Annotated in this window: 155 protein-coding genes and 3 tRNA genes (2 of these 158 only partly in view); 92 read left to right on the top strand and 66 right to left on the bottom strand. The window is 55.2% G+C overall.

Features of this window, described 5'->3' with window-relative positions:
- Positions 1–510, bottom strand: the 5' portion of a protein-coding gene (locus CA54_RS04845) for a tetratricopeptide repeat protein (RefSeq protein ID WP_146369715.1). 489 nt of this gene lie to the left of the window's left edge; only the first 510 of its 999 coding nucleotides appear in the window; the start codon lies at positions 508–510; its stop codon lies off the left edge, out of view.
- Between the two features lie 70 nt (positions 511–580).
- Entirely contained in the window at positions 581–1,591 is a 1,011-nt protein-coding gene (locus tag CA54_RS04840; protein WP_146369714.1) for a vWA domain-containing protein, read from the bottom strand.
- Between the two features lie 336 nt (positions 1,592–1,927).
- Between CA54_RS04840 and CA54_RS04835 the strand changes: the two genes are divergently transcribed.
- The 4 genes from CA54_RS04835 to CA54_RS04820 all read left to right on the top strand — a co-directional run bounded on the left by CA54_RS04835 (position 1,928) and on the right by CA54_RS04820 (position 13,360).
- The gene (locus CA54_RS04835; RefSeq protein ID WP_146369713.1) at positions 1,928–2,473 is read left to right on the top strand and encodes a hypothetical protein; all 546 of its coding nucleotides are present in this window, start codon (positions 1,928–1,930) and stop codon (positions 2,471–2,473) included.
- A gap of 96 nt (positions 2,474–2,569) precedes the next feature.
- Complete coding sequence (locus CA54_RS04830; protein ID WP_146369712.1) at positions 2,570–3,148, top strand: RNA polymerase sigma factor; 579 nt, start codon at positions 2,570–2,572, stop codon at positions 3,146–3,148.
- Positions 3,138–12,542, top strand: coding sequence for a VIT domain-containing protein (locus CA54_RS04825; RefSeq protein WP_197532210.1), 9,405 nt, complete (start codon positions 3,138–3,140; stop codon positions 12,540–12,542). The genes CA54_RS04830 and CA54_RS04825 overlap by 11 nt, the downstream gene beginning before the upstream one ends.
- Before the next feature lie 17 nt (positions 12,543–12,559).
- Positions 12,560–13,360, top strand: coding sequence for a hypothetical protein (locus tag CA54_RS04820; RefSeq protein WP_146369711.1), 801 nt, complete (start codon positions 12,560–12,562; stop codon positions 13,358–13,360).
- Here the strand turns inward: CA54_RS04820 and CA54_RS04815 are convergent.
- The 11 genes from CA54_RS04815 to CA54_RS04765 all read right to left on the bottom strand — a co-directional run bounded on the left by CA54_RS04815 (position 13,349) and on the right by CA54_RS04765 (position 24,682).
- Positions 13,349–13,900 carry an AAA family ATPase gene (locus tag CA54_RS04815; protein ID WP_197532209.1) on the bottom strand — a complete coding sequence of 184 codons (552 nt, stop codon included), beginning with the start codon at positions 13,898–13,900 and terminating at the stop codon, positions 13,349–13,351. The two genes, CA54_RS04820 and CA54_RS04815, sit on opposite strands and share 12 nt — an antisense overlap.
- 37 nt (positions 13,901–13,937) lie before the next feature.
- A complete protein-coding gene (locus CA54_RS04810) occupies positions 13,938–14,777 on the bottom strand; it encodes a SirB1 family protein (RefSeq protein WP_146369709.1) in 840 nt (279 codons plus the stop codon).
- A 162-nt stretch (positions 14,778–14,939) separates the two neighbouring features.
- Positions 14,940–15,776 (bottom strand): hypothetical protein, encoded by an 837-nt coding sequence (locus tag CA54_RS04805; RefSeq protein WP_146369708.1) that lies wholly within the window; start codon positions 15,774–15,776, stop codon positions 14,940–14,942.
- Between the two features lie 44 nt (positions 15,777–15,820).
- Positions 15,821–16,417 carry an ATP-dependent Clp endopeptidase proteolytic subunit ClpP gene (gene clpP / locus CA54_RS04800; RefSeq protein WP_146369707.1) on the bottom strand — a complete coding sequence of 199 codons (597 nt, stop codon included), beginning with the start codon at positions 16,415–16,417 and terminating at the stop codon, positions 15,821–15,823.
- Between the two features lie 238 nt (positions 16,418–16,655).
- Entirely contained in the window at positions 16,656–17,282 is a 627-nt protein-coding gene (locus tag CA54_RS04795; RefSeq protein ID WP_146369706.1) for a ClpP family protease, read from the bottom strand.
- Positions 17,283–17,484: 202 nt separating this feature from the next.
- Positions 17,485–18,972 carry a trigger factor gene (gene tig / locus CA54_RS04790; RefSeq protein ID WP_146369705.1) on the bottom strand — a complete coding sequence of 496 codons (1,488 nt, stop codon included), beginning with the start codon at positions 18,970–18,972 and terminating at the stop codon, positions 17,485–17,487.
- Positions 18,973–19,158: 186 nt separating this feature from the next.
- Positions 19,159–19,230: transfer RNA gene (locus tag CA54_RS04785), tRNA-Gly, on the bottom strand.
- Positions 19,231–19,708: 478 nt separating this feature from the next.
- Positions 19,709–20,962 carry an aminotransferase class V-fold PLP-dependent enzyme gene (locus CA54_RS04780; RefSeq protein ID WP_146369704.1) on the bottom strand — a complete coding sequence of 418 codons (1,254 nt, stop codon included), beginning with the start codon at positions 20,960–20,962 and terminating at the stop codon, positions 19,709–19,711.
- A gap of 135 nt (positions 20,963–21,097) precedes the next feature.
- Complete coding sequence (gene sufU / locus CA54_RS04775) at positions 21,098–21,490, bottom strand: Fe-S cluster assembly sulfur transfer protein SufU (RefSeq protein WP_146369703.1); 393 nt, start codon at positions 21,488–21,490, stop codon at positions 21,098–21,100.
- A 271-nt stretch (positions 21,491–21,761) separates the two neighbouring features.
- Positions 21,762–23,645: a hypothetical protein gene (locus tag CA54_RS04770; RefSeq protein WP_146369702.1), complete on the bottom strand. Its 1,884-nt coding sequence runs from the start codon at positions 23,643–23,645 to the stop codon at positions 21,762–21,764.
- 68 nt (positions 23,646–23,713) lie between these two features.
- A complete protein-coding gene (locus tag CA54_RS04765) occupies positions 23,714–24,682 on the bottom strand; it encodes an AAA family ATPase (RefSeq protein ID WP_146369701.1) in 969 nt (322 codons plus the stop codon).
- 175 nt (positions 24,683–24,857) lie between these two features.
- Here CA54_RS04765 and CA54_RS04760 point away from each other — a divergent pair, with 175 nt between their 5' ends.
- Positions 24,858–25,607 carry an LOG family protein gene (locus tag CA54_RS04760; protein ID WP_146369700.1) on the top strand — a complete coding sequence of 250 codons (750 nt, stop codon included), beginning with the start codon at positions 24,858–24,860 and terminating at the stop codon, positions 25,605–25,607.
- On the opposite strand, the gene CA54_RS04755 is transcribed toward CA54_RS04760, so the two are convergent.
- Positions 25,604–26,788: a pyridoxal-phosphate-dependent aminotransferase family protein gene (locus CA54_RS04755; protein WP_146369699.1), complete on the bottom strand. Its 1,185-nt coding sequence runs from the start codon at positions 26,786–26,788 to the stop codon at positions 25,604–25,606. The two genes, CA54_RS04760 and CA54_RS04755, sit on opposite strands and share 4 nt — an antisense overlap.
- Before the next feature lie 163 nt (positions 26,789–26,951).
- Positions 26,952–27,545 carry a hydrolase gene (locus CA54_RS04750; RefSeq protein ID WP_146369698.1) on the bottom strand — a complete coding sequence of 198 codons (594 nt, stop codon included), beginning with the start codon at positions 27,543–27,545 and terminating at the stop codon, positions 26,952–26,954.
- A gap of 151 nt (positions 27,546–27,696) precedes the next feature.
- On the opposite strand from CA54_RS04750, the gene CA54_RS04745 reads away from it, so the two are divergent.
- The gene (locus tag CA54_RS04745) at positions 27,697–28,824 is read left to right on the top strand and encodes a prenyltransferase/squalene oxidase repeat-containing protein (protein ID WP_146369697.1); all 1,128 of its coding nucleotides are present in this window, start codon (positions 27,697–27,699) and stop codon (positions 28,822–28,824) included.
- A 125-nt stretch (positions 28,825–28,949) separates the two neighbouring features.
- On the opposite strand, the gene CA54_RS04740 is transcribed toward CA54_RS04745, so the two are convergent.
- Both CA54_RS04740 and CA54_RS04735 read right to left on the bottom strand, forming a co-directional pair.
- On the bottom strand, positions 28,950–31,880 hold the full coding sequence (locus CA54_RS04740; protein ID WP_146369696.1) for a TolC family protein: 2,931 nt from the start codon (positions 31,878–31,880) through the stop codon (positions 28,950–28,952).
- 26 nt (positions 31,881–31,906) lie between these two features.
- Complete coding sequence (locus CA54_RS04735; protein WP_197532208.1) at positions 31,907–32,395, bottom strand: MarR family winged helix-turn-helix transcriptional regulator; 489 nt, start codon at positions 32,393–32,395, stop codon at positions 31,907–31,909.
- Between the two features lie 484 nt (positions 32,396–32,879).
- On the opposite strand from CA54_RS04735, the gene CA54_RS04730 reads away from it, so the two are divergent.
- Complete coding sequence (locus CA54_RS04730; protein ID WP_146369694.1) at positions 32,880–33,890, top strand: site-2 protease family protein; 1,011 nt, start codon at positions 32,880–32,882, stop codon at positions 33,888–33,890.
- On the opposite strand, the gene CA54_RS04725 is transcribed toward CA54_RS04730, so the two are convergent.
- Entirely contained in the window at positions 33,887–34,804 is a 918-nt protein-coding gene (locus CA54_RS04725) for a Kelch repeat-containing protein (protein ID WP_197532207.1), read from the bottom strand. The genes CA54_RS04730 and CA54_RS04725 overlap by 4 nt on opposite strands.
- Positions 34,805–35,085: 281 nt before the next feature.
- On the opposite strand from CA54_RS04725, the gene CA54_RS04720 reads away from it, so the two are divergent.
- The gene (locus tag CA54_RS04720; RefSeq protein ID WP_146369692.1) at positions 35,086–35,820 is read left to right on the top strand and encodes a polyprenol monophosphomannose synthase; all 735 of its coding nucleotides are present in this window, start codon (positions 35,086–35,088) and stop codon (positions 35,818–35,820) included.
- Here CA54_RS04720 and eboE read toward each other — a convergent pair.
- Positions 35,817–37,001 carry a metabolite traffic protein EboE gene (gene eboE, locus CA54_RS04715; protein ID WP_146369691.1) on the bottom strand — a complete coding sequence of 395 codons (1,185 nt, stop codon included), beginning with the start codon at positions 36,999–37,001 and terminating at the stop codon, positions 35,817–35,819. The genes CA54_RS04720 and eboE overlap by 4 nt on opposite strands.
- A 395-nt stretch (positions 37,002–37,396) precedes the next feature.
- On the opposite strand from eboE, the gene CA54_RS04710 reads away from it, so the two are divergent.
- The 9 genes from CA54_RS04710 to CA54_RS04670 all read left to right on the top strand — a co-directional run bounded on the left by CA54_RS04710 (position 37,397) and on the right by CA54_RS04670 (position 49,588).
- A complete protein-coding gene (locus CA54_RS04710; RefSeq protein ID WP_231962963.1) occupies positions 37,397–38,035 on the top strand; it encodes an RNA polymerase sigma factor in 639 nt (212 codons plus the stop codon).
- Between the two features lie 142 nt (positions 38,036–38,177).
- Positions 38,178–38,714 carry an anti-sigma factor family protein gene (locus tag CA54_RS04705; RefSeq protein WP_146369690.1) on the top strand — a complete coding sequence of 179 codons (537 nt, stop codon included), beginning with the start codon at positions 38,178–38,180 and terminating at the stop codon, positions 38,712–38,714.
- Positions 38,711–39,823 carry a hypothetical protein gene (locus CA54_RS04700; protein ID WP_146369689.1) on the top strand — a complete coding sequence of 371 codons (1,113 nt, stop codon included), beginning with the start codon at positions 38,711–38,713 and terminating at the stop codon, positions 39,821–39,823. The genes CA54_RS04705 and CA54_RS04700 overlap by 4 nt, the downstream gene beginning before the upstream one ends.
- 528 nt (positions 39,824–40,351) lie before the next feature.
- Positions 40,352–41,179, top strand: a complete 828-nt coding sequence (locus CA54_RS04695) for a hypothetical protein (protein ID WP_146369688.1) — start codon at positions 40,352–40,354, stop codon at positions 41,177–41,179.
- A 262-nt stretch (positions 41,180–41,441) separates the two neighbouring features.
- Positions 41,442–42,401 carry an AAA family ATPase gene (locus CA54_RS04690; RefSeq protein ID WP_145374457.1) on the top strand — a complete coding sequence of 320 codons (960 nt, stop codon included), beginning with the start codon at positions 41,442–41,444 and terminating at the stop codon, positions 42,399–42,401.
- Entirely contained in the window at positions 42,398–43,708 is a 1,311-nt protein-coding gene (locus tag CA54_RS04685) for a DUF58 domain-containing protein (protein WP_146369687.1), read from the top strand. The genes CA54_RS04690 and CA54_RS04685 overlap by 4 nt, the downstream gene beginning before the upstream one ends.
- Positions 43,709–43,746: 38 nt before the next feature.
- Entirely contained in the window at positions 43,747–45,345 is a 1,599-nt protein-coding gene (locus tag CA54_RS04680; protein WP_146369686.1) for a sulfatase family protein, read from the top strand.
- Positions 45,346–45,482: 137 nt separating this feature from the next.
- On the top strand, positions 45,483–46,328 hold the full coding sequence (locus CA54_RS04675; protein WP_197532206.1) for an SMR family transporter: 846 nt from the start codon (positions 45,483–45,485) through the stop codon (positions 46,326–46,328).
- Between the two features lie 365 nt (positions 46,329–46,693).
- A complete protein-coding gene (locus CA54_RS04670; protein ID WP_146369684.1) occupies positions 46,694–49,588 on the top strand; it encodes an NF038122 family metalloprotease in 2,895 nt (964 codons plus the stop codon).
- 56 nt (positions 49,589–49,644) lie between these two features.
- Here CA54_RS04670 and CA54_RS04665 read toward each other — a convergent pair whose 3' ends face one another.
- Positions 49,645–51,405 carry a caspase family protein gene (locus tag CA54_RS04665; protein ID WP_146369683.1) on the bottom strand — a complete coding sequence of 587 codons (1,761 nt, stop codon included), beginning with the start codon at positions 51,403–51,405 and terminating at the stop codon, positions 49,645–49,647.
- Positions 51,406–51,425: 20 nt separating this feature from the next.
- Positions 51,426–51,872, bottom strand: coding sequence for a hypothetical protein (locus CA54_RS04660; protein ID WP_146369682.1), 447 nt, complete (start codon positions 51,870–51,872; stop codon positions 51,426–51,428).
- A 424-nt stretch (positions 51,873–52,296) separates the two neighbouring features.
- Between CA54_RS04660 and ffh the strand changes: the two genes are divergently transcribed.
- The 5 genes from ffh (at position 52,297) to CA54_RS04635 (ending at position 56,241) form a co-directional block, all read left to right on the top strand.
- A complete protein-coding gene (gene ffh / locus CA54_RS04655; RefSeq protein WP_146369681.1) occupies positions 52,297–53,787 on the top strand; it encodes a signal recognition particle protein in 1,491 nt (496 codons plus the stop codon).
- Positions 53,788–54,053: 266 nt separating this feature from the next.
- Positions 54,054–54,461, top strand: a complete 408-nt coding sequence (gene rpsP, locus CA54_RS04650; protein ID WP_146369680.1) for a 30S ribosomal protein S16 — start codon at positions 54,054–54,056, stop codon at positions 54,459–54,461.
- Positions 54,462–54,536: 75 nt separating this feature from the next.
- Positions 54,537–55,217, top strand: a complete 681-nt coding sequence (gene trmD / locus CA54_RS04645; protein WP_146369679.1) for a tRNA (guanosine(37)-N1)-methyltransferase TrmD — start codon at positions 54,537–54,539, stop codon at positions 55,215–55,217.
- Positions 55,218–55,328: 111 nt separating this feature from the next.
- Positions 55,329–55,688 (top strand): 50S ribosomal protein L19, encoded by a 360-nt coding sequence (gene rplS / locus CA54_RS04640; RefSeq protein ID WP_146369678.1) that lies wholly within the window; start codon positions 55,329–55,331, stop codon positions 55,686–55,688.
- A gap of 157 nt (positions 55,689–55,845) precedes the next feature.
- Complete coding sequence (locus tag CA54_RS04635; RefSeq protein WP_146369677.1) at positions 55,846–56,241, top strand: YraN family protein; 396 nt, start codon at positions 55,846–55,848, stop codon at positions 56,239–56,241.
- 114 nt (positions 56,242–56,355) lie between these two features.
- Here the strand turns inward: CA54_RS04635 and CA54_RS04630 are convergent, their stop codons facing one another.
- The 7 genes from CA54_RS04630 to CA54_RS04600 all read right to left on the bottom strand — a co-directional run bounded on the left by CA54_RS04630 (position 56,356) and on the right by CA54_RS04600 (position 61,103).
- A complete protein-coding gene (locus tag CA54_RS04630) occupies positions 56,356–57,531 on the bottom strand; it encodes a M20 family metallopeptidase (RefSeq protein WP_231962962.1) in 1,176 nt (391 codons plus the stop codon).
- 142 nt (positions 57,532–57,673) lie between these two features.
- The gene (locus CA54_RS04625) at positions 57,674–57,910 is read right to left on the bottom strand and encodes a SlyX family protein (protein WP_146369676.1); all 237 of its coding nucleotides are present in this window, start codon (positions 57,908–57,910) and stop codon (positions 57,674–57,676) included.
- Between the two features lie 170 nt (positions 57,911–58,080).
- Complete coding sequence (locus CA54_RS04620) at positions 58,081–59,076, bottom strand: endonuclease/exonuclease/phosphatase family protein (RefSeq protein WP_146369675.1); 996 nt, start codon at positions 59,074–59,076, stop codon at positions 58,081–58,083.
- 30 nt (positions 59,077–59,106) lie between these two features.
- Positions 59,107–59,433, bottom strand: coding sequence for a hypothetical protein (locus CA54_RS04615; protein ID WP_146369674.1), 327 nt, complete (start codon positions 59,431–59,433; stop codon positions 59,107–59,109).
- A 79-nt stretch (positions 59,434–59,512) separates the two neighbouring features.
- Entirely contained in the window at positions 59,513–59,812 is a 300-nt protein-coding gene (locus CA54_RS04610) for a type II toxin-antitoxin system RelE/ParE family toxin (RefSeq protein WP_146369673.1), read from the bottom strand.
- A complete protein-coding gene (locus tag CA54_RS04605; protein ID WP_197532205.1) occupies positions 59,809–60,090 on the bottom strand; it encodes a type II toxin-antitoxin system ParD family antitoxin in 282 nt (93 codons plus the stop codon). The genes CA54_RS04610 and CA54_RS04605 overlap by 4 nt, the downstream gene beginning before the upstream one ends.
- A 164-nt stretch (positions 60,091–60,254) precedes the next feature.
- Entirely contained in the window at positions 60,255–61,103 is an 849-nt protein-coding gene (locus CA54_RS04600) for a hypothetical protein (RefSeq protein ID WP_146369672.1), read from the bottom strand.
- Between the two features lie 222 nt (positions 61,104–61,325).
- On the opposite strand from CA54_RS04600, the gene CA54_RS04595 reads away from it, so the two are divergent.
- Together CA54_RS04595 and CA54_RS04590 are read left to right on the top strand one after the other, a co-directional pair.
- On the top strand, positions 61,326–62,714 hold the full coding sequence (locus tag CA54_RS04595) for an RtcB family protein (RefSeq protein ID WP_146369671.1): 1,389 nt from the start codon (positions 61,326–61,328) through the stop codon (positions 62,712–62,714).
- Between the two features lie 114 nt (positions 62,715–62,828).
- Positions 62,829–63,755 carry a hypothetical protein gene (locus tag CA54_RS04590; RefSeq protein ID WP_197532204.1) on the top strand — a complete coding sequence of 309 codons (927 nt, stop codon included), beginning with the start codon at positions 62,829–62,831 and terminating at the stop codon, positions 63,753–63,755.
- On the opposite strand, the gene CA54_RS04585 is transcribed toward CA54_RS04590, so the two are convergent.
- On the bottom strand, positions 63,734–63,913 hold the full coding sequence (locus CA54_RS04585; RefSeq protein WP_146369670.1) for a hypothetical protein: 180 nt from the start codon (positions 63,911–63,913) through the stop codon (positions 63,734–63,736). The two genes, CA54_RS04590 and CA54_RS04585, sit on opposite strands and share 22 nt — an antisense overlap.
- Between CA54_RS04585 and CA54_RS04580 the strand changes: the two genes are divergently transcribed.
- From CA54_RS04580 to CA54_RS04520, 13 genes are all read left to right on the top strand, one after another.
- Positions 63,912–64,214, top strand: coding sequence for a hypothetical protein (locus CA54_RS04580; protein ID WP_146369669.1), 303 nt, complete (start codon positions 63,912–63,914; stop codon positions 64,212–64,214). The genes CA54_RS04585 and CA54_RS04580 overlap by 2 nt on opposite strands.
- 153 nt (positions 64,215–64,367) lie before the next feature.
- Entirely contained in the window at positions 64,368–65,327 is a 960-nt protein-coding gene (locus CA54_RS04575; RefSeq protein ID WP_146369668.1) for an alpha/beta hydrolase, read from the top strand.
- Positions 65,328–65,583: 256 nt separating this feature from the next.
- Entirely contained in the window at positions 65,584–65,994 is a 411-nt protein-coding gene (locus tag CA54_RS04570) for a YceK/YidQ family lipoprotein (protein WP_146369667.1), read from the top strand.
- Positions 65,995–66,669: 675 nt separating this feature from the next.
- Positions 66,670–68,793 carry a peptidase domain-containing ABC transporter gene (locus CA54_RS04565; RefSeq protein WP_146369666.1) on the top strand — a complete coding sequence of 708 codons (2,124 nt, stop codon included), beginning with the start codon at positions 66,670–66,672 and terminating at the stop codon, positions 68,791–68,793.
- Positions 68,794–68,857: 64 nt separating this feature from the next.
- Positions 68,858–70,276 (top strand): HlyD family secretion protein, encoded by a 1,419-nt coding sequence (locus CA54_RS04560; RefSeq protein WP_146369665.1) that lies wholly within the window; start codon positions 68,858–68,860, stop codon positions 70,274–70,276.
- Positions 70,277–70,423: 147 nt separating this feature from the next.
- Positions 70,424–70,801 carry an HPF/RaiA family ribosome-associated protein gene (locus CA54_RS04555; RefSeq protein WP_146369664.1) on the top strand — a complete coding sequence of 126 codons (378 nt, stop codon included), beginning with the start codon at positions 70,424–70,426 and terminating at the stop codon, positions 70,799–70,801.
- 182 nt (positions 70,802–70,983) lie between these two features.
- Positions 70,984–72,699, top strand: coding sequence for a TolC family protein (locus CA54_RS04550; RefSeq protein ID WP_197532202.1), 1,716 nt, complete (start codon positions 70,984–70,986; stop codon positions 72,697–72,699).
- Positions 72,700–72,858: 159 nt separating this feature from the next.
- The gene (gene nhaR / locus CA54_RS04545; protein ID WP_146369662.1) at positions 72,859–73,767 is read left to right on the top strand and encodes a transcriptional activator NhaR; all 909 of its coding nucleotides are present in this window, start codon (positions 72,859–72,861) and stop codon (positions 73,765–73,767) included.
- A 167-nt stretch (positions 73,768–73,934) separates the two neighbouring features.
- On the top strand, positions 73,935–75,161 hold the full coding sequence (locus CA54_RS04540; RefSeq protein WP_146369661.1) for an FG-GAP repeat domain-containing protein: 1,227 nt from the start codon (positions 73,935–73,937) through the stop codon (positions 75,159–75,161).
- A gap of 205 nt (positions 75,162–75,366) precedes the next feature.
- Positions 75,367–76,902 (top strand): hypothetical protein, encoded by a 1,536-nt coding sequence (locus CA54_RS04535; protein ID WP_146369660.1) that lies wholly within the window; start codon positions 75,367–75,369, stop codon positions 76,900–76,902.
- Positions 76,903–77,322: 420 nt separating this feature from the next.
- The gene (locus tag CA54_RS04530; RefSeq protein ID WP_197532201.1) at positions 77,323–79,458 is read left to right on the top strand and encodes a VIT and vWA domain-containing protein; all 2,136 of its coding nucleotides are present in this window, start codon (positions 77,323–77,325) and stop codon (positions 79,456–79,458) included.
- A complete protein-coding gene (gene rrtA, locus CA54_RS04525; RefSeq protein ID WP_146369658.1) occupies positions 79,459–80,136 on the top strand; it encodes a rhombosortase in 678 nt (225 codons plus the stop codon).
- A gap of 72 nt (positions 80,137–80,208) precedes the next feature.
- Positions 80,209–83,307, top strand: a complete 3,099-nt coding sequence (locus tag CA54_RS04520; RefSeq protein WP_146369657.1) for a 1-acyl-sn-glycerol-3-phosphate acyltransferase — start codon at positions 80,209–80,211, stop codon at positions 83,305–83,307.
- Between the two features lie 119 nt (positions 83,308–83,426).
- On the opposite strand, the gene CA54_RS04515 is transcribed toward CA54_RS04520, so the two are convergent.
- From CA54_RS04515 to CA54_RS29150, 8 genes are all read right to left on the bottom strand, one after another.
- The gene (locus CA54_RS04515; protein ID WP_146369656.1) at positions 83,427–84,896 is read right to left on the bottom strand and encodes a sulfatase; all 1,470 of its coding nucleotides are present in this window, start codon (positions 84,894–84,896) and stop codon (positions 83,427–83,429) included.
- Positions 84,893–86,365 carry a sulfatase-like hydrolase/transferase gene (locus tag CA54_RS04510; protein ID WP_146369655.1) on the bottom strand — a complete coding sequence of 491 codons (1,473 nt, stop codon included), beginning with the start codon at positions 86,363–86,365 and terminating at the stop codon, positions 84,893–84,895. Before CA54_RS04510 ends, CA54_RS04515 begins: the two co-directional genes overlap by 4 nt.
- Positions 86,366–86,452: 87 nt before the next feature.
- Positions 86,453–87,364, bottom strand: coding sequence for a response regulator (locus CA54_RS04505; protein ID WP_146369654.1), 912 nt, complete (start codon positions 87,362–87,364; stop codon positions 86,453–86,455).
- Between the two features lie 36 nt (positions 87,365–87,400).
- Positions 87,401–88,198, bottom strand: coding sequence for an FHA domain-containing protein (locus tag CA54_RS04500; RefSeq protein ID WP_197532200.1), 798 nt, complete (start codon positions 88,196–88,198; stop codon positions 87,401–87,403).
- Between the two features lie 383 nt (positions 88,199–88,581).
- Entirely contained in the window at positions 88,582–89,451 is an 870-nt protein-coding gene (locus CA54_RS04495) for an ankyrin repeat domain-containing protein (RefSeq protein ID WP_146369652.1), read from the bottom strand.
- Between the two features lie 147 nt (positions 89,452–89,598).
- Positions 89,599–90,831 (bottom strand): sialidase family protein, encoded by a 1,233-nt coding sequence (locus CA54_RS04490; protein WP_146369651.1) that lies wholly within the window; start codon positions 90,829–90,831, stop codon positions 89,599–89,601.
- Between the two features lie 117 nt (positions 90,832–90,948).
- Positions 90,949–92,364 carry a DUF1501 domain-containing protein gene (locus CA54_RS04485; RefSeq protein ID WP_146369650.1) on the bottom strand — a complete coding sequence of 472 codons (1,416 nt, stop codon included), beginning with the start codon at positions 92,362–92,364 and terminating at the stop codon, positions 90,949–90,951.
- 8 nt (positions 92,365–92,372) lie between these two features.
- A complete protein-coding gene (locus tag CA54_RS29150) occupies positions 92,373–96,134 on the bottom strand; it encodes a PSD1 and planctomycete cytochrome C domain-containing protein (RefSeq protein WP_197532199.1) in 3,762 nt (1,253 codons plus the stop codon).
- A gap of 283 nt (positions 96,135–96,417) precedes the next feature.
- Between CA54_RS29150 and CA54_RS04475 the strand changes: the two genes are divergently transcribed.
- The 4 genes from CA54_RS04475 (at position 96,418) to CA54_RS04460 (ending at position 98,194) form a co-directional block, all read left to right on the top strand.
- Complete coding sequence (locus tag CA54_RS04475) at positions 96,418–96,717, top strand: hypothetical protein (RefSeq protein WP_146369649.1); 300 nt, start codon at positions 96,418–96,420, stop codon at positions 96,715–96,717.
- Positions 96,718–96,749: 32 nt separating this feature from the next.
- Positions 96,750–97,442 (top strand): DUF2293 domain-containing protein, encoded by a 693-nt coding sequence (locus CA54_RS04470; protein ID WP_146369648.1) that lies wholly within the window; start codon positions 96,750–96,752, stop codon positions 97,440–97,442.
- The gene (locus tag CA54_RS04465; protein ID WP_146369647.1) at positions 97,439–97,654 is read left to right on the top strand and encodes a DUF1653 domain-containing protein; all 216 of its coding nucleotides are present in this window, start codon (positions 97,439–97,441) and stop codon (positions 97,652–97,654) included. The genes CA54_RS04470 and CA54_RS04465 overlap by 4 nt, the downstream gene beginning before the upstream one ends.
- Before the next feature lie 63 nt (positions 97,655–97,717).
- Positions 97,718–98,194 carry a DinB family protein gene (locus CA54_RS04460; protein WP_146369646.1) on the top strand — a complete coding sequence of 159 codons (477 nt, stop codon included), beginning with the start codon at positions 97,718–97,720 and terminating at the stop codon, positions 98,192–98,194.
- A 48-nt stretch (positions 98,195–98,242) separates the two neighbouring features.
- Here CA54_RS04460 and CA54_RS04455 read toward each other — a convergent pair whose 3' ends face one another.
- Positions 98,243–99,583, bottom strand: coding sequence for a hemolysin family protein (locus CA54_RS04455; protein WP_146369645.1), 1,341 nt, complete (start codon positions 99,581–99,583; stop codon positions 98,243–98,245).
- Between the two features lie 809 nt (positions 99,584–100,392).
- Here CA54_RS04455 and CA54_RS04450 point away from each other — a divergent pair.
- The 3 genes from CA54_RS04450 (at position 100,393) to CA54_RS04440 (ending at position 106,625) form a co-directional block, all read left to right on the top strand.
- Entirely contained in the window at positions 100,393–102,741 is a 2,349-nt protein-coding gene (locus tag CA54_RS04450; protein WP_146372269.1) for an arylsulfatase, read from the top strand.
- A 308-nt stretch (positions 102,742–103,049) separates the two neighbouring features.
- Positions 103,050–105,434, top strand: coding sequence for an arylsulfatase (locus tag CA54_RS04445; protein ID WP_146369644.1), 2,385 nt, complete (start codon positions 103,050–103,052; stop codon positions 105,432–105,434).
- Positions 105,435–105,617: 183 nt separating this feature from the next.
- The gene (locus tag CA54_RS04440) at positions 105,618–106,625 is read left to right on the top strand and encodes a YybH family protein (RefSeq protein ID WP_146369643.1); all 1,008 of its coding nucleotides are present in this window, start codon (positions 105,618–105,620) and stop codon (positions 106,623–106,625) included.
- A gap of 217 nt (positions 106,626–106,842) precedes the next feature.
- On the opposite strand, the gene CA54_RS04435 is transcribed toward CA54_RS04440, so the two are convergent.
- The gene (locus CA54_RS04435; RefSeq protein ID WP_146369642.1) at positions 106,843–107,301 is read right to left on the bottom strand and encodes a hypothetical protein; all 459 of its coding nucleotides are present in this window, start codon (positions 107,299–107,301) and stop codon (positions 106,843–106,845) included.
- Positions 107,302–107,450: 149 nt separating this feature from the next.
- Here CA54_RS04435 and CA54_RS04430 point away from each other — a divergent pair, with 149 nt between their 5' ends.
- The 4 genes from CA54_RS04430 to CA54_RS04415 all read left to right on the top strand — a co-directional run bounded on the left by CA54_RS04430 (position 107,451) and on the right by CA54_RS04415 (position 114,720).
- Positions 107,451–107,999, top strand: coding sequence for a hypothetical protein (locus tag CA54_RS04430; protein ID WP_146369641.1), 549 nt, complete (start codon positions 107,451–107,453; stop codon positions 107,997–107,999).
- 278 nt (positions 108,000–108,277) lie between these two features.
- Entirely contained in the window at positions 108,278–108,814 is a 537-nt protein-coding gene (locus tag CA54_RS04425) for a hypothetical protein (protein WP_146369640.1), read from the top strand.
- 273 nt (positions 108,815–109,087) lie between these two features.
- Entirely contained in the window at positions 109,088–109,513 is a 426-nt protein-coding gene (locus tag CA54_RS04420) for a hypothetical protein (RefSeq protein WP_146369639.1), read from the top strand.
- Positions 109,514–109,623: 110 nt separating this feature from the next.
- The gene (locus CA54_RS04415) at positions 109,624–114,720 is read left to right on the top strand and encodes a DUF5724 domain-containing protein (RefSeq protein WP_146369638.1); all 5,097 of its coding nucleotides are present in this window, start codon (positions 109,624–109,626) and stop codon (positions 114,718–114,720) included.
- Positions 114,721–114,927: 207 nt separating this feature from the next.
- Here CA54_RS04415 and CA54_RS04410 read toward each other — a convergent pair whose 3' ends face one another.
- The 8 genes from CA54_RS04410 to CA54_RS04375 form a co-directional block, all read right to left on the bottom strand.
- Complete coding sequence (locus tag CA54_RS04410; protein ID WP_146369637.1) at positions 114,928–120,171, bottom strand: AAA domain-containing protein; 5,244 nt, start codon at positions 120,169–120,171, stop codon at positions 114,928–114,930.
- Positions 120,168–121,388: a M48 family metalloprotease gene (locus CA54_RS04405; RefSeq protein WP_146369636.1), complete on the bottom strand. Its 1,221-nt coding sequence runs from the start codon at positions 121,386–121,388 to the stop codon at positions 120,168–120,170. Before CA54_RS04405 ends, CA54_RS04410 begins: the two co-directional genes overlap by 4 nt.
- A gap of 360 nt (positions 121,389–121,748) precedes the next feature.
- Positions 121,749–123,167 carry a sulfatase gene (locus tag CA54_RS04400; RefSeq protein ID WP_231962960.1) on the bottom strand — a complete coding sequence of 473 codons (1,419 nt, stop codon included), beginning with the start codon at positions 123,165–123,167 and terminating at the stop codon, positions 121,749–121,751.
- A 1,468-nt stretch (positions 123,168–124,635) separates the two neighbouring features.
- On the bottom strand, positions 124,636–126,054 hold the full coding sequence (locus CA54_RS04395; RefSeq protein ID WP_146369635.1) for a metal-dependent hydrolase family protein: 1,419 nt from the start codon (positions 126,052–126,054) through the stop codon (positions 124,636–124,638).
- 86 nt (positions 126,055–126,140) lie between these two features.
- Entirely contained in the window at positions 126,141–126,548 is a 408-nt protein-coding gene (locus tag CA54_RS30160) for a GlcG/HbpS family heme-binding protein (RefSeq protein ID WP_390816725.1), read from the bottom strand.
- A 198-nt stretch (positions 126,549–126,746) separates the two neighbouring features.
- Positions 126,747–127,076 (bottom strand): GYD domain-containing protein, encoded by a 330-nt coding sequence (locus tag CA54_RS04385; protein ID WP_146369634.1) that lies wholly within the window; start codon positions 127,074–127,076, stop codon positions 126,747–126,749.
- Between the two features lie 108 nt (positions 127,077–127,184).
- Complete coding sequence (locus tag CA54_RS04380; protein ID WP_146369633.1) at positions 127,185–128,717, bottom strand: metal-dependent hydrolase family protein; 1,533 nt, start codon at positions 128,715–128,717, stop codon at positions 127,185–127,187.
- 135 nt (positions 128,718–128,852) lie between these two features.
- A complete protein-coding gene (locus tag CA54_RS04375) occupies positions 128,853–129,059 on the bottom strand; it encodes a DoxX family protein (protein ID WP_146369632.1) in 207 nt (68 codons plus the stop codon).
- Positions 129,060–129,254: 195 nt separating this feature from the next.
- Between CA54_RS04375 and CA54_RS04370 the strand changes: the two genes are divergently transcribed.
- The 5 genes from CA54_RS04370 (at position 129,255) to CA54_RS29970 (ending at position 133,319) form a co-directional block, all read left to right on the top strand.
- Positions 129,255–129,701 carry a MarR family winged helix-turn-helix transcriptional regulator gene (locus CA54_RS04370; RefSeq protein ID WP_197532198.1) on the top strand — a complete coding sequence of 149 codons (447 nt, stop codon included), beginning with the start codon at positions 129,255–129,257 and terminating at the stop codon, positions 129,699–129,701.
- 235 nt (positions 129,702–129,936) lie between these two features.
- On the top strand, positions 129,937–131,250 hold the full coding sequence (locus CA54_RS04365) for a mechanosensitive ion channel family protein (protein WP_146369630.1): 1,314 nt from the start codon (positions 129,937–129,939) through the stop codon (positions 131,248–131,250).
- 431 nt (positions 131,251–131,681) lie between these two features.
- Positions 131,682–132,242, top strand: coding sequence for an alpha/beta hydrolase domain-containing protein (locus tag CA54_RS04360; protein WP_146369629.1), 561 nt, complete (start codon positions 131,682–131,684; stop codon positions 132,240–132,242).
- Complete coding sequence (locus CA54_RS29975) at positions 132,239–132,913, top strand: sialidase family protein (RefSeq protein ID WP_197532197.1); 675 nt, start codon at positions 132,239–132,241, stop codon at positions 132,911–132,913. Before CA54_RS04360 ends, CA54_RS29975 begins: the two co-directional genes overlap by 4 nt.
- Entirely contained in the window at positions 132,894–133,319 is a 426-nt protein-coding gene (locus CA54_RS29970) for a sialidase family protein (protein ID WP_197532196.1), read from the top strand. Before CA54_RS29975 ends, CA54_RS29970 begins: the two co-directional genes overlap by 20 nt.
- Before the next feature lie 258 nt (positions 133,320–133,577).
- Here CA54_RS29970 and CA54_RS04350 read toward each other — a convergent pair whose 3' ends face one another.
- The gene (locus tag CA54_RS04350; RefSeq protein ID WP_146369628.1) at positions 133,578–134,708 is read right to left on the bottom strand and encodes a dihydrodipicolinate synthase family protein; all 1,131 of its coding nucleotides are present in this window, start codon (positions 134,706–134,708) and stop codon (positions 133,578–133,580) included.
- A 428-nt stretch (positions 134,709–135,136) separates the two neighbouring features.
- Here CA54_RS04350 and CA54_RS04345 point away from each other — a divergent pair, with 428 nt between their 5' ends.
- The 12 genes from CA54_RS04345 to CA54_RS04290 all read left to right on the top strand — a co-directional run bounded on the left by CA54_RS04345 (position 135,137) and on the right by CA54_RS04290 (position 156,643).
- Complete coding sequence (locus tag CA54_RS04345; protein WP_146369627.1) at positions 135,137–135,733, top strand: sigma-70 family RNA polymerase sigma factor; 597 nt, start codon at positions 135,137–135,139, stop codon at positions 135,731–135,733.
- Positions 135,730–137,448 carry a FecR domain-containing protein gene (locus CA54_RS04340; RefSeq protein WP_146369626.1) on the top strand — a complete coding sequence of 573 codons (1,719 nt, stop codon included), beginning with the start codon at positions 135,730–135,732 and terminating at the stop codon, positions 137,446–137,448. The genes CA54_RS04345 and CA54_RS04340 overlap by 4 nt, the downstream gene beginning before the upstream one ends.
- A gap of 32 nt (positions 137,449–137,480) precedes the next feature.
- The gene (locus CA54_RS04335) at positions 137,481–140,720 is read left to right on the top strand and encodes a PSD1 and planctomycete cytochrome C domain-containing protein (RefSeq protein ID WP_197532195.1); all 3,240 of its coding nucleotides are present in this window, start codon (positions 137,481–137,483) and stop codon (positions 140,718–140,720) included.
- Positions 140,721–140,793: 73 nt separating this feature from the next.
- A complete protein-coding gene (locus CA54_RS04330) occupies positions 140,794–142,218 on the top strand; it encodes a DUF1501 domain-containing protein (protein WP_146369624.1) in 1,425 nt (474 codons plus the stop codon).
- A gap of 66 nt (positions 142,219–142,284) precedes the next feature.
- Complete coding sequence (locus CA54_RS04325) at positions 142,285–145,953, top strand: DUF1553 domain-containing protein (RefSeq protein ID WP_146369623.1); 3,669 nt, start codon at positions 142,285–142,287, stop codon at positions 145,951–145,953.
- 10 nt (positions 145,954–145,963) lie between these two features.
- Positions 145,964–147,262: a DUF1501 domain-containing protein gene (locus CA54_RS04320; RefSeq protein ID WP_390816723.1), complete on the top strand. Its 1,299-nt coding sequence runs from the start codon at positions 145,964–145,966 to the stop codon at positions 147,260–147,262.
- A gap of 480 nt (positions 147,263–147,742) precedes the next feature.
- Entirely contained in the window at positions 147,743–148,924 is a 1,182-nt protein-coding gene (locus CA54_RS04315) for a sialidase family protein (protein ID WP_146369621.1), read from the top strand.
- A gap of 7 nt (positions 148,925–148,931) precedes the next feature.
- Positions 148,932–151,088: an alpha/beta hydrolase gene (locus tag CA54_RS04310; RefSeq protein ID WP_146369620.1), complete on the top strand. Its 2,157-nt coding sequence runs from the start codon at positions 148,932–148,934 to the stop codon at positions 151,086–151,088.
- A 178-nt stretch (positions 151,089–151,266) separates the two neighbouring features.
- Positions 151,267–151,455, top strand: coding sequence for a hypothetical protein (locus tag CA54_RS04305; protein WP_146369619.1), 189 nt, complete (start codon positions 151,267–151,269; stop codon positions 151,453–151,455).
- A 101-nt stretch (positions 151,456–151,556) separates the two neighbouring features.
- Complete coding sequence (locus CA54_RS04300) at positions 151,557–154,406, top strand: PSD1 and planctomycete cytochrome C domain-containing protein (protein ID WP_146369618.1); 2,850 nt, start codon at positions 151,557–151,559, stop codon at positions 154,404–154,406.
- Between the two features lie 8 nt (positions 154,407–154,414).
- Positions 154,415–155,797 (top strand): DUF1501 domain-containing protein, encoded by a 1,383-nt coding sequence (locus CA54_RS04295; RefSeq protein WP_197532194.1) that lies wholly within the window; start codon positions 154,415–154,417, stop codon positions 155,795–155,797.
- Between the two features lie 594 nt (positions 155,798–156,391).
- Positions 156,392–156,643, top strand: coding sequence for a hypothetical protein (locus CA54_RS04290; RefSeq protein WP_146369616.1), 252 nt, complete (start codon positions 156,392–156,394; stop codon positions 156,641–156,643).
- A 132-nt stretch (positions 156,644–156,775) separates the two neighbouring features.
- Here CA54_RS04290 and CA54_RS04285 read toward each other — a convergent pair whose 3' ends face one another.
- The gene (locus CA54_RS04285; protein ID WP_197532193.1) at positions 156,776–157,735 is read right to left on the bottom strand and encodes a DeoR family transcriptional regulator; all 960 of its coding nucleotides are present in this window, start codon (positions 157,733–157,735) and stop codon (positions 156,776–156,778) included.
- 833 nt (positions 157,736–158,568) lie between these two features.
- Between CA54_RS04285 and CA54_RS04280 the strand changes: the two genes are divergently transcribed.
- The 10 genes from CA54_RS04280 to CA54_RS04235 all read left to right on the top strand — a co-directional run bounded on the left by CA54_RS04280 (position 158,569) and on the right by CA54_RS04235 (position 179,281).
- The gene (locus CA54_RS04280) at positions 158,569–158,757 is read left to right on the top strand and encodes a hypothetical protein (protein WP_146369614.1); all 189 of its coding nucleotides are present in this window, start codon (positions 158,569–158,571) and stop codon (positions 158,755–158,757) included.
- A gap of 431 nt (positions 158,758–159,188) precedes the next feature.
- Positions 159,189–160,751 carry a class I adenylate-forming enzyme family protein gene (locus CA54_RS04275; RefSeq protein WP_146369613.1) on the top strand — a complete coding sequence of 521 codons (1,563 nt, stop codon included), beginning with the start codon at positions 159,189–159,191 and terminating at the stop codon, positions 160,749–160,751.
- Between the two features lie 323 nt (positions 160,752–161,074).
- Entirely contained in the window at positions 161,075–161,971 is an 897-nt protein-coding gene (locus tag CA54_RS04270; protein ID WP_146369612.1) for a class I SAM-dependent methyltransferase, read from the top strand.
- Between the two features lie 344 nt (positions 161,972–162,315).
- A complete protein-coding gene (locus CA54_RS04265; RefSeq protein WP_146369611.1) occupies positions 162,316–162,912 on the top strand; it encodes an RNA polymerase sigma factor in 597 nt (198 codons plus the stop codon).
- Positions 162,913–162,969: 57 nt separating this feature from the next.
- A complete protein-coding gene (locus tag CA54_RS04260; RefSeq protein WP_146369610.1) occupies positions 162,970–167,634 on the top strand; it encodes a serine/threonine protein kinase in 4,665 nt (1,554 codons plus the stop codon).
- A gap of 402 nt (positions 167,635–168,036) precedes the next feature.
- Positions 168,037–168,663: an RNA polymerase sigma factor gene (locus tag CA54_RS04255; protein ID WP_146369609.1), complete on the top strand. Its 627-nt coding sequence runs from the start codon at positions 168,037–168,039 to the stop codon at positions 168,661–168,663.
- Positions 168,650–171,928, top strand: a complete 3,279-nt coding sequence (locus CA54_RS04250; protein ID WP_231962958.1) for a protein kinase domain-containing protein — start codon at positions 168,650–168,652, stop codon at positions 171,926–171,928. Before CA54_RS04255 ends, CA54_RS04250 begins: the two co-directional genes overlap by 14 nt.
- A gap of 414 nt (positions 171,929–172,342) precedes the next feature.
- Entirely contained in the window at positions 172,343–172,738 is a 396-nt protein-coding gene (locus CA54_RS04245) for a BlaI/MecI/CopY family transcriptional regulator (protein ID WP_146369608.1), read from the top strand.
- The gene (locus CA54_RS04240) at positions 172,731–178,370 is read left to right on the top strand and encodes a M56 family metallopeptidase (protein ID WP_146369607.1); all 5,640 of its coding nucleotides are present in this window, start codon (positions 172,731–172,733) and stop codon (positions 178,368–178,370) included. The genes CA54_RS04245 and CA54_RS04240 overlap by 8 nt, the downstream gene beginning before the upstream one ends.
- 536 nt (positions 178,371–178,906) lie before the next feature.
- Positions 178,907–179,281, top strand: a complete 375-nt coding sequence (locus CA54_RS04235) for a hypothetical protein (RefSeq protein ID WP_146369606.1) — start codon at positions 178,907–178,909, stop codon at positions 179,279–179,281.
- Between the two features lie 108 nt (positions 179,282–179,389).
- Here the strand turns inward: CA54_RS04235 and CA54_RS30155 are convergent, their stop codons facing one another.
- The 4 genes from CA54_RS30155 to CA54_RS04215 all read right to left on the bottom strand — a co-directional run bounded on the left by CA54_RS30155 (position 179,390) and on the right by CA54_RS04215 (position 182,464).
- A complete protein-coding gene (locus CA54_RS30155) occupies positions 179,390–179,482 on the bottom strand; it encodes a helix-turn-helix domain-containing protein (RefSeq protein WP_146369605.1) in 93 nt (30 codons plus the stop codon).
- Between the two features lie 335 nt (positions 179,483–179,817).
- On the bottom strand, positions 179,818–181,434 hold the full coding sequence (locus CA54_RS04225; protein WP_146369604.1) for a terminase large subunit: 1,617 nt from the start codon (positions 181,432–181,434) through the stop codon (positions 179,818–179,820).
- The gene (locus CA54_RS04220) at positions 181,434–181,898 is read right to left on the bottom strand and encodes a phage terminase small subunit P27 family (protein WP_146369603.1); all 465 of its coding nucleotides are present in this window, start codon (positions 181,896–181,898) and stop codon (positions 181,434–181,436) included. The genes CA54_RS04225 and CA54_RS04220 overlap by 1 nt, the downstream gene beginning before the upstream one ends.
- A 128-nt stretch (positions 181,899–182,026) precedes the next feature.
- Entirely contained in the window at positions 182,027–182,464 is a 438-nt protein-coding gene (locus CA54_RS04215; RefSeq protein WP_146369602.1) for an HNH endonuclease, read from the bottom strand.
- Positions 182,465–182,962: 498 nt separating this feature from the next.
- Here CA54_RS04215 and CA54_RS04210 point away from each other — a divergent pair, with 498 nt between their 5' ends.
- A complete protein-coding gene (locus tag CA54_RS04210) occupies positions 182,963–183,334 on the top strand; it encodes an HTH domain-containing protein (RefSeq protein ID WP_146369601.1) in 372 nt (123 codons plus the stop codon).
- Positions 183,335–183,501: 167 nt separating this feature from the next.
- Here CA54_RS04210 and CA54_RS04205 read toward each other — a convergent pair whose 3' ends face one another.
- Positions 183,502–184,704 carry a hypothetical protein gene (locus CA54_RS04205; RefSeq protein WP_146369600.1) on the bottom strand — a complete coding sequence of 401 codons (1,203 nt, stop codon included), beginning with the start codon at positions 184,702–184,704 and terminating at the stop codon, positions 183,502–183,504.
- Positions 184,705–185,308: 604 nt separating this feature from the next.
- Here CA54_RS04205 and CA54_RS04200 point away from each other — a divergent pair.
- Positions 185,309–187,621: a sigma-70 family RNA polymerase sigma factor gene (locus CA54_RS04200; RefSeq protein WP_146369599.1), complete on the top strand. Its 2,313-nt coding sequence runs from the start codon at positions 185,309–185,311 to the stop codon at positions 187,619–187,621.
- Positions 187,622–187,840: 219 nt separating this feature from the next.
- Here CA54_RS04200 and CA54_RS30150 read toward each other — a convergent pair whose 3' ends face one another.
- The 6 genes from CA54_RS30150 to CA54_RS04175 are packed head-to-tail and all read right to left on the bottom strand — an operon-like array spanning position 187,841 to position 194,137.
- The gene (locus CA54_RS30150; RefSeq protein ID WP_390815578.1) at positions 187,841–188,038 is read right to left on the bottom strand and encodes an NrdR family transcriptional regulator; all 198 of its coding nucleotides are present in this window, start codon (positions 188,036–188,038) and stop codon (positions 187,841–187,843) included.
- A complete protein-coding gene (locus tag CA54_RS04195) occupies positions 188,035–188,439 on the bottom strand; it encodes a DUF1937 family protein (protein ID WP_146369598.1) in 405 nt (134 codons plus the stop codon). Before CA54_RS04195 ends, CA54_RS30150 begins: the two co-directional genes overlap by 4 nt.
- A complete protein-coding gene (locus CA54_RS04190; protein WP_197532192.1) occupies positions 188,436–189,662 on the bottom strand; it encodes a DNA modification methylase in 1,227 nt (408 codons plus the stop codon). Before CA54_RS04190 ends, CA54_RS04195 begins: the two co-directional genes overlap by 4 nt.
- Before the next feature lie 37 nt (positions 189,663–189,699).
- On the bottom strand, positions 189,700–191,277 hold the full coding sequence (locus CA54_RS04185) for a ParB N-terminal domain-containing protein (RefSeq protein WP_146369596.1): 1,578 nt from the start codon (positions 191,275–191,277) through the stop codon (positions 189,700–189,702).
- Positions 191,268–193,055: a hypothetical protein gene (locus tag CA54_RS04180; protein WP_146369595.1), complete on the bottom strand. Its 1,788-nt coding sequence runs from the start codon at positions 193,053–193,055 to the stop codon at positions 191,268–191,270. Before CA54_RS04180 ends, CA54_RS04185 begins: the two co-directional genes overlap by 10 nt.
- Positions 193,052–194,137, bottom strand: coding sequence for a hypothetical protein (locus CA54_RS04175; RefSeq protein ID WP_146369594.1), 1,086 nt, complete (start codon positions 194,135–194,137; stop codon positions 193,052–193,054). The genes CA54_RS04180 and CA54_RS04175 overlap by 4 nt, the downstream gene beginning before the upstream one ends.
- A gap of 298 nt (positions 194,138–194,435) precedes the next feature.
- Here CA54_RS04175 and CA54_RS04170 point away from each other — a divergent pair, with 298 nt between their 5' ends.
- Both CA54_RS04170 and CA54_RS04165 read left to right on the top strand, forming a co-directional pair.
- Complete coding sequence (locus CA54_RS04170; protein WP_146369593.1) at positions 194,436–194,678, top strand: hypothetical protein; 243 nt, start codon at positions 194,436–194,438, stop codon at positions 194,676–194,678.
- Between the two features lie 2 nt (positions 194,679–194,680).
- The gene (locus tag CA54_RS04165) at positions 194,681–196,180 is read left to right on the top strand and encodes a recombinase family protein (RefSeq protein WP_146369592.1); all 1,500 of its coding nucleotides are present in this window, start codon (positions 194,681–194,683) and stop codon (positions 196,178–196,180) included.
- Here the strand turns inward: CA54_RS04165 and CA54_RS04160 are convergent.
- A tRNA-Pro gene (locus CA54_RS04160) sits at positions 196,162–196,235 on the bottom strand. The genes CA54_RS04165 and CA54_RS04160 overlap by 19 nt on opposite strands.
- Positions 196,236–196,686: 451 nt before the next feature.
- Between CA54_RS04160 and CA54_RS29135 the strand changes: the two genes are divergently transcribed.
- Positions 196,687–197,148 (top strand): hypothetical protein, encoded by a 462-nt coding sequence (locus CA54_RS29135; RefSeq protein WP_197532191.1) that lies wholly within the window; start codon positions 196,687–196,689, stop codon positions 197,146–197,148.
- A gap of 189 nt (positions 197,149–197,337) precedes the next feature.
- Here the strand turns inward: CA54_RS29135 and CA54_RS04150 are convergent, their stop codons facing one another.
- The gene (locus CA54_RS04150; protein WP_146369591.1) at positions 197,338–199,926 is read right to left on the bottom strand and encodes an excinuclease ABC subunit UvrA; all 2,589 of its coding nucleotides are present in this window, start codon (positions 199,924–199,926) and stop codon (positions 197,338–197,340) included.
- 129 nt (positions 199,927–200,055) lie between these two features.
- On the opposite strand from CA54_RS04150, the gene CA54_RS04145 reads away from it, so the two are divergent.
- Positions 200,056–200,712 carry a hypothetical protein gene (locus CA54_RS04145; RefSeq protein ID WP_146369590.1) on the top strand — a complete coding sequence of 219 codons (657 nt, stop codon included), beginning with the start codon at positions 200,056–200,058 and terminating at the stop codon, positions 200,710–200,712.
- Positions 200,713–200,719: 7 nt separating this feature from the next.
- Here CA54_RS04145 and CA54_RS04140 read toward each other — a convergent pair whose 3' ends face one another.
- The 3 genes from CA54_RS04140 to csrA all read right to left on the bottom strand — a co-directional run bounded on the left by CA54_RS04140 (position 200,720) and on the right by csrA (position 202,160).
- Positions 200,720–201,013 carry a hypothetical protein gene (locus tag CA54_RS04140; RefSeq protein WP_146369589.1) on the bottom strand — a complete coding sequence of 98 codons (294 nt, stop codon included), beginning with the start codon at positions 201,011–201,013 and terminating at the stop codon, positions 200,720–200,722.
- A 412-nt stretch (positions 201,014–201,425) separates the two neighbouring features.
- Positions 201,426–201,499: transfer RNA gene (locus CA54_RS04135), tRNA-Glu, on the bottom strand.
- A gap of 454 nt (positions 201,500–201,953) precedes the next feature.
- On the bottom strand, positions 201,954–202,160 hold the full coding sequence (gene csrA, locus CA54_RS04130) for a carbon storage regulator CsrA (RefSeq protein WP_146369588.1): 207 nt from the start codon (positions 202,158–202,160) through the stop codon (positions 201,954–201,956).
- Between the two features lie 927 nt (positions 202,161–203,087).
- On the opposite strand from csrA, the gene CA54_RS04125 reads away from it, so the two are divergent.
- From CA54_RS04125 to CA54_RS04075, 11 genes are all read left to right on the top strand, one after another.
- On the top strand, positions 203,088–203,648 hold the full coding sequence (locus CA54_RS04125) for a response regulator transcription factor (RefSeq protein WP_146369587.1): 561 nt from the start codon (positions 203,088–203,090) through the stop codon (positions 203,646–203,648).
- Positions 203,649–203,864: 216 nt separating this feature from the next.
- The gene (locus CA54_RS04120; RefSeq protein ID WP_146369586.1) at positions 203,865–204,386 is read left to right on the top strand and encodes an FHA domain-containing protein; all 522 of its coding nucleotides are present in this window, start codon (positions 203,865–203,867) and stop codon (positions 204,384–204,386) included.
- An 84-nt stretch (positions 204,387–204,470) separates the two neighbouring features.
- Complete coding sequence (gene rsmD, locus CA54_RS04115; protein WP_146369585.1) at positions 204,471–205,079, top strand: 16S rRNA (guanine(966)-N(2))-methyltransferase RsmD; 609 nt, start codon at positions 204,471–204,473, stop codon at positions 205,077–205,079.
- An 81-nt stretch (positions 205,080–205,160) separates the two neighbouring features.
- Positions 205,161–205,943, top strand: coding sequence for an SDR family NAD(P)-dependent oxidoreductase (locus CA54_RS04110; protein ID WP_146369584.1), 783 nt, complete (start codon positions 205,161–205,163; stop codon positions 205,941–205,943).
- A gap of 115 nt (positions 205,944–206,058) precedes the next feature.
- A complete protein-coding gene (locus CA54_RS04105) occupies positions 206,059–206,505 on the top strand; it encodes an NIPSNAP family protein (RefSeq protein WP_146369583.1) in 447 nt (148 codons plus the stop codon).
- 8 nt (positions 206,506–206,513) lie between these two features.
- A complete protein-coding gene (mtnA, locus tag CA54_RS04100; protein WP_146369582.1) occupies positions 206,514–207,599 on the top strand; it encodes an S-methyl-5-thioribose-1-phosphate isomerase in 1,086 nt (361 codons plus the stop codon).
- 67 nt (positions 207,600–207,666) lie between these two features.
- On the top strand, positions 207,667–208,863 hold the full coding sequence (locus tag CA54_RS04095) for a hypothetical protein (RefSeq protein ID WP_146369581.1): 1,197 nt from the start codon (positions 207,667–207,669) through the stop codon (positions 208,861–208,863).
- A 165-nt stretch (positions 208,864–209,028) separates the two neighbouring features.
- Positions 209,029–211,017 carry an ATP-dependent DNA helicase gene (locus tag CA54_RS04090; protein WP_146369580.1) on the top strand — a complete coding sequence of 663 codons (1,989 nt, stop codon included), beginning with the start codon at positions 209,029–209,031 and terminating at the stop codon, positions 211,015–211,017.
- 79 nt (positions 211,018–211,096) lie between these two features.
- Entirely contained in the window at positions 211,097–211,462 is a 366-nt protein-coding gene (locus CA54_RS04085) for a hypothetical protein (RefSeq protein ID WP_146369579.1), read from the top strand.
- 104 nt (positions 211,463–211,566) lie between these two features.
- On the top strand, positions 211,567–211,881 hold the full coding sequence (locus CA54_RS04080) for a hypothetical protein (protein WP_146369578.1): 315 nt from the start codon (positions 211,567–211,569) through the stop codon (positions 211,879–211,881).
- 320 nt (positions 211,882–212,201) lie between these two features.
- Positions 212,202–212,621 (top strand): hypothetical protein, encoded by a 420-nt coding sequence (locus tag CA54_RS04075; protein ID WP_146369577.1) that lies wholly within the window; start codon positions 212,202–212,204, stop codon positions 212,619–212,621.
- A 165-nt stretch (positions 212,622–212,786) separates the two neighbouring features.
- Here the strand turns inward: CA54_RS04075 and CA54_RS04070 are convergent, their stop codons facing one another.
- Positions 212,787–219,413, bottom strand: partial view of a hypothetical protein gene (locus CA54_RS04070; RefSeq protein WP_146369576.1) — the 3' portion only. 1,731 nt of this gene lie beyond the right edge of the window; only the last 6,627 of its 8,358 coding nucleotides appear in the window; its start codon lies off the right edge, out of view — the gene reads right to left on this strand; it ends in the stop codon at positions 212,787–212,789.

Here is a 219,413-nt window from a genome sequence, read left to right as displayed (position 1 = left end):
GGGGCTTTCCATCCATTGCCGCGCCCGAATGATGTCGTCGGGCGTCAATCCGCGGGCTGTCCACAGTAACGGCAGGTGTTTGTAGTAAAATGTGTCGGGATCGCTTTCGACGATCGTCAAAAACTTGTCCCCTGCCGCACCGTAATGGCCCAGTTGGGTCAAGCATTGGACTTCAAGGGCTAGGATTTCGCGGCGGACCCAACGCCGCAATTCTTGGTCGAGTGCGAGGTCCAGCCAGCGCAGTGCTTCGTCCCAACGCTTGGCCTGTAGCGCTTCCAGCCCGGCCTCGTGATTTGGAGAGCGGGTGTATTCGACTTTGGTGATTTTGCCTACATCGAAGGAGCGTTGTTTGCCGCTGGTGGCCAATTCGATTTCAATCGTTTGCCCGTTGTAATCGACAATGCGGCCTGAAATTCCGATGGAGGCTCCATTGGGTTGGCGGAATACGACGCGATCTTTGTCTTCACCCCGCGCAGCTGCAGAAAACAGCATAATAATGGCGATCGTCATGCCGACTTGTCGGAGTGGGCGGGACGCGTATGCGGTTTGACTGTGGATGTGGAAGCAGGGGGTCAATGGATCACCGTTGGGACAATTTTTTGACATCGAGATACCGATACGAGCCGCCATTATTGCGAGCCAAATCGGCCAGGAAACTGGCTTCCCGTTCCGCATCCAACTGGGGCCCCACGCCGAATTCTATACAGTGAATCCGTGTGCGGCCGTTGTTGAATTTGTTGATGCGGGCCATATCGCGATTGCTGATGCGGTCGCTTTGGTCGGCGTCGGTGAGGAAATAGATGACTTCGGGAGTCAGTCGGAGGGCCATCATCAATGCCGGAACATGGTCCGTGCCGCCGGTCGGCCCGCGTTCGTCGACGAAGTTATAGGCCAGACGTTTATTGGTGTCATTGGCCCAATAGATATCGTCACTCCGCCCGCGACGATGCCAGGGGTAGACCTCTTGGTTGTAATAAATAATTTGGAATTGCTGCGTCGGCTCAAGCAGCGAAATGCTGTTTTTGAGTTCTGCCTTGGCGTAATGGATTGCATTGTGGCTTTGCATGCTGCCAGAGCAATCGATCACAAAGGCAAAGCGGGTCCCTTTGTCTTTAGTGCCGAAAAACTGCGTTTCGCCGCGACCCGGGGGAAGGCCACCCGCCGGGGGAGCGGGCCGCGCCGGGCGGATCGGTTCCGCGAGCGGTAGCTCCACATCGGCAATCGCCGGTCCCGGAGCGAACACGTTATCCAAAGGGAGTGGCGTATCGAGCAAATTATCGACGAGTTCTTCCGGCGGAACTTCGTCGACCTGTTCATCAGTGAGCGGATCTTCGGCCGTGGATTGTTCGGTATTGGCCGATTCCTGCGGCTGTTCTTCAGGGTTGGCCGCCTCTTTGACAAAAATATCGACCACGCGCCCGGAATCGTCCAGGCCCTCGGTGACGCCGGTATTTTGAAAAATCAGGGCGACGCCCACAAAGACAATCATGTGAAAACCGAGCGACATCAGCCAACTGGGCAGAAAAAACGCCGGGAGTAGCCACTCAGGCCACCGCGAGCGAAATTGATTGTTGGGGCTTTTTTGGGACATATGAGGCTCACAGACTCGGGCGGCGCGGAGGGGGGCTATCTTAAAATACGGCCGCGTAAGAAGAGAGGAGGCGAAAAAATTCGCCTGTCTGTAAGTTTAGGCAAGGGGCTGGAATGGGTCAATATGTTCCTGCGCAGTGCTGGAATTGCTGGTTTAGCGGTTAATTGGGTGAAATCGGTCTCGATTCGCGGAACGTTGCGACGCATTTTGGCGTCGAAGCGCACATAGATTGTGTAGGACTGGATGGGCGGTTGTTTGTTTTGGCAAATGAGTCGCCCTTCCTGCCCGGCGATTCGGTGGCGAGGTGCCGATGGGCGACTTTCAGGGGCAATTGATATGCGACGCGTTTTTTTAAAGGGTGGAACTGCGGCGACGCTGGTTTTGTGCATTCACTCCCTCGCATTCGCGATGGGGGGCGACTATCCGGAGGGTCCGCTTGCCGAGCAGCACACGGATTGGCCGGCGGGGTTGTTCGAGTTGGCGAAATCCGAGGGGCGGGTTAGCGGCCATTGGGTCAATTCAAATGATTTTTTCTTCTATCGCGGGGGCGCGGAGTCTTTGCAGAAATTTTTAGCGGTCTACGGCAAAGTGCGGGATACCCCGCTGAAAGTTGTCCTCCATGCGGGGGCAGTGCCGCTCACTGGTCCGCTGGGCAAACCAAAAACAATTCCCTTCGATTGGCAATTGAACGTGGTCCGCCGCGGCTGGGGTGTTCCGTTAGATCCCCGTCGCCCCAAAGAGGACCCGGGCTATGTGGCAACGATTCATATTTGGCTGAGTGACAAACTTCCGCTCGATCGACTGAAGATTCCCAAACACATTGACGTATCGTCGGCGGGCGACATTGAAGAATTCATTGAGCGCCACAAATCCCGGAAGTAGTGTGAGCGGGATGTCGTTGTGGGCTGATCGGAACGAAAGATTTTACGGGAGACGGTTTCCCATGCACTTTCCGTCGCGACCGGATCGACATGATTTATGAATGAGCAGCAGGAATGGGCGATTGCTCAAGGATTGCGTGCCGGTGACCCGGAGGCCTGGCGGTCGTTTTACGATACGTTCTGCGAGCGGGTCTGGCGGACAGCTGCGCGGCGGGTTGGGGCGAACTCGGCCGATGTTGCGGATGTCGTGCAGGAAACTTTTCTGGCGGCGGCGCGTTCCGCAGGGCAATTTGATCCCGAGCGGGGCCCGCTCTGGGCTTGGCTGACTGGGATTTTGCGGAATCAAGTGGCGCTGCAATTTCGCAAAAAACAGCGACACGAACGGATTCGCGAATTGGGCGTTCCGTCCGGTCAGGATCGACACGAACGACAACGTGCCGAATTAGCGGCGCTGGTGCGTGAGGCATTGACCGAACTGAACGATGATTACGGTTCATTATTGACGGCAAAGTATCTCGACGAGGAAACCGTCGAGGAGATTGCTGCCTCTGAGCAGACGACCACGACGGCTGTCCGATCAAAACTGGCACGTGCTCGCCGAGCGTTTCGAGACGCTTATGATCAATTGACAACCGATTCTCCTGTGACGAACACGGGGCAAAACCATGACAAATGAATCCTTTTCTGACCAACCGGATCATGATGAAGAACGCATGATGGAGATGTTCCGCTCACTCGACAGCAGTGCGCTGCCGCCGAATCGAGTTTTTCTTGAGGAATTGCGACAGCGGTCGACTGAGGAATTCGTGCGAAATGATGCGCGGAGTTCCGCAGTTGCGCCGGTTGCAAATCCGCCTTCGACTGCGCCCGTGGTGTGGAATGGACGGTGGGTTGTCGTTGCAGTCGCGGCCTTAGTGGTTTGTGTGGGGTTCTTTTTCTCGCCGCTGTCGCAGGAACAACCAGCGTTGGCGTTTGGTGAGGTATTGGCCAAAGTTGCCGCAGCGGACACGTTACATCTGCAATTGACCCGCAATGGAAAAACGGACGAAGTCTGGATTCGGCAGCCGGGGCAAATGCGGTGGCAGGAGGATCCGGCGCGGTATCGCATCGTGCAGGGTTCGCGTTTGTGGCGGATTGATGAAGAGGAAAACGTGGTGGCGGATGAAGATTCGCCTTATTTCGACGGCGTGGATTCGCACTTTGACATTTTGCAATTGCTGCAGGTGGATCAGACGGACGCCATAGCTGCAAAGTTTCAGCGGCGGCCCAGCGGGCAGACTCGGCGGGATGGCAAGGATTGTTACGTCTATCAATTGCAGTTCGCCGGGGAGGACGGTGTTACTAATGAAGATATCAGTATTGAAGCATTGGTCGAAATGAAAACCAATGAACTGCGTTGGCTGGAAACCAAAGTCCGCCGCGACGGCCGTTTTGTGCCGGCCGGAGAGATTCGTGTGTTGGCGCTGAATCGTCCGATTGATGATGAGAAATTTGTTGTTGGAGCGCAGCTCACCGAGGATGGGCGGATTGGCAAGGTTTCCGACGTGCAGGGACTAGTCACGATCAAACCGGTCATGAATCGGCGTTGGACACCGGTCGGCGGACCAATGTTGATCAAGCCGGGGGACTGGCTGCGGACCGACATCCGCGGGCCGAATGCGGCGGAGGTGAAATTGGAAGGGGGCGGCACGATCACGCTCGGTCCGGGATCGCTGATCGAATTGATCAAACCGGGCGACGTCCGTCTGCTGCAAGGGGAGGCGCAGATCGCCGCTGCGGAAAAACCAGTGACCCTCCGCGGTCCGGGCGAACAGGTGATTCCAGTTGCCGAGACACAGTTTTTCCGCATCGATGATGAAAAACTTGCGATGGTCGCAGATAAGCCGCTGTGGCTCACGGGATTTGAAGGGACGACGACCAACGAGGTTATGGGGTCGCTGATTGCCAACGTCGACGATCGAAACGTTTCGCTGACGATCGGTGCGCACCATGTCAAAGTCGAAATCCGCGATCAAATTGCCCGCACGACGATTGAAGAATCGTTCGTCAATCATACCGGCTCGCGGTTGGAAGGGGTGTTCCACTTTCCGCTGCCGGCGAACGCGTCGATCTCTGGATTCGGCATGTGGATTGGCGATGAGCTTGTCGAAGCGGACATTGTTGAGAAACAACGGGCGCGGGAAATCTACGAAACGATCCTCCGCGAGAAGCGGGATCCGGGACTGTTGGAATGGACCGGCGGGAACATTTTTAAGGCCCGTGTGTTTCCGATTTTGCCGTACTCAGAAAAGCGAATCAAAATTACCTACACGCAGGTGTTGCCGTTGCGGGGGCATCAGTACCGATACAGTTATGGCCTGCAGAGTGAGATGCTCAAGCAGACGCCGCTTCGCGAATTGTCGATCGACTTGAAAGTGCATTCGGCCATGCCATTGGCCCAGGTGACTTGCCCGACGCATCCGACGCGGATCGAGGTGGCTGGGAATTCTGGGCATGTGGAATTCACCGCACAGGATTATCGACCGACGCGCGACTTTGAAGCGGTGATCGAAGTCGCCGACCACCAAGCTGACGTGGTGATGATTCCGCACCGGCGAGGTGAGGATGGGTATTTTCTGATGCAATTGATGCCGCCCGCCGGAGAAGGCCGTTGGCAGCGCGATGTGTTGCCTAACGGCGACCCGTTGGATCTGTTACTGATCACAGATACGTCCGGTTCGATGAATCGTTCCCAACGCGCGAAACAAACAGAGTTCGTCGCTACGCTGTTAGCGTCGCTGTCGCCGCAAGACCGATTCAATCTGATTTGCAGCGACGTGCAATCGCACGCGGTCTTTAAGGAACCGGTTGCGGCGACGGAGGACAACGTCGCCGTGGTTCTGCAGTTTCTGGATGGTCGCGTTTCGTTGGGATGGACGGATTTGGATGCGGCGTTTTCCCAAGCGATGCCGCGCGTCCAATCGCAGACACACGTCGTTTATGTCGGCGACGGGATCGTGAATACGACGGATGCCGATCCAATCGCGTTTGCCAATCGTTTAAAGCGGATGTATGCCGATCAGGGGACATTCCATGCGGTTGCGACTGGGAACAGTTATGAATCCTCGGTATTGCAAGCAATCGCCTCATTGGGCGGCGGGTCATGGCGGGCGGTCAGTGGCGAGAAGGGGCCGCGGGTGATTGCGACAGAATTGCTGCAGGAAATTTCACAACCGGCGCTGCGCGACATACAGGTTGAGTTTCAAGGTCTACAGGTCGCCGCCGTTTATCCCGAGCAATTGCCGAATGTCCCGGCGGGGCGGCAACAAGTGATTCTTGGTCGGTATCTGCCCGAAGGGCGCGATCAGGTGGGGGATGTGATCGTGACCGGCAAGCTCAATGGCGAGACAGTTCGCTATCGCAGTCGCGTGACGTTAGCCGATGCGGAGTCGGGCAATTCGTTCATCCCGCGATTGTGGGCACGAAGCCATTTGGATCATCTGTTGGCGCAAGGAACGTCGCAGTCGATTCAAGACGAGATCATTGCCCTGTCCGAAGAGTTCCACATCATGACGCCGTATACGTCGTTATTGGTGCTGGAAAGCGATGCGGACCGCGAACGATTCAAGGTCGAGCGGCGTTTTCAAATGCGCGACGGCGAGCGGTTTTTTGCCAAAGGGCTGGAAGACGCGAACTATGAACTCAAGCAAAAACAAATGCTGGCCGCCAAGGAGTGGCAAACGCAAATGCGGGCAGCTGTGCTGCAGGAACTCTCGGCGATGGGGCGGACGATTCCGGTGACGAGTCAAAGCGCAGCGGTGTCGACTCCGCGCTCGGGGGGAATGGCAGGCGTCGGGGGGAGTCTGAGGGGTAATGGAAAATATGATTCGTACTTTGGCCGTGGTAAAGACAGTCCCGACTTTGGCATAGTCGGCAAAAAGAATTGGAACTTAGGATTCTCCGATGGCAACGGTATTTTTACCGACCGTCTCTCTGTCTTAGGTGATTTGCCGCAGCAGGGCGAGACTTGGGACTACAAAGAACGAGACTCCTCAACATTTTCTTATGAGTACGCCGACGGGGATTTCTCGTCGTCATTCGACGGTGGGTTGGGGTTACCGAGCGCCAGTTGGACTAATCCTCGTATGTTGGATCTGGAAGTAGGGTTGGATGCCATTGATGAGGTTGAGCAGTTCTATTTGTGGGACGGCCCGGCGCTGGGAGAAAAAATTGGGCGACGGTCCCGCCGGTCTTCCAGAATGGAAGAATCAAATTCGCCGTTTTTCGGTGGAACGCGATTGTCGTATCAGTTTGAGTCAAAGTTTGCTTCCGGGCCGTCTCTCAGTAATCGCGCTTACGCCGGTGTCGAGTTGGTCTCGTCGTCCGGAACGCATGTTCTTCGCCCCGTTGTACCACAGGTACCGGGAGTGCCGCAGCCGCGCAAGCCACAACCACCGCCCGAAAATTGGCCGGCCGCTGCAGTGGAGTTGGCGGACAGTCTGCTTCGCACGGAACAATTGGCCGGGCTGAAATCCGGGTTGGAAATCACGCGGACGAGCGAATATTTCGAGCCGCGTTGGAAGACGACTACGACGCGGTCGGAGCGGTTGGAATTGGTTTCGCCAACGGCGTGGTTGATGCGCAATGAACAGATTGGCAGCCAGACGTTCATTCATTGGTGCGATGAAAAACAGCGGGGGATTCTTTCCGAAGCATTTTTGCTGGGACAGGTCCGCGACTCCGAACCGGAAGATCTCAAACAACCGCCGCTGGATTTTTCAGACTATTCAGTGCATTCGATTGCCGGTCGGTATTCGTCCTACACAGCGACTATGTTGCCAGCGGGTGAGAACCGCGCCACGCTCGTGCTGCAGTATCCTGATGACGACGACCGCACGGTCACGTTTTTGATTGATACGATGCGACACGTGTTGTTGAAAGTCATCAACGCGAACGATGGTGAATCCAGCGAAACGACCTACAGTGATTTTGTCGAAGTCGGCGGCCGTTGGTGGGTGCAGCAGATCGAGTACACCAATACTGCTGGCGAACGGACGCGATTGATTCGCCAAACCGTCACGGCTTTGGAACCGGAAGCATTTGATAAGCGAAAGCAGTCGGCGCTCGCGCTGCGGGAGCAAGCGCTCCTGTTCCCGCAGCCGCTGCCGACCGTGCACGCAGCACGCCGAGCGATCGCCAGTGGCGATGCTCAATTCGAGCATTATGTAACTATGCTGTTGTATCACGCGGTCACGCAGCAATGGGACCGCGTTTGGGAGGTAATGCCCAGCTTGGAGCAGGCAGCGGCGGGGAAACCGGGCATACGGTGGGTGCGCGATCAAGTGTTCCGCATCAGCCGTCGAAATCACGAGTTACAGCGCCGCTTACTTGAGGAAGCGGCAGCGATTGCCAAGCAACCGGTAGCCGATGATTTGTTCCTCGCGGAATTTCTGGCGGGACAGACGTCCGGCATTTTGCAGGCGAACGAACAGATGGAATTGCACGATTCGCTCAAACCGGTGTTCGACCGCCAGGTGGACTCTGTGCAGGGGCCGAAACGTTGGTTACAGCGTCGCGCGAACTTGCTGAATAGCAGCGGCCGGGCCCGCGCTGCCTTGGAGGTATATCAACTCTTGGCAACGACGTATCCGCACGACATGCACCTGCAAACACAATATGCCCATATGTTGGCGAATCGGAATCAATATACGGCTGCATATGAATGGCTCGACAACGTACTCCAGTCGCAGCCGCTGTGGAATGATCAGGAACGATCCTCGTTGCGAGAGACCTACGCCGGTTTACTTCGCGTGCAGTCGCGGTATCCGGATCTGGTCGCCTATCTGGCGCAATGGACCGCCGAGAATCCGACCCACCACAACGTGTATGGTCAATATCTCAACGCACTGATTTGGAACGGTCAATTGGAACAGGCGGAACAGTTGATGACCGATGGGTTTGCGCTTGTGAAACAGGCGGAGCCGCTTAGCGATGCACAGATGGCACAATTGACCGCCGCCGTGCGATTGGCGATTGGTCGTGGCTATCGATTACGGACGGATCGGCTCTTGGACAAATGGGAACAGCCGCTCGCCGACGTGGTACGGCAAAGTTTCCAGATCGCACAACTGCGGACCCTGGCCAATGAAATCATGGGAAGTTCGGTCTTCAGTCGCAGCGAAGCCAGTCGGGAGATTCGTACGGAATTGGCTGAACAAATTCTCGGTATGTTGGAATCATTCAAACCCCGTCAAATCCACATCTATACCGAATGGCTATCGGCAAACAATCCAGAAATCAAACAGGCAACGTGGAACAGCATTGCCGAAACATTACAGAAGCGTTGGGACGCGGTCGATCACGAGAATTTGCGACGCCCATTGGGAGACGTTTTGCAGTGGATTTATTCGCAGCATTTCGATGTGCGGACGCAACTAGAGTTTTTACGTGCTCGATTGGCGCGGTCCAGTGACCGTCATCACGATCAGCAGGTGTCCGCCCTGTTTAATTTGCTGTTGGGGCAGCCATGGTCGCCCGAGTTTGAAGACGAATTGTGGTCGCTTGTTCCCAATACGGCTGAACATTGGGGCGCGCCGCAACGGTTGTCGCTTCAAGTCGACCGGTTACGACAACTCATAGATCGCTTGACGGGATCACGATTCGATGCCGAGTGGCAAAAGGTCGAACATCCCGAGAAATTGAAACGTGATGAATATCGTGACAAACGCAAACAGGCGATGCGGCAGGCCCGCACGGCTGTCGCGGATCGCTTGGCGGTCGAAATGGACAAGCAACAGTCGCCGCTGCGGGATTGGTACCAAGCGGAATTGGTGTATGCCAACATCGAGCTTGATCGCGATCTGGAACAAGCCGTCACGCAGTGCTGGAAGCTGCTCGGCGAAACGCCTCCCGTGGAAACCGCAGAGACGCGATTGGCCGGAACGGCGACGCTGCGGGAACGGGCGTTGGTGACGTTGATGAATCTTGCTGCCCGCAAAACCGCAACAGCAGCGGAAATTGCGCGGTTGCTGGCCTATATAGATGCCGGCATTGCCGCCGGGGGAGAGTCTGTAGAAAGATGGCGGCACCAAAAATATCTGATGTTAGTCGCCTTGGACCGTGCCGACGATCTTTCAGCCGCATTAAGACTCTGGATTTCACAAAGTGAATTTACCAACCAGTGGCGAGTTGTCCTGGCCCGCTTGCTGGCCGAACGAGGTGAGCTTGAAGCAGCGGTGAAGTTATTCGAAACGGTCGAGCACGACAAAGAACTCTCGCCGGCCGATTATCGGGTGCTGGCAGAGTGGTATATGGCGCTCGATCGCCGGGACGATTACGAAGGGGCGCTGTTGCAAGTTTATGCCGCGAGCGGAGAACACGAACTGCAAAATTGGTTGTGGAATCAACGCCGACAGCAAAACAATAATCAACTGACCACGGAACTGGATCCGCAAGTTCTCTACGCTTTGCGGTCCTTGCTCGCCCGAGCGACACATCCGCAGAACCATCTCTCGCTGGTGCGGGAATTCTATCAACTCAACCATGACTTTCGTTTGTTGGAAAGCCTGGCGGGTGCGGTTGTGGGGCAGACGCCGGAGCGGGTGTATCCGTTCTTGCAAGGCATGTCGTCGGTGTTGGCGGAAATTCGCGACGAAGCGACTGCGGATGAGTTGTTGGCCAACATCGTGGCGGTTCGCAAACAGGCAAAATCGGCAACCGATCGGCGGGCGTTGGATCTGCTTGAAGTGCTCGTCGAACGGCGGGCGGCGGAATTGCAAAACCAACCCGGTCCTCACGCTGCTGCTGCAATCGCGGCGCTGAAACGAGCCTTCAATCGTCCTTGGGAAACGGGAGAGCAGCGGCTGATGGCGGAGTTCTTAAATTCGCTCGGCAAGATTTCGCAAACCGATTTAGCGCAGGAGCAAGTGCGCGAACTGCATGAACTTTTTGAACTAGCAACGCCCGGCACCGAAGCGCGGTTGTACATCGGCCACCGCTTGGCGATATCCTCGGCACGGTACGGCAAACTTGATACGGCGGTTCGCTGGTTGCAGGTCGTGCTGAATGAATACGAACTGGGAAACAAGGGCTTCGTGTTGCAGGATATTCAAGGGCCGATTTATTCATGTTTGGAGTATCTCGAAAGGCAACAGCACTTCGCCGCTGCGGAGGAACTTGTTGTCCATTGGAATAAACTATTGGGCGACCAGGCGCTCCAAGTCCGGCTGAACGCTGTGTATTTGAGTGCGTTGCAACAAGGCGGAAACGTGTCGTTGGGGAGCGGCGCGGAGTTGTATCGCAATTTGCAGCAACGGTTGAAACAGCAATTGTCCGTTGCGGCTGACGCGCGGCGCTATGAATTGGTCTCGCTGTTATGTGGCGTTTATCGAGCGGCCCACGATCAGCAGATTGCTGCGAGCCAGGAAGATCTCCAAGGCTTTGCGGCGGGTGTAATTCCTAATCTGCTCAAGCATCAGCAGTCGCAGTACGAAGGGATCATTCGCCGCGTGAATGAAACGTTGGATGCCGTTGTCGGTCCGGCGAAGGCGCTTGAGTTTCTGGTGAGCAGCATGGAAGCAGAACCGGCTCGCTATCGTTATAGCCGCAACGACAGTTGGAACCACTTTGCGGGCCGCATCAATGATTTGCGCAAGCGTATCGCAAACCTCGGCGCGCTCAAGCTCCCGTTGTTGAGTCTTGTCACGCGCGAATTGCGTCGCGATCTGCTGTCGCAGCAACCGCGCAACCAAGCGATCTATCACAGCGGTTATTCGGAGTTTTGGCAGCAACAAACGGCTGCGTTTGCGGCGGTGGCCGAAGAGGTTCTCGCTGCCCATCGCGATTCGCCGGCCGTGATTACGTATGTGGCGAACTATCTCTATAACGGTTTGCAGCAATTCGACCGCGCAATTCAGATTTATTTCCAAGCGAACGATCGTGGTTTGTTGGATGAGGGAGGCAAGTACGCACTCGTGATCGCGCTGCAAGGTCGGCAGCGTTATGGCGAATCGATCCCCGTATTGCGCGACCTCGTCGAGCGCGCTGCGGGCAATCTTGAATATCGAGCGCGGTTGATGGAAGCGTACCACTACGCCCAGCGGCCTGAGGATCTTGTTGCCTTTATCGATGAAACCGACGAGTATTTCCACGCTGACGACCGTTGGAATGAAGCCGCTATAGCGACACTCGCGCGGGGTTGTTTGGTGGGGGATTTGAATGAACGGGCGATCGGTTATTTCAACGAAGCCATTGCGCTGCATCAACGGACGCGCCCCAATCGGGGAGTCGGCGACGGGGTTCTTTCGGATTACTATCAGGAAGTCTCCACGGCGCATGTCGAACTCGGGCAAACAGACAAAGCGGTCGAGGCGGCTTGCGGCGCGATTGTTAGTTGGGGGCGACGACAGAACCAACGGCAGCAGGCCATCGACTCGTTGGTCGACGTCCTCAGGGGCATTCCGGACCGGGACGCCTATGTCGCGCGGCTCGATGCCGAAACGGAAAAGACCGGCCAAGACAGGCCGATGGTTCGCCGCGCATTGGGGCAGGCTTATCTGCAACTCGGTCAGCCGCAGGCAGCAGCGACGCAATTGGAATTGGCAATCGAATTGCAACCGGCCGATATGCAGGCTCAAAAGCTACTGCTGGAGTGTTATGAAAAACTGAAGGAACAGCCGAAGATCATCGCTCAACTACTGCGGATGACCGAATTGCAACCGCGCGAGATCGACCTCTATCGCCGACTCGGCGCACAGCTCAGCGACGATGCCGCTCAGCAGGAACGGGCCTATACGTCGATCGTCGAAGCGACACCGAATGAAAGCGAAGGGCACGTGATGTTGGCGGAGATTCGCCAATCGCAGAACAACTGGGAGGCGGCCAGCAAACATTGGGAAGCGGTCGCCGAGATCCGCAAATTGGAGCCGACCGGCCTGTTGGGCTTGGCCAAAGCACAGATCCATCAACGACAATGGCCTGCGGCGGAGAAGACGTTGGACAAACTTCGCAATACGAAATGGCCCAAGCGATTTGACAAGATGAATGCCCAGACACGAGAATTACAGCGGCAAGTGGATCAACACATCGAATAGCCAATAGACGAGGATAGATGATGATTGACTTACGCGGACGTGCACAAATGAGCTGTTGGTGTTTGGCGGCGGTCGTTGGATTCCTAATACCCACTACATGTTATGCACTGGCTGGGTCACGGCAAGTCGCCAAACCCGGCAAGCCCGTGCGAGCGCAGCCTCACTGGCCCGATGGTGTGGAGAAGTTTCTCAACGATCCGGCGCGGACCGATGGGTGGAGCGACTTTTTCAGCGATTGGCCAAGCGATGTTTGCAACTATGTGTTTCAAGTAAAAGATGCCGACGAACTCAACAAGTTACTGATCAAATTTGGAAAGATCAAATCATTTGATCTGGAAGTCAAACTGGCACCAGCTAAGGAACCAGGGAGCTTAGGCTGGGTGACGAAGCTTCCTCCAGGCAACGGATCCGCTGCTCTATTTTCGATAGGTAACCAAAAACAGGTTGCGCAATGGTACGATCGACTCGAAACTGATATTCGTCCCGGGGAGAGCGAGTTAAAGTTTGATAAGCGATCAGGCAAGATCCGTTTCTTAGCCATGCCTGAAGCCGTTCCCCCCACATTAACGATCTACGTCGACAACCCTGTGGTCGATTTGAAAAATCTGCGGATCCCCAAACGTATCACGGTCAGCGCAGGCCATGCGGTCCCGCCGTTGTTCAAGTCCTGGAACCGTGTCGAGAAACCCGACACACGTCGGCCGGTCAAGAATCCCGACGTCGCTCCTACGTTGAAGGCAATTGCGGAATTCATTGCCCGTCGCGATGAGGCAGTCAAGCAGGACTCATCACGACCCGACCCGCAATCAACTGATTGAAGATGCCGGCGCGCATGATTGTTTCAGCAGCGCCTCTGCCTCGCGCGGTCGGCGGATTTCGATGCGTTGCAAATGGGCGTACCGGTCGTCGCTAAACAGCTTTCGATATTCACGACGTCGGCGACGATAATTCTTGGTCATCCACCACAGAATCGAATCGCGGGAACTAATTGCCATGCGGGCGGTTTCGAAGTTGTTTCCCCACAGTGTTTCGCGGCGAGAGATGCGGCGGAACGTGCGTTTCAACAAGCGGCCGAAGGTCACGGGATACGAGTAGTTCAACCAGACGACGGTTGTGGCGCGCGCCAGATAGATATCCCGCAGGCGACCTTGGCTGTAGTTGCCGTCAATGACCCATGCCTCGTCGGCGACAGCGGCGGTTACCCAATTACGGAATTCTTCGATGGGCTTGGGTTGCCAGTTGGGTAGCCAAAATTGTGCGTCCATCTCGATGTGCCGCACACCCAGCTGCGCCGCCAATTTTCGCGCAAATGTGGTTTTCCCGGAACCGCAAGAGCCGATGATTGAGATTCGCTGCACGGAGAAACCTCGGGGCGCAATGCGGTTTCAAGAAGAATCAATTCCAGCGTGTCACTTCCTGTCGTGCGACAGCAAGTTGTGCGGTCAGATGTTCGGCTTCTTCAGGCGGGCAACTCTTCAAGCAACATTGCAGCACGTCGATCGCTTGGCCGGGGCGGTTCGCGCGGAGGGCGATCAGTCCTAGGTCGCGGCGCTGGTCGTACGATCCAGGTTGTAACAAAACGAGCCGATGTTGCACCATCCACGCGGCGGGCCAATTTCCCGTTTGCGAATGAATCGCCTTGAGGTTGTTGAGCATGCGAACCACGGTTTTTCGCGCGGAGGCCGGTTCTAACAAGACTTCACATTGTTCCGGGGGCAGTCCGGATGCTTGGCTGGCGCGGTGCAATGTTTCATCGAATGACAACACACAGCCGCCGCAAAAGGCATCGACAAATACCGGTCCATCCACCGCTTCATACCGCGTGAGAAAATGCGCGGGAGTGGAGACCCCGTGCAATGTCAAACCGGCGCGACGGGCGACCGCCATATACAGCAAGGACAAACTGATCGGAATGCCTCGCTGCCGTTGGATCACTCGGTGCAGGTAGCTGTTGTCGGGATCGCTGTAGGTTTCCGTATCGCCGGAAATTGCGTGCTGAACGGAAATGCAATCCGCGATAATTTGCAAAGCCTCCCGTTCGGACTTCGCAGCTGCGACTTTTCCTGAAATCTGCTTACCCGTCGCGTCGATCCAATTGAGCGTTTCCTCAAAATCCAAATCGGGATAGGCGTCGCGCGCCAGTTCAAGTGCCGCGACAGTGAGATCAACGTTGGACCGCCGTGTCAGCAACTTGGAAAATTCCGTGTCGCAACGATAGTCGGAATCAAACTCCATGAAGATTCATCCGGTGACAAGAATTCTGTGGCCGCCGAGAATTCTATCGTGCGGCGCTGGGTTCGACAATTGCCTGCCAGCGCCCAATTTTACGGAGCTGAGAGGATACGGCAAGGGCCGTTGTTGTCTGCCATGGCAAACGACAGCTGCTTCTCTGGACAGTTAGCGCCAAGTGGGACGCGTTTGCTCAGTCCAGTTGTTGGATGTGGGCACCCCGGCCGGTGGCTGTTGCTCTTCGAAACCGCTGGGAATGACCGGTTGTTGTTCATCTTCGTCGACGTAGCCGGGAACCAACGGTCCCTGGTCGGGGAACATTTGTGGTGAAGATTCTGTCGTCGGTCGCGGATCTGCTGCAATATTGGCCGTGTCGGGCGGAGTCACGCGGAATTGTCCGGTCGCATGGAACTCGCGTCCATCCGCAGTGGCCAATTCGGCGTGCAGCGTGACTTTCGAGGATTGCGGCGGATTGTGTAGTGGGAGTTCCAGCATGATTCCAGAGCCGAAAAATCCCGAATGCCAGGCTTGTTGCACCTCGGCGGGCGAAAAATCGTATGTGCCGATTTTTTGCCGGTCCTGGGGCTGGGTCATATCGAACAGGTCGATGTGAATTCCGCCGGGAACTTTGAGCAATTCCCCGTCTTGGTCCTGCGGGATGAGCAACACGGTTATCGCGTCGTCTCCCGGTAAACCGTCCTTGTCCAAACCGCCGGTCATATACTTATGCAATTCGATCCGCTCAACACGGAAGAGAACTTGGGCCTGTTCCGCGAGAATTGCCGGCGGCTGGCCCTGCTGCGCAAGTTGAGTCCGCAGCGTATCGGTTTCTGCTTGGGCAGCGCGCATGTTGGCGTTGGCTGATGCGAGCTGGTGCTGTAATTGCGAGATGGCGTCTTCTTGATCTCGCAATTGGCTTTCCAACACTTCGACATCACCGGTGGCGCAGCCGGCCAGAGTGATGGCCAGCAACAACGGCATCCATGTCCGCTTGAGCAAGTTCATTGGCAAATCCGGGATCCTTCCCGATAATTTGAGACGCGCGAAGTTTACGGCTGTATCGGCAGTGATTCTAGGACATTGTCGATCAAACCGTAGGATTTGGCTTCATCGGCCAACATGAAGTTGTCGCGGTCCGTGTCTTCTTCGATCTTTTCCAAAGTTTGGCCGGTATGCTTAAGCAGGATCTCGTTGAGCCGCTTCTTCATACGAATGACTTCTTTGGCGTGGATTTCCAGATCGGTGGCGGTGCCTTCCATGCCCGCGAGCGGCTGGTGAATCATGATCCGTGCGTTAGGAAGGGCATTGCGTTTTCCCGCAGCGCCGGCGGTGAGCAGCAATGCACCCATACTGGCGGCTTGACCCAGGCAATACGTTGCGACGTCGCAATTGATGTATTGCATCGTGTCGTAGATGGCCATGCCGGCCGTTACCGATCCGCCGGGCGAATTGATGTAGAGATGAATGTCTGATTGATCGTCATCGAACTGCAGGAACAGCAATTGAGCCACGATGTTGTTGGCGACGGCGTCATTGACCTGCGTGCCTAGAAAGATAATTCTGTCTTTGAGCAGGCGGCTGTAAATATCCATCGCCCGCTCTTCGCGGCCGCTCTTTTCGATCACATAGGGAACCAAGACGGACATGATATTTCTCGCTTTTTATGGCTTTTCCGTGAAACGCGCTCTATTGCAGCACGTCACGCTGGTTTTGAGATCGCAAAGTTCGTCGACGGGTAGCGGGTCCCGTCGAACTCACCGGCAAATGGGTCGTGTCACTCTAGTTCAAACCGCCTAGCGGCGGCAAGCGGAATTCGTCCCCCGCAGCCGACATCATCCGCCTGAATCACCGTGGTGCTTGGTTGTTGGACCCAGCGGCTCACGATCATTTTTTGTCATCTTTTTCTTCGATCGCATGGCCGAGAACTTCGTCGACCAAACCGTATTCCATTGCCTGGGGAGCGGTCAAATAGCGATCGCGTTCGGTATCGCGTTTGATAATGTCGATCGGCTGCCCGGTGTGCATCGCCAGAATTTCGTTGAGCACTTCACGGGTGTCTAAGATGTCCTTGGCCTGAATCTCGATATCCGAGACTTGGCCCCCCACTTCGCCGTAGGGTTGATGGATCATCATCTTGGAATGCGGCAGAGCAAACCGTTTGCCTTTGGTGCCGCCGGCCAGCACAATCGCGCCGCCACTGGCAGCCAAGCCAACGCAGTAAGTTGCGATTTCACAATCCAAAAATTGCATTGTGTCATAAATGGCCATGGTGGCAGTCACAGAACCGCCGGGCGAGTTGATATAGAAGTGAATATCTTGGTGCCGGTTTTCCGACTGCAGATACAACAGCTTCATGACCAGCAGATTCGCGCTACCGTCGTGGATCGGTCCGTCTAAGAACACAATCCGATTCTCCAACAGCAGGTCGCCGATTCCCATTTGTCGCTGCCGGGTGTAATCCCGCGATGCGTTTTGAGAATTGTAGCCTGCAACTGAAAAAGGGGTCGTCATTGCTTTTCCCCTCAATGATGTGGGTATGTTTTGAAACAAGTCCGTTTGTCGACAGTTTAGAGGATGGCCGCCCGCCGCCCAATAGCGATGTGGGCGGTAGAATCACAATTTGTTTCAAAAGCGGCAAGTCGTGTCCGCGACACGCAAGTTCGGTGCTTTTTTGGTACAAGCGCCACCCGGTTTTGAAACGGATTTTCGCGGCTTATTCGTCGTCCGATTCCGCGTCGTCGTCCGTTGCCGATTCCTCCGAGGGTGTTCCGGCTCCGCAAACCGCGAAGTCGACCGCTTCAATATCATTTTCACGGTCAGCTTCGGAGGGGATTTCGTTGAATTCTGCAGTAGAGAGCACGAATTCAATCGCCTTGCGCTCACGAATTTGAGCGGTCAGGTTTTCAATCATGCCCGATTTTTCGAGGCGGGCACGCAACCGGCGGGGATTTTCTCCCTGCTGCATGGCCATCATGGCGATTTCCATATCGACATCGACCGGTTGGGTTTCAATGTCTTCTTTGACCGCAATGCGGTCGAGCACGAAATGTTCTTTCAAAGCTTGCCGGGTGGTCGTCACCGCGTTTTGCCGCAATTCGTTTTCGCGTGCGCGGATCTCCGACTGTGTAAAGCCGGCTTGCTGCATCTCCAGGATTTCACGCCGCAAAGCGTTGTCCACCTGACGCATGACGAGCGACTCGGGCAATTCCCAATTCGCCGACTCGGTGATTTTCTCCAGCACCTGGGTGCGGGCCGCTTGACGTTCGTCGAATTTGGCTTGCCGCTCCAACATTTCGCGAATTTGTTTTTGCAGGTCCTCTTCGGAATCCACTCCGAGCGATCCCAAAAACTCTTTGTCGAGTTCCGGCAAATTTAACGTCTTGACCTCGTGGACTTTGATCGTGACTTGGACCGTCTCGCCTCGTAAATCGACATTGGCCGCTTCGGACGAAATTGTGACTTCCGCTTCGCGGGAATCGTCGGCCGACACGCCTTCCATCAGGTCGTCAAAGCCTTCCAGCTCGGCATCGTGAAACCCTAACGTTGGTTTCAGTTGCACTGTCTGATTATTAAATCGACCGAGCACTTCGCCGTTGTGGGTGAAGGAGAACGACGCTTCGACATATTGGTCTTTTTCGGCCGGTCCTTTGTGCGTTTCCAGTTCGCCATGTTGCGAAAGGAATTGCAACTGGTAGGCCTCAACGGCTTCGTCGGTGATCTCGCGCACCGGTTTGTCGATTTTGAGACCGTTGTATTCGGGAAGGTCGAACTCGGGGCGAACTTCGACGTCGAATTCGTATTCGAAATCCCCTTCTTCGGGGACTTCAATGTTCTCGACATTCAAGTTGGGTTCGTTGATGGCGTCGAGTTCGTGCTCCTCGGAGATTTGTTCCAAGCTCTCCATGAGCAGTTTCTCGCGGACCTGATCGCCAAGTTCTTTGCGGAATCGCTTTTGGATCAAATCGCGGGGCACGCGTCCCGGACGGAAGCCGGGAACCTGAGCATTGCCGACCAACTCGCTGACAGCGGCATCGTGTACGTCGTCGATATCCTTACGGGGCACGATGACATGCACGTGCTTTTTGCAAGGGCCGATGTCTTTGATTTCGACCTGCAACTCCATTTTAGCGGGTGCGTCATTTTCAGCAACGCCTGCATCTTCAGCGGTTTCGTCTGTCGTGGTCGCTTCGTTTTCGCTCATAGTCGGCAGGCCTATCGGCTCACAATTCATTTCTTTGTGAAAAAGTGGCAAGCACCGGCCGCGACATCGCCAAGTCGGCGGCAAATCACGAAATCGGGATGCCAACCGTGTTTTTTGGTCGGCCGCACGAAGTGAATGACAGCAGCATTCGACGTGCGGCTGTTTTGCCGGGTGCCAATAAAAAAAAGCGGGTGATGGGGATCGAACCCACGACAACCACGTTGGCAACGTGGTGCTCTACCACTGAGCTACACCCGCAGTACTCGGCGTTATAACAAAGCTAAGGCCATCGACTCAAGTCAACGGACCCATTCCGGCCCTCACAATTATGAAAAACTTCCGTCTGGGGGGAACGAACCACGTAAGCGGCCGGTTTTTAGCGGATTTTTGCGGAAAGCAACCGCGTCCAGAACAGCGGCACCCAACACCCACCGCCGCGTTCCTTCGCTTAGCCTCGAATCACCAGCCCGTGGGGGGTCGGATTCTCGGGGTGTGCGGAGGTGGGTGCTGGCCCGCTATCGAGGTCATTTCACATCGGTACCTGATGCGAATCACCTATCTGTGCAAATCCTACATTTTAAGCTTCAAAGAACAAGTAGGGAAATCACTCCTTTTTAAGAGATTAACTTACCAAATTTGCACGGTGTACCAGCAAAACCCCACTATTCCTACGGCGAGCGGTGTTAACGCATCAACGATGCTGCATTTCATGCGGAAATCAGCCAGCTTCGTTTGGTTAAGCCAGCCGGAAGACTTTTCTCGCGTAGAGAATCGCTTCGGCCAGGGCGTCGACCTCTTCCAGCGTGTTATAAAACGCAAAGCTGGCCCGTGATGTCGAGGAGACCTGCAGCCAATCGTGCAGCGGCATTGTGCAATGGTGTCCGACGCGGATTTCGACCCCTTTGCGATCCAGCAGTTCCCCCATATCGTGGGAATGCAAACCTTCGACTGCAAAGCTCACAATCGATCCTTTGTGCTCCGGGGCTGGGCCGAAAATTGTCAGGCCGGGAATCTGTGCTAAGCGTTCCTGCGCGCGGACCGTCAATTGGTGCTCCTGAGCGGCAATCGCTTCGAAGCCCAAATCGGTGACATAGTCGATCGCTGTTCCCAAAGCGATGGCCTGTGCGATCGGTAGCGTGCCCGCCTCGAATTTCGCCGGCAAATCCGCTGGTTCAAAGCGGTCCTCGTAGACATAGCGAATCATATTCCCACCACCCAGAAACGGGTCCATGGCGTTCAGCAAGGCCGCTTTGCCATACAGGACACCAATTCCTGTGGGGCCGTAAAGTTTGTGTCCCGAAAAGGTCAGAAAATCGATGTCGGATGCCTGCACGTCGACTGGCTGGTGGGGGACGCTTTGCGCACCATCGACCAGAATCACCGCTCCCACCGCATGAGCGCGGCGGGCCAATTCGTCGATGGGATTGATCGTGCCCAACACATTCGACATTCCCGTGACGGCGACGAGTTTCGTTTTTTCCGTGAGCACTTCGTCCAGTTGCGACAGATCCAACCGGCCATCCGGCGTCAGCGGCAGGTATTTGAGCGTTGCTCCCGTGGCGGCCGCTGCTTGTTGCCAAGGGACCAAGTTGGCGTGGTGTTCCATCAAGTTGACGAGGATTTCATCGCCGGCGGAGAGAAATTTGCGAGCCCAGCCATGGGCGACCAGATTGATGGCGGCGGTTGTCCCGGCAGTAAAGATGACCTCTTCGACAGCGGCGGCGTTGAGGAGGTTTTGTACGGTTTCGCGGGCGTTTTCGAGTTCGGTTGTCACTTGATCGCCGAGTGTGTGAACGCCGCGGTGCACGTTGGCGTTGTAGTTTTCGTAGCACTCGGTGACCTTATCGATCACGCATTGCGGTTTCTGGGTGGTGGCACCGTTGTCGAGATAGATCAGTGGCCGCCCTTCAGAGAGCGGCTTGCCCAGAATGGGAAAGTCGTTGCGGACGGCTGAGACATCGAGCGTTGGTTGCAATGCGGATTTTGTCATCGTGCTATTTTTACTTTTTGTACGACGGTGAGGCGTTGAACGTCGTGGTCGGCTGTAGAAAAAAGTGCAAACTGTATGATCCGTCAAAACATTGCGAAAGCAAGTCGTCTATGGAAATTGGCGAGGCGGTGCGGATCAATTCTCCGCCGGCGTGCCGTCGAGCGAATAGACCATCGTTTTGAGAACTTTAAAACCAAGCAGGCCGCACTTTTGGCGGGTGGCGGTCAACTGGACTTTGAGTAGGTCCAGCATTTGTTGTGCTTCGAAGTCCCGCAATTCCTCAAGGGTTTTTCCCTCGATTTCCTCGACCAGCATCGATGCGGCTGCTTGGCTAATCGCGCAGCCGTGCCCCTCGAACCATGCCTCTTGAACTTTGCCCGATTCATCCACTTTGAGGGCGAGTTGGATTTCGTCGCCACAAATCGGATTTTTGTCCCGGTATATGCACGTGGGGTTTTCGAGCGGACCTTTGTGGTACGGGGACTCGAAGTGGTCAAGAATATGTTCTTGGTAGAGATCGTCGCTCACGTTGCGACACCTGTTGCTTTCATTAAGAGGAAACGTCGAAGTCGCAGTAGGGCGCGTCGTGACGCACCTTTCTACGTAGTACGAATTACGGTCCAGAAGTTGTTCGACGAGAGTGGTACGAACCGTTGTCTGGTTGTACGTTGCTAAATTTCGTGGGGGGAATCGTTCGTTCTGGTGAGAAAAGTGCGTCGTGACGCACCCAACGTTCGGCGGCGCTGCGTTTTTTGCATTTTAGGCCCATCGCTGTGCCAAGCCAAGTCGCGGGTCGGTTTTAAGCTTTGCGGATGAAGTGCGAGGCGTAGCTGCGGACCTGTTGGCCGTTCAGAACGTGGACGAGTCGTAATTGCTGGACAGTTGACTGGCTGAAACGGCCGAGCGGAACATGCACCAGCCGTTTTCGGTATTTTTTCGCCAACCGCCGCCAACCGGGACCGGGGGGGAGGGGACTTAGCAGTGCGATGTGCCGCTCATTGCTGTGCAGACACGCAGCCGCCACGAGGCGTTCTTCCAAGGTTTCTGTGAAGTCCAGGCGGGGATCCATCCAGATGTCGGGGACGGGTCGCGGCGGAAACAGGAACATCGCCCCGCCGTAGGTCGCCATGCCGATACCCGGTCCGACCATGTCTCTGTGGTAGTCGGTCGCGAATAGCGCTAGCGTCGATTCGTCGTGATGTTCGGCCATCCAGGTCACCCGCCAAGGGTAATCGCGGGGATCAGCGGGAGAATCGAACAGCATCACCACGCAATCCAAGCCGCCACGGCTGGGGGGGATGACTTTGACATACAAATCACCCGTGTGCCAATTTCGAAGCGTCTCGCGGATGTCCAGGCCATCCATGATGCTGCAGTTGAACTTTTCACTGCGGGCCAAGTCGGTGCCGATGATGGCGTTGGCCTGATCTTTGACGTGCGTGCGGAAGTTTTCAATCGCCACATCTTCTGGCGGCCAGCTACATTGACGATACGGATCCCACCGATATTCCCAACGCTGTTGCTCGGCTTTATCCGGCCGCCGCTGCAGTTCACAGGTACGCCACGACACGGGAGAACCGGGCAGGCGGTTCTTGAGACCTACAATTTCGCCGTCGGGCAAGCGCGCGCGGTCGATGCTCAGCGGGATTGTCTCAAACGGTAGATTCTCTTGGTAGGGATAATCGCGGGCCGTCTCGGCGACGTGCATGGCGAATTGATCGCCGGCGAATTGCTGGGCGGCGATTACTAGCGTGTATAAATCGGGCGTGAGCCGACGTTCAACGAGCGAGAGGTTGCGGACGTACTTCAGATATTGCGCAAACAGATACGGCGTGAGGGGACGCGCGCGGTTGCCGAATTCTTTGCGATATTTTTTGCGGGAGACGAGCAACAATTCTTTGACGCCGTCGATCGATAGGTTTTCGTCATCGTCCAATTCGGCGCGGGCTCGTTCATACAACCCAGTGATGAACGGCAACTCGCCCAGCATAAATGCCAACGTTTTGGGGTCCGCCTGATAGCTATCGGTTTCGAACACCTCGTCATCTTCGGGTGGATTTTCCGGCGGCTGGGTATAGGCTTCGCGGATCCAGGGCCAGTCGACGAGTGAACAAATCAGCAGAATCGATTCGAAGCGGCCTTCCAAGGCGCGCAGGCAGCCTCCCATGGCGGCAATTCGGTCGCACACTTGTTCCTGCCGCGGCCGGGGAATTGCCGGCAAAATCCCAGCGGCAAATGTCTCCAGCGGTACCTGTTTGAGCGCATAGGGATCGGGCAGCACAGTGCTTGTTTCGAAGAACTCCTCGGTCTCCAGATCAATGAACGCGCGATGCATGTGTTCCTGAATGGCGATCCTCAATCCAGCGATCACACCTTGGCAGGGATCGATTGGCACATAACTGGCTTGCGGTTCGTCAGGATCAGAGGCCGCGTCGTCTGCATCGGGCGTCCACTCAGTCCCATAACCAGGTAAGCTTTCGCGCTGCACCACCAGCGAAACCGTGGGCAGGTATTCAATGGCCGCTTCGACATCGCATTGAAACGAAGACGGCAGCGGAACCGCGAGGCAATCAAACTGCTCCGACAACATCACCCGCCGCACTTCGAGAGCGCAATCTCCGCTGCCGTGAATGATCGGCAGGACGCGGATTTTGGGGCTGATACGGAGGAAGTCGCTGGGCACGGGGGGGTTAGGCCTTAGGCTTTAGACGGTAGGGTTGTGTGCGTGCTGCATCTCTGTTGACGGGCGATTTATGTGTCGTCTTCGTCATCATCAAAGTCGTCATCGTCCTGGTAGTCGGGGTGCATGGGGTCGCCGGGGTTGAAGAAGAAATCTCCCAGACCCATGGGGACGTTGGTGCCGCCCAAGGTTTGAGATTTGCGGTCGGCCAATGATTGCAGGTCGAGCGCCTCTTCGCCCAGGCAGCGTTCCAGAGACTCGCGCCAGGCGGCGTCTTTGCTCAGGGGGTGATCGGTATCCTGCGCCAGCCGCTTGACGGCATACCGCAGCAAGTTAATACCGTCTCGGGTCGAGAAATCGAGTTTTAACTCGTGCGCCTGTTGCAGAAATTCGACCGTGAGGTTGAGCATCTCTTCTTCGGCGAACGGCAAATGGTATTTGAGGATCGCCAACTCGTCTTCGCGGCTGGGAAACGACAGTCCGAGCGTCGGTTGCAGGCGGCTGAGGATGTAGTCGGGGATTTCGAAGGTCGACTCGTCGTCATTCATCGTCACCGCACAGCGGAAGTCCTTGTGGGCGTGGATCGTGATGCCTGCCACAATTGATTCGACGTAGCGGCGATGATCCAGCAGTGGAGCCAAACTGGCCCACGACTTTTCGTTCATGCGGTTGCCTTCGTCGAGAATGCAGATGCCGCCGCGAATCATGGCAGTCACCAGCGGTGAGGCGTGGTAGGCAATTTTTCCGCTTTCGGCCAGTACGGGTGTGACCAACAGGTCCTCAGGACGGGTGTCGGCCGTGCATTGGTAGATGTAGAGGTCCTGTTTGCGGACCCGTGCTCCGGACATACCCAGCGTGGTCTTGCCGATACCGGGCGTGCCGACCAACCGGGGTGTGAGCGCCAAATCGGCGTCGTCGACCACGAGCCAGCAGGCCAGTAGCTGTTTGAGGATTTCTTCCTGTCCAATCCAATGTCCGTCCGACTCATCGGGACGGCCGAGTTGGAGCGTCGTTCCATCGATTTCTGTGGATACAATCATGCGGTTTTGTGGGGATATTGTAGAGTAAGCGAGGAATATTGTTCAAAAAAGCGGGGCAGCCGCTATTATACCAGCCCACCCGCGCAGGGGACAGAGGCTGCGTCAACGCAAGTGGCCATTGGTTCGAGTGTCTACCGGCCGGAAATACCCCGCGGATTATTTTACGAGTACCTTCATGAGCAAGCAGACAGCGATTCCGACAAGTCCCAAAGACGTTGGCGAAGACCGGGTCTTGTTAGCCGGGCCTCGATCACGGACGAGTGAATTCTTTCGGGTATTGCGGATCGTACGCGAATTCATCCGCGGGTTTCGCGCTCTGCACTTTTTGGGACCCTGTGTGACCGTTTTTGGTTCGGCCCGATTTGAACCGGGACATCGGTATTACGAACTTGCCCGCGAAATCGGCCGCGGCATCAGCAAACTGGGCTTTGTGACGATCACCGGCGGCGGACCGGGCATCATGGAAGCCGCTAATCGAGGGGCGCACGAAGCGGGCGGGCAGAGCATCGGCTGCAACATCGTACTCCCGGAAGAACAAGATCCGAATCCTTACGTCGATAGAACTGTCACCTTCCGGTACTTCTTTGTCCGCAAGGTGATGCTGGTCAAGTATTCGCAGGCATTCGTGATCATGCCGGGGGGCTTCGGCACGATGGACGAAGCCTTCGAGGCGGGCACGCTGATTCAAACGGCAAAAATCCACGACTTCCCCGTGATTTTCGTGGGAGTCGAGTATTGGGACCGGCTGTTTCGGTTTCTGCGCGAGGACATGGTGAGCGAGGGGACGATCAACGAAAACGAATATAGCCTGTTCACGTTGACCGATTCGGTGGAGGAGGTCATGGAAATCCTTGAAGCTTGCCCCTCAACACGCATCGTCACACCCCCTCAAAAACAACCGGCCCGCAGTTGGGAGTTGGCCTAGGCGGCTCCATAAACTCCATTTGCCGCTGCCACGCCGGCACCGGGGGTGACGGAAATACCTTGGTCCGTCAAGCAGCGTTCCAGAGCCGCTAATAACAACAGCACATTGCGATTGCTGCTGGCTGCGCCCATCAGGCCGATCCGCCAAGTCTTACCCGCCATCGGGCCGAGTCCGCCGCCGATTTCGATACCGAATTCGCTCAGCAGTTGTTTACGGACGGCAGCGTCCTCGACTCCTGCGGGGATCACCACAGCGTTGAGTTGCGGCAGCCGGTGGTCGGCGGGGACGGCGTATTGAATGCCGAGCGCCTCCAATCCAGCACAGAGAGCCAGGTGATTTTGGCGATGCCGGTCGAAGCGGTTTTCCAACCCTTCTTCCAACACCAGCCTCAAGGCTTCGTGCAGGGCGTAGTTCATGTTGATGGGAGCGGTGTGATGGTAGGCGCGTTTGCCTCCCCAATAGTTGCGGACCATCGACATGTCGAGGTACCAACTGGCGACTTTGGTTTTGCGGGCGTCCATCACCTCCAGAGCAGCTGCACTGAAGCTCACCGGAGCTAGGCCGGGTGGGCAGCTGAGGCATTTTTGTGTGCCGCTATAAACGGCATCGACGTTCCAAGCGTCGATCTCGACTGGGACGCCTCCTAAGGAGGTCACCGTGTCAATCAATAGCAATGCGCCAGCGTCATGCACGACACGGCTGATCTCTTCGATCGGCTGTAGCGCGCCGGTGGAGGTTTCGGCGTGAATCAGTCCGACGACTTTAGGTTTCACACGGGCGACGACCTCGGCGATCTCGTCAGCGTTGAAGACTTCGCCGAAGGGGCGTTCGATGGTGGTGACCTCAGCTCCGGCGCGGGTGGCGACATCGGCCATCCGCGTGCCGAACACACCGTTGACCCCCACGACCATGCGGTCGCCCGGTTCGATGAGGTTGACCACGCAGGTTTCCATTCCCGCACTGCCAGTCCCGCTGACGGCGAGGGTCAGTTCGTTCTTGGTACGAAACACCTCGCGCAACATCGATTGCATTTCATCCATGACGCGCAGGAAATAGGGATCGAGATGCCCCACAATCGGCGCGCTCAAAGCGGCCAGCACGCGGGAATCAACATCACTGGGACCCGGACCCATCAAAATGCGCTGCGGGGCGGTCGTTGTCGTGGATTGAACAGCAGCCATGGAAAAGTCCTTAAGGAATGTCGTCGTTGAAAATGGTCGCCCCGAAAAGTCGTCATACACTCTCACTGCGAGAGAGCCGGAGTGAGCGCCGCCGCGTGATGCGACGCTCCCTATCCTAACCAGCCGCTGCCAAGAAACGAAATGTGCGCCGCAAAATCCCCGCTCAATCGCCTGGCGGAGTTTCCTGAATCAATTTGCTGATCTGTTTGAACGTATCGCTGCCCGAGGCTTCGCACCACTCGAACATGGCCGACTCAGCGGTGAGGATCACTGCTCCGGACGCTTCCATCCGCCGCAGGGCGATTTGCCAGTCCATTTTTTTGCGGCTGGCGACGGCATCCGCGGCAACGTAGACCTGATACCCGCCGGCCAGCAGGTCGAGTACCGTTTGCAGGACACAGACATGCGCTTCCATACCGATTACCAGCACTTTGTAGCGGCCGTCGGACTGGTCGGCAGCGGCACCCCAGTTGAGTGCTTCGCTGCAACTGAAACGAAGTTTGTCCGCTGGCGAATCGAGCAGTTGGGCCAATTCCGGCACGGTGCCTCCCAAGCCTTTGGGGTATTGCTCGGTGGCATGGACGGGTATTACAAACAACCGCGCTGCCCGAATCAGCCGGGAACATTCAAAGATCAACCGGTCGGCAACGGGGATGGCCGGGATCAGTTTCTCCTGCACGTCCACAACCAGCAAGCGGCATTGCGCGTGTGAGAGTAACTCGTTACTGCGAAGATAGGGGTCTTGTGGGCTATTCATGCCCGGATGCTACGGTCGCCCGCCGGCGCCTGTCAAGGATTGCACAGCGTCGAAAAATGTTGCGTGGGTCGAGGGCGCCGCGTACACTGAATGCAGAGTCTTTGCGACGATGATTTTCCCATGCACCGGTACTCATCTGGAGAATGGACGAATGTGCTTGCGCGGCCTGTCCTGTATTGCCGGTCTCTTGTTGTGGGTCGCAGCCACGGACTGCCACGCTGCTGAGCCGTTACCGGACAGCGACCGCGGCATTCGTCTTGCTCCCGCCCAATGGCAGCAACTGGATGGCGTTGTGGATCGCGGATTGGAGTATCTGGCCGCGCACCAACAGCCGGACGGATCGTTCGAAGCTCCACCGGTTGGGCAACCGGCGATCACTAGTTTTTGCGTGATGGCGTTTTTGTCCCGGGGACATGTTCCGGGGCAGGGGCCTTACGGCGAGCAACTCAACCGAGCCATTGAATACGTGCTCGCGTCCCAACAACCCAACGGCCTGTTGTGCCGATTACGGCCAGGTGGGGAGGAATGGAAGATGTTTGGCGGGTATCACCATCCGATTGCCGGTTTGATGTTGGGTGAGGTGTACGGCATGACCGGCTCGCCACAACACGCGCGGATTCGCACAGCCATTGAAAAAGCATTGCTGTTTTCCCGCCGCGAACAAACCAAACCGCGCCCCTATCCGCAGGAAAAAGGGGGATGGCGATACCTCAGTCGCAGCGCGATCGACGCCGATCTGTCGATCACGGCTTGGCAGTTGATGTTTTTGCGGTCAGCAAAGAACGCGGAATTCGACATCCCGGAATCACACATCGAGGAAGCGGTCGGATTTGTGCGGCGTTGTTATAATCCCCAGCGCGGCAGTTTTTCCTATGGGCTGCGGGGCCGGCAGCGGAGTTTTTTCAGTCGCTCGATGGCCGGTGCGGGGGTTTTATCGTTGTCGTTGGCGGGTGAGCATCAGACGGACATGGCACGGCAGACGGCGCAATTTATTCTGGACCATCCGTTTGACCGATTCAATCGCGGCGGACTGACCGCAGAGGACCGGTATTATTACGGGGCCTATTATTGCAGCCAGGCGATGTACCAACTGGGGGGCGAGAATTGGCGGAAGTTCTATCCCGACTTGTTGCGTACGTTTGCGGAAAACCAGCGCGGAAACGGCGCGTTTGACCGTGAAGCGAACCAGGACGGCCCGTTGGGATTTTGTTATTCCACGTCGTTTGCCATCCTGGCGCTGACACCACCTTATCAGCTGTTGCCGATTTACCAACGTTGATGTACCGGTTGGCCACGTGATCGGGATGTTGTGGTCCGTGCATTCGGCGTGAGGAGCGAAACGGAGTTTCGCATGGTTGTGTTCCCAAATGGAATTTGGGAACGAGTTACGTATTGGGTGGCTTACTATTCTTGGGGGCGTCCGCTGATCCTTGTGCGGCCTGTGGGATTGTCGGCTGGGAATTTCGGTCCCGTTTCGTTGCCTTCGGCGGGGATTTCGAGGGGGGCGTTTTGCTGTGTCTCCATCGAGACATCCTCAACGGGCGGGCTCAACGGCGGCATGTCGTCGAACAATCCCGGGTGCTTTGACAGCCGTTCGATTTGTTCACTGAGTTCGTCACCCAGTTCAATCGATTCGTCAAAATCGACTGGCGCGGGGGCTTGGATGTCGATGGGAATCGAATTGGACGGTGGAGCAATGAAGGACGGCCGGGCCGCCTTGCGCTGTTGATAGACGGAATCGTCCCAGACGCCGGCTTCGTCAATAAACATGGTGCCCATGTCGCGGTTGACTTGCAGTCGGCTAGTTTCGTAGCTGACCCAACTGCCAATCAAACTGTCTTGGGCGCGAAGGATGGCGTTCAATGAGTTCAACAAGTTCAAACCGATGTCGCTCGAGCGCGACTGGCCGGCTTGTGCAGGGGCGGTGGTGGCGTCGACCGCTTGGTCATACTGAATCGCGGCGGAGCGGACCGCTTGACGGGTCAGTCCAAAAGCCGTTCGATTCGCAGCCAAATCCCGCCAATCACTGCGGATTTCGAATTTTACGGTGTCTTCAAACTGCATATAGGCCCGCCGTGCGCGTTGATATTCGATCAAGGACGCGCGATAAAAGTTCCGTTCTTGGATTTGTACGACGGGAGCGGTAAAGGCCAGTCCGGCGCGGAAGCTGCTGTTACGGCCGCGGAAATCGAGCGGATTGTCATTCCCCTCAAACAAGGATCGGGTCGCCACATCGCCTTCGACAACGACATCCAGGACCGCTTCGAGTCGGTTGGCGGCGACTTCTAATCTTCGCCGTGCGTCCATCACAAACGCGCGTTCGTTTTTGAGGTCCAGACGCTCTTGCATTCCCAAACGGACCGCATCCTCCATAGAGAGGTCAAACGGTGCTAATTCGATCAACTCCACACGGATGTCGATTTGGACCACCGACAAACCTTGGACGATGGTGAGCAACTTTTCGCGTCGTTCATTGACGTCCTCGTAAAGTTGGCTGCGATATTCCTGTGTCACCTCACCGGCGTCGAGCTTCTTCAGGTATTGCTGAAGCTGATTGGCCGTTGCGTTGAGGTCGACCACGAGTGATTCAAAAATCCGACGGTCACGTGCGACGTCTCGTGTCAATCGTTCCCGGTCGATCTCTTCGGTCATCGTTTCCAAACGGCGGTCCCAAACCGCCTCTAGGCGATTGAAGTCAGCCAATACGGTCTCCACGCCATCGGCACGGATCACTTCCTGGACGACCAGCAACTGGCGAATGCCTAACAGAAGGTCCTCCACCGGGGGATCCTCCTCGTCGATTAGCCCCCATTGATTCAAGTAATCTTCAAGTTCGTCTTGGAGAGACGTCAGCCGCGGATCGATGAGTTGAAATTGTGTCAGCAGCGATTCATCGATCGAGACCACCGAATCGGTCGGTATACCCATTTGGATTTTATAAGTGTCCAATCGATTTTGGTACGTAGCGAGGTTGCGTGCGAGTGTGCTTTTTGCCTCAGCCAATTCCGTTTCCAACTGGGCGACGTCCAACGGCGTGACCTCTCCATTGGTTCGCTGGAAGAGGTCGCGGATTACGAGTTGATACGCAGGATCATCACTCAAGCTTAAGAGGATATCGCGATCCTCTTCAGACATCGTTTCTAGCCAAAACAGGTTCTTGGTCGTCTCGTCATATCGGATTCGATCCGCCACAGAATCGGGAAATTCAATCCCGTCAGGTAGTTGTTCCAACGGTTCTCCCGGGTTACTGGGGCGTTCCGCGGAAACAGCTCTTAGCCGGCGAATCTGGACCTCCAGTTGGCGGATGTTGGTTTCTTGGTTGAAGATCCCTTGCCGTAAACCGATCAATTGCAGATACCCGCCGGCGCCGCTGACGATGTCCACAAAAAAGGTTTTGCGGAATCTCGCAAAATCGCGCATGGCATACAATGCGTCGCGTTCCGATTGCGTCAGGCTTTCCAACGCCACTTTACGGCCACCGCCCAACAGCAATGGTTGCACTAAGTTGAATGACAGGGCGCTGGCCGTGTCCGATTTGTTGTCGCCGCTGAACAGCCACAACGTGTTGTTGGCCAATTCAATCGCCCATTGCCCGCCGCTGGGGAGCAATTTGCTCACGCCGATGCGGTTGTCCCAGGCCAATGATGTGTCGCCATCGCCCAGTGCGACATATCCCACATCGCTGGTCGGCTTGTTGCCGCCGATACCCAGAAACTGTACGTCGTACCGAAAACGTTGGAACGTCAATTCCAACGCAGTGAGATACAGTTGTTCCAGTTGGAATTGAAAATCGCGGCTGTTGATATAGGTCAGTTCGATCGCGTCCCCCATCGTCATGTTTTCGATGACCGGGACCGGTGGCGAGAATTGGGCTTCGAACGAATAGCCGAGTTCATAGCCGCAGGCGGCCTCTTCCGGCGAGACGCCGAAGTTTTCCAGCCATTGCGGGTTTTCGACCGTCATGGTTTGACCAAAGTCATGCCAACCTTGGTACCCCAACATGCCGTGCACCCATTCCATGTATTCAAACGCGGCTGGATCGTCGGGAGGCAGCGGAGGTTCGTCAGGATCGTACGGATCGTAAAACCGGCTGCGAGGATCGGGCTCCAAGTTGGTCCGCGGAATCCACCACTCCTCGTTGGTCATTTTCTCAGCCAGGACGCGATAGGTTTCGCGATCAGCATGCTGCCGCCAAAAACTTCGTGAACATCCCGGGAGCAGAGTGACTGCGCAGAACAGAAACAACAGGGCAGGGCAGCGACGGCGCAGCGCCGCACTAACCGATGTTTCAGCCGAAGGCACAAGGCTTTGGTGGGGCATTAGGTTTGAGTTCATGGCAAACAGCTTTGCATTTCTGGCGGCTAAAACAGTGGCGTTGCGAGCGTTGGGCTGGTGGAAGCTTGACTGTTCATTGTCGATTCGTTGTGGCGCGGACTCCCGTCAGCGGAATCGAGAACGCCGTGGAGTTGCCTGAGTTGATCGGTCAAATTCCGGCATTGGGACAGCGGCCAATCGGCCAGCAAATCTCCGGCCGAGCGATGGTAAACGTCCCGAGCTTGGTTCAACCGCGCGGCCCCTTTTTCGGAGAGTCGAATCAGGCTTTTGCGGCGATCGGATTGTGAGCGGCGGCGTTCAACCAATCCGTCAGTCACCATGCGATCGAGGAGGGTGCTGATGTTCGATTCGGAGTTGCGCAACTGTCGGGCCAATTCTTTTTGAGAACAGCCGGTAGGGTCTGCCTCTTCGATGGCTTGCAACACGGCGAAACGGGCGTCATTGAGTCGGCATTGGGCGAAGTCTGTCGTCAACTGCGTACGCCAGGCTTCGGCGAGTTGCAGGACAGTCATCATCAGTTCGCAAGACGTGCCGGGAGACGACACCGATGGCGAGTCACCATTGTCTTTTTCGGAGCAGTCTGGAATTGGCCTGGGTAAGGACTGTTGATCCATCGCGAAACGATCGTTTTGAGACAGCGGGAACGGATTTCGTTAGCTATCAAATCTTTCGGTTACGAATCGTTCGTGACTGAACCTTTTTTTCGATAGAATCGTTACAATTTACGCATTCCCAACAACCGGTTGTTGGTGGGCGGGGCACAAATAGGCGATTGAGGGACCAATAAGCGTTGCTCAGAAGGTTCCAGCCCCGCTATGCTGGGCTGCGAGTGTCCTGAGGCGACAACAACTTCGCAGTTTCCGGTCACAGTGGTTTGGGGTATAATGACTTATTGCGCCGCGCTGCGACGAAAGCACCACCTGCCATGATTTCGACATGGGCGCCTAATTTCAGTGCGAGATTCCTGTAGCAGCCCGAGTTTCCTGTAGCAAACAATTGATGAATAACTCACTCACTCCATTCGGTTGGAAATTCAGCATCGGCACGTGGTTTTCGGTCCGCGTGTACGTGAGCGTGTTATTCCCGCTGGCGATTTTCTATTTCTTGTGGCTCTTCGGGCCTGCCATGGGGGGTATGCTTTCGGGCCTGCTGTTCGTGAGCGTGCTGTTGCATGAGTTCGGGCACATTTTTGGGGCGCGAATCACCGGGGGGTTTGGGGACGAGATCTTGATCTGGCCCTTGGGCGGGCTGGCTCAATTGTCCCCAGCCAACAATACCCGCGGCAAATTGATCGCAACGGCAGCAGGACCGGCGGTCAACTTGGCGATTTGTTTACTGTTGGCGCCGTTTGTGTACCACTCACCCTATTTGAATAACGCGTTCATTCCGTTGGTCGCGCCAATCACCCGGGAGACTTTCGCAGCTGGAAACATGCTCGACAATGTTGTGTTGTTGGGCTTTCACATGAATTTTGCTTTGTTGATGCTCAACCTGCTGCCCGCTTGTCCGTTGGATGGGGGGCAAATGTTGCGGACGACGCTCATGGCCAACATGGGCAATTCGCGCGGGATGGATTGGTCGGTTAAGGTCGGCTTTGCGGTCGCGTTGTTGGTATTTCTGGTCGCCATTATCAATAACCACGTGTTGGTGATGAGTCTCGCGTTCTTGTTCTTTCTGACTGCGTTTTTGGACATGCAGCGAATGAAAATGGGCGAGTATTATGAAGACTCGTTTATGGGTTACGATTTCTCGCAAGGCTACACCAGCCTGGAGCGGACCGAAGAGGGAACGCCGCAACGCCAACCGGGATTGATCGCCCGTTGGCGCAACAAACGCGCAACCGAAAAACGGCGACGCCTTGAAATCGAAGCCCGCGAAAACGAACTGAAGGTCGACGCCATTCTCGCCAAGCTGCATGACAAAGGGATGGAGTCGCTCACCGAATCCGAAAAACGGCAATTGAAACGGGCCAGTTCTCGGTACAAGGACAAAGATCAAAGCCCAGGTTAGGCCTGCGCGATTTCAACAAGATCGACCTGCCGAAACCGTCCCGTGTCCATATTCGCCCCGCCGACGATTAGCAATCGGTCATCGCCGACCGGTAGCATGCGGTGGAAAAATCGCGAAGTGGGGAGTTGCTGAACGGTGCTCCAGGTGTTGGTCTCTAGGTCCATGCGTTGAAGATGTCCTTGGACGGTGCTGACATACAGCGACCCGCCGACAGCACACGCGGCTGCGCCAAAACCTTCGTCAGCCGCACCATCGAGCGCGGGGCCGGAGGACCATGTTTGTGTTGCCGGATCAAACACATCGACCGCACCAGTGGGGCCGCCACGGTTTTGCATGCCGCCGATGACATAGAGTTTGCCGTCAAAAGCAGCCGTCGCCAACGCGCGGCGCTCGAAAGGGGGCGTGGGAAGTTCTCGCCAAGCAAAGGAGTCCGCGGTTAAATCGGCCACCAGGGCCGTTGTTTGCCAGGAGGATTCTTCCTCACCGGACAGCGTCCAACCGCCGACGACGTACAGTTGATCTCCCACAACAATCGCGTCGTGCGACGACCGTGGTGTGCGCAAGGCGGGCAGCGCTTCCCACTTGCCGGCCGCGAGGTCGAATCGGGCGCAATCCGTGACCGACCAAAGATCGTTCGGCTCGCCTTGTTGATTCCGCGCAGCGAATCCGCCGATACGGTAGAGCTGGCTGGCGTGCGACGCCAACGCCAAACCTTGCAACCGCGGTCCGGGCGGTAACTCTTCCCAGGCTGCGGGCTGATCCAACGCGATGCGCCGTAATTGGTTGGACTGTCCGGCTTGATAATACTCGTGAGCGCGGCCGCAATGCCCGCCGTAGAGATAGGCTGCGCCGTCGCAGACGGTTGCACCAAAACTGGTTATGCCTTCCGGGAGTTCCGGATAATGAAGAGTCACGAGTTGACTTGCCTCGATATTATGAGTTGTAGGGCGAATTTTTCGTTATCTTCGTATTTCTCGGCCGGGACCGCAATGTGGCTGTTACCGAATCTGGGTTTTGTGTGGTAGCCTCGGAAGTTGTGCCTATGATATTGAATTCTGTTCTCGAAATGGAATTCGACACAAATGACTCCTAGAACCAGTTTCAAAAACCCGATTGCGTTGTTCCGAAAACTTGCCGATGAGTGGCAGCGGGACGCGTCAGAGGGTTTTGAAACGACTTGTAGTGTGTGGGACTGATGACCGACGACCGGCTATTGATTTCGTTGTGCACGTATAACGAGCGCGAAAATCTCGCGGATCTCATTGCCGAGATTCACGAGCATGCGCCGCAAGCCGACGTGGTCGTGGTGGATGACAACTCCCCCGATGGGACGGGCGACTTGGCCGACGAACTTGCTGCGGCGGATTCCCGCATTCATGTCGAACATCGCGCAGGAAAACTGGGGCTCGGTTCAGCAACTTTGGCGGCGTTTGAATTTGCGATGGCTGCCGACTACACCTATCTGCTGAACATGGACGCCGATTTCAGCCATCACCCCCGGTATATTCCCGAACTGCTGGGCTGTATGCCGGAGGCGGACGTGACGATTGGTTCGCGGTACGTCTCGGGCGGGGACATTGTCGGCTGGGGCTTCAAACGGCACTTCATGAGCCGCGGTGTGAACCTGTATGCGCGGTTATTACTGGGTTTGAGCACCAGCGACAATAGCGGCGCGTTTCGCTGTTATCGCGTGGCAAAATTGCGGGAGTTGGACTTCAGCGCGATCCGCGCGACCGGCTACGCGTTTCAGGAAGAGATTCTGTATCGACTCCGCCGGATTGGTTGTCGGTTTGTGGAGACGCCGGTTGTATTTGAGGACCGTCGTTATGGGAGTTCGAAAATCAACATGGGCGAGGCCTTCGCTGCTGTGGGTGTGATTTTCCTGTTAGCAATCGACCGACTACGCGGCGTGCCGGTGACCCCGGCTTAAGAAACCGCCTCAATCAATTCGCGCGTCCCGACCAACTCGCGGACGAGACCGTCGATCAGCCGATTCGGAGTCCGCGGTTGTTGTGCCATGTCGGGCAAGACTTCCCAAGTGTAAGTTTCGACTTCCAGGTGCGGCGCGTAATCGAGTTGGCTGACGGCGGCGATGGCCTGCCGTAGTTCATCGCGGGTGGTCTTGAGCGGTCCCAGCATCTCGGCATCGACCGGGACATGAAAATGGACCCGCCATTGCTGGGCTGCCAGAAAATCGGGTGCCGGTTCGAGTGCCAATTCCCGGTTCAGGTCGATGTGATGCAGCACCTGCCCGTTTGAAGTCAGCGCCATGGTTTGATGCAGGTACCGCGGTTCCACATAGGCAGCTAACGCGCGGCGTCCCTCTTCGTTTTCCGCGGGAGCATCGAGTTGGATGGCACAGGAAATGTGCAATTTGTTGATGCGGATGCCTGCTTTGTCGAGGGCTTGAATCGAGCAGGGAATGTCTTCAAACTCGACTGCCTGATGGCAGACATCATAACACAGCCCCAGATGCTGCCGGGCGGCATCGCCGATGAGAGCCGTGTCGGCGCGATCCCACAGTCGTTGGAAAAATTCGACCGCTTCGGCGGTGGTTTCCACCAAGCAAAATGGTTCCGGTTCAATGGCCAGTCGAATGATTTTTCCGGTCCGCTCGTACAACAGGTCCATCTGCCGGGCGAATTCCAACAATTGATCCAGGCATTCGTCCAAGAAGGTCTCAGGATGCTGGAATCCTTTGAAGCCAAGCGGAACCGTGGAAATACTTCCGGCAACACCATCGGGCAAAAGTTTCGCCAAGACTTCGGCGCAAGCAACCGTGTATTCCAAACGCTCGGGTTGTGACCAATCGGGAAGATACACATTTTCCTTGACGCGTTCGCTATGAAAATCGCCATACGGAAAGGCGTTGAGCGAATGGCAGGTCAGCCCGCGATTTTGCATACCCTCGACAAACTGCTGCACTGCGCCGTCTGTGGCGTTCAATTCTTCGATCACTGGTTGTGCCAGCCACAATCCGGCGGCTAGTGGGTGTTGGAATTGGTCCCGCACGTGGCAGGTGATTTCGTCCAGTCCCCGATTCACTTCCGCAATCGAGCGGCCAATATGGACGTTTGTGCAATAACTAAGCGGTAACTGAGAGATCGTCATGACGGAGTGAAATCTAAGGCGGGATCGCCGGAATGTTTGGGTGCGGAGCAAGGCAATGGCGTCCGGCGGTGGCTGTTGTTCCCATCCTACCCGCTTGCCGAAGCGAAAGCCATCGTGATAATAGAGGCAGCAGCCATGACATTTGACGGAAAGGCTTGGCAATATTGGGTTTTCTGTCGTTTATCCCTCTGCTTCATATTCAAAATCAGCGGCCGCGATTAGGCGGTCGGCAAATCGAATGTTACAATGGACGCCACCCTCCTCAGATGGGGCGGGTGGGTGGTTTTGTGTGAATTTTGCAGAAACCTTTTGGGGCATGCGGGGTTTATTAGTGCACGGGTGTGGATTTCAAGTGCCTGGAGACACATCCTCGATCAGAGTGAAATGAATGACCGTTGAGTAACGCAACGAAAACGAAATCGAAAGCCGGCGAGAATTCGGCGATTCGCGATCCTGACGTGCGGCTGATGCTGCGGGTCAAGGGAGGGGATGAAGCTGCGTTTACGGAGTTGGTTGCAAATTATCAATCGCGGTTGGTGAGTATCTTCTACAACATGTTGGGAAATCGGGAGACGGCCGAAGATTTGGCACAGGAGTGTTTTTTGCGGATCTATCAAGCTCGCAACGGGTACGAACCGACGGCGAAATTTTCGACCTGGCTGTATCGTATTGCCAACAATTTGGCGAGTAATTCGCGTCGGAGTTTTAGCCGCCGCAAAGAAGTCTCACTGAGTGCAAACAATTCGGGATCGATGGAATCGACGCCGCGCGAACAGATGGTTCCGGACAAATCGGCGTTGATGCCCACGCGGCAAGCGGATAGCCGCGAGTCCTGCGATGTCGTTCGCAGCGCCCTGTCCACCTTGGGCGAACGGCAACGCTTGGCGGTCCTGCTCCATAAATTTGAAGAGATGAGTTACGCCGATATCGGCGAAGCGATGGACTTAAGCCCCGCAGCTGTGAAGTCGCTCTTGTCGCGAGCGCGGGACAATCTTCGTGAATCACTGACAGCGCATGTGCGGCCAATCAGTTGAAAGGTCGAACATGTTAAAACGACGGTGTCATTACAAACCATAGCAATAAAAAACAGAGCGTAAGACGAGCTGAAACAACCAAAACGCATTGCGGCAAAACGCCGTGCATCGAAAAACGAGGAGGCCCGTCGCGGCCGGATTGATGGGAAAAGCCACCCGATTAACTGTTGAGCAACGAGCCAATTTGGTCGCCTATTTAGACGGCGAATTGGACGAAGCCGAAACGCGCTCGATCGAAGAGACGCTCGCGGGCAGTCCCGCTGCGCGTCGCGACATCGAGATGCTGTCGCGTGCCTGGGATCTGCTGGACCATCTACCGCGCGTTGATCCCGGTGAAGAATTCACGCAACGGACCGTTTCACGTCTTCGCGCCGTAGAGGTCGACAAAGCACAAACATCGGCACAATGGCGCATTTGGCTGCGGCGGGGTTTGGTCTCGGCGATTTGGCTGGGAGTTCTCATCGTCGCTGTGGTCGGCGGCGTCTATGCCGCTGTGTATACAATTCCCAGTGAAGGCCAACGCATGATTCGGGATTTTCCCGTTGTGGAACAACTGGATCAGTACGAAGCCGTGGGCAGTTTGGAATTCCTCGAAGAACTGAAGAAAAACCATCTGTTCGATGAGGGGAACAATGGCGATGGTTCTGATTCCGAGACCGCGGGAACGGGTGCAAGATGAATCGTAAAGTGATCGTGCTGGTAGGAATCGTGTCGTTCGGTTTGGTGGGCTTGGCGGCTTATCAAGCCGCGGCAGCGATCGTACGTTCCGACCGCGAGGCGACCCTTTCCGTTAAGCGGATGAAGCAGTTGACATCGACTGAGCATGGCCGGTTGGAGAAGGACTTTCAGTCGTTTTACCGGAAACCGGCGAAGGAACAACAAAAATTGCGGGAGATGCACGCCTATCTACAGCAACGTGGCAAGGCTGAACGTCTCAAGCAGATTAGTCAAAACTACTACGCGTGGTATTCCGATGTCGGATCCCGCCGGCGGATCGAACTGCGCGAGCAAACCAATGTGCAAGACAAGTTGGCATTGGTTCTCGCTATCCAAAAGACGATGGAAGAGGAACAGCAGGCCGACGGCGAGAACTCCTGGGGAAGAGAAGGTCGCGGTCGCCGCAGACGACTTTCTTCTCAGGATCTAGCAAACGTCATGGAGTTGGTCGAATTTAAGCTGCGCGAAGAGGACTCCTCAGCGGCTGATCAGTTGGATGAAATTGGGGAGCTGGTCGGTTATAGGCGGTATTACTCCGTGATGTCGATTCTGCTCAAAGCGTCCGGCGACACCCCCCGTGGTCCGGACATGAAATCGCGCAAGCGCCTGTGGGAATTTTTTGAAGACGAGCGGTTCTTGGAGGCGATCACCAATCCCGGCATTCGCAGAATGTTAGGGAAAAGAGGCGACAGAGAACGGTCCACACCACGGCCGAGTTTAATGTGGATATTGGGTGACAGTCTGCGCGAGGCCTACCATGAAGATATCAAACAGGACTTGCCAGACGAAAAGGAACTGATGGAGTATTTCGTCCAGCTGTCCGATGCCGAGCAAGGAAAATTGATCTGGTATTCGACCGACGATTTCATGCGGCACCTCAGTCGCAAGTTTGTGCATGAGCACGAAGATCGATACCCGAAGGACCCATCGGAGCTGTTCCGGTCCCGCGGGCCGCGCGAACGGGGCCGTCGTGGAGGTCCGAAAGGCGCGCCCGGCCGACCGAATGATCGTCGCCAGCCGGCTCCAGGGTCTCGCCGCCCGCCCCCGAATGGGCCGCGTGGCCGAAATTGATTCGCGGCCTGCAATCCGCCAGGTGATCGCCCGTGGGGACTTCTCCTTCCTCCGCTTTTTCGGAAAATTCCCGACGCAATTCTTACGAGCAATTCGCGTCCAAACTCCCTGTCCGTCACGTCTTGGGTGGGGGCGTTCCGGTTGTTGTTGTCACCTTTTCTGGTGCTCAGACACCATCCGGGCGGGGCACGGTTGACAGAACGCAGTGGAGTTCGCCAGAATCCCGAACAGCTGAAGGATCTCAGCGATGACCGGTCCGTGCGGCGAATTCATTGCCGCACGAGGAATCGAAATCTGACGGACGCGTTCACGTCAGCGGACGGCTTTTGCCTGCGATGGTTTGTGTACTGCTCGTAGCAGTCACGAATCCGCAAAGCATTCTCGGGAAGTTCCCCAGTCGCCATCAGTGCGCCTACTCCCGCTGAACTGCGCGACCCGCGCAACATTGCCGTATCGTCGAGGTCCGTCAAGGAACGACATCTTTAGGTTTTTTGTGAACGACCGCATTTTATGGAGGATTGCAATCTGATGATTCACACTCTCACTCGTATGGTTACCGTTACGGCCGTGTTGGCCGGCTGCTGTTTCACCGTTGCTCCGCAACAGGCTGTTGCCGAGGAACCGTTGGTTTGGCATGACAACTATTTCACCGCCTACCGTGAAGCAGAACAGCAAAAAAAGCAGCTGTTTCTTTTCTTTCGCGACGAACAAGATAGCGAAGCGGCCGACAGCTATGAGCTGACCGTGCTCACCGACGAAACGCTACAAAAGCCGTTGCGTGAAATGGTGTTGGCCGTGATTCCGGTCGACTACTCCATCCATGAAACCCAAGAGCGGTTGATGGATTACGAGGCGTTTCAGCACCAACAGAAGCGGCAGGGAATCGCCGTTGTGGACTTGGTCGAATCCGGCAGTGCGTTGCACAGCAAGGTTGTTTCGGCGCACCCCTTTACGCGGGGACGGCATCTGACTGCCTCGTCGACAAAAACGGTCTTGGAACTTCCACGGGGTACGATCACGCAGCGGTCTTTGATTTATGCCGCCAGGATCAACCCCTACAAGCCGGCCGGCGCACAAGGTGAAGCGACGCCCAACTTGCTCGATTTTTCGCACAAACATTGCGGCACGATGTGCAGTTGGAATTCGATGCACCATTCGTCATTCGGCGGCATGGAGATTGTCGCCAATAACGGAGAGGGTGCCACGATTGTCGACACGGCCAAGTCGTTCATCCGTATGTGGCAAGGCTCCTCGCCGCATTGGAGTATTCTCACCGGCCGTCACGCCAAGTTCGGCATGGACATGAAACGCGCTCCTAGCGGCCATTGGTACGCGACGGGTGTGTTCAGCAACTGATTCTAAACAGCAACCTTTGATAATAAACCCGTGCGGGCGTAACAGACGCTCGTACGGGTTTTTTGTTGTGGGTAATACTGTCAAGCTGAAAGAGACCTTCATATCTTAGTGGGGAAATTCAACTGACGGACTCAGAGTAACCCTGCGAAGACAATCGATTCCCCACATCAACGATTGATCCGACAGCGGGTGCACCGTTACGATAGGGACTCGAAAAACTTGATGTGATATCCGCAAGGCCTCGTAAGGAATCCCCCCGCGCATGGAATTGGCACAGATTGCAAGCCTCTTTGAAAAAGCCGTTGCCGAAATCGGTAAGGTGGTCGTGGGGCAGGAGGAATTGGTCGAAGCGACGCTCGTGGCGCTGTTTTGCGAAGGGAACGTCCTCATCGAAGGCGTACCGGGTTTGGGCAAGACGCTATTCGTTAATACGCTCAGCCGCGCACTGACCTGTGACTTTGGCCGCATCCAATTCACCCCGGATCTGATGCCCTCGGATTTGACGGGCCATTCGATCTACAACGCGCAGGAACAACAATTCACTTTCAACCCCGGCCCGATTTTTACCAATCTGCTGTTGGCGGATGAAATCAACCGCGCGCCGGCCAAGACCCAGTCGGCATTGCTGGAAGCGATGCAGGAACGGCAAGTCACCGTCGATGGCAAGTCCTATCCGCTCGCGCGGCCCTACATCACGATTGCCACGCAAAACCCATTGGAGCAAGAAGGAACTTATCCGCTGCCCGAAGCGCAGTTGGATCGGTTTATGTTCAAGCTGCTTATCGATTATCCGGTAATCGAGCAAGAACGGCGGATCTTAACGCACTATGCCGAAGGCCGCGATAACCGTGATCTCACGCAATTCGACCTACAGCCCGTGATGACGGGCGATGATGTGGTGGCGATCCAAGAGGCGATTGTCAAAATCATCATCGAGCCATCGATCGTCAATTATATTAGCGACGTGATTGCCAAGACCCGCGCGTGGCATACGATTTCCGTGGGGGCCAGTCCGCGGGCTGGTGTGCATATTCTATTAGCCGCCCGCGCGATGGCGGCCTGCCGTGGTCGCGATTTTGTTGTTCCCGACGATGTGAAAGAACTGGCCCCTTGGGTGTTGCGGCACCGGTTGCGGTTGCGGCCCGATGCGGAGATCGAAGGTGTACTGGCCGACGATGTGATTCGTGAAGTGCTCGATACCGTGGAGGCGCCCCGCCAATGACGCCCCGCCGACTGATGATGTGGCTGTTTGTTGCTGCGGGAATTCCGTTAGTCGCCGGGGTGTTCATTCCATTCATCGGTCCCGTCGGCGCGGTACTGAGCTTGTTGATCATTGCGGTGGCCGTCGCTGATTTGGCGATTTCCCCCACCCCGACGCTGGTTGAGGTCCAACGTGAAGTGGGGGATGTCATGAGTATCGGTGCGCGGAACGCCGTGAAAATCTGGTTCACCAACCGTAATGGCGGACCAATCACGATTGAATTCGATGACGAACCTCCCGCTCCGTGTGCCTCCGAAGGGCTGCCGTTTGAAATCGAATTGCCCCCCGGCCGCGCGCGGTATCGCGTCTATCACACGCGGCCGCATCATCGCGGCACCAATCAGTTCGGCAAGGTCTACCTCCGCTCGCGAAGCAATTTGTTGTTGTGGTCTTTGCACCACGAGTTGGAGATTAAATCGGCTGTCCGCATTTATCCCGACATCCAAGCTGTGCACGCCATGGAGTTGCTCGCGCGGCGAAATCGCGTTTCGGAATTAGGGCTGCGCATGTCCCGCTTGATGGGGCGCGGTAGCGAATTCGAACGACTTCGCGAATTTCGCCGCGAAGACGAATACCGGCAAATCGACTGGAAGGCGACAGCTAAGCATCAGAAGTTAATCAGCCGCGAATACACCATCGAGCGCAATCAGAACATCTTGATCCTGCTCGATGCGGGACGCTCGATGTGCAACGAGGTGGACGGCATTACGCATTTAGATCGCGGATTGAATGCGGCAATCATCCTCAGTTACATCGCGCTGCGGCAAGGGGACTATGTGGGGCTGATGGCGTTTTCGAACAAGATCGACCGTTTCGTTCGTCCCATGCGCGGCGCGGGTTCGGTGCAAACATTGATTCGCAGCGTCTACGATCTCGAACCGCAATACGAAGCGTCAGATTACGACTTGATGGTCGAGGAGGTGCGACGACGGTTTCGCAAACGGTCGCTGGTGATTCTGATTTCACACGCCCTGGACGAATTGCACCTCACGACCATCAGCACGCACATGCGACAACTCCGCGCGCCGCACCTGGTGCTGGGGGCTTTTTTGCGAAACGTCCCGCTGCACGAACGCCTGAACACCGTGCCGGAAACCGACGTCGAAGCCTTCCAAGTCGCCGCCGCTGCCGAAATGGTCTCCGCCCAAACCACACAAATCGCCGAACTGCAAGAACATGGCCAATACGCGGTCGATTCCCTACCGGAAGACCTCTCAGCCGATTTGATCAGCCAGTACCTGGAGATCAAGGCGCGGCATTTGTTGTAAATAACCTGAGCAAGACATTGCTAATCTAAGGATCTTCCATGCCTAACTCCGTCTCACGTCGCTCATTCCTTCAGCAATCGGCCGTGACCACTGGTGCGTTGGCGGCGGCGGGGGAGTTATCGGCGGCTGATCAGAAACCGTCGCGGCGGCCGAATGTGCTGTTTATCATGACGGATCAACAGCGCTTTGATTGCGTTGCTGCCAACGGCAACGGCATTATCAAGACGCCGTACCTGGATGCTTTGGCCGCTCAGTCGGCGAATTTTTCCCGCGCGTTTGTGCAAGCTCCGGTTTGCGTTCCCGCGCGGGCTTCGTTTTTTACCGGTCGTTATGCGCATGCCCATCGCAATCGCGTGAACTATACACCGATCGACCGCCGCACCGTTCTGCTGCCGGCGCGGCTGCGCGAAGCGGGGTTTCAGACGGCGCTGATCGGCAAGCTGCATCTGTTTTATTACCACCCGCCCTCGGCCGAAAATGCACAGAAGACCGGCTTTGATATCGTCGAACTGCATGACGGGACGCACCGCACTGATCGCTGGTCGGACTATGCCACCTGGCGGAACAAACATGATCCGCGCCGCGATGTTTATTATCGTGATCTCGCCAAGGACGTTCCTGACTTAGCCGCCAACCTCAAACCGGGCACCAATCCCTTTCGCTCAGCTATTGACGAACAATTCACCGACACGACCTGGACTGGCGAACGGACACGAGCGGCATTGCGGCAAATGGCGAAAGCGGAGCAACCTTTCTTTTTGTATTCCTCTTTTTGGAAGCCGCACTCCCCCTTCGAAGTGCCGGTTCCGTTTGACAGTTTGTATAACGACGTCGAATTTGAGTTACCCCGGCCGAAATCGTTGGAGGATATCGAGCGACTGCCGTTGCCGCTGCAAAAGCTGATTCTACGCGGCAACAATCCGCCGTATGACATGGATCGTGCGAAGTTGAATTGGATTTACCGCAGCTATTACGCATCGATTACGCACATCGACCGCGAGGTGGGCCGGATTTTGCAGACGTTGGAAGAGACCGGGCAAGCGGAGAACACGATTGTGGTTTTCGCCTCGGATCATGGTGACCAATTGCTCGAACATGGCTTGATGGGCAAGAACGTCTTTTTCGAAGCCTCGGTCCGCGTGCCCTTGATGTTGCGTCTGCCGGGCAGCATTCAGCCGGGACAATTCGACGAACTGGTGGAAACCATCGACGTGCTCCCCACATTGATGGAATTGTGCGGCTTACCGATACCCGAAGATTGCCACGGCCGCAGCCTCTCGCCGTTGATCGCCGGAGGAGCGGGGGATTATACGCCGCGAGATGCGGTACACAGTGAGAACATCATTCCTGAAGTGATCACCGGCGGAAGTATGGATTTTGAGTTCGTGCCGGGGCAGGGAATCAAAGGCATTCGTCATCCCGACGCCAAGATGATCCGCACCGACCGCTGGAAGTACAACTACTATCCCGAAGGGTTCGCTGAATTGTATGATCTGAAAAACGACCCGCACGAACAACACAACCTCGCCAACGACCCGGCCCGCGCAACAACGGTCGCCGAATTGAAAGGCCGCATACTTGATTGGCTGATTACCTCAACTGAAACCGATCAGATCGCGAAAAAGTGGATGGTGTAACGCACTATTCTCCCCTCTCCCTCCGAGAAAGGGGCCGGGGGTGAGGACCGTCCACCGGGTGATGTCCCCACTATTTGAAACAGAACCGGTCGACTGAAGCTTGCCAAACGATTCCAACAACAGGACCTGAAACAGCCGTGCCGTTTGATGTCTTTCTGCAAGTCCTGTTGGCCGCTGTTTTTCATGCCGCTTGGAATTTCGGCGCGCGGCGTGTCTCGGGCAATGTCGGCGTGATGTGGTTTGGGCAGTTCGTCGGCTGTTTGATATGCCTGCCGTTTGCGATTGCGCAAATGTCAGCGGAGACTTCTCTGCTTGATTTGGCGTGGATTTGCCTCCCGACCGGAATCCTGCATGCGGTCTATTTTTGGATGCTGGCACAGGCCTACCGGCACGGCGACATTTCATTGGTCTATCCCATTGCGCGTGGGACCGGCGTTGCGGGAACAGCTGTTTTGGCCTTTTTCTTGCTGGGCGAACAATTGTCGCTGACCGGATTTTCCGGCATTGCGACCATCTGTGCGGGGATTTTGCTGTTGGGGCTGTCCGGGAAAAACGTGCACGCTAATAATCGGGGCATCGTAATGGCGCTTTGCACCGGCGCCGCCATTGCCGGGTACTCCCTTGTCGACAAACGGGCGGTGGGACAAATCAATCCCGTGGTATATGGCGTGGGGCTGTGGTTGATTTCCGCCGTGCTGTTCGCCCCGGCCGCTTTGTGGAAATATCCCAACGAAGTCCGCGACGCGCTGAAACACAAAAAACGCTACATCCTGCTGGTTGGCAGCGGATCGGTCGGCACTTATTTGGTGATCCTGTTCGCCTTTCAACGAGCCAATGTCAGCTATGTGGCCGCTGTGCGGGAGTTCGCCGTGGTCATTGGAGCAGCGCTTGGTTTTATTGTTTTGAAGGAACGCTTCACCGCCGCCAAGGCGTGGGGGATTGCTGCGATCGTATTAGGTTTGGTGTTGGTCAAAGCGGCTTGATTGTCTTGTTGGTGAACGTTGCGCGTGCGGAAGTTCGTTCAAAAATAGGCGAAAAACGACAATGTGTACTTGGTTTAAGGAAATTAGGAAAACTGCGTAATATTTCTGGAATTCCCATTGGGGCCTTGGTATGTTGGAAAGGATCGTCAATTTTGCGTCGCCGACGCAAGGGCCAATGGGCGGTTGCAGTTCGTCAGTATTCATTGTTAAAAAAATTGGTACTCACCCGAGAATTCAGAGTGGACCCGAAACTGGTGATTATGGATCATCAGTGTGGCAAAGCGAAAGACTCACTTGGCTGATACCTGCACGCGTCTCGGTAGAATTCCAGCGAAGATACTCTTTTAAAACCAGGAAACATACAGATGTCGCTTTGGTCCCTACTCTCTACGTCCTGGGTGCGTTCACAACGTTTTGTGGGTCAAAATTCGCGTACTGCCAAGCAGCAGCGCAGTTGGCGAGAATTCAGTACATGTCGCGGGCAAATACGGCTGGGACTGGAAACGCTGGAAGACCGCACGCTGCTGAGTGCGAGTCTGATTGATTCTGACGACGTTATTATTCAGTCGACGACGTACGGCGATTTTAGGACCACGTACGAAGAGATCTCAATTGATACCTTCGCTGTGGCGAATCCACTGGCAACCACCATTATCGTGCAAGCGCCCGGCGGTGTGACATTTAATTTGATCTCCGATCCCGGCATGGACCAGCGTGCAATCGATGGATTTGTGGATGCAGCGCTGCTGTGGTCACAAATCTTCACCGATGACGTGACGATCAACCTGGATATCGGCTTCTCCGTGTTAGCCCCAAACGTTCTTGGCCAAGCAAGCTCATCATCAATTTCCACGAGCTACTCGGACTTTTACATGGCGCTCGACGACGATCGTACGACCCTAGAGGACGACGCAGCTGTCGCTTCCCTCTCAACGGGCAGCACCTTTGACATGTTGCTCAATCATGTCAGCAATTCGCCAGAAACGGATCTGGCTACTCCGTTCGTCGACGACGACGGCGATGCAAATAACTCGACGATCGACATCAATACCGCAACCGCCAAAGCGATCGGCCTCCTTGCTGCCAACGATTCCGCTGTCGATGCGTCAATTACTTTCAGCTCGGAATTCAGTTGGGATTTCGATCAACGTGACGGAATTAACTCGACTCAACTCGACTTTGTGGGGGTGGCCGCACACGAAATTGGCCATGCTTTAGGGTTTGTGAGCGGCGTCGACACTTTGGACTATAACCCTGATGATTTCATGGATGACGAATTCATTTATGTCGCACCATTGGACCTATTTCGATATTCGACGCAAAGCGCGGCCGAAGGAAGCGGGATCATCGACTGGACAGCCGACGCGCGTTTCAAGTATTTTTCTCTCGACAACGGACAGACAAGCCTAGCGTTGTTTTCTACCGGCTCGGTTTTTGGAGATGGCTATCAGGCAAGCCACTGGAAAGACGATCTTGGAATCGGGATCATGGATCCGACAGCGGAACCTCCCGGCGGATTGATGACGATTTCAGACTTGGATATCTTGGCTTTTGATGTCATCGGATGGAACATCAATAAACCGCCCGCGCTGACTTCCATTGCCACGCTCCCTGGTGGAGTCGAAGATACCCCGCTGACGATCACGTATGATGACTTGTTCGCAGCCTCGGATGCTTCGGATCCTGAAGGCGATCCCATTTCGTTTTTCATCGACTCGGTCGCATTCGGCGGAACACTCACTAAAAACGGTTCATTGGCCATTCCCGGCACCACGCTTTCTGCTGGTGAGTCGCTGGAATGGACACCTCCGGCGAATGCGAATGGTGATGCACTTCTCGCGTTTACTGTTCGCGCACAAGACCTTCAGTTAGCAGTCTCAACACCGCCGATTGCCGTCCGCGTTGATGTGGCCGCTGTCAATGACGCTCCCATCGCCGATATTGGCGACGATTATGTGTTAGGGGATCGGGCCATGATCCAGCTTGACGCTAGTGGAAGTTCTGACGTCGAGCAGTCCGCCGGCTCTTTGACCTATTTGTGGGACTTTGATAACGACGGCCAATACGATGATGCTGTTGGTGTGCGTCCGGACTTTAGTGCCGCATACTTAAACGGGCAAAGCAACGCTGTGGTGCGACTAAAGGTCATTGACAGCGAAGGCGCTTACGATACCGATGTCGTGCGAGTGTATGGCGAGGATACCGCGGTGCTGCGGATTCGTGGCGATTACGACGGTGTCGTCGGACAGCGACGTGTGATTTCGCTGAAACTCTACGGTCCGACCGTCACGGATCAGCAATATACCTACACCGTCGATTGGGGCGATGGCAGTAAGCCGCGGGTTGTGACCGGCATCTCTGGATTGTCGATCAGTAAAATCTATAACAAGACCGGGACATATACGATCACCGCGACGGCTGTGAGCAACGAGACCGGATTGAATACGTCCTACGCTCGCAACATCCGGATTGGCACGGTGCAGCAACAAGGGGACGATTTTGCCGTGACCGGCACGAACGCCCGGGACGAATTCCGCGTGGTGACTCTGGCCGGTACCGATCGCGTGGAGATCTTCCGCAACCGGATTTCGTTGGGCGTGCACACGGTCCCCGGCACGATCTACGCCATTGGCATGGGAGGCGACGATTGGTTCCGCGGTGATCGTGGAACCTATAACGTTTACTTCGATGGTGGCAGCGGCAACAATGTTTCCTACACCTATTACGGCGACGACACGATCCTCGGACGTGACGGCAATGATCGCGTTTACAACTACGGTGGAGACAACTATGTCTCGGTCGGCAACGGCGACAACGTGGTCAAAACCAATGTCGGTGACGATTACGTGATGACCGGTTACGGCGACGATAAAATCATCGACTTCGGCGGCAACAACGAGATCTATGCCGGCAATGGCAAGAACAGCATCGATACCCGCAAGGGGAATGATGTGATCGTTACTGGATCGGGACAGGATGAAATCAATGACCTAGGTGGCAACAACTATATTGAAGTTGGTGACGGGAGTAACGTGGTCTCTGCGGGCATCGGTAGCGACACGATTCTGGGTGGTGATCAAGACGATAGCTTCCGCGACGACGGTGGTCTCAATTACATCTTCACGTTTGCCGGGAACGATTTTATCGTTGCTTTCGGTACGAGCTATGTTAACTCCGGACTGGGGAGCGATTTTGTGTTCGCCTCCAACGTGCTGGACGACGAAGACGACCTGTTCGACTTATTGGCCAGAGCCCGCTAACCGGCGGGCCGTCACAGAATCGTGAGCGGCTGCCGGTCAGGGTGATCGGCAGCTCGTCACGGGGCAAGCGAATCGTCATTGATGTGCTTGGCAAAGATGTCCCGTTGCACGGTCTTGTTATCCCTGTGGAAGTACGAACTGTGGGCGCAGGCCCAATTCAGTAATGGCGGCCAACAGCCCACGGCGGTCAGATTTAGGTACTCATAATCGACCTCATAGGGGATGTTTTTTAATGGTCCCCCCACGATGTCGTTTTTAGCGTCCAGGTTGATCCACTGTTCCACGCAGCGCGGTTTCTCGCCTGCTTCAGCTTGGTCAATCAGACGTCGCCGCACCGCACCAATTGACAGCGCGCTGCCGACGGTGAACAGATTGTGCACTGCATCTTTCGGGATTCGATTCTTCTCTGCCAACAGATGCAGCGCTTCATAGGCGACCACAGTGCCCCAACTGTGGCTGATGATTTCCAGGCGATGCCCTTTATCAATCAACGGCTCGACGATCTCGGTGAAGCTATCGATGACTTGTTGGCGGATATTGCTGATCAGCAGGTACTTCATAAAATCGTCGATGCAATCGACGCCGGGAATCCCCAGCACCGCCCGCGTGCCGCCTGAATTCGGCGAGCAGCCATCCTCGACACCCGGGGCGTCATCCATCGCTGCACGGACCGCTCGGTCGTGCAGGGTGTCGGTGATCATTTTCTTGACGTCGCTTTCATCCTGAGACGAGATGAAGCCCCGCGCCGCGGGGGTAACAATGTCGCTCCACAACACTTCGTGACGATTATCTGCGGGGATGTCCGGGACATAGGGCCGCATCGCCCGCCACCATCCGTTCGAATAACCCGCTTTGTGATCGCAGATACCGTGTACATAGACGACATGCGTCCTGCCCGTATCAAGACGTCGACCGGCGGGTGCGACGAACGCGGGCTGCGTCGAGAACAGACCCCAATTCGCCAATTCACCAGTGCATTCCAATTGTGGATCCTGGTTGCGGATTTGATAGCTGGGAATCAATGCCGCTGCTGACCGATGCCAGTGCGCATAAGATTGTCCCGTGCCATGATCTCCCAGCGATTGAAATAACGCGTAGGTCAGCGCCCCGTGATAATCGCCATCGATAAAAGCGTCGTTGGAGAGCTGATGGTCCCGGCAACCGGTGATCAATATGCCTCGTTGTTCCTCGACACTTCGGCCAAAATGGCGGACGTTCAAATTGCGGAAGGAGGTCATTGTGACTGAGTCGTCGGAGAACCCATCCTCGATCGTAATTCCACTCACCGCACGAAATCGGATGTCGGGCGGAGGCAGCAACCGTTTTTTAGTTGCAGGAATGTTAGGCCCAAACTCCCTCGTGCCGGTCCCGGAATGGCAGCAGTCCAGAATGATTGTTAGGTTCACGCCGTCGGGGACCAACCGAATGATGTTTCCCAGGTCGTCGTCGAGCAGCGGGTCATCCCAATCATGGTCAATAGGGACTAGGCATTCGTCGATATGGTCCAATTCGTCGCCGTTGCGATCGGGCACTTGTGAGCCGTGTCCGGAGTAATGAAAGACCAAGACGTCCCCCGCCCGCGCGCCTTCGACCAGCCACTCCAGACGTTTCAAAATCGCTTTTTTGGTGGCCCGCTGATCAACGAGCAACCGCATGTCCGGGCCGGGGGTGAATCCAAAATGTGTAATCAGCAGATTTCCCATCATCAACGCATCGTTCACGCAGCCTTTGAGCGGCGCTGTGGGATATTGATTGATGCCCACCAGCAGCGCACGTTTTCGAGGACCGCGTTGTTGTGTTGTCATTGATCGAGCCATTTGAGCTACCTTTCTTATTTTTAGGGAGTCGTGGAGTTGACCGTCGGTGTTTTCTCCTCACAGACGCATTTTGCCTTTGGTTGTTGCTTTCCGTTTTCCGCCTGCAACACGGATTGTTTCACCGCGCGCACTTCGCATTTCAATGACTTCAACTCTTTGTCGAAATGTTGCGCCGTTAGCTTGCCGGTGGCATTGGCTTGGATGGACTTTTCCATTTCATTGAGCTTGCCTAAAAGCTTGTCCGTATCGCCGGTCGTCCCAAAATGGATGTACGGCGCGATGGCGGTGGCGATGAGCAGAATCAAAAGCACGAGTACTGCGATTCCCAGCCACAAGGTGAATGTCCAAAGCTTCTGCAGTTGTCGTTGGGGGTCCTGAAGACCGGTGGACATCGGTAACCTCCGATTGGCATGTTTGAGAAATTGATAACCTTCGGTGAGTGATTTCTTGGCGAATGGATTTTGCACAGGGAGCATTTCCTGAAGTGGGGCCTTATCTGACGGACCGCAGTGCACAATCACGCTAGCAATCCCGAGTGCCAACAAGCTGGCACACCTGTTTTGGAATTGGCGAATTTTTCGAAATCCCCCGAAGCCCCATAATTTCCTAGTCGGGGGAGCGAATGGCTTGGTGGAACGTCGGAGCGTGACCGTTTGACACTCCGGTAGCGACAACCGCGATTCACCAACATCCGGCGTTGTCATCCAGCCAACGCCTTTCTAGAATGGACGACTTGGTCATTCGCCCGGTTTCGTTGCGGCAGCAGCGGTACGGGCGTTCACCTCTTGCTGGCCTCTAAGGCCGGTTCACGTCTGTTTTCGCTGCTCCCGAGCCTTACCCTGTGGGAAAGCGGCGATCGTTTTTTGCCTATAGGGAAATGTGGGATTTGCGATGTTTGAGAGTATCACTCAGGGTTTGACCGGCGCTCTGGATGCGTTGCGCGGCCAAACGAAACTCACCGACAAAAACATCGCGGATAGTCTCGGGCAAGTCCGGCAGGCACTGCTCGAAGCGGATGTTGCTTACGATGTGGCTAAAAGTTTCACCGACCGCGTGACGGAAAATGCGATCGGTCGGAAGGTGCTCAACTCAATCAATCCCGGCCAACAGCTGGTCGGCGTGGTCTATGAAGAGTTGATCCACCTGATGGGGCCGGTCGATCATTCTTTGCATCTGGGGAGCAAGGACGAAGTCACGGTCATCATGCTCTGCGGCTTGCAGGGGAGCGGGAAGACGACCACCTGCGGCAAGTTGTCTCGCATTTTGATGAACAGCGGACGTCGCCCGATGATGGTGGCGGCCGACTTGCAACGTCCGGCGGCGATTGAACAACTCAAGACCCTAGGCGGCCAACTCGATGTGCCGGTGCACTTTGAGGATCCGCAAGGCAACTCGGCGGTTAACGTCTGTCGCAACGGGCTGAAAGCGGCCAAGGCGGCGGGGAATATCGACACGTTGATCCTTGATACCGCCGGCCGGTTGCACATCGACGACGACTTGATGAAAGAGCTGGAGCAGATCGACAACCGGTTGCATCCCAAGCAAGTGTTGTTTGTCTGCGATGCGATGACGGGACAGGACGCGGTCAATTCGGCCAAAGCCTTTAACGAGGCGTTGGAACTGGACGGTGTGATTCTCACCAAGCTCGATGGCGACGCGCGCGGTGGAGCGGCATTGAGCGTCAAGCACGTGACCGGCGTGCCTATTAAGTATGTCGGGGTTGGCGAACAACTCGATAAATTGCAGGAATTTCATCCCGACCGCATGGCAGAGCGGATTTTGGGGATGGGAGACATGCGGTCGCTGGTAGAAGAGGCACAGTCCAAATTCGACCAAGAAGAGATGGAAGCGGCTGAGGAGAAGATGCGTGAGGGGAAATTCACGCTCGATACTTTCCTCTCCACAATGAAGCAGATGAAAAAACTGGGCCCGATGGGGGAGGTCATGAAGATGATTCCCGGCATGGGGGGCGCGGTCGAAGCGATGGGCGACATGAATCCCGACGAGGATATGAAACAGATCGAAGGGATCATTCAGTCGATGACGCCGCACGAACGGAGCAACCCGGACGTGATCGACATCAGTCGTCGCAGGCGGATTGCGAAAGGTTCCGGTGTTGACCCGGCGGACGTCAATAAGCTGCTCAAAGACTTCGGCGGCATGCAGGGCATGATGTCAAAGATGGCCGGAATGTCGATTCGTGAGCGGATGCGGGCGGTCAAAGAGCTGGGCGAGGGAGGCCTGATGAATCCCGGGGCCCAGATTCACCAGACCAAGCAGCGCAGCAAACGGGGACCGCAGGACAAACGCAAGATCCAGCAATTGAAGAAGAAACAGCGCAAAAACGCTAAACAGCAGAAAAAAAGGAATCGCAAACGGTAATTTGGGCGAGAACCGGATCTGTGCGATGGCTCAAGGTGGGGCTGAAAAGGGTTCGAGGCGGCGCATTTGACGAAAATTGCGGTTCTCGGCCCCTGATGGGTTGCTGTTTCGCGCGGAATTCGTTGAAATTAGCGTTTCCTTGTGGAGACGGTCCGTAAGAACAGATATCAACGCGCCCCCTTTAAGAATTCGCGTTGCGAATGACTAGAGCGGTGGCTCCATTAACATACGTTTCGGCATAAATATCAGAGTCTAAGGAGAAGTGCGTGGCAGTTCGTATTCGGATGAAGCGATTGGGACGGCGACACCGCCCGTTTTATCGCATCTGTGTGATCGACCAACGGAAACAGCGTAACGGTAAGTCCATCGAGGACATCGGTACTTACGATCCCATGATTCGCGACAAGTCGCAGCGGGTTTCGCTGAACATGGAGCGGGTCGACTATTGGGTCTCCGTCGGTGCACAACCCTCGGAAAACGTGCAGGCCTTGATTAAGAAGATCAAGTTGAACAAATTCGGAGCTGTGAAGACTCCGCCGCCATTGACGGCTCCCAAGCCGCTGCCCGAACCGGAACCGGAAGTCGCCGCTGAAGCGGAAACGACTGAAGCAGCCGCCGAAGGCGCTGAGGAAGCTCCGGCGGAAGCAGCCGCCGGAGAAACAGCCGCCGAGTAATTCGTGCGGGTGGCTGCGGTTGAGGATCTTGGAGCGGAAATCAAACAGTTGAAAATCGAACAGTGATTGCCTGATATGCGGTTCGATATTCTGACGTTGTTTCCCGGTCTGTTTGAGAGCTATTTGCAGCAGAGTCTGCTGAAAAAGGCGATCGACGCGGGGTTGGTGGACATCCAGCGGTGGAACATCCGAGATTGGGCAACCGGTGTTCACAAGTCGGTGGATGACAAGCCATACGGCGGCGGACCGGGGATGTTGATTGCCTGCGAGCCGACGTTTGATTGCGTCGAAGCGGTGCAACAAGCGGCTCCTCAACCGGGTCGGCTGATCATGCTCAGTCCGCAAGGACGGCAGTTGGATCAACAATTGGTATCAGAGTTAGCAGAAGAAGAACGGCTGCTGTTATTGTGCGGCCGCTATGAAGGATTTGACGACAGAATTCGGGAAGGTTTGCAGCCGTTGGAAGTCTCTGCGGGAGATTTCATCTGTAACGGTGGCGAGGTCCCGGCCATGTTGGTGATCGACGCGGTGATTCGTCTGGTCCCCGATGTGCTCGGCGACGAGACCAGCAGCAAATACGATTCGTTTTCCGATTCGGGCCGTCTGGAGTATCCGCAATACACCAGGCCGCGTGAGTTTCGGGGGATGAAAGTTCCCGATGTGTTGTTGAGCGGCAATCATCAGGAGATCGCCCGTTGGCGCGAACAAGAGAGTCTCAAGCGGACTCAAGAACGTCGTAGCGATTTGCTGGACTGAACTGCGAACTAACTAAACGGCAAACAAACTAAATAGACCGTGGACCTGTGGCCAAAACAGACTGGTCTACGGCATTCGATAAGCGAAACGTTAATACTAAGGGATCGAGTCATGGATCAATTGCTCAAAGCCGTCGAAGAATCTAGTTTGCGGGTAGAACCGCTGGAATTTGAAATCGGCGACACCGTGGACGTGCATACGCGGATCCTCGAAGGGGATAAGGAGCGGATTCAAATTTTCAACGGCGTGGTGATCGCCCGTCGCGGTGGCGGCACGCGGGAGACCTTTACGGTTCGCCGCATTGTCGCTGGTGAAGGGGTCGAACGGACCTTCCCAGTACATTCCCCCAAAATCGCCAAGTTGGACGTCCTGCGTCACGGCCGCACCCGCCGAGCCAAGCTGTACTACCTCCGCGATCGTGTAGGTAAAGCGACACGTTTGGCGGAACGTCGTCCCAAGAAAAAGCAATAGTCGTTGTTACAGCTGGGTGTCACTGGCGGCTTGTCCGCCAGTGTAGAAGGTCAAACGCGCATTCACTGCTGGACAAGCCAGCAGTGGCACCCGAGCCTGTGAGCCGCCGCGTAATCAAATGGACTGTTAGAACCCTCGAGCACGCTGGGGGATCGGCATGCGAGGCTGGTGGGCTAGAGCATTCGGAAATCGAGGCGAGCGGCGCGCCGCCCGATATCTGCGCGGCCTGGGCTACACGATCATCGCCCGGCAACACACCAATCGCTACGGCGAAGTCGACATCATTGCACGCGATGGAGACTGTCTGGTTTTCGTCGAAGTGAAGACCCGCAAGAGCACCGCCGCCGGCCATCCCGCCGAAGCGGTTGATCGCACCAAGCAAGGCCAACTGACGCGCGTTGCCTTGGCGTATCTCAAACAGCACGGCCTATTAGAGGCTCGCTCGCGGTTTGATGTGATTGCCATCATCTGGCCCGAAGCAGGCCACACCCCGGACTTGCAGCATTTCCAAAATGCGTTTCCGCCGGTGGGGACGGGGCAGATGTTTTCTTGATCATTTTTAGTTATGTAGGATTTCTGATTCAACGACGTGTGTCTTGTCGGGTTTGAACAGGGCAGTCTCGCGTCCTACACGGGAAGGTGCGTCGCTTCGCACTCTACAACTCAATCATTCGCCGGCGCAGAAGCGGTAATAGATATCGGCCGCTTGCCGCAGTTCATTGATGTTGATCCACTCCGCCTCGGTATGGGCTTGGTTGATTGAACCGGGGCCGCAGACGATGGATGGGACGCCGGAGGCGGCGATGCGTGAGGCGTTTGTGCCGTAGGCGACGCCGACTTTTTTGTGCGGGCCGGCGACTGCTGCGACAGATTCCAGCATACGGTCGGCCAATTCGCCATTGTGCTCATCCGACAACGAGATGCCTGTGATCCAAGGGGGCAGCATTTCGAAGTCGACGTCGATATTTTTGCGGAGATATTCTTCGCAGTCGGCGATCACTGCGGCTCCGTCTTCGCCGGGGATCACGCGACGGTCGATTTCGATTTCGCAACGATCCGGGACGGTGTTCACGCTCAAGCCCCCTTCGATCCGCCCCACGCTAATGGTCGCCGGTCCGCAAAGGGGGTGCGCGGGAATTGCCTGCTTGAGATGCGCGGCGAATGCCTCCAAGCCGGAGAGGACTTGGCCCATTTTGTAGATCGCGTTCACTCCATCGTCGGGACGCGAACTATGACAAGCGCGGCCGGTCGTTCGCAATTTCCAACGGGTCGCCCCGCGATGGGCCACGACAACGTCCAGGTCAGTTGGTTCGGCAACTACAGCGACTTCGGGAGCTGTATTCAGAGAGGAAATTCCCCGCCCCGGCTCGGACCACAGTTTGACCAGATCTTTGACGCCGAGTGCTTCGGCTTCTTCTTCGCAGGAACAGGACATCACGACATTCGCAGCTTCCGCTGGACGTTGGGTGACCAAACGGGCAAATGCGGCAAGCATGGCGGCCATGCCCCCTTTGACATCGCAGGCGCCGCGGCCAAAGAGTTTGTCCTCTTTGATGACTGGTTCGAAGGGCGGAATCGTCATGCCGTCGACCGGCACGGTGTCTTGATGGGCATCCAATAAAATCGTGCGGCGATCGGGTCCGGCGTCATAGCGGGCCAGCAGGTTAAATCGTCCCGGCAGAACCTCAACCTTCTCGGTGGTCACGCCAAGTGTTGCAAACCAATCCTCCAGAAAGGCCGTCATGCGGGCTTCGCCATATTCCGGTCCGGAGACATTACGGCCCATGGGATTAACGCTGGGAATGGCCACGAGTGATTGTAGTAACTCAACGGGGTCGTGCACGGGGAAGCTCCACGCGATTGGGCTTGAGGGGACAGGCGTGAGGGTTGGCCGATTCAAGCTGAGGGGAGGGGGTGATTGATCCTATGTTACGCCCTGCAGTGTCTGGCCACTGGCCACTGGCCACTCGCCACCGGCCACCCTATTAATAGTGCGGTGGGCGTTCCTGGAGGGGGTCGCGTTTTTCCGGTTCTTCCCCGAGTTTGTCGACCTTCGATCCCAGGCGGTCCAGGCTTTTGGTGAGTGTATCGATTTCACTCTGTTGCTCCAGCACGACGGAATTGACCTTTTGAAAGTCCGCTTGCATGTGCATCACCAGGATTTCTAATTCGGTGACGCGGTTGACAAGAGTTGGGTCCGCTGCAGGTGTGGGGTCCGACATGGTCGCTTAGGCTCAGCTAGATGGCAATACGTAACAATCCGTGCAAGTTGTTTCAAAATCCTCTGACGCGACCCACGGATACTGATCTGAAAGTTTGAGAACAAGCGCAACCGGGTTTTTAAAACTGATTCTAGCCTATTCATAACGGTTTTGTCGGCGAAATTCATCCGTCAGTCAGCAAATCGTAGGGTGGCGGACACCGCGCGATGATCGGATAGGTCCCCCGCGAGCACCTCGTAAGCGACGAAAGTTGCGTTCGGAGGGATCAATATCCAGTCGATGATTTGTACGGGGTTGGTCGAGGAATAGGTCATATCGCTTGGGGTGGGGTCCGCGCGTGGTCGCCATTGAAACAGCCCGGACTCTTGTAGAATCTCCATTGCGTTTTCACCGTCGGCGGTTGTTCTCGCGTTCGGAAAACCGGGTGGTGTGGAATTCAAATCACCGGCGACTATTAACGGGACTTCCAACAATTCCGCGACGTCGACAATCGCTTTCGCTCCCCGGACACGATTGATCTCGCGGCGATGCTCCAGGTGGACTGCCAGGACGCGCACGCGCTGTTCATCAGGAAGTTGCAGCGTGGCCACGACGCCGCGTTTGTGACCGACGAGCCAGTCTTCCCAGTCGGCATGTGGTGGCAGGTCGACGACTTGGGCGTCGAGGATCGGATACTTGCTTAAGATCGCGTTGCCGAACTTCCAGCTGCCGTACAGAAAACGAAAATCGAGATTGCGCTGTTCCACGCGATAAGCAAATCCGGCCTCGGCGGCGATGGTGGCAGCTTGGTTTTGGTGTCCGCTCCAAGTGGAGTCGAAGTCGACTTCGTTGAGCACCACGACATTGGCGTTGGTTTTGGCTAGGAACTGAGCGATCTGCTCAATGCGATCGCGCTTGGCTGCGTTGGACTCCTGCCAGTTGTCATCAATCGCGCCGCGACCGTGGGCGATGTTGTAGGTGACAATGCTGAGCAGCCCGGGCAGGGCATCGGCCGGAACTGAGTGTTCGCTGTCACTATAAACGCGGACGCGGCGGCCGGGACTGCGGATGCGGCTGATGATGTACGGTCCGATCACTAGCAGTACGACTAAACCGACGGCGATGAAAAGTCGTCGTCGCCGTGTTCGCGACGGCTGCTGATTCTCGGCAGGTGGCGATTCAGACATGCAGCTCGTGGCATCGGAAAAACGGGGTGATTATCCCGCGCAGTTGGAGTCCTTCTGTCTGTTGCGAATCTCCTTGAACTGTGCTGGGACCAGTCGATACAGGTACCAGAACGAGATCACGACTGCAATCATCATCGCCAGCAACGGCTTGGACATATGGAATAAGAAATTCCCGGTCCACAGTCCGATCATCAATGCTCCCAGGAAGAGGCTGACGCGGACCCAGTCGTTGACCCATTCGTATCGATCGGTGAGGGTAATCTCATATCCGCAATACGAGCAAGATTTTGTCGAAAACTGGACCATCCCACCACACCCGGGACAGCCATGCGAACGCGAGACGGACGTTTTAGCCATGAATTGGTACCTCCAAAAAAAGCATAGCTTGGAGTTGGAGGGGGGGCAAATTTTTTGGGGCGGGTGAGGGCAAGGGAGTTCAAAAGAACTCGTGAATATCACGTGCGCCGTGCAACACACGCGCGATTTCAACTGCGTAGCGACCTGTCGATAGCAGTCGATAATAAATCACATAACTCCCGACAGGAAAACTGCGTAGTCCTGACAACAATTCCTCGCGCGACTCACCAATTAGTGGTTGCCGCACCAACATTTGAAATCGCGCGTCAAATTTGTGGATGACGTTTGACGCAGCTTTGGGGTTGTCGGCGGCAATAAAATCCCAAATTTGGTCCAGATCGGACTGTGCCTGCGGCGAAAGGCGATACCCCCGGCTCATGGCATGTTTTTCTTGGCGGCAAGCCGTTCCAAACCGCGGCGTTGGATGTCATCGAAGAACTTGCGATGCTCGGCTGCGTCGTTGATTGAAATGGCTTGACCATGATCTAGTTGGTCAAGTCCAGCTTGGATGTCATTCCGGAGGAGGTCAAGTTTCTCCTCGCGTTCCTTCAGTAGTCGCAGTCCTTCAGAAATTGCCTCATCTCGCGAGCGGAACTTGCCGCTGGCGACTTCGCGTTCGACAAACTCTTCCAATTCGGGGGGGATTGTTGTTGCCATCGTCATCACACTCATTTTGGGCTTCGTAAACAGGTGTCTTGACCGCACACCGGTATCTACTCCATCGTAGGGCTCACACGCCGTCGGAGCAACAGAAATTCAAGTCAGCTTGTGGCTGTTCCATGAGTCTGTAAGAACCTCTCCAAACGCGACAAGTCGGTTTATTAACGCTGCACCAAACGTATCCCCCGCCTACGATACAACACTTTGAGATCCTCACGCGACCACTGTTCGCGACCGTCGTCGATGCCGGGGTCGCCCATGTCGACGTTTCCGTTGTCGGCGAAACGATAAAACAGTGCTGCATGCATTTCGCCCGGCGTCCAGCCATACTCTTCGGTGTAAACCGGATCGACGGTTGCGCCGCGGGGGATGCCGACCGTGAGAATCACAGGACCAGGCTCGCGATCACGCAAAGCAGTTTCGCCGCCAGCGAAGACTTCGACATCCCAATCGGTGCCGGCGGTCTTGAGTTTGAGGCCCCGATACAATCCCTGCCACAGCGTGCCGTTGCGGGTGAGGCACAGTTCGGCCATCTCTTGTTCGTTGGTTTCGATGCCGACTGCTTTGAGGATTGTCGCTGCGCAGGCCGCGCTGCAAGAGATCTTTGAGGTCTGCATGCAGACGCCGTTACGCCACATGTCATGACACGTGGGTGGCGAGCCCCAAATGGGTTGAACAACGGCGAAGACGCCCACTCCCAATAATATGGTTGTATAAACGCTGCGGCGCATGACACCGCCGGGCAGTTTCCGCCAGACCGTTCCGGCCAGAAGCGCACAGGCGGGCAAGAACCAATTTCCCAATACGATCAAGTTGGAGAAGGGCAGCAGTCGCGCCAACAATACGCTGTCATCCAACCAGACAATATAGATGCCGATCGCGCACACCGTTGCCAGCGCCAAAAACGTCACGCGCTTGGTTGTTGCTGATCGGGTTGTCCGCAGTCCCAAGAAAAATAGTGCAATGGAGATCGCAACGAGGATCGCCAACCCCGAGTAGATGTCGGTCATCGCGCAATGACCTTTCAGATACTTGAGAAGTGAAGATGTAATCTGTGATTGAATCGTACACTTCTCAAACCTGCGGAACAACAGGAAGTTCGCGCAGGGTCAATTTGTAAATTCTGTTGATGTCCCTCTCGCCGCGAACTTTCCGGCGTTTCTCCGTGTCGTGTCGAACCGGGCTGTTATACTCGTGTGCAGTGGAAGTTGGCACGTTTGGGAGATGAAATTATGAATAACTCGCAGTTGCGGCGGATCGGGGTACCGGATTTTTGTATCAAGTCGGCGCTGGCGGCGGTGCAGGTGTTGGCCAAACAACGCGGCGTCCGTGGTGGGGCAATGAAAAAGCAGATGCGCGCGGTGTTGGCGGCGCCTGAGGATTTTGTGGAGGACGTTGACCTTGGGGAGTTCGCGCGCGACATCATCGAGGATCGTGAGTTCACGCGACCGGAGCCGATTGAGTATCGTACCTGGGGGAGCGACATCGATGCGGGTGCGCATCATCAGATGCGGCAGTCCTGTTCGTTGCCGATGGCGGTCGGCGGGGCGCTGATGCCCGATGCGCATATCGGTTACGGTCTGCCGATTGGCGGGGTGTTGGCGCTGGACAATGCGGTCGTGCCGTATGCGGTGGGGGTGGACATCGCTTGCCGTATGAAACTCTCGGTGCTCGACCTGCCGGTGGCGGCGCTGGATGAAGAGTTTCATCGCTGCAAGCACGCCATCGAGGGGGGGACGCGGTTCGGCGTGGGCTCCACGCACCAGCGGCCGCAACAGCATGATGTGATGGACGAAGATTGGACGGTCTGTCGCGTGACCCGCGAAAACAAGGATAAAGCCTGGAGGCAACTCGGGACGTCCGGTTCGGGGAATCACTTCGTCGAGTTCGGCGTGTTTACGCTCGACGTGCGCGATGAGGAATTGGGTCTGGATGCGGGGGAATACGTCGCGCTGCTCAGCCATAGCGGGAGCCGTGGGGCGGGGGCGTCGGTCTGCAATGTTTATAGCAGCATCGCTCGCAAGCGTTTGCCGAAGCGTTACGAAGATGTGCAACGCTTGGCGTGGCTGGACATGGATTCCGAGGCGGGGCAGGAGTACTGGGCGGCAATGAACCTGATGGGCGAATACGCCGCTGCCAACCATGCGGTCATCCACCGGCTCGTCTCGGACCTGTTGGGAGCTGCGGTGATTGCCGGGGTGGAGAACCACCACAACTTTGCCTGGAAGGAGATGCACGGCGGCAAGGAGTTGATTGTACATCGCAAGGGAGCGACGCCGGCGGGGGCGGGTGTGTTGGGTGTGATTCCCGGTTCGATGGCCGATCCGGCCTACGTCGTCCGCGGCAAAGGGCACCCGGAAAGTTTCGACTCCGCCAGCCACGGCGCCGGCCGCCGCATGTCGCGGACGCAAGCGAAGGACATGTACAACTTCAAAGCGGTGAAGAAGGACTTGGCGGCCAAGGGGATCACCATCCTCTCCGCCGGCGCCGACGAAGTTCCCGGCGTGTACAAAAACATCGACGACGTGATGCGCGAGCAGCAAGACTTGGTCGATATTGTGGCGCGGTTTGATCCGAAGATTGTGAAGATGTGCGGCGATGGGAGTCGGGCGGAGGATTGAACCTTGTTTGGGGGCCGCCGAGGGAAATCTTCTTGTTATCGGAGCGTGAAAAACAGAGAATCAGAGCAGCGTCTTGTCAGCCGAAACCCTGTTTTAGGGGCGTATATCACCGTCGTGCAGATCTCACTGGCCACAATTCCGAACGCGCTCGAAGCTCGCTGCGGGCTTCCGCGTCCCGATTGGCGTACGATTTTCGATTGGGTCGATGCGAACGTGAGTGGCGATGCGGACCTCAATGAGGTGTTCACGCAGTTGGCGCGCGATTGGTTGGATGCGTTGATTGAAGTGTTGCCGTCCGGTTACACGCGCAGTGAAACGCCCGAATTCATGGTGCTCTCTAGCGGCGACTCGCCGTCGGCGGAACGCCTGCTTGACTGTTGTGAGTCCGCTCGGCGAATCATTCTCGATAGTCTGGCAGACGTTGCACGTGAAGAAGGCTACGGCAAATATGTACTGTTCGCCTTTGCGAACGCGGGTACCTACTACGATTACGTTGCTGATTTTTATCCGGACGAAGGGGAATTCGGGTTATCCGGCGGCATGTTTCTCGATCATGGATATGGCCACATGGCTATGTGCATGGCACCTGCAGGCGATCCTGAGCGCACTATTGCTCATGAAATGACGCACGCACTTCTGCGTCACTTGCCGTTGCCGCTCTGGCTGAACGAGGGGGTGACGCAGGTCATCGAAGACATCGTTGTGGGCGGTTCTTATTTCATAGTCGACCGCGAAACGATGCGCATGCATCGCGACTACTGGAACGCGGAGACGATGGATGCGTTTTGGTCGGGCGAGTCGTTCCATTCGCCCGACGAGGGCCAGGAGCTAAGCTATCATCTTGCGCAGATACTTTTTCGTAACCTGATGTCCGACTACCCGGAACAGATTTCGCGTTTTTTGAATTCGGCCAACTATTCCGATGCCAGCCATGCAGCATTGGTTGAGACATGCGGCGTTTCACTGTGCGATCGCGTCGCGCAGTTCTTGGGTAAGGGGGCGTGGGCTCCCCGTACGGATTATGCGATGATCGACACATGAAACACCCACCACCGTCCCTTGCCCCCGGCTGGGGCGCGCAGCGACAAGATGTTTTTGCCATGTGTGTTTGCTTGGTTCAGGAACGCGGATCGCACAGCTTCTTGTGCCTGCCGCACTAGGCCGGTTCGCGGCCAGACGATCGGCATGTGATTCGCCATGAAACTAACACCCACTTCGACTGATCCTTTGAAGGACGTTCTTACCGTCAGCGTCGCCTTCTTAGTTTTAATGTTCGGCTTTCTATTTAGCGCCGGAGCTGAAGCATTTTATGGTGTCAAACAGCCGATATTCGAAATAGTCGGCGGCACTGTCCTAGGTAGCGGCGTCGCGGTCTGCCTTTATAAACTGGTTCTTTACCTTCGACGATCGAAACTGAACAAACTTTCTGTCGCTTTAGTAACCATGATCGTTCTGTTTGATGTAGCCGCAATTCCTTTTGGTATATGGATCAATCATTAGGCATACGCATCCCCACATGGTGTCATTGACTTGCGTGATTTGTGGTAGCACATTTACATTGAAAACCGTGCAGGGCAGCCCGGTCGGTACGGCCGGGTTGAGTACTGAGACACGTTGCGAAAATCGTGAGAGCCCGTTCATTGGAATGCCGAAATGCCGAACTTTCCTCGCAACAAATCAGCCTCCAATGGCTACTTCAAAATTGCCGCTGCCAGCTTGGCTACCTTCGTGGTCTTGCTTAACGGGTCGTGTTTCGCCGACGACGAAATGCCGCCGCCCACATTGACGAACGTTTCCTACGGTCCGCACAAACGCAACGTGTTCGACTTCTGGCAGGCGAAATCGGACGCGCCGACGCCGTTGGCGATTTACTTTCATGGCGGCGGATTCGGTGTCTTCGACAAAAGCAAAATTGTCAAGAAATGGCCGGTGACGGTCAGAGCGTTGCTGGATGCGAAGATTTCTGTGGCGGCGGCGAACTATCGGCTGATCCAGCACAAACCGCTGCCGGCCGCGTTTCACGATAGCCGGCGGGCGGTTCAGTTTCTGCGCACAAAAGCGGCGGACTGGAGCATCGACGCTTCACGAGTCTCCGCTTGGGGTGGTTCCGCCGGGGCTCAAATCGCCATGTATCTAGCCTTTCATGAAGAGATGGCCGACCCGCACAGCGACGATCCCGTGGAGCGGCAATCTACCCGGTTGACGTGCGTGGCGACGCGGGATGGGCAAACCAGCCGGGACTACCAATGGTGGGTCGATCACATTCCGGAGTACGACAAACCGCATCGTGATTTCCACGCCATGTTCGGCGTCGAGACCCGCGAAGAGTTTCTCAAGCGAATGGTCGACGTTTCGGCGCTCTCGCTGATCACGAAAGACGATCCGCCCATCTACATGCATTATGCGATGACTCCGAATGCCCCGGTGCCGGTCCCCACGCCAGGCAACCCGCGTGCCGCAATCAGTTTCCAGGGCCATCATGTCGTGTTCGGTTTGGAACTAAAGAAGAATATGGACGAACTCGGCGTCGAAGCCAATTTGGACTATCCCGGATCAAAGTCGCCGTATCGCTCGGTTGAGCAGTTTTTCATTGCGAAGCTCAAGGGAAACTAATCGCGAATGAATTCGAGATGATGAAGACCCGGGTCGCGTAGCGACAAGACGTTTGTGCCGAGCGCGTGGGATTGTTCACGGTGCGATGGCGGCGCGGCGACTTGTGCCTACGGCACCGGGTCGCTTCGCGGTCGCTCCACCCAGCGCAAGTGGTTGATGGTGAAAAGGTTGAGGTTCTGAGCGAGGTTCATATTCCCGTATTTGGCTTCACGCTGTAAACTCCGCTTCTCTCCTTCTCATCTCTCGCGAAACCCCCATGCGCATCCTACTAGCGGTCATCCTGACGTTGAGTGTTGCGGGGTGTGGCACAATGGCCAACCTTGAGGGGCAGCAGTACGCATTCCTTTCCCCACCTGGATTTAAGCCAGTTCGTGTTTATGGTGGCGTGCGGAATGACTTTGATTGGGTCTACGCAGGCTTCAACGATTCCGAAACGGACGGTGATGCCCAAGACAATTCTGACCGCCTGTCTACCCAAATTTTGGAGGATCCAATCAGCGTTGCCGGCGGTATGACGGCGCTCGGTTACTTTGCTGTGGTCGACCCGGTGCTGTCGTTCGTCGCCGATACCATAACCCTTCCGTACGTCATCGGAGTGCTGCAAGAGTCGGCGGATGAATCGAGCGTCGATGTCGCACAGCATCCACAAATTGAATCCGATCCGTGACTGCCGCCAGCCCACAACTGCACGATCCCGGTTGAGTGGAAGCTGGAATGGGGGCGACTTGTGAGCTTGCTTTCAAGAGGATTGAATTGTTGGGGGGGCTGGTTTTCTGAGATGGGTCTGCTCCAGCTCCTTGGCATTGCTTGTGTCCTGGTGAGCTGTCGAGTGAAACGCAGTCAATGCAGGTTTCTGGGTCATCTTAGATTCAGGGAGATACGGCCTCCCATTGCGGGCTTGCCGTTAGCTTTTATCTCATAACGGTTTACGGGGGATGCGCATCGTGTGAATGCATCGGTTTATTCGATGCGTTGTGCTCAAACTATCTATTTGACGAATCCCATGTTCCTGCCTATAAGTTAATAGTACTAAAATCCCGTCCAAGCCGCCCCAGCTGTCTTGGAGGAGGACGGTATCGGAACCAAATAGACAGAGTGACATTGTTTTCTCAGAGCGGCAGTGAGCGAAATCATTGTGATTAGACGTGCCGGTCAATCGGGATCTCTCGGAGGCAGCCTGTGTCGTTTGAGACGAGATTGCGCTGTTGAGCCAACCGCGCGTCATAATTCTGTGCGCACACGCACGCCGGATGACGCGTCAGCGACTTTTTTATGTTTCCAGGAAATTCATTCTCCAGCTTTCTCTGGGTGTTCTGGCACAATTTAATCGGTACGAGGCGCGATGATGAGCGGTGATGAGCGGGCAGAGAAGATTGCAGGGGGAGCCTGGATCCTTGAGCAGTTTACACACAGCAACCCAGTTCACGAACGGAATGCTGCGCGACGCGTGTTGAGCGAAGTGATGCGTGCTTGGCCGGGTGACGTACATCGTTTGTGGTGGAAGTGGTTCAACGAAGCTGCCAAAAGCCTGGGCCTTCGGGCTCGAACGCTTGATTGTACGGTTGAGGAAGCGCTGTCGCTGGTTGAGGATGGTGCGCGGCTGGTCACATACCGTGATGAGCCGAAGTCGGAATGGTTGGCGGTGCTGGGGAAGAGCCGACGGCGCATTCAGATGGCTTCCGCTGCGCAGACCGTGCAAGAAAAACGCATCTCTGTGCGATCGCTGAAACGCTCTCTGACATCACTTGCCAAGGATGGGAAAATACGATGCATCGTCTTGGAACCGCAAACCGGCGAACATCCCAACGGGGGGGCACACATTGCACCGCTGGATCGGCTGCGACATTTGATGTTGCCGGAGTGGTCCGACCTTTGGATTGTGTTGGTGTTCGCTTTTGTGGTCGGCTTGCTCATGCTGGCGACACCCATTGCGATTGAAGCCCTGGTGAATACGGTTGCCTTCGGCCGGTTTCTGCAGCCTGTGGTCGTTTTGGCTTTGATCCTGTTTACCTTTCTTGGATTCCTGGCGGCGGTGCGCGCTCTGCAGACATACGTCGTCGAGATCATTCAAAGACGATTGTTTGCACGGGTGGCAGCGGACTTGGCGTATCGTCTGCCGCGTGTCGAAGCGGAAGCGACGGATGGACATTATATCCCGGAACTGGTCAATCGTTTTTTTGACATCGTTACGGTTCAAAAGGTGGCGGCTCAACTGCTGCTAGACGGCCTGGGATTAATATTGACGGCGGTCATCGGCATGGCCGTCCTGGCTTTTTATCATCCATGGTTGCTCGGTTTTGACATTGTGCTTCTGGCTTCCATTGCTTTCATTATTCTCGTGCTCGGTCGTGGTGCGGTTGCTAGTTCTGTGAAGGAGTCGAAACACAAATACTATATGGCTGCTTGGTTGGAAGACATCGCGCGCTGTCCGAGCACCTTCCGCAACGACGGAGGGACTGAGTTTGCATTGGAGCGGGCCGATCGATTCATTCACGAATATCTGTCAGCCAGGAAATCTCACTTTCGTATTTTGATGCGGCAGATTTTGTTTGCCTTGGGCCTGCAGGCCGTCGCCAGCACGGTGTTGCTCGGAATCGGGGGTTGGCTGGTAATCAACAACGAGCTGACGCTGGGGCAACTTGTGGCGGCGGAACTGATTGTCACGATGATTGTGGGAGCATTTGCAAAACTAGGCAAACACATGGAGAGTTTTTATGACCTGTTGGCCTCGGTCGACAAGTTGGGCGTGCTGTTTGATCTGCCGATCGAACGTCAAAGTGGTATGTTGGGTGTTGGACAACAGGGGCCGATCGACGTCCATCTGAATGCCGTTTCGTATGCGTGGCCGGGTCGACCTGCAGTCGTTGATTCTGTCTCTTTTAAAATTCCCCCGGCAACAAGTCTGGGAATCTTTGGTCCTTCAAATAGCGGAAAGAGTACGCTGGTCGACCTGATCGGTGGGCTAAGGTCTCCCACGGCGGGGCACTTAACGCTGGATGGATTCGATCCCAGTGACCTGCGTCCCGATGTCTTTAGAGAACGAGTGGCGATCGTTCGCAATAACGAGGTTTTCCATGCCACAATCGATGAAAACGTGCATCTCCATCGTGAAGATGTTTCATCGAACGATGTCCGTGAGACACTCCAACACCTCGGCCTGCTTGAGCCAATCCTAGAGCTTGACGAAAGCCGAGAAACCGCAATGAGCAGCAGTGGCTCTCCGCTGACTGAAAATCAATGCCGCCGGTTGACAATCGCACGGGCGGTTGTGGGGCGCCCGGGACTCTTGTTGATTGACGGCGTATTGGACGCGCTTCCTGATGAAGAGCTTGAGTTGGTTTTGGATTTCCTGTTAGCCCCGGAGCAGCCCTGGACCATCATTATTGCCACAGGGCGTGAGTCGCTCGCGCGGCGTTGCATGAATCGCATCGATCTGAAGTCACAGTCATCGCCGATTAAATCTTGAATTGGACCTTTGAATGCCCGTCACGACAGTTACGCCTGATACAAAACCGAAGCAATCACGCCGAATGCTTGCGCCAGCAGCCTACAGCGAAACGGCTATGCCGTCATTGCGGCTTGCGCGCTCTTCGCGATTGGCCCGTCGGTTGGGGAAATTCCTGTTGGTTTTCATGGTCATGGGATTCATCCTCATTGCGTTCGCGCCATGGCAGCAGTCCGTGAAGGGCACCGGTGGTGTGATTGCTTATGCGACGGACGAGCGACAACAAACACTGGAAGCTCCTATTAAGGGGCGAATTGCTCGTCTGGGCGAAGGGGTTTTTGAGAATGCCTTCGTCAAAAAAGGGCAACTCATCGCCGAAATTACTGACATTGATCCCTCCTACCTAGCTCGGCTTGAGGATCAATTGGCGGCCTCCCAAAATCAGGTCAAAGCAGAGGCACAAATGTTGCAGGCTAGCCGCAACAACCTGCAAGCAGCACACACGATCGTCAAATCGTATGAGTCTCAGGTCAAAACCTATGAACAAGTGAAGGCTCAAGTCGTGGCGGCTGCAGACGCAGCGGTGAAGTCGGCGGAAAACAAGGTCGACGCTGAGCTTCAACAACTTGAGGAACATAAAGCGGCGCAATCGCAACTTGAGTTAAACTTCAAACGACAAAAGACGTTGTATGAAGAAAACATAGTGTCAGAACTTAAGTATCAAGAGGCTGATCGTAAGCTGAAAGAGACTCAAGCCAAAGTTGCCAAGACGGAACAATACATCAATTCCGCTAGGAACGAACTTGCCCAGAAACGAAGTGAGCGGAAGGCGAAAGAACAGAAGGCACAGGCTGACATTGATTACGCAAATGCGACCCTTCGTAAGGCGACTGGCGACGTGGCTAAAGCGGAAAGCGATGTGGCCAAAGCCCAATCGAGTCTGAACAAGGCTCAAAAAGATCTGCTTGAGACAGAAACGAAAGTCGCACGTCAGAGAAGCCAATCTGTGATGGCGCCGTTTGACGGGTTTGTCACACAAATTACTCCCAATCAAGGAAGTCAGGTCCTTAAGGCGGGGGATCCGATTTGTCGCATCGTCCCTGAGACAGCGGATCGCGCTGTGCAAATTTGGCTCGACGGCAACGACACGCCCTTAGTGGAACCTGGCCGACATGTTCGATTGCAATTTGAAGGTTGGCCGGCTGTGCAGTTTGCGGGCTGGCCGTCGGTTGCTGTTGGAACATTTGGCGGTGAAGTCGTTTCCGTCGACGCCACGGACGACGGCAAGGGGCGGTTTCGCATCTTGGTTCGTCCTGATCAAACCGATCGGCCTTGGCCTGGTGATCGTTATCTGCGTCAAGGCGTGCGAGCCAACGGTTGGGTGCTGTTGAATCAAGTGCCGCTGTGGTACGAAATTTGGCGGAATATGAATGGCTTCCCACCGGTGGTTTCTATTGAGGAGCCTAAGAAGAAAGATAAAAAGCCTCCTTTGCCCAAATCTTGAGCTACGTCACATTCAACGGTCAATTTAGGGAACTGTTCTCAGTGTCGTTCGGTGCGATTTGCCAAATGTTACTGCGGTTTAGAATCCCCATTGATCCCAATTGAGTTGCTATGATTTTTCATCGATCCTCAAACCAGGGAGTCAGAGATGAGCATAAATTTTACATCAGATGGATTGCCGTTGAAAGTAAAAGTCCAAGATTATGTCCAACAGAAAATCGACTCAGCAATCGGGCCTTTTGAAGACTTCGTCAAGGGTGTCGACATCCGCATTGTCGATGTGAATGGCCCCAAAGGGGGCATCGACCAACGCTGCCGGGTGGCTGTGGCTGTGAATGGAAAGCCCGACATCATCGCTTCTGCCAATCACGAAAACGCGTACGGGGCAATTTCGTTGGCAGTGGACCGGGTGCGACGTAGCCTGCAACGCGTTGTGGGACGCAACAAATCGAAAAGAAGTCGAAAAGTCCCACTGAGTCACCGTGGTGACGACTCAAATCCCCAAGAAACAGTGGAATTCGAATAACGGTCTGGGCGAGGTGAGGAATGACTGGGTCTGAGAGAACAGTATTCGATCCTGAGCATGATTTAGGATAGAAATCAAACTCAATCGCCTCACCAAACCGTGCCGATAATACCGATTAGGAAAGCTGTGGGAGAGGTCTGTGAATCTACGCGCAGAGAAACTCGTATCAAATGCACTGTTGTATGAACATGCCAATAGCGGGACTTCGCGCATCTCTAATTGCCGGCAGCGTCATCGCCGTAATGGGATGTTCGGTTACAACGAATCAACCCCCGGTCGATTTAAAGCGATTGGCAGGCAATGCGGCCCAAACCTCCACGATCACCGTCAAGCAATCCGAAGCGGAGTCCAACGACCAAATTGAGACAAAGCTTAGCGATCCACTCCAACTCGTTTCGAATGAAGATGAAGCAACGACGGATTTAGAGGATCTGCCTGAGGCAGCAGAATTCTTAACAGACGAAGATTCGGCCGCTGAACCTGAAGAACGGGCAATTGAAGATTATCTCCAGCCCATTCCCCTTGATCTCGCAAGCGGCAATGCGTCCGCGGTTGTTATCGACCAAGTCGTCAATTCGGTTCATGAGTCTTATCCGCTGCTGGCAGCCGCATTGCTGGAAAACTCGATTGCAGACGGAAAACAACTGGCGACTTGGGGCGCATTCGATACCAAGTTCAAAAGTGCGAGCCAAAATGGCGCACTCGGTTTCTACGAAACCTACCGTCAGGATATCGGGTTCGTCCAGCCAATCTACAATGGGGGTGAATTCTTTAGCGGCTATCGAATCGGACGCGGCAATTTTCAACCGTGGTATCTCGAACGGCAGACAAATGAAGGAGGCGAATTCAAGGCTGGGTTTCGCGTCCCCCTTCTGAAGAATCGCGAGATCGATGAGCGCCGTGCCGCACTGTGGCGTGCGACGTATGAACAACAACGCGTCCGTCCGGAGGTTCGCGCTCAGCTGATTTTATTTGTCCGAGAGGCCAGCATTGCGTACTGGACTTGGATCGCGACAGGACAGCAATACAGAATCTGGCAGCAAGCTTTGGAACTTTCGGAAGAACGCAATTCGCGTCTCCAACGGCGCGTCGAAGAAGGGGATCTCGACCCGCCGGCATTGCAGGACAATCTGCGGTCCATCGCGTTACGAGAATCAAAGTTGATTGACCGTGGACGGAAACTGCAACAATCTGCGGTCAAGCTGTCTCTGTTCTACCGATCCGCTGATGGTTCTCCCATCATTCCTGAGCCCTCGCAGCTCCGTGATTTTCCGGAACCTACTGAGTTCCTCGCGTCCCAAATCGAATCTGACATTCAAGTTGCCTTGTCACAACGCCCTGAATTGGCTGCTCTGGATGCCCTTTATCGGCAAATCAACGTCGACTTGGCGGAAGCCAACAACGAATATTTGCCGACTGTCGATGCGCAGGTCTGGAACTCACAGGATGTGGGGGAACCGACAAGCAGCAAACGCGATAAATCTCGATACGAACTGGAAGCAAGCCTGTTTATCGACGTGCCGTTGCAACGCCGCAAAGCAAGGGGAAAATCTCACGCTGCTGAGGCAAAACTTTCACAAGTTGCCGTGAAGCGTCGCTTTACACAAGACAAAATCGTTGCCGAAGTCCAAGCTGCTTTTGCCGGTTTGACCGCCGCGTATGATCGTCTGGGCAAGGCACGCGAAGCAAAACGCCTTGCGGAATACATGGCTGATGTGGAACGTCGTCGCTTTGAACTGGGGCAGTCCGGTTTGTTGGATGTTTTCATTCGCGAGCAATCCGCCATCGAGGCTGCGGATGGCGAGGTTGAAGCATTGCTGGAGTATTTCGCAGCTTTGGCGAACTACACCGCCGCACTCGCATTTGACTGGCCGATGCCTGCCGAAAGCAAGCCCTAGGACGCTTTCAGGCAGCGAGCTGAACCAGCCGGACGCGCTCTGGGATCACCTTGCATCCTGAATTGACTATCCTGAAGTGATGTATCTGGATATTATCAGGTGTCGATTCGGTCGTCCTCAACAGGCTTCGCTAAGTCTCTGCGATGAAATCATACCAACATGAATGCGGACTGGTTAAACTACCACCATTTACTCTACTTCTGGATGGTTGCGAAAGAAGGTAGTATCACACGTGCCTGTGAAAAACTGCACTTAGCCCAGCCAACGATTAGCGGCCAGCTGAAGAAACTCGAGAGCGCGCTCGGCGAGAAACTCTACGAACGCGTCGGTCGCGATTTGGTACTCACTGACGTTGGCCAAATGGTTTATCGTTATGCAGATGAAATGTTTGCCATTGGACAGGAACTTGGTGACGCGATCAAAGGGCATGCAACCGGGCGACCTATCATGTTCATGGTAGGCATAGCAGATGTTTTACCCAAACTCATTGCGTTCCGACTGCTTGAGCCGGCACTGCATCTTGAAGAGAAAGTACAGATTGTTTGTCGGGAAGGGCCAATGGAACAGTTGTTATCTCAACTAGCAACGCACGAACTGGATGTTGTTTTCTCAGACTCGCCAGCCGGCTCCATGGTTCGCATCCGCGCCTTCAATCATGCATTGGGTGAATGTGGCGTGGGATTGTTCGGTACCGCTCAGTTGTGCCGCCAATATGAGCATGGGCTTCCAGAATCACTGAGTTCCGCTCCGTTTCTCCTACCAGCGGAAAACACGGCCATGCGACGATCCATTGAAGAATGGCTTATCGAGGCCAACATTTCTCCACAGATTGTTGGTGAGTTTGACGACACGGCCTTGCTGAAAGTGTTTGCGGAGGCAGGCATCGGCTTCGTGCCTGGTCCCCTCGCGATTCGCGCGGAGATCGAAAGGCAGTTCGGCCTGAGTTTGCTTCTTGAAATCCCTAATGCCATCGAACGATTCTATGCAATTACGGTCGAACGTCGCATTCGCCACCCCGCTGTGATGGCGATATCGGAAGCGGCCAAAGAATCGCTGTTTGCACAATGAAACAGCAATTGACCTGCTTTACCGAAGGGAGCCTTCGTTCAAAACCCTTTGATGCGTCCGCTGACACGGATCTGCAAGTTTGTGGAATGAGATCAACCGAGGTACAAAACAGGTTCTCGTGATTTTAAACGTCCAACACCTGAGCACTGAAATCGAGGAAATCATCAATGCTGACGCTTCCACTGCGATTCCTGGCCGTTGCATTGTGCGTCCATCTTCTTCTGGGGAACTCTCGTACGGAAGCTGCAGAGAAACAGCCTCAGTCGAATAATTTCAAAAAAATTCAGCTCACTCCGCGGTACTACTGCGATGGTATTGCAACTGGCGATATTAACCGCGATGGGCACGCGGACATCGTGGCGGGGCCGTATTGGTATGCAGGGCCGAAGTTTACCGCGGCTCACGAATTCTACATCGCCGATCCGCTCGAGCCTGAAAAGAGTCCCTCGAACAGCATGTTCTCTTTCGTGCACGACTTTAATGGCGATGGGTGGCCCGACATTCTCGTCTTGGGACGAGTCCACCTACATCCCGCCTATTGGTACGAGAACCCCGGTGACCAAGACAGCGTATGGCTGAAACACTTTGTATTTGAGCGTGTGTATGGTGAGTCGCCCACACTCGTTGATCTCGATGGAGACGGCCGTCCGCAATTGGTTTGCCATTGGGAAGGACGCTGGGGGTGGATCGAACCGAACAGGGAGGCCCCGACGGAACCCTGGCAGTTCAAGCCGCTGTCGGAACCCGGGGACTGGAAAGAGTTCTACCACGGTACCGGCGTTGGGGATATTGATGGCGACGGACGCCTTGATCTCGTCCTCAACGACGGATGGTTCATTCAACCCTCAAAGCCCAATACCCCGTGGACCTGGCATGCCCATCGTTTTTCTGACGATCGCGGCGGGGCGCAGATGTTTGTCTACGACATCGATGGGGATGGCGACAACGATGTGGTTTCTAGCCTCAACGCGCATGGTTGGGGTTTGGCCTGGTTTGAGCAATACCGCGAGGGAGACGAAATCGCATTCCGCAGGCATCAGCTCATGGGGACACGCGAAGAAATTGAGAAATACGGGGTGGCTTTTACGCAACCGCATGCTCTTGACCTGGGCGACATCAATGGCGACGGGCTCAAAGACTTAGTCATCGGCAAACGGATGTGGGCGCACGGCCCGAAAGGTGATATCGAGCCGAGCGCGGCACCGGTGTTGTATTGGTTTGAGTTGACCCACCAGGATGGCGCGGCGCGTTTTGTCCCTCACCTGATCGACGATCACTCCGGAGTGGGTGTTCAAGTCACGATTGCCGATGTCAACGGCGACGGTGTGAATGACATTCTCACCGCATCGAAACTCGGGAGTTTTGTGTTTATCAATCAACGCTGCAAGCAGTGAGGCTGCATGCAGGTACCGGCTTCTCAGGATTATTGAGTGCGTGGGTATGACCACCGTGCCCCCGGATTGGAATCAAAACTGCCGAGCCATCAGGTTTTGAGTGTCATGAGAAAACTCATCTGATTATCCTGGTATTGACGTGACTCTCCCCAGGTGCGTGTTTGTGATTCAGCAATTGATCTCTAAGTTTAGGCGACCCGTGACCATGCATATTAAGACCTATTTCTTGGTGCTGTTGTGCTTCTTCAGCAGCTTCACCAGCCGCTGCCTATTTGCGCAATCGAACGAAGTCATCGATCTCGGCAACCGCCGCGAACTGTTCATTGACGACCATCTTGTGGGCGGGATGAAGAATGTCCAACTGTTGGTTCACCAGCCGATCCGCGAGGAGATTGCGGTGAATTGCGATAAGCCCTGGGAGGGCAACGGTTGCGGTTACTACACGGTCTTGCACGATTCCCAAGAAGCGGTCTATCGCATGTACTACCACGCTTGGCAGATTCCCACAGGCATCGAGCCGGGCGGACCGCTAACCATAGGATACTTTGAGAGTCATGATGGGATTCAATGGGACCGGCCCAATCTTGGTCTGTGTGAGTTCCAAGGTTCGAAGGACAACAATATTATTTTGGACAAGCTGGGTGACGGTGGTCGCTGCCACGATTTCTCACCTTTTATCGATTCAAATCCCGCTGCGAAACCGGAGGGACGGTACAAGGCAATCGGAGCCGGGTTTGAAAACCATAAGGGCATTTGGGTCTATCAGTCTCCTGATGGAATTCACTGGACCCCCCTGGCCCCCGGGCCGGTGTTTGACAAAGGAGCGTTCGACACGCAGAACATCTCGTTCTGGTCGACGACAGAGAAAAAGTATGTGATGTATTACCGCGTTTTTACTAAAGGTGGTTTCTCGGGGACACGGCTGATCAACCGAGCCGTCTCCGACGATTTTCTCCACTGGACCGACGAGGGAACAATCGCTTTCCCCGAGGGTGAGGGACCGCAACCGCTCTCGCAATTCTATGTCAATCAGGTCAAGCCGTATGAGCGAGCGCCTCACCTCTATATTGGATTTCCAGCGCGCTACGTTGATCACGGATTGACAGCTTCGACACCTTTGCTGCCCGAGTGGAAGCTGCGTGAAAAACGGATGACAGTCACTCCGCGTTATGGTACGGCCGTGACTGACTCGATTTATATCACGAGTCGCGATGGTCGAAATTTTCGTCAAAGCAACGACGTATTTCTACCGCCCGGGCTGCGAACCAAACACAACTGGTCGTACGGAGATAACTACATCGCCTGGCATGTGGTCGAAACCAAGTCAGTCAAGGACGACGCTCCCCGCGAGCTTTCGCTATACGCCACGGAATCGTATTTCACGGGGCGCCAATCTCGCTTGCGACGCTACTCATTACGCGTCGATGGTTTTGCTTCGATTCACGCCAAGCTCAAACAAGGCGAGTTCACGACCAAACCCATTCGCTTTTCAGGGAAGGAACTTTCACTGAATGTGGCGACCAGTGCCTCCGGTATGGTCCAGGTGGAAATCCTCTCGCCCGCCGGTACACCCATCTCCGGCTTTACGCTCGCGGATTGCGACATCATCTATGGTGACTCTCTCGATCGCCGCGTTAGTTGGAAAGGGAACAGGAGCGTTGAGGCTCTTGTCGGTCGTCCCGTGGTCCTGCGCATGGTCATGCGCGAAGCCGACGTGTACTCGCTGAAATTTGAAGACTAGGCCAAGCTCATCGCCTCATGCGCATTGAAGCTCGTCAATCGACAGCGGGCAAATTGCGCACTCTCTCTCCCGGATTTCCTGATGGTTCCCCGCGAATATTTTGAGTCAAATCGCTTGGGTGCAGCTCGACCGACGCTGGGTTCTCGCTGATTCCGGTGACAGAATCGCCGCCCTATCACGCGCAGCGACTCGTGATGTCCGACATCAATTCCGGTCAAAAGTATCGGGGCCAGGAGAAGCCGCGTTACATTCCGCCGCTGCCGTCGCCTGTCATGGCAGAGGCAGGAAGAATTGATCAATTCTGAGAGTTGTCTATGTCGGGCGCCGAACTTCGGGGCAGAGTGCCGATGAGGTGTGGCAGTCCATGTGTAACCAATGTGCGTTGCGCTTCAGACAACGCACGCTCAGGAGACAGGAATCATGAAACGAATATTGAGACGCTCCTCTCTGTACGTGGCCACAGCGGTTCTAGCGACGGCGGCCATGGTGCCCGCGCCGGCCCGCGCCGCCGGTATGTTGATTGCCGACGGCGGCTTCGGTGGCGTATTGGAGATCGAAGAGCACACGGCCGATGTGACCATTAACAACGGGGTTGTGGTCACGCATGTCACGCAGGTCTTTCGCAACACCGAGGATCGGCAAGTGGAGGCGCTGTATCTGTTTCCCGTGCCCAAAGCGGCGTCGGTAGCGAATTTTAGTATGTGGATCGGCGGCAAAGAAATGGTGGGCGAAGTCTTGGAAAAGAAACGAGCCCGCGAGATCTACAACAGCTACAAAAAACAGCGACGCGACCCGGGCCTCTTGGAACAGGTCGATTACAAAAACTTTGAAATGCGAATCTTTCCGATTGGTCCCCAGGCCGAACAAAAGGTGCAAATCACTTATTACCAAGAACTCGATTTCGATCATGACTGGGCGACGTATGTCTACCCGTTATCGACCGCGCCGCGTTCCGGGTTGGATGCACAAACACAGGGGAAATTTGGCCTGACGTTACACGTCAAATCACAGATTCCTATCAAAAAGCTGGAAAGCCCCAGCCACGGTGAGGATTTTGTCGTCGTCCGCCATTCCGATTCGTACTACGAAGCCAGTTTGGAAACCGACGGCGGGGACCTCAATCGAGACATCGTTTTGGCCTATCACGCCACGCGTCCGCATACGGGAATCGACGTGATTACATCAAACCAATCCGGCGACGACGGGTATTTCCAACTCACCTTGACGGCCGGGGAGGAGTTAGCCGAAGCGTACACCGGGATGGATTATGTGTTTCTGCTCGATATTTCTGGCAGCATGGCGCGGGACGGAAAATTGCGGATTTCCCGCAACTCGATCGATGCTTTTATTGGCGAACTGGGGACCGAGGACCGGTTTGAACTCATTACGTTCAACGTCGTTCCCAACACCTTGTTCAACCAATTGCAGCCGGTGACTGAGCATTCACAAGCGGAAGCCGTCGAGTTTCTCCGTTCGCAACAAGGCCGCGGGGGGACGGTGCTGCGACCGGCCATGGCGACCGCCTATAAATATGGTGATCCCGATCGTCCGTTGAATGTGGTCATCCTCAGTGACGGGATGACCGAGCAGTCAGAGCGGCGGGAGTTACTCGAATCGATTCAAACGCGTCCCTCGGGAGCCCGTGTCTTTTGCATCGGTGTGGGTAATGAAGTGAATCGACCGTTGCTGTCGCAACTGGCCGAAGAGGCGGGCGGGTTGGCTGCGTTTCTCTCCGAAGGTGATGACTTCTCCCGACAAGCGGAGTCCTTCCGCCGTAAACTCCTGCGACCAGCAGCTGCCGATGTGAAGATCACGGTTGATGGTGGGGATGTGTATGACGTCGAGCCGAAGCAACTGCCCAATTTGTATCACGGCATGCCGGTGCGTTTGTACGGTCGTTACCGCAAAAGTGGACCGGCGACGGCGCGGCTGACAGCCGAGGTGAACGGAGCACCCATTGAACAAACGGTATCGCTGGAATTTGCCGAGGTCGATCCTGCCAATCCCGAAATCGAACGCATGTGGGCTTGGTTGAAAGTGAATCGACTGCTGAAACAAGCGGACCGCGCCGGATCGCGGAGTACAGTGATCGATGAAATCGTACGGCTTGGTGAGCAGTATTCGATCGTGACTGAATATACCTCGTTCTTAGTACTGGAAAACGACGCCGAATATAAACGTTGGCAGATCGAGCGTCGCAACCTGTTGCGACTGGGGCGTGACCGCCGAGCACAACAACAGCAGCGTGTGGAGTTGCAACGGCTGCGTGAACAGGCATTCACGGAATTGGGACCGAAGGTCGAGCCCACAGCACCACAACCACAGCAGGTTGTTCAAAATGAGACGGCTGTCCGTAACGTTCCGTTGCAGGCCAATCCGACTCCGGTCTCGCAACCACCGGGACAAAGCCGCGATGTGAGCTTTAGTCCCGGCGTATCAGGCGGCGGTGCGTTTGATCCGATCAGCGGAGGAATTGCACTGGCGTTGGCGGGCTTGGGTTTCGCTGCCCGCCGTCGTCGTCGCTCCAATGTGGATGATGAAAACGGGGAGGTCTAAGTGTTCTCTGAAACGAAGAAGAACGCGGCAGTGAGGTGTATTCCCGGCATCTCACTGCTGCTGGGAGGAGTGGCGGTCTGTTTGTCGTTTCTTCCAGCGATTGCGAGCCAGCTACAATTCGAGCCTTCGGCGATTGCCGCGGGACAACTGTGGCGGATTGTAACTTGTCATTTCACTCATTGGTCACTGGATCATTTGATCTGGGATGCCCTGGCGTTTGTCATTTTAGCTGCACTGTGTGAAACAACGAATCGCCGGTCATTCCTGGGGTGTCTAACCGCTTCAGCAGTACTGATCCCGCTGTGCATTGACCTGTTGATGCCCGAGGTCGATGCTTATCGGGGGCTCTCTGGGATTGATTCGGCCCTCTTCGTACTGTCGGCAACAACGATCTTGCGAGAGAACGTGACCACCCGACGATGGGGCTGGGTTGCTGCAGTGGGCATTGTCCTTTGCGGATTCGCGGCCAAGATTGGCTTTGAATACGTGACCGGGCAAACCTTGTTTGTCGATAGCGCAGCTGCCGACATGGTGCCCATTCCGCTGGCACATGTGGTGGGAGGATTGGTCGGAGTCGGAATCGGTGGGTGGGGTTGGATGAGCGGCGGCCGATTCGTAGGCAACCGCAATGGCCACGTTTCTCGCCGGCAAGGTATCAGGCTTCGAATTGAGGGTTGACTGTTTGACCAGTATACTGGCATTTTGCGGAGCGCTGCGCCACCCTCACTTCAACACTGACGGAGACCAGTCATGTCAAACCAACCGGCGGTCGAAAAGCGGGGTTGGATGCGGACGCTCGTACGTTGGCTGGCGACAAAATATTACCCCACCATCGAGACGACCGGTTCTGAGCGGATCCCTCAAACAGGGCCTATGTTGTTGTGTGCCAATCATGCCAATTCGTTGATCGATCCGGTGTTGATCGGCGTTGTCGCCCGTCGGCCGGTCCGGTTTTTGGCTAAGGCGCCGCTGTTCGAAAACCCGCTGCTCGGCCCTCCCATGAGGGCTCTGGGGATGATCCCCGCCTTTCGGGGTAGCGACGATGCCCGCGATGTTCGTCGCAATATTGAAAGCTTAGATGTCGGAGCCAAAGTGCTGGTTGACGGCCTTGCCATGGGTATCTTTCCAGAAGGAAAATCGACCGACCAGGCACATCTGGAGATGGTCCGCTCTGGCGCGGCGCGGATGGCTCTGCAAGCCATCGCGGAAGGTGCCGACGGTCTGTTGGTTATTCCAATCGGGATTACCTACGAACGCAAAGATGCGTTTCGCTCCTCCGTCTGGATTCAGGTGGGCGAGCCGATCGATGTAGCGGCGTGTCTCGCGGAAAATGACGGCAAGGAGCGGGTTTCCAGGCGCAGCTTGACTCAACTGCTCGAAGCGCGGTTGAAAGAAGTCGTCGTGCATCTCGACGAACCGGACTGGGAACCATGGCTCGACGATCTGCAATCGCTTGCCGAAGCGCCGCAAGATGCTAACAAGGAAACGTCACCGCCATTAAAACGACGAAAACGGATCGCTGATGCGATTAACTACTTCTTTGCTAATGACCGTCCTCGTGCAGAATCGGTGGCTGACGACATCAAGGCTTATCGCGACCGTGTTCAGCAGGCTGGACTGACCATCGATTCGCCCGTGTTACGGCTTCGTGGTTTTCGTGTCTTCGCCGAGATCGTCTGGGAACTGTTTTGCCTGATTCTTTTGTTCTTTCCGGCGCTGGCAGGGACGTTGCAGCACCTCGTTCCGTTTGTCATCGTCCGTGGATTGGCGCCGTTTTTTGACCAGCCCGGCCGCAAGACGATCGCCACCAGTCGGGTCTTCGTTGGTTTGCCTGCCTATTTGCTCTGGTATGCTCTCGTCGCCTGGTGGGCGTTTGGCTACTACGCGCCCTGGTTTGCCTGGACCTGGATGATCGCTGCGCCGTTTTGCGGCGTGATCGCCATCCACTACTGGCGAAGGGCGGGCCGTGTGGCGCAACTGATCTGGCATCAGATTCAAGTCACCATCGATCGCACGACATTATTAAACCTACGTCAGCAAGAAGCCGATTTACGTCAGCGACTGCGTGGTTTGGCTGAGGATTTTGAAGAAGTCTCACCGCGACCGATCAAGGAATTCCGTCCGTCCCGTAAAAGCCAAATCGGGAGAATCGCCGGGCGAGCCCTCATTGTGGCGTTGGTCTTTGCGACTCTCTGGGTCGCGCGCTATCGCCTCTTCGATGATCCGCTCAGCGGGAGCGGACTGGACGTCCAGCAAATTTCCCAAAAACGAATGACGGCTTTAGTCGATGCCGACGAACAAGAACTCAATCGGCTCATCGACGAACTGGATACTTTAGAAGCTCGGGCGACGCGGATTCAGCGCGATTTTAATGAAGGCAACCGTAAATTCACGAATCAGGCGGATGACGACGACCTCCGGGAAGTCTTGCGACGCTACATGACCTACCGAGAAGCGCTGCTCCGTATCATCTGGAAGTACCAACGCTATGCGGAAATCGAGAATGAGGAACTGCGGCTCCGCACCTTTCTGTTGGAATTTACGGCGGCTTCGATGTTGTATGAGGCGTCGCTCAAATTCGTCCATCGATTTGGTGACCGTTCGGAGGCAGTCGCCAAATTGAACGAACCGGAACCGAATTGGGGAATTCCTCCCGGCTTGTACGACACGATTCGGCAGAATCTCGCCAGTCCCCAAAATATCCGCATGTTCGAATTGGCCCGGCAGTACTACCACCAGGAGCATGTGCAACAACAGTTGCAAACGCATGAACTGTTATCCTCGTCGCCATACGATCGGTTTCACAATGCCATCGCCGATGCGGAAGAGACGATCCGTGAAATCGATGATTCGGTCACCGCACGAGTCATCCAAGTCGCCGTTTCTGATTTGGGAAATCTGATTTATCATGCGCAATACGCGACACAGTCGCTGGTCTCGACCTGGATTGGTGATTTCAAAATCCGCAGACCACACGGGGGCGAACCGTTAATCGACAAGCTACAATTGGCCCAATTGGCCGAGGTACTTGAACCGGGTGATATTCTCTTGGAACGGCGGAATTGGTATCTGTCCAACGCCTTCCTACCCGGCTATTGGCCGCACGGTGCAGTCTACGTCGGCACGACGGAGGACCTAAAGCTGTTGGGACTGGATACGAATGAATACGTCAACAACCATTGGCACAAATTCTCTGCCAAAGATGACGAAGGGCACCCCCATGTGATCGTCGAGGCGGTCAGCGAGGGGGTGATTTTCTCGTCGTTGGAGCACTCGATCGGCGGTGCGGATTCGGTGGCCGTCCTGCGGCCCAACGTCAGTGAGCAAGAAAAAAAGGACGCCATCGTGAGCGCCTTCAGTTTCGCCGGCCGGCCCTACGATTTTGAGTTCAACTTCGAAACACCCTCGAAGTTGGTTTGTACCGAAGTCGTGTTTCGTGCCTATGGCGGAAATGCCGGCACGATTCAGTTTCCGCTGGAGGAAATCATGGGGCGGCAAACCATGCCGGCCATCAACCTGGCACGCAAGTTCAACGAGGAATACGGTAACGACGCCGCGCAGTTTGAATTCGTCGCGTTTATCGATGGTGATGAAGTGACGGAAACCTCGCGATTCCTCACCGATGCACAGGCATTTCGCAATACCGTCGATCGCCCCGCTAGTTCGTTTGTCCAATCCTCAGACCCCATCGCGCTGAAAAGCATTGGCCCGCTCGGCAGGACGTTGGCATTTCTCACACTGCTTGCCGCTGTGTGGGCTGTGGCAGCGCCGCTCGGGCGGCGACTCAGGTCTTCGAAACTGGCGGCGTCGAATCCACCGGAATCGACGGAGCTACCCCCTGGCCAGTAAGCGGCATCGGTAGTCCTATATGCTTAGGCCCACCGATTGCATTTGACATTCGACGGGATGGAATGGTTTCGCCATTGCCGGGGAAATTAAGAAAAAGTCGTAATCTTCAGCGGCCCTGGTTATCGTCGCGCCGCCACTGTTTTTTCGGCTTGGTTCAGCCGGGCTCTCATCACCGACAAAACGTCGGCGTGTTTCGCAGAGGTCGCGAGGTTGACGTACTCCGCGGGGTCTCGCTGCAGATCGTAGAGTTCCTCACCGTCCGGCCAACGTGCGTAGCGCCAGTGGTCAGCTCGGATCGCTTTGCCAAATTTTCTTCCACGTCTCACGACTGTGTACACGAATTCCTTGCCGGGCAATGCCGGATCAGAAAGCATGGGGACTAAGCTGGTACCTTGAAGATCATCGGGAGGAGTCACCGTACAGAGTTCGGCGAGCGTGGGATAAAGATCGATCAGTTCCACCAGGCCGTCGCTGGACGAGCCGGGCTGTGTGAGGCGAGGGACGCGGATCAAAAGCGGCACACGGTTGCAGACATCGAACAGTGTCACCTTGCCCCACATGAAATGCTCACCGAGCTGATAACCGTGATCGGAAGTCAGCACGACGATCGTGTTCTCCCACTGGCCGTTTCGCTTTAAGCCCTCCATCAACAGACCGATTTGCGCATCGATGAAGGAGATACAGGCGTGGTAGGCCTGAGTGTATTCGCGTCTGAGTGCGTCGTTTTCGACGCCTAGCTCGAAACCGAAGCCTTGGAATCGTTTGACCATCGCCGAGCGCGGAGCTTGATTCCAGAATCCTGCCGGCGTCAATGAAAACTGCAAGCTTTCCTGGGGATACAGCTTGAAATAAGCGTCGGGGGCGAGAAACGGAACGTGGGGTTTTTGGATTCCACAGACGATGAAGAATGGTCGTTCGCCACTTGGTTTTTCATCAAGCCAAGACACGACCTGCCGGACATTTTTACCATCCTTGTGTTGTTCGTCGTGAAGTCCGGACGGGCCGTATCCTGGGCGAGGCCGACCATGCGTCTGCGTCGAAAGTGTACCCAAATGCCTCTTCCAAAGACGTCGATTCTTGCCTTTGTCGACGGGACCGTGCTGGGCCTCAAAAACCTTTTTAGCTGCAGTTACGTGCGGCATTTCATCGTTTTCGAAACGCTGGAATTCGTTCCAGGCGAGCGGGCCTTGCTCATGTTGTGGCGAATGAAAAACCTTTCCCACAGACGCCGCCCAATACCCTTGTTCCTTGAAACATTGCGGCAGGGATCGCGTGTTGGGGCGCGTTGTTCGGATGTCGCTTTTATTATCGAGAACCCCGGTTGATTCGGGATACAGGCCGCTGAGAAACGAAGCGCGCGACGGTCCGCAAACGGGATATTGGCAATACGCCCGGCCGAAAGTCATCCCGGCTTCCGCGAGCTCCTCCAAATTGGGGGTCTTGATGTGCGGATACCCAGAGGTCGAAACGTGAGTGTTCAGATCATCGCAAACAATAAACAGCACATTCGGCTGCGGCGTGGGGTCCGCTGCACGACTATTGCTTACACACAATACACCGGCGAGCAACAGGAAAAGAGGGACTCTCATTGGATTGAATCCTGGGCGTTTGCGTTTGATTTCTTCAACTTTTTCTCAGCAGCTCGTTGTCGCCTGCGTTCTGCGCGCTGCCTGCGGCGTTCTTTCTTGCGGTCCGACAACTGATCCGCTGGACGATCCTCCCAACGTTTGCTGCCGCCGGAAATCGGTGCGGCCATTTCCCCGATCCATTGGTCGAAGGCGCTGTTCATTATTTTAACCCTCTCGGGATGCTCGGCAGTTAAGTCTGTTTTCTCTCCCGGATCGTGAGCCAGATTGAACAATTGTTGCTTGTCCTTCATTGCGTGCATCTTCCAGTCGCCGCTGCGGACTGCCCACTCGCCACTGTCGCCCCCTTCGCTCCAATACAGTGTATCGTGGTGAGCTGTGCGTTGGTCGGTGAGCAGTGGTAGCAGACTCTTGCCGTCGAACTTGTTTTTCGTTTCAGGATTCCTAGCGACCGCGTCAAGAACTGTGGGCAGGATGTCGAGGGAGATTACCGGCGTATTGATGGTGCGTCCGCCGGAGAACTTTGCCGGCCAACTAACGATGAAGGGTGTGCGGATTCCCCCTTCATAGAGGCTGCCTTTGAAACCACGCAGCGGAGTGTTATTCGCACTCATGGCCTTGGAGCCACCGTTGTCGGTCAGGAAAAACAGAATCGTATTGTCGAACAATTCTTCCTGCTTGAGCTTTTCGACGACCCTGCCGATCCCATCGTCCAGGTGCTTTAACATCGCCATCAGGACCACACGTTTGTCGTCCAGGTCGGGAAACTTTTTGCGGTACTGTGCAATGGTCTCCTGCGGCGCTTGGGGCGGGGCGTGAACCGCGTTGTAAGCCAGATAGAGAAAAAATGGTTGCGCTTTGTTCCGCTCGATAAACTCGATGGCCTCTTCGGAGAGACGGTCCGTCAAATAGCCTTCATCGTCGATCCGTTTTTTATTGCGATAAAGGGGATGCGCGGATTTGCTTTCGGTGTCGGAATGCAAATCGAAATAATCGTGCCCGCCGCGTCCCATGAACTTATAACATTCATCGAAACCACGGTTCATCGCGTGCCATTTGAGCGCGGGATAATCCTCGTCCAAACCGAGGTGCCATTTACCAATCGCCGTTGAGACGTATTCATCCGGAAGAAATGAGGGAAAAATCGGCAACTGCGGATCAAAACCACGTCCGCCATCGCCGGCGGAATAGACTCCGACGCGTTGCTGATAACGCCCCAACATCAACCCGGCTCGGGTGGGAGAGCAGACATGCCCACTCGTGTAGGCCTGTGAGAATGTGACTCCCTCTTTCGCCAGCGCGTCCATATGAGGTGTCGACACCTCTTGGGGATGATGCGGATTGAGGCTGATGTCAGCAAATCCCTGATCATCCGTCAGGATCACCACGATATTGGGAGGAGCGGTTGCGGCGTTGAGTGACGCACCAGCTAGTAACACCGAAGAGACAAAAACCGCCGTGGTCATTTTCATGGGGGGCACTCCGGACGAACGATCGTCCATGATGACTTTGTGTCGCATTAAGAAATCTCTTAATGCAACGGAATGGAAACGTGCGCCTTAGGAAAGCTCCAAGTCGTCATCGGGAGCTTCAACGGCTCGTTTCACGAGCACGATCTTTTTTTCAGCGGGTGAGTAGGAAACCTCATCCATGATCGCCGGAATCATCACAAAGCCGCTCAACCAAGATCTGTCCGCTGCTTGCGATTCTAAATCGGGGGGCAATCGAGAAACATCGATTCCCGCACCCTCGTGACTGATCGTGAAGGTCGCTTGCTCACGATTGACCACCGTATGCAGTTCGATACTGCGTTCGGTTGCCGGGGACTCCATACGCTGCTTGATCGCCACCTCTTGAAACTCGGAGTCCGTCCATGGGCCGCTTAAGGCCAGTTCAAGGTTTCCGTGATGGTGGGCGATCCACAAACCGTGTCCCACGGCGACAGCGACGCGAACGCGTTCCGCTTCATCCCCCAAGGGAAGACATCGCAACACCTCTTGGACTCGATCGACGAGTGGCGAAATCAGTTCGGGATCGTTCTGAAGTCGGAATCGGCAATCCAGGTCCTGAAGTGAGTGAAACAACCGCGAATGCAGCCGGTCTGCGTGTGATGCATTGAACAGTCGTCGCACGGCTTGCGGCAAATGTGAGCTCAACGATGCTTTGGGGACATAGCCTGACGCACCGATTTTGAGTGCTTCGGCGGCAATTTTTTCACTGCCCAGGGCAGTCATAATAATCACCGGCACCGAGGGGTGTTCTTCACGCAGGGCCGCAACCAACTCAAGCCCGTTCATCTCGGGCATCTGCAAGTCGGAAACAACAAGGTCGGGCCGCGTCGAGGAAATCTGATCCAATGCTTCGCGACCATTTGTGGCAAAGGAGAGGATGATATCGTCTTCGCGTTCCAGTAATCCGCCCGCCAGTGCACGATCAATTCCAGAGTCGTCAACGATCAAAACGTTCGGCATGGATCTGTTCTCTATTTTACAGGATCATCAAGGCGATCATGCATCGGTGGTTAAGTCCCAGCGTTTTCGTGGTGTTGGTTCTTCGTCTTCCGATTCATCAACCAATTTGTCGATGTCTCGATTTGACAATCCCAGCTGTGCCATCAGCGGTTTTCTGAATTGGAAGTCGGGCTCGTCTGGAAGGGGACGCGGGCCCTGCCCCTCGTATTCTAATTGAAAGCGTTGGTCGGCGATCGATAACTGTTGTTGGGGCAAAACCCAATCCTCTTTACAACTTTTGCCTTCGATGCGGATGCCATTGTGACTTCCCAGGTCTTTGATGCGCCAGTAACCATCGGTCAATGACAATTCGCAATGTTTGCCCGAAATAGTTTTTGCAGGGATCACAATATCGCAAGGTGGTTTGCGGCCTATGATAACGGGAGTTTTCGTGAGTTGATGGACCCCACCTCCACCGACCGGCACCAATCGCCCCAGCGGCCCGGCCATGACTGGCTTGCGTGACTCCTTCCCCTGCGTGCCACTCCGCTTCGCAGCTACGGAGCCTCTTATGCCGAGGTTATGCTTGGGGGCCTCGAAGCTGATGCGATAACGATGTTTGCCGATGGCAATCTCGTCACCAGGCATCAGGCGTTGCCGTTTGCAGATGCGGCCATTGATCTTCAATCCCCCAGGGCTGCGGAGATCGTCGATAAACCACCAACCGTCGATCAACTCCAACAGGCAATACGCATTCTCCTGCGAGAGACGTCCCGCTGAGGCGCTCTTTTTCTCGCGGCCCATAAACAGTCGCTGCTTATTCAGCGCGACCGAACGGCCCCCCGAAGCTGGCATGAGGTATCCGTACATGCTGTCGATTATATGCCGTCGACTATGGGCTGTAAACTACGGTCAAGCCAGACAGACCGGATAAGGTCAGGAACTGAAGCCGGTCCGCAAACTGGTCAATTAACTGTTCCCTAAGTTATAAAATCAGTTCTCAAAAGCTTCGTTCGCTGTGAATAGCAAGTGACGATAGTCCCCTGCCACGGATCACACAAACATGGATTGTGTCACAATCCGTTGGAAAGCCGGCGAGTCTAATAAACCTGGACGGCGAGTCCTGGTGGAAATCCAGTCGGTTGTCGAAGGGGGTGCACGTGGCATGCGTTGATGAAAGGCACTGAGACAAGAGAGGCCGCTGGCCCAAGTTATACCCCAATAGCATGCTCAGAGTTTTAGACTTCCGCTCCCAGGGCGATGAGTTTCTTTGTCGCTGCTTGGCGTTTTGCCGATCGTGCGAGAACAAGCGGTGTAATATCTTCGTTATCTCGTGCGTTCAAGTCCGCGCCGGCCTTGACCAATGCACGGATTGTCTCCCCTCCGACGCCTCTCGCGGAGATCAAATGTAGCGCCGTTCGACCAGCAGCGTCTTTGATGTTCGGGTTCGCTCCGTAGCTCAGCAGCTTCCGAACCCGTGCTCCGTGTCCGTGGTTGGCATCGTGATGCAGCAACGTTCGTGTATCAGGTCTTTCGTTGATGTTCCAATCATGATCGAGAAGCAGTTCAATTCGCTCGCTCATCGTGTCGCTGGGCATGTGTTTGAGTGAACCTCGATTTGGGTCACCGCCCCTATCCAGCAGAAATCGTACGCCCTCTACCGTGCCGAATCTCAACTGCAATACGAGCGGAGTCTCATGTACAGTCGTCAATACATCGATATTCGCGCCTGCGTCCAAGAGTAGCTTCCCAACAACTACAGACCGCCAGTAGTGAATTGCCTGGGCTATTCCACGACCAGCAGTGAATTCGGCACTCGCCAGATGCGGATCTGCAAGAAGTTGATTGCGGACCTCATCGATCCGATCCTTAAGTACTGCATCGCGGAAGTCGCGGACCCGGGCGGGAATCAACAAGTCAGCGATGAGCAAGTGTGCGCGCTTGAAACTATGGCCACCATTGCCATTGACGAATGCGTGTAGCAATGGATACCCGACGCCACTTTTATGGCTGGCAAGCTCGGGGTGGCGATGGACTAATGCCTTGGCTTGATCGAGGTCGCCGTTCCTAAACATCTTGAGAAAGGAATCAGCGTGTTCTTGCTTCATGTTCGATTCCAGTTTGTCTCCGCGTCCGCCATTTCGTAATTATCTGTCTCCTGTCCCATCGATGGACGGTTGAGGCTTTCATGCAATTCTGGGAGCAGGTCAGATGATCGTCGGCCCATCACAACAGCATACCAACATCACTCTGCATTAAATCAACCGGTTTGGCTTGGCCCAACGAATTCGTGAGAGTAGCACGTCGCCACGGGCTTTGTCGCGCGGCATCCATTCGCCGGCTGTGACCCACGATTCTTCCGGGCTGGCATTGGTGACGTTGAAGTTGCCCATCAAGGCCACGTGGTCGGGATCATTCACGCCGTCTCCCGCCAGCGGCAGCACGACACGTTCCGTGGTTCGGATCAGTTGCAACGTCTTTGGATCAACCTGCGCCATAAACAACGGCGAACGCCAGCGGATGACGTTACGGTTGGACGCATCTTTCCGCGTGTAGACGAGGCACAACCCATCTGAATGCGTAAGCCAATGTTGTTGCGTGGTTGACATGGTCAGCGGCGTTCCATCATCCCAGGCCCAAGGGGTTTTGTCGTTCCAGTTCAGACCGTCGTCGCTGACACTCACATAACCGCGATCATCTTCGGCGCGCATCGTCAGATAAAAGCGTTGGGCAAAACGTGTGAGCGACGGCTCTAGCAGACCACGCTTGTGGGGATGCGTCAGCGCCGGTCCGACCTGTTTAATACGTAGCGTTTCACCGTCGAATCCGCAGCGGACGCCGGCCACCGAGCGATGTGTCGGTTTGTCGCCGAATGTCAACGCGAGCAAAATGTCGCCATCGGGCAGGATCACGCGTTGGCCGCAATTGTTGGTATAGATAAACGAGCCGCGCGGATTATCCCACTCTAATCGTTTCCGCTCTGACCACGATCCGTCCTGTTTTCTCACGGTGTAGACGGGATACCTTGCCAACTGGTCGCCGCGGGCGAAACGTGGACCCCGGTAGAAAACAACGTGCCCCATCGCCAGGACCGATTTGGTTTGTTCATGATACTGAGGAACCACGTCACAAACGCCCGCCTGGAGTCCCTCATGATCGGGGACCGGAACGCGGCCTAGTGCGGGAATCGGTTGCGGCTTGGTCCAGACCTTGCCGAGATCCTTGGAAGTCGACCAATGGACCGGTCCAAAATAATCGGACCCACCGATCTCTTGTAACGTCATCAACGCCATCGGGACGCCGTCCTGGTCCGGCAGCCGACATGCGCGGGGATGAAACCACGTGACCGACTGACCATCTCGATTGCGCCACAATGTCTCTGTCGAAATAGAGCGGACCAGTTCGTTGCTGGACTGGGCCAAAGCCGGACGACTGAGCATGACTGCTCCAGCGGCGAGAAACTGACGACGATCGAGGTGATTGATCATAGCAGAAGGTCCTGTTGTTTTTGCACTGAACGCAAGAGACTGAAGGTGTAACGCAACAGCGAAGAGCAGTGGTGCGATTTCTTGTTGTTATTTGTGGTGAGGGAATTCGGATTCCGTTCACGCAAGGATTTCCTGCACCACGTTTCCATGCACGTCGGTCAGACGGTAGTCACGGCCGGTGTGTCGGTAGGTGAGACGTTCGTGGTCCAAGCCCATGAGGTGCAGGATCGTCGCGTGGAAGTCGTGAACGTGGACCGGATTCTCGCTGGTATTGATGCCGTATTCATCCGATTCCCCATAGGTGATGCCCGGTTTCACCCCGGCGCCAGCAAGCCAGGATGAGAAAGCCCAATGATGATGCTCGCGACCAGCGGCACCGGCAGCGGCGTTAAACGGCGTGCGGCCGAACTCAGTCGTCCAAACGACAAGTGTCTCTTCCAGCATGCCTCGCCGTTTCAAATCGCGTAACAAACCGGCGATGGGCTGGTCAACATTCTTGGCCAGTGGGGCGTGGGTGAGCATGTCGCCGTGCGCGTCCCAGTTATTCGACGAACCAACATCGATCAGTTCCACAAACCGGACGCCACGTTCGACGAGCCTGCGGGCGACAAGACATTGCCAGGCGAAGCCCTGTGTACTGCCACGCTGTAACCCGTAGAGATCCAACGTCTCATCGGATTCCTTGGAGAGATCAAATACGCCCGGCATCTCGGACTGCATACCGAAGGCGGTTTCGAATGACTTCATTCGCGCCGTGAGCAATGGGTCATCACCCCGCGGCGTGAGATGCCGCCGGTTGAGTTTTTCCATTGCTCGGAGTTCCAGTTCCTGTAAACGGTTGCTTGCGGCGCGGCGCTGGATGTTGGCAACCGGCTCGCGTCCAGGGACAACGAGCGTTCCCTGATGTGCCCCCGGCAGAAAGTCGCTCCCCCAGACTTGGCCCCCCGCATAGGGTGATTTTGGCGCGATGGCGATGAACGACGGTAAATTGCGATTCAGTGTTCCCAGGCCATAGCTAACCCACGAACCAATGCTAGGCCGCGCAAACGTAAACGAGCCAGTGTGAATGCCGAGCGTCGCCTCATAGTGGTTCGTATGGTCCGACTTCATCGAGCGGATGACGCACAAGTCGTCAACACATTCGGCCATGTGTGGGAACAATCCGCTGACCTCCGTGCCGCATTCTCCGTGCGGAGCGAAATCCCACTGCGGACGCTTGAGGAACATGTTGTAGTCCCCTTTGCGGCCTTGAAATTCATTGATCGGAACTGTTTTTCCCGCATCGGCAAATAACTTCGGCTTCGGATCCCAGGAGTCCACATGAGAGACGCCGCCGCTCATATACAGAAAGATAACTTGCTTCGCTTTCGGTGGGAAATGCGTTGGCTTGGGTTGTAGGGGATCGGGCGGAACCGTCATGGCGCCGTCGGCGGCCAGCAGTTGTGATACGATTCCCGGCAGCAGCGTCGAGCCGCCGACGATGGAGCGCAGCATGCCGCGGCGAGTTAGTTCTGATGCGAGTTTGTCTTTCATGAGATCACTCAATCCACATGCAGAAATTCATTGCTGCCGATCAACGTGCGCAAGTAGGCAGCCAGCGAGCGGGTTTCGATGTTGTCCATTTTTGCCGCACTGAGTTCAGCGCGATAGGCCGCGAGGAACTCGGTTGCTTCGTGGCGTTCCGTCTCGGTCGGTAAACGGCCAACGGCGCGGGACCAAGCCCGTTCGATCACTTCTGTTTCATCGGCGCTGGCCGCTTGCAAATGAGTCGCCCACTTTTCGGCTTTCTTGTGGACAAACGGATCGTTGAGAAAGAACAACGCCTGTGTCGGCACCGTCGTCCCGAGTCGTTCAGCAGTCGATGCATTCGGGTCAGCACCGTCGAACAGTGCCAGGAACGGATGCCGTTTAAGACGTTGCGTCATCAGGTAGACGCTACGTTTGTTGTGGTCATAAACTGCGCTGAACGGGCCGTGTTGCGAAAAGCCCCAACTGGTCGGCGCCGGAAACGAATGTTCGCGCGCGGGTGTCGTATCAAGCTCGCCACTGACCGCGAGAATCGCGTCACGAATTTCCTCAGCACTGAGTCGCCGTCGCGAAAAGCGAACGTAAAGATCACTTATGGCTGCTGTGGTTGGCGGTTGTGTTTGCGCCGTCGTTACGACTGAGGCTTGTTGATACGTCGCGCTCAGCATGATCAACCGGTGCAGTGACTTTACCGACCAGCCGCCGCGCGTAAATTGTGTCGCCAAATGATCGAGCAAGTCGGGGTGCGTCGGGAGAATTCCTCGGACTCCGAAGTCGTTAGGCGTTTTGACAAGTCCACGGCCAAAGTGGTACTGCCAGATGCGATTGACCATCACGCGCGCAGTCAACGGATTGTCGACGCGCGTCAGCCACTGGGCGAGTTCCAGCCGCCCGCTCCCCGGTGTCTCTGCTTCTAGCAGACCGCCGCCAAGTACTTTGATGAAACCGCGCGGGACTTCGTTGCCGGGTTGATCCGGCTCGCCGCGGAGTTGAATCCGCGCATTATGCGGCGTCCCTTCAGCCATGCCGTAGGCCATCGCAAACGGCCCCTCTGCAAGTAGCTTATTGATTTCCTCACCAGGGTGAAACGACTCGAGTTGTTGGCCAATCACCTTGATCCTGGCACGCCGTGTTTCGCGGTCAGTATCCGCCGCTTCAACTGGATCCGCTTCAAACGTGGGCAATCCGGTTGCGGAGACCACAATATTGTCAGCGTCGAGGGCAGGCCGCACACCGCCGATGTGGCCGTAGCTGTCGATAAACGTGTAATCGATCGTCCCGTCCCAGGTGGCCGACAATTTGCCCGAGAACTCCACCTGACCCGCGCGGGACGTGAGCAGGCCGGCATAGGTCTTGGTATTCAAGTTTAGTGTAAGTTGGACCTGATACCATGCGCCCACAACCAACGGGCCGACGACTTTGTGAGCTTTGGCGCTGGAACGAAAAAATGTAGTGCCGTTGAAGAATAATTCAACCGCCGCCGAGTTACCGGGGCCGTGGCCGAGATAGTAACGCCATGAACCGTTGCCTCCGGCGTCCATGTTCGCACAACGAAAATCAAAGCTGACGAAGAGTTGCCCCTGATCGTTGGGCGTCGCATTGCTGATCTTGCGTCCAAAACCGTCGTACTCTGCCCGATTCGGCATGTGGATGCCTAGTTCGCCTGGAGGGAAGGTGTTGCGGAATGGGCTTTGCGAGCTGTGCAACGCTTCGACGACACTATTTGGTCCCGGTTCCCAAGGGCTGGCAAGGGGGTGGTCTTTGGTCTGCAATTCAAAGTCGCCGTCGAAGCCAGTCAGCTCCGCTAGTTCTTGCGTCAGAGCGGCGTAATCCAGTTCATTGGTCCCTGCGGCGCGTGTCGGCGGCTCGAGCGAAACGCGCGCGATGGGTGAGTCGTAGATTCCGAGATTGTCATATTCAATGGCCGCAAGTGTTGTGCCCGTATGGCTGCGGGCGTCCAGCACGACCAAGTCGATGGCACCGGACCACCCGAGCGAGAACGGCTTGCCTGAGAACTTGGTGATACTTTCCGGCGTGCCGAGGCTGCCTGACACGGTACGGTGCTTCAAATCGAGAGCCAGTTGCAGATTGTGCCATTCATTCGGCTTCAGGGGGCCAATGGTTTCAAGCGTCTCTCCGATCTGCAAAGCCAGGGATTCTGGTGAGATGAGGACTTCGATGGCAGGTGAAGCCGGCATGCTTCCGATCCAGAAACGATGCGGCTCCGTGACGTTGCCATCAGACGCGGCTGCACGAAAGTCGAGGTTCACGTAGAGCACGTCACAGTTGTCCGCGGAACGGCGCGGGTAGAGTGCTTGAGCGACCCGATACTCACCTGCCGCGGCGGGGATGCTGATGCCCACTTTGCCGCGCGGATAGAGATTCTTAAACGGGCTTTGTGCCGTATTCGTAACGGAAATTTGTCCTGCAAACAGCCAGGGCGGAACAAGCACGCCATTACTGCCGCCCGCCGCAGCCGCCTGCATCTCGAAGTCGCCGTCAATGTCGTGCAGGGATCGCAGGATTGCGGTCGGGGCCTGTTGATTTTGTTGTTCTAGACTGGCTGCTATCGACGCCACACGTGCATCGAATTCAAGCCATTTGTCCCGTGACTCTTGCACTGGTATCAATGGCAGCATGGCCCGGACTTGTTTTTTTTGCTCAGACCCAGGGAACGCATAGCGGCTGCTGTCGAAGATGCCGTACAGGCCGTAGTAGTCCCGCATCGACAACGGGTCAAACTTATGGTCGTGACAGCGGGCACAACCGAGACTCAAACCGAGCACCGATTGTCCCAGTGTGTCGATCGTGTCTTGAATGGTCAGGTGGTGATAATTTTCCGAGTCGAAGCCGAACCGTCGCGAGATCGCAAGAAATCCGGTCGCTGTCGCCCGCTCGGCATAACGCTCGCGCGGACCTTGCTCGGCTAGAATATCCCCCGCAATTTGTTCACGCAGGAATTCGTCATAGGGCTTGTCGTTGTTGAACGCATCGATAACGTAGTTGCGATACCGCCAAGCCAGCGGCACCGGGTAATCTGCCGTCTCGCCTGCTGTGTCGGCGTAGCGGACCACATCGAGCCAGTGCCGTCCCCAGCGTTCTCCATAAGTGGGAGACTTGAGCAATCGATCGACGACTTTTTCAAAAGCCTGTGAAGAAGCATCTTTCTCAAATGCCGTAACCTCTGCCGGCGTCGGCGGCAGTCCCGTGAGATCGAAAGTCGCTCGGCGAATCAGCGTCCGTTTGTCAGCGACCGGCGCGGGGTGAACTCCCGCCGCTTCCTGCTTTGCGCGGATGAATGCATCGAGACTGGTTTTTACCCACGCTTTGTCATGTACAAGCGGCGGTTGGGGATCACGGATCGGCTGGAACGACCAGTGTGTCGCGACTTCAAATTTCGCGGTATTCGCAGGCCAGACGGCTCCCGCATTGACCCACGCGACAAACGCCGCAACTTGATCGGGACGCAGTGCATTGTCCTTATCGGGTGGCATTGCATAGACATCCGCCTGCCGCTGAATCGCTTGGATGAGCAGGCTCTCGTCTGGATTGCCCGGCACGATCGCAGGACCGGAGTCGCCCCCTTCGAGGAGCGCCTCCAACGAATCGACGCGGAGCCCCCCCGACGTCTTCGTATCATTGTGGCAACGCAAGCACGAGCCGACCAGGACCGGTCGAATCTTCGCTTCAAAGACGTCGTCGTTTTCATCCGCGCGGCTGCTGGTTGGAAGCAGACTCAACAGCAAAATCGCGATCAGCCAAATTGAGGATTTCATGGTTGTCGTTCTGCGTCCCGTGTGAACTGCTATTCCATGAATGGTACCACGTGTTGTGTGGGATTCAGCATAACATCCCAGCAAAGAAGATTCACCGTCAACGCGGCCCGACGACGCAAAACTGTCGGCCCTCTTTTTTTAATCACAATCCGTTCTATGAACACGACTTGCAGAGTCGATTCAGCAAGAAGATACTCACCATTCTCAGTGGATCAAATATAACGGCAAGGTCCTAATGATCTGATTTCAAGTGAGTCCGTGTTCCTCTGGAAGTGAATTCCATATGCCCCACAGCGATAACCAACCCATTGTCCCCGGCATTTTCCTGGATGCGGCGGGACAGGCGACCGTAGATCCGGGGTTGGCTGATTTGCTATTCGATCTGGCAATTCAGCTCGAAGAACCGACGAACTTGCCGGTCGATGTTGAGCATGTTTTGGCGGCGATTATTTTGGCGGCTCGCAAGGGTGAGCTGGACTCAACCACACCGCTCACCTCTGATGCTGCGTTGGTCGAGGTTTTAGTGGGGCATGTGAAATCTATATTTACCGATTACGATGGCAGAGTCGGCAGGGACGACTAACAGCGCATGTTTGCCAGGAAACCTAAAAAGAAATGACCGACAATACGTTTTTACCCGGTCCCAGGGAAAACACCGTGAGATCTGCGGATGGGAATGTCCTGACGGTTCCCGCAGGCTGGGCATTACTTTTGCCCGGTGATGCGGCTTTGACCCGTCGCGTGAAGACTGCTGGGGAGCATTGGGTCGTGCAAGAGAAGAAAGGGCGAAAAGTTTTCTCTCGCGGCGTCTGGGCTCCGGCGGACACGATTGAGCAAATACGTGCGGATCTCGAAGCGGAGCGATCCACAGAGGCGTATGCCAAACGAAAATTGGCAAGCGCTCGCCGCCGCGAGAAAACGCAAACGGAATATGTCGATGAATTCTTCGAAGCCGTTGTCGCCTTCCTCGACTTCCATTCCAATCACGCCGAGCTAGCGCAGCGGATGGCGCGGGCGATTACCCAACACGCCACACCGGTGGGAAGCGGCACGGTGGCTCGCACAAAGCGAATTCCCGTAGAACAACGGGCCGAAGCAGCCGTCATTGCTTGGATGCGGCACCAAACCACCGCCTACGACTCCATGCCGATACCACGTGTCAAAGGCAAACGACGTGAAGTGCGCCGCATGCTCGCCCAACATTCTAAAGGCATCTTGAGTCATTATCGGCGCGGCGAGTTCATCTCAGAGGATTGTCCGCTACAGCGAGCTTTGGCAGAAATCACACCCGGAGAGAAAACACCATGAAAACAGGACGTTACCGACACTACAAAGGCAACGACTACATCGTCATCGGAGTTGCCAAACATAGCGAAACCGAAGAAGAGTTGGTCGTATACCGGCAGGATTACGGCGAACACGGACTTTGGGTCCGCCCCAAGGCGATGTTTTTGGAGACCGTTGAAGTCGCTGGGGAACAGGTCTCCCGTTTTGCGTTTGTGGGCATCGACGAACCGTAACCGGCCCGTGAATCTTGCTCTCCGATTTTAAAGCCCTGAATTATTTCGAATGGAAACGTCCCGATGTCCGACCAAGCACTCCGAGACCACGCCATCTACCTGCTCAATGGCGGCGGTGGGCACTTGCACTTTGACAAAGCGATTGCCGATTTACCCGCTGAACTCCGCGGTGCCATAATTCAAGGTGTCTCCCATACTCCCTGGCGACTGCTGGAGCATATGCGGATTGCTCAATGGGACATTCTAGAATTTTCACGCAATCCCGATCACGTCTCTCCCGATTTCCCCGTAGGATACTGGCCCGACGGTGATGCACCGCCAGACTCAGCAGCGTGGCACGAGACCGTGGCAAGCTTCAAATCCGATTTGCAGGAGATGGTGGACCTCGTCTCTAATCCGGCGACGGACCTGTTTGCTGTGATTCCTCATGGCAGTGGGCAAACGATTTTGCGTGAGGCCCTGTTGGTGGCTGATCACAACGCCTACCACTTGGGCCAATTGGTTGTGATTCGCCAGGCATTGGGCGCTTGGCAGGCTTGAAATCACTTCAACCACAGTACTGAGCGTCTGCACTAACTCGCTCTTGCTTCAAGCTTCCACACTGATTGCCGGGCTGCCTTCTATTTGAGCTTCCAGGACTTTCTGCCGACGGACTTTGCGAACGACCACGCGCACCTGTCCCCGTTCGAGTGTCTCGCCTCCCTGAACCGCTCGGCCAAGATGTCCAATGATCCATTCATTCAGGCTGCGTGCCCCCTGCTGCGGCAAATCGTTGGCCAAGTCGATTTTGGACAACTCCGCAAGATGGTTGAGGGTGATGCCGCCACCGACTATCCACCCGCTGCCTGTGGGGACAACATGAGCGGGAAGCCGATCGTATTCGTCCTCAATCTCACCCACGAGTTCCTCGATCATATCCTCTAATGTGACCATGCCCACGACATGCATGGCATCGTCACGAACCAGCGCAATGTGTCGGTGTTCTTTGATCACCGTTTCCAAACAGGAGGAGGCGGGAGTGGTTTCCTCAAAACTGGTGATGGTCCGCACAATAGCCCGCAATGATCGGTCATGCGGCGACAACCTCATATGCGCAACAATATCCTTGAAATTGACGTAACCGATGATCGCCTGCGGGTCGTCGGTTCGTTCCGTCACGGGAAACCGAGTGTGCATGTCGAGATGGGCGGCGACCAAACAGTCACTGATCGACGCATTGACGTCGAGCATACTAATACTGCTGGCCGGGAGCATGATGTCTTGAACTAGACGTTGGGACAATGCAGTTGCCCCATGAATGATTTTCTCCTCCTGGGCACCGATTTGGCGAGACCAGCGGGCTAACGTGGCGCTCGCATGCAGTTCTTGGAGTTCAGGAGACTCCGTACTAACCTGATCGTCGATCCTGGTTTGCCAATGCCGTTGCCCCAGCTTCATCAACCAATTGACCGCCATCTCCAAAAACCGTACGACCGGCCACACGCTCCAAGAAAACCACTTGATCGCATTCGACATCCGCAAGCAGACCCACTCTTTGTTGCGGATGGCAAAGACTTTGGGAATCAACTCGCCAAAGATGATCGTGGCGACGGTCAACGGCACAACCACCGCCGTGATCGCCCAAAATTCCGCAGCTCCGACCGATATCTGAAACGTTTCGCGCAGGTACGGGGCGAATTTCTCGGAAGCCCCCGCGCCGCCTGTCGCTGCAGCAATGGCTCCAACGAGCGTAATGCCCAACTGGACCGTCGCCAAACTCGATTCCATGTTCTCCTTCATGTAGAATGCAGATTTCGCCCCCGCGCGTTTCTCCTGCAGTAAGACCTGCAAGCGCGACAAAGAGACGGAGGCCAGCGCAATTTCATAGCCTGCAAAGATTCCATTGACCGCAATCATGCACAGCACGATGATCAATTCCACCCCCCACATCCCGTTCTCCTTCGTCAGCAATGTTGCGTCTGACTGCTACTGGTCGTTGCTTCGATCAAATTCGAGCTTGGTACCGATCTTGAGGGGAATTGTAGACAGCACCCCGCTCTAGAAAGAAGAGACGCCAGATTCGCGACACGGAGAGGCAGTGCGTCTCATCAGTCCAGATTGAATTTGCCACAAACCTCGGACTATCGAAAACCTGGAATCAGCATCATTTCCGCCTAATAGTGTGAGGTTCCTCAAGGTCTTGGAACAGAAGGGGAATCCGGAAAATGTTCAATGATGGGCTGGCCTGAGAGCACAGACTTAGCGAAAACAAATTTCCGACGTCGTTATCCTGGTCAACGCAAATTTTTTCCATCACTCGCCTTTAATCGGCGGCTAGAATTCCTTTCGACGTGTATTGGACACATTTCCACTGTATAATATTCCCCTGGCTGATTGACGATTCGAATTTCATCGAAATTCACTGCTAGGCGTTGTGTCACAGCAGTTCTCAGTGCTGCGGCGATCACATTCTTAGCGATCATAGTGTTTACGATTCCAAACCTCGGCGCGGTCGAAGTTTCATTTCTTTCTGGTCGATTAGCACTTCTAACTACGTTGCCATTATGAGTGCGCCTGCGCTTGGAATGGTCTTCGACTGGGACCTGATTGAGACAATCAAGCGGTTCATTCAGGACCGAGTTATTGGTCGCAATTAAACAGCTACAGGAAAAGTAGTAATGAATCTTGTGTTTCACACGGGCGTGGGCAACGTGTTGGACCTAGAACGCAACCGACGGACGCTACGGCTTGTGCCGCTTATGTGCTGCGTTCTCTGCTTGACTTTTTCCAGAGCAGCGCAGGCTCAAAATGGGGATGGTTCCGTCCTGCCGTTTCCGCCAACTCAAATGAATCAAAGCGTGGCCAAACCGCGACTTCAAGATTCCACCATGAAGTGGCCCCAGGATCCACAACGACTTCCCGCCGATTCCCCCAATATTTTGATCGTACTGATCGACGATGTAGGCTTTGGTATCTCCGAGACCTTCGGCGGCGAGGTTCACACGCCGACGATGACCAAGCTCGCCAACGAAGGTATTCGCTACAATGCGTTTCACACGACTTCAATCTGTTCCCCGACGCGGGCTTCGCTTCTGACGGGACGCAATCATACACGCGTCGGGACCGGTACCATCGCAGAACGCGCCATTGCCTTTGACGGCTACACCGGCGTGATCCCCAAGACGGCTGCGACCATTGCTGAAGTGCTGAAAAACTACGGCTATCACACCTCAGCTTTTGGCAAGTGGCACAATACCCCCGCCACCGAAACGACCGCGATCGGTCCCAAGGACCGCTGGCCGAATGGCTACGGATTTGAGCATTTCTACGGCTTTCTCGCCGGGGAGACTTCGCAATACGAGCCGCGCCTTGTAGAAAACTACGATGCCGTCGAGCCTCCGCACGACGACCCCACCTATCATCTCACCCAAGACATGGTGCAAAAATCGCTCGCCTGGATCGACGAACACCAGGCCTATGCACCCGACAAGCCGTTTCTAATGTATTGGGCGCCAGGGGCCGTCCACGGACCGCATCACATCTTTCCCGAGTGGGCGGACAAATACAAAGGCAAGTTCGATGACGGCTGGGATGCCTATCGGGAACGCGTTCATAAACGTCAGCTTGAAATGGGCATCATTCCCCCCGGCACGCAGCTCACGCCCCGCCCCGAAACGATGCAAGCTTGGGCGGATATTCCGCCAGACCAACTTGCCTTCCAACGCCGCGGTATGGAACTGTTCGCGGGATTTGCTGAACACACCGATGCACAAGTCGGCAAGTTGATCACAGGCCTTGAAGAGCGCGGCCTCCGTGAAAACACACTCATCATTTTTATCTACGGCGACAACGGATCCAGCTCCGAAGGCCAGCAAGGTTCCATCAGTGAATTGCTCGCGCAAAATAACATCCCGAACACTGTTGAGCAGCAGCTTGCTGCGTTAGAAACTCTGGGCGGCCTCGAGGTCCTCGGTTCATCCAAGACCGACAATATGTATCACGCGGGATGGGCCTGGGCTGGAAGCACTCCGTTTCAGGCGACCAAGCTCGTGGCTTCGCATTTCGGCGGCACTCGTAACCCGATGATCATCTCCTGGCCTAAAGGCATTCCTCCAGACAAAACCATCCGGAATCAGTTTAGCCACGTCATCGATGTGGCACCGACCCTCTACGAAATCTTGGGCATCACGCCACCCAAAGTCGTCAACGGCCAAAAACAGATACCCATCGACGGAACAAGCTTCGCCTATACATTTACCGATGCGCAAGCCAAACCGCGCAAGAATGTCCAATTCTTCGACAACAATGGCAGCCGCGCCATCTACAAAGATGGTTGGATCGCATGTGCGTTCGGCCCGTTCATCCCGTGGAACACACCCGCATCGGTCCCCCGCGTCGCAAAATGGGATTCTGCCACCGACGAGTGGGAACTTTACAATGTCACGCAGGATTTTTCACAGGCGAACAATCTTGCTCAAAGCATGCCGGAAAAACTTGCGGAGTTGAAAAAAGAATTCCTTTTGCTCGCCAACGACAACAAGGATTTCCCGATCGGCGCCGGCAACTGGCTGCGTTTGCATCCCGAAGATCGCATCACCACGCCCTACACGAGCTGGACATTCAATGCCAATACGCGGCGCATGCCTGAGTTCACCGCGCCCGGATTGGGACGAGAAAGCAACACCGTCGAGATCGACCTCGACATTCCCAAGAATGCCAGCGGTGTGCTGTATGCACTGGGCGGTTCCGGCGGTGGCCTCACGCTCTATATGGACCAAGGCCGCCTCGTCTACTTGTACAATATGCTGATCATCGAGCAATACACGGCCCGCAGCGCCGAACCGATCCCCGCCGGTCAGCACAAGATTAAGGTCGTCACCGATATCACTGGGCCTGGACAATCGGGAACCGTCACTTTTTTTGTGGACAAGAAGCAAGTCGGCCAGGTTGAACTCAAACGCACAGTCCCAGTCGCATTCAGCGCCAGCGAATCCTTCGATGTTGGCGCAGACCTCGGATCAACGGTTTCGCTCGACTATTTTGACCGAAGACCGTTTGAGTTCAACGGCAGTATTCAGAGTGTCAAAGTGAATTTAAAAAAACGTTAGACCGACGAGGTCCTCAAGTAGAAAATTCGGCCCAATACGACTGCATCGGTCGATCCGGACTGATAACCGAAAACGGCATGGCCGGCGCTATGCCGCTTGGGAATTCTTGATTATCAAACATGACAACTGGTTCAATATCGCTGAACAGCAAATGATGTTCTCACTGATCAGCAACCTTAAAAACGTTCCGCTTGAGCGGTTCTACAAAGCACGCGGTTTTGACAAATGATCGGAGAACCGTTCAGAGACCCTAATTCCTCGCGATACTTAATATGTCACATCGAGACATGACATCACGGAATTGAATTATGATTGCTCAATTGAAAGTCACATTGGCGCGAGCCGTCGTTTGCCTCATCGCATGCGCATCGGTAGCGACTGCCCAAGATATTTTGCCCTTTCCTCCTCCCTCGTCTGGTTCTCAGGCTGGAGTCACCATTGAAAGTTCCACTTACAAGAAACGCGTGGAGCCGAAGCGGCTGAAGGCAGACGCGCCGAATATCCTCATCATCTTGATCGATGACGTCGGCGCTGCCACGCCATCCACCTACGGTGGCGAGATCCATACGCCGACGCTCGACCGCATCGCCAAGGCTGGCATTTCCTACAATCGCTTTCACTCGACTGCAATGTGTTCGCCCACAAGAGCCTCCTTGTTAACAGGGCGAAACCACACGCGCGTGGGCAACGGTCAGATCGCCGCCATTGCCAACGACTTCGACGGTTTCAGCGGTGTGATTCCCAAGACATCCGCCACGATGGCCGAGGTATTAAAGTGTTATGGCTACAACACCGCCAGCTTTGGCAAGTGGCACAACACGCCTGAGGAGCAGATCACTTCGAAAGGCCCCTTCGACTATTGGCCGACTGGCTACGGTTTCGAGTACTTCTACGGTTTTCTTGCCGGAGAGGCATCGCAATACGAACCCACCTTGGTGCGCAACACGACCTACGTCGACCGGCCGGAGACCTCCGGCGGCAACAACCACTACCATCTTTCCGAAGATATTGCCGATGACGCCATCCACTGGATGCGCGAGCAGAAAGCATATTCGCCCGACAAGCCTTGGTTTATCTACTGGGCGCCTGGCGCGTCCCATGGCCCGCATCAGGTAATGAAAGAATGGGCGGACAAATACAAAGGCAAGTTCGACGACGGCTGGGACGCTTATCGCGAGCGCGTATTCGCCAATCAGAAGAAACTGGATTGGATTCCTAAAAACACCGGGCTCACCCCACGCGCCGAATCGATGGCCGCTTGGGAATCGATACCCGAAAACGAAAAGCCCTTCCAGCGCCGATTGATGGAAGTATTTGCCGGTTTCACTGAGCACGCCGACGCCCAAGCCGGTCGTCTTATCGACGAAATCACGGCACAAGGCGACCTCGACAACACACTCATTCTTTATATTTGGGGCGACAACGGTTCCTCTGCCGAAGGGCTTTACGGCACCATTAGCGAACAACTCGCTCAAAACGCCATCCCCACAAAAATCTCTCAACATCTCGAAGCCCTCGAAGAACTCGGCGGTCTCGATGCCCTGGGCACCGACAAAACCGACAATATGTATCACGCCGGTTGGGCCTGGGCCGGCAGTACGCCCTACAAAGGCACGAAACTTCAAGGCGCCTACTTCGGCGGCATCCGCCAACCGATGGCCATCTCCTGGCCGAAGTCGATCAAAGCCGACGCCACTCCACGTCCCCAGTTTCATCATGTCAATGATATTGTCCCCACCGTCTATGACATCCTCGACATTCCTGCGCCGCAGGTCGTCAATGGATTCACCCAGGACCCCTTCGATGGGGTCAGCATGAGTTATACCTTCGACGATGCAAAGGCCGCAGGTACGAAGACCACCCAGTTCTTCGATATCATGGCTAGCCGCAGCATCTATCAGGATGGCTGGTTCGCCTGCGCGCGTGGTCCCCGCGAACCGTGGGTCGGCGGCATTCCCAAAGGAATCCGCGAATGGTCGCCACTCACCGACACGTGGGAACTGTATAACCTCGACGAAGACTGGAGTCAGTCGAACGATCTTGCAGAGAAAATGCCTGGAAAGCTAGAGGAAATGAAGGCCCTCTTCCTGACCGAGTCCGCCAAGAACAAGAACCTTCCTATCGGAGGCGGCCTGTGGTCCACCGCACTGTATCACCCAGAAGACGCGCCCGCATCGAGTCTCACCGAGTGGACGTTCGATCATCCGATTATCGGTATGCCAGAATCTGCTGCACCCAAACTTGGCAAGGTCAGCAGCCTCGTTTCCATGGAAGTAGACATCCCTGAAAATGCCAACGGAGTGCTCTATGCGCTCGCCGGATTTTCCGGAGGCATCACCTGCTACGTAAAGGATGGTATCCTCTGCTACGAATTCAATCTCTTTGAGATCCAGCGAACCAAAATCCGTTCCCAGGAAAAACTACCGACCGGTAAGGTCACGATCGAAGTCGAGTCCAAACTTGTCGATAAGATCGGCGGGCCCATGGATGTCACACTGAAAGTCAATGGCGAACAAGTTGCCAAGGACCGTGTCCTCGCCGCCATGTCACTGCATTTCACATCCAACGCGACATTTGACATCGGCACTGACAAAGATTCACCGGTCTCTCTTGACTACTACGATCAAGCACCATTCACATTTAATGGTAAGATCGGAGCAACCAAGATCACTTACTCAACAGACAAGGAATGACACGCACTGGAATGACACATGACATTTTACTCAGTCCGAACCGCAGCCAAACATCGTGTTGGCGACAAGTCTAGCAACGACTGATTTATTTGAACGTGTCCTCGGTGTCACAATTGATCAGCAGAATTACTTTTTCCGTTCTGCGGAGCCACACCTCTCTATGTTCATCCGGAGATCACACTGATGAAACAAACTGCATTGCTTTTGGGAATATTGATTGTCTGCAGTCGGCTGAACTGGGCTGACGACAGCACCACCAACAAATCGCCCACTGAGGGGAACGCCACTGCGGCAACTTTGGACACCTCCCCAGCGGAAATGGACCCGACCGAGGCGGCCGTTCGTGAACAGCTTCGCGCGTACGTCACTGTTTTTAACAAGCATGATGCAGCAGTTGTGGCAAACCATTGGTCCGCTGACGGAGTTTCGATCGACCTGGAAACCGGTGAACGAACAGAGGGGCGGGAAAGCCTGCAACAGGAATTTGCTGAGTTTTTTAAACAATACCCGCAAGCGCGATTGTCGGGACACGCCGATACAGTGCGGATGGTCCGGCCCGATATCGCACTGGTCGAAGGGCAAGTGACCCTAGTCACAGGCGAAGGTGACCCTATCGAGTCGGGTTACACAGCCCTGTTGGTCAAAGAACAGGACCATTGGCTGATCAGCAATTCACAGGAACGCGATCTCCCCACGCCAACGACGTCCTATGATGCTCTTAAAGAGTTGGAGTGGCTCGTTGGAACTTGGCAGGACGATGTCGAGAACGCGAGCGTGATCACGACGGTGCGCTGGTCGGAGAGTCGCGCGTTTCTGATCCGTTCTTTTAACGTCCAACATGAAGATGGCGAATCGCTTAGCGGAACACAGGTCATCGGCTGGGATCCCCTGAACAAGCAAATCCGTTCCTGGACCTTTCACTCGGATGGCTCCTTCGGCGAGGGTTTTGCTTCGAAGAATGACGAAGACTGGATGATCAAAATGTCGCACGTTCATGGTGATGGTCGGGTGTCATCTGGAACTCAGGTGATTACGCGGGTGGATGATGAAACGATTAGCGTTCAAACAATTGGGGAAACAATCGATGGCGAATTGGTTCCGGCTTCGGATGCGGTGACTGTCGTCCGTATCGAGGATGCGGATGCCGCGGTGAACGAAGCGGAAGCCACAGACAAAGGAGAATCGCCATGAACCGATTACGAATCTGCACAGTTATCGTCATCATTTTATTGCTGGTGCCCGGCGAGAGTTTTGCCATCGGAAATCGCGGCGGAGGTCGCAAAGGCGGAGCCCAGAAGGGCGGAGGGCAGAGAGGAGGACAGAGAGGAGGACAGAGAGGAGGACAGAGAGGAGGACAGAGAGGAGGACAGAGAGGAGGAGGACGTGCGCGCCCGCAGGGAGCGTCGCGTCAGAAGCCCCGTACCAGTTCCCCGAAACGGTCCTCCTCGCGTCCAGCTAGAAAACCGTCTACCGCAAGTCGGCCGAAAAATCGTCCGCAAGTCAAGCGGCCGACATCGCGTCCCAATCGCACCCGGCCCAGCGGTGGTTTGAAGCCATCGAGGCGCCCGAGTGGCAGCTCTCGGCCGAAGAGGCCCCAGCGGCCCACGACGCGTCCTGGTTCCAGTCGACCGAATCTCGCTTCGCGGCCCAGCAACAAACGGCCAGGAACGAATCGTCCCAACATCAATCGGCCATCAACGCGTCCGGGAACTCGGCCATCAAATCGACCATCGACACGACCGTCAAAACGTCCCAGTGTTCCTGGACTCGCCGGTGGAGGCCGGCCGGGAAACGGGAATCGACCCTCGATGAATCGCCCCAATCGTCCCGGTGGCGGGAATCGGCCTGGTGGCAATCGTCCCAACATCAACCGTCCCGGTAGTGGTAATCGGCCTGGCGGTAATCGTCCCGGTGGGAATCGCCCCGGCAGCGGGCGGCCGTCCCCTGGGGATCTTGGTGGTTTTCTAGGAATGCAACGTCCGGTGACGCTACCAGGTCAGGCAGGGAATCGTCCCGGTGGCAATCGTCCAGGCAATCGTCCCAACCGTCCGGGCGACCGTCCCAACAGACCGGGTGACCGACCGAATCGACCGGGCGACCGTCCTAACCGTCCGGGTGATGGGAATCGTCCAGGCGACCGTCCCAACAGACCGGGCGACCGACCGAACCGACCGGGCGACCGTCCTAACCGTCCGGGTGATGGGAATCGTCCAGGCGACCGTCCCAACAGACCGGGCGACCGACCGAACCGACCGGGCGACCGTCCCAACCGTCCGGGGGATGGGAATCGTCCAGGCAACCGTCCCAACAGACCGGGTGACCGACCGAATCGACCAGGCGACCGTCCGAACAGACCGGGTGACCGTCCCAACCGTCCGGGGGATGGGAATCGTCCAGGCAATCGTCCCAACCGACCAGGTGACCGCCCGAATCGACCGGGCAATCGCCCGAATCGCCCTGGCAACCGACCTGATTTTGCGGACCGCCATCGGCCGGGATACGGTGACCGTGGTCGTTGGAACAACAACAAGATCATCAACAACCGTCCACGCTGGGCGAACATAGATAACAGCACGAATATCAATATCCACAACCGATGGAACAACGCATTCGTCAATTCGAATCGCGGGAACTGGTGGAACGCATCGGGCGCCCGCCGCGGCTATTGGAACGGTTGGGGGAATGGTGTTCGCAATAACTGGCGAGGTTATGGTTATCAAGGGAATTGGTTTGGCAACGGTTGGTGGGATAACCATTACCACGACCTGGGCGGTTGGCATTACCACAACTGGGACCACAACTACGGTTGGAACCATTGGTGGACGGTCCCCGCATGGGGAACGTTGACGAATTGGTTTACATGGTCGGCTCCAGCCACGACATGGTCGCAACCGGTGTATTACGACTATGGCGCTGGTGGCAATGTGACCTATCAAGACAATTCGGTATATATAGGCGGAACCGAAGTGGCGACGGCCGATGAATTTGCAGCCAGTGCGATGGATCTGGCAACGGTCGCGCCACCTGAGTCGGAAGAGCAGGCGGAGGCGGCAGAGTGGATGCCACTGGGCACGTTTGCCGTATCGATGAATGAAAAGGATGTTCAACCGAGTTTAACCATGCAATTGGCGGTCAACCGAGACGGCATTGTCAGCGGGACGCTGTACAATATCGACACCGACCAAGCACAAACGGTCCAAGGTCAAGTCGACAAGGAAACGCAGCGGGCCGCATTTCGTATTGGCGACAGTGAAGACATCGTCGCCGAAACGGGGCTTTACAATCTCACGCAAGACGAAGCTCCGCTACTCGTACATTTTGGCACCGATCGCGTGGAGAATTACCTGCTAGTACGATTGGAGCAACCGGAAGAGAAGTAAGTTTAGTTTTCAGTATCGCCTCCGCCTCACGCAACTTCCTCACAATCTGCTCCAGCAATCTGGCCTCGTGTGGCTAGATTGCTGGCAGTTTGTGTTGCTGATCATTTTTTAAAAATGAGTCTGGCCGACGATGCGTTGTGGAATGGTCTCTGTCAATTCAAAGGCCAGAAGACGATTCCACCCAAACAAGAGAACGCCCGAGAAATACTTTGCGGACGAACACGATTCGGCGCATAATGACAGCAGCAATCTCAACCGAATTTGGAGCTGGTCATGCTGACTGTCAGTGGGAAAACAATTGGACGTAAAAAGCCGCTCTTTGACGATTTCTCCGTCCCACCGCCGGAAGACTCTCATGACGGGGGGAGCACGCTCCGCGATTTGATCAAGTCTATCGTGCAGCACGAAGTGGCCGCGTTTCAACAGCGGCAAACCGACCATCAGCTCATTCGCGCACTGACTGCCCGTGAAATCGATGCGGGGGTCGAAGCAGGGAAAATCGATTCCGGGGGTAGCGAGGTCGAGCCGCAACAGGTTGATGAAGCAGATGCCGTGGCGACGGCACTGCAAGCATTTGAAGACGGCATGTATCTCGTCGTCATTGACGGCCAGGAGCAACGCGCGTTGGACCGACCCGTTTATCTGCAGCCCGATAGTCGACTGACCTTCGTGCGATTGACCTTACTCGCCGGCGGATAATTTCCTTTGAGTTTGTCGTCGCCATGTGATCGCGTTCTCGCAGCATTCTCTGCACAATCTTCATCGCTCATCAACGAAAAGCCGCAACAGGCTTTCCCGAAGGAATTTCCATGCTCGACCCGGAAGCCGCGAAGGAACAGTTGGAAAAATGGCAAGTCAGTCAAGAGGCAGACGGTAACGGGAACGCCGACCGGTGGTTGTCGGCCGTCAAGAAATTACCCAAAAAACCCCGTGAAGTTGGCTTCGCCTTGCTGGGCAAAGACAAGTCTGGAAAAGACCACACAGGCTTCATGGACTTTCTTGCCAGTTATCGGCAGTTGCCGGGTGAGGGACTCGAAACGCTGACGAAAGCCGAGCGGACAAAACTGTTTCGCACGTTTTTTGGCAAGTTCGCCGGTGACGTGGAATTGGGTTGGCAGTGGCTGAAGTCGGCGCCGTATTCAGCGGGTTATTATCACCGGCCCTTTCGAGCTGCGAAATTGCCGAATCTCTCCAGCAAACGCCGTGCGGCTTGGGTCCATTCAATGATCGCTTTGGCCGGCGGTTTTCGCGACGACGTGCTCACCGCGCCGTGGTTGGCCGCTTGGAGTCCTTATATCCAAATCGGATGGCAAAATTACAATGCCGAAGTCGGGACACTCCTGGCCGCCAAGATGGACGCTGGTGGAAAAGAGGGGGACGAAGTCTTCGAAATCTTGTGTGCTTCGGCGCGCAAAGAACACGAGATTGGCGGCATGGGTGAGCACGTCATACGGGGCTTGTTATGCGCATCACGGCCCGAAGGTTGGGAATTGATGCAGAATATGTTGCGGGCGGCGCAGCGGCAGGAAGGCCTGCGTCAATCGATCCTGCAAACGGTCGTGGACGCCCATCCGCAGGCATTCCGCCAAATGTTGCGATTGATAGTCGACGAGGGACTATCCCGCTTTAGCTCTGTTGTCATGGCAATGGACGGGTGGTTTAGTCTGGCTTGGGCATCGGCAGCGACAAAAAAAGTCAACGACACGATTTCCATAGTTGCCGACCTGCTAGAGGAACCCGCCAAATGTCAACAGGCCCTCGCCGGGAGCGATCCTGAACGCGCCTACCTTGCGCTGTGGGCGATCGCGTTTGAAGACGCGCCGGCATCGGTCAAACCGGCTGAAAAGTTGCTTGCGCACAAGAATGTGGAGATGCGCTTTGTTGCCGCGCTGCACCTCAGCCACTTGGAAATACCGGCGACTGGCTCCGCTCTGATCAAAGCGTTGGACGATGACGATCTCCGCGTCGCGCTCATAGCGCTTACCGGACCGATGCACGACGAATTTGACGATGAAGGCAAAACTGGCACCCTGGGCGACGAACGAATGTTCGTCGCACTTGAGCGCCTTTACGAACGGATGCCGGAGAAGCCGAAATTGCTAAAACCTTTAGTTTGGCCGTGGCTTGAAATCACAGCGCAGCGTGGTTTCGTGGCATCGCTCTTGGTCTCATCGCTGGGAACATTACCTCCCACGCGGTTAATCCCCCATTTAAAACAGCTTGATCCCGCGAACCGGTCGCGGATCGTTACGACATTGGCGGAACAGAAAACGTGGGATCCGCAGACGCGTACGGCGATTCTGGAACACGTCGGCGATGCGTCCCCCGACGTGCGCAGCGTAGCCTTTGAGGCGTATAAGAATACAAAACTGAAACCGGCTGAAACGAAACACCTTGAAGCGTTACTCACGCGCACGGCGGTCGACCTGCGGTCGGGGATCGTATCGCTGCTCCTGACGTTGCCCGACAAACAAGCGATGGAGAGTGCAGCACGGTTAATGGCTGCCAAGCAAAAAGGCCAACGGTTGGCCGGGCTTGAGGTTTTGCGGCAACTGGCTGAAGCGGACCGCCGACGAACGGAATGTATCAAAACCGTGCAAACCTGGGTCGAAGAGCGCGGCAAGGTCTTGAAAGCCGAGCAAGTACAAGTCGATGCGATCTTAGAATCGAATCGCGAAACGGTCACGCTGGACGATGCACTGGGGCTGATCGATCCCCAGCGGCGGACACCGGTGATCCCCGCCAAGAAACGCAACGTGAAATGCGTGACCGCGGCGGTCCCCAAATTGCTGAAGTCCCTGGACGACCTTGTTCACCAACATCGCGAAACCAACGTCCAGTACAAGAGCTGGAATGGTGAAGAGCAGGAGGCGTTGCTGGGCGAGTTGGATTACGGTTTCCCTTCACCAGATTTCGACCGGCCCGCCAAGCAGCAAATCGATGAGCTGCCTCTGCACAAAGTCTGGGAAGAATGGTTCCGCAAACGCCCCGCGGCGTTGAAGGATAAGGATGGTTTTGAATTGTTGCGCGCGTGGGGCTTGATGGGCAGCCGCACCTACTGGCGGAATGAATATATGCTGCAATGGCTGAATGCCACACCGGAGCGCAAGCCGTTGGCAACCTTTGTCGGCGGCAAAACGAAGTTCCCCAAGTTGAAGTATTCCTCGGTGGTCAACGATGTTGTGCGCTGGCTGGTCGTATTGCATCTCCCCAAAAAAGCGATCGACTTCTGCTTAGATGCCATCGAAACCATTGAAACTTTGATTCCCCCGGAGGATATGGAGGCGATCCGTTTGGACCCTGAGAAGACTGAGGTGGATCCCTACAGCGATTCGGAAACGGACTGGCGCGACATGGACTTCACTGCATCGTGGATTGTCTTAATCCGACTGATTGGAAATCAGTCCGTCAAATTACCGAAGAAGCAAAGCCAACGGTACTGGCAAATGTTGCGGCGACGCGACGAACCATTTCCAGGGGTCAGACGGGACCGCCCGGATTTCTCAGAGTTGGCCGAGGCTTACTGTGCCGGGCATGCCACGATCGAAGATGTCGGCGACCATTTGCTTGGATCGCGAGAGTCAAGCCGATGGAATAATGGCTATGGCTCACTGAGCGAGATCACCGCACGATTTCCAGGCGTGTATTTACGAGCATTTCTGCAGCGACCGGAAGTTGCGGAGTTCGTGCAACGGGTCAGGGAGCGGTTGCTAGAGATTGAACTGGGACGCGGAGAAGCTGCCACTCCGTCCTCTGAGGCGGCGCTGTCGGCGAATTATCGCGGCACGGAAACATTGCTGCGTCTGCTGACCGCACTGGGCAAGGAGGGCTTTAAGAAGTTGAGTGGTTGGCGGTCCGAACCCAAGGAGAGCCGGCCAGCGACGTTTACCGAAATGGTTGCCAAAACGTGGCCTGCGGACGATGACACTCCCGAGCAATTCGCCGTGACCATGAAACGCGCTATCAAGGAAGGACACTTTCCGGAAGAACGACTGCTACAACTCGGCTTTCTCGCCCCTCAATGGACGGAATTTATTGATGCGACACTCAAGTGGGCCGGGTACGCTGAAGGGTTTTATTGGTATATGGCTCACATGAAATACGTGTACGGCGTTACGGACTCTATGGAAGTTGAAGACGCCCAAGAGACCGACGCGGAGGGCGCGGATGAGGAGGGTAACGAACGACCTCAAAAACTTTCGCGTTGGGATCGCATCATCCGCGAGCGGACGCCGCTCTCCGATGACGAACGCGCGGATGGTGCGATTGACGTGGCTTGGTTTCACAGGACCTATAAACAGATCACGCGCAGACGCTGGCTGGACTTGGCGGCAGCGGCCAAATTTGCGGCCACAGCTGCGCAGGCTCGCCGCGCTCAATTCATCTCGGATGTGCTATTGGGAACGGCCTCGAAGAAGGATCTCGTCGAGGGCATCAAAAAACGAAATTTGAAGGAAAATGTTCGCCTGTTGGGACTATTGCCGCTGGCCAAGGGTGCGAAACAGGCCAAGGATATTGTCGACCGGTACGAAGTTTTACAGGAATACCGCCGCTATGCGAACAAGCTCAGTTCCCTATCCAAGCCCGATGCTTTGCGGGCATGCGATATTGGAATGCAGAACCTGGCGGCAACGGCGGGCTATGATGACCCGACCCGGTTGCAGTGGGCGATGGAAGCGGAATCGACCAAAGATCTGGCCAAAGGACCGATTGTTGTCAGTCAGGGGGACGTCTCGTTGACGCTTTCTCTGGACGACCAAGCCGTTCCAGAATTGGTGATTCGCCGCAGCGAAAAAGTTCTTAAGTCATTGCCGAACACTGTGAAAAAGGATGCCAAGTTCGTTGAGCTCCGCGAGCGAAATAAGCACCTCAAACGACAAGCCTCACGCGTGAAACAATCGTTAGAGACCGCCATGTGCCGGGGCGATGAGTTTACCGGCAGCGAACTACTGCAGTTCGCCGATCATGCCCTTCTATGGCCGCAGCTCTCGCGGCTGGTCCTCGTAGGCGAAGGCTGCATCGGCTATCCGGATAAACGCGGAAAAGCGGTGCGAGATTTTGCAGGGAAACTCGAACCCGTTAAAAAAAAGGAACGCTTCCGCATCGCCCATCCCCACGATCTGCTACTCACCTCGGCATGGGACAAATGGCAGCATGAATGCTTTCAGACCGAACGCCTGCAGCCATTCAAACAGGTTTTTCGTGAATTATACGTCGTTACCAAACAGGAGAAGAAAGAAAAAACAATCTCCAATCGCTATGCGGGGCAGCAGGTGCAGCCGCGCCAAGCCTATGCCTTATGGGGAACACGCGGTTGGTCGGCCGACGCATACGAAGGTGTGTGGAAGACGTATTATCACGAGGAAATTATTGCGAATGTGTCGTTCGACGATGGCATCACCACGCCACTAGAAGTCGAGGGGTTGACGATTGATCAGATCAGTTTTCGCAACCGCGATACCTATGAGTCGTTGCCGCTCGTTGATGTTCCCGCACGATTGTTTAGCGAAACGATGCGGGACATGGATCTGGTTGTGAGTGTGGCCCATGCCGGCGACGTCGATCCCGAGGCAAGTGCTTCCACCGTCGAAATGCGAGCCTCGCTACTTCAGGAAACGTGCGAACTATTCAGCTTGAAGAACGTCAAAATAAAAAACTCAAAGGCCATCATTCAAGGGAAATTCGGGCAATACGCTTTGCATCTTGGCAGCGGCGTTGTGCATCGCATGCCAGGCGGTTCCGTGTGCATTGTCCCTGTGCACTCTCAGCATCGCGGCCGTTTATTTCTCCCATTCGCCGATGATGACCCACGCACAGCTGAAGTCGTTTCAAAAACCTTGCTACTAGCGCGTGACGAAGAGATCGATGACCCGATTATTCTCGAACAACTGCGAGCATTAGCCTAGCAACGTGTGGTGATCACAGCTTGTAGTCGAACGAGATGCGGTCCCATGTCGAGAACGCAAACCGTTGCCACCTCGTATGCTGGTCCGATCGGGGCTATTGCAGGCAGGATCGACCGTCGTAGCGGCAACTTCCGGTTGCTGCCGGAACGGTTGGGTTAAAATCACATGCTGCGTTAACGATCAATGGCATTCTCCTCAGCGTCGTCATCAGCAATCAATTCCGTCGACTGGGCCCGCAGTGGTGTCTGTTGATGCAGCCTCTGGAGTTGTTTCGTGCGCCTGCTGCTGCGCTAGATCTTCTTCAGTCGCTTCGGCAATGCGTAGCAGTCGTGCGAGCACGTTGGCGGAATTCTCCCACCAATCTTTGGACAACACGACTGCGATTCGCCAGCCGAAAGCTCGGAGCAGATTGGGCTTCATCAGATCCCGCTCGAGCAGATCGGTCTGCTGGTAATAGTCGACGGTATCGACGAGGATACCCAATCGATAGCAAGCGTCTCCCGCGCGGCGAATTGCCAAGTCACAACGGAATTGTGATTGCCCCACTGCGAAGTCGATTTCATAGCCTTGCGCACGCAAGGCAAGCTCTAGTTGATTGATGACCGCATTCCGCGCAGACTGGCGATCGTCATTGCCGGTGCGTGCCAGCGACATCATCTGCAGGATGCGCTGAGCTCCCGCCGCATCACCGGAGGAACTCCGTTCGGCGTACTGCAGATAGTTTTTGAGGCAATTCGCTCCGTCGTTATAGTCGTTTGTGATGGCTGCGGAACGAATGGAACTGACCAGCGCCATTTGATGTTTTGCCCGCGAGAACGCCACATTCAGCCGTTTTTCCCCACCGGATTGGTTAATGGGGCCGAAGTTCATCCGCATCTTACCGGCCGCGTTCGGGGCGTAGCAGACGCTCATGATGATGACGTCTCGCTCGTCTCCCTGAATGTTTTCCAGGTTTTTTACCAGTAATCCGGTGAATTGGTCGTCCTCTTCACGCTCCAATTCAGATTCATATTGTTCCCGAAACGTACGGTCCTCCTCAGCCAGGCGATCGAGCGCTGCTTCGATTTCTCCCTGTTGTGCTTCGGAAAACGCAACGACTCCGATCGTGGGATGCGCTGCGGATTGCAGCAATGTGCGAACCAACTCGGCGATATATTCCGCTTCTGCTCGATTACGGCGTCCTTGATAAACGCCGTGCTGCATGAAATGAAAACTCACTGGCCGCTTCAATAGTTCAGCGGTGTTGGCGACACCATCTTCCGATGAGGCGGCGATCAATTCCTGACGGCCTAGTGGCGCGAGTTGTTCTTCCGGAACCGTCAAAAGCCGGCCACCGTAAAATGCCCAATTGGAGAAGCTGATGAGCGATTCTGACCGGCTGCGGTAATGCCAGCGCAACATGCGGGAAGGGAGGTTGCGCGCCGCATGGTTGAGGAAGCTGTTGCTCTCTAAATCATACTCGACCGTTTCACCGTCTTCCTCAAACGTCAATTGTTCATCATCGTCTGAGTTACGGGCGGAGAAGAAATTGGTCGGGGGCAGCTGCATTTCATCGCCCACAACTATTGCCTGTGTTGCCCGGAACAGCGATGGCACGGCTTCTTCGAGCAAAATCTGACTGGCCTCGTCGAAAATGACGACGTTGAAGTGTTCCGTATCCAACGGCAGCGTATCGGAAACGCTCAAGGGACTCATTAGCCAGATTGGTTTCAGATCCTTGACCACCATCCCCGACTCACCAGCTACCAACTCGCGAATCGGCTTGTAGCGCATCGATTTCCCGAACTCATGCTCCAATTCGCGGCGACCGCGCGCATACTCCTTTTTGAAAGGCTTCTGCTCAGGCGTCAACTGCGCAGCCGGCAATGTCGAGATTTTGGTGTGCTCCAAAAACCGTGCCCGCACTCGGTCACAGAGCACTCGCGCGTTGATCTGTTGCCAATCGGTCATGAGTCGGTCGAGTTGTTGGACGTGCCGTGCCTGGAGACTGCCGCCGAATTTTGCGAAACTTCGCTCCTTCCGCAGCACGTCCTCGAAACTGCATTGGGCAGAGGCTGCCTCCAGTTCCTCTACTGTCCAGTCGTTCGCACGTAATGCAGTGGCAATTTCCCGCGGCAAGCTCCCCAGTTCGCGGGCGCATTCCAGATAGTCCGGCAGATCGTCCAGCGCATTCTCGAATTCGTTCAATAATGTGAGCAAGTCAGCAGGCGATACATCCTTGTAATCAGTCAGGAAGCGGTCCAGTTGTTCGGCAAGGCGTTCCGCTGCCGGTGCGAGGTCCGCCAGCATCGCAATGCGGGTATCCGCGTCCTCCGCTTTGATCAGAAATTGATGTGCCGTCTGCACGTGCTCCGGTTGTGATTCGACGAAATGCGAGAACTGCGAAATTCTCCCCGCGAATTCGGTGAATGAACCCTCGGCTCGGAATTCCTTTGCCAGCTCCGCATCGGCTTCATGCACCGCTTGCTCTGCGGCATACTCGCCTTCCAGCCATTCGAGAACCTGCACATACGTTGGCGATAGGACATGCGACTTGAAGTCGTAACAACGGTTTAACACCGACCGCAGTTTCCACCATCCCGGCTTGAAAAACCGCAAATGATCGCCGTCGTAGAGTTGGGCGCGTTGTCGGACAGTCGAGACTTCGGCGGCAGGTAGTTTTTGCTTCCAGTGCCCTGCGGCTTCGCGCTGCTTTTCTAATTTACGATGGAGCTTGTTGAATCGACGTTTTCGTTTTGCAAAATCGCTGGCGGCTTGACTCCCCTTTCTCAAGAGAGACGAAGCGTTTTGCCGGGCCAAAAAACCGGCTTGCGATGCGCAGCGCATGATGTCGAGCGCATGACTGAAAGTATCGCGACTGGTTGCCGGCAGACCGGCTTCGGCAATTACTTGAACGATTTCCTGCAGCGAATCAAACACCGGCGGCAAACATTCAGTGACGTACTCAATGGGTCGATCGGCATTCAAAACGGCATCGTTGATCAACCGTAACGGATACCGCGCCAAGACCCCGTCAGGCTGAACAACTCTCAGCAATTGGTCTACCTGCTGCAATTCCTCGCGGGCCGAATGTAAGTGAGCAAAATCTGGAATGCTTTCACGCGCGCGTGAGGAGAATTCCGGCAATTGTTCTTTCAGTTCGATTAGCCGTTCCAACAATTCCCGGACTTCGGTCCCCACCGTTTCGGGCTGAGCGGTCATTGTCGATTGAACTTCTTCAAGCGGCGCAAGTTCCCGTTTGATTTGTTTTAAGATCTTCTCACGTTTGCGTTGCGCATTCGCAGCTTTTTCTGAGGGATCGGCCAGAAACTCCTCATAGGTTCGTTTGAGATCCATCACGAATTCTTTTTTGTCCGCCTGCGAGTCGTGGATCAAGCAGGAGAGGCGGTCCAACCCCTTTTGACGCAGCCGATGATAGACGACGTCGATGGCGGCCCGCTTTTCGCAAACGAACAAAACACGCTCCCCGCGCGCGACGTAATCGGCAATGAGATTGGTAATGGTTTGCGATTTACCGGTTCCGGGCGGTCCCTGAATAATATAACTACTGCCGGTTCGCGATTCAGCAATTGCCGCTCCTTGCGTGGGGTCGCAAGGAACGACATGATACCGTTCGGGCAATTCCAGGGGGGCCGTATTGTCATCGTCAACGGGGCGAGGTGAGAGCGAAAAGGTGGCATCGAATGACGGATTGAGAGGGTTATCTTCCAGGAGTGCCCGGTAGTCGCGGACAAGCGACATCTTCCGGTACTTGAAATTGCCCAGCGTCACGCTACACAAATCGAACTCCCAGGCGTACGGGTTTCCCTCGCCCCCCTCGCGCAGGGAAAACAGAGTCTTGCGTTTTTCTGTCGCAGGTGGGGACTGAGGCGGGGCCGCGTAATTCCGACGGACGGATGATTCATCGATGATGACTTCCAGCCGTGTGGGCGCGGGACGGATGCGGTCGTTATAGAGTTGCAGCCCCAAGGGGTGATAGTTGGCCGGATCGTAACTGTAATCGAGGTCAAGAAACCGTCGCACACTCCGTCCGGCGAGTCGCACGCGCCGTTGATATTGGTCCAGTCGACGTTGCGCCTTGTCATGAATGAGATCGATTCGCGGCCGGTCAATCTTCTGCAGGCTGACCGCTGGTTCGCTCGCTTCGATTTCGCGAGCCAAAAACGTATGCAAGTCATCCAGCGACGAGTTTTCGAGATCAATCCTCTCCGGCAGTTCGATGCCGTACAACTGCTGAAACAAATGCCGCACGACCGGGTTGATTTCCGCGACAGAATCGAGCGACTTGAGGTGAAATGTGTCCCGCACACCTTTCTTCTTGGTTAGTTCAACCGGTACCAGCACCAATGGTGATTCATATTCGACGGGGGGAGTTTCTTTGAGGTTCGACCATCGCAGAAAACAGGCGACGAGCCGCAATTGCGCAAACCCGTATTCGTTCTTGTCGCGTTGCGCATCGAGCCGAATATGATCCAGCAGGCTGGGCAAGTAGAGCGCCTCATGGAAATTCAGATGTTTGTTGAGCGAAAGGCCTTTCCCGGCAGCGACACGCTTCTGGATGTCGTTGTTCCAAACGAGGATCTGATCGGGCCGAATCCCCTCAACGTCGAAGGACAAGGGAACCGAGGCATGGGTCAGATTCACCGTGTGCATTGTCGCCCGGAAGTGCAGCAATCGATTCCGCCGAGAAATATCGAGCAGCCGCTCTTGGAGCTTGGACAACACGATCTGCTGTTTGCCGTGGATGTCCTTCTTCCCAAAGTCCGCCACACGTGCCAGCTCGACATCAAAATCGATATCCTGGTCACGGTAGTTTTCCAAAGCATTCAAGAGAGCAGGGAGGTCCTGTGGTCGGCGGTGGCGGTCCAGTTCCGTCATCCGCAGGATGGCACGTGCAAGCACCGGATGCAGCCCAGACTGAATGGCAAACAGATTTCCCCGCTGTTCCACGAATGCGGCGAACTCATCGTCTTCATTCAGGTTCAACCCACACGCAATGCTCGCCAGTATTAATCCCAGGCTGAAGACATCGGTCAGCGGATCGTGATGGTCAATCAGGTGCTCCCAGCTCACATATCCCTGCAGATAAACTGGACGCTGAATCTCTTCATCTCGTTTTCCGATTTGCAAATTGACAACGCGGTCGTGATTCTCGTCGTCAGCGGACTCGACCCGAGCTTCGTGGACAATCTCAACCGCAGATGCGTCACGACGACTCAGCTTGCGCAGCGCAGCCTGATTGTGTGTTGGCGACTGCAATCGCGACTCTGCAAACCAGATTCTCCCTCCATCGACTTGTAGATCAGCAAGCCCTTCCAGCGGGGCAACCTGTCCCGCTTCGTGCGCGGCGACCACCTGTCGCAGCAGAGGCAAACAGCTCGCTAAGGTATCTTCAGTCGTGAAGCCTCCCTCGGACAACCGTGACTGCAGGAACTCATCGAACGACGTCATCTCGCCTCGCTCTCCTGTGCTACCTGGTTTACTATTTTTGGGGCATCGCGGCGGAGTTTGGCCAGTTGTTTTTTGCCAATTCCTAATTCCTTATGCACGATCTCCCCAAAGCGGCTGTCCAATTGTAGTCGTTCAGTCAATTGAAGGGCTGCCGCCAGCGGGGCTTCATCGAGTTCGCGGTCGGTGGTGACGAAATCGAGCAGCACGTAGCAATAGTAGTCTCGCAGTGACGCATCGGGGGTCTGGAGATCCGCGGTCAGTTGCTCATCAATTTTCGATTCCGCTGGTGGTTCAAAACCGTCGAAAAACAGCCGCGCATGGCTCACTAGTTTATCTGTCTGTAACCATGCGCTCGAAAGAAACGCATCGACCAGTCGCCGCGTGAATTGGTTGATGCGATTTTGCGCGAGCAAGTCGAGCTGGTTGAGTGCGGCTGGTCCTTCGATCATGCGGCGGATCTCATCTTCAGCACCCGTCACTTGCTCGTCCCACAATTTGAGCGCTCTTGTGCGGATGTAACATTCTGGATGCGTCCTCTCCACGGTTTTTGAAGATTCGCTGCCGGCAATTTCTTCGGCTTGCTTCAGATAGCTTTCCGCATTGACCTCTCGCACGCTGGTTTCGGTTTTTACCAACGTACTGACCGTCGGCAGCAGTTCGCCACACGCGATCCGCGCTCCGCGATCACAAAAAATTTCGGCGTAGAGCCGAAGCAGTCGATGACTTTCCGACTGTGGCGAACCTTGTGGACCATCGTTGCTCAAAGCGGCGAGAACCTCGTCGGCAACGAAGAACTTGCCATCCCATCCCGTCCAGAAAATGTAGTGCGAAAGTTCGTGACCGAAGAGGGCACGCAACTCGACATCGTCGAGCATTTCGGTTATCGATCCGTGCAGCACGATATGAACTTCGCCAGGGAGATAGGTCAGATGGGCGTTCAATCCATTGACGGACCGCTGAGCGTGATACAGCGTGATGGGAACATCAAGTCCGAGCTGCTGCGCAGCCTCATGCGCCAATTCTTGCAGCCTTGGCGTCGTCTGATCATCGACACGATAGGCCGATTTCAGCAATTCCAGCCTCACAGCGTCGGTGTGGTCTTTTGCCAAACAGTTCGCAGCAAACCACTGCCACAGTTCAGCCTGTTCATTCTGAAGGTACGCAGCGACTTCACTATGATAGGTAGGAACGTTTAAGGTGTCGGGAATCTCAAGCATGTGGCGCAGCCGACAGAGATGTTCTGGTCCGTTCAATCAGATACCAGCACGGTGCATTGTTCAATTCAGAACAGGTTCTGCATTCGTCAATGGACGCTTGTGAGAATGACGATGAAATCGACGGGGAGTAGACAGGAAATGATTCGAGCACTGTATCGGTTCACCCAGAGTATCAAGGGGCTTCAGGATCGACAATTGAAAACGACTTGAAAATGACCTGACGTTGAGACTCTTCATGTGATCTTTGCGTGGTCAAATCTGCAGGACATGGAACGTTTTCGGTCAAGGTCATTTGTTCCCGCGACGGAGATTAGGTTCTGGTTTTGCTATCAAAGTAGCCGCTGTCGAACGAACAGGTCGTCATTGTTTGTTGTTCATTTTTCTGCGCTTGTTGTCGCGGCCTTCCGGGATGCCCTTTACATTCACTGTCGGGAACGACTTCGCCAATTCGGCTTTGACGTTGGCGTTCTGCTCATCGGCGGCGAGGTTTTTCCATTCCAGCGGGTCAGCATCGTGGTCGTACAGTTCTTCGCTACCATCCTCATAGCGGATATACCGCCAACGTTCGCTACGGGCGGCGTGATTGTTGCGGCCGTGTGTAGTGACAGCGGGCTGCGTCCAATCTGCGCTCGGGTTTTTGAGTAACGGTTGCAGACTGTCCCCTTCGAGGACCTCCGGCTGATCCAAGCCGCACAGATCGCATAATGTGGGATAGATGTCGAGCAAACTCACGGTCCGTTCGCAGCGACCACCTGGCTGCGTCACGCCCGGTGCGGTGATCATCATAGTTACGCGGGTCGCTTCTTCCCATAGGGCGAATTTGCGCCAGTGATGCTTTTCCCCCAAATGCCAACCGTGATCGCTCCACAGGACGATGATCGTGTTCTCAGCGTGTCCACTGGCATCGAGTGCATTCAGCAACCGCCCGACCTGCGCATCGGTGAACGTGATACTCGCCAAATAGGCCTGCACGGCTTTTTCCCAATTGTCGGTGCGGGTTACATTGCGATGATCGCGCAACCTGGCAAATCTCTTGCCGACCCTCGGCACGTCATCCAGATCATTGTCCAGCACCTTTGGCAAACGGATTGAATCGAGCGGGTATTGATCGAAATACTTCTGCGGGGCATACCACGGCAAGTGGGGTCGAAACAAACCGACCGCCAGGAAAAAGGGTTGTGTTTGTTTCTGTTTGAGGAAATCGATGCCCCAGGAGGTAACGACCGCATCGGACATCTCTGCATCGGCAACCTGCACCGGCCCCCAATCGAAATGGCCTGTTTTAGCGATACCGTTTGCGGGGCGTTTTTCCGGATGCGGATCCTGCGGCCGCTTGAAGTATTCGTGCCACGACGGCCGGTCAGGAAATCGGCCGTGATAGATCTTTCCGCCCCCCCAGACACGATAGCCGCCAGCTTGAAACTGTTGTGGTAATGTCACCGCATCGGGCAGCGCGCGGCGCCACGGTTGCGAATTACGGTACACCCCTGAGGTCGAGGGGCGGATGCCGGTCAGCAAACTGGCCCGCGAGGGATTGCAAGCCGGAGCTGAGCAATAGGCCCGCGTGAACAACACACCGCGACCCGCCAGCCGATCAAGATTCGGTGTTTTAATTCCCGGATAACCGCCGAGCGCGCCGGTCCAGTCATTGAGATCATCAACAGCAATAAACAACACATTCGGTTTTTCAGCGGCGTGCAATATGTTGACGCCCAGCAACAATAATAGGGCGCTTGCCGACATTCTCAACGCGCACCGCAGCATCAATCGATATATCATGACCGGTATCCTGTTCAGGAAAGACAACCGCGTATCCGTCTCGCCCGTGAGCAAGACCGACTCCAGGATACTCCGTACTCACGCTCGTTGCCAGAATCAATTGCTGCAACGCTCCCTGACTATTCGTGTCGCCGTCTTCTCACACCTCGAACGATCAAAGGGAATGACCGTGCGCGACAGTTCAGCAAGAATCATTGCACCTGGACAGCGTTGAGGTGGAGAGGGCCAAGCTCCGCTACCTCCTGCTGGCTGTATAACTCACGCAAACGGCGAAGTGCAGAGCGGATCCCAGCTTGCTCATCCGTCTTGACGAAATATCCTTGAGCGAACTGCCAGTAGTGCAGGATGAGTTCGTTGACAGAGATGAAGTAGGGGCAATGAGAATGCCCAGGATCAAGGCCCAGATCGGCGTGAGAAGTGTGTCACTCAGCAATCAAGCGATCATCGAATTCATAAATCGCCTGCGAGCCATGCTTACCGAGGTATCGGTCCCGTCCATCAAGGCGAAATTGACCTCTTTGAAAACACTCAAAGGGTTGAACTGAACTTCCCCAAGTTTAGTTGGCGCGCCTTTCGGGTTAGACAAAACAGGAAGACTGTTCCAAACTTCTTTTCGCGAGGGTTTGCCTTCGTCGGAATTGTTCCGGCGGCATGATGTGTGGCGTGCTTGTTGGCAACGAATCAAAATCAATTACGCCTTCAGAATCGGTTAGATCAATGTTAATATCTGCCGTTGGCTTGGTAGAATTGGCGTTAGCCTTCGTATCTTCGTTGTCCGTTTTCGGGCTTACGAGTTGACCAATCCCTAAGTCTAACAGCTTGCAATTCCCGTGTTCATCAATCCGCAGTGATTTATCATGGTTGTAAGGAAAAGGCGAGCACTGCGGGTACGTACTTGGGTCCGTCAGCGTTGGTCGCACCGTTGCAAGTTGAGCACACCGAGCATCTCACATCCGCCAATCTGTGCTGCTGAAATCGAATTGATGAGCTTACCTCAGGCTGATCACTCTCCTGCAAATGTTGGGTGCGTGCATCTGGATTCCTGAGGTTCTCCTGTGTGTCAATAGGTTGTAGAAGAAAACGCGGAGACGGTGACAATGGCTACTTGAGGAGTGTGCTGAAATCTGTGCTTCATCTCGGATTTCGAGAAGACAAGGACACACTGTGTTCGAGGGGCTGTTTCTTGGCAAAACTGGCATCTAATCCATATGTGCCAGTGACAAACCCATTATGTCTTGGATGCTGCTGATGGTGGCAAGCCGCGTGATTTCCCCAAATTGGCTTCGTGTATGGCTGCTCTGTCTCTTGAGGTCAGGACCGATATGGTTGGGGGGTGGCATCTGCAGTTCCTTCATCTGCACAATCCCTCCCCAGCGCTACCTCATTCGCCCCTCGCATAAATGGAAGGGTGGAATTGTGAAGGTAGGAACACGCGTCATTCTAGAGAGCCAAGTGAGTAAGCAGCCTCTTACTTCAACGTATTTTTGTAGACCCTGCCATCCTTCATAATGAAGGGCATGGTTTTGAATCCCTCATCCCTGCGGGGTTCGCCTTCGAACATCTTGGGCCGGGCACCGAGTACGGTGATGTCTTCCAGCGGGTTACCGTCGACCAAAATGATATCCGCATAGGCACCGGGCTCGATCACGCCCAGCTTATGCGGGTAAGGATTGTGCTTGCCAGTCAATTGTGCCAGTTCGCCACCGACTGATGTCATCGCACGCAGCGCGTTCAAATTGCCAAATGACTTGGCATGCACCCACAGGTTGTTGTCACGAACACCACGACTGCCCACCAGGTCAGTTGCGACGACATCGGTGTTGTAGACGACTTTCGGTTTGTGCTTGTTGACCAACTTGACGAAGTTTTGTGAGCCATCGATGAACTGTCGTGTCTTCTTCCCGATGATGCCCTGCCCATAAACCGGGTGCTGCAACAATTCCTCGCTGATCGCTGCCATGTTGGGTGATAGAAACGCCCCATTTTCAACAAGCAGCTTCATGGCCTCGTCGCTCATCATCTGGCCATGCTCGATACAAAGCACGCCAGCTTGAAGAGATCGCATGACCGTTTCGTCCGTGTAGGCGTGCACCATCACATACGTGTCCCAGTCCTTTGCCGCTCGCACCGCTGCTTCGATTTCCTCGGGTAGAAACTGAAACGTATGCAACGGGTCCAGTGTCGAAGAGACACCACCACCGGTGGTCATCTTGATTTGCGTCGCGCCGGCAGCCAGGTTTTGACGAGTGGCAGCGAGGACTCGATCGACGCCATCAACAAGATGCATCAGGCCGAGTCGCCCCAGGTTGTTATCGCGGGCTGGCGTTAGATTTGGATTTCTTTGAGAAACCGTGCGCCAATCCGCATGGCCCGAGGTTTGACTGAGAATGCCACCACTCGGATAGATTCGTGGTCCGACTAGCAAATCGCGATCAACCAACTTCTTGATCCCGTCATAGCACGCCCCTGCGTCACGCACGGTGGTGAAACCGTCCATCAGGAATTCGCGAGCATTCAGCGCCTGGGTGCCGCCAAGTTGATCCCACTGCATCGCTTCGCGAGCTGGAATCGCATCGGGCGTTCCTGAAAAGGTGAGGTGCACATGCGAATCGATCAACCCCGGCATCAACGTGCGTCCGCCACCGTCAATCTTCGTGACTCTGTCCGTTTGACTTACCGCCAACGGCATGTCGGAAACGGTCTCGATCAGATTGTCTTTCACGAGGACATGCATGCCTTCGTGAAGCTTGTCATTGACGCCGTCGAAAATGTTGACATTGCTGATCAACGTTAGCTTCGGCAGTGGTTCGGCACCTTGAGCAACAACCAATGTTGTCGTCAGGATCGCCGAAACCATCAGAGTCGCGATAGATTTCAGAATGTTCATGGGGCGTTTTACTTTTTGAGAAAGTTTGTGTGCGAGTTACGGGGACGTCAATATCCGCGAAATTCGTTTCTAATCGACTCTGCGCATCAGGTACGCCAGGGGTGTTCCGGTAGATCTGTGACCCCGATTGATTCCACCGCAGCCTTGGCGACCTGATGATCGTTCTCGACGGTACTGCCACTCACACCCACCGCACCAATCAGGACTCCGTCTTCGTCCACGACAGGAATCCCACCGGGAAACGAAATCAAGCCATCGTTGGAGTGTTCAATGCCATAGAGGGGACCGCCGGGCTGAGAGAGCTCGCCGATCTGTCCGGAGGTCATCCCGAAAAAGCAGGCGGTCTTTGCTTTCTTGATAGCGACATCGACGCTGCCGAGCCAGGCGTCATCCATGCGTGCGAACGCTTTCAGGATTCCGCCGGAATCAAGCACGGCGATGCACATCTGGGTGCCAGTTGCTTCCGATTCCTTGATCGCTGCAGCGAGTGCTATTCCTGCCTATTTGAATGTGAGATGCATGAGCAGGGTTCCTTGCTTGCGGAGGAAGTCGAGGATCTTGAAATGTCACGGTTTGATTTGGCTGCAGCATCTGCTGAATTATTTCAACGAGTCATCCGCCGCGTCTAATTCCTCCAGCCGCCGAAACACGGCGGGCATCTCCGAGCTTTCGACGAGTTCAATGGGTTCGTATTAAAGAACCAGACCGGACGAAAGACGCTGAATCAGCATCGCCTGGGCGGTACGACCATCGGGAACAGCAACGATGATGTAGTTCTTGCCGGTAGTAAGACCCCAGTAATAGCCCAGCATTTTGCCGCCAATATTCTTTATCGCGTCCACCGTAGCAGCCCGTCGGTCACCGGGATTCTTCTTCATGAATTGCCAGGCCGCAGGGCTGGGTTTCGCCGAAAACAAAAAGATCCGCATCGGCTTCGGCGGTTCATTCAATGGGGTGTCCTGGGTGTTTCCAATTTCGGCAAGCAGGCCGATTGCCAAGAGGGCTATTGTAGCTGTTTTCATAGGTGATTTTGCTTTCTCTCGAATTCCGGAGAGATTTCGGTCGGACAGAAATTCTATATACCCGACTCTCCTATGGGGCGGGAGAGTCGGGTGAATGTACGTTGCCTGTTACTTCAACGTATTCTTGTAGACCTTGCCGTCTTTCATGATCAGCTTGATCGGTGGCACGTCCTGGCTGCGCGGTGCCGCGTCGAACCATTGGCTGTTGGCCCCGATAGTGGTGATGTCTTCCAGCGGATTACCGTCGACGATCAGAATGTCGGCGTAGGCACCTTCTTCGATGACACCCAACTTTCCGTCGGCGTAGGGATTTTCCGGTCCCGTCAACTCGCAAAGCTCACCACCGTTTTTTGTTAACATCTGGAGCGCCCAGAAATTGCCGAACCTGTCTGCCACGTTGTATTTGGTGAAGTCCATCGACGCACGGAAGGGGTCGCCAGTTAATAGAACGTAATCGGAGTTGAAGACCAATTTCGGTTTGTATTTCTTGCAGAGATTGAAAAACTCGCTGCTGTTGTTGAACAGCCACATGAACTTGACAGTCGGTGGAAATGTTGGATCCTGATGCATTGGATGTGCTAAAGCTTCGCGTGCGAGCGCTGTGCAGTTCGGCGAAAGAAACGCGTCCTTTTCGACAAGCAATTTCATACTCTCGTCGGAAATTGTCAATCCATGGTCGATGCACTTCACTCCCAGGTTAAGTGCACGAAGGATGTCGTCGTCCTGAAAGACATGAACGGCGACGTAGGAGCCCCAGTCCTCTGCTGTCTCGACAGCGGCAAGCACCTCGTCGTCGCTAAATTGTGATGCGTAAATCGGATCCTTGACCGAAGTCACGCCGCCGCTGACCATGACCTTCAAGTAATGCGCACCCAGCGCGAAATTGCGGCGACCAGCTTGCAGAACTTCGTTTCGGCCATCAACCATTCGAGCGATCTCCAGGCGTTCTACGTTCGCTTCGCCTTTCCGCATTGCCGGCAATCCAAAGTCTCCGTGTCCTGAGGTCTGCGAGATAAAACCACCGGCGCAGTAAATCCGTGGCCCTGGCAGTAGCCCTTGGTCGATGACTTTCTTGAGGCCGTCGTGAGTCCCACCCATGTCGCGCACCGTGGTGAATCCCATCTCGAGCATTTCCTTGGCCATAGCGGCTGCTCGTGCACCAATCTCTTCCCAGGTCGACGACTCGAGGTCGATGAGGGTACCGTCTTTATAGAAGTTGAGATGAACGTGAGAGTCAATCAGCCCCGGCATCAGCGTACGCCCACCTCCGTCGATGACGTTGACCTTGACTTGTTTCTTTACCGTTTTTCCTTGTTCAAACGTATTGAACGTATAGGCCTCCAGCCCACCACCAGGGCCTTTGGTCTGTTTGGCACCACCGGTTTTCATATCCACCTCCCAGGTCCCGGAGGTCGGAATATCTTTGGCAATCTTGTGAATCTTATTCTTCACCACGAGGACGTCCATTTCGTGGAGCATATTTTCGGTGCCGTTAAACACCTTTACATTTTTGAAAAGCGTCACTTCCGATTCAGTGTCGTTCGCTTTCCCGTCCTGTGCAGTGGCGGGCGGCGCGAGTGACAATGTGATGGTCGCGATGACCGCTAGCGTCAGAATGGCTCTGTACAGCTTGTTACTCATCAAGGTTCTCCTAATTCCAGTGTTAATTTGCAATTCCTAAGGTGTTGCGGCAGATAGCATTCGGGGGGGCGCATTCAGAACGCTGCAATTGCGAAGGCCTAAACGATTGGCGGTGTCACGATCTCGGCTAGTGAATCAACGACGCATGCATGCGACACCGCGGCGCCACGCATGTCGAAGGTGAATCCTGCGTTTACCCATACTGTCAGTACCGGTGTCATAGGGATTAAAAAAGGCGGCGACGTCCAGCAGCTTGGCGACGCCAAGAATCGTCATCAGGTACATCGGATAGCCCAGATTCGCCATCACCTCCTGCTGAAGCTCGACATGCAAAAGATTCATGGTGCCCCCACCATCATGGCCAGACAGAACAAAGACGTCGTGAGCCTATATCCGGTCAGTCGCTTGTCCATTTTTCACCTTGGACTGGCAAGCGTAGACAGTACACGCAGCATGTCTGTATGATACATGCATTCTTGGTGCCCGCAAACTGCATGTATACTGCATGTAAATACTGGACGCAAGGAAGCGATGGAAATGCTTAAATTTGACCCAACAGAGTCGACCGGCTTTTTAGTTGGTCGTGTATCTCATGCACTTAAGCTGCGCGTTCAGGAGTTTCTGGATGCCGCAGAGATTCCGCTGTCCGCTGAAGAAATCAGCATACTGACAGTCCTGGCGCATCTGAAGGAACCGGAACAGATGAAACCGCTTGCTGAGAAGCTCGGTCGTGACGCGACGACGGTTAGCCGCCAGATCGCGGGATTAGAACAGGCGGGCCTCGTTCAGCGTTCCCCTTGCGCGGATGATGGGCGGTCGACAGTTGTTGCAGTGACCAAGGCAGGCTCTAAACTCGTAGAAAGAACCATACCTCTTACACTAGCCTTGCGAAAACAAGCAATGCAGGGAATCTCTCAAGCGGACGCGAAAACTTTGGTAAACGCTTTAGCTCTGATGCTGAAGAACCTAAAAGACGAAGCGTAAAGCCCCCGCGACGCTGTTATTCATCCACCGGACAAGCCATGATGCTAGATAAACTAGTAATCTCGTTGAACTGTCATCGCACTGCGAGGTTTACGGCGCAGCGACTCTGACGGGGGCTCGCAATGTAGGTACTGAACGGATCACAAGTGTTCACAGTCAATGTGCAGGCAATCCAGCCTTCTCATCATTGCGTATAAATGTTCCAGGCAAAACACTGTTTAGCGGAAGGATAGTAATGAGAACGTTTGCAGGATCATGGCTTGGCCGATTTGCTTTGGTGGTTGCTATCGGTCTCTCGGTAGTCAAATCACCTACTATGGCTCAAGAGACGTCTGGTACAGAACCTCCAGAGTTGACGACTACCTCTGATGCTGAAGTACCGGTGGACCATCTCCAGGTGATCCTGCGTCCCCTGACGAAAGGCGAGTTGGAGATCGAGTTAAATGGCTGGCTCGATCTGCTGCGCGCAAAGATCACCGAGGTCGGCAACACTGAATTGAAACTCAAAGCCGTGCCAGAGAACGAATCAGATGATAAGTTGACGGACCGGTTGGTTGCACTTCGTATTGAAGAAACGGCGCTGGCGGAACGAACTCGGATCGTGCTCGATGCCCTGAAAGCGAAAGGGGGTGATGTCCAATCCGCGGAACAATTCATTAACGCAGTGTCAGATCTCAGTGAAACTACCGACGCAACTTCGTATCAAGCGGCGCTGGTCGCCGAATTAAAAAACTGGGCCGGGAGAGACGATGGCGGCAAGTTATGGGCACGACGATTACTTGTGGCTGCGATCATTCTGTTGGTGTTTTTCTTCATTTCCAAATTTGCTGGGCGTGTGATCGCCAAAGCATTGGCTCGCCATCCTCGAGCATCGAACCTTTTGGAGAACTTCGCCCGACGTACGACCGGAGGAATTGTATTTGTTGTGGGCATTCTCATGGCTTTGAGTGTCCTGGGTGTGCAAATTGGGCCGATGATGGCGGCCCTCGGGGCAGGAGGATTCATCGTTGGTTTTGCATTACAAGAAACACTAGGCAGCTTCGCCAGTGGCCTGATGATCATGGTCTATCGTCCATTTGATGTCGATGATTACGTCTCCGTTTCCGAGGTCGAAGGCACCGTCCAGGAAATGAGTCTGGTTTCCACCTCCTTGCTGACGCTCGACAATAAGGTCGTTGTGATCCCCAACAAAAAAGTCTGGGGCGATACGATTGTCAATTTCACTGGAAAAGACACGCGACGTGTCGATCTAGTCTTTGGGATCGGCTACGACGACAAAATCGAGCATGCCATTGATGTATTAATACAAATCTCCAATGAGCACCCACTGGTTCTCAAAGATCCTAGTGTGACAGTTCATGTTGACCAGTTAGCAGATTCTTCCGTCAATCTGTTCTGCCGGCCCTGGGTGAAAACGGCCGACTATTGGACCGTTCACTGGGACCTGACGCGCCAGGTCAAAGAGCGATTTGACGAAGAGGGGATCAGTATTCCGTATCCGCAACGCGATGTGCATATGCTTTCGGAATCTGTACCGAATTTACCGTAGGAGCCAAAAGAACAAAGTTTCATATGCGCTTGGATAAATCCTGGTTTTCTTCAACGTTTCCCCTGCATTGACTCAGTTCGAGCGTCGACTAATTCAGGAACGAGCCAAGGCTTGACTGGAGGTAGCTTGGGTCCGCGACGCAAACAGGGGAAATCCAAAGGTCACCTCAGATGAGGCCGAAGTCATACTGGCCAAAAAGTCAAACACTGACGAAAGCTTCGATGGCATGCTCCTCAAAAGCTGATCCAGATGTTATGAGAATCTAGAGCCCGATGTTGGGCAAGGAGATTCTCGGATGAAGAGCGAGGAGGCGAAGCGGTTGAAGGACCTTGAAGGAAAAACGCTCGTTTGAAACGGTTTCTGGCCGAGGCAGAGCTCGACAAAGCGATGCTCAAGGAAGCGCTTCGGGGAAACGACTGAGCCCGACACAGATGCGCCGAACCGTGAAACGCTTGCGACAAAAGTTTTCGGTCTCTGAGCGTCGGGCTTGCCGAGGCGTTGGTTTTTCGCGGAGCAGCATTCGTTACCGGCGTCGCGCCAAGTGTGATGAAGAGATTCTTCGCCGGCGATTGCGTGAGCTGGTTCCCCGATCAGGGCCGGACGGCAATGAAGTCGGCTGTCTCTCGCCGCCTGAAGTCGCCGTTCCCGTTGCCACGTACACAAGTTGGAGATTGCGGAGCGAGGAGGGAGGCGCGGCGAACGAACTGCTGAGCTTGACCGGTTCCTATCTCCCTTTTCCGATTAGTAAGTCTGCACGAGAAAAGACCGGTGATCCAAGGCAATCGATCGAGGAGCGATATGGTACGTTGGAAACGTACCTTCAACAACTGGCGCAACATTGCCTAGAATACGAGCAGACCGGATACCTATTAGAAGAGGATACGCAGCGCATCATGAAAGTGCAGCGTGACCGCGTGGCGCCTTTTTTTAACCGGAAGATTGGAATTCGCGTCCCGGGCGATAATCCGCCTAAAAACGATTCGCCGCGTTGACGCCGAAGAAGAAGCGGGCGTATCAGATCAAGGTCATGCGGGACATCGCCGATCTCGCCCTGATTCCTCCGACATTCATCACGAAACCGCTGCCAAAGTACGACTACGATAAACTCGATTACGGCATGACGATCGGGATTGCCCGCACCCGCAAAGGTCGACTTTGGGCGGCGTGGGTGGCCGGAGAGGATGGCCCCAAAGCCTTCATGGTGGCGGCGACCAGTGACGACGATGGAGAAACCTGGTCGAAACCAAGACTGGTCATCGACAGTCAGACGCTGGGGTTGCCCATCCCTCGCAGCGTCATCGTCGGCAATCTCTGGACCGATCCGCTCGGGCGTCTGTGGTTCTTCTTCGATCAAACGATGAACCACTTCGATGGCCGTGCGGGTCTATGGTTCGCCATCTGCGACAACCCCGATGACGACGAACCGCAGTGGTCCGAGCCGCGACGCCTTTGGCACGGTGTCTGTCTTAACAAACCCATTGTGACGTCAAAGGGCGAGTGGTTGCTGCCGGCCTACTTGTTGGAGAAGGAGCATACTAGCGGTATCGGTCCGTTTAAGAATCTCTCCAGAGTTGGACGAGTATCGCGGCATCAATTTTCTGGTTTCGTCGGATCAGGGTGCAACATGACAACGCCGTGCGTGCGTGAAGTTTCCCAATCCTGATTGGCATGAACCGATGATCGTCGAGCGCAAAGACGGTGTGCTTTGGATGTTGGCGCGCACCCGACGAGGGATCATGGAGACCTTTTCCAAAGATGACGGGCACACCTGGTCCACACCAGTCGATCCGCCTGAGATCAGGCATCCGAATGCACGTTTTCACTTCCGTCGTCTTGCGTCGGGACGGATCCTCTTGGTCAAACATGGCGACCGTATTGACGCGCACGATGGCCGCTTCAAATTGAGTGCCTGGCTTTCAGACGATGAGGGCAAGTCGTGGAAGGGCGGTCTTGTGATTGAAGACCGTCAGGGTGTGTCATATCCCGACGGTTTCCAGGCCCCTGACGGCACAATCTACATTTCATATGACCGCTACCGTGCGACAGACGGTGAAATCCTGCTGACCTGATTCAACGAGGACGATATCCTTGCCGGCAAGCTTGTCGGACCGAAGTCAAAACTGAAGATGCTCATTTACCGTCCGCTGGCTCGTGAAGTGGCAAACTCGCTAGGAGTATCTGATCAGCACCCAGTGTGCCGGGTTGAGTTACGATTCGCATCGCTAACATTTCCGCGAAACGAAACGCCGCTCCGTTAACACCGACAGCACGGCAGGAATAGCCGGTTGGACTTAAATGCTTCCAATCAGACTTCGTCGGCACGCAGCTCAAGATCCGTCGCGCTGGTTAGGCGCAGTCAAGTCAGGTGTTCCCGGCTTCTGGTACGGCTTTAGCGCTTCGAATCGGAAATCGATTTCGGCGATTTCCTCCTTAGTCAGCTTCAGTTCCGAGAAGATGGGGGTCGGGGGGATTGTTCGTTTGGGGCCGTAATGGCGCGAGACCATCGTCTGGAACACGCCGCGTTTCTTCCAAAGGTACAATTGGTAGCCTCGCAATTCGCCGGGATGGGTTTTGCTGAGGTTGATCATGAGAAGAAATCTGCTGTATGCATCCCGTAAAGCGTCAGGATCCGAGCCGCTCCGGTGAAGTTGCCAGATACGAGTGAGGACATCCGCGTAGATGGCACGCTCGGTGATCAGACCTTCCGATCCGAGTCGCAACTCGTAAAGCCAGCCGTAACCTCCACGGGCGCCGAATACGCGCCGGATGGGTGGCTTCGCCTCGACTAGAATGCGCATGCGAGCGATGACTGCGCCCGCTTCCTCTTTGACGTAGCCGAAGTTCGGGAACTCCTTGGCCAGTTCGATCAGAAGTTGCGTTGAAGGGACCGGTCCCTTGTAGGCAACGCCGCCGGTGGTCTGGAGAATCACGGGCCGATTTGTGACAGCGGCCATTTCATGCCAGTATTGACGCATGTCGTCTTGAGTCTTACCTGAGTCTGGCGGTCGCGAGATCATCGCCGCTGGCGACAGTTTCTCAGCGTGCTTGGCAAAAACAAGCATCTCAGCCGTGTTCTTACCCTGCACACCCAGACACAGCGCTGTACGAAGACTGCGAGACGCCTCGGCCAACACTTCCATTCCACGGAGCTTCTCGTCCCTGGTCAGCAGATCGACGCTATCGCCTGATTGTGGCCAGATCATTCCTGGGCATCCACACCAGTCGACATAGCGCGCCTGTTTGGCGAGCGCGTCGAAGTCCACTGCGCCCGATGCCGTGAAGGGTGTCGACAGAATCAGAAAAGGTCCTTGGATCTTCGGGTCCACGTTGACCGTGCCGGCAAGCAACTCCGTGCTGTGTCCTCGGCTGTCAAGAATCGTTCCCGTGACAGCACTCAAGGCGCCACCCATCGCAAAGTTGAACAGCCGCCGTCTCGTGATTCGTTTCTTTGTAGGCAAGATGCACCTCCGCTAAAGATGAGTTGGCGTATCGTGTCATGCAAATGATAGCAGAAGTCATTGCAGATGCGACGGATCGAGCCCTATACTGAATCGCTTCGCGAATGACTTCGAAGGCCGTTTTCCTCAACACTTCGTCTAAGCATTGACACAACTATTTGGACAGGTTCCAACCAGAAGAATTCATCATGAATGACTCGGCATCCGAGCCCAAGTCACGACGCTCCGGATTTCACGGTCGGACTGAATCGAATTGAACCAAGACTCTCAGCTGGACGCGCTGCAAGTTTCTACGGGCCGGGTTTTTCGAAGCAGCAAAAGCAAAAATGATCTGCTGATAGGCGTGGATCTTTCCCCAATTGCCGAGGATTTGGCATTTTTTCGTCTGCTGGGGGTAACCTCGCAGCGGGAACTGCCATAATCATATAATGACAGCGCATGTAAATATCGACGACGCACAGCTTGACGATGCCATTCGCCGTACGCACCGCGGGGAATCTTCCGCATTTGAGGTCGTCGTACGTCAGTTCGAGAGGCCGCTGCGAGCCTGGTTGGCGGGACATGTCCCGCCTGGCATCGACGTCGATGAAGTCGCGCAACGGACATTTGTCGCGGCCTTCACCCGCTTGGGGGATTACACTCCAGGAACCCACTTCGAGGCGTGGTTGTTCACTATCGCTCGCTATCAGCTAAAGACCGAACTGACACGATTGCGCCGTGTGGCCGATTACCATGCACGGTACGCGCCGGATTTGTTGCGGCGCGAGTTAGAACGCCGGAACTCCGAGCCGTCGGATTGGTATGTGGCACGGCTCGAACATTTGGAATCCTGCATCGAAACACTTGGTAAGCATCTGCGGCGATTCATCCAGTGGCGTTATGATGAAGAGATTCCGTTGGAAGAAATGGCGGACCGCAGCGGCCGATCGGTCGCTGCCGTCAAGAAGCAGCTCTGGTTGACTAGACAAAAACTTCAGCAATGCCTTGAAATCCGGATGCAGGCAGCCGAGGAGGGGGCATCATGAGTGCTCAAGAGCAATTTGCCGAACTATGGACGGACTATCTCGAAGGCGAACTGGACGAGACCGGGATTGCGACGCTGCGCGCCTTGCTCTCCTCGGATGAGAGCCTGCTGAAACTGGCCGCCGACATGTATCAAACACATCGTTTGCTCGGCCTAGTGGTTGAGGAAGTTCCGTCACGACAGGACGGTTTCGTTCGTGAAGTGCTGTCCCGCCTTCCGGAGACATCGGATGGCTTTATCTCCGGTGTGATGGCGGGCGTAGAAAAAGTGGCGGACACCCACCGGGCGACGCAAAATACGGGCGCGGGAGGTCGACATCCTACCGCCGGCCAATCGGGTAGCAGAAATCGCTTTCTGTTTCGAAAAATTGTGGCCGTTGTCGCATTAACGACCCTGGCAATCGCATGGTATTCATTCCGGCCATCGAGACACACCGACGTCGTCAAAGACGTCCCCAACTCAAATGACGAAGCAGTACTGAAAGGGAACGTACAAGTTGCGAGCCTAGCACATGCGAGGTTCTTTGGGGAATTATCGCCGTCTGTCGATTCAGTGCTTGTGCCGGAGCGGGACTACGTACTTATGAGCGGCCTAGTCAGGGTCGCGTTTCCAACAGGCGCATCGGCGATTGTCGAAGGGCCGGCGGTGTTTCGAGTCATGTCCGATGAATGCCTTGCATTGGATGTTGGGCATTGCAGCGTCCACGCGCCTGACGGTGCGGAAGGCTTTCGCGTTGAAACGCCGGTCACACGCGTCATCGATCGTGGCACCCGCTTTACCGTCAATGTCGCCGAGACAAGTGAAACGGAAGTCCAGGTGATCGAGGGCGAGGCGGACATCTTCGAACGTTTCCATGATGATGCGGAATCGGAAATCCGGTTGAATGACGGCGACGCGCAAAGGTTTGCAAAGGGGCGCGAGTTTTCCGCAGACCATATTCCCTTTGAACCCAATGCATATCGTTATAGCTTACCCGACCGCATCGTGTCATATAGCACAACAACGGCCGACGACGGCAGGGCGGAGAATCTCACCAGCGTGACCGTGCAACGTGATGGTCGCGTCGTCGACATACCAATTACCGATGTGATACCGGCTCGCGTGACGGCGTTCAAAGCCACTTCGAGCGGCGCATTCATCTGCGGCGGACCAACCATCCCCGCGAAACGAATCGAAACCTCGTCGGACCACAGCCTCGTCACGGGTGTGATCAATCCGGGCGGCAGCGTCGAACCACTTGCATCAACCCCCGTGCTGATGGGCGAGTCGGCGACGCCCGGTTTGGCGATTCGGTTCGACAAGCCGGTCGAAAATGGTCCTGGTGCGGATGTCGTGGTTTTTGATTTGCAGACTTTTTCAAACCCCCCCAATGGGGACGCCTTTCACGTCAGCCCGTTGCGATTTCGTGATGGGTTAAGGTCGCACACGATCCGTGTCTACGATCTGACGATGGAATCGCCCGGCGCTCATGATCTGACCGGCTTTCACGTCCATATGTTTGCCGAAGCGGCCGAATCCTTGGAGCAACTGGAGTCGCTCGAGTGTTCGCCGCGAAAACAGGTAATCACGTTTCGGGGTTTAGCGGTCGGCATCGACTTGTCAGCTCTGGGATACGACGACGGCGACACAGTTGACGGTTTGTTCTTTCAGGATGCCTTGGACGATCAGCATCATTTTGATCCGGTGTTCATTGGCGGTTTGCCAGCTATGAAATGACGGCCAGGGCGCCGTCCCAACAAAGGTGTGCAATGATTTCAAGATTCTTTGTAATATTCAGTTTATTGGTTCTGCCTGCAATGGCGGTCGCCGACGATACGATCGACACCGCACAGTTGAAGTTCTTCGAATCCAAAGTGCGGCCTTTGTTAGCGTCGAAGTGCGTGCAATGTCATGGTGCCGAGAATCAAAAAGGCGAATTGCGGCTTGACTCGCTTGCCGCGATGCTCGAAGGCGGGGATAGTGGTCCAGCTGTGGTGCCCGGAAAAACGGATGAAAGTCTATTGATCGAGGCGATCAATTACGAATCGTTCGAGATGCCGCCGGAAGGTCAATTGAGCGACGACGCGATTGCCATCTTGACGCGATGGATAAAAATGGGCGCACCGTGGCCGGACGCCAAATCGAATCTCATTCGCACATCGGAGAAGGCTTTCACTGACGAAGATCGTAACTGGTGGGCGATCCAGCCGGTCCGCGAACCAAGCGTACCGGACGCGAAGACGGAATGGGCGCGGAACGAGATCGACCAGTTTGTTTTCCGGCAGCTGGACAAATCCGGGCTTCGGCCTGCCCGCGAGGCCGACCGATACGAACTGGTGCGGCGGGCTTACTTCGATCTCCTCGGTTTACCGCCGACGCCGGAACAAGTGGATGCGTTCGTCAACGACGAGAGCGAGGATGCGTGGCAGCGATTGATCCACGAACTGCTGGAAAGTCCTCGCTACGGCGAACGCTGGGCACAGCATTGGCTGGACGTCGTGCGGTATGCGGATAGTGACGGCTACAATGAAGACGCCTTCCGTCCCGGCGCCGGCGCTTTTCGCGACTACGTCATCCGTTCGCTGAACGATGACAAGCCCTACGACCAATTCGTTCGCGAACATCTGGCCGGCGACGAAATCGCGCCCGACGACCCGAGCGCCTTCATCGGCACGGCCTATTTGCGCCATGGGGTTTACGAGTGGAACCAACGCAATGCGCGGATGCACTGGGACCTGATCATTAACGAAATGACCCGCGTCACTGGTGAGGCGTTTCTGGGAATCGGCATCGGCTGCGCTCAATGCCACGATCACAAATTCGATCCGATTCTTCAGAAAGACTACTACGGCCTACAGGCGTTTCTGTCATCGGTGGCGTGGCCCATGAATCGAGCCCTGGCAACGCCGGAAGAGATTGCCGCTCATCAGGAACAGCAACAGGTATGGGAAGAGGAGACGAAGGCGATCCGTGATGAAATGCGCTCGCTCGCCAAAGACGCCTTTGACAACAAGCAGAAATCCGTCGTCGCTCAGTTTCCCGAAGATATTCAGAAGATCTGGCACAAGCCCGAATCGGAAAAGACCACGTACGAGAAACAATTGTCGTATCTGGTGGACCGTCAGGCGGATCGCGCAGCATCTCGCTTTGATTATCCCAAGGCACTGAAGAAGAGCCCCGAGAAGCTCAAGCAGTACCGAGAACTTGAAGCAGAGTTGAAAAAGTATGACTCACTCAAACCAGCGCCCTTGCCGAATGCCTTTGTCGCCACGGACGTCAAAAGAGAACCCGCGCCGACCTATCTACTGACACGTACGACGAAAGAAGCGGTGGAACCATCGTTCCTTGCACTGCTCGGTGCTGAGCCGCCGCAGATCACGCCCACCGCAACGACAACGGGACGCCGCACCGCGCTGGCTGATTGGATCACTCGCGATGACAACCCGCTCTCGACGCGCGTGATTGTGAATCGCATCTGGCAACGGCATTTTGGTCGCGGAATTGTGTCGACGCCCAATGATTTTGGGACGTTGGGGAATCCCCCCAGTCATCCTGAGTTGCTCGACTGGTTGACGCGCCGTTTTCTCGAAGGCGGTTGGAAAATCAAACCGTTGCACGAACTGATCATGAACAGCGCCGCTTACCGAATGAGCGCGCGTCGCGAGCCATTAGCGACAGAAGAGAAGGTCGATCCAACGAATCGTCTCCTGTGGAGGTTTCCGCCACAACGGCTGGATGCCGAGCAGGTGCGCGACGCCATGCTCGCCGTGTCCGGTGAACTCAAACAGCGCGTGGGAGGCGCTTCGGTCAACGGCACGTCACCATATCGCAGCGTATATGTCAAGAGAATGCGAAACAAACCAGATGAAATGCTCGCCGGTTTTGACGCCCCTTTGGGCTTCGAATCCGCGGCCGATCGCGTTGCCACCACCACGCCTATTCAGTCACTGCTGCTGGTGAACGGAGAATGGAGCCTTGAGCGATCGCGCGCCTTTGCCCGACGATTGCTAAATGGCAAAAAACAGCTTGAATTGGACGACGTGCGCACTGCGTATCAATTGGTGTTTGGCCGTGAAGTATCGGAGAGCGAACTCAGCGAAACGTTGGCATTTGTTCACGATCAGGAAAAGGTGATCCCGGCTCCGGTGGTCGTCGACAAGTTTCCAAACGAAACCGGCCTGCGTCCGGTTCGGCAACAGTTTGGCTCGGTGAACGATTTTGGTCTCGGCGGAAAAACACTTTGGATCCAGCCTGGCAGCCGCTTCGAACGGCTGTACGTGGAGAAGGCGGAAGGCCTAGATGGCCGGTTCACGGTTGAAGTAATCGCGATTCTCGATCGGCTCTATTCAAATGCCAGCGTCAACACGCTGATTTCTCGCTGGAACGGCAGCACAAAGACCAACGGCTGGAGTATCGGCGTTACAAGCAAGAAGTCGGCTTATCAACCGCGCAATCTCATCGTGCAGTTGGTCGGCCGGACGTTTCAGGATGAACCCGCTTATGAAGTGGTTGCTTCAGGTTTGCGATTTCCACTGGGCAAACCCGTCTATTTTGCCGTGTCGATTTCGGCGACCACGTCGCCCGACAATCCGACTAGTGGAACGGTCACATTCTATATGAAGGATCTGTCCGATCCGCAGGCGCGATTAGAAACGGCAACCGTCGAAACATCCGTCGTCAGCCGAATTCAAAATCCCCAAATGAAGATGGTCACCGGTGGTCGTGACGGGCGCGGTCATCAATGGGATGGCCAGCTTGCTCGGCTGACGGTTAGTCGCAGTGCGCTGCCCCGTGAACAACTACTGGTCGGCGGCGACGACGTAAAGGCCAGTCGTATTCTGGACTGGACGTTCGAAGGCGATAACGGCGAACAACCCGCGCCGGACACCGGTTGGCTGCGGCAAACTCCGCTGGATGCCGGATCACTTGCCTCAATGAGGGAGCTCAACGCTGTGACCGACTTCTGCCACGCACTGTTTAATTCCAACGAGTTCCTTTACTTGCACTAAGGTGCAGGATGGATTGCCGTTCCGCCAAATTTATAGCGAGTCGACTTAACATTCCGACCACCGAAAGGGTTTCATGAGTTGTCATCAAGTCGATCACCCCGGTTCACGACGTGAGTTCCTGTGCAGCGCCGGCGGGGGTTTCGGTGCATTGGCGTTTGCTGCGCTGAACGGAAAGTCACTTTTCGCCGCCGCACCGGAAAATCCTGTTGCCAAGAAGATCCCAAGCCAAATTGGCAACGCCAAGAACATCATTTGGCTGTTCATGGAAGGCGGACCAAGCCACCTCGACTTGTTCGACCGCAAACCAGCGGTCAATAAGTTGGCCGGACAAACCTTGCCGGAAAGCTTCGAACGTCCGGTCACGGCCATGGGTGAGGTCAATTCACCCATCTTGGAAAGCAAGCGAAAGTGGGAACAGTGCGGCGAAAGCGGGCTGTGGATTTCCGATTGGCTGCCACACCACCACGGCATCGCCGACGAACTGTGCGTGATTCATTCGTGCGTTTCCGACGGCATCAATCATGCGGGAGGGGTTTGCCAGATGAACACTGGCGCGGTTTTCGGAGGCCGGCCGTCACTTGGGGCGTGGGTATCATATGGGCTCGGTACACCGACTGAGAGCTTGCCGACGTTTGTCGTGATGAAGGACAGCAACTCGATGGTCGTTAATGGAGCCCGCGCCTGGGGCTCCGGCTTCATGCCGTCCAGTCACCAAGGTGTATTGTTCGAGACTGGGGCCGAACCGCTTCGTAATCTGAACAATCCCAAGGGCATTTCCAACACACAGCAGCAACGTAAGCTCGAATTTATCAACCGTTTGAACCGTCGTCATTACACCAACCGCGAGTCGAACTCCGAACTGGAGGCGCGCATCCGCAGTTACGAACTCGCCGCGAGAATGCAAGCTGATGCGCCGAGTGCGATCGACTTGGATCAGGAACCAAAGCACATCCAGGAACTGTACGGCATCGACCAAAAAGAAACCGCCGTCTACGGTCGCCAGTGCCTCTTGGCTCGCCGACTGGTCGAGCGCGGTGTGCGTTTCGTGCAACTCTACTCCGGCGCCGGCAGCAAATGGGACAGCCACAGCAATATCGAAACCAACCATGCCCGCCTGTGCCGCGGCGTCGACCAGCCGATTGCGGGACTGATTGCCGATCTCAAACAGCGCGGATTGCTCGACGAGACACTGGTCGTTTGGGGTGGCGAATTCGGCCGGACTCCGATGAGCGAGAAAGGCACAGGTCGGGACCACAACCCGACCGGCTTTACGATGTGGATGGCGGGCGGAGGGGTGAAAGCAGGGCAGACAATCGGCGCAACCGACGACCTCGGACTGTACGCTGTCGAAGACAAGCTTCACGTCCACGACATCCATGCCACAATCATGGGCTTGCTCGGCATGGATCACACAAAGGTCGTTTACATGCACAAGGGACGCCCCGAACGTGTCGATTTGAACGAAGGGCATTTCTTCAAGAGGATTCGCTCTACGTAGGGCGACCCCACTGCTTCGAACCACTGTGCCGTTGCCAAACCGTTAGATGCCCAACGAGACCGACACATGTCTATGATTTACTCGATCCTGCTCGTCTCCACACTCTTCGCGGCAGAGGATACATCGCCCGTCGCGCAATGGGACTTTGGCACCGAGGAATCAACGCCTCTGACAGCCAAGGGAAACGTGCAACGCGATCAAGCCGGACCGAGGCCGCCGGAGTTTCCCGACATGGCCGCGAACAACACGGCTGTGCGCATCGATCGTGGCGGATATTTTGTCGTTGCCGACACGGGACCGAACAGCAAATTCGACTTCACCAATGGCGACGCAATCACAATGGAAGCATGGGTCAATCCGTCCAACATTCGTGAAGGACAGATCCGGTACGTAGTCAGTAAGGGCCGAACCGGTTCACCGAAGTTCGCGCGAGACAATCAGAACTGGTCGCTGCGCTTGGTGGGCGCCCAGGGCGAAGCGCGACTGAGTTTCCTGTTCGCTACGAAGCTGTCCAGCGAAGACAAACACTGGCATCGCTGGGATTCGAAAAATGGCTTTCCCGTCGCCACAGGTTGGCACCACATCGCTGTGTCGTATCGCTTTGGCGATCCGAAATCGATTCGCGGTTGGGTCAACGGCAAACCGACCGACGGCACATGGAGTTATGGCGGTAAAACCAAGGATCCACCAGTCGTCGATGATGACGTCGTCCGGATCGGGAATGGCTTTGTGGGCCTGCTCGACGGAATCGCGATCTATCGCGCGGCGCTGGATAACAAGACGATGGCGGCGAGGTTTCGTCGCGTTGGAAAGCCGCGCGTGGCGATACCCCAAAAGGAAGTCATGCCCGAACTGGCCGACATCCCCGATGGTGGCGTGCTGGTGCAACTCTGCGCGGGTTTGCCGACACGTGACCGATGGCTCAATGAAGGCGAACAATGGCCCAGTGAATCTGTTCGCTGGATCGGGGATACCTTTTTGCTGCCGCGAATTCCGTTATGGTACGACTCATGGGGCATTCGTTCGAGCTGGAATGCTCCGGTACTGTTGCGAATGGCGGGCGATGTCGAACTCCCAGCCGGAAAGCATCGTTTCCTCATGCGCACCCGCGCATTGGGACGGTTGTGGATCGACGGCAAGGTCGTTGCGCGAACCAAACCAATCACATCACGCCCGCCAGACGGTGAAGAACGCGTCACGCCCGTCGCCGAACCACCGTTGCCCGGATTGCGGGCTCACGGATATCACCAGCAAGAGGCGTTTGGCGAGGCAACGATCGAATTGAAGACGAGCCGCAAGACACGGATCGTTTTGGAACTCGTCGTCGGCGGCAGCGGACACCGCACGGAGACCGGTGAAATCTGTGTGGCGATCCTTTCGAGGGATGGTAAGAGTTTTGAACTGCTTGGCGGCAATTCGAAACGAGTACCTCTGACCGACGCAGCCATCGAGCCGGCTTTGTTACGAGTTGAGAAATTGCTCGCACAATTAGACGACGAGCGCCGCCGCAATGCGGCTGCATCGCAGGACGATTTCTGGAAAAAACGACATCGCATGGCCGATACGTGGTTGAAGAAAAGTCCCCCGCCGGTAGTCCCGCGAACCGACGACGGTGATGTCCTTCATCCGATTGACGCATTTGTTGGAGCGAAGATCAAACGCGCTGTTGCCGCTGCGGCAGACAGCGACGCCCGGCAAGCTGAACACTTCCACGGCAAAGTCCTGCCGATTTTGAGAGAACACTGTATTCGTTGCCACGGCGAGAAGGACAAAGGAGGTCTGAAGTTGGATTCGCGCGAGGCGGCGCTCAAAGCTGGTGATTCGGAGATACCGGCGATCGTCCCCGGAGACTTGGAAGCGAGCGAATTGATCGTACGAATTCGTGACGGTGATATGCCTCCGTCGGATGACGGTTTGTCTGGGGAACAAATCAAACTGTTGGAACAATGGGTGAAGGAGGGTGCTCCGTGGCCTGCCCCTCCGTTGGCTGCAGCTGATGTTGCCTTTTCGGCGGTTATTGATGACGAGGCTTTCCTCCGCCGCATCTATCTGGACACAATCGGTATTCCGCCCACAGCCGATGAAGCACGCGCGTTTCTCGCCGACACGAATCCCAACAAACGGAGCAGCCTAGTCGACCAACTACTCAGCGATGTTCGTTTCGCTGACCGCTGGATGAGCTTTTGGCTGGATCTGCTTGCGGAGAATCCGTCGCTGCTGAATGCATCGCTGAACAGCACCGGACCGTTCCGCTGGTTCCTATATGACTCATTGCGTGACAACAAGCGGCTGGATCGCATGGTCACAGAACTGATCATGCTGCGCGGTGGAGCTGCCGAAGGCGGCAGTGCGGGATTTGGGCTCGCGGGAGAGAACGACGCTCCGTTTGCCGCCAAAGGCCATATCATCGCTTCCGCGTTTCTGGGTATCGAGTTGGAATGTGCCCGCTGTCATGACTCGCCTTATCACAGCACGACGCAAAGCGACCTCTACGCGCTGGCCGCCATGCTCAGCCGCAAGCCGGTCACCGTTCCGAAAACCAGTCGCGTCCCGGTGGCGTTTTTTGAAGGCCAGAAGACGCGAGAATCGCTGATTCAGGCGACGCTCAATCCTGATCAACCGGTCCGTCCGCATTGGCCGTTTGCCTCGGTCACAGGGGCAGTCGACGGCGAAAACATCGACCAGCTCATGCAAAAACCAACCGACACACGCGAACGACTTGCCGCCCTGATCACCGCTCCGCAGAACGCACGCTTCTCACGCGTTATCATTAATCGAACCTGGAAACAGTTGATCGGAGCAGGAATAGTGGAACCGGTCCATGACTGGGAAGGTCACGCCGCCAGTCATCCGGAATTGCTCGATTGGTTGGCGCACGAATTGATCAGCCACGATTACGACTTTCGTCACATTGTGCGGCTGATCGTATCATCCCGGACATATCAACGCGCGGCGGTTGGAAAAAACCGTAATGCTTCGCCAGGGCAGCGTTTCTTTAATGCCCCCGAGCGTCGTCGTCTAACAGCCGAGCAGATCGTCGACTCGTTGCACCATTGCACAGGCCGTCCCATCGATGTTGAAGAACTCACCTTCGTACACGACGGACGCCGTCCGCTCGGCAGTCGCCAAACCTTGGGACACCCGACCCGCGCGTGGATGTTCGGCGATCTGAAAAATGAACGGGATCGTCCTAGTTTATCGCTACCCAAGGCTCGCGCGGTAGTTGATGTTCTCGAAGCATTCGGCTGGACAGGCGCACGGCAAATGCCGATTGCCGAGCGCGAAACCGACCCCAATGTTCTGCAACCGGGCGTCCTTGCCAATAGCACGTTGTCGGCCACACTGGCGAGAGTCTCGCATCAAAGCGAATTAGCGGAATTGGCCATTGCGGCCGAATCGGCAGAGTCTCTCGTTGACACGTTGTTCCTGCGCATCCTCAGCCGTTTGCCGAAACCGGACGAACGAAAGGTGTTTGCCCGTGCACTGACAAAGGATTTTAACACGCGTCTCGTTCTGCACGACAAGATCGTTCAACTTGAAGAACACCCACCGCTACCACAGGTTACGTGGTTCAACCATGGACGTCCAAAAGCAAATGCGATTCAACTAGAAATCGAACGTCGCGTCCTCGCCGGTCCGCCGCCGGACCCTCGTCTTACGCCGAGTTGGCGTGTTGTCTATGAAGATGTCGTCTGGAGCCTGATCAATCACCGCGAGTTCGTCTGGATGCCGTAATGGAGATAAAATCATGCAATCGTTAACCTCGCTCAATCGTCGTAGATTTCTTGGTGCTGGTGCGGCGGCTAGTTGTAGCCTCGCTTTAGGGCAAGCTACCGTCGCCGGTCCATCCGACGAACTCCTTAAAGGAAAAGCCGAACATGTGATCTCGATCTGGCTGGGCGGCGGCATGGGGCAAATCGACACGTTTGATCCAAAGAGAAAAGGTGACCCGAAAAAGAAGCTGGCAGGCTCCTACTACGATTCCATCGAAACAGCCGTCCCGGGTGTGCGAGTCTGCGAGCACTTGCCACAACTTGCCAGGCTGATGGATCGCGTCACGGCCGTACGCAGCGTACATCACGAAGTGATCGACGAACACGCCGCCGCCACGAATCGCATGCATACTGGACGACCAGTCAGCGGAACAATCACGTATCCATCAATCGGATCAATCATCGCGCATGAACGAGGCGCTGCCCACGACGGAACTCCCCCTTATGTATTGATAGGCTATCCCAACGTTACACGGGGTCCAGGGTTTCTCGGCACACGCGACAGCTACCTTTATCTGATCGACACCAGTCAAGGGCCGGCCGGACTGTCTCGCCCCGACGGCATCACATCGCAGCGGCAGTTGCGCCGGGAGGAATTCCTATCCGTTCTCCGTCGCAATGCCGATCCGACGACCGACCAGCGATTGCTGGATTACGAAGCGGCAATTGCACAAAGCCTTAAATTGAGCGGCCCAGAGTTCATGCGCGTTTTTCAACTCGACCGCGAACCGGCCGATCTGCGAAACCGCTATGGCGGCGAGTTTGGACAACGCTGTCTGCTCAGCCGCCGACTTGTCGAACACGGCGTCCGCTATATTGAAGTATCGCACAATCTCAACTTCCTAAACGGCATCGGCTGGGACGTCCATAACGAAGGCATTGTGAACCAGCACAAACTGATTCAAGAAATGGATACAGCGGTCACCGCATTGATCAATGATCTCGAAGCGAAGCGACTGCTCGACAAGACCTTGATTGTCATTACTACCGAATTCGGGCGCCCGCCCGAATTCGACAGCGGTGGCGGGCGTGGTCATCAAGGCAGCGCCTTTAGCTGCGTTCTCGCTGGCGGTGGCCTATCGCATTACGGAGCCTGGGGCGAAACTGACGAAATCGCCAAGAAGATCGTTTCTAATCCCATTAGCGTTCCTGACCTATTCGCCACGATCTGTGCCGCTGTCGGTGTGGACTATCGGAAGAACCTATACGCCGGCGACCGCCCGGTTCCCATCACCGATATGGGCCAGCCGATTGCCGATCTACTCGCGTGATGTGTTTCGTTAGGTTTAACTTTTGTGCTGACGAATCTTGACGGAGAATCGGTGTAGTCGAGAATTTCAGTCCCATCTGGCAATGGTGCATTTGCTCAGAAACTGTGTTTCGTGTGCAATCCAAGCACCGGATAGATTGTCAGAAGGAGCGTTTGAATCGGCCAACTCGCCAAGTAAAGACGCGGTGACGGTTTTCGGATTGTGACTCTGTACTCTCTCTTAGCTGATCGACTGGCAGAACTCTGGCTAAAGAAGTTGTCAACCATCACATATGCCAAAACACGACTGAATTGTCTAATCCGATACCGACCAGATTATTGAGACTCGCTGTTCTGCCAACGATTGATAACACGTAGCCATTACCCAAAAGAGCCAAGTGCACAGTTGAAGTCTAGCTGCCGAGAAGCTCCAATGATGGACTTATGCGAGTAACTCGCGGTCTTGAATCACTGACAACGAACTTACGACTGAAGCCACACAATGAAAAATCGATTGCACTACTCGTTTCCATGCACCGTTGGATTCGCCACGCTGCTGATAGTTGTCCTAACTGCCAGTCGGTCTAACGCGGACTCGCCCCAAGGCGTCACTTCGGGAGTTGAGAAACCGTTGCGGATTGCTCCACGGCCGGGAAATGGGCGCAACAGTGAAGGAGATTTTATCCAACTGAAGGATGGTAGCCTGCTGTTGGTATACTCCAAATTTATTGGCAAAGGAGATCATGCGCCAGCTGAACTTGTGGGGCGCTATTCGTCTGACGGCGGAAAGACCTGGGACGCCGCCGACTTTCCGATCATTGCTCGAAAGGACAGTGATGCGAACCTGATGTCCGTCTCGCTGCTGCGGTTGGCCGATGGCCGAATCGCCCTGTTCTACGTTCAAAAGTACAACAGTCCATCGGGATCGAAATACCCATATCTGGATAACATCCTGATGCGGACTAGCACCGACGAAGGCGAGACTTGGTCCGAACCGACGCACGTCGTGCCAAAAGATCAGCCGGGTTATCGCGTGTTGAACAACGATCGCGTGATTCAACTGAAGAGCGGTCGTTTGGTCGTGCCGCTGGCCGTCCACTACCTGCCGGGTTGGCCTGGATTTCAGAATTCCGCGGACATCGTCTGCTATTTGTCCGATGATCAAGGCAAGTCGTGGCGGGCAAGCAAGAGTACGCTGAAATCGGAACTGTTGGCTCAGGAACCAGGTGTCGTAGAACTGACGGACGGCAGTCTGCTGATGTTCTGCCGCAGCCGCGACTGTCAGCTACTCTCGCATTCAAAGGACGGCGGCCAGACCTGGTCGCCTCTAAAACGTTCTGACTTAACTCAACCCACCACATCCCCGGCATCCATTGAACGGATCCCGACGACAGGTCATCTGCTGCTGGTATGGAACAATGGCAATGATCCGCTGGCAGCTGTTAAGCCGGTCGGTCGCCGCCCGTTCACCGCCGCTGTTTCCAAAGACGAAGGAGCCACGTGGGAACACATCCGGAATCTTGGAACCGATCCACAAGGCTGGTACTGCTACACCGCCATCGAGTTTGTCGACGACCATGTTCTCTTGGCCCACTGCGAATACCCTGGGCTGAATTCGCTTCAGATCACGCGCGTGTCTATCAGTTGGCTTTACAAGTCAACCAAAGTCCTCAATGAAAAGTAGACTTCCTATGAAAACTGATCGATCGCCGACACTGCAGCAGCAAGTTCAGGCGATTTCTCGCCGACACGTTTTGCTGTCGATCGGTTCGAACGCGGCAGCGCTGACTGCGCTCAATTGGCTGCATCCTACTTCAGCGCTTGCTGCTGACGATTATGAGCCATTGAATCGCTTTCCGCGAATGGTCCATGAATGGTTCGTGAAGCAGGTGCGGGAGTCGGGCCTTCGTCACATCGAACAGCTAAATCGACTCAAAACGAAAGCCGACGCGGAACAGTACGTTCGTGATACCCAGGCTCGCATTCGCCAGTCATTCGGTCCGGAGCCGGAGCGTACTCCATTGAATCCGCGAGTTACAAAAACGATTGACCGTGACGGATATCGGATCGAAAACGTCATTTTTGACAGTCGTCCTGGATTTCCCGTGACTGCCAATGTGTACATTCCTGTGGGACGAACGGGACCACTACCGGCTGTCGTCGGCACCTGTGGACACTCCAAAAACGGAAAGGCCGCGCAAGCCTATCAGTCGTTTGCCCAGGGACTAGCTCGGCTGGGTTATGTTTGTTTGATTTACGATCCAATTGGCCAGGGTGAACGGCTGCAATACGTTAAGGACGATCTGTCTTCGCAAATCGGCGTGGGTGTACGCGAGCACTTGCACGCTGGCAATCAGCAGTTCTTGGTCGGCGAATTCTTTGGCATGTGGCGAGCATGGGACGGCATACGGGCGCTGGATTATCTGCTGACTCGACCCGAGGTCGATAAGCAGCGCGTTGGCGTGACTGGCAATTCGGGCGGTGGCACGATGACGACCTGGCTATGCGGTGTGGAACCGCGGTGGACGATGGCCGCTCCGAGTTGTTTTGTGACGACGTTTCGTCGCAATATGGAAAACGAATTACCGCAGGACACGGAACAATGTCCGCCTCGCGCTCTTGCTCTCGGTTTAGATCATGCCGACTTTCTCGCGGCCATGGCTCCCAGTCCGATCATAATTCTCGCCAAGGAACGCGACTATTTCGACGTGCGCGGTTCGGAAGAGACCTACCAACAGTTGCGGCGGCTGTATAGTCTGCTGGATGCCGAAGACAACGTGGCCTTGTTTGTGGGCCCGACTGGCCATGGTTACTCGCAAGAGAATCGCGAAGCGATGTATTCGTGGTTCAACCGAGCAAGTGGGCTCGCCTCCGATGACGCGAATCAGGAATTCGAGGGAGTTCTTACGGCACAACTTGACCTCGCATTCTCCGCAGAACCAAAGCTCACGATTGAGAAAGATGAAACACTGTGGTGTACCGAGAAAGGACAGGTTGGCCTAATTGACGGTACTCGAACCGTGTTTGAATTTACCCGCGAGAAATCAAAACAGTTGGCGTCTGACCGCAAGTCACTCAGCGGCGCGGCACTGCGTCGGGCGGTGGTGGACGTGTTGAAGCTGCCTGCTAAACACGAGGATGTGCCAGACTACCGCAACTGGCGGTACCTCGGCTCACGCGGCTATCCCACAAAGTTCGCGATGGCTTACACCGTCGACACCGAGCCGGGCATCCACACCATTGTCTATCGTCTGACCAATAAAAGTTGGCATTCGCGACCGCCTCGTGCCGGCAAACGTGCGATTCTATATGTGCCGCATCTTTCCAGCGACAACGAGTTGCGCGACGAACCATTGATTCGCGAAGTGATGCAGGCAGAACCCAATTCACCCGTCTTCACCTGCGATGTTCGCGGGATTGGTGAGTCGATTCCGGACACGTGCAATCCGGGTTCTTTCCACACCGCGTACGGCAACGATTACTTCTATGCGATTCACAGCCTGATGCTGGATCGGCCGTACCTCGGCCAGAAAACTTTTGACGTCCTGCGAGTTCTCGATTGGCTGGCATCCTTAGGTCACACCGACATTCATCTAGTCGGTCGGGGCTGGGGAGCGCTCGCGGCAACGTTCGCTGCCGTCATATCCGATCAAGTCAAGCAAGTGACGCTTAAAAACGCACTGACCTCGTATGCAGACATTGCCGAAAGTGAACATTACAACTGGCCGCTGTCGGCATTGCTGCCCAACGTACTGGCACAAGTCGATCTTCCGGACTGTTACTCGGAACTGAACTCAAAGAATCTACGCCGCATCGATTCGTGGGGTGCAGAGCCTCCGGGCAAATAGCTGATGCGTTCACAGACTCGCCCAATAAGGCGGCCGATCGCTGACGGCCGACTACGCCCGACGAGTCGAGGGCCACAATCGCGATCATAGGGTCGCGGTGGGAGCCGATGCACCATCCTACCAAGCCAATAGCGTTGGCCATTCGGTTTGACCAATTAATCCGGGACGGATCTGATGATTGGCCAAGTTCGTAATCAATGGCACGAATGAGGCCATGGAAATTGTGCTGTTCTCAATCACCGGCAATACCAGCGGTTGCGTGTTTCCCTTTATTTTCAAACGCAAAGAACTTGTCGTGACCGTTTTCCTCAGTGGGAAAAGTGATCAGGATTACCCGAAAGCAGATTTGTTTTCGAATCCATACTGACTCTCCATCCACATTCAGAGCGTGCAATATCTCAATATCACGGTTAGAGTAGAAGATTGCCCCAGAAACCGTTGATCGCCGCACTCAATGGAACATCGCATATGCTTAGTACACTCCGGTTGCTCATCGTAATCACGTTATTCATTTTATTTCAGCGCCCCTTATGCGCCGCCGATGATTTACTGGACGGCTCCCACTGGAAGCGTGATGGCTTTGCCGTCGCTCGATACGAAATTAGCGGCACGGGAAGCAGGAACAATCCGCTGCGGCGGAAATTAAGCGCCCCGTTTGCGGGCGATGAACTATTCGTTCGATTTCGTATTCGTTATGACGCTGATTCCATCGACACTCCGGAGCAGGACAACGGCGAATTCTTCGTGTTGTGGTTGGACAGTGCGGAAGGGAGTGACACGACGACACATAGTGGTGACGTGCCGAACTTGGGGCTTCATGTCTCAAAAGGCGAGAACCGGTTCATGGTCCGGTATTCGTCGGGGCGGGAAAAATTTGGGCCTGCGCTAGAAGGCAATCGCGAATTTCTGATTGTCGGGCGGCTTTGGAAATCGGTGTCCGGGGACGATGAACCATTTGACCGCTTTGATCTCTGGGTGGATCCTAATGGCGACGAAGAATTCAAACCCAGTGCATCAACAAACAGCCAGAAGTCAATCACGACTGTGAATTGGATTGGTTTCTCGACCGGCGCAAAAACAGAAGCGGGCGATCAGATCGAAGTGTGGGACGTCGATCTCGCTGCAACATGGGAATCGATTCTCAACCTTCCGCCGAAAAAGAAATCGGTCCCGACACCACCAGCGGTTGTTCAACGGACTGTCAATTTTGATACCCACGTACTGCCATTGCTCAAATCCCGCTGTTTCGACTGTCACTCTGGTGACGAGCCGGAATCGGGTGTGCGTCTCGATCTGGTTGATGAAGTGTTGAACCAAACTGTAGTCGGCAACGCTGCGAAGAGTCGTCTGTTTGAAGTCGTGGAACATGGCGAGATGCCGCCGGAGGACGAACCGCTCGATGCCGATGAAAAAGCGATTCTGAAGGCATGGATTGACGAGGGTTTGGATTGGAATGAAAAGCTGCTGCCCACGCCGCCCCCAGTGACCGATCATTGGGCGTTTCAAAAGATCCACCGGCCCAACGTGCCGGATGTTAAGAACCAGCAATGGGTCCGGACGCCAGTCGACGCCTTTATCGCCCATCGGCATGAAGAATTGGGGCTGACACCGGCGCCGGAGGCGGACGCGCAAACATTGAAGCGTCGACTTTCGCTCGACCTAACGGGTCTACCACCGTCTGGCAACAAACAAACGGTGGATTATTACCTCGCCAGTCCCGCATACGGAGCCCGTTGGGGGCGACATTGGTTGGACATCGTGCGCTGGGCAGAAAGCAATGGGCATCAACACAACCGCAATCGGCCACATGCTTGGCGATATCGCGATTGGGTCGTCGACGCGTTTAATGATGACAAACCCTTTGACCGCTTTGTACTCGAACAGATTGCCGGTGACGAATTGGAACCGACGTCCGACGAAAGTGTGATCGCCACCGGCTTTTTGGCGGCGGCACGCTACAGCGGCAATGAATTGGACAAGTCGATTCAACGCAACGACATTTTAGTCGACGTAGCCAATACGACAGCGCAAGTGTTCCTGGGACTAACTATGGAATGCGCACAATGTCACAGTCACAAGTTCGATCCAGTTTCAATTCGGGATTACTACCGTTTCCAAGCGTTTTTTGCACAAGGTCAACCTGAAAACGTCATCATCGCTGAAGATGAAACGGTCCGCGCGTTGATCGACGAGTATTGGCAAATTTTCGATAGTGTCCACGACCGCATCGTGAATGTTCGACGCAAACAGGGACATCCTGAGCCGATCTATGTCACGCCCACAAGTGTCATCAATGGAATGCGCAAGAGCGAAAAGGCCCGTTTTCAGGAATTGCGGAAGACCCTTTCCGAATTTCCCCAAACATGGGGGTACTATGCGCCCTCCACCTCGGAGCGCCCCCCACTGGTCGCACCACTCAACATGCGCTGGCCGCTCCCACGTATCGACGGAGATTCGCCGGTTATAGAGACGGCCATTTTGTTACGGGGGGACGTGCAGTCACGCGGCCCGATTGTGCAACCCGGCTGGCCGGCGTTGTTCGGTCCCATGCCCGACCAATCAGAGAAACCCAGATCACAGTTGGCAGCGTGGATGACCGACCCCGCGAATCCATTAACCGCCAGGGTCTGGGTGAATCGTCTCTGGCAATGGCATTTCGGTCGTGGATTGGTCGAAACGAGCTCAGATTTCGGGACACAAGGAAGCAAACCGACCCATCCGGAATTGCTGGACTTCTTGGCAAGCGAATTAATTGATAGCGGCTGGAGCACCAAACACATTCACCGGTTGATCGTCGATTCGGCAACGTATCGTCAATCCTCACAGTTCCAACCACATAATTCTGAAACCGATCCTGACAACAACATGCTGTGGCGGTGGCTGCCTCGGCGGTTAGAAGCGGAAGCGATTCGCGATTCCATCCTGGCCGTATCGGGCTGTCTGGACGCTGAAACGGGTGGTCCCAGCGATACCGGACAATCCAAGCGACGCAGTCTGTATAGACATCAAAAACGTGGCGCTCTGCCGGTCCAACAGATACTTTTCGACGGGGCCGATGGAATTACCGTTTGCTCTCATCGCCGCGTCTCCACTTCCGCGTTGCAACCCTTGTGGTTGCTCAATAGTCACTTCGTCCAAGAAAACGCGACTGCATTTGCCCAGCGGGCGAAATCAGTGGAAAATGCCTTTCATCTGGCATTGGGGCGAAAACCAACTGCTGTGGAATTAACGGACCTCAAGGCTCTGGCTGAGCAGGCCGATTTGCACAGCGCGTGTCTAGCGATATTAAACTGCAGCGAGTTTCTTTATATCCCATGAGTAACCCAATGATTACACGTCGAAATGTGTTAACGGCCACCGGCTGCTCAGCCATGACCTTGGCATTACGTGCATTGATGGCCGACGAAACTCCTCCCACGATGCCGGTACAGGCACCGCATCGCCCGCCGCGAGCGCGCAGCGTGATTTCATTATTCATGTCGGGGGGACCTAGCCAAGTCGATACCTTCGACCCCAAACCAGAACTGGCCGCACTGGCAGGCAAGGATGTGCCAGAGTCGATCGCTAAGACCGTTCCGAAAATCAAACGCGCCGGTTTGAAAAACTTGATGGCCTCTCCCTGGGCATTTCATCGTCATGGACAAAGCGGACTGCCGATTTCGGAATTGTTCCCAAACATCGCCAAGCACGCGGATGACTTGTGCGTGATTCGCTCCATGACCCATCGCAATCCGATTCACGGTCCAGGCGAGTGCGTTGCACTGACCGGGGACGCAACGGGGCACAGGCCAAGTTTGGGCGCCTGGTCATTGTACGGCCTGGGAACCGCCAACCGGCAATTGCCCGCATACATCACGATGAATCTACACACCGACGGCATGCAACATCCGCAAGCGGCCGGGTGGTCAAGTGGATTTCTTCCAGCACGCTTTCAAGCCACCGTCGTCGATCCGAACCAGGGAATCCAAAATATCGAAATGCCCGAAGGGGTCGGGAACGAACGGCGACGACAAGAATTATCAGTGATCCGCAAGTTGAACCGCCGGTTTATGGATTCTATCGGCCAGCACAGCGAATTAGAGGCCCGCATTCGAAGTTACGAAACGGCGTTTCTGATGCAAACCTCCGCCCCGGAGTTGTTTGACATCGATTCCGAAACAATGGAGACGATGCAGTTGTACGGGCTAGGGGACGACGCCACAAGCACCGTCGGTCGTGGCTGTCTGCTAGCGCGACGCATGGTGGAACGGGGAGTTCGCTTTGTGCAGATTCGTGTGGGCGGATGGGATGCGCATGGAAACATCGCCGGAAATCACAAGCGAATGGCCAAACGAACGGATCAGCCAATTGGCGGGTTATTGCAAGACCTCAAACGCCGGGGTTTGCTCGACTCCACACTCGTGGTGTGGGGCGGCGAATTTGGCCGCACACCGACCATGGAAGGGCGGGGCAAAGGTCGCGATCATTCGCCAGCCGCCTATTCTGTTTGGCTTGCCGGCGGCGGCGTGACGGGAGGGAAAATCATTGGCGAAACCGATCCGATCGGCTACGTCGTGACGCAACGTCCAGTCAAACCGACCGATTTGCACGCAACCATCTTATCGGCAACCGGGCTGGATTCCGACCGGTTGATTTTCGATCACCACGGCCTGAAAGAAACCCCACTGGGCGTCACTGGGGGCGGGGTCGTGCAAGAAGTGTTCTCCTGATCGACGCCGGGTAAATAGTCGTCTTGAAACAAGAGTCACCCCGATTCAAAACCCTCAACAAACCAATTGCTCTTTTTGTAAAGAGACGTTGTCGGCGGTTAACACTGCGCGAGTTTCGGCGCCCAATCGTTGCGATCACCATTCCAGAGGGGTGCAAAAACAATGCTATCCCACAAAAACGACAGCACGTTATCGAAAACACAGACAGGCACAGGAAGTCCCTGCTATTTCACCTGCTGTTGCTGCTGATCGCGACAACAATCCGGCCTGCCTCATCTGAGGCCGCGATTTGAAATTCACAGCACAGTTCGACGATGTGTTCAAAGCTATCGATTCGTAGAGGTTTCGATCGTAGTTCTGTCTTTTTTCGATCTACCACCCGAGAACAAAACGACTGTACTCGATCAGGTCGTTCGCCACGAACGACTCGGCGGGCTGATTCAGTGGTACGAACGCGCCACGTGATTTCATCATCGCCCACGTCTTCGCAGCTGCGCTCGCCATGCGCACTTACCGTGACAAACTCCAAATTTGCAGTAGCAAGTGTGGCAGGAAACCATGATTTCCGCCGACATTTCTGCCAAGCAATTTTAAGTGGAAGCCCATTTCGTCGTTCAACTTCCGTTCATCATTGTTTTTGGACCGCGAGCGACGCTGCAATTGCTGATGCGGCCTGCCGACATCAAGACGACGATGGATTACTACGTCGCCCAGGATGTGGATGATGTCGCTAGCGAGCTGTGGAGCGACCACAAGCGTTCGCACAAGGAGGCGAAGGGTGAATTAGGTGCCACTACCCCTAATTCACAGGAAAAAGAATGCCCGCCAGATGCTGTAACATCTTGACGGGCAAGGGCTTTACTCAGTCGGGACGACTGGCGTTCGTTTGAACCTTTAATTGCGGCATGTGTCGATTCTGTTCTGTTTTCGAATGCTGAAATGGTTGTGGCCACGAAAGTTCTGAAGATAGGAGCGTGATTACTCGTCGTTTCGTATTGCCGGATTCAATCGATAACGTCCGGTTCGAGTCGATCCCGCGGGTTCAACCTTGCCCGCATGCGTCATTGCTCTCAAATCCCTCTCAGCGGTCCTCGTCGAGCATTTGAAATGCTGTGCTACGTCTGCCGACGTAACCTCGCGCCCGTTGACAAATAAAGCGAGAATCTGCCGTCGGCGCCTAGCAGTTGTGCCCTCGGATTGACCACCGACATTTCCGACATCCGAATTTCCGACATCACCGACACTAACGACAAGCGATTCACCGACACTTCCGACACTGTCGTCAGTCGTTCGACTGTCATGTCCGTAACCGGTCTCCTCATCACCGTCGTGGACACTTAGTTTCATTGAAAAACGATACCCCGGCCCGCCGCTTAAAATTACGTCGTTGGTTTCGCATACAAGGTTTGCCTGTTTGAACAGCAATTCTTTTATATTTTTCCGCAGGTCTCGGATTACCGCAGCAGCGCTGTTTGATGAATCGAGACTCATCTCCGCCGCAAGCTTACTACCGCTGTAAGCGATGAATTGATGCCCGGTTTGCAGTTTCAGCAGATCAAGGACCTGTCGTTTCCTTGTAGAACGACGGCCGCTACAAATATCGACGCCGCACAGTTCCACTCGATCCTCAAAGAACACTATCCGACCACTCTCGAATGGCTCTGGATCAACGACAGTTCGGGTAGCGTCTGTTTCGTCTTCGTTCGGGGTCGACTGGGCATCACCTGTTGGCTCGGTGGTCATCCGGGTTGGTCGAGCGGTTACCTCGTTCAGCAACATGCTGCATACAGCGATTGACAATGTCACAACGTCGCAAAGATTGAATTCCAAAAAGTTAGGAGGATTCCCAATCCACGATTTGAATCGATCTGCATCAACGCCGTACTCTTCCAATTGGTCTGATGGGTAGGTTCCAAGTCGCATCAAATCCCAGTTCATGACAACGTTTTTCTGCGGCCCACGAATCGGAATCCATAGATTTAACTGCCCATCTTGGAACTGCCGATCCGCCAAGAACGTCAGCCAGTCGTAGAACCCGTCGCCCCAGCGGCGCTGAAGCGGCCACTTTTCATCGCCCCACCCAACAGCCCTCACCGCATCGCCGGCACTCCGCACCACGCCGATCAGAGTTCTAAAGCCATCGCGATTCCATTGCCCGGTCGTCGTGAAACCTGCGCTGATTGAGAAATCGCCGATGATCGAGGACCGGTCGTATTCATACCGGTCAGTATGCTGGCACGCGTTCTCGACCAGATCCGAATTTTCCTTGTCACCGAAAATTAGCCAACAATCCAATACGGGCAGCTCGACAGCGGCGCGCTCAAATCGTTGGAGACTCGTTTCCATCGTGATGCGTTGTAGATCTGTAAGCATAGCCAAGCTTCGAAAAATTACGTCCAAGTTGGGGCGTCGAAATGTCCATTATTCGGCCTAAGCAATATGGTTGTCTTCAACAAGCACGTGGTAGCTGCGCAACCCCACGCCTTGGTTGTAGCAAAAGTGCGACGGTGGTGAGTGCGATCTAGCACGATGGCGGCGGCTGTGTTAGCATCGTGATCAGTCACGTCGATGCCCTCCCACATAGGGTTCCGTGATGAGAGCCGCCGCGGTGTTGAATCCATCGTCGCGGCTCGTTATTTAGGATGCGGCAATTTTCGCTCGTTGGCAGCAGTTTTGCAAGATAGGAATTCCTCTGATCGCAATGTCGTTTTGGCCAACCAGCCGAACTGGCGGCGCATGGGCACGTCAGCCGAGCGCGGGTCACGCAGATCATGAACCTGCTCAATCTGGCGCCGGATATTCAGGAGGCGCTTTTGTTCTTGCCCCCGATGGAGCAAGGGAAGGATACGCTGACCGAGCGAGATCTGCGGGTGATCGTTGCCGTTACCGATTGGCGCAAACAGCGGCGGTTGTGGAAGGATTTCGCCGCCAATGCAGGTGTCCCATCTCCATCATATTAAACGGGATGATGGCTTGTTGATTGACGAGATGAATTTATCGCATTCGTGCAGCCCTGAAACTGACATATCGATCGTCCTCGCGCTGTACGGCTCAAATAACTTCCTTTTGTGAATCATTGGATTCAAGCACATACGGCCATCCGTCTTCGCGGCGCCCAGAATATCCAGCCGTTGATGATGAGGCGCTATCAGCGTATCGTAGGAGGCTATGAATGATGGCGGTCGCCTTACTGACATGCTGATCGCAATTGAGCGAGGCGACTCGAAAGCATCGTACAATACGCTAAAGCCGGAATCGTTGGCCTTCACTAATCTACGGTAGGTATGCCTGAACTACGCGGTCATGGGCAATGCCCTGCTTTTCGGAGACAATAGGATGGCCTTCGTGTCGGGAAGGCAGTCAAAACTATCGAACCAATTAGGAGGAAGTGATGCCGCTGTCAGGATCACCGCTGGACAAGCCGTTCCAACTTTTCGATCTGCTTCGCCGAGGCCTGGAGTCAAATGCAGACGGTGTTGCGATTGCCTCGCTGGATAAGCAGGACACGTGGCGCGATCTGTCCCGCGCGAGCGACCGTCTGGCGGCCAACCTGCTTGGACTGGGACTGCAGGCCGGGGATCGAGTTGCTTCGCTAATGCCAAACTGCGATGCGCTTCTGGTGCATTACATCGCGTGCGTGAAGGCGGGGCTCGTGGCCACGCCGCTTAACTACCGCTATCAAGCGCCTGAGATTGACCATGCGCTTGAGGTCAGTGAAGCCTCGATCCTGCTGGCCCACGCGGAACGTGACGCCGACATCGCCAAGACGAAGCTCGCGGCCAAACTACCGCTGGGAGTAATAGGCTATGGGGCCAGCGACGGGCGCAGCCGGACCTACGAGGCATTCATCAAACAAGATCCTCCCGCTATTGAGCTTCGCGCGCCCGATCCGGCAGCGCCGGCAATTATTTTCTTCACATCGGGCAGCACCGGCCCAGCAAAAGGGGTGACGCATTCCTTTGAGACGTTTGGCTGGCTCGTCGCAAGTATTATAGAAAGCTTCGAGCTTACGCAGAATGACATAGTGCTCCCGGGCTCATCGCTCTCCCATATCGCTGGCCTCAGCCTATCGTTGGCAGCCGTTGCCGCAGGGGCGCGTATCAGTATCGCGCGGACCTTCGACGGTGACGAGCTGTTGTCGGTTCTCCGCAAGGACGGGCCGACGGTGCTTATGATGTTGCCCGCTGCACTGTTCAGCTTGGCACGGGACAACGGCGCAACGAGAGAGGATTTCACCTCGCTACGGCTCTGCGTCTCCGGTGGGGACAAGGTCTCAGCCGAACTGGAGCGGGAATTTACGGAGCTAGCGGGTTTCCGGATTGACGAGGGCTACGGCATGAGCGAGATCGGTTGGGCCACGCTCAATCCTCCCTCGGGCCTCAACAAGCTCGGTTCGATCGGAACGCTCAATCCCGGCTATGCAGCCTCGATTCGGAATGAGAACGGTAAGGAGCTGGCTGCTGGTGAAGACGGTCGCCTATGGATCAAGTCACCGTCCGATATGGTGCGGTACTGGAATCAGCCAGAGGCGACGGAAGTCACATTCCAGGACGGCTGGCTTGATACCGGCGATCAGATGAGGATTGATGATGACGGTTATCTTTGGTTTCGCGGTCGCAAGAAGCAGATTATTGTGCACGATGGCTCCAACATCGCCCCTCAGGAGGTGGAGGAGGCGCTACTCGAACATCCTGCTGTGGAGACCGTAGGTGTCGTGGGCGTATACAATCTCGTGCACGGGGAGAATGTGCGGGCCTATATTACCTTGCGAGACGACGCAGCACGACCGACCAGCCAGGCGCTCATTCGCTTCGCTCGCGAGCGGGTCGGGTACAAAGCGCCTGAGGAGATCGTGGTTCTTAGGGAGATGCCTGTGAATCCCGCAGGCAAAGTGGACCGTGTCACCCTGAAGAGAATGGCCGAGGAACAGCACGCTGATACGGCGCTTAGGTAGTGTAAATTCCGCGCCGCACGAAGGGCTTATTACAAATTCAAGTTCAGCATTCGCCAGTTCGCAATCGGTATTGATTCCGAACGGTGTCACTATTGTAATTAGGCCATGATGATTATCGAGTTGACACGACCCTTCAGGCATGAAGGTGTGAAACAAATCGTTACGGCTATTTCACTTGGAGTCTATCTCCATTGCAGTCAGTCGAACTCGGACGTCCTCTTTATTACGTCAAAGAGGACTTGCGGGCATCATGAATCCAGGATTTATAGCCCTCTAACGAGAGCCGCTTAAACCTATCGATGGGCAGCGCCTTGAAGCAAACTATGAGCAATGACAAAGGAAATTCGAATCAACCTTACATCCTAGGACACTCCGATCATGAACTCAATCGCCTTCGCGCCCAAGCGCGATTCCTTGAGCCGGATACGAGGCAGTTCCTACTTGATGCTGGTGTCAAACGAGGCATGCGCATTCTTGACGTCGGAAGCGGTGCCGGAGAAGTCGCGTTCCTTGCTGCTGAACTGGTTGGTGAAGCCGGGATCGTACTCGGCACGGATAAGGCTCCCGCTGCGGTTGCAGCAGCGACCCAGGCGGCTCAAAACCGCGGATTCAGTAACATTCAATTCCTGGAAGGCAATCCTGCGGAGATGACGTTCGAGACGCGTTTCGATGCAGTGATTGGACGCTATGTGCTTCCGTTTCAGGATGAGCCTTCGGCGATGTTGCGTGGGCTTGCCAAGCATTTGGACCACTCTGGTCTGCTCATCTTCCATGAACCTGATTGGACTTGCGTTCGTTCGTTCCCTCCGGCACCGCTGTATGACCGAGCATGTCGTTGGATCTCAGACACAACACAATTGAGCGGTCAGTCCTGGAATTTTTTGGAAAAGGCTCACACCATTTTCGTAGGAGCGGACCTCCCCGCTCCCACGATGCGCATGCACACTTTCATAGCGGGAGACTTCAATACGCGAGAGTGGCTGATTGCAGTGGGCGATATCGTTGAGAGTCTTCTCCCGGCCATGGTAAGGCTAGGCGTAGCAACGGTAGAGGAAGTCAATATCTGGACTTTCCGCGACCGTTTGCTCCAAGACGTAACTTCGAATCGTAGCGTGATCGTAGGGCGATCCGAAATCGGAATATGGACGACCATTGGGCGGGATGCTACTCAAAAAACTGCTGCAAGTGATTGTGAGCATCCTGATTCTGCCAGCCTCTAAAACGACCGTATTGTCAGAAAAGGTTGCTTTCTAATTTTTTGAATCTCGCCGACTTTCGAACTATTCCTAAGACATCTCGACGGTGTGGCTGGCTTGTCACCGGGAAACCGAATCGGATTCGGTTTCAATATGGTTGAACATTCTCGCAATCGCTTGTTCGATCTGTAGTCAATCCACAAAACTTAAGTTTGAAGATCGACGCGAATGTTAGAAATTGGTCTCGCTCGTGTATAAGGGATTAGGGAAGTGTTCACGGGACCGATTGGTTCAGGTCGATGTTTTGAACTCTCAGAGTCCAATAGAATAGCAGCAACCCAGAGAATTCAATCATTGGCTTATCATTGATGAACTTGACACCGGAAACACGAGCCAGCTTGCTGATCCGTGTTCGCGATCCGTCGAATCAGGCCGCCTGGCATGAGTTTGTCGAAATATACCGACCGGTGATTTTACGTATGGCGCGTCAAAAAGGGATGCAAGATGCCGATGCGGAGGATGTCGCTCAACGAGTTTTGGTCTCGGTCGCCAAAACAGTTGAGCAATGTAAATACGATCCGCAGCGAGCCAAGTTTCGCACATGGCTTCATCGGGTCGCACACAATGCGATTCTCAATGCGTTGACACGTGGGAAACCTGATCGAGGGTCGGGTGACTCGGCCATACAGGCGGCCTTGAATCAACACGAATCCTGTACTGGCCCCGATTCGGACCTGTTGCGATTGGAGTACCGCCGGGAAGTCTTTCGCCGGGCCGCTAGGCAAGTTCGTCCTGAATTCCAACAGGCAACGTGGGACGCGTTTTGGCTGACTGCGGTCGAGGGGGGCTCAGTTGAAGCTGTCGCAGGAAAACTCGTCAAAAACCCAGGGGCGATCTATGCCGCCCGCAGCCGCATCATGCGCCGAATTCAAGAAATCATCAGCGAATATGACGGAGAATTGTAATGCATCGTTTGTCAGATATTGTCAGTCGACGTGTATAAATCATCAGGGGATAACGTCATGAATAATCATCTGACCTGCGATCCAAATCGGATTGAGCAATTCTTGCAACAACAATTGAGTGATGAGGAACAGGCTGCCTTTGAGTTGCACCTTGATAACTGCCACGCCTGCCAGCTGCAGTTGGAATCATCTGCCGCCAGCGAAGATGTCTGGTCAGGAGTCCAAGAATCACTCAACTCTGAATCACAGACTTCGCTCGATCCTATTTCAAGCGAAGACGACACGTTTGATCACAACACCGTGCTGAATTTATTGGCACCGACGGATGACGACCGCATGATCGGCCGTTTGGGGACGTATGAAGTTCTGGGTGTCATCGGATCAGGAGGCATGGGCGTCGTTCTCAAAGCGTTTGATGCTTCGCTGAATCGGTATGTGGCGATCAAGGTTCTTGCGCCACATCTCGGCAACAGCGGTTCTGCTCGCAAACGATTCTCGCGAGAGGCCCAAGCAGCAGCCGCAGTCGTCCACGATAATGTCATTGAAGTCCATGGTGTGGCTGATGCGGAGGGACTGCCGTATCTCGTGATGCCTTATGTTAAAGGTCCCTCACTGCAGCGTCGTCTTGATGGCGAAGGGCCTCTCGCGCTCGCGGAGGTCCTTCGCATCGGGATGCAAGCTGCGTCCGGTTTGGCAGCAGCCCATGCGCAAGGGCTTGTGCACCGTGATGTGAAACCGGCCAACATTCTTCTAGCTGATGGGATCGAACGTGTTAAGTTAACCGACTTTGGATTGGCCCGTGCTGCAGATGATGCCAGTTTGACCAGGACCGGAATCATCGCCGGTACACCGCAGTACATGTCTCCCGAACAGGCTCGCGGTGAATCATTCGAGCTACGAAGCGATTTGTTCAGCCTGGGCAGTGTGCTGTACACGATGTGCACCGGTCGCGCACCGTTCCGAGCTGAAACGAGCTATGGCGTGCTCCGACGAATCACTGATGAAGAGCCAAGGCCGATTCGTGAAATTAATCCCAATGTCCCTGATTGGCTCTGCGGCATTATTGCTAAGCTGATGTCGAAGCAACCTGACGACCGTTTTAAATCTGCGAGTGAGGTTGCCAAATTGTTGGAAGAATGTCTTGCACATGTCCAACAGCCAACGGTCGTAACGCTTCCTGTCAGTCAATTATCTCCTCAAAAAGAAAGTGTGCCGTTTGCGAAGCGTAAGAAGTTGATAGTTCGCCGAAAAGGAATCATTGCAATGCTCACCGTTTTAGCAATTGGCGTGCTCGGGATGGCCTTCTTGCAAGCGACGGAACCACCTGAAATCTCAGGACGATGGCATGGCGAAGGCTGGGGACAGGTTTCGCTGAAGAAAATAGAGCCAGGGAAGTACCAAGGAACATACACGGATACGTTCGGCGATGAAGAGGGCCACATACAGCTGAAATGGTCGCGTATTGAACGTCGCTTGAACGGCACTTGGCAGGAAGGCAAAGATCGATTTGGAAAGATCTCAGTTCGACTTGTCGATAAAGAGGTACGTGGTGCTTGGACGACCAACAGAAAGTCCGGCATCAACCCGGGGACACCCGAACTGGCAGATTTGTTGTGGACACGTAAAGCGAATACTGAAAAAGCTGAGACGAAAAACCCATTGATCGGAACATGGAAATTGATGGTGCTCAAACAGGATGGTGGGCTAGAGCCACACTCGGACAAGGCTTGGGTCACATTTGACAACTGGAAAATGACTTTTGAGTATGAACACGAAGAAGATGCTGAACAGTTTTTATACAAGTTGCAGTCAGACAATTCTTTCCAGTTTATCCCTGTCAATTCCCTATCCCTCGAAGAAACACGCGGAGCTCGGTACAAACTAATCGATCAAAACAATCTATTGCTTGCTCTTTCACCCAAGGGTGAGATGAAACCTCCCAGTACGGAGCCAAATCCTCAGCATGCCCATGTCACCTATCTACGGTTTGTCCGAGTACAGAGGAAACAGGAGGGGACGCATTCTAAAGCACCAGACAGCAACGGTATGCTACGGAGCATGTCAGTCAAATTCGATCGAATGGAGGGATCAGGAGAAACAAACAAGATTGATGGCAATTCCATTACAGCAGAGCTGGAAAATCCGTTAATCGGAGTCTGGCAATTGGCAGAGCCGCAAAAAGATGGGAGTTTAGAACCATCCAAACAGAAGTTTTCTGTCACTTTTGATAACTGGAAAATGACTTGTGAGTATGAACACGAAGAAGATACGGAATACTTTTTATATAATATTGAACCAAGACAAACTATTCAGCTGACTCCCGTCAAATCCTCATCCGACGAAGGAACACGCGGTGGGCGGTTTAAGTTCATTGATCACAACAATCTGTGGCTGGCGATCGCACCAAAAGGTGAGGAGAAACCCCCTCTCAGCGCAGAGCCAAATCCTAAAGAAGATAAAGCGTTATACCTACCACTTGTTCGCGTTGATAAGGAACAGAAAAGTGCTAAATCTCAACAGAAACCACAGTCGACAACAAAGCCACAAACGTCGGGTTCGAAAGCGACAGAAAGCAACGGTTGGAACTCAGGATTAGAGTTTTCGATGCCTTTCCATGTTCGTCAGGCAAAAGCAGCTTTGCACAATGCGAAATCTAAACTGCAAAAAGCCAAGGAGCTGCACAGCCGTGGATTCGTGACGAAGGAGCATCTCGAATCGCTTGAGAAACAAGTGGCTATTTTAGAGGAAGGGGTTGAGGCGTCTGTTGCGCAATTCGAACTGTTTAAAAAATCCGGTTCGGGCTCTGCTCAGGAGAATCAACCATCCCAATCGCCCTCATCTGCTCTGGAGCCCAAAAAGAATGATCTCACCGACCCAGTAAACCAGGAGTCCTCACAATGGACTGATGGCAAGGTTCTCAGCGAAACGCAGGTGATCAAAAATGGTCAAACTCTCAGAAACAATCAGAAGAAAGTGACTGTCCGTTTTCGTGTTGCTTCTGCCAAAACCGTTAAGGTAACTTATCCAAACGACAAACATCTAAAAATTTGGAAACTGAGTTCGGCTCGGTCGTCGGATCAGATCAGCAATTTCGATGATTTTTCAGTCCAACTTTCAACTGAAGCTGAACGTGCCCTCAAGCGGTTCGGTATCGTAGATATTCCCAAGGCTTATCTGGGAAAAGAAATTGAAGTGACAGGGACCGTGAGTGCGACCGGTCTCAATCTGTTTGCTAATCCAGACACAATTTGGTTCTATCATATTGTTGTGAAATCCTTGGACCAGATTCGAATCGTCAACTCAGAAGGTGATGGTTCTGGTTACTTCAGAAGAAACGATCAGTCTCGCTACTTCAGAGATCGTGGCGACGGAGTCGGTGTCCCCTACGGCTACGACCCCGATCTCGGCCCGGCATCTGGAGAAACAAAACCGCTCTCCGATGCAATCGGCGAGTTCAATCAACGGCAAAAACAACACCCAAATGGTAAAGGCCAACCTCCTCTCACCGAGGACGAGGTCGTTGCTTCCATCCGCTGGGCTGGCATGGTGAAAAAACCTTCGGATCTTTCCGGCAAACACCTTCAGCAGTTCCGCGAAATCGCCAAGAAACGTTCCTTGCCCAGTGATTGGCGGTTTGAATTCGTCACGGAGTTGGACGGCGTTGGACGAGAGCGGTTTGAGGTGTGGTCGATCCGTCTCGTCTTGAATCGGCAGAATGGAAAGATGTACTCACATAACGTTCGCACTCAGCATCTGTGGCAGCTGGACTTGGATGGCGGAAAGTTGAATCTCCCCGAACCCGACGCGTCATCGCTGAACATCGATGCCAAGCCATTAACTGCCGCGATCCACGGCTTCAATCAGGCTCACACTAAACTCAATGGGATTGACCAACCGCCGTTGACGGAACGCGAAGTGATCGCTGCGATTCGCTGGTGGAAGATACTACGAAATGAAGTCGACGCGACGAATGGAGAATTCGCGGCATTGCAGGACATTGCCGATAAACGCCTGTTTCCCACAGACGCAAAATTCGAAATCACCACGCACTTCCAGCCCGGAGATGGCTTCGATTATTTCATTTGGTCAGTAAGGCTCAGCCTGCCCAAATTGGTGAATGCCGTTCCGTATCCCCGTTATGGGATCACCATTCGAAAACAGTTCATTCGGTCTGAAGAAATCGATGGCGGAAAAGTCTCCTGGGGACCAGTTGCCGCAAACGGTTTGCAGGCGGGAGTGAAATTTGAACCACATCAGAAAAAATATAAGGTCGGTCAGCAGGTGACTCCGCGTTTCTTCTATCGATACTCAGGTGACCAGGAGATTAAAGTTGCATTTCCGCGATTAATGACACGGAGTTACTACGGTGAAATCATCTTGGATTACTCAACTCACGAATCCATCCCCCTTGATCAAGAAAAGAAACCCGGCGGACCGGTAGGTTGGCAGAGAATCCCTTTCAAATTAGGGTCTCAGTACGATATTCGAGGACTACCGATTGTTCTGGGCGATGTGGAGCGAGGCGATGCGAAAACGGTCATTCGTGCAATGCCAGGCCAGTCCGTTCGGGTACGTTTTGTGCTAACCAACTACGCAACTCATGACTCAAAACCGTTGCAGACCGGTGACATCGTGTTCTCGATGGGCCAATCCAAGGCTGAAAAGAAACCAAACCCCGCTCAAAAATCACAGACTCCTCCCCGTGCCAAACCCTCTTCATAACCATTCCCTTTGGGCCTGTTTCCAGAAACCCAGTACTAGCAAGGAGTTACAGTAGCTTGAGTCCGTCGAGGTGGCTCGAAACGTAACCAACCCTCTTCGAACTTTTTGAAGTTGGTTAACAGCCCGCGCGCAATTTGCGGAGGCAGTTAGCGCAGGCAGTGATGGCTGGTTGTAGTCAAAGCAACCAGAGGACTGACTTCGAGTCTTTAATACCGCGTTTGCGGCGAGCGTCTCAACGCTCCAATCTCTTGAATTCTCATGCTTCGGGCAATCTCACCCCGCCGTACATCACCCCCCTAGTCCGGAGACCAATTTCGCAGGAAATATGTGATTTTCCAAAAAGGGTTGTCAGAATCCACGATCAGATGGATTAGGTACAATAACCACATATGGAGGATCTTTGTGCCTGAATTTCCTGAAACCATCGAGAGCTTGATTGTTCGGGTTCGAGATCCGTCTAATCGAGCGGCGTGGTGCGAATTTGAACGGCTATATCGTCCAGTGATCTTCCGAATTGCCCGTGCGAAAGGGCTTCAACATGCTGATGCACTTGATCTCGTTCAGCAAGTTCTTATGTCAGTCGCCTCGGCGATCGACAGATATGAGAAGCAGTCCAGCCAAATCCGGTTTCGCAACTGGTTGAGCCGAATTACGCGAAATGCGATCATTAAGGCTCTCTCCCGGCAACCACGTGACCAAGCGGCAGGTGGCTCTGTGATTCTTGACATCTTGTCAAACCTGCCGGCGGCTGATCCTGAAACCGATGCACTGATCAATTTTGAGTATCGTCGCGAACAATTACAGCGGGCAGCCGAGAAGGTGCGCTCTGAGGTACAGGAGCCAACCTGGCTCGCTTTCGAGTTGACTGCGTTACAGCAAATGCCCATTGATCAGGCAGCAGAGGTTCTTGCTGTCTCGACAGGTAGCATCTACGCGGCCCGCAGTCGCGTCATGCGCCGAATTCGAAACGCAGCACTGCGACTAGAAGGATTGGACCTTAGCGAGGAGTCACTCCATGAAATCAACTGAGAATACCTGCGATATGAACCTCATTGATGATTATCTTGATGAAAGCCTGAGCGATTCGGCGATGATCGACTTCGAAGACCATCTCACTAATTGCCCCAGTTGTCAGCTAGAGATCCAACAGCGCGCTGCAGAACCGGAAATATGGCGTGACGCCGTCAAGCTTCTTGGTGACCACGATTGCGAATCATCCTTTCAATGGAATGGAGAGCAAAGTGAAGATCAGCGGAAGCGACGCGTTCTAAGCATTCTCGAGTCGCTCATGCCTACTGACGATCCGGAAATGCTTGGGCGCATCGGCGACTATGAAGTCAGCGGCGTGGTTGGCTTCGGTGGAATGGGAGCCGTCCTAAAGGGATTCGACAGTTCGTTACGCCGAGTGGTGGCGATCAAAATTATGGCTCCGCATCTGGCTGACAGCGGTTCGGCTCGAATTCGATTTGAACGAGAAGCGAGGGCCGCAGCAGGGATCACTCATGATAATGTGGTTGATATCTATGGAGTGTCAGAATCTAATGGCCTGCCATATCTGGTGATGCCTTTTGCACGTGGTCCATCGCTACAAAAGCGAATAGACGAGAGTGGGCCGCTGACGGCACTTGAGGTTGTCAGGATTGGGCGTCAACTTGCATCCGGGCTTGCGGCGGCTCATGAACAGGGACTTGTTCATCGAGACATCAAGCCAGCGAACATTTTGCTAAATTCGGGAATCGAACGGTTATGGATAACTGATTTCGGCGTGGCGCGCGCGATGGATGATGCATCAATGACGCAGACGGGCGTGATCGCCGGGACACCACAATTTATGTCGCCTGAACAGGCGCGTGGTGATTTCGTTGATCAACGTAGTGATTTGTTCAGCATCGGGAGCGTGTTATACACGGCGTGTACCGGGCGCCCACCGTTCCGATCGGAAACGGCTTATGGAATTCTCCGTCGAATCACGGACACCAATCCTCGTCCAATTCGCGAGATTAACCCAGATATTCCGAATTGGTTGTGCCTGATCATCGAACGACTTATGGCGAAGCATGCTTCCGATCGCTACCAGAGTGCTGGAGAGGTCGCCGAATTGCTCGAACGATGCTTGGCCCATTTGCAGCAACCGACTCGTGTGAGGCTGCCACAGTGCCTACGCCTCACACAGCATTCCGTCAAAGCTATGTCGGAAGCAAGCATAAGCGAACCCTCCGCAACTCGTGACGAGGCCAAATCGAGTCCGCCACGAATTCAACGCACTAGAGTTTGGGTATTAATTTTGTCAGTTCTAGTTGCCGGAGTGGGTTTTGCGGCTTGGCAGCTGACGGAGCCAGCCAACATCGTAGGAGATTGGACCGGTGAGAGGTGGAAAACCGTTTCTTTATCCACGGTGGAACAAGCCAGCGGCTGGTACAACGGAGCATTTACGGACACGGAAGGCCGTCGCGGCGCATTACAACTTGAATGGTCTCGCATGCAAAGACGGTACAACGGTCGGTGGAAGGTCGGCAATGAACAATCTGGTTCATTGACGCTACGGGTCAGAGGCAGCAAAGTACAAGGAGCCGTTTCCGTCGATCCGGACTCGATGGTCTCTTTTGATATGCCCCGGCTGCGAGAGTTCTCGTGGCAGCGTGCTCCTATCGGATCGGTGAATACCCAAAACACGACTCAGCCAGAAATGGGCAAGGGTCCTCCAACCCCCATTGACATGCCCATCAAAGGGCGCATCATTCGTTGGGGTGAAGGAATCCGGGAGAACGCTCTCGTCAAGAAGGGTGACTTACTTGCTGAAGTTGCGGACCTTGACCCCAATTATCGTAATCGACTCAAGGAGCAGGAGACCGTTGCACAACGCCGGACTGAAGCCGCACGCCTCCAGGTACAGGCAAGCCAAAATAATCTTGCGGCTGCGACGACCGTCGTCGCCGCATTAGAAGCTCAGCTCAAAGCTTTTCAGCAAGTGAAGAGTCAGGTAGTTGCAGCGGCCAAAGCTTCCATTGAATCTGCGGAAAACAAGGTCGAAGCGGAAAAAGCTGAGCTCGCTGAATTCATGGCTGCGCGAGATGGAGCAAAAGCTGACTACGATCGGCAGAAGAAACTGTTCGATCAGAGAGTTATTTCGGAATTGAAGTTTCAGGAGGCGGAGCGAAAGGTCAAGGAGGCCGAGGCTAAGGTCAACAAAGCTGAGGCACTGGTTCAGGCAGCTTTAAACGACTTGATTGTGCGAAAAAATGATGAGAAAACAAAGGAGTCGAAAGCGGAAATTGAAATCGACCACGCCACTGCTCAGGTGAAGAAGGCAATGGGAGATGTCGCCAAGTCCGAAAGTGGTTTGGCAAAAGCCAATCTTGAATTGAACAAGGCCGAGAAAGATTCCCTCGAATTACAGACGAAGATCTCCAGAGAAAGCAGTCAACTCATTCTTGCGCCGTTTTCCGGTTTCATCACCAAGCTCACCAAAAACAAGGTGTTGATGGAAGGGCAGACAATCTGCCTGATTTGGCCGGATTCGGATGGAACGGATTCGGATGGCTCCGTCAGCGCTATCTCAGCGCCTACAAGTGTTGCAGTTGGGGGATTTGCGGAAACATCTGCACGTTGGATCACAGAAACCCTCGGCGCAGTTTCCGCTTTCGGCCGACGATTCCGCGAGCTACGAACCAAACTGCGTGCGGCTCAAGAAGGCGGTGCGTCTCAGGCTTCAGTCGCCAAACTCAAGCATGAATTGGCTGTTTTGGAGTTTGAAAGAGAAACGACTGTGGCGATTCTCAAGGCACAAATAGACGCTGCCAAAAAGCTAAACAATTCGCAAATAACCCTAAGCGACATGGTCAAAAGTCAAGTTGAGAATGGCGATTTGAATCCTTACACCCTCCCGCCAGCTGAGCAAGCAGTTGTGAAAACCAAATCGGAAATCCGCGAGCTCCAACTACTGTATGAATACTACACAAATCTCGTAAGTAATACCCTCGGCACTCCCGAAGACGATAGAAATATTGCGATAGAAGTCTTGAAAGTTCGGCTCGAAGCAGCAAGGGCAAGCCTTCGTTTCAAAGCTGATCAAAGCAAGCTAACCAGACGCCGCTTCGAACTAGGCGATTTAGACATTCATGACGTTCTGATGGCTAAACAGGCAGAGGCCGAGGTTGCCGTGCAAGTTCAAAAGCTGGAAGCACTGCTCCGCTACTACGAAAAGGTCGGCTCCAAGGACGTGGAATCAACTATCGAACTACCGGGCTTTCAAGATAACACAGATGTGCTGATTCAACCGACGACCAAGAAATAACGGCAAGAAGCCGTTCAGGTGCTGACCCTCCGATCATCCTCCTCGCCGACTCACGTTGGAATTGGTATTTGACGCCAGTCTGCGGCTTGTCGATCAATACTAAACAATATGGCGCACGAGCAATATCATCTACTACCACCGCGACGGACTGCTGGCATTTTGAATTCGCAGACGGCAGAATGCATGGTCGTGACCGTCGAAGCGGGCGCTGGTCCAGCCGGAGATTAGGTGTGCCGAATTCCAAACGATTTCTGAGACTGACCGTCACTTGTTGTTTCGCGTCCAGCTGTACGCCCTTTTGACCAGACATCAATTTCTACAATGCTAGAAAATGCGGGTTGACACGAATATTGCCGCCTCATATATTTCTACAGATGTAGAATACGAATGCCTCTTTTTTTGGGCGGATGATTCATGGCTGCGGAAAATCCGACGGAATTGGAGTTGCTGATCCTGAAGGTGCTGTGGGAGCAGTCGCCTTTGACGGCCCGGCAGATCCGGGAGGTGTTGGCCGGGCGTGGGCGGAAACTGGCGCATACGTCGGTGATCACCATGTTGCAACGAATGGTGGACAAGGGGCAACTCGACCAGCTTGATCCGGATGTCGGTAAAGCTTATCGCTTTACACCGGTTCTGGGCGAAGCAGATGTCTCAGGGAAAATGCTCGGCGATTTGATCGAACGAGTTTTCGACGGGTCCGCCGAGGCGGTGATGCAGAGTCTGTTTGATGTGTCCGATTTGGACGACGAATCGCTGAAGCGTCTGAGACGCGCGTTCAATCAAAAGATGAAGGAGAAAAAGAATGCCTGAACCATTTCAGCACCTCCTGACTCTTTTGGACAACGCCCTCGCTGTTCGCTGGCTCATTACGCTCTTGAATTTCCTGTGGCAGGGCGCCGCCATAGGTGGTCTCATCGTCATTGCTGGAACTCATTTGCGGGGCGCGTCCGCTCGACTGAGATACGCTTCCTACTCCACAGCACTCCTTAGTTTGCCGGTTTGTGTGGTGTTCACGTTCTTCGTTGTCGACGTCCCGGCAAGTTGGCAATCGCGTTCGCACATCGTAAGTCCGGCCAACACACCGGCAATGTCCTCTCCCTCACTACAGCCAGTGCCAGCGTCATCTCCCTCCGTTCAGCTGGAGACCACAGAAGCGACTGGCGCATCTTTGCTCAGCAACCGCGTTGTCAGCAACTCAGAGACGATTAAAGTCGTTGCCGATGACAAGACAGCTGCCAACAACGATTCAATATTGTCACTGTGGCCTTCACCGCCGATGCTTTCGCGTGCCGCTGAATGGTTCGTGGTGGCTTACGTCGTCGGTGTCGTTTGCTTTCTGTTGCGGTTGTGCACTGCTCTATGGGCCGGCCGTCGTCTGCGTATTGGAACAACAAACATAACCGATCCAAAACTGCTGGAACTGATTGCCGATCAGGCGGATCGCGTACGGTTGAAGTGCGTGCCGGTGGTGGCTTATTGCGAACGAGTCGCCGTGCCGACGGTGGTAGGTGTGCTACGCCCTATGGTTCTGCTGCCCATGTCATTGATGACCGGCTTGAGTCCCGATGACTTCGCGGCGATCATCCGGCATGAACTGGCTCATATTCGCCGCTACGACTTATGGATGAATCTGCTGCAGCGAATCATCGAGTCACTTCTGTTTTTTCATCCGATCGTGTGGTTCATCAGTCGCCGATTAAGTGCCGAGCGTGAAGTCTGTTGCGATGAGTTGGTCGTCTCGTCCGGCTGCGAGCCGCTGCACTATGCCGGTGCATTGCTGCGGGTCGCGGAATTGTGTGTCGTCTCCCGGCAATCCGATGTAACGGTATTGGCCGCCACCGGTGATTCGAAGACATTGCTGGAACGACGGATCAAGCGCTTGATGAATTGGGGCGACACGCCGCGGTTGCAGTTAACCCGCGGCGGCATGGTGGGCTTGCTGATGACCTTGGTTTCGCTCATCGTCGTGCCCGGCATCGCCCACACGTGGGCGCAGGCTCAGGCACCGGCGAGTGACGCGGTACCCGACGGCCAATCACAACCGATCGATGCTGTGGACACGGTTAAAGGAGACAAAGCGTCGCCGGATTCAGACGGAAACAAGTTGGCACGAACCCCGCGCAACGCGAAGCTGAGGAAACCATCGTTGGCAGAACAGGTGTCGCCAACCCATCCGCCCTCGTGGGCGCGACGTTGGGAGGTGACGCCAAAATCTCTCTTTGGTGGCACGGCGCCGCTCGTGCTTGACGATCGACGACTGCTCATCGGCGACGAACTCATCGATATCCGAAACGGAACGCTCCTGGGACGTTTTTCGTTGGGCGGTGACAAGTTCGTTCGCAGCTTTGAACGACTCTCGGCCAGCCACAAGTTCTTGCTCGTCCGTGGATCGACTTTAGCGCCGGGGACCTTCGTGATTCCGGCCGATGAGATTCAAGTCTGGGACATCAAGAACGCGAAACAGATCGGAAAGCCGTTCATCGTCAATCGGTTTGCGGCAAAATCGGACGTCGGCCCTGCCGATATTTCGCCTGACGGAAAGATCGTGGCAGTCGGCAATAGCGAAGGAATTCGTCTGTGGAACGTTGCCACGGGCAAGATGCTTAAGACGGCTCTGATCGAGGCGCGAGGTCTCGATGCCTTGGCATTTTCCCCGGATGGTCGTTGGCTGGTGATATCGGATGGAAACGACCTCACATATTGGGAATGGCAAACTGATCGCGAGCCCCGCAAGATTCACGTCGGTCGGCGGATTATCTCATTGGCCTTCTCTCCCGATAGCCAATACTTGGCGGAAGGCCCCGATTCACGCGTGGACATCCAGATCCGCGACATGCAGTCGCTGAAGGTTGCCCGCTCTCTCCGCGATGAAGCTGGCTCGCCCCTTCTCATCAGCGCCATGTCGTTTTCAAGCGACGGCAAAACCTTGATTGCCGGCAACAGCGTGATGGTCGACGAGACGAGGTTGACGATTCCCCATCGGCTTCATGCCTGGAGCGTTGAAACAGGCAAACTGCTGCATCAAGCTGCCATTCCCCACTACCGCCCGATGCGACTCTGTATTACACCCGACGGCAGCAGCGTGGCGGTCGCCTTGGATGGAGACGGTGCGATCGTTGCTGTCTGGCCGTTGACGGGCACCGCAGGAGACATTGGGAAGGCCGCCGAACCCGTCGATGAAAAGGCCGCACAAAACACCCACTATCGCGGCAAGAAAGCCGCGGAGCTCATCGACAAGCTGAAGCCCGCTTGGGGCGATGCGCGGCTTGGGATTCAATACGGAGTCGCGCTGACCAAACCGCGGCGTCAATTCCGTGCGGGCGAGCGTGTCCCCATGGCCGTGTTCATTCGTAACGTGAGCAACAAGCCGCTGCAGATTGACGTGAGTCCCGATTTCCTGTGGAACGTGCCGAAGGTTGTCGATGAAAAAGGCAATGCGGTCGAAATTAAGAGAATCGCCGCGTTTGGGGGCATCGCTCGATTCAGGGAAACGCTAAAACCGGGTGAAACGTTTGGCCTTTTATCCCTTGGCGTGGGCCTGGGCGACAACCCGCGTGCCAAACAAAACTGGCATCCGTACTATAAGGCGGCCGAGGCAGGAAAATACAAACTGACACACACACTTTCGATCGATGTCACTGGATTGGAAGAAGGCGATCAAGCAAAACGCGAACAATTGATCAGCAGCAAGATTGAGTTTGAGATTTTACCTACTAAAGACACAGAGCCTATCATCAGCAGCAATAGCAGCAATGACGCTGATAATTTGCTGTCCAAAGTCGATATCAATTCACTACGCAAGAAATTCCAGCGTCTGTCTGGCACTTGGATTCCGACCACTAAGTCGCGCAAGCTTCTGGATTCAAGTTTTGTGAAGCAAGGCAACGAAGCTGACTTGCGGTTTGAAATTGATGAAGTTTTCGGTAATTCGATGCGCAGCACAAAGAAATTCATGGAAGATTTCATTGAATGGGCACGAAAAACCGAGTCCGACCCGAAGTTAACGCCAATTATCACTGGAAATATCGGGCCACCGGGACCAGCTTGGTCTTCTCGCACCCCTCCGGCCTACTTCATGATCTTGCGGCGAGCAAATGGTCGCTTTGTCATGTTTTTAGGCCCCGTGGTTGGCGGCAGAACAGGGATCAATCTTTCGCTCGAAGCTCGTCAAGCAGATGACAAACTGACGATTGAATGGATCATCGATGAAGGAGCAGGCTTGAGTCCAATCCCCATCGAGACAGAGCGTGCACAGATTGTGTACACCCGAGTGAAAGAACGTGAAAATGACCCGAAAAAGGAAAATGAGCGAGATGTCCAAAATCGCATCAACAACGAAAATGGTAATTCAACGACCGTTGTCACAATCGGCGGGGGGGTGGTAGCTGAGGCAGAGTCCGAGGATACCTTTGTCTCGTGGATACATCGCGGGTCCGTTCGGATGGGCGGCATCGAACCTATTGTGAGGTTGCAGATTCGCAAAGACGGTACGGCGATCGTGTCGAAGGATCATCGCCAGCGTGAATCACGCGTGAAACTCAACCCGCAAGAACTTGCCGCGGTTTTGAAGCGACTTGTGGATGACTGTGACGTAGCGGCCATTCAAGGTCCGTGGTTCAACGGCAAACCGAACCTGTGGACTGGCAGTCAGGACCGCGTTTTTATCCGCAGCGGTAGGCGCACGATCCGTCTGACGTGTGAATATGGCTGGCCGTCAGCGAAAGACCGAACCGATGCAAATATCCTGAAGTTCACAAAGCTGCTGAACGTGCTGCGCGAAACGCAAAGTCTCATTCTTGCCGGCGGACACGAGGCCGTTGAGAAGCTACTGCCCATTGCCAATCAGGGACTGAAGCAGCACTTCCCCACAATACGCCCGCTGACAACGGACAACTTCAGCTGGGGTGAGAATTTTCTCGCTGGCTACCGGCGCGTTACCTTTTGGCGGGAGAAAACCGTCAACAACGAGCGTGAAAAAGTCCGCGTCGAAGTGATCGTCCCCGACGGCGGTGAACCGAGACTGGGCAACATGTTCGTCAACGACCAGCGTATCCGGCCGAAGAAGCAGACGACAAACCAGGCTGTACCGGAAGATGTCATCTATCGCGGCTTGAAACTGAGCGAGCTTCCTGCAACCGGCGATCCACATTCGCTGGTTGAATTGTATCAAGAGAATCCGGCAGGATCGGGGGTCTATGAAGAGCATTTGGATACGTGTTTTATGCCGATGCCCGGTGGTACGATTGCAATTTACTATCGCCCCGAAGCCGAGTTGTTTTTTGTTCGTCGGGAAGCCGGTGATTCGTACAGTTGGTATGGTCCTGTTGCCGGGAATCCGCTCGAAAAACTTGAATTGGAACCGCTGTTGCTGGAAAGCATGCGGGGGTTCGGCACAGCGGGTAATGCACGAATTACGCTGGTGCGTATGGCTCGATCGAGTAATGCACAACTGGCCGCGACCGGTTTGCGGCTGATGCGACAGGTGTTAACCGATGAAGCAACTTTGGAAAGCATCGACGAACGTGCGCGTCCCTTCCATCAGGCAGACCTCAATCTCGATTCGGTGATCGAGTTTCTGAACAAGTCAGGTGGTGATTTAAGAAAAAACCGGATTGACGGTTTGACCAAGCTTGAGGCAGCCGTAAAAGCGATGGCGTCGCGCTTTACCAAAGCGATGCCGGTCATGTCCGATGAGCAATACAACGAAGCTGGGTACCTACAGCAGGGTCTGCCACGAAATGACTCGATACAGTGGGGACGAAAACGTGACGGCATGCAGCTTGGAATATCTATGTCCGAGCCAGTCGTTCTCACTCCTGCTTCTGAACCGCATCGTACAAAACTGTATCTGCGGAACGTTAGTGATCACACCGTTCGCTTTCACCTCGCAGGTCACCCGGCTGAGCAGGTGCGGGTCGAAGTGACAGATCCGAACGGAAAACGAATCCGTACCGAATTCGGAGACATCCCCACCTCTATCCCCGGCTTTCCGACGTCATGGCGATTGGAACCCGGAGAGAAGATAGAGTTGTGCCAGATTCGCTTAGCATGGGCGCTGCCGGATGCCAACGTCAAGACGACAGACGTCCGCGGAATGCGTATGTCCACAACCCGTCTGAGGGCCGTGCCGGGCCGCTACCATGCCACATTGACCACACCCATTAATTCCCGTCGTGTCGTGCGTGGCAAAGGCGAATGGTCCGGCTCGCTTACATCCAAAACCTTTCCGGTCCATATCCTCAGCGATGACTCTAAACGAAACACGAACGGAGACGCTGCTAAGCAGGGGCTTGATCAATCTAAGACGCAGATTGGGGACGATTCTGCTTCGCAGTTGAACACCCTGGGCAACCAAACCGAAGCTGTGGCCAAAGCCACCACGGCCGCAGGGCATCCCCTGTCCGCAGTGTGGTTGTCGACATCCCCAACGCTGACGTTTTAGCCGCTCCAACGGCAGCGATCTTTGAAACCTACCCCGATGGTCCCGCGACCAATAACAAGGCCGGGGCCGTCATTTTGTTTGAGATCATGGGTCTCCGAATGTGTCAATCGCGGTCAAATAAACGGAGATCCGGCGTTTAATTCCTGACACGAGTTCTTGAGACAAAGTCATCTGTAGATTCACGCACGCATCGACCGGATAATGGGCTGTGGCGAGAATCGAACCTATTCTGGCTCTCGCTTGCTTCAATTGGACATCGGCTTGACCGGCTTGCCGTTGGGTGTCGAATGCAGACGTGCCCCCTAGATGATTGGTTTGCACGGCCGGGAGTCAATCCGGTCGGAGATCGTATCGCCCCATAGCATCCGTTAACATAGTTTTGGCGCAGAATTGCTTGGCGATGACCTTCGCTGTTTGCCAATGGTTGCCGGCGTTAGTACAGTTCTTCGCAGGTCAAAGTCATCCCCTTCGTTCACGGCGGCGACGTCAAGACATCCTGTTAAGCGAACACAGCAAACAGATTCCCGAGGAAAAATATGTCTTCCCCATACTCACGCCAAATGGGTGCAAGCATTGCTGCGTTGCTTCGCCTTTTTCAGGGCGAGGTCCCGGACAGTGATACCAACTCGCGTGCCCTGGAACTTGCAGTGACTCACGATAGTTGGTCTGCCGGTCACGCGCTCCGCGATGTAGTTCGGGATCGCTCACTTGGCATAAAGGACCAGATCAAATGCGCCCAGTACGACTTCGAGGAGTCATGCCTAGAGGCACTTTACAACGAATCCGAACCAGATGATCCGTTTGATTCCGTGTCGCCGTACTGGGTCGTTCCTAACGCGATTGAATTGGCCAAGCTGATAGGCATCCCGGTCGAAGCTGTGTTTGACGCAATGCACCCGAAGACTTGGTGAAGTGGTCCTTAATACAACATGGCCGCAAGGTCCGTTGTACGGATCGCCTTCGGTGTCCCGCGACGGGCGGCAGGTCGGGAGTCCGAGCAAACGACCGGGAAATGACACTCACTCAAGCCGCACGTACCGATAGAATGTTGATCGCGAAATCCTCAGTGTCTTGCAAATGTCGTCAATTTCCATGCTCTTGTCCGCGTGCATCGGCCAGTCCTTCTGAGAACCACTTTATTGCAGGCCCTGCTCAGTTGACGCATGTCGCTCGCATTACGGACTTACTTTCCAAATCGAATCGCGGAATCAATGCATAGGGCGATGAGGGACCAGAGTCCGTTTGTGCGAGCGTCGCATACCATTTCTTATCGTTCGGGCTCTGCATCAGCCCCTGACCGTGGTAAGAACGGGTCGAACCCCAGCGGAAGACGTACGATGGTGGGAGGATGCGACATGGATTGGCAGTGGTGGCAACGCCCGCCAGCCGCTGCTAAAACGTCTGATCTCAATCCCCCCGCATTGACGGTTGCACGCAGATGCCCGCGCTAAAGCGACCGCAACCCGTGCTTCTCATAAACGCTCGTAAATTGTTCCTGCGTACTGGCCCGGTCCAGCCCCATGATCAACGCCACGATGCCGTCGATACGTTCCACGCTCTTTTTCTTGGACGGCTTCCAGTTGTCGGCGGCGTCGGTCTCGATCGAGACGTTACTGGCCATCCAGCGCAGCACCGGATGCCCGGCGTGGGCCAGTTTGCGGCTCAATACCACTTCTTCGAGCTTCTTCGTCGGCGCGCTCATGCTAGCGTAGCCCTGGCCGAAGGCGACCATCTCGAAGCCGTCGCCTTCCAATTGCGTCGCCAACTGCGTGGCATTCCAGCGGTCGATGGCGATTTCGCGGATCTCAAACTGTTCGTTGAGTTCATTGATCCGCCGGCGAATCACGTCGTAGTCGACCACCTCACCGGACGTCGCCTCCATGTGGTCGTCCCGAATCCATTGCACGTACGGCACACGGTCGCGACGTTCCCGTTTGCGGGCGCCTTCTTCGGGAACCCAGAACAAGGGTAGCACGTCGAATCGCCCCTCGTCCTCGTCGGGAAAGACCAGCACTAGTGCAGAGACATCTGTGGTTGAAGATAAATCCAACCCACCGAAGCAAACTCGCCCGCGCAGATTCTCCAGCGGTGTGTTACAGGCATCCCATTTGTCCATGCTCAGCCAACGTACGTCTTGCTCTGTCCATTGGTTGAGCCGGTAGCGGCGGAATGAATTCTCCTTGGCGGGGGATTCTTGGGCTTCGGTACAGTCCTCGGCGAACTGGTCCGCGTTGATCGTGATCCCGAAACTGGGGTTGGCGGTTTTCCAGACAGCCGGATCGGTCCAATCTGCCTCGTCATTGGCCGCAGCGACGAACGGGAAGAAGGACGTGTCTTCAATCGTGCCGTCGAGCACCTTGAGTGCGTAGTCGTGTTGTTCCCAGCAGATTGAATGCCGGTCGTAACCAGCGGTGGTGATCGCCAGTTGCAGCGATTGCCGGCGGGAAGCACCGGCGTAGCGCAGAGTGTCCCACAGATCCCGCGTCCGTTGGGCGTGAAGTTCGTCGATTAGCACTGCATGCGCATTGAGCCCTTCTTTGGCCGGCACATCGGCCGAGAGCGCTTTGTAGAATGACCGCGTACGATGATAAACGATTCGTTTCGTTGAACGGACGACTTTTAATCGCCGGGAGAGGTCCGGTGATTCGTCGACCATATGCGCTGCCTCGCCATAGACAATTGAAGCTTGGTCACGGTCGACGGCGGCGGAATAGATCTCCGCGCCCGGTTCGTTGTCGCCCACGAGCAGGTACAGGCTCAGCCCGGAGAACAGCGTGCTCTTGCCATTCTTCTTAGGGACTTCGATGTAGCCTCGCCGGAACCTCCGCGTGCCATCGGGACGTTTCCAGCCAAAGAGCGGGGCCACCACCTCTTGCCATTGCCAATCTAACAAGTCGAACGGTTGACCCGCCCATTGCCCTTTAGAATGCCTGAGGAACTTGCGGAAGAATGTGCGAACGCGCTCGGCGGATTTGAGATCGAACCAGCACCCATCAGCAACCGCCCGCTCGTCGGCGGACGTGCGTATCCAATCCGAAGTCAGCGATTCGACTTCGCGCGACATCAGCCCGCCTCCAGGAACAGGTCGAACTCATCCACGGCGCCGGCTCCTTCGGGGAGTTTAATCCGGCTGCGGCTACTGGGGGTGAGGCCGAACTCGACCATCAGCTTCCGCATCGCCTCCATCGCCTGATCGGCAACGGTCAGGTAAGGGCTTTTCATCGGGAAGCCCTTGGCGGGTGATTTTACGATCGTGCCGTACTTTTTGACTTGCTCTTCGGCATGCACCCATCGGGAATACGCCACGCAGTAAGCGGCCAGCGCCGAGCGATCCGCCAATGTCAACAGCCCCATGTCTAGCAGCACTTTGGCCGTACGGAACCATTCAGCGCGAGCCACATCGTCGAGATGCTCCGGGCAGTCGGGCACCTCAGGGGCAGCATGCGGTTCGCGAGCATTGAGCGGTCGTTTGCCCGGATTCCCCTCCAATGTTTTCAATGCTGTTGGCTTTGGTTTGCGGCCTCGCATGACATGCTTTCCAGCATCAAATTGATGCGAAATGATGCTTTACCCAGCTTCACACCCCCCGGTCTCTAATTTCGCGGAAAAACACGCATCGTTGGCGATGTGGTATGGGGGGATGAGTCCTTAGGGATCTAAGGTACCCCCCTTAGGGACCCGGTCATCTTTCCACCGGCAGCGACCCGGTCAGCATTCGGCGCGGTGGCTCCGACCGCATACTTCCGTTTGTCCTCATCCGTTTTCAACTTGTGATGCCGACGGCAGCGCGTCCGCAGATTGTCGAGGTCGAGCCGCAGGTCCGGGCGAACATCAATGGGAACAACGTGATCGACTTCCAAGTTCCGCGTATTGACCACGCCCTCGTCGAGGCAGTCCTCGCAATAGGGATGCCGTTTGATGTGGATGCGCCGCACCTTCCGCCAACGTTCGTCGTACCCGCGCTGTGCCGGGGTGCCACGTCGCTCGTCCGACCAACGGTGCGATGCCTCGCGGTTGTGATCATCGCAGAACCGGTCCCGCGTCGTGTTGGGACAACCGGGGTGCCGGCAGCGGGTCTTGAGCTTGGCGGGCATGCCAACGTCCTCCGTGGTAGAGCGCGGGTGGTGAATCCGTTGTAGGCATTCTACGCGGCGAGCTATGCGGTTAAAGGCCGAATCAATGCCAATCACAACTAACGCCGAAAATCATTCCGCATCTAGCGTTCGGCCACAGAAAAACTTTCCACCGCCGCTTCGAACGTGATGATTTTCCACCCGCAACCACGGCCGCGCTTGCGGCGACGTATCCGCCCGTTGAGCAGCGGTTCGGTAAAGAAATGCCCTCTACCGCACCGGGGGCACGTGAGGCCATGTAGGGCGTTGTCGTTGGTAACGTTGGCCATTGCTCAATGCTGCGTGGTTGGTAGCGCTGTGGGGCCCGTGTTCGCCCCGAATTCTTTTCTGTGGAATCCTGTGGAATTCTACCAGATGTCGCTGGATGTCCGTTCCGGATCGAGGTAACTGACTGTCCTGTCGGTGGCCGTGTTGGCTGCCGGACAGACACGAACCCCGTAACTCAAAAGGGACCACGCGATGGCTACGAAGAAAACCACGGCGAAGAAGGCAACGACCAAGAAACCCGCAACGCGGAAACCGGCAGCGGCGAAGAAGGCTCCCGCCAAGGCAGCGACGAAGAAACCCGCCGCCAAGAAGGTCGCTGCCAAAACGACCGACAAGAAAATGAGCGCCCTCGACGCGGCGGTAAAGGTCCTCGGCGAAGCGAAGGAGCCGCTCAACGCCAAGACGATGATCGAACGCATGGCCACTAAAGGCTATTGGACCAGCCCCGGCGGTCGGACACCGCACGCCACGATTTACGCCGCTATCCTCCGCGAGATCCAAACCAAAGGGAAAGAGGCCCGATTCTCCAAGACGGACCGAGGGCACTTCGCGCTCAACAAATAGCCGATCCCTGTCCAGGCCGCGACAAACGCCCCACGTTTGCTAAGTCGGGGCGTTTTCTTGTTGGGAGTACGATTTAGCAACTCCCTTAAACGACGGCATTCGGAACAATGGCTGGCGCACTTAGACTTCTCGACGTTTTTTGACAACTCGCGATCGAATTCTCTTGCCTAACTTTTTTTGCGCCGGTCGATCTCAGCGTTGAGTTGCGCACGCTGTGACGGCGTAATAATTTCTATCGCCTTTCCGAGCATTTTGCGGTCGATACGATATTTTTTCTCGTAGAGTTCCTTGTCAAATCGTCGAAGGGCGGCAGTCTGTTTGGCGGTCACGCCAAGCAATCCTCTCTTGTCAGGAGAACTTAGCGCCAAGACGACCTGTCGACGAAAGTTTATCTCGTTTAGCATTATTAACTGCGGAGGAGTGAGAATGGCTTCTACCCGAATCTTATCGTCCTTACTCGCTTCAACATCAGGTTGCTCTCCCGCACGGAGATTATGCATTCGAGCGTTGGCGGCATCCATAACGCCTTGCAATTGCAAGTCTTGCTCCTTACTGAGCTGTAAGCGCTCACGTACGGGCGATTCACCAAGCATCGGGTAATACGCGATGAAGTTTTCGTAGCTGAATCCCAACTCCCAAGAAAGTGAGATGATCGCAGAAGTAGGTCCTTGACGTTTTACTACTGAGGGAATCTCCGCTTTTTGCTTTTTTGTAAGGAGTCCCCACACCTTTTCACCATGAGCGAGCGACTCCTGTTGAAACCGTGCGATTCGTTCTTTCGCAAGCTGGCGCAGACGATTTTCCTGTTGCTTACTGAAGCCAACATCGCGGCGAATGTCGGCATCGTATAATAGGTTCACCGCCCATCTGGCGAATGTAAAGTCTTTGAGCGTCTGCAATTGTCTCGACGTAAGCACCGCCTCAATCTTCTTGCCAACCCCATTATCACGCAACCCGGTGGGTTTGTTCTGTGTAGACCGTCGCCACTTTTTGTTCTCTGCAGAAGATAGAATATTTACTGCCTCGGCAGGGCGACGGTCATCGGCAACCGCTTTTTTGTAGATGGAATCTAGCTCGGCCTTTTGTTTGACTGATAATTCAAGCTCCTCTTGCCATCCCGGCTCCCAAATCATGTCGTAAGCAGACGACGGCATTGCGTAGCCGTGTTCTCGGGGAAACTTAGGGACATGCATCCACAGGGGAGCAAACCGTATCCGTGCTAATGTCTTTTCCATCGTATCCTTGGCATCGGCGGAAGGTTGAGAGGCGGATGGAGTCTCTGCATTGACTTGTTTTGACAAGCAGGCGATGCCAGTGCATGAAACAATCAAAAAAAACATCAGATTGCAGCCGGAGACGAATCTCGTCATCGATAAAACCTTTCGCCGAAGCGACTTAGCACGCCTCGCATGGTTATGGTTTGGTTCAAGTTGTCCTTGAACACATCAAACCGCAATTGCTTGGACGTGCAATCCATTTCCAAGACGTTTTCCCCAACTCAATATAACGCAAGAAAAAGGACTTTCTGAAAAGGAACCATTCCGAGACACTGGGCCTGAAGTTTAAACTCTCAGCCGCAACTGAATCGAGGTCAATGAGGAACCAAAACCGATTACCAAATCCACGAAACGATGCGTCGGCAATCTGCATGAATAGGCCGCGACCTGACGAGCTATGCCAGATTGCTCAGTACGACCGTTTTTCGGTGTGCCCAGCGAGCACCGGAAATCCTATAGGAAAATGGGACTGATCACCGACCGAATGAGCGGGTCAGGATACAGTTATAATTTGGCACACGCAAGAAACGGTTGAGTTTCTGAGATTAGGGCAGGATGGTGCCCAACGTTGTGGGATTGTGCGGAATCCGCCCCCTCCTTCTGTCATTTTAACGGCATCAACGCATAGTTACTGTGTCTGCGGTGTCATATATGTTGAATGAGACCTGAAACAATCCCGAAATAGGAGCAACTGCGAATGGCTACCGATGAAGTCCTTCTTCACCGATACAGTCAAGCAGGCGATCCAGCCGCGTTCCGTGAACTCGTCGATCGGTATGCGGGGATGGTTTACAGTATCGGCTTGCGAACGACTGGCGATCAGCATGCTGCGGAAGATTTGTGCCAGGAGTGCTTTCTGGAACTGGCATGCAAAGCGCGCACGGTACGAGAGAACATTGCAGGATGGTTGCACGCTTTCGCGATAAGCCGGTCGTTGAACATTATTCGGTCACGCGAGCGGAGAACACGTCGCGAACAGGCTGTGGCAGGTGACTCCATCATCCATACTGATTCGACTGAGTGGACTGAATTGCAGCCGCATATTGATCGGGCGCTCAATAGGTTGAGCGACAATCTGCGTCTGCCCATTATCTTGCACTACCTGCAGGGCGAATCTCAGCAGCAGGTGGCGGAACAACTCGGCATTGACCAGGCGACAGTGTCGCGGCGGCTGCAGCGGGGTGTCGAGCAACTTCGAAAGCGACTGGGTTACATCGGTCTGATGACGACCGTTGCGGCTTTGACGTCGTTATTGGGGCAGAGTTCCGCACAGGCCGCATCGACCTCACTCACAGGATCGCTGGCAAAGATTGGGGTTTGCGGGGCTGGTGTGACCATCGCAAAGTCCACACCGAGTGGCTTGCTCCCATTTTCCATAACACTTGGAGCGATCGCCGGCAACCTGCTGTTGCTTCTTTTACTGAGAGGCTGGATTCTACTTTTATTCGTCGTTATCGTGTTCGCATTTTTGATGCGACCGCCGAGTTGGGTCCGTGAACTCCTTCGTGCACAAGCCTTCGGACGCGATGTTGTAGCCCATCCGATGTATCCATTCCGACGTTGGACTTGGTCGATTCCTCCGCCTGACTGGAGAAAACAACTGTTTGCTTGGTCGTGTGTCGCGATTTCATTCGGTTTGGTGGCTTTCGGAAACCTGAGGAATGTATCGACGTCCCCTGGTTTTGTTTTGGCATTTGGCTTATTGGCCACGGTATTTCTAGTACACGCCATTCGGCTTGCCTGGCGCGTCTGGACGCTGCGCAAGCACTCGCCAACTGACGTAGAGCACGTGCACGGACGGGTGCATCGGTGGTCCTCGTGGGAGAGTATTGTCGGAGCCTCATTTTTCTCAGTACTTTTTACAACGTGGCTATTGAGTATTCGGCGTGAGGAGATATTTTCTCTCTCTACTGGGAATATCCTAGTCTGGTTATGGTTCGTTTCCAGCGCAGTCATGGTTGTTTGGACAGTTTATGATCACTGGCAAAAGTGGAACAGGAAAGAGATTTCATTCAACAACTCTGTTTTTAGAGAGGACGTTGTCGATACAAAGCCGGTCGCACCGCGATACCACGTCGTGCTGATCGGCTGTTTGATACTAGCTGTTGTCGTCATTCTGTTGCCATTGATCGTGCTGCCACAGACCGGGTTACCGCGTTCAGCACGGCGAGAACCGGACGTCTACCGTTTTACGAAGGACGGCACACGCATTCGCGTCGACGTGCCCAATGCCTTCAAGCCTCCAACGCCCGTGAAGGGCCTTCCTTCGCAACTTGTCATGGCGGCCAGCATCGGGTTTGTCTTCAGCCTTCTTTTTCTGCGTCGCGTTGTCAAGGTACGAGATCAGTTTCCGCGCCCCGTTTGGTTGCCGCTCCTGGCGCTCGGTGTTCTGTCAGTCTCGTTGGGCTTAGGGCTTACAGCACAGAAAGTCTGGACGGCTAAAACCGGACCTAGAGAATCCATGACTACCGATTCATTGAGAATCTCTCAACACGTTGAACCGGTGTTCAAGCCAAGTCCGTCAGAATTAAAACAAATTCGGGAATACGCAAACGAAGCCGCTGTCATTACGGTTCCCGATGAACAACTCCCAGACGGTTGGTACATCCACCGGTACGACAACGGCTTCGAGGCACCTATGCCAAACGAAGATTTTTTTCGTGACATCGCGATCAAGGTAGGACTGTCTGATGTCCCAGAAATGGAATCTGTTGACGCGGCGCTCTGTCGACTTTACATGAACCCATTCGCGCTGGGAGAAGTAAATGCTGTATGCGCTGTGTATGCATTCTGCTGTGGCAACGCAGACGAAGCACGACGGCTCAACATCGCATGGGATCACCGAGGGCACTTGAAGGATCGTTTGGTGATTTTCGTTTTCGGCCGGAAGGGGCTGCGGGCTCCAAGTCTCACCGATCAGGCACCCATTCCATCGCTGTTCAAACACATCCAGCAAATTCCGCTCGCCTTGGACAGCACGAGTCGACCAATTCCGGTACGGACTCCATAGAACGGGCACAGTTCTTTTCTCCAATCGAGTACAGTCAGCAAGATATGTGACAAAGGAGTAAACGATGGCATTTGATCGTGGTTGCCCCATCAATCGAAAATCCGTTAATCGTTCGTTTTAAAGTGTGCTGTCGTTGCGACATCATGAATGCCAACACTTTCCACTGACAAACCTCATAATCCCATCTCGCAATTCATGCGAACAGGTAGTGTTTAGCATTCAACATGTCGAGTCACCAACCACCTGCTCCCAAGTCGAAATCCGCTCACCACATTCCCGACACTCCCGACGACGCACCAATTTCCCGCCTTTGGCAGCCCGCGTATACACCACGCGTAAACGCCGATGGCCGCAGGCACTGCACTGCAGGCCACGCTGCCGATCCGATGTCGCAACTTTATCTTCTCGCTTTTTCATCCTGCTCGTTCTCCATCGCCATGTTGATGAATCTGACCCATCCAGTCTCTCCGGCTGATCCGGCCCTCGACGACGTGGCGCCCGACATTGACATACCGCACCGATTTGCCCAGATCATTCGCCAAAACCAATTCCGCCTGCACACCGCGGCTTTCCTGCCAACCGTCCAGCATGAGCACGACCACCTCGTCACACTGTTCCAAGAACCGTCGGTTGTGGGCCTCCCAAAACGACCAATCCGTCGGTACGCCGTACAACGAAATCGCATGACCGTGAGCCACCGGCGAAAATACGACCTCACCAGCGCGAATCAATCGCGCCGCCATCCGGCAGGCCGCACGGAACCTCCGCTCGCGGACGATGGCGTCCGGATGGGAATAAGGAGATGCCAAATAGATCATGCCTTCACCTCTTCGGTGGCAGGAATCCGCTCCGCTTTCTGGCCCGTAAATTGCTCCCAGCGATCGACGGCAACATCCACGAATGTCGGTGCGATCTCCATGGCGAAACAGCGGCGGCCCAGTTGTTCCGCTGCCAATATTTGTGATCCGGAGCCACTGAACGGCTCGAAACAGACATCGCCGGCGCGTGTGTGCTTCCGCATCGGGCGTGCGAAAAGCTCGACCGGTTTCTGGGTCGGGTGTTTATTCCCCACGACGCGGGCCTTTCCTTCCCAGTCGACATTCCAGACAGAATCGACCTCGTGCCGACCGTCGTGCTCCGGCTGGCTGCCACGGACCCAACCCAGCATGCAGGGCTCGTGCCGGAAGTGCCAATAGACGCGGCCAAAGACCGGTGTCGGCTTAACCCAAATAATTTGCTGGTGGTCTAGGATGCCTAGTTGATCCCAGATACGTTGAATCACACCGCACCGTTTGTGTGCGTGCCAACAATAGATCGCCGCCTTGGGTGCGACCACTTTAAGAACGCAAGTGAACAACTGCGTAAAGAAAGCATCTGCGTCGGAGATGTCGATCTCCCGATAGGTGTCTGACCAATCTTTACCGGACTCATTCGGCCGATCGCCGGTGTAATCGACGAGATACGGAGGATCAGTCGTGACAATCGCGGCTTTCTCGCCGTTCATCACGCGCAAAGTATCTTCGATCGATGTGGAGTCACCGCAGAGAAGTCGGTGACTGCCCAAAAGCCAAAGGTCGCCATTTTTTGTAATTGGCTCGTCCGGCGCATCTGGTACTTCATCCGGATCGGTAAGGCCTTCTTTCATCTTGTCGCCGGACCACTTCGCCAACTCGTCCTCACTAAAACCGGTCAGTTCAAGGTCGAACCCCATCGCTTGCAGGTCGGCCAATTCCAGGGAAAGAAGATCTGCATCCCATTCAGCCAATGTGGCTGTCTGGTTATCGGCAATCCGGTACGCGCGCACCTGCGCCGGCGACAGGCCTTTGGCAACATGGACGGGCACTTTCTCCAGTCCCAGTTTGACGGCGGCTTTGTATCTCGTGTGACCGACAACGATCTCGCCAGTCTCATCCAGCACCAGCGGTTGTTGGAATCCATACTCCTCAATCGACCTTGCCACAGCATCCACCGCGCCATCGTTGATGCGCGGGTTTTGCTGGTACGGTTTGATGTCGGTCAATTTCCGTTGCGAGATTCTCATTACGAAGGTCTCCTTGGATTGTATAGTTCCCATAACCTCAATCGAGGTCGTCTATGTCATCGATCAGCGTTTCCCGCAGTTGCCGTCGTTTCTCAGTCAGTTCGTGCTGTTCTCGTTGCTCGCGGTTCACCTCCGTCTCGAAGGCGTCCAGGTCGAGCACTCCACGAATTGCCACTTCGGTGATTTCCCGCAGTTGCTCAGCGGTGAGAGATTCCAGTTCCCAGGCCCGGTCGCCGTGAGCCTCGACAAATCGGCGATAGCGCGACGAGGTCTCCTTAGAAAGTTGCCCCTCATGCAAATCCATCATCCGGACTTGTTCGGCGGTGAGCGCGGCCTTGACGATCCGGAGCCTGTCGGCAGGCACGTCAAAGTCGTCCCGTAACGAAATGCCGAAGCTAGCTGGGATGTCTTCGCCTTCTGGATCGAAATCACTGACCACGATCACCACCAGTTTTTCGCGGCCGCTCTTGTTGAAGCGTTCGACCATCTCTTTGCGGGGTGGCAATGAGGAATAACCGCGGCCGCTGGTCATGGGGAGCGTGTATTTTCCGGCGACGCTACGGAGTTGGCTGGCGACCGTGTTTTTCTCAACGAGCAACTCGATCCAATTCGGCTGACTCTGCAGTAGGTCACGCCAATAACCGGTCAAGAACTGATCGCACTCGCGGCGGACGAAATCCGCCACACCGCGATGCGTGTCCCAGACGACAACGGGGCGTGTCTCATCAGAAATGGCGTCAAATGGCACTGAACCGTCCAATCGCAATCGCGTGAGCATATTGGTCACATCGTCGTAAGCGGTTGGCGTATTGGCAAAGGGCACGCGTGTGCGGTCGTTACGGACCAATCCAGGGATATTGAGTAGGCGGTAGAATACAGATCGATCACTCAACGGCCAGTTGTGTCTCTCGGCGTTTACAACGGAAACGATCGCATCCCGCAGTTCCAGTTTGTCCCGAATCGCTGAGCGGCGTTTGCGATTGCGGAGTTGCACCACCCCGTTTCCATCAATAGCAGCAGCGTCACGTCGGAACTGTCGAACCTGTGTACAGGACACATCCGACATCAACGCCACCTCTTCGCGGAGTTGCTCAGCGGTGGTTTTGATGCGTTGCCGATTGAAACTTGCCAGCAGCCGCAAGAATTCGTCTTGGTTTCCGCTATAGGAGACGTCGTGTCGAATACGAACTGGGAAACGTTCGAGCCCTAGCCACTGAGCCGCCGCATGACGACGATGACCCGAAAGAATGTAACCATCACCACTGACGACAATGGGCTCCAGAATGCCGTTTTTGCGTACGTCCTCGACCAACGCCAGAAAGGATGGCTCCCCTTCGTCAACCGGATCATAGAGTTGGTCGTTAAGTGGAGCAGGCGAGATCGCCAAAGTACACACCACGTGCAGGCATGCCTCGACGGGCTGTGTACTTTGAGGACGAGGGAGAATGCGACCCTCTTCTTCAAGCCGCTTGCGGTGATTCGAGACGGTCCGGTTGCTGACGCCGACCGCGAGGGCGATTTCGCGATCGCTCAATAAGCGCCAGTGCTCGACGATCGCATCCCGGACACGGTCTGACTTTCGTTGCCAACTGGTGGAGGAACTCCTCACGGGCATGGCGCGACCTCCTCAGCGAAAGTAGCAACCAGGCTCCAACCCGATCGTTCACCCACCTTTTGCACTAGACCACGGTGTTCGAGACCGTTGAGGTACTCGCGAACCCGGCGCGGCTTCATATTGACCGCCGTGGCAATCTGTGACGTGCTAACGGCGGTTTTTCCTAAATAGATATTATTAGGGAAAACCGCCGTTAATTTCTGGAGCGCGTTCAATATCGCAACACTGGCATCATTGAGGATTTCGACCCCGGTATCGGAAAGCGGCAGACCACACTCCTCATCGGAGAGGACGAGGACTTCACACCCGGTCTCCAGGATGCCGCGGCCCCGACCTGTGGCCTGCACGATCTGAGCGCGGACGAGATCTTGGTGGGCGCGTCGCCACGCCTCATTCTTGTAGCCGCGCGAATTCACTTTCGTGGGTTCATGCGACTCGGTCTCGCCGTGCCAGTAGATAACACCCCATTCCGGTTCGCAGGTAGCGGCGCTCATTTCGCCGATTTGCACGAGATGTTTGGCAATCGCTGCAGGCGGAATCCGTGGCGTTCCAGCCACGATGATCAGATCGCATTTTTGGTGCCAGTCGTTTGAGGATCTTTCCTCGCCGCTGCCGAAATAACTGGTTTTGACAATCCGCTCATCGAAACCGGCCCCCAACTTCTTCAGGACCGACATGTGCGTACTGTGGGCGATGATTCCGAGGCGGCGGAACTGCGGTCGGTCGGCCATCACTCCGCGAATCAGGCCGCGAACGGTCTTGGCGGAGGTCCGCCGGGTAATGTCGCGCGGGATTTGCACCGCCTTCTTGCGGAGCTCGATGCGTCCGTCCGGTGTGGCTTGGTGAACCGTGTGGCCAACGATCGCTTCGACATGTTCGGTGTCGGCCGTAGCGTCATTGATCCATACCACGCAATTCATCGGCGGCGGATTATCGATCACGCCGACGACCGACTTCTTCAGATACGCATTCCCCTGTCCGCCTCCCTTGTGAAATCGCCGCTCAACAATGATTGCCGCCAAATGGAGTTTGCCCGCAGCGGCCGTCAGCAAGAACCGCCATGGCTGATCCCGGAAATCGATGTTCGCGCGGCGGATGCTAAAGAACAGCGTGCGTTCGAAACCGGCGGGAACTCTGGCTGTCTCCGGAGGCGACCATCCAACAGTCTGGTCGGCAGTTTCAATCGCCTGGAATAAATGCTCTAAAAGCCCTGACATCAGCCGGAAATACACGTATTGGCGTTCACGGCGGATGGCCAGTTCCTCATCCTGGTACCGATTGCCCTCGTCGTCGACACGGGTCGCATCGCCAAACCAATTGAGGGATGCTGGATCATTGAGAATGTAGTCTTGAACCAACAGCCGAGCCTGAACGATGTCACCGAGACTGATCTCGGCCGGCGGCCTCAGCAAGCTGATTGCATCTTCATGAATCGATAGGTACTCACGGCTTTGCGATAATTCCGCGAGGCCGGTGTATTCGGCTCGCTTGTGCGTCGCAATTGCCACGTGGGCATCTGCCACCGTAGATAACTGGCTCAAATAACCCGTTTCGCGGCATTTTTTGCGAAACTCGCAAGCCGGGCAGACGGCCTTGACGACCGATAGGCCCATCCCCTCGGCAATGTTGGCGTTGTCGTTCCAGCAATTCTGTGGGCGCTCGCCCGTGTCCTCAGTAATACGTGATGGATAGCAGGCGGCAATGATACCGTTTCCCTCGTATTGCTCACGCACCTCGTCACAATTTTCGTGGGTTGGATAAATAAGTAGCGACCTCATACGGCGTTCCTCCGTCGCAACGCCCAGAGTATGACGGCCAAGTCGACGTGAGACTTTCCCGCTCCGGTTGTACTGGCGTCGATGTACACGCCCGGACAACCGAGCGAGCGGAGTCGGACTTGCAGCATCTGATCACGCCAATCGTCGACCGCCACCGCCGGTCCGGTCGGTTTCGGGGGCCGGATGACGATTGGTGGACTGATGACAGTCGTCTCCAAACCGGAAACGAATAAATCGGCCAAACGGTCGACCGGCAGTTCGGGCATCACATTCAGCCAACCGCGCGCATCCTTGGCGTTGTCAGGCGGCAGTGCCCAGGCGATTGGCCGTTCGAGTTCATCGGCGAGACGTTTGGCAGTGCGTACGGCTCCATCACGGCCCGGCCATTTGCCATCGAGTTTCTCGTCCCGTTCTCCGATGACGATGATTTCACGTTTTTGGTCGATCCCCGACAACAGTCCAACGAGATGATCCACGCCGCCACAATTGGACGGCCGCCCCACGGTGTTGAGACCGATAGTCAAGAGCGCCGCGGTATCGGAGCCGCCCTCCACGAGTAAAATCGGGCCTGCACCGGCATTCCAATCGGTGGCGTACGTCAGCCCCGAACGTCCGCCCTTCATGCGGATTTTCGAGCCGTCCCGTCGCCGCGTAGCGATCCCAATAATTTGACCGCTCGCATCCCGTTCAGGGAAAGTCCAACAGAAACGTTCCACGTTCCAACCGACGCTGAGGGAAGCAAGTGCCGTAGCGGTAACGCCCAATTGATTGGCCAACCGTTGACGATGTTCTTCAGCACCATTGGCAAACCGCTCCGCCAGCGCGGGCCAGTCTTGTGTTGGCGAAGTCGAACGAGTCGATGGCCGTATACGCACCGGAGGTGGCGGATTCCGGTCATACGGATCGTCATCCAAGCGGTGTAGATATTGCCCACCGGCATTCATGCGCAGCGCACCGTCGGAGACGCGCCCGCACCAGAGCACCTTACGGTCGTTGGAAACCGAACAGTTATCCGGTTTGCCGCAAACGGGGCAGGGGTCACCGTGCGATACGCGCATCCAGTTGTCGGCGGGACTTACCACGTCGTACCTCTCTCCAAGATTGCAATTGCCACCCCCGATTCATTCGGGTCTGTTTCCGTTCGCCCGAATGCTACGCAGAAAGGTGCATTTGGATAAGTCGCTATTGCAAACTCATATGCGCCGCATATGCGCGGGACATGCGCCACACATGCGCGAATTTACGGGGACATGCGCCACATATGAGTTTCGCCGTTTTTGCCTTTAGGGGGCGGTCTTCAGACGAAATGAAGCGAAGAATAGGTGCAGATGCCGAGTCTGTGGGCCGGCACCACATGATGGCTTTCCAAGAATAGATTTCGTGCCCTCTTCGCCTCACATGCCTGGATTTCCACCGCCAAACCGGCACACTGGACCCGAGTCCGACTCGGGCGGCGTGCGCCCGTTGTCGACGCAGTGGTTGTCGGACGAACGGATCGCCGAGGCCCGTCGCGTCTGGTCCAAGGCCTATGGCCGAGTGATCAGTCAAGACGAAGCGGTGAAAATTCTGATGAGCGTCCGACGGCTGGCAGAAGTGTTTTTGAGTGCCGAAGAGGAGCCGTAATCATGAATGTGGTGATTTGGACGCGGGTCTCGTCCCGCGAACAAAAAGAGGGATACTCGATCGACGCCCAGTTGAGAGTGACGCGAGAGAAGGCACAGCGGTTGGGGTGGAATGTCGTCCGGGAATTTGAACTCGACGAGTCAGCCAAGCGCGGTGCAGAACGAAAGATCTTCAATGAGATGCTGCGGTGGCTGGCAAAGAACGCCAAGCGGGAAAAGATCAAAGCGATCCTCTGCCACAAGTTAGATCGAGCTTGTCGCAATATGCGCGACGCGGTCCGCCTGCAGGAACTGGAGGACGCATGCGGCGTACAACTTTCCTTTGTGGAAAACGAATTCGGTCCAGGCGCTGCTGGAACGTTTTCGTTTAACGTGATGGCGGCCGTTGCGCAGTATTACAGCGATAATCTGCGCGAGGAGGTGATTAAGGGGCTCGATGAAAAAGTGCGCCAGGGCTGGCCCACGGGATTGGCCCCTTACGGGTACCTCAATGTTGATGACCGCGAAGAGCCAGTCGTACCACATCCGGAGAAGGCCAAGTCGCTGATTCGTATTTTCGACCTCTATTCGTCAGGCAGCCATACCTTCAAAAGTCTTGCCGACCGACTCGCCAGCGAAGGTCATGTTTTCCGCGACAGCCAATCTCGTTTTAACCGGACGGCCCTGTCCCACATTCTCAATAACCGTTTCTATATCGGTGAGTTACACCGGAACGGCCATGTCTTCGAGGGACGCTATCAGCGAGTCATCCATCGCGCAACGTTCGATGCGTGTCAGGACATCTTGTGTGGTCGAAAGCGGCGAACGGGAACCTATCACCTGCCGCTAGCCGGTGGATTGTTCCGCTGTGAATACTGCGGCCAATCGATCACCGGAGAACGCATTCGCCGAAAGCTCAAAGGAGGCGGAATCCGCGAACACATCTATTACCGGTGCTGCAACAACAATCGTGGCGCCGATCACCCCAAGGTTCGTTGGAAAGCGCAGGATTTGGAGGAGGCGATCGCTGAGGACCTGGAGAAGATGCGGATGCCCACGCTCGAGGTCGCCGAATGGTTCCGCAAGGAACTTGGTGCCGCTGTGCACGACTTGACGGGCTACCGACGCCAACAAGCCACATCATTTGCCAAGCGGAAGACGGAATTGGCGAACATGCAGGACCGCCTCCTCAACGCGTACCTGGCGGGGACGATCGATGATGACGTATATAAGGCCAAATCCAACGAGCTGAAGGCCGAAGCAGCCAGCGCGGACGAGTCGTTGGACAAACTAGGCGACGTCGATCCGGCCCGTGGTGAACTAGCGGTCACGCTCTTCGATTGGACGCAAAAGGCGGCGGAAATCTGGCGCGGTTCAAACAATACCGTCAGGCGCGATATACTCGACGCGGTTTGTTTGAACCGGGTATTGAGCGACGTAAACCTAGTACTGGAAAAGAGAAAGCCCTTCGACGAACTCGCCGAAAGGCCGGATTTGAAGAATAGTCGGGACGACAGGAGTTGAACCTGCGACCTCTTGACCCCCAGTCAAGCGCGCTACCAGGCTGCGCCACGTCCCGTGGTGGTTGGCGTCGGTGTCTGCAGCGGGAAATACGCCAAAAGTGGAAACACAGACGTCGGTTGCTGTTATCGCAGGCATTCGTGTGAATTGCAAGAGATGTCGATCGGGAAAATTGGCAGCGTATGGCATCGCTCTCAGCGTTTCCTTGGGGAGGGAAATTCTTGACCAGTGTTGCTGGTATACCCCGTCTGGTTGGCCTACAACGACGTTATCGATACTTTGCTCATTCTCAGACAGTGATTGGCTGGAAAGGCCGTGATCTTGAGGAAATCTCGCATATCGTGTATTTTAGAGGTCTGATTCAGCGGGATTATGGAATTCCCGTAGCATCATTTTTTGTGAGCGGTCTTGGGAGTTGTTGCCGAGGTTTGCTCCCTCGAAACGCGGCTGTTGACGGAATTTATCCGTGGCATACCCGGTTCGAGTTTTGACGTGGAAGAAAGGTGAATATGGCTTCGTCTCGTGCACAATTGGTCGCGGAAATCCTATGGGAGTTGAAGCGAGCGGACAAGGTGGCAAATTTCAGACTCGTTGCAGAACGGGCCGGCTTTAGCGCCGGGGCTAACGGACGGGCCATGGAAACCTGCTTGAAAACAATTCGCCGCGATTGGCCGCATTTGCAGTGGTGGCGGGCAATTCCCATCCGCGATGACGGTCTGCTGGAAAAAGATTCCGAGCAAGTCGTCAAACTGCAAGAGTGCGGTTATGCCGTCGAAGACGCCGAAGGCAGCCAGGAACACGTGGTGGTTAGCGAAATCGAAACGCACACCATGTCTTGGGAAGCACCGGTGGATGCTCCGGTCGGTTCGCCGATCGATGAATCGCTCGACGACGATGACGATGAGAGCGAAGACAACGCGGACAGCGATGACAGCCGCGCCGAAAAGCAGGAAGTGGAAGGAGAAGAGTAGTTCTTCCACCTGCCCTGAACTCATTAGAATTCAGGAAAATACTCGGCGGATTCTTAGGCGTTGAGCGCAGTCAGCGAGGCTCTCCGATCAGGACACCAATTCTGTCAGGCTACCGGTGCGCGCGGAGTGCTGTTGGGAAATGCTGTCCTCAACTTTCGCCTGCGGACAACTGCTCCAGCGATTCCCATTTTAGTTCACGGCTGGGGCAGTGGAATTGCGCAAGGCGGCGGCGGTGTGGCTGTCGGGGTGTTTGAGGATTTCCTCCGGCGTTCCGGTTGCCACGATCGCGCCTCCCTGTTCGCCGCCGTCGGGGCCCATGTCGATCACCCAGTCGGCCGCGCGGATCATGTCGAGGTCATGTTCGACGACGACAACGGTGTGTCCTGAATCGACTAAGCGGTGCAAGACGCTCAGCAGTTGCTCGACATCGGCCGGGTGGAGACCTGTGGTCGGTTCGTCCAATACGAACAGCGTGGATTCACCATGGGATGTCGGCGAGAGTTCGCTGGCCAATTTAACCCGTTGTGCTTCGCCCCCGGAAAGTGTGAGCGCCGATTGGCCCAGTCCCAGGTAGCCCAATCCGACGTCGACAAATGTTGTTAATTGTTTTTGCAGCTTGGGGACGTTTTCAAAAAACACAGCCGCCTCGGCAATGCTCATCGCTAACACGTCGGCCACACTGCGGTCGCGAAAATGAATCTCCAGCGTTTGCGGATTAAAACGCGCGCCGTTGCAGTCACTGCAGGTCACATACATGTCCGGCAAAAAATTCATGGCGATGCGCGTTACGCCTTGTCCACGGCACGTCTCACAGCACCCCGACTTGCTGTTGAAGCTGAAGCGGCCCGCCTTGTAACCCCGGATGCGGGCTTCGCGGGTTTTAGCAAAGACTTTGCGAACTTCATTCCAAACGCCGGAGTACGTGGCTGGATTGCTGCGGCCCGTTTTGCCGATGGGGGATTGATCGACTTGAACCAACCGCACGATCTGCTCGACTCCCGTAATGACTCCGTCGACGCTGGTTGTTGTTTGCTTGCGAGTGCGCTCCTGCCCCAATTTTCGCCGTACCGCCGGAATGAGCGCATCGATTACCAACGAACTTTTACCCGCGCCGCTGACACCGGTGATACAGGTTAGGACCTGTAGTGGAAGTTCCAATGTCACTTGCTTCAAGTTATGTGTGGCGACTTCGCGTAGCACAATTCCAGTTTCTGGATGAGCGGCGCGCCGTTGCGGCGTTGGCTCCGTATCGCGGCGCCCGCTGAGGTATTCTCCGGTGGGCGTGTCAGCTTCGGCGACCTGTTGCGGCGTCCCTACGGCGATGATTCGACCCCCATGCTGTCCGGCGCCGGGACCAACATCGACCATGTAGTCGGCGCGGGCCATCACCTCCGGATCGTGTTCGACTACTAGGACACTATTTCCTTGCGCTTGCAGTTCCGCCAACGACTCCAACAACCGGCCCACATCACGGGGATGCAGGCCGATGGTCGGTTCATCAAGGATATAACAGACTCCCGTTAACCCTGATCCCAGGCAAGCGGCCAAGCGGGCGCGTTGGTATTCGCCGCCTGATAGCGTTTTGGTGGGGCGGTCCAGTGCCAAGTATTCCAAGCCGACCTGCATTAAAAAACGTAGCCGCGATTCCACGTCGTCCAACACTCCGCCAGCCGCGAGTTGGGCCGCTTCGGTATTGAAGATGCTTGTGGACGAATTGTGTAATGATTCCAGCAATCGTAAGATGAAATCATGGACCTGCGAAATCGGTTGGGCAGTCAATTCATGAATCGCCACGCCATCAACGGTCACTGAACGCGCGATTGGTGCCAAGCGACTGCCATTACAAACATCACAAATCTTTGGCGCCTCTTCGTCGTTCTTGCTGGCAGACTCGGGAATCAGGTGCCCCATCCCTTCGCATTTTGGGCAGGCTCCGTATGGGGAATTGAAGCTGAATGTCCGCGGCTCCAATTCGTCAAAGCTGATGCCGCAACTCGCGCAGGCGAAGCGGGTGCTGAAGCGATGCTCTTGCCATTCCCCATCGACTTGTCGCAAAACAATGCAGGTCTCTTCCCCGTGCCGCAGCGCCAGGTCGACCGATTCGCTCAGCCGTGGAGCAATGCCCTCTTTGATCACGATGCGGTCGACAACGACATCGATATTGTGAGTACGGGTTTTCTGCAAATCGGGTGGGTCCGCCACATCGACCAACTCCCCATCGACGCGGGCGCGGACGAATCCTTCGCGGAATATCTGCTCAAAGACCTTTTTGTGCGCGCCTTTGCGGCCTTTGACGAGCGGCGCGAGTAACATGACTTTGGTCCGGTCATCGAAACTTAGGATGGCATCGACAATCGCCTGGGGGGATTGTTGCTCGACCGGTTTACCGCATTGGTAACAGTGCGCGCGCCCCGCACGCGCGTACAGCAGTCGCAGATAGTCATAGATTTCTGTCGTGGTCCCCACGGTGCTGCGGGGTTGGACCGAGCCGGCACTCTGTTCGACGCTCAATGTCGGCGGCAAACCCTCCAGTAGATCCACATCGGGCCGCTCAAGCTGATTCAAAAATTGCCGGCTGTAGGTCGACAAGCTTTCCAGATACCGTCGTCGTCCCTCGGCGAATAGGGTGTCGAACACGAGTGAACTTTTACCGCTGCCGCTGACACCGGTGAAGACCACCAATTTCTCGTGGGGAATATCGACATCAACGTTTTGCAGATTGTGGACCCGCGCACCGCGAACCTGGATCGCATTGTTCAACGGGGGATTCGCGGGCATAATCAAAGGGGCTTGCTGCAGGGGAGGCTGGTCGGTATTCGTCCTACCGATTGTATGCGCTGCGGCTGAAATTCACTAACATAGAAGCCAACGATAATTCCTCGGCCGGGCCAGAGACCGTAATTCACCATGAACCAACTCCTTCCGCATCGCTTTTTGTTTCGGTACTCCCTCCCGGCGAAGTACTCCGCGAAATTACCGCTGCGGGGAAAGGCCTTGCTGAAATTGTCGGCAGCCCATGCGTTGCCTGATTTCAGCGATTTGGATTCGGCAGCCAAATTCGGCGATATTCGACTTGCTTGGAACGAGCAGGGGATTGGCATCACAGTTAAAGTGAGCGGCAAGAGTCGCCCCACGGTCTGTCGCGCTGCGATTCCGATCGAGACGGATGGGCTACAAGTCTGGATTGATACGCGCAATACGCAGAACATCCACCGAGCCAGTCGCTTCTGCCACCACTTTGCGTTTCTACCCGCTGGAGACGGCCCCAAAAGCGATCAGCCGTCGGCCTCGCAGTTAGCAATTGCCCGTGCCCGAGAAGATGCGCCGCAAACTCATATCAATGACATTCAAGTGCGATCCAGCATTCCCGCCGACGGGTATCAACTTGAGGTTTGGATTCCCGCAACAGCGCTGCATGGGTTTGACCCGGAGTCGACGCGGCAGTTGGGGTTTTACTACCTGTTGCGGGATAGCGAACTTGGTCAGCAATATCCCAGCGTTGGCCCCGATTTTCCGATCGCGCACGACCCCAGCTTGTGGATGACCGTCGAATTGTCTCAATGAACGGGGGTCATTCGGACAGGGAGTCGAATTGCTCTCCATCAGAGATGGAGAGTCGCGCGAAACGCAATTTATCATTGTCCAGCGTTAGCCGGGCTTTCCAAGAGGCGGACTTGGGAAAACCAGTTGAGAAGATCACTTGGCCTTCCATCAGCAAAGTGACTGGTTGAATCGACAGGTATTCAACCACCTCGTCGGTAATGACTTCAAAATCATTTCTCTTGAAGTATTGTTCGATGTGTCGCACGACCTCTTCAGCAGCGGCGGTCCTGTGGCTTGCCAATAATCCAATTACTTTATCCATTGTCCCTCCCATTGCCCGATGCCGCTTAAGGGGACGCTCTGCGGTTGGCTTGTGTACCTCATGTCTATGAAGGTCTGTTTGCACCTATGCATATCTATTTTAGCTTACAGAGTGTTGCAAAAAGCGAACTGTTCAGGGAAAACCCCTATGCTGGCCTTGAGTTGTGTGTTGGCTGGCAAGGAGTTGCAGGATTCCGCGGGCCCCCCCAGTACTCATAAAAGCGGTGGGATTGCCTCAAATCGGCAATCGAGCGTGGGAAATCGACGCAATTCGACAATTGGCCGACAGGAGATGTTGTGCCGTTTCCTCGAGTCAAGAAACATGCACAAAAAAAGCGACGGCGGTTGGCGTCATTAGCCAACTGCCGTCGCTATAGGCATTGTCACTCGAAAGCTAAACGATTTCGAGAAAGTGACCCCAAGGGGATTTGAACCCCTATTGCCGGGATGAAAACCCGGTGTCCTAACCGGATTAGACGATGGGGCCTTGTGCCTGATGCGTCATACAATACAGAACCGCTTCACCGATTGTCAAGACGATGGCCGCCTCATAAAAGCGGGAAAAACGATGTTTTGTTTTCGCGGATTCGATATCGTGTTAGAGAGCTTCGGCTCATTCGGTTGCTGTGCTTCAAACAAAAGAGTCGAATTCACTGAAACTCACGGATGCACGCGGTGGGAATCCAGATTTCCCGGTGCCGTGTCTCGTTTGCAGCGATCTGCATTTGGCCTATTTTCCCGTAGGAAGAGTGAGGGTGCAGTTCGATCGTGGTGAGAACGATAGGTCAGATGCGTGGAGATACACCTAAAGAATTATGGGAACGCGAGTTTTGGATCGATCACGTAAGTCACGTCACCGTCGAAATCACGGTGTAGCAAACGATTAGTGAGTAAAAGACATAGTAAAGACCAACAATGCAATCATTTGATCCGACAGAATTCTAAGTCTCAGCGGGGGAAACCCCGGAGTGACCGGTCTTCTGTTCATGATTGTGGATTGCTTCGTAAACTTCACTGCGGTGTACGGGGATTTCCTTGGGCGCTTGGATTCCCAAACGCACTTTATCCCCACGAACTTCCACCACCGTGATGACGATGTTGTCGTCAATTACAATGCTTTCGTTCTTTTTACGTGAAAGAACTAACATTGGACGCTACTCTCCCAGTACTGCGAAGCCTGCTCCCTGTGAAGAAGGAACCAGACCGACACTACGATGACGGCTCGGCTTCATGCAAGCGTATGGGTTGACCGGAACTTCAGTGTCCCGCTACCAACCAATCATCTCAATTTATTCTAAGCGTCAAGCAAAAATAGGTCAAGGGGCGACCCTAGACCTTGACGCAGGCGACAGAGGGCAAATCCTTAGCTTGCTTATTGTTAAAAAGGGAGGTGTCTCATAAGTCCTTTCTGTCAAACATCTTGTGGTTAAAGGGGAGGCGAACTTCTTTTCTGCCTGACTTTCTAACAAAAACGAAACTTTTTGCCGACTTCTGGTGTTCTATCATCCCCCGAATTGCGAATTCATGACTTTCGTGACGCCGAGGCTATTTTGCTAAGGTATTGGCCGGTAGAGCGAAGAGTGGGATAGCCGCATGTTGCAAAATGCTATGGTGCATTTTCCTAGGTAGGCGGAACCGAGCCATCAGAATGCGAAATGTCAAATCGGCGAAAAATTGGCATCCCTCTTTGAAAAGAGAACCGTTAAAATTTATGCAGGACGCAAACGTTGAGACAAATACGATGCTGCGTGCGATCTTGCTCGAAATGTCGTCGAGGCCAGCTGTGGGGGTGTGCAAACAGGCAGTTGGATTTCTCGGCACGTGGGTGATCTTGTCCGTTCAGTCTCCTGTTTTGGCCAATCCACGCTCCGGTTTTCGATCTCTTGTCTGTCTCCTGGCTTGCCAAGTTATAGGAATTTATTTGCATGCGAGGCCATTTTCGGTTATGGCTAACGTTATATCAATTGCGGAAGCATCCATTCTGGTCATTCTTTTGGGTGATACTACTTAGATAATTTGTCATAATTTCTTAGCTGAGCATTTTATCGATTTCAGATCGTGAGAGTGAAAAGTCCATGGTCGCAGAAGATTTCTCTGGCCGCGCCCTCACCGACGTCGTCGTCAATCGGATTCTGCTTATCGAAGCGGACGCCGAGACGGCGCAGTCCATGAAGACGCTGCTTGAAAGCCAAAAATTCACAGTATTGACAGCCAAAGACGGCGGCCAAGCGCAATCGATCTTTGTCATGCGCAAGCCCGACTTTGTAATCACCGAGTTGATTTTAAAGGGCGACACTGGATTCGAGATTTGCGAACGCTTCAAACAAACGGATAAAACGGTACCTGTCTTGGTCGTCTCTGAGATCGAACTGGATCAAGCGAAGAAGCTTGCTTCCCGAGTCGGCGCCGATGGTTATCTCGTTAAGCCGGTACAGCCCGAAGTCCTCTTGTCGAAGATCCGAGAAATCGCCGAAAACGCGTGGTGGGAGGTCCACTCAGACCGCCCGCGCGAAGACCGGCGCGTACGCTTTTCTTGTTCCTGTGGAAAGCGGTTTCGCGTCAGTCCGGTTCACCGCGGCAAATCGTTGACCTGTCCTGAGTGCGGGGAACCCACGATGGTTCCAATCCACGATTAGCCGATCATGTCCTTACCGGTTTACACGGGTTTCCCTTACTGTTGAGAAGTTCATGACTGACGTCGACCGAGTGTCAGTTTCAGGTTCGACCGCGCAGAGCAAGCGGTGACTGCTGAGTTTTGGCAATTATTATTGGCGGCATTATTCCTCTCTGCTTTTTGCGTTTTTTATGCCGTTGATTTGAGTATTATTCCTATCCATTCGAGGCGGTTGGTCATGGCGACGTTGATCGTTCAAAACGGTAAACACCAAGGCACTAAGATTCCGCTTCCCAACCGGGAAGTGACTGTCGGCCGCGACGACAAATGTTACGTCCGTTTAACATCTGGGGACGTCAGTCGGGTTCACTGTTCGCTGCTGGCTACCAATGAAGGGATTCTTATTAAGGATTCCGGTAGTCAAAATGGTGTGATCATCAACGGCATGAAGATTGAAGGGGACCACATGATGCGGCCCGGGGACCTGCTGAAAGTCGGCCCCGTGAAGTTCACCATGGAAATCCCCCAATTGGCTGCACCGCCCGGGTCGGCTGACGACGATAGTATTGCGACCTGGCTGGCCGAAGGGGACACCAACGCCAGTGCCGCCGACTCCGAAACGACTGAAATACAAACTGTCGAAGCAAACCGCGAGCATGCAGCTACTGCTGAACTGCCCCCGGCCGAGCCGGAAGCCAAGTCGATTGCCGAAGAGGCACAAGACATCATTCGCCGGCACTTTGAAACGAAAAAGAAGTAAAACCGGAAACGAAAAAAAGTCACCCGCTTTTTCGGCGGTTCATTCAATAACGAACAAGCGACGAGACCTCGAAATTCACCATTGATGCGCATTATTTCCGGAAAGTACCGTCGTCGTAAATTGCTCGCTAATCCCGGTCAAACCACACGCCCCATCATCGATCGAGTCAAAGTGGCCTTGTTCGATCGTCTTGAAGAAAAGCTTCAAGGCGCGGCGGTCGCCGATATTTTCGCAGGCACGGGCAGTTTTGGCTTGGAAGCTCTCAGCCGCGGCGGGCGGCTAGCAGTCTTTATTGAGCAGGACCATCGTGCATGGGAATTGCTCAAGCAGAACGTTGAGTCGCTCAACGCTGAAGAAGAGACGCTCTGTTGGCGTACCAATGCATTACGGTCCTCCTTCAAACCCAAAGGACTGGACGATTGGAGCCCGTACGATATCGTCTTCTTCGATCCCCCTTACCGATTCATGGAAAGGGCCGATGAAACCTCCGAGCCTTACAAGGCGCTCACGCGCTTAGCGCGCGCCGATGTCACGGCCGACGATGCGCTGCTGGTCATCCGCACCGGGGGCAGGGCCGAATTTGCTGTCCCTCCGGAATGGTCACTCCAAGAATGCCTTAAGCCGTCGAGCATGGCTTTGCACTTCTTCGTGAAATCGACCGATCCTCCGGCTCCCGGCACCGCCGAGGAGTAAACACCGCTGCGGTGGATTGCAATTCGCCGTCTCCTTTTGCATAGTCACTCCAGTGGCTAAGTAAAAATACGGAGACCAGCGATGAGCATTTGGGATCGATTGCGGTTAGATGGACGGAAGCTCTTCATCACCGGCGGGAGTCGCGGATTGGGGCGGGAAATGGCGCTGGCCATTGCCGAAGCGGGCGCCGATGTCGTGCTCGTCGGCCGCGATGCGGAGAGTTTAGAACAAACAGCTGAGGATATTCGCGGATTCGGACGCAACGCGCATACCATCATTGGGGATATTGGGCAACCGGCACAGGCGGAACAAATTTGCCGCGACGCTCTTGCCGAATATGGACCGTTTGAGATTCTGATCAACAATGTGGGCGGGCGGCGGATTAATGTCCCGACCGAGGAATTGCCGTTGGACGATTGGCAGACGATTCTCGATTTGAATCTCACCAGCACGTTCCTCTGCACAAAAATCATCGGCGGGGCGATGCTCCAATTGCCCGGCGGTGGACGGGTGATTAACAACGCGTCTATATCGGGCATGATCGCCAGCCGTAACATCGGTGGCCGCAGCTACGAAGCATCCAAGGCGGCGGTGATCGCCTTCACGCGGGCGACAGCTGCCGATTGGGCGCCACAAGGCGTGACGGTCAATGCGATCTGTCCCGGCGGATTTATGACCGAACCCAACCAGCGCTGGGCCAAGGACAATCCCTCGGTCATCGAGTCCTTCGAGGCTGCGATTCCTGCGGGGAAATTTGGCGAACCGGAAGACCTGGGACCGTTGGCGGTCTATCTCGCCTCCGACGCTTCGCGCTATATGACTGGGGCGACCTTGGTCATCGACGGCGGATATACGTTGTGGTAATGTTCACTGTCCCTCGGATACTCTTCGCGGGGACAGGGACAGCGCCCTCCCGATTATCTCCATCAGCCCTCGGATTCGCCGGGGGACCAACCCACCCTCCTTGGAAAGGCACTCCATGAAATCCACGTACCGATTGGCCGCCTGCGGCTTTGCGATTCTTGCGGCTCTGCTCGCCACTACACGATTCACCACGAACAATAACAGCCACGCCGACGAACCGGCTGAGAGTCGTATTTTTGAATTGCGGACCTATACCACCAACCCGGGAAAGCTGGCCGCACTGCACGCGCGTTTTCGTGACCACACAATGAAACTCTTCGAAAAGCACGGCATGAAAAATGTCGCCTACTGGACGCCAAGTGATGAAAAACTGGCCGACAATACGCTGATCTACGTCGTCTCCCACGCCAGTCCCGAAGCGGCCAAGGCATCCTGGAAGGGTTTCATCAGCGATCCGCAATGGAAAGAGGCATACGCCGAATCGATCGCCGATGGCAAACTCGTCAAAAAGGTCGAGAGCGTGTACATGACGCCGACTGATTTTTCTCCGATGAAGAAGTGACGCGAGACATGGCAACGACGAACCCCACTGACATCCCGCGCACGCTTTCCTGGCAAGGGGAGACGACCGGTTGTCTGCGGATGATTGATCAAACATTACTGCCGATGGAGTTGCGCGAAATCGATTGCGACTCCGTCGAGCAGGTTTGGGAAGCGATCCGCGCACTGCGCGTCCGCGGCGCCCCGGCGATCGGCGTGGCAGCAGCCTACGGCGTGGTGCTGGGCGTGCGCAGTGCAGCGTCCGGTTCGCGTGCTGAATTCGACAAGGCGCTCGATCAAACGGCCACATACCTCGCCGGCAGCCGGCCGACGGCGGTAAATTTGTTTTGGGCGCTCGACCGCATGCGGCAGTTCGTCGAGGGACATCCAGAGGCGTCTCCGTCGGAATTGACGGCGCTATTGCTGGACGAAGCGCGGCGGATCGATGATGAAGACCGCGCCATGTGCGCCGCTATCGGGCGCGTCGGTGCGGAGTTGCTCAGCGATGGTGACGCGGTACTAACGCATTGCAACGCAGGAGGGTTGGCGACCGCCGGGGATGGAACGGCCCTCTCGGTTTTCTTTGCTGCAGCTGCGGCCGGCAAAAACATCGAAGTCTATGTCGACGAGACCCGCCCTTTGTTGCAGGGCGCGCGGTTGACTCAATGGGAATTGATGCAGCGGAACATTCCTGCAACTTTAATCTGCGATTCCATGGCCGGTTGGGTTATGAAGCAAGGCAGCGTTCAAGCTGTTGTGACCGGAGCGGATCGAATTGCTGCTAACGGCGATGCCGCTAATAAAATTGGCACGTACTCCGTCGCCACGTTGGCCAAAGCGCACGGCATCCCGTTCTATGTCGCCGCCCCCACTAGCACATTCGACCTCGCACTGGCCGACGGCTCGCAGATCCCCATCGAAGAACGGGCAGCGGAAGAAATCACGCATGGTTTCGGCCGGCAAACGGCGCCCGACAACGCCCGGGTGTTTAATCCGGCCTTCGATGTGACCGACGCGGCGCTCATCGCAGCGATTTTCACCGAGCGGGGAGTCATACGTCCCGTGACGACGGAAAATGTGCGCAAAATGGTCGGCAGTTCCGCCGCGGACAACTGATCACTATAATAGGGCTGCGCTCCCGAAATCCGATGCACACACCGCGCGCCCGATCGAAAGCCGAGTGATGAATTTTGCCCTCTTGGGTGACGCCCCCGAAGTCCAACCGTTGCTCAGGGCCATCTGCGCAACCCCTGAACATCAAGTGACGGCAGTCTATCAAGCCGACCGTTTGGCCGACGACTGCCCTGCAGCGGTGAATTGCTCGTTCCTCCAGGAAATCCAACAGGATACGACAATCGAAGCGGTGATTGTGGCCAGTGCGACGGATGAAATTCTGACGGCGGCCCGTGAAATGGCCGAGGCGGGGAAATCGCTGCTCGCGCTACCGCTCTATGGTCAGGATTTGGGCGTGATCTATGAGTTATCGCTAGTGACGGCCGATGAACCGATCACGTTGTTCCCCATTTGGCCGCTCCGCCAACACCCGCTGGTGGTCCAGCTGCGTCAATTGATTGATGAGGGAGAACTGGGCGTCGTGCAGTATTTGGAGTTAAACCGCACCCTGGTTCCTGCTAGCGACAACGAACAATCGCCGTTTTTGACCAAGTCACAAGTCGATCGCGCATTTTTAGCGGATGTCGATCTGCTACGGGACATGGGTGGTAATTACAGCTTAGTCACGACGCTGCGGACCGGGACCGACGAGGCGCTGTCGTCGCTGACAACAACTTTGGCTTGCGACCAGGCGCCGCAGGCGACTTGGATGGCGAAGGTCGATCCGCAGGAAACGTGGCAATTGAAAATCGCTGGCATGCGCTCGACGGCGGTCTTGAGCGGTAATCCCGCCGACTCGTCATTGACATTGCAGGCGGACGGTCCGGATTTTGAGTTCCCGCAACAAACAGCTGTCGACGATTGGGGACCGGCGGTCCTGGCATCGTTTTTGGCCGCGCGGGACAATGACGCGTCTGAGTCGAAATGGGAAGATATTCAGCGGGGCATGGAATTGATGCACGCGACCGATCGTTCGCTGCGCCGCAAACGCACGATCGAGTTGTTCTTCGAGGCGCATTCGGAGCGGAGCAACTTCAAAACACAAATGACGGCCATTGGTTGCTGTTTGATCATGCTCACGTTGTTGGGCGTGGTGGTGGTGCTTGTCGGCGGCCAAGCGGGCCTGCCACCGGTGGTCATGTCGGTGTTGAGGGTTGCGGTCTTCGCACCGCTGGGGATTTTCCTGCTATTGCAAGCGTTGTATGTACTGGCCAAGCCGGCAACTCCCGCGGGACCGGCAGCAACGGCGCGTCACGATTCGTCTTGAACCATTGCATCTCGTATAATTCGCCGGCAATTGACGCGCGTTAACCTTTGCATATCCGAGAACTTAATTTCAAAACCGGGTTGTGCTTGTTCGGGAAAATGCAGGGCTGTGTCAGCGGTACGCGTCAGAAGGTTTTGAAACTAATTCGTAGAGAAAATTCCATCCATGTCCGCTAGTGTGAGCAGTGCTTCGATTCTCGGTCCCGACGGCCGCATTGCCGCGCGGTTGACCGACTATGAGCATCGGCCCGAACAATTGGAAATGGCCGAAGCGGCTGAACACGCGATTCGCGAACGCTCGCATCTGATCGTCGAAGCGGGAACCGGCGTGGGGAAAAGCTTTGCCTATCTGGTCCCGGCGATTCTGCATGCCACTGCCGCCCAAGGAGCCGCGTCCAACAAGAGCGACAAAAAGCCGATCATCATTTCCACGAACACGATCAGCTTGCAAGAACAGCTCATCCTCCGCGATATCCCGTTTCTCAACGCGGTGCTGCCGGTCGAATTCTCCGCCGTGCTGGTCAAAGGGCGGTCGAATTACATCAGCTTGCGGCGGATGAACGGCGCCATCGATCGTGCGAAAACGATGTTTTCTCAGTCCGAAGAGACTGAGCAATTGGCGCAAATTGCCGAGTGGTCACAAGAGACGGGCGACGGCAGTAAGTCGGACTTGCGGTTCCGCCCGTTGCCCAAGGTTTGGGACGAAATCCAAAGCGAACATGGCAACTGCCTCGGCAAACGCTGCCCGACCTACGATGATTGCTTTTACTACAAAGCCCGTCGCCGTGTGTGGAACGCGGATATATTGGTTGTGAACCATGCGCTGTTCTTCTCCGACTTGGCCCTCCGCCGCGAAGGGGCCAAGGTGTTGCCCGATTATGATGTTGTGATTTTGGACGAAGCTCACAGTGTCGAAGGGGTGGCGGGCGCGCATCTGGGCATGACCGTCTCCAGCGGGCAATTCGAATATCTACTCAACAAACTCTACAACGAGCGAACGCAAAAAGGGCTACTCGTTCCACATGGTCTGACCGCAGCTCAGAAACTGGTGGTTCATTTGCGGCACGTGGTGGGCGATTTCTTCGATGCGTTGAAGGATTGGTTGCGCCTGCATGGCAGCTCCAATGGACGCTTGCGCACGCCGCCGGACGTGATCAACGAGGTCAACGGTCCGTTGCGGGAATTGGCCGGCAGCATTGCCGTGCATGCGGAAAAACTCAAACGCGAAGAAGAGAAAGTTGAACTGACCGCCGCGGCCAATCGCTGCGTGACATTGGCCGATGGCTTGAGCAATTGGCTGCACCAAACGATGCCCGATTCGGTCTATTGGACGGAGTACATCAGCGGACGCCGCGAACGGGTGACGTTGTACTGCGCTCCGATTGAGGTGGCGGCGACACTGCAAAAAGAATTGTTCGACAAGACCCCCACCGTGATTTTAACCAGTGCGACATTGGCCGTAGCGGGCAAGGATTTTAATTTCACCAAACTGCGCTTGGGTGTCGGCCGCAGTTTTGAGAACAAACTGGGCAGCCCGTTTGACTACCGCAAGAACGTACAATTGATTTTGCCAAAATCGATGCCTGACCCGGGCGGTTCTCCGTCGGAATACGAAGCGGCGGTGTGTGAGAAAATTAAAAAATACGTCTCGCAAACCGAAGGGCGGGCGTTTGTGTTGTTCACCAGTTACGGTATGCTCCGCAACTGCGCCGCACGGTTGCAGTATTGGTTCTCCGACAATAGCTTCGGACTCTACCAACAAGGGGAGGGGATGCCGACGTCGCTGATGTTGGAGCGGTTTCGTAAAGACGAGCGGGGGGTGATCTTCGGCACGGACAGTTTTTGGCAAGGCGTCGATGTGCCGGGGGATGCGCTGCAAAATGTGATCATCGCCAAATTGCCCTTCAGCGTGCCGGACCATCCGCTCTTAGAAGCTCGCATCGAAGCGATCAAGTCCCGCGGTGGAAATGCTTTTATGGAATACCAGGTCCCCGAGGCAATCATCAAACTGAAGCAAGGCTTCGGCCGCTTGATCCGCCGCAAAACTGACCACGGCCAAGTGGTGATTCTCGATCCCCGCGTCCGCACCAAACAATACGGCCGCATGTTCCTCAGCAGCCTACCCGATTGCCAAGTGGTGATTGATGATGAATAGCGGGGATTATTAGTCGGTATGGCTTAGGTACAAAATTGGCATATTGACCCGTGACAAGACGAGGCATAGAATTTTCATCATGAGTGCCTTTCGTCTGCAATATGTCTATTTGTTCGTTGCGCTGGCAACCGCGTTGCCGCCGATGACGTGTTGCGCCGATAGCACCGCTGCTCAGCAGCAACGTGCCTGTTGTACGGTTCACGACAGTCAGCCTTTGGGTGATAGCGATTCCGCACCCGTGGACCGGCAGTGTGACTGTTGCCTCAAGCGCGTCGCCGTGACGGCTGAAATGGTTAGCCTCACGCAAGTTGACGTGCAGTGGCAAGGGGCTTTGCCGCCGCTGGCCATCATTCTCCCCGCGACTGCCGATTTGGGCGGTCACGAGAACCTTCTCGTCGCTGGGGAAACCTCTCTCCGAATACTCCAGTGCGTCTGGCGGATATAAGCTGCTGCTCCGCGGATGATCTGTGAGTTTTTTTCTGTTTTTCAAAACGGTCTCCTTGCGCGCAGCAGTGCGCAAAGTGAGGACCGCCTTTATGGAGAGATATTATGTTTACGAAATTTGCTTTGGCCTCGTTTGCAGCACTCGCAATGACACTCGCCACGGTCAATGTCGGCAGCACCGCTGAGAGCGGCGAGGACTGTTGTGCATTGGGATTACCCTGTTGTGAAGCGGGAGCGGCCTGTTGCGCCGCTGCGGAAAAGCCGGCTTGTTGCCAAAACGGCGAAGCCTGCTGCGATGGTCCACAGAAATGCTGTGACGACCAAGCCGAGTGTTGTGCTGCGGAAAAGGCTTGTTGCGACACTGGCAGCCAGGATTGTTGCGCAACAGCTAAACCGTGTTGTGCAGCCCCGATGTCCTAAGTCGCCTTGTTAGGCAACTAACATCGGATTTATGACCAGTACCTCGGCAGAGCAGTTACTTTGCCGGGGTGCTGTTTTTTTACCACTGGTGGTGCAAGCAGGGCAGCGAAACCGCTTGGCAGTGGCGTGAAACGCTTAGCATGAAATTCGTCGCTGGGATGGTTTCCGACGGATTTCGTGGTTGCCTTTGGTGTTTTTGGCTTGGTAGAATGTAGGTTGTGCGGGCTTTGTGGAAAATGCGCGTTTTTTCGCAATCGAGGTTTGATTGGTCGGTCCGCTGTAATTTCCGCCGACATTCATCATTGGTTAATAGGTGCAACATGTTGAAATTGAACTGTTTACAGAAAATGGTCCTCAGTGGCTCGGCGCTCTGCGCGGTTGTCTTAGCGTTGCCGGCTGCCACAGCTATGGCTCAGGACGATGCGGATTGGGAGATCACGATTCGTTACGCCGAAAAGGAAGAGGCCCCCAAATTTGAGAAGAACGGTCTGAGTTACGAACAGGCTTATAATGCTATTCCGTTCAATCGGGCCGAGTACGATGCCAATCCTTCGTATCGCCACGATTCGGCCATGGAGTTGTTGTTTGACCAAATGCGTCCCACAACAATCATCCGCACGCAAGATGCCCGGGCTTCGAAATTCCCCGCTTACAACCGTTTGGATTACCGCTGGTCGCATCCGTACAACTATGGGTACGGCGGATTTAACTACTACCGTGGATGGCGTCGGGGGTATTAGTCGATTCCAGTCTGGTCGCACAACATAACCGGGAGGGCGAGGCTCCGTCCGAGCCGCGCGCTACCGGGCGTGTCATTCGGCCCGACTAATTTGCAAGCCAACTCGTAGGTACCGTTGTGGCCCAAACCGACAGCCTATGGTCTCATGCCTACAGACTCCGTCCCCTCACGCGGTGACGTGGCGGTGGCGGATGGCTAGCCAGAGGGCTGCTAGCATTACGATTACGAATCCTATGGGGGCTAGCGGCAGCAGGAAGTACCAGACGCCGCCGGCGATCATCAGGGCGATGGGCGCCAAATTCATAATGGCGGCCGAGGCGGTCGGGCGCCGCAGGGCGAGGACGATGCTCAGTCCCAGACCGGCCCAGACGACCAGCCAAGCGGTGTCGAACAGCGTATCGCGAAATGCTTGCGGCCGCAGGCTAAGGGCCAACTTCGGCCGGCCGCCGACCTTGGAGAGGGTCAGTTTCTGGCCGGTGGTGGGGACATCGATCAACAACGACAACCCGCCGGCAGCGGTCCATTGTTGGTCTTGGGGTTGCGGTTCTGCTTGATCTAACGCGCTGTCGACCCCGCGTCCGCCGAACAGGACGCCCGTTTCGGCGATAGCCGGATCGAAGACACTAGCGGGAATACCACTTTGGTCGGAAAAACCAGTGATACCGCCGTACTTGGGATACGAATCCAAATCTGGTAGGCTTCGGACTGGCGGTTCTGCTTCGCCGTCTCCTTGGGCGGGCGTCTCCCCATCGACCTCAGCTCCCGCTATGAAGTCATTAGAAAACGGGATACTCGCCTCGTCGACCTCTTGCAGGGATGAGGTGTAGTGCTGATCTTTGAGGGCCCCTTTTTGCTGTACGAGCTGTTCCTGCAGGCGTCCGCGGCGTTGTTCGATGCTTTTAGATTTTCCTGCTTGGGATTTGTCTAGCGGGGCGTCGTCTAATTTTAGGACGCTGTCCGAGTCGTCGATCGTGATACCGACTCCGCTGTTGCTGTTGAAGAGTTCGCCGCTGATGAAGCTGTTGCCGATAGCGCCGTTGTTGTCGCTGTTCACGCCGGCTCCGATCATGAGTCGTCCTGTGCTTGCGGACTGCGATGGAGATGACTCATTGGCGGTCTGTTCTTCAAGCTCAAGTTTCCGGCGGACTTTGCCCAGTTTATCCTGCAGGCGCGCCTGTTGATTTTTCAATTCAGCGAGTTTCTTTTTGTCGTTCGTCTTTTCTGCGACCTCTTTTAATGACTCGGCGATCTGATTCGACTGTTTTTCGATATCGAATAGTCCTCTAACAGCGCGGAATCGCTGGCCGCGATTGTCTTCTTCCAGAGCCGTGGTGAGGTAATCCTCTGTTTCCTTCATCAGCGTGATTCCCAAGTCATACCGTTGTTGGTCGGTGGTCACGAGTTTTAGATTCGAGCGGGCGGGGTCGTCGATGATGCTGGCTTCGATGTCGTTGGGTAAGTAGACGGTCCAAGCTGTTTTTGAAACGGGTATACCGAATTCGTCGTCCTGTTTGGGGGTTACGACGTCGGCGTGCGGCAGGTCGAAGTTCAGGGACGTAGCGCGGACTCCGTTGGGGAGCCGCTGGGGTAAACGGCCGGCGTAGACAATATCGGCGGTGAAGGAAAAATCACCGGCGACCGTTTTGGGCAGCGCGATCAGTGTGAGTTGTTTTCCATCCTTGGTCGTCTGCACGGGACGCGACGGTTTGCCGGCGACGAACACCGACAGGATCCGTGATTCGGACGGCATGGTGAGCGCCAGGAATTGCCGGTTGCGATTGTTGATGCGATAACTGGCCTGCGCTCGCCACGAGCCGTCTTGGGCGATGACCAATTTGTTGTCGGCCAAATTGACCGAAGCGGGGAGCGATTTGACCTGCTGCAGTTTTCGCAGGTTCCAAGTGACGGCGACGTCAGGTTGCGTGACCCGCAAGATGTCGACTGCTTGTTGTAGCAGTGAGTCGGGCAGGTTGATGATACGGACTTCTTGGGCATCGGTGGTCTGGACCGCATCGGTGCTGGCCAGATCAATTTGGTCGCGGGAATGGTTGACCAGAATCTGATATTCAGTCTGCGTCTCCAGCTGAGAGATGGTGCCGTCGTCGTTGGGTTGCGCGTTCTCGAATTGAATCGAGGGGGCGATGATTTTGCCGTTGGATGGCGGCGGGAGGGTGACGTTGGCGACGACGAAAAACTCGTCGCGGCGGGGATCGTCTAATTCGACGGTCCAGCGTATCCGTTCTTCACCGGCCGGAGTTTCGGAGATTTGCCGGTAACCGGTCCCTTGGAAATCCATTTTGCCGGACAGCCAGGCGGGGGTGGTGAAGGAAAAGGTATCGGCCGCGGCGCGGGTGATTTTCCATTTGCAGGCGATCGAATACTCAACGGCCGTGTCTTTGGCGATGATGGTTGTCAGTGCGGCGGCGGCCAATAGCGGGCGGCGCTGTTGTAGCGTCAAACCGATGGCTGGTAGTTCGGTCCCGGCGGCGGTGAAGGCGAATTGTACAGGACGCTGAATGCGACCGCGCAGTTCTGATGACAATCGCTCGGGGTCGACGGATCGCCAATCGCCGATGTTGTTCATCGTGCCGGAATAAATCGAATCGAGCCAAACTGCTACCGAGGAACGCAGACTGTCCGCCTCGGTTGCTGTCGGCACTTGCAGAGCGGGATTCAAATCGTCGGGTTGTCGCGGAATGACTCCGGAGATTTCCAAGGGGACCGCGCCTGTCATCGGCGAAGCCAACTCCAGGTGCAGGAGCGCGCCGTTGTCTGTGTCTGTCGTGGACCAATCGGACAAGTGGGGTGAGACCGCATCGAGCAACAAGTAATTCGGCGGGAGTTGCACGGTGATGGTCGATTTGGGAGCACCGGCTAATTTTAGATGCATTTGTGACCGCAGGCGGATTTTGCGCGTGCTGATCAAAATCGCATGTTCGGCCGATCCGGTCAGCCCGGGTTGTTGCCGTCGCACGAGCAGATCCAATTGGAAGGGCCGCGTGGTGAAGCGATAGGCGGCGACCGCTTGTTGTTTTCGAGGATCGACGTGCGCGTAGCGGACCGGCAGGACGAGGTTTTTAGTTTCAATTTGGGTCAAACCGGAGATCACGCTACTGGTGACGGCGAATTGGTTGCCGGCATAGACGGCAATGCGGCCGGTTTCGCGCGTGATTTGTAACGGCGCAAACGCCGGTAATGTGAGTACGTTGGACTCGGCGGTGAATTGTCGCGCGACGAATAGGTCGAAGGTCAGTTCGGTTTGGTCTTCGACTTTGCGTCCCAGAAAGACGCGCAGTTGGCGATCGTTGTCAGGTCCTTCGATGGCCCAACCGGCGACGTCCTTTCCGCTGATTTTTCGCACAGTGACATCGGCTGGTAGCGCGAAAAGGGCGAAGTTCATCGAACCTTGGCGTACGCGATAGTCGAACGTGGAGGTGATATTCACACCCGCATCATCAACTGAAAGGGCGGTGGCTGTTTCGGTATGGATCACGCCGTCGACACCGGCGCGGGTTTGGCGGGGTTGCCAGGCGACTTCGATTTTTCCACCGCGATCAACGGGTATGACCGCCAACTCGGTGTCGCCCAATTTCTGACGTCGATAGGCGCCGCTACCGCCATTAATTCGGAGGTTCAGATCGCTGCCGGGGAGTTGAAACCGCAGTGCTCCGGCGGCGACCGGGCGGAGTGGCAAGGTGAAGCGTCCGGCTGGTCCGGTCCGTTCGTAAGGGATGCGGAATTTCAGATCGATGACGTGCATGCCGGGCCGGTCGAGTAGAAGTTCGTAATCGGTCCCCCCGTCGCCGGCGCGTGGTGTGAGCGCTGCCGCTTTTCCGTCGACCTCGACCGAATCGAGCGCGATATTACCCAACGGCAAGGTGAGCGCGACTTGCCGGTCGCGATAGCTGTAGGCGACGATGCGGCCGATGATGTTGATGATGGCCGATTCCTGCCCGGCAGCGGCGTCGATTTCAGCGGCATACATCGCTTCGGCGACCATGGCTTCGACGGGGGCGGGGGCCAGAATGCGTTGGTCGGGATGCGCTTGGTTCCACAGTTCGACGAATTTTTTATGCGGCAGGAAAATCCGTTCGGCCGCTGTTGCGTCGCTGCCGGTGTCGTAGGGAATCACGATCGACGGTTCGCGGATGGGTTGCGGCGAGACGATTGGCGGTACGGGTTTCGCGATCCGTGTTTTCGATCGAGGAGTTGCTTCCTGGTTTTCATCCGCTTGAAGAGGGCCGGTGAGGGCGGTGGTGATCAAGCTGACCAGCAGCAGCGTGGCGGTCCGTTTGAGGATTGAGGTTTTCAACGTGCCGCCGAGGCTTTGTTCGCCATCGAAGCATTCGCGGATCATGGGAATGGCAATCCAGACGGCGATGCCGGCCAGCGTCCCCAAGAAAACACCATCGAGTGCAGGCATCCAATTCGGTGGTGCCAGCGCAGCTAAGCCCAACGGCAAGCTGAGCCCCAGAACGGCGACGGCGGCGCGGGCGGCGAGCAGTTTGGCCCGCAGGAACCAACAGACAACCAACATCCCGGCCATCCAGGCGATGGTCACAAAGGGGACGGGGCTGTCTTTGAGGTAATCGACTTCCAACTTGGGACCGACAGCCGCATCGGCAGCACCGACGTAGTAATACTTCGATCCACGACTGCCAGCTGGTGGGGTGAGTTTTACGTCCAGGGAGAGTAGTCCGCCGAGGCTTGTGGGCTTTGCCGTGCTCGCTTGCTGGTTGGCGGCTTGCGGAGCTTGGATGGCATTGGCACCGAATTGCGCTGCGAACGGATCAGCATTGTCGGCGGGGGCATTAGGTTGCGGTTGCCCGTCGCCGTCTTGGTTTTGGGCGAGGTTATCTCCGAAAAGGGCTTGCCCGCCCGGAGGGTGTGTAGCCCCCCAGCCGCCGATCGGTGGTTGGGGGCCACTATTAGCTTCACCGCCACTCTTTTCGCTGCCATCCCAGGGGATTAGTGGGACTCCACCCGTAGCAGAACCGGAAGTCCCAGCCTGACCACTGGTACCGGCAGTCCCTCCGCTACCGCCGATTCCACCCCTGCCGCCGAGTCCACCCGCGCGGCCGCGTAGGCGGCCATTGTCAGCGACGTTTAAGCTTGGCTGTTCGCCTTCGCCGCTTTGTTCGTCAGCAACAGGCAAATCTGCGAGTTGCCTGTTGCTGCTTGTCTGTTGCTGTTGCGGTTTGTCTGAGGATAGAGGGCGGCTCATTTGATTGCCAAGAGCTTTCATCCTCCGCGATGAGAGTTCCAGCCATTCTTTTTGATTCATGTTGGAACTTTCCGGCTTTGGCTGATGAACCGTGATCGAATCGCCAGCAGAGCTGCTTTCCGCGTCAGTGGCGACGGCCATACTCTCCGAAGTGATTCCGTTTTCAGCTCCCGCCATTATTACTATATCACCTCTGCTGCCGGTCGAGCTCATGCGGATTTGTTGTACCGCCGGCATCATGGAGGCCAACACGAACACGCCCACCAAACAGGCAATGCCTACGCCGACAGCGCCGCTGGCGCCGAGTTTGCGGTAACCCACGGTGACCAGCAATAACACGGCCAGGGCGGTGACAAGCACGAACGCCTTTCCTAACAGGTCCTGCCAACTGCCGATGGAGACGCCCCGTTGCAAGCCGCCCAGCAGGCTGGGTGCGACCGGTTCGACTTCGGGTTGATACAGATCGTGGGCGGCTAGGAAACGGGTGTCCCGGGGATGATGGATGGTCCAGGCTTGGCGGAGGATTTCGAGGGGTTGTACCGCACCTGCGCCGCTGACGATCGCCAGTTGCGGCGGCGTCTGTGATAAACGGCCGGTGGCATTCAGAGCGCCCATTTGTGATGTGTAGGAAAGAACAATCAGGTGTTCTGATTCGTCGTTGCCAGAGACGGGGAGCGGAACGCGATAGGCATCGCCAATGCGGCGGACTTCGACGGGTTGATCGTCAACGAGTGTGGCCCACAGCGCGGTTTCACTCGGCAAGCGGACTTCAAGTCCTTGGACGCCGACTGCGCGGAATTTGAAGGAGGCCTGATGTTGCAAATATCCGGTTTCGCCCAACACGCTTTCGATCAACAACTCGTCGCAGATGGCTGTCGGCACCGGCATTCGTTCGAAGCGGGTTTCGGACAGAGAAATCCGCTCAGCCGGTCGGACATGGTGATAGGCGGCAACGATCCGTTCCTGTGGACGATAATTCGCCGGGAGGGGTAAATCTTCCGGCGCGATTTCAGCGAGCGGCGCATCGTTGGCGTCGACGGCGGTGAGCGTCAACTGCTGTTCGCCACTCCCTTCGATAGCGGTGAAGCCGTTTTGCCGTTCGGCGCCGACGATCCGTAGGTCGGGGACGGTGAACGTTTCCGCATCGCCGCGCGGCATTTCAACATCGACACTTAACCGCAGCACGCCGCGATCCCGTTGGTCGAATCGTAACGTCCAGGTCCGGCGGCCGTTGGCGATTTCTGGGGTGGCGTGTTGTTCCACGATGCGGAGATTGCGATTGTGTAGGCGAAACCGTAAGTCCTCACCCGTTGCTTCAGGGAGTTCCAAACGGAGGGACCGCAAGCCGCCGCCGTCGATGTTAACGGCTGCTTCGAGGTGCGCGTGCCACGTTTCTGGTTCGAGCCGTGCGAAGCTGAGGGTGGTGGCGGAGATCCGCGAGGGTTTGCGTTCGATGCGCAACTGTCCGGCAAATCGCGTGTCCTGATAGTCGTAGCTGAGCCATTCGCCGCTGCTGCCGTCGGTTTGAATGTCGCGCGACGGATCGAGTCCGGAGAGTCCCCTCGGCAC

Origin of the sequence: Symmachiella macrocystis, from assembly GCF_007860075.1 — a bacterium.
Taxonomy (GTDB): Bacteria; Planctomycetota; Planctomycetia; order Planctomycetales; family Planctomycetaceae; genus Symmachiella; species Symmachiella macrocystis.
This window is presented reverse-complemented; position numbering and strand designations above follow the sequence as displayed.

Excerpts from the sequence above, each read along its gene's own strand:
- CA54_RS04840 (WP_146369714.1), bottom strand. The coding sequence starts at position 1,591 with ATGTCCCAAAAAAGCCCCAACAATCAATTTCGCTCGCGGTGGCCTGAG.
- CA54_RS04835 (WP_146369713.1), top strand. The coding sequence starts at position 1,928 with ATGCGACGCGTTTTTTTAAAGGGTGGAACTGCGGCGACGCTGGTTTTG.
- CA54_RS04830 (WP_146369712.1), top strand. The coding sequence starts at position 2,570 with ATGAATGAGCAGCAGGAATGGGCGATTGCTCAAGGATTGCGTGCCGGT.
- CA54_RS04825 (WP_197532210.1), top strand. The coding sequence starts at position 3,138 with ATGACAAATGAATCCTTTTCTGACCAACCGGATCATGATGAAGAACGC.
- CA54_RS04820 (WP_146369711.1), top strand. The coding sequence starts at position 12,560 with ATGATGATTGACTTACGCGGACGTGCACAAATGAGCTGTTGGTGTTTG.
- CA54_RS04810 (WP_146369709.1), bottom strand. The coding sequence starts at position 14,777 with ATGGAGTTTGATTCCGACTATCGTTGCGACACGGAATTTTCCAAGTTG.
- CA54_RS04805 (WP_146369708.1), bottom strand. The coding sequence starts at position 15,776 with ATGAACTTGCTCAAGCGGACATGGATGCCGTTGTTGCTGGCCATCACT.
- clpP (WP_146369707.1), bottom strand. The coding sequence starts at position 16,417 with ATGTCCGTCTTGGTTCCCTATGTGATCGAAAAGAGCGGCCGCGAAGAG.
- CA54_RS04795 (WP_146369706.1), bottom strand. The coding sequence starts at position 17,282 with ATGACGACCCCTTTTTCAGTTGCAGGCTACAATTCTCAAAACGCATCG.
- tig (WP_146369705.1), bottom strand. The coding sequence starts at position 18,972 with ATGAGCGAAAACGAAGCGACCACGACAGACGAAACCGCTGAAGATGCA.
- CA54_RS04780 (WP_146369704.1), bottom strand. The coding sequence starts at position 20,962 with ATGACAAAATCCGCATTGCAACCAACGCTCGATGTCTCAGCCGTCCGC.
- CA54_RS04765 (WP_146369701.1), bottom strand. The coding sequence starts at position 24,682 with ATGATTGTATCCACAGAAATCGATGGAACGACGCTCCAACTCGGCCGT.
- CA54_RS04760 (WP_146369700.1), top strand. The coding sequence starts at position 24,858 with ATGAGCAAGCAGACAGCGATTCCGACAAGTCCCAAAGACGTTGGCGAA.
- CA54_RS04755 (WP_146369699.1), bottom strand. The coding sequence starts at position 26,788 with ATGGCTGCTGTTCAATCCACGACAACGACCGCCCCGCAGCGCATTTTG.
- CA54_RS04750 (WP_146369698.1), bottom strand. The coding sequence starts at position 27,545 with ATGAATAGCCCACAAGACCCCTATCTTCGCAGTAACGAGTTACTCTCA.
- CA54_RS04745 (WP_146369697.1), top strand. The coding sequence starts at position 27,697 with ATGTGCTTGCGCGGCCTGTCCTGTATTGCCGGTCTCTTGTTGTGGGTC.
- CA54_RS04740 (WP_146369696.1), bottom strand. The coding sequence starts at position 31,880 with ATGAACTCAAACCTAATGCCCCACCAAAGCCTTGTGCCTTCGGCTGAA.
- CA54_RS04735 (WP_197532208.1), bottom strand. The coding sequence starts at position 32,395 with ATGATGACTGTCCTGCAACTCGCCGAAGCCTGGCGTACGCAGTTGACG.
- CA54_RS04730 (WP_146369694.1), top strand. The coding sequence starts at position 32,880 with ATGAATAACTCACTCACTCCATTCGGTTGGAAATTCAGCATCGGCACG.
- CA54_RS04720 (WP_146369692.1), top strand. The coding sequence starts at position 35,086 with ATGACCGACGACCGGCTATTGATTTCGTTGTGCACGTATAACGAGCGC.
- eboE (WP_146369691.1), bottom strand. The coding sequence starts at position 37,001 with ATGACGATCTCTCAGTTACCGCTTAGTTATTGCACAAACGTCCATATT.
- CA54_RS04705 (WP_146369690.1), top strand. The coding sequence starts at position 38,178 with ATGGGAAAAGCCACCCGATTAACTGTTGAGCAACGAGCCAATTTGGTC.
- CA54_RS04700 (WP_146369689.1), top strand. The coding sequence starts at position 38,711 with ATGAATCGTAAAGTGATCGTGCTGGTAGGAATCGTGTCGTTCGGTTTG.
- CA54_RS04695 (WP_146369688.1), top strand. The coding sequence starts at position 40,352 with ATGATTCACACTCTCACTCGTATGGTTACCGTTACGGCCGTGTTGGCC.
- CA54_RS04690 (WP_145374457.1), top strand. The coding sequence starts at position 41,442 with ATGGAATTGGCACAGATTGCAAGCCTCTTTGAAAAAGCCGTTGCCGAA.
- CA54_RS04685 (WP_146369687.1), top strand. The coding sequence starts at position 42,398 with ATGACGCCCCGCCGACTGATGATGTGGCTGTTTGTTGCTGCGGGAATT.
- CA54_RS04680 (WP_146369686.1), top strand. The coding sequence starts at position 43,747 with ATGCCTAACTCCGTCTCACGTCGCTCATTCCTTCAGCAATCGGCCGTG.
- CA54_RS04670 (WP_146369684.1), top strand. The coding sequence starts at position 46,694 with ATGTCGCTTTGGTCCCTACTCTCTACGTCCTGGGTGCGTTCACAACGT.
- CA54_RS04665 (WP_146369683.1), bottom strand. The coding sequence starts at position 51,405 with ATGGCTCGATCAATGACAACACAACAACGCGGTCCTCGAAAACGTGCG.
- ffh (WP_146369681.1), top strand. The coding sequence starts at position 52,297 with ATGTTTGAGAGTATCACTCAGGGTTTGACCGGCGCTCTGGATGCGTTG.
- trmD (WP_146369679.1), top strand. The coding sequence starts at position 54,537 with ATGCGGTTCGATATTCTGACGTTGTTTCCCGGTCTGTTTGAGAGCTAT.
- rplS (WP_146369678.1), top strand. The coding sequence starts at position 55,329 with ATGGATCAATTGCTCAAAGCCGTCGAAGAATCTAGTTTGCGGGTAGAA.
- CA54_RS04635 (WP_146369677.1), top strand. The coding sequence starts at position 55,846 with ATGCGAGGCTGGTGGGCTAGAGCATTCGGAAATCGAGGCGAGCGGCGC.
- CA54_RS04625 (WP_146369676.1), bottom strand. The coding sequence starts at position 57,910 with ATGTCGGACCCCACACCTGCAGCGGACCCAACTCTTGTCAACCGCGTC.
- CA54_RS04620 (WP_146369675.1), bottom strand. The coding sequence starts at position 59,076 with ATGTCTGAATCGCCACCTGCCGAGAATCAGCAGCCGTCGCGAACACGG.
- CA54_RS04615 (WP_146369674.1), bottom strand. The coding sequence starts at position 59,433 with ATGGCTAAAACGTCCGTCTCGCGTTCGCATGGCTGTCCCGGGTGTGGT.
- CA54_RS04610 (WP_146369673.1), bottom strand. The coding sequence starts at position 59,812 with ATGAGCCGGGGGTATCGCCTTTCGCCGCAGGCACAGTCCGATCTGGAC.
- CA54_RS04605 (WP_197532205.1), bottom strand. The coding sequence starts at position 60,090 with ATGGCAACAACAATCCCCCCCGAATTGGAAGAGTTTGTCGAACGCGAA.
- CA54_RS04600 (WP_146369672.1), bottom strand. The coding sequence starts at position 61,103 with ATGACCGACATCTACTCGGGGTTGGCGATCCTCGTTGCGATCTCCATT.
- CA54_RS04595 (WP_146369671.1), top strand. The coding sequence starts at position 61,326 with ATGAATAACTCGCAGTTGCGGCGGATCGGGGTACCGGATTTTTGTATC.
- CA54_RS04580 (WP_146369669.1), top strand. The coding sequence starts at position 63,912 with ATGAAACTAACACCCACTTCGACTGATCCTTTGAAGGACGTTCTTACC.
- CA54_RS04585 (WP_146369670.1), bottom strand. The coding sequence starts at position 63,913 with ATGGCGAATCACATGCCGATCGTCTGGCCGCGAACCGGCCTAGTGCGG.
- CA54_RS04575 (WP_146369668.1), top strand. The coding sequence starts at position 64,368 with ATGCCGAACTTTCCTCGCAACAAATCAGCCTCCAATGGCTACTTCAAA.
- CA54_RS04570 (WP_146369667.1), top strand. The coding sequence starts at position 65,584 with ATGCGCATCCTACTAGCGGTCATCCTGACGTTGAGTGTTGCGGGGTGT.
- CA54_RS04565 (WP_146369666.1), top strand. The coding sequence starts at position 66,670 with ATGATGAGCGGTGATGAGCGGGCAGAGAAGATTGCAGGGGGAGCCTGG.
- CA54_RS04560 (WP_146369665.1), top strand. The coding sequence starts at position 68,858 with ATGCTTGCGCCAGCAGCCTACAGCGAAACGGCTATGCCGTCATTGCGG.
- CA54_RS04555 (WP_146369664.1), top strand. The coding sequence starts at position 70,424 with ATGAGCATAAATTTTACATCAGATGGATTGCCGTTGAAAGTAAAAGTC.
- CA54_RS04550 (WP_197532202.1), top strand. The coding sequence starts at position 70,984 with ATGAACATGCCAATAGCGGGACTTCGCGCATCTCTAATTGCCGGCAGC.
- nhaR (WP_146369662.1), top strand. The coding sequence starts at position 72,859 with ATGAATGCGGACTGGTTAAACTACCACCATTTACTCTACTTCTGGATG.
- CA54_RS04540 (WP_146369661.1), top strand. The coding sequence starts at position 73,935 with ATGCTGACGCTTCCACTGCGATTCCTGGCCGTTGCATTGTGCGTCCAT.
- CA54_RS04535 (WP_146369660.1), top strand. The coding sequence starts at position 75,367 with ATGCATATTAAGACCTATTTCTTGGTGCTGTTGTGCTTCTTCAGCAGC.
- CA54_RS04530 (WP_197532201.1), top strand. The coding sequence starts at position 77,323 with ATGAAACGAATATTGAGACGCTCCTCTCTGTACGTGGCCACAGCGGTT.
- CA54_RS04520 (WP_146369657.1), top strand. The coding sequence starts at position 80,209 with ATGTCAAACCAACCGGCGGTCGAAAAGCGGGGTTGGATGCGGACGCTC.
- CA54_RS04515 (WP_146369656.1), bottom strand. The coding sequence starts at position 84,896 with ATGAGAGTCCCTCTTTTCCTGTTGCTCGCCGGTGTATTGTGTGTAAGC.
- CA54_RS04510 (WP_146369655.1), bottom strand. The coding sequence starts at position 86,365 with ATGAAAATGACCACGGCGGTTTTTGTCTCTTCGGTGTTACTAGCTGGT.
- CA54_RS04505 (WP_146369654.1), bottom strand. The coding sequence starts at position 87,364 with ATGCCGAACGTTTTGATCGTTGACGACTCTGGAATTGATCGTGCACTG.
- CA54_RS04500 (WP_197532200.1), bottom strand. The coding sequence starts at position 88,198 with ATGCCAGCTTCGGGGGGCCGTTCGGTCGCGCTGAATAAGCAGCGACTG.
- CA54_RS04495 (WP_146369652.1), bottom strand. The coding sequence starts at position 89,451 with ATGAAGCAAGAACACGCTGATTCCTTTCTCAAGATGTTTAGGAACGGC.
- CA54_RS04490 (WP_146369651.1), bottom strand. The coding sequence starts at position 90,831 with ATGATCAATCACCTCGATCGTCGTCAGTTTCTCGCCGCTGGAGCAGTC.
- CA54_RS04485 (WP_146369650.1), bottom strand. The coding sequence starts at position 92,364 with ATGAAAGACAAACTCGCATCAGAACTAACTCGCCGCGGCATGCTGCGC.
- CA54_RS29150 (WP_197532199.1), bottom strand. The coding sequence starts at position 96,134 with ATGAAATCCTCAATTTGGCTGATCGCGATTTTGCTGTTGAGTCTGCTT.
- CA54_RS04475 (WP_146369649.1), top strand. The coding sequence starts at position 96,418 with ATGCCCCACAGCGATAACCAACCCATTGTCCCCGGCATTTTCCTGGAT.
- CA54_RS04470 (WP_146369648.1), top strand. The coding sequence starts at position 96,750 with ATGACCGACAATACGTTTTTACCCGGTCCCAGGGAAAACACCGTGAGA.
- CA54_RS04465 (WP_146369647.1), top strand. The coding sequence starts at position 97,439 with ATGAAAACAGGACGTTACCGACACTACAAAGGCAACGACTACATCGTC.
- CA54_RS04460 (WP_146369646.1), top strand. The coding sequence starts at position 97,718 with ATGTCCGACCAAGCACTCCGAGACCACGCCATCTACCTGCTCAATGGC.
- CA54_RS04455 (WP_146369645.1), bottom strand. The coding sequence starts at position 99,583 with ATGTGGGGGGTGGAATTGATCATCGTGCTGTGCATGATTGCGGTCAAT.
- CA54_RS04450 (WP_146372269.1), top strand. The coding sequence starts at position 100,393 with ATGTGCTGCGTTCTCTGCTTGACTTTTTCCAGAGCAGCGCAGGCTCAA.
- CA54_RS04445 (WP_146369644.1), top strand. The coding sequence starts at position 103,050 with ATGATTGCTCAATTGAAAGTCACATTGGCGCGAGCCGTCGTTTGCCTC.
- CA54_RS04440 (WP_146369643.1), top strand. The coding sequence starts at position 105,618 with ATGAAACAAACTGCATTGCTTTTGGGAATATTGATTGTCTGCAGTCGG.
- CA54_RS04435 (WP_146369642.1), bottom strand. The coding sequence starts at position 107,301 with ATGTTGGGACGATTGCCACCAGGCCGATTCCCGCCACCGGGACGATTG.
- CA54_RS04420 (WP_146369639.1), top strand. The coding sequence starts at position 109,088 with ATGCTGACTGTCAGTGGGAAAACAATTGGACGTAAAAAGCCGCTCTTT.
- CA54_RS04415 (WP_146369638.1), top strand. The coding sequence starts at position 109,624 with ATGCTCGACCCGGAAGCCGCGAAGGAACAGTTGGAAAAATGGCAAGTC.
- CA54_RS04410 (WP_146369637.1), bottom strand. The coding sequence starts at position 120,171 with ATGACGTCGTTCGATGAGTTCCTGCAGTCACGGTTGTCCGAGGGAGGC.
- CA54_RS04405 (WP_146369636.1), bottom strand. The coding sequence starts at position 121,388 with ATGCTTGAGATTCCCGACACCTTAAACGTTCCTACCTATCATAGTGAA.
- CA54_RS04400 (WP_231962960.1), bottom strand. The coding sequence starts at position 123,167 with ATGATATATCGATTGATGCTGCGGTGCGCGTTGAGAATGTCGGCAAGC.
- CA54_RS04395 (WP_146369635.1), bottom strand. The coding sequence starts at position 126,054 with ATGAACATTCTGAAATCTATCGCGACTCTGATGGTTTCGGCGATCCTG.
- CA54_RS04385 (WP_146369634.1), bottom strand. The coding sequence starts at position 127,076 with ATGAAAACAGCTACAATAGCCCTCTTGGCAATCGGCCTGCTTGCCGAA.
- CA54_RS04380 (WP_146369633.1), bottom strand. The coding sequence starts at position 128,717 with ATGAGTAACAAGCTGTACAGAGCCATTCTGACGCTAGCGGTCATCGCG.
- CA54_RS04375 (WP_146369632.1), bottom strand. The coding sequence starts at position 129,059 with ATGAATCTTTTGCATGTCGAGCTTCAGCAGGAGGTGATGGCGAATCTG.
- CA54_RS04370 (WP_197532198.1), top strand. The coding sequence starts at position 129,255 with ATGCTTAAATTTGACCCAACAGAGTCGACCGGCTTTTTAGTTGGTCGT.
- CA54_RS04365 (WP_146369630.1), top strand. The coding sequence starts at position 129,937 with ATGAGAACGTTTGCAGGATCATGGCTTGGCCGATTTGCTTTGGTGGTT.
- CA54_RS04360 (WP_146369629.1), top strand. The coding sequence starts at position 131,682 with ATGCGCCGAACCGTGAAACGCTTGCGACAAAAGTTTTCGGTCTCTGAG.
- CA54_RS04345 (WP_146369627.1), top strand. The coding sequence starts at position 135,137 with ATGACAGCGCATGTAAATATCGACGACGCACAGCTTGACGATGCCATT.
- CA54_RS04340 (WP_146369626.1), top strand. The coding sequence starts at position 135,730 with ATGAGTGCTCAAGAGCAATTTGCCGAACTATGGACGGACTATCTCGAA.
- CA54_RS04335 (WP_197532195.1), top strand. The coding sequence starts at position 137,481 with ATGATTTCAAGATTCTTTGTAATATTCAGTTTATTGGTTCTGCCTGCA.
- CA54_RS04330 (WP_146369624.1), top strand. The coding sequence starts at position 140,794 with ATGAGTTGTCATCAAGTCGATCACCCCGGTTCACGACGTGAGTTCCTG.
- CA54_RS04325 (WP_146369623.1), top strand. The coding sequence starts at position 142,285 with ATGTCTATGATTTACTCGATCCTGCTCGTCTCCACACTCTTCGCGGCA.
- CA54_RS04315 (WP_146369621.1), top strand. The coding sequence starts at position 147,743 with ATGAAAAATCGATTGCACTACTCGTTTCCATGCACCGTTGGATTCGCC.
- CA54_RS04310 (WP_146369620.1), top strand. The coding sequence starts at position 148,932 with ATGAAAACTGATCGATCGCCGACACTGCAGCAGCAAGTTCAGGCGATT.
- CA54_RS04300 (WP_146369618.1), top strand. The coding sequence starts at position 151,557 with ATGCTTAGTACACTCCGGTTGCTCATCGTAATCACGTTATTCATTTTA.
- CA54_RS04295 (WP_197532194.1), top strand. The coding sequence starts at position 154,415 with ATGATTACACGTCGAAATGTGTTAACGGCCACCGGCTGCTCAGCCATG.
- CA54_RS04285 (WP_197532193.1), bottom strand. The coding sequence starts at position 157,735 with ATGAACTGGGATTTGATGCGACTTGGAACCTACCCATCAGACCAATTG.
- CA54_RS04280 (WP_146369614.1), top strand. The coding sequence starts at position 158,569 with ATGAACCTGCTCAATCTGGCGCCGGATATTCAGGAGGCGCTTTTGTTC.
- CA54_RS04275 (WP_146369613.1), top strand. The coding sequence starts at position 159,189 with ATGCCGCTGTCAGGATCACCGCTGGACAAGCCGTTCCAACTTTTCGAT.
- CA54_RS04270 (WP_146369612.1), top strand. The coding sequence starts at position 161,075 with ATGAGCAATGACAAAGGAAATTCGAATCAACCTTACATCCTAGGACAC.
- CA54_RS04265 (WP_146369611.1), top strand. The coding sequence starts at position 162,316 with ATGAACTTGACACCGGAAACACGAGCCAGCTTGCTGATCCGTGTTCGC.
- CA54_RS04260 (WP_146369610.1), top strand. The coding sequence starts at position 162,970 with ATGAATAATCATCTGACCTGCGATCCAAATCGGATTGAGCAATTCTTG.
- CA54_RS04250 (WP_231962958.1), top strand. The coding sequence starts at position 168,650 with ATGAAATCAACTGAGAATACCTGCGATATGAACCTCATTGATGATTAT.
- CA54_RS04245 (WP_146369608.1), top strand. The coding sequence starts at position 172,343 with ATGGCTGCGGAAAATCCGACGGAATTGGAGTTGCTGATCCTGAAGGTG.
- CA54_RS04240 (WP_146369607.1), top strand. The coding sequence starts at position 172,731 with ATGCCTGAACCATTTCAGCACCTCCTGACTCTTTTGGACAACGCCCTC.
- CA54_RS04235 (WP_146369606.1), top strand. The coding sequence starts at position 178,907 with ATGTCTTCCCCATACTCACGCCAAATGGGTGCAAGCATTGCTGCGTTG.
- CA54_RS30155 (WP_146369605.1), bottom strand. The coding sequence starts at position 179,482 with ATGCACGCGGACAAGAGCATGGAAATTGACGACATTTGCAAGACACTG.
- CA54_RS04225 (WP_146369604.1), bottom strand. The coding sequence starts at position 181,434 with ATGTCGCGCGAAGTCGAATCGCTGACTTCGGATTGGATACGCACGTCC.
- CA54_RS04220 (WP_146369603.1), bottom strand. The coding sequence starts at position 181,898 with ATGCGAGGCCGCAAACCAAAGCCAACAGCATTGAAAACATTGGAGGGG.
- CA54_RS04215 (WP_146369602.1), bottom strand. The coding sequence starts at position 182,464 with ATGCCCGCCAAGCTCAAGACCCGCTGCCGGCACCCCGGTTGTCCCAAC.
- CA54_RS04210 (WP_146369601.1), top strand. The coding sequence starts at position 182,963 with ATGGCTACGAAGAAAACCACGGCGAAGAAGGCAACGACCAAGAAACCC.
- CA54_RS04205 (WP_146369600.1), bottom strand. The coding sequence starts at position 184,704 with ATGACGAGATTCGTCTCCGGCTGCAATCTGATGTTTTTTTTGATTGTT.
- CA54_RS04200 (WP_146369599.1), top strand. The coding sequence starts at position 185,309 with ATGGCTACCGATGAAGTCCTTCTTCACCGATACAGTCAAGCAGGCGAT.
- CA54_RS30150 (WP_390815578.1), bottom strand. The coding sequence starts at position 188,038 with ATGAAAAAGCGAGAAGATAAAGTTGCGACATCGGATCGGCAGCGTGGC.
- CA54_RS04195 (WP_146369598.1), bottom strand. The coding sequence starts at position 188,439 with ATGATCTATTTGGCATCTCCTTATTCCCATCCGGACGCCATCGTCCGC.
- CA54_RS04190 (WP_197532192.1), bottom strand. The coding sequence starts at position 189,662 with ATGAGAATCTCGCAACGGAAATTGACCGACATCAAACCGTACCAGCAA.
- CA54_RS04185 (WP_146369596.1), bottom strand. The coding sequence starts at position 191,277 with ATGCCCGTGAGGAGTTCCTCCACCAGTTGGCAACGAAAGTCAGACCGT.
- CA54_RS04180 (WP_146369595.1), bottom strand. The coding sequence starts at position 193,055 with ATGAGGTCGCTACTTATTTATCCAACCCACGAAAATTGTGACGAGGTG.
- CA54_RS04165 (WP_146369592.1), top strand. The coding sequence starts at position 194,681 with ATGAATGTGGTGATTTGGACGCGGGTCTCGTCCCGCGAACAAAAAGAG.
- CA54_RS29135 (WP_197532191.1), top strand. The coding sequence starts at position 196,687 with ATGGCTTCGTCTCGTGCACAATTGGTCGCGGAAATCCTATGGGAGTTG.
- CA54_RS04150 (WP_146369591.1), bottom strand. The coding sequence starts at position 199,926 with ATGCCCGCGAATCCCCCGTTGAACAATGCGATCCAGGTTCGCGGTGCG.
- CA54_RS04145 (WP_146369590.1), top strand. The coding sequence starts at position 200,056 with ATGAACCAACTCCTTCCGCATCGCTTTTTGTTTCGGTACTCCCTCCCG.
- CA54_RS04140 (WP_146369589.1), bottom strand. The coding sequence starts at position 201,013 with ATGGATAAAGTAATTGGATTATTGGCAAGCCACAGGACCGCCGCTGCT.
- csrA (WP_146369588.1), bottom strand. The coding sequence starts at position 202,160 with ATGTTAGTTCTTTCACGTAAAAAGAACGAAAGCATTGTAATTGACGAC.
- CA54_RS04125 (WP_146369587.1), top strand. The coding sequence starts at position 203,088 with ATGGTCGCAGAAGATTTCTCTGGCCGCGCCCTCACCGACGTCGTCGTC.
- CA54_RS04120 (WP_146369586.1), top strand. The coding sequence starts at position 203,865 with ATGGCGACGTTGATCGTTCAAAACGGTAAACACCAAGGCACTAAGATT.
- rsmD (WP_146369585.1), top strand. The coding sequence starts at position 204,471 with ATGCGCATTATTTCCGGAAAGTACCGTCGTCGTAAATTGCTCGCTAAT.
- CA54_RS04110 (WP_146369584.1), top strand. The coding sequence starts at position 205,161 with ATGAGCATTTGGGATCGATTGCGGTTAGATGGACGGAAGCTCTTCATC.
- CA54_RS04105 (WP_146369583.1), top strand. The coding sequence starts at position 206,059 with ATGAAATCCACGTACCGATTGGCCGCCTGCGGCTTTGCGATTCTTGCG.
- mtnA (WP_146369582.1), top strand. The coding sequence starts at position 206,514 with ATGGCAACGACGAACCCCACTGACATCCCGCGCACGCTTTCCTGGCAA.
- CA54_RS04095 (WP_146369581.1), top strand. The coding sequence starts at position 207,667 with ATGAATTTTGCCCTCTTGGGTGACGCCCCCGAAGTCCAACCGTTGCTC.
- CA54_RS04090 (WP_146369580.1), top strand. The coding sequence starts at position 209,029 with ATGTCCGCTAGTGTGAGCAGTGCTTCGATTCTCGGTCCCGACGGCCGC.
- CA54_RS04085 (WP_146369579.1), top strand. The coding sequence starts at position 211,097 with ATGAGTGCCTTTCGTCTGCAATATGTCTATTTGTTCGTTGCGCTGGCA.
- CA54_RS04080 (WP_146369578.1), top strand. The coding sequence starts at position 211,567 with ATGTTTACGAAATTTGCTTTGGCCTCGTTTGCAGCACTCGCAATGACA.
- CA54_RS04075 (WP_146369577.1), top strand. The coding sequence starts at position 212,202 with ATGTTGAAATTGAACTGTTTACAGAAAATGGTCCTCAGTGGCTCGGCG.